212 protein-coding genes, 3 tRNA genes and 1 pseudogene (2 of these 216 only partly in view) are annotated in these 230686 nt (G+C 66.7%); 106 read left to right on the top strand and 110 right to left on the bottom strand.

The window, feature by feature from the left end:
* On the top strand, positions 1–50 hold the 3' end of the coding sequence (locus EYZ64_RS26110; RefSeq protein ID WP_286175138.1) for a hypothetical protein. 253 nt of this gene lie to the left of the window's left edge; only the last 50 of its 303 coding nucleotides appear in the window; the start codon falls outside the window, past its left edge; its stop codon occupies positions 48–50.
* A gap of 1 nt (position 51) precedes the next feature.
* On the opposite strand, the gene ku is transcribed toward EYZ64_RS26110, so the two are convergent.
* On the bottom strand, positions 52–930 hold the full coding sequence (ku, locus tag EYZ64_RS26105; protein WP_135458072.1) for a non-homologous end joining protein Ku: 879 nt from the start codon (positions 928–930) through the stop codon (positions 52–54).
* A 60-nt stretch (positions 931–990) separates the two neighbouring features.
* A complete protein-coding gene (locus EYZ64_RS26100; protein WP_135458069.1) occupies positions 991–1626 on the bottom strand; it encodes a pyridoxamine 5'-phosphate oxidase family protein in 636 nt (211 codons plus the stop codon).
* A gap of 79 nt (positions 1627–1705) precedes the next feature.
* On the opposite strand from EYZ64_RS26100, the gene pdxR reads away from it, so the two are divergent.
* The gene (gene pdxR, locus EYZ64_RS26095; protein ID WP_135458067.1) at positions 1706–3133 is read left to right on the top strand and encodes a MocR-like pyridoxine biosynthesis transcription factor PdxR; all 1428 of its coding nucleotides are present in this window, start codon (positions 1706–1708) and stop codon (positions 3131–3133) included.
* 7 nt (positions 3134–3140) lie between these two features.
* Here pdxR and EYZ64_RS26090 read toward each other — a convergent pair whose 3' ends face one another.
* Positions 3141–4079, bottom strand: a complete 939-nt coding sequence (locus EYZ64_RS26090; protein ID WP_135458065.1) for a carbohydrate kinase family protein — start codon at positions 4077–4079, stop codon at positions 3141–3143.
* 23 nt (positions 4080–4102) lie between these two features.
* On the bottom strand, positions 4103–4720 hold the full coding sequence (locus EYZ64_RS26085) for a cutinase family protein (protein WP_135460259.1): 618 nt from the start codon (positions 4718–4720) through the stop codon (positions 4103–4105).
* Positions 4721–4845: 125 nt separating this feature from the next.
* On the opposite strand from EYZ64_RS26085, the gene EYZ64_RS26080 reads away from it, so the two are divergent.
* Entirely contained in the window at positions 4846–7116 is a 2271-nt protein-coding gene (locus tag EYZ64_RS26080; protein ID WP_135460258.1) for an ATP-dependent DNA ligase, read from the top strand.
* Between the two features lie 29 nt (positions 7117–7145).
* Here the strand turns inward: EYZ64_RS26080 and EYZ64_RS26075 are convergent, their stop codons facing one another.
* Complete coding sequence (locus EYZ64_RS26075) at positions 7146–7937, bottom strand: helix-turn-helix domain-containing protein (protein ID WP_135458063.1); 792 nt, start codon at positions 7935–7937, stop codon at positions 7146–7148.
* 107 nt (positions 7938–8044) lie between these two features.
* Between EYZ64_RS26075 and EYZ64_RS26070 the strand changes: the two genes are divergently transcribed.
* Entirely contained in the window at positions 8045–8503 is a 459-nt protein-coding gene (locus tag EYZ64_RS26070; RefSeq protein WP_167857973.1) for a hypothetical protein, read from the top strand.
* Between the two features lie 42 nt (positions 8504–8545).
* On the opposite strand, the gene rnhA is transcribed toward EYZ64_RS26070, so the two are convergent.
* The 4 genes from rnhA to EYZ64_RS26050 form a co-directional block, all read right to left on the bottom strand.
* Entirely contained in the window at positions 8546–9004 is a 459-nt protein-coding gene (gene rnhA / locus EYZ64_RS26065; RefSeq protein ID WP_135460257.1) for a ribonuclease HI, read from the bottom strand.
* A 66-nt stretch (positions 9005–9070) separates the two neighbouring features.
* On the bottom strand, positions 9071–9718 hold the full coding sequence (locus EYZ64_RS26060; RefSeq protein ID WP_135458059.1) for a VOC family protein: 648 nt from the start codon (positions 9716–9718) through the stop codon (positions 9071–9073).
* Positions 9719–9760: 42 nt separating this feature from the next.
* The gene (locus tag EYZ64_RS26055; protein WP_135458057.1) at positions 9761–10087 is read right to left on the bottom strand and encodes a hypothetical protein; all 327 of its coding nucleotides are present in this window, start codon (positions 10085–10087) and stop codon (positions 9761–9763) included.
* Positions 10088–10258: 171 nt separating this feature from the next.
* Positions 10259–10552, bottom strand: a complete 294-nt coding sequence (locus EYZ64_RS26050; RefSeq protein WP_135458055.1) for a hypothetical protein — start codon at positions 10550–10552, stop codon at positions 10259–10261.
* Positions 10553–10815: 263 nt separating this feature from the next.
* Between EYZ64_RS26050 and EYZ64_RS26045 the strand changes: the two genes are divergently transcribed.
* Positions 10816–11220, top strand: coding sequence for a DUF5709 domain-containing protein (locus EYZ64_RS26045; RefSeq protein ID WP_135458053.1), 405 nt, complete (start codon positions 10816–10818; stop codon positions 11218–11220).
* Here EYZ64_RS26045 and EYZ64_RS26040 read toward each other — a convergent pair.
* Entirely contained in the window at positions 11194–12405 is a 1212-nt protein-coding gene (locus EYZ64_RS26040) for an MFS transporter (RefSeq protein ID WP_135458051.1), read from the bottom strand. The two genes, EYZ64_RS26045 and EYZ64_RS26040, sit on opposite strands and share 27 nt — an antisense overlap.
* 217 nt (positions 12406–12622) lie before the next feature.
* Positions 12623–13486 carry an LLM class flavin-dependent oxidoreductase gene (locus tag EYZ64_RS26035; RefSeq protein WP_135458049.1) on the bottom strand — a complete coding sequence of 288 codons (864 nt, stop codon included), beginning with the start codon at positions 13484–13486 and terminating at the stop codon, positions 12623–12625.
* A gap of 61 nt (positions 13487–13547) precedes the next feature.
* Between EYZ64_RS26035 and EYZ64_RS26030 the strand changes: the two genes are divergently transcribed.
* Positions 13548–14741: an MFS transporter gene (locus EYZ64_RS26030; RefSeq protein ID WP_286175136.1), complete on the top strand. Its 1194-nt coding sequence runs from the start codon at positions 13548–13550 to the stop codon at positions 14739–14741.
* On the opposite strand, the gene EYZ64_RS26025 is transcribed toward EYZ64_RS26030, so the two are convergent.
* On the bottom strand, positions 14725–16005 hold the full coding sequence (locus tag EYZ64_RS26025) for a diiron oxygenase (protein ID WP_135458045.1): 1281 nt from the start codon (positions 16003–16005) through the stop codon (positions 14725–14727). The genes EYZ64_RS26030 and EYZ64_RS26025 overlap by 17 nt on opposite strands.
* 123 nt (positions 16006–16128) lie before the next feature.
* Here EYZ64_RS26025 and cobF point away from each other — a divergent pair, with 123 nt between their 5' ends.
* Together cobF and EYZ64_RS26015 are read left to right on the top strand one after the other, a co-directional pair.
* Complete coding sequence (cobF, locus tag EYZ64_RS26020) at positions 16129–16899, top strand: precorrin-6A synthase (deacetylating) (protein WP_135458043.1); 771 nt, start codon at positions 16129–16131, stop codon at positions 16897–16899.
* Between the two features lie 6 nt (positions 16900–16905).
* The gene (locus EYZ64_RS26015; RefSeq protein ID WP_135458041.1) at positions 16906–17289 is read left to right on the top strand and encodes a phage holin family protein; all 384 of its coding nucleotides are present in this window, start codon (positions 16906–16908) and stop codon (positions 17287–17289) included.
* On the opposite strand, the gene EYZ64_RS26010 is transcribed toward EYZ64_RS26015, so the two are convergent.
* Positions 17260–19023 (bottom strand): FUSC family protein, encoded by a 1764-nt coding sequence (locus EYZ64_RS26010; protein ID WP_135458039.1) that lies wholly within the window; start codon positions 19021–19023, stop codon positions 17260–17262. The genes EYZ64_RS26015 and EYZ64_RS26010 overlap by 30 nt on opposite strands.
* Before the next feature lie 40 nt (positions 19024–19063).
* On the opposite strand from EYZ64_RS26010, the pseudogene EYZ64_RS32515 reads away from it, so the two are divergent.
* The 4 genes and pseudogenes from EYZ64_RS32515 to EYZ64_RS25995 all read left to right on the top strand — a co-directional run.
* Positions 19064–19306 (top strand): annotated as a pseudogene (locus EYZ64_RS32515) (DNA-formamidopyrimidine glycosylase family protein); the annotation flags it as partial.
* Between the two features lie 123 nt (positions 19307–19429).
* Complete coding sequence (locus tag EYZ64_RS32510) at positions 19430–19918, top strand: zinc finger domain-containing protein (RefSeq protein ID WP_286175336.1); 489 nt, start codon at positions 19430–19432, stop codon at positions 19916–19918.
* Between the two features lie 44 nt (positions 19919–19962).
* A complete protein-coding gene (locus EYZ64_RS26000) occupies positions 19963–20712 on the top strand; it encodes an SDR family oxidoreductase (protein WP_135458035.1) in 750 nt (249 codons plus the stop codon).
* A 221-nt stretch (positions 20713–20933) separates the two neighbouring features.
* Entirely contained in the window at positions 20934–21347 is a 414-nt protein-coding gene (locus EYZ64_RS25995; protein WP_135458033.1) for a hypothetical protein, read from the top strand.
* Between the two features lie 10 nt (positions 21348–21357).
* On the opposite strand, the gene pgi is transcribed toward EYZ64_RS25995, so the two are convergent.
* Positions 21358–23007 carry a glucose-6-phosphate isomerase gene (gene pgi / locus EYZ64_RS25990; RefSeq protein WP_135458031.1) on the bottom strand — a complete coding sequence of 550 codons (1650 nt, stop codon included), beginning with the start codon at positions 23005–23007 and terminating at the stop codon, positions 21358–21360.
* Positions 23008–23057: 50 nt separating this feature from the next.
* On the opposite strand from pgi, the gene EYZ64_RS25985 reads away from it, so the two are divergent.
* Positions 23058–24506: an NAD-dependent succinate-semialdehyde dehydrogenase gene (locus tag EYZ64_RS25985; protein WP_135458029.1), complete on the top strand. Its 1449-nt coding sequence runs from the start codon at positions 23058–23060 to the stop codon at positions 24504–24506.
* A gap of 32 nt (positions 24507–24538) precedes the next feature.
* Entirely contained in the window at positions 24539–26596 is a 2058-nt protein-coding gene (locus EYZ64_RS25980; RefSeq protein ID WP_210115578.1) for an acyltransferase family protein, read from the top strand.
* A 4-nt stretch (positions 26597–26600) separates the two neighbouring features.
* On the opposite strand, the gene EYZ64_RS25975 is transcribed toward EYZ64_RS25980, so the two are convergent.
* Entirely contained in the window at positions 26601–26921 is a 321-nt protein-coding gene (locus EYZ64_RS25975; protein ID WP_286175134.1) for a chorismate mutase, read from the bottom strand.
* Between EYZ64_RS25975 and pcrA the strand changes: the two genes are divergently transcribed.
* On the top strand, positions 26914–29256 hold the full coding sequence (gene pcrA, locus EYZ64_RS25970; RefSeq protein ID WP_167857972.1) for a DNA helicase PcrA: 2343 nt from the start codon (positions 26914–26916) through the stop codon (positions 29254–29256). The two genes, EYZ64_RS25975 and pcrA, sit on opposite strands and share 8 nt — an antisense overlap.
* Here pcrA and EYZ64_RS25965 read toward each other — a convergent pair.
* The 5 genes from EYZ64_RS25965 to EYZ64_RS25945 are packed head-to-tail and all read right to left on the bottom strand — an operon-like array spanning position 29253 to position 33819.
* Positions 29253–29669, bottom strand: coding sequence for a 4Fe-4S dicluster domain-containing protein (locus EYZ64_RS25965; protein WP_135458023.1), 417 nt, complete (start codon positions 29667–29669; stop codon positions 29253–29255). The genes pcrA and EYZ64_RS25965 overlap by 4 nt on opposite strands.
* A complete protein-coding gene (locus EYZ64_RS25960) occupies positions 29666–31258 on the bottom strand; it encodes an FAD-dependent oxidoreductase (RefSeq protein WP_135458021.1) in 1593 nt (530 codons plus the stop codon). The genes EYZ64_RS25965 and EYZ64_RS25960 overlap by 4 nt, the downstream gene beginning before the upstream one ends.
* Positions 31242–31988, bottom strand: a complete 747-nt coding sequence (locus EYZ64_RS25955) for an ABC transporter ATP-binding protein (RefSeq protein ID WP_135458019.1) — start codon at positions 31986–31988, stop codon at positions 31242–31244. Before EYZ64_RS25955 ends, EYZ64_RS25960 begins: the two co-directional genes overlap by 17 nt.
* The gene (locus EYZ64_RS25950; protein ID WP_286175133.1) at positions 31985–32863 is read right to left on the bottom strand and encodes an ABC transporter permease; all 879 of its coding nucleotides are present in this window, start codon (positions 32861–32863) and stop codon (positions 31985–31987) included. The genes EYZ64_RS25955 and EYZ64_RS25950 overlap by 4 nt, the downstream gene beginning before the upstream one ends.
* A complete protein-coding gene (locus EYZ64_RS25945) occupies positions 32860–33819 on the bottom strand; it encodes an ABC transporter substrate-binding protein (RefSeq protein ID WP_135458014.1) in 960 nt (319 codons plus the stop codon). Before EYZ64_RS25945 ends, EYZ64_RS25950 begins: the two co-directional genes overlap by 4 nt.
* A 195-nt stretch (positions 33820–34014) precedes the next feature.
* On the opposite strand from EYZ64_RS25945, the gene EYZ64_RS25940 reads away from it, so the two are divergent.
* Positions 34015–35217: a cytochrome P450 gene (locus tag EYZ64_RS25940; protein ID WP_135458012.1), complete on the top strand. Its 1203-nt coding sequence runs from the start codon at positions 34015–34017 to the stop codon at positions 35215–35217.
* Positions 35218–35241: 24 nt separating this feature from the next.
* Here the strand turns inward: EYZ64_RS25940 and EYZ64_RS25935 are convergent, their stop codons facing one another.
* Entirely contained in the window at positions 35242–35931 is a 690-nt protein-coding gene (locus tag EYZ64_RS25935) for a hypothetical protein (protein WP_135458010.1), read from the bottom strand.
* Positions 35932–37020 carry a M23 family metallopeptidase gene (locus tag EYZ64_RS25930; protein ID WP_167857971.1) on the bottom strand — a complete coding sequence of 363 codons (1089 nt, stop codon included), beginning with the start codon at positions 37018–37020 and terminating at the stop codon, positions 35932–35934. It abuts the gene before it with no gap.
* Positions 37021–37292: 272 nt separating this feature from the next.
* On the opposite strand from EYZ64_RS25930, the gene sucC reads away from it, so the two are divergent.
* Both sucC and sucD read left to right on the top strand, forming a co-directional pair.
* A complete protein-coding gene (gene sucC, locus EYZ64_RS25925; RefSeq protein ID WP_090427258.1) occupies positions 37293–38456 on the top strand; it encodes an ADP-forming succinate--CoA ligase subunit beta in 1164 nt (387 codons plus the stop codon).
* Between the two features lie 12 nt (positions 38457–38468).
* Complete coding sequence (sucD, locus tag EYZ64_RS25920; RefSeq protein ID WP_135458008.1) at positions 38469–39371, top strand: succinate--CoA ligase subunit alpha; 903 nt, start codon at positions 38469–38471, stop codon at positions 39369–39371.
* Positions 39372–39488: 117 nt separating this feature from the next.
* Here the strand turns inward: sucD and EYZ64_RS25915 are convergent, their stop codons facing one another.
* Positions 39489–41357 (bottom strand): S9 family peptidase, encoded by a 1869-nt coding sequence (locus EYZ64_RS25915; RefSeq protein ID WP_135458006.1) that lies wholly within the window; start codon positions 41355–41357, stop codon positions 39489–39491.
* 43 nt (positions 41358–41400) lie between these two features.
* On the bottom strand, positions 41401–42015 hold the full coding sequence (locus EYZ64_RS25910; protein ID WP_210115698.1) for a TetR/AcrR family transcriptional regulator: 615 nt from the start codon (positions 42013–42015) through the stop codon (positions 41401–41403).
* A 263-nt stretch (positions 42016–42278) separates the two neighbouring features.
* On the opposite strand from EYZ64_RS25910, the gene EYZ64_RS25905 reads away from it, so the two are divergent.
* Complete coding sequence (locus tag EYZ64_RS25905) at positions 42279–43805, top strand: acetyl-CoA acetyltransferase (protein WP_135458001.1); 1527 nt, start codon at positions 42279–42281, stop codon at positions 43803–43805.
* A 25-nt stretch (positions 43806–43830) separates the two neighbouring features.
* Here EYZ64_RS25905 and EYZ64_RS25900 read toward each other — a convergent pair whose 3' ends face one another.
* Complete coding sequence (locus tag EYZ64_RS25900) at positions 43831–44235, bottom strand: hypothetical protein (protein ID WP_135457999.1); 405 nt, start codon at positions 44233–44235, stop codon at positions 43831–43833.
* Between the two features lie 165 nt (positions 44236–44400).
* Positions 44401–45249, bottom strand: coding sequence for an LLM class F420-dependent oxidoreductase (locus EYZ64_RS25895; protein WP_135457997.1), 849 nt, complete (start codon positions 45247–45249; stop codon positions 44401–44403).
* A gap of 141 nt (positions 45250–45390) precedes the next feature.
* Here EYZ64_RS25895 and sfnG point away from each other — a divergent pair, with 141 nt between their 5' ends.
* The 5 genes from sfnG to purH all read left to right on the top strand — a co-directional run bounded on the left by sfnG (position 45391) and on the right by purH (position 51241).
* Positions 45391–46521 carry a dimethylsulfone monooxygenase SfnG gene (sfnG, locus tag EYZ64_RS25890; RefSeq protein ID WP_135457996.1) on the top strand — a complete coding sequence of 377 codons (1131 nt, stop codon included), beginning with the start codon at positions 45391–45393 and terminating at the stop codon, positions 46519–46521.
* Between the two features lie 134 nt (positions 46522–46655).
* Positions 46656–47510, top strand: coding sequence for a DUF5336 domain-containing protein (locus EYZ64_RS25885; RefSeq protein ID WP_135457994.1), 855 nt, complete (start codon positions 46656–46658; stop codon positions 47508–47510).
* 60 nt (positions 47511–47570) lie between these two features.
* A complete protein-coding gene (locus EYZ64_RS25880; protein WP_135457991.1) occupies positions 47571–49043 on the top strand; it encodes a cell division protein PerM in 1473 nt (490 codons plus the stop codon).
* 9 nt (positions 49044–49052) lie between these two features.
* Complete coding sequence (gene purN / locus EYZ64_RS25875) at positions 49053–49682, top strand: phosphoribosylglycinamide formyltransferase (protein ID WP_167857970.1); 630 nt, start codon at positions 49053–49055, stop codon at positions 49680–49682.
* On the top strand, positions 49679–51241 hold the full coding sequence (gene purH, locus EYZ64_RS25870; protein ID WP_135457989.1) for a bifunctional phosphoribosylaminoimidazolecarboxamide formyltransferase/IMP cyclohydrolase: 1563 nt from the start codon (positions 49679–49681) through the stop codon (positions 51239–51241). The genes purN and purH overlap by 4 nt, the downstream gene beginning before the upstream one ends.
* A gap of 88 nt (positions 51242–51329) precedes the next feature.
* Here the strand turns inward: purH and EYZ64_RS25865 are convergent, their stop codons facing one another.
* The 3 genes from EYZ64_RS25865 to EYZ64_RS25855 all read right to left on the bottom strand — a co-directional run bounded on the left by EYZ64_RS25865 (position 51330) and on the right by EYZ64_RS25855 (position 55388).
* Positions 51330–52190: a type IV toxin-antitoxin system AbiEi family antitoxin gene (locus EYZ64_RS25865; protein WP_135457987.1), complete on the bottom strand. Its 861-nt coding sequence runs from the start codon at positions 52188–52190 to the stop codon at positions 51330–51332.
* 250 nt (positions 52191–52440) lie between these two features.
* On the bottom strand, positions 52441–53454 hold the full coding sequence (locus EYZ64_RS25860) for an alpha/beta hydrolase (protein ID WP_135457985.1): 1014 nt from the start codon (positions 53452–53454) through the stop codon (positions 52441–52443).
* Between the two features lie 47 nt (positions 53455–53501).
* The gene (locus tag EYZ64_RS25855) at positions 53502–55388 is read right to left on the bottom strand and encodes an LpqN/LpqT family lipoprotein (RefSeq protein ID WP_135457983.1); all 1887 of its coding nucleotides are present in this window, start codon (positions 55386–55388) and stop codon (positions 53502–53504) included.
* A gap of 123 nt (positions 55389–55511) precedes the next feature.
* Here EYZ64_RS25855 and EYZ64_RS25850 point away from each other — a divergent pair, with 123 nt between their 5' ends.
* The 7 genes from EYZ64_RS25850 (at position 55512) to EYZ64_RS25820 (ending at position 66264) form a co-directional block, all read left to right on the top strand.
* Positions 55512–56924, top strand: a complete 1413-nt coding sequence (locus EYZ64_RS25850) for a sigma 54-interacting transcriptional regulator (RefSeq protein WP_210115577.1) — start codon at positions 55512–55514, stop codon at positions 56922–56924.
* On the top strand, positions 56917–58905 hold the full coding sequence (locus EYZ64_RS25845) for a vWA domain-containing protein (RefSeq protein WP_135457981.1): 1989 nt from the start codon (positions 56917–56919) through the stop codon (positions 58903–58905). The genes EYZ64_RS25850 and EYZ64_RS25845 overlap by 8 nt, the downstream gene beginning before the upstream one ends.
* Positions 58906–59017: 112 nt before the next feature.
* The gene (locus EYZ64_RS25840) at positions 59018–59692 is read left to right on the top strand and encodes a hypothetical protein (protein WP_135457979.1); all 675 of its coding nucleotides are present in this window, start codon (positions 59018–59020) and stop codon (positions 59690–59692) included.
* A 124-nt stretch (positions 59693–59816) separates the two neighbouring features.
* On the top strand, positions 59817–61034 hold the full coding sequence (locus tag EYZ64_RS25835) for a PE-PPE domain-containing protein (protein ID WP_210115576.1): 1218 nt from the start codon (positions 59817–59819) through the stop codon (positions 61032–61034).
* 692 nt (positions 61035–61726) lie between these two features.
* Entirely contained in the window at positions 61727–63085 is a 1359-nt protein-coding gene (locus EYZ64_RS32505) for a hypothetical protein (protein WP_286175131.1), read from the top strand.
* A gap of 773 nt (positions 63086–63858) precedes the next feature.
* Entirely contained in the window at positions 63859–65469 is a 1611-nt protein-coding gene (locus EYZ64_RS25825; RefSeq protein ID WP_135457975.1) for a hypothetical protein, read from the top strand.
* 249 nt (positions 65470–65718) lie between these two features.
* Positions 65719–66264 carry a hypothetical protein gene (locus EYZ64_RS25820; protein ID WP_135457973.1) on the top strand — a complete coding sequence of 182 codons (546 nt, stop codon included), beginning with the start codon at positions 65719–65721 and terminating at the stop codon, positions 66262–66264.
* A 79-nt stretch (positions 66265–66343) separates the two neighbouring features.
* Here EYZ64_RS25820 and EYZ64_RS25815 read toward each other — a convergent pair whose 3' ends face one another.
* From EYZ64_RS25815 to EYZ64_RS25795, 5 genes are all read right to left on the bottom strand, one after another.
* On the bottom strand, positions 66344–66925 hold the full coding sequence (locus EYZ64_RS25815; protein WP_135457971.1) for a DUF1707 SHOCT-like domain-containing protein: 582 nt from the start codon (positions 66923–66925) through the stop codon (positions 66344–66346).
* A gap of 97 nt (positions 66926–67022) precedes the next feature.
* Positions 67023–67784, bottom strand: coding sequence for an SDR family oxidoreductase (locus EYZ64_RS25810; RefSeq protein WP_135457969.1), 762 nt, complete (start codon positions 67782–67784; stop codon positions 67023–67025).
* A gap of 39 nt (positions 67785–67823) precedes the next feature.
* Positions 67824–69857: a PE-PPE domain-containing protein gene (locus EYZ64_RS25805; protein ID WP_135457967.1), complete on the bottom strand. Its 2034-nt coding sequence runs from the start codon at positions 69855–69857 to the stop codon at positions 67824–67826.
* Positions 69858–70089: 232 nt separating this feature from the next.
* A complete protein-coding gene (locus EYZ64_RS25800) occupies positions 70090–71106 on the bottom strand; it encodes a DNA polymerase III subunit beta family protein (protein ID WP_286175130.1) in 1017 nt (338 codons plus the stop codon).
* A 132-nt stretch (positions 71107–71238) separates the two neighbouring features.
* The gene (locus EYZ64_RS25795) at positions 71239–72474 is read right to left on the bottom strand and encodes a cytochrome P450 (protein ID WP_135457965.1); all 1236 of its coding nucleotides are present in this window, start codon (positions 72472–72474) and stop codon (positions 71239–71241) included.
* A 186-nt stretch (positions 72475–72660) separates the two neighbouring features.
* Here EYZ64_RS25795 and EYZ64_RS25790 point away from each other — a divergent pair, with 186 nt between their 5' ends.
* The 3 genes from EYZ64_RS25790 to hsaC are packed head-to-tail and all read left to right on the top strand — an operon-like array spanning position 72661 to position 76006.
* The gene (locus tag EYZ64_RS25790; protein ID WP_135457963.1) at positions 72661–73809 is read left to right on the top strand and encodes a 3-ketosteroid-9-alpha-monooxygenase, oxygenase component; all 1149 of its coding nucleotides are present in this window, start codon (positions 72661–72663) and stop codon (positions 73807–73809) included.
* 52 nt (positions 73810–73861) lie between these two features.
* Entirely contained in the window at positions 73862–75070 is a 1209-nt protein-coding gene (gene hsaA / locus EYZ64_RS25785) for a 3-hydroxy-9,10-secoandrosta-1,3,5(10)-triene-9,17-dione monooxygenase oxygenase subunit (RefSeq protein ID WP_135457960.1), read from the top strand.
* Between the two features lie 30 nt (positions 75071–75100).
* The gene (gene hsaC / locus EYZ64_RS25780) at positions 75101–76006 is read left to right on the top strand and encodes an iron-dependent extradiol dioxygenase HsaC (RefSeq protein ID WP_135457958.1); all 906 of its coding nucleotides are present in this window, start codon (positions 75101–75103) and stop codon (positions 76004–76006) included.
* Positions 76007–76069: 63 nt separating this feature from the next.
* On the opposite strand, the gene EYZ64_RS25775 is transcribed toward hsaC, so the two are convergent.
* The 8 genes from EYZ64_RS25775 to EYZ64_RS25740 form a co-directional block, all read right to left on the bottom strand.
* Positions 76070–76513 carry an ester cyclase gene (locus EYZ64_RS25775; protein ID WP_135457954.1) on the bottom strand — a complete coding sequence of 148 codons (444 nt, stop codon included), beginning with the start codon at positions 76511–76513 and terminating at the stop codon, positions 76070–76072.
* 331 nt (positions 76514–76844) lie between these two features.
* The gene (locus EYZ64_RS25770; RefSeq protein WP_135457952.1) at positions 76845–77993 is read right to left on the bottom strand and encodes a hypothetical protein; all 1149 of its coding nucleotides are present in this window, start codon (positions 77991–77993) and stop codon (positions 76845–76847) included.
* Between the two features lie 304 nt (positions 77994–78297).
* Complete coding sequence (locus EYZ64_RS25765) at positions 78298–79065, bottom strand: enoyl-CoA hydratase family protein (protein ID WP_135457950.1); 768 nt, start codon at positions 79063–79065, stop codon at positions 78298–78300.
* A gap of 15 nt (positions 79066–79080) precedes the next feature.
* On the bottom strand, positions 79081–80238 hold the full coding sequence (locus EYZ64_RS25760) for an acyl-CoA dehydrogenase family protein (RefSeq protein ID WP_135457948.1): 1158 nt from the start codon (positions 80236–80238) through the stop codon (positions 79081–79083).
* Positions 80235–82226, bottom strand: a complete 1992-nt coding sequence (locus EYZ64_RS25755) for an ATP-binding protein (RefSeq protein ID WP_167857968.1) — start codon at positions 82224–82226, stop codon at positions 80235–80237. The genes EYZ64_RS25760 and EYZ64_RS25755 overlap by 4 nt, the downstream gene beginning before the upstream one ends.
* Entirely contained in the window at positions 82180–83775 is a 1596-nt protein-coding gene (locus tag EYZ64_RS25750; RefSeq protein WP_135457944.1) for an acyl-CoA carboxylase subunit beta, read from the bottom strand. Before EYZ64_RS25750 ends, EYZ64_RS25755 begins: the two co-directional genes overlap by 47 nt.
* Positions 83772–84920 carry an acyl-CoA dehydrogenase family protein gene (locus EYZ64_RS25745; protein ID WP_135457942.1) on the bottom strand — a complete coding sequence of 383 codons (1149 nt, stop codon included), beginning with the start codon at positions 84918–84920 and terminating at the stop codon, positions 83772–83774. The genes EYZ64_RS25750 and EYZ64_RS25745 overlap by 4 nt, the downstream gene beginning before the upstream one ends.
* Positions 84917–86623: an acyclic terpene utilization AtuA family protein gene (locus EYZ64_RS25740; RefSeq protein WP_135457940.1), complete on the bottom strand. Its 1707-nt coding sequence runs from the start codon at positions 86621–86623 to the stop codon at positions 84917–84919. Before EYZ64_RS25740 ends, EYZ64_RS25745 begins: the two co-directional genes overlap by 4 nt.
* Positions 86624–86823: 200 nt before the next feature.
* On the opposite strand from EYZ64_RS25740, the gene rpmF reads away from it, so the two are divergent.
* From rpmF to mspA, 6 genes are all read left to right on the top strand, one after another.
* Complete coding sequence (rpmF, locus tag EYZ64_RS25735) at positions 86824–86997, top strand: 50S ribosomal protein L32 (protein ID WP_003885704.1); 174 nt, start codon at positions 86824–86826, stop codon at positions 86995–86997.
* 147 nt (positions 86998–87144) lie between these two features.
* The gene (locus tag EYZ64_RS25730; RefSeq protein WP_135457937.1) at positions 87145–87831 is read left to right on the top strand and encodes a response regulator transcription factor; all 687 of its coding nucleotides are present in this window, start codon (positions 87145–87147) and stop codon (positions 87829–87831) included.
* Between the two features lie 4 nt (positions 87832–87835).
* Positions 87836–89335: a HAMP domain-containing sensor histidine kinase gene (locus EYZ64_RS25725; protein WP_210115575.1), complete on the top strand. Its 1500-nt coding sequence runs from the start codon at positions 87836–87838 to the stop codon at positions 89333–89335.
* A 197-nt stretch (positions 89336–89532) separates the two neighbouring features.
* The gene (locus EYZ64_RS25720) at positions 89533–90912 is read left to right on the top strand and encodes a S1C family serine protease (protein WP_135457935.1); all 1380 of its coding nucleotides are present in this window, start codon (positions 89533–89535) and stop codon (positions 90910–90912) included.
* A gap of 80 nt (positions 90913–90992) precedes the next feature.
* The gene (locus tag EYZ64_RS25715) at positions 90993–91487 is read left to right on the top strand and encodes a MogA/MoaB family molybdenum cofactor biosynthesis protein (RefSeq protein ID WP_135457933.1); all 495 of its coding nucleotides are present in this window, start codon (positions 90993–90995) and stop codon (positions 91485–91487) included.
* Positions 91488–92177: 690 nt separating this feature from the next.
* The gene (gene mspA, locus EYZ64_RS25710; RefSeq protein ID WP_135457930.1) at positions 92178–92813 is read left to right on the top strand and encodes a porin MspA; all 636 of its coding nucleotides are present in this window, start codon (positions 92178–92180) and stop codon (positions 92811–92813) included.
* A gap of 68 nt (positions 92814–92881) precedes the next feature.
* Here mspA and mscL read toward each other — a convergent pair whose 3' ends face one another.
* The 3 genes from mscL to EYZ64_RS25695 all read right to left on the bottom strand — a co-directional run bounded on the left by mscL (position 92882) and on the right by EYZ64_RS25695 (position 94542).
* The gene (gene mscL / locus EYZ64_RS25705) at positions 92882–93343 is read right to left on the bottom strand and encodes a large-conductance mechanosensitive channel protein MscL (RefSeq protein ID WP_135457928.1); all 462 of its coding nucleotides are present in this window, start codon (positions 93341–93343) and stop codon (positions 92882–92884) included.
* A gap of 136 nt (positions 93344–93479) precedes the next feature.
* Positions 93480–94139 (bottom strand): SAF domain-containing protein, encoded by a 660-nt coding sequence (locus tag EYZ64_RS25700; protein ID WP_135457926.1) that lies wholly within the window; start codon positions 94137–94139, stop codon positions 93480–93482.
* A gap of 70 nt (positions 94140–94209) precedes the next feature.
* On the bottom strand, positions 94210–94542 hold the full coding sequence (locus tag EYZ64_RS25695) for an FmdB family zinc ribbon protein (protein WP_135457924.1): 333 nt from the start codon (positions 94540–94542) through the stop codon (positions 94210–94212).
* A gap of 63 nt (positions 94543–94605) precedes the next feature.
* On the opposite strand from EYZ64_RS25695, the gene EYZ64_RS25690 reads away from it, so the two are divergent.
* Positions 94606–95367: an HNH endonuclease family protein gene (locus tag EYZ64_RS25690; RefSeq protein ID WP_353653694.1), complete on the top strand. Its 762-nt coding sequence runs from the start codon at positions 94606–94608 to the stop codon at positions 95365–95367.
* 95 nt (positions 95368–95462) lie between these two features.
* Here the strand turns inward: EYZ64_RS25690 and EYZ64_RS25685 are convergent, their stop codons facing one another.
* The 3 genes from EYZ64_RS25685 to EYZ64_RS25675 all read right to left on the bottom strand — a co-directional run bounded on the left by EYZ64_RS25685 (position 95463) and on the right by EYZ64_RS25675 (position 98952).
* Positions 95463–96350 (bottom strand): universal stress protein, encoded by an 888-nt coding sequence (locus EYZ64_RS25685; protein ID WP_135457923.1) that lies wholly within the window; start codon positions 96348–96350, stop codon positions 95463–95465.
* Positions 96347–98194, bottom strand: a complete 1848-nt coding sequence (locus EYZ64_RS25680; RefSeq protein WP_135457920.1) for an amino acid permease — start codon at positions 98192–98194, stop codon at positions 96347–96349. The genes EYZ64_RS25685 and EYZ64_RS25680 overlap by 4 nt, the downstream gene beginning before the upstream one ends.
* Positions 98195–98364: 170 nt before the next feature.
* Positions 98365–98952, bottom strand: a complete 588-nt coding sequence (locus EYZ64_RS25675; protein WP_135457918.1) for a 5-formyltetrahydrofolate cyclo-ligase — start codon at positions 98950–98952, stop codon at positions 98365–98367.
* Between the two features lie 39 nt (positions 98953–98991).
* Between EYZ64_RS25675 and EYZ64_RS25670 the strand changes: the two genes are divergently transcribed.
* The 5 genes from EYZ64_RS25670 (at position 98992) to EYZ64_RS25650 (ending at position 103487) form a co-directional block, all read left to right on the top strand.
* A complete protein-coding gene (locus EYZ64_RS25670) occupies positions 98992–99909 on the top strand; it encodes a UTP--glucose-1-phosphate uridylyltransferase (RefSeq protein ID WP_167857967.1) in 918 nt (305 codons plus the stop codon).
* Between the two features lie 70 nt (positions 99910–99979).
* Complete coding sequence (glp, locus tag EYZ64_RS25665) at positions 99980–101218, top strand: molybdotransferase-like divisome protein Glp (RefSeq protein WP_135457916.1); 1239 nt, start codon at positions 99980–99982, stop codon at positions 101216–101218.
* A 46-nt stretch (positions 101219–101264) separates the two neighbouring features.
* The gene (locus tag EYZ64_RS25660) at positions 101265–101918 is read left to right on the top strand and encodes a GNAT family N-acetyltransferase (protein WP_135457914.1); all 654 of its coding nucleotides are present in this window, start codon (positions 101265–101267) and stop codon (positions 101916–101918) included.
* Positions 101919–102156: 238 nt separating this feature from the next.
* A complete protein-coding gene (sepX, locus tag EYZ64_RS25655) occupies positions 102157–103356 on the top strand; it encodes a divisome protein SepX/GlpR (protein WP_135457913.1) in 1200 nt (399 codons plus the stop codon).
* A gap of 55 nt (positions 103357–103411) precedes the next feature.
* Positions 103412–103487: transfer RNA gene (locus EYZ64_RS25650), tRNA-Ala, on the top strand.
* A 215-nt stretch (positions 103488–103702) separates the two neighbouring features.
* Here the strand turns inward: EYZ64_RS25650 and EYZ64_RS25645 are convergent.
* Both EYZ64_RS25645 and EYZ64_RS25640 read right to left on the bottom strand, forming a co-directional pair.
* Positions 103703–104527, bottom strand: a complete 825-nt coding sequence (locus EYZ64_RS25645) for a hypothetical protein (RefSeq protein ID WP_135457911.1) — start codon at positions 104525–104527, stop codon at positions 103703–103705.
* Positions 104524–105132, bottom strand: a complete 609-nt coding sequence (locus tag EYZ64_RS25640) for a TetR/AcrR family transcriptional regulator (RefSeq protein WP_135457908.1) — start codon at positions 105130–105132, stop codon at positions 104524–104526. Before EYZ64_RS25640 ends, EYZ64_RS25645 begins: the two co-directional genes overlap by 4 nt.
* Before the next feature lie 121 nt (positions 105133–105253).
* Between EYZ64_RS25640 and EYZ64_RS25635 the strand changes: the two genes are divergently transcribed.
* Both EYZ64_RS25635 and EYZ64_RS25630 read left to right on the top strand, forming a co-directional pair.
* Positions 105254–105823, top strand: coding sequence for a hypothetical protein (locus EYZ64_RS25635; RefSeq protein WP_135457906.1), 570 nt, complete (start codon positions 105254–105256; stop codon positions 105821–105823).
* 49 nt (positions 105824–105872) lie between these two features.
* Positions 105873–106487: a TetR/AcrR family transcriptional regulator gene (locus EYZ64_RS25630; RefSeq protein ID WP_135457904.1), complete on the top strand. Its 615-nt coding sequence runs from the start codon at positions 105873–105875 to the stop codon at positions 106485–106487.
* On the opposite strand, the gene EYZ64_RS25625 is transcribed toward EYZ64_RS25630, so the two are convergent.
* Entirely contained in the window at positions 106481–107293 is an 813-nt protein-coding gene (locus EYZ64_RS25625) for an enoyl-CoA hydratase/isomerase family protein (protein WP_135457902.1), read from the bottom strand. The two genes, EYZ64_RS25630 and EYZ64_RS25625, sit on opposite strands and share 7 nt — an antisense overlap.
* Before the next feature lie 169 nt (positions 107294–107462).
* Between EYZ64_RS25625 and EYZ64_RS25620 the strand changes: the two genes are divergently transcribed.
* From EYZ64_RS25620 to EYZ64_RS25610, 3 genes are all read left to right on the top strand, one after another.
* Complete coding sequence (locus tag EYZ64_RS25620; protein WP_135457900.1) at positions 107463–108200, top strand: SDR family NAD(P)-dependent oxidoreductase; 738 nt, start codon at positions 107463–107465, stop codon at positions 108198–108200.
* A gap of 139 nt (positions 108201–108339) precedes the next feature.
* Positions 108340–108615 carry a hypothetical protein gene (locus tag EYZ64_RS25615; RefSeq protein ID WP_135457898.1) on the top strand — a complete coding sequence of 92 codons (276 nt, stop codon included), beginning with the start codon at positions 108340–108342 and terminating at the stop codon, positions 108613–108615.
* Positions 108612–109166, top strand: coding sequence for a hypothetical protein (locus tag EYZ64_RS25610; protein WP_135457896.1), 555 nt, complete (start codon positions 108612–108614; stop codon positions 109164–109166). The genes EYZ64_RS25615 and EYZ64_RS25610 overlap by 4 nt, the downstream gene beginning before the upstream one ends.
* Positions 109167–109181: 15 nt before the next feature.
* Here the strand turns inward: EYZ64_RS25610 and EYZ64_RS25605 are convergent, their stop codons facing one another.
* Positions 109182–110639 (bottom strand): aldehyde dehydrogenase family protein, encoded by a 1458-nt coding sequence (locus EYZ64_RS25605; protein WP_135457894.1) that lies wholly within the window; start codon positions 110637–110639, stop codon positions 109182–109184.
* 143 nt (positions 110640–110782) lie between these two features.
* On the opposite strand from EYZ64_RS25605, the gene EYZ64_RS25600 reads away from it, so the two are divergent.
* The 4 genes from EYZ64_RS25600 to EYZ64_RS25585 are packed head-to-tail and all read left to right on the top strand — an operon-like array spanning position 110783 to position 113836.
* A complete protein-coding gene (locus tag EYZ64_RS25600) occupies positions 110783–111190 on the top strand; it encodes a TOBE domain-containing protein (RefSeq protein WP_135457892.1) in 408 nt (135 codons plus the stop codon).
* An 11-nt stretch (positions 111191–111201) separates the two neighbouring features.
* Positions 111202–111969, top strand: coding sequence for a molybdate ABC transporter substrate-binding protein (modA, locus tag EYZ64_RS25595; RefSeq protein WP_210115697.1), 768 nt, complete (start codon positions 111202–111204; stop codon positions 111967–111969).
* A 32-nt stretch (positions 111970–112001) separates the two neighbouring features.
* The gene (gene pat / locus EYZ64_RS25590) at positions 112002–113003 is read left to right on the top strand and encodes an acetyltransferase Pat (RefSeq protein ID WP_135457889.1); all 1002 of its coding nucleotides are present in this window, start codon (positions 112002–112004) and stop codon (positions 113001–113003) included.
* On the top strand, positions 113000–113836 hold the full coding sequence (locus EYZ64_RS25585; RefSeq protein WP_135457887.1) for a shikimate 5-dehydrogenase: 837 nt from the start codon (positions 113000–113002) through the stop codon (positions 113834–113836). The genes pat and EYZ64_RS25585 overlap by 4 nt, the downstream gene beginning before the upstream one ends.
* Here EYZ64_RS25585 and lpqN read toward each other — a convergent pair.
* Together lpqN and EYZ64_RS25575 are read right to left on the bottom strand one after the other, a co-directional pair.
* Entirely contained in the window at positions 113826–114521 is a 696-nt protein-coding gene (gene lpqN / locus EYZ64_RS25580) for an envelope biogenesis lipoprotein LpqN (protein ID WP_135457885.1), read from the bottom strand. The two genes, EYZ64_RS25585 and lpqN, sit on opposite strands and share 11 nt — an antisense overlap.
* Before the next feature lie 145 nt (positions 114522–114666).
* A complete protein-coding gene (locus EYZ64_RS25575; RefSeq protein WP_135457883.1) occupies positions 114667–114933 on the bottom strand; it encodes a hypothetical protein in 267 nt (88 codons plus the stop codon).
* 153 nt (positions 114934–115086) lie between these two features.
* Here EYZ64_RS25575 and EYZ64_RS25570 point away from each other — a divergent pair, with 153 nt between their 5' ends.
* A complete protein-coding gene (locus tag EYZ64_RS25570; protein WP_286175127.1) occupies positions 115087–115770 on the top strand; it encodes a DUF5642 family protein in 684 nt (227 codons plus the stop codon).
* Between the two features lie 29 nt (positions 115771–115799).
* A complete protein-coding gene (locus EYZ64_RS25565) occupies positions 115800–116474 on the top strand; it encodes a DUF5642 family protein (protein WP_135457881.1) in 675 nt (224 codons plus the stop codon).
* Positions 116475–116480: 6 nt separating this feature from the next.
* Here the strand turns inward: EYZ64_RS25565 and EYZ64_RS25560 are convergent, their stop codons facing one another.
* Together EYZ64_RS25560 and soxR are read right to left on the bottom strand one after the other, a co-directional pair.
* Positions 116481–117077 carry an alpha-ketoglutarate-dependent dioxygenase AlkB gene (locus EYZ64_RS25560; protein ID WP_135457879.1) on the bottom strand — a complete coding sequence of 199 codons (597 nt, stop codon included), beginning with the start codon at positions 117075–117077 and terminating at the stop codon, positions 116481–116483.
* 34 nt (positions 117078–117111) lie between these two features.
* Positions 117112–117543 carry a redox-sensitive transcriptional activator SoxR gene (gene soxR, locus EYZ64_RS25555; RefSeq protein ID WP_135457877.1) on the bottom strand — a complete coding sequence of 144 codons (432 nt, stop codon included), beginning with the start codon at positions 117541–117543 and terminating at the stop codon, positions 117112–117114.
* 33 nt (positions 117544–117576) lie between these two features.
* On the opposite strand from soxR, the gene arcA reads away from it, so the two are divergent.
* Positions 117577–118782: an arginine deiminase gene (arcA, locus tag EYZ64_RS25550; RefSeq protein WP_135457876.1), complete on the top strand. Its 1206-nt coding sequence runs from the start codon at positions 117577–117579 to the stop codon at positions 118780–118782.
* 147 nt (positions 118783–118929) lie between these two features.
* Here the strand turns inward: arcA and EYZ64_RS25545 are convergent, their stop codons facing one another.
* A complete protein-coding gene (locus EYZ64_RS25545) occupies positions 118930–120480 on the bottom strand; it encodes a dolichyl-phosphate-mannose--protein mannosyltransferase (RefSeq protein ID WP_135457874.1) in 1551 nt (516 codons plus the stop codon).
* Between the two features lie 24 nt (positions 120481–120504).
* Between EYZ64_RS25545 and rsmI the strand changes: the two genes are divergently transcribed.
* A complete protein-coding gene (rsmI, locus tag EYZ64_RS25540; protein ID WP_135457872.1) occupies positions 120505–121341 on the top strand; it encodes a 16S rRNA (cytidine(1402)-2'-O)-methyltransferase in 837 nt (278 codons plus the stop codon).
* Here rsmI and EYZ64_RS25535 read toward each other — a convergent pair.
* The 5 genes from EYZ64_RS25535 to metG all read right to left on the bottom strand — a co-directional run bounded on the left by EYZ64_RS25535 (position 121311) and on the right by metG (position 127753).
* Positions 121311–122549 (bottom strand): aminodeoxychorismate synthase component I, encoded by a 1239-nt coding sequence (locus tag EYZ64_RS25535; RefSeq protein WP_135457870.1) that lies wholly within the window; start codon positions 122547–122549, stop codon positions 121311–121313. The genes rsmI and EYZ64_RS25535 overlap by 31 nt on opposite strands.
* 90 nt (positions 122550–122639) lie before the next feature.
* Positions 122640–123563, bottom strand: a complete 924-nt coding sequence (sigJ, locus tag EYZ64_RS25530; protein ID WP_135457868.1) for an RNA polymerase sigma factor SigJ — start codon at positions 123561–123563, stop codon at positions 122640–122642.
* Positions 123563–124753 (bottom strand): NAD(P)/FAD-dependent oxidoreductase, encoded by a 1191-nt coding sequence (locus EYZ64_RS25525; RefSeq protein WP_135457866.1) that lies wholly within the window; start codon positions 124751–124753, stop codon positions 123563–123565. Before EYZ64_RS25525 ends, sigJ begins: the two co-directional genes overlap by 1 nt.
* 101 nt (positions 124754–124854) lie before the next feature.
* Positions 124855–126204, bottom strand: coding sequence for an NADP-specific glutamate dehydrogenase (gdhA, locus tag EYZ64_RS25520; protein ID WP_135457864.1), 1350 nt, complete (start codon positions 126202–126204; stop codon positions 124855–124857).
* A 1-nt stretch (position 126205) separates the two neighbouring features.
* On the bottom strand, positions 126206–127753 hold the full coding sequence (gene metG / locus EYZ64_RS25515) for a methionine--tRNA ligase (protein WP_135457862.1): 1548 nt from the start codon (positions 127751–127753) through the stop codon (positions 126206–126208).
* A 24-nt stretch (positions 127754–127777) separates the two neighbouring features.
* Between metG and EYZ64_RS25510 the strand changes: the two genes are divergently transcribed.
* From EYZ64_RS25510 to rsmA, 3 genes are all read left to right on the top strand, one after another.
* Positions 127778–128632: a TatD family hydrolase gene (locus EYZ64_RS25510; protein WP_135457860.1), complete on the top strand. Its 855-nt coding sequence runs from the start codon at positions 127778–127780 to the stop codon at positions 128630–128632.
* An 83-nt stretch (positions 128633–128715) separates the two neighbouring features.
* Positions 128716–129843, top strand: a complete 1128-nt coding sequence (locus tag EYZ64_RS25505; protein WP_135457858.1) for a resuscitation-promoting factor — start codon at positions 128716–128718, stop codon at positions 129841–129843.
* A complete protein-coding gene (gene rsmA, locus EYZ64_RS25500; RefSeq protein WP_135457856.1) occupies positions 129840–130739 on the top strand; it encodes a 16S rRNA (adenine(1518)-N(6)/adenine(1519)-N(6))-dimethyltransferase RsmA in 900 nt (299 codons plus the stop codon). Before EYZ64_RS25505 ends, rsmA begins: the two co-directional genes overlap by 4 nt.
* A 58-nt stretch (positions 130740–130797) precedes the next feature.
* On the opposite strand, the gene EYZ64_RS25495 is transcribed toward rsmA, so the two are convergent.
* Positions 130798–131658 carry a serine/threonine-protein kinase gene (locus tag EYZ64_RS25495; protein WP_135457854.1) on the bottom strand — a complete coding sequence of 287 codons (861 nt, stop codon included), beginning with the start codon at positions 131656–131658 and terminating at the stop codon, positions 130798–130800.
* A gap of 55 nt (positions 131659–131713) precedes the next feature.
* Between EYZ64_RS25495 and EYZ64_RS25490 the strand changes: the two genes are divergently transcribed.
* From EYZ64_RS25490 to EYZ64_RS25480, 3 genes are all read left to right on the top strand, one after another.
* Entirely contained in the window at positions 131714–132682 is a 969-nt protein-coding gene (locus EYZ64_RS25490) for a 4-(cytidine 5'-diphospho)-2-C-methyl-D-erythritol kinase (protein ID WP_167857966.1), read from the top strand.
* Positions 132683–132992: 310 nt separating this feature from the next.
* Positions 132993–134627, top strand: coding sequence for a fatty acyl-AMP ligase (locus EYZ64_RS25485; RefSeq protein ID WP_135457849.1), 1635 nt, complete (start codon positions 132993–132995; stop codon positions 134625–134627).
* A 259-nt stretch (positions 134628–134886) separates the two neighbouring features.
* Positions 134887–135318 (top strand): DUF4189 domain-containing protein, encoded by a 432-nt coding sequence (locus EYZ64_RS25480; protein ID WP_135457847.1) that lies wholly within the window; start codon positions 134887–134889, stop codon positions 135316–135318.
* 398 nt (positions 135319–135716) lie between these two features.
* Here EYZ64_RS25480 and EYZ64_RS25470 read toward each other — a convergent pair whose 3' ends face one another.
* Positions 135717–136244, bottom strand: coding sequence for a DUF6611 family protein (locus EYZ64_RS25470; RefSeq protein WP_135457846.1), 528 nt, complete (start codon positions 136242–136244; stop codon positions 135717–135719).
* 108 nt (positions 136245–136352) lie between these two features.
* Here EYZ64_RS25470 and EYZ64_RS25465 point away from each other — a divergent pair, with 108 nt between their 5' ends.
* Both EYZ64_RS25465 and EYZ64_RS25460 read left to right on the top strand, forming a co-directional pair.
* Positions 136353–137387, top strand: a complete 1035-nt coding sequence (locus tag EYZ64_RS25465; RefSeq protein ID WP_135457844.1) for a 4Fe-4S binding protein — start codon at positions 136353–136355, stop codon at positions 137385–137387.
* 69 nt (positions 137388–137456) lie between these two features.
* Positions 137457–138542, top strand: coding sequence for a metallophosphoesterase family protein (locus tag EYZ64_RS25460; protein ID WP_135457842.1), 1086 nt, complete (start codon positions 137457–137459; stop codon positions 138540–138542).
* 7 nt (positions 138543–138549) lie between these two features.
* On the opposite strand, the gene pth is transcribed toward EYZ64_RS25460, so the two are convergent.
* From pth to EYZ64_RS25420, 8 genes are all read right to left on the bottom strand, one after another.
* On the bottom strand, positions 138550–139125 hold the full coding sequence (gene pth, locus EYZ64_RS25455; RefSeq protein ID WP_135457840.1) for an aminoacyl-tRNA hydrolase: 576 nt from the start codon (positions 139123–139125) through the stop codon (positions 138550–138552).
* Between the two features lie 20 nt (positions 139126–139145).
* Positions 139146–139799, bottom strand: a complete 654-nt coding sequence (locus tag EYZ64_RS25450; protein WP_135457838.1) for a 50S ribosomal protein L25/general stress protein Ctc — start codon at positions 139797–139799, stop codon at positions 139146–139148.
* Between the two features lie 169 nt (positions 139800–139968).
* Positions 139969–140841 carry an oxidoreductase gene (locus EYZ64_RS25445; protein WP_135457836.1) on the bottom strand — a complete coding sequence of 291 codons (873 nt, stop codon included), beginning with the start codon at positions 140839–140841 and terminating at the stop codon, positions 139969–139971.
* A 40-nt stretch (positions 140842–140881) separates the two neighbouring features.
* A complete protein-coding gene (locus tag EYZ64_RS25440) occupies positions 140882–141526 on the bottom strand; it encodes an LpqN/LpqT family lipoprotein (protein ID WP_167857965.1) in 645 nt (214 codons plus the stop codon).
* Entirely contained in the window at positions 141523–141861 is a 339-nt protein-coding gene (gene arsC / locus EYZ64_RS25435; protein ID WP_135457834.1) for an arsenate reductase (glutaredoxin), read from the bottom strand. The genes EYZ64_RS25440 and arsC overlap by 4 nt, the downstream gene beginning before the upstream one ends.
* Complete coding sequence (locus tag EYZ64_RS25430; protein WP_135457833.1) at positions 141862–142842, bottom strand: ribose-phosphate diphosphokinase; 981 nt, start codon at positions 142840–142842, stop codon at positions 141862–141864. It lies immediately after the preceding gene.
* A gap of 195 nt (positions 142843–143037) precedes the next feature.
* A complete protein-coding gene (glmU, locus tag EYZ64_RS25425; RefSeq protein WP_135457831.1) occupies positions 143038–144498 on the bottom strand; it encodes a bifunctional UDP-N-acetylglucosamine diphosphorylase/glucosamine-1-phosphate N-acetyltransferase GlmU in 1461 nt (486 codons plus the stop codon).
* Between the two features lie 87 nt (positions 144499–144585).
* Positions 144586–144657 (bottom strand) — tRNA-Gln (locus EYZ64_RS25420).
* 85 nt (positions 144658–144742) lie between these two features.
* Here EYZ64_RS25420 and EYZ64_RS25415 point away from each other — a divergent pair.
* The 3 genes from EYZ64_RS25415 (at position 144743) to EYZ64_RS25405 (ending at position 146230) form a co-directional block, all read left to right on the top strand.
* Entirely contained in the window at positions 144743–145336 is a 594-nt protein-coding gene (locus EYZ64_RS25415) for a TetR/AcrR family transcriptional regulator (RefSeq protein ID WP_167858178.1), read from the top strand.
* A gap of 128 nt (positions 145337–145464) precedes the next feature.
* Positions 145465–145914, top strand: a complete 450-nt coding sequence (locus EYZ64_RS25410) for an SRPBCC domain-containing protein (RefSeq protein WP_135457829.1) — start codon at positions 145465–145467, stop codon at positions 145912–145914.
* A complete protein-coding gene (locus EYZ64_RS25405; protein ID WP_135457827.1) occupies positions 145907–146230 on the top strand; it encodes an ArsR/SmtB family transcription factor in 324 nt (107 codons plus the stop codon). The genes EYZ64_RS25410 and EYZ64_RS25405 overlap by 8 nt, the downstream gene beginning before the upstream one ends.
* 39 nt (positions 146231–146269) lie before the next feature.
* Here the strand turns inward: EYZ64_RS25405 and lysA are convergent, their stop codons facing one another.
* The 9 genes from lysA to EYZ64_RS25360 form a co-directional block, all read right to left on the bottom strand.
* Entirely contained in the window at positions 146270–147610 is a 1341-nt protein-coding gene (gene lysA / locus EYZ64_RS25400; RefSeq protein ID WP_135457824.1) for a diaminopimelate decarboxylase, read from the bottom strand.
* A 93-nt stretch (positions 147611–147703) separates the two neighbouring features.
* The gene (locus EYZ64_RS25395; protein ID WP_135457823.1) at positions 147704–149602 is read right to left on the bottom strand and encodes a YehQ family protein; all 1899 of its coding nucleotides are present in this window, start codon (positions 149600–149602) and stop codon (positions 147704–147706) included.
* Positions 149599–150720: a VWA domain-containing protein gene (locus EYZ64_RS25390; protein WP_286175125.1), complete on the bottom strand. Its 1122-nt coding sequence runs from the start codon at positions 150718–150720 to the stop codon at positions 149599–149601. The genes EYZ64_RS25395 and EYZ64_RS25390 overlap by 4 nt, the downstream gene beginning before the upstream one ends.
* The gene (locus EYZ64_RS25385; RefSeq protein WP_210115574.1) at positions 150717–152981 is read right to left on the bottom strand and encodes a DUF5682 family protein; all 2265 of its coding nucleotides are present in this window, start codon (positions 152979–152981) and stop codon (positions 150717–150719) included. Before EYZ64_RS25385 ends, EYZ64_RS25390 begins: the two co-directional genes overlap by 4 nt.
* Positions 152982–153016: 35 nt before the next feature.
* A complete protein-coding gene (locus tag EYZ64_RS25380; RefSeq protein WP_135457819.1) occupies positions 153017–154093 on the bottom strand; it encodes an ATP-binding protein in 1077 nt (358 codons plus the stop codon).
* Positions 154086–157655 (bottom strand): DUF4132 domain-containing protein, encoded by a 3570-nt coding sequence (locus EYZ64_RS25375; protein ID WP_135457817.1) that lies wholly within the window; start codon positions 157653–157655, stop codon positions 154086–154088. Before EYZ64_RS25375 ends, EYZ64_RS25380 begins: the two co-directional genes overlap by 8 nt.
* A gap of 121 nt (positions 157656–157776) precedes the next feature.
* Positions 157777–158295, bottom strand: a complete 519-nt coding sequence (locus EYZ64_RS25370; protein WP_286175124.1) for an LppA family lipoprotein — start codon at positions 158293–158295, stop codon at positions 157777–157779.
* A gap of 56 nt (positions 158296–158351) precedes the next feature.
* Positions 158352–159923, bottom strand: a complete 1572-nt coding sequence (locus EYZ64_RS25365) for an alpha/beta hydrolase (RefSeq protein WP_135457812.1) — start codon at positions 159921–159923, stop codon at positions 158352–158354.
* Between the two features lie 86 nt (positions 159924–160009).
* On the bottom strand, positions 160010–160579 hold the full coding sequence (locus tag EYZ64_RS25360) for a hypothetical protein (RefSeq protein ID WP_135457810.1): 570 nt from the start codon (positions 160577–160579) through the stop codon (positions 160010–160012).
* Between the two features lie 67 nt (positions 160580–160646).
* Here EYZ64_RS25360 and mfd point away from each other — a divergent pair, with 67 nt between their 5' ends.
* The 3 genes from mfd to EYZ64_RS25345 all read left to right on the top strand — a co-directional run bounded on the left by mfd (position 160647) and on the right by EYZ64_RS25345 (position 166478).
* A complete protein-coding gene (gene mfd, locus EYZ64_RS25355) occupies positions 160647–164285 on the top strand; it encodes a transcription-repair coupling factor (RefSeq protein ID WP_135457808.1) in 3639 nt (1212 codons plus the stop codon).
* A 2-nt stretch (positions 164286–164287) separates the two neighbouring features.
* The gene (locus EYZ64_RS25350) at positions 164288–165466 is read left to right on the top strand and encodes a nucleoside triphosphate pyrophosphohydrolase (protein ID WP_286175123.1); all 1179 of its coding nucleotides are present in this window, start codon (positions 164288–164290) and stop codon (positions 165464–165466) included.
* 202 nt (positions 165467–165668) lie between these two features.
* The gene (locus EYZ64_RS25345; RefSeq protein WP_135460245.1) at positions 165669–166478 is read left to right on the top strand and encodes a serine hydrolase; all 810 of its coding nucleotides are present in this window, start codon (positions 165669–165671) and stop codon (positions 166476–166478) included.
* An 18-nt stretch (positions 166479–166496) separates the two neighbouring features.
* On the opposite strand, the gene EYZ64_RS25340 is transcribed toward EYZ64_RS25345, so the two are convergent.
* The 4 genes from EYZ64_RS25340 to efeU are packed head-to-tail and all read right to left on the bottom strand — an operon-like array spanning position 166497 to position 170570.
* Complete coding sequence (locus EYZ64_RS25340) at positions 166497–167150, bottom strand: DsbA family protein (RefSeq protein WP_135457806.1); 654 nt, start codon at positions 167148–167150, stop codon at positions 166497–166499.
* A gap of 12 nt (positions 167151–167162) precedes the next feature.
* Entirely contained in the window at positions 167163–168482 is a 1320-nt protein-coding gene (gene efeB / locus EYZ64_RS25335; protein WP_135457804.1) for an iron uptake transporter deferrochelatase/peroxidase subunit, read from the bottom strand.
* On the bottom strand, positions 168463–169635 hold the full coding sequence (gene efeO / locus EYZ64_RS25330; protein WP_135457802.1) for an iron uptake system protein EfeO: 1173 nt from the start codon (positions 169633–169635) through the stop codon (positions 168463–168465). Before efeO ends, efeB begins: the two co-directional genes overlap by 20 nt.
* Entirely contained in the window at positions 169632–170570 is a 939-nt protein-coding gene (gene efeU / locus EYZ64_RS25325) for an iron uptake transporter permease EfeU (protein WP_135457800.1), read from the bottom strand. The genes efeO and efeU overlap by 4 nt, the downstream gene beginning before the upstream one ends.
* 208 nt (positions 170571–170778) lie before the next feature.
* On the opposite strand from efeU, the gene EYZ64_RS25320 reads away from it, so the two are divergent.
* From EYZ64_RS25320 to EYZ64_RS32110, 6 genes are all read left to right on the top strand, one after another.
* The gene (locus EYZ64_RS25320; protein ID WP_167857964.1) at positions 170779–171510 is read left to right on the top strand and encodes a lytic transglycosylase domain-containing protein; all 732 of its coding nucleotides are present in this window, start codon (positions 170779–170781) and stop codon (positions 171508–171510) included.
* Positions 171511–171594: 84 nt separating this feature from the next.
* Positions 171595–172878: a phosphopyruvate hydratase gene (gene eno, locus EYZ64_RS25315; RefSeq protein WP_135457796.1), complete on the top strand. Its 1284-nt coding sequence runs from the start codon at positions 171595–171597 to the stop codon at positions 172876–172878.
* A gap of 27 nt (positions 172879–172905) precedes the next feature.
* Positions 172906–173607: an FtsB family cell division protein gene (locus EYZ64_RS25310; RefSeq protein ID WP_135457794.1), complete on the top strand. Its 702-nt coding sequence runs from the start codon at positions 172906–172908 to the stop codon at positions 173605–173607.
* Positions 173600–174091 carry a DUF501 domain-containing protein gene (locus EYZ64_RS25305; protein ID WP_135457792.1) on the top strand — a complete coding sequence of 164 codons (492 nt, stop codon included), beginning with the start codon at positions 173600–173602 and terminating at the stop codon, positions 174089–174091. Before EYZ64_RS25310 ends, EYZ64_RS25305 begins: the two co-directional genes overlap by 8 nt.
* Complete coding sequence (locus EYZ64_RS25300; RefSeq protein WP_135457790.1) at positions 174088–175035, top strand: Ppx/GppA phosphatase family protein; 948 nt, start codon at positions 174088–174090, stop codon at positions 175033–175035. Before EYZ64_RS25305 ends, EYZ64_RS25300 begins: the two co-directional genes overlap by 4 nt.
* A 155-nt stretch (positions 175036–175190) precedes the next feature.
* Positions 175191–175541, top strand: coding sequence for a hypothetical protein (locus EYZ64_RS32110; RefSeq protein ID WP_167857963.1), 351 nt, complete (start codon positions 175191–175193; stop codon positions 175539–175541).
* Positions 175542–175723: 182 nt separating this feature from the next.
* Here EYZ64_RS32110 and EYZ64_RS25290 read toward each other — a convergent pair whose 3' ends face one another.
* The 4 genes from EYZ64_RS25290 to EYZ64_RS25275 all read right to left on the bottom strand — a co-directional run bounded on the left by EYZ64_RS25290 (position 175724) and on the right by EYZ64_RS25275 (position 178110).
* Complete coding sequence (locus EYZ64_RS25290) at positions 175724–176509, bottom strand: prolipoprotein diacylglyceryl transferase (protein ID WP_135457786.1); 786 nt, start codon at positions 176507–176509, stop codon at positions 175724–175726.
* 25 nt (positions 176510–176534) lie between these two features.
* A complete protein-coding gene (locus tag EYZ64_RS25285) occupies positions 176535–177239 on the bottom strand; it encodes a ZIP family metal transporter (RefSeq protein WP_135457783.1) in 705 nt (234 codons plus the stop codon).
* A 131-nt stretch (positions 177240–177370) separates the two neighbouring features.
* Positions 177371–177547, bottom strand: coding sequence for a hypothetical protein (locus EYZ64_RS32105; RefSeq protein WP_167857647.1), 177 nt, complete (start codon positions 177545–177547; stop codon positions 177371–177373).
* Positions 177548–177756: 209 nt separating this feature from the next.
* Complete coding sequence (locus EYZ64_RS25275) at positions 177757–178110, bottom strand: ArsR/SmtB family transcription factor (RefSeq protein WP_135457780.1); 354 nt, start codon at positions 178108–178110, stop codon at positions 177757–177759.
* A gap of 105 nt (positions 178111–178215) precedes the next feature.
* Between EYZ64_RS25275 and EYZ64_RS25270 the strand changes: the two genes are divergently transcribed.
* A complete protein-coding gene (locus EYZ64_RS25270; protein ID WP_135457778.1) occupies positions 178216–180159 on the top strand; it encodes a heavy metal translocating P-type ATPase in 1944 nt (647 codons plus the stop codon).
* 70 nt (positions 180160–180229) lie between these two features.
* Here EYZ64_RS25270 and EYZ64_RS25265 read toward each other — a convergent pair whose 3' ends face one another.
* Positions 180230–182110 carry a propionyl-CoA synthetase gene (locus EYZ64_RS25265; RefSeq protein ID WP_135457776.1) on the bottom strand — a complete coding sequence of 627 codons (1881 nt, stop codon included), beginning with the start codon at positions 182108–182110 and terminating at the stop codon, positions 180230–180232.
* 180 nt (positions 182111–182290) lie between these two features.
* Here EYZ64_RS25265 and EYZ64_RS25260 point away from each other — a divergent pair, with 180 nt between their 5' ends.
* Positions 182291–183481, top strand: a complete 1191-nt coding sequence (locus EYZ64_RS25260; protein ID WP_135457774.1) for a cytochrome P450 — start codon at positions 182291–182293, stop codon at positions 183479–183481.
* 70 nt (positions 183482–183551) lie between these two features.
* Here EYZ64_RS25260 and EYZ64_RS25255 read toward each other — a convergent pair whose 3' ends face one another.
* Genes EYZ64_RS25255 through EYZ64_RS25230 form a run of 6 tightly spaced genes read right to left on the bottom strand, consistent with a single transcriptional unit; the run spans position 183552 to position 191575 of the window.
* A complete protein-coding gene (locus EYZ64_RS25255; RefSeq protein ID WP_135457772.1) occupies positions 183552–184253 on the bottom strand; it encodes a response regulator in 702 nt (233 codons plus the stop codon).
* On the bottom strand, positions 184250–186787 hold the full coding sequence (locus EYZ64_RS25250) for a DUF4118 domain-containing protein (protein WP_135457769.1): 2538 nt from the start codon (positions 186785–186787) through the stop codon (positions 184250–184252). The genes EYZ64_RS25255 and EYZ64_RS25250 overlap by 4 nt, the downstream gene beginning before the upstream one ends.
* Positions 186788–186806: 19 nt before the next feature.
* Complete coding sequence (locus tag EYZ64_RS25245; RefSeq protein WP_135457767.1) at positions 186807–187667, bottom strand: potassium-transporting ATPase subunit C; 861 nt, start codon at positions 187665–187667, stop codon at positions 186807–186809.
* Position 187668: 1 nt separating this feature from the next.
* Positions 187669–189816 carry a potassium-transporting ATPase subunit KdpB gene (gene kdpB, locus EYZ64_RS25240; RefSeq protein WP_135457765.1) on the bottom strand — a complete coding sequence of 716 codons (2148 nt, stop codon included), beginning with the start codon at positions 189814–189816 and terminating at the stop codon, positions 187669–187671.
* Positions 189816–191486 (bottom strand): potassium-transporting ATPase subunit KdpA, encoded by a 1671-nt coding sequence (gene kdpA / locus EYZ64_RS25235; RefSeq protein ID WP_135457762.1) that lies wholly within the window; start codon positions 191484–191486, stop codon positions 189816–189818. Before kdpA (EYZ64_RS25235) ends, kdpB begins: the two co-directional genes overlap by 1 nt.
* Positions 191486–191575 carry a potassium-transporting ATPase subunit F gene (locus EYZ64_RS25230; RefSeq protein WP_019347277.1) on the bottom strand — a complete coding sequence of 30 codons (90 nt, stop codon included), beginning with the start codon at positions 191573–191575 and terminating at the stop codon, positions 191486–191488. The genes kdpA (EYZ64_RS25235) and EYZ64_RS25230 overlap by 1 nt, the downstream gene beginning before the upstream one ends.
* 374 nt (positions 191576–191949) lie before the next feature.
* On the opposite strand from EYZ64_RS25230, the gene kdpA (EYZ64_RS25220) reads away from it, so the two are divergent.
* The 7 genes from kdpA (EYZ64_RS25220) (at position 191950) to EYZ64_RS25190 (ending at position 198694) form a co-directional block, all read left to right on the top strand.
* The gene (kdpA, locus tag EYZ64_RS25220) at positions 191950–193608 is read left to right on the top strand and encodes a potassium-transporting ATPase subunit KdpA (protein ID WP_135460244.1); all 1659 of its coding nucleotides are present in this window, start codon (positions 191950–191952) and stop codon (positions 193606–193608) included.
* A gap of 139 nt (positions 193609–193747) precedes the next feature.
* On the top strand, positions 193748–194605 hold the full coding sequence (locus EYZ64_RS25215) for a type III PLP-dependent enzyme domain-containing protein (protein ID WP_167857962.1): 858 nt from the start codon (positions 193748–193750) through the stop codon (positions 194603–194605).
* Positions 194602–195330: a type III PLP-dependent enzyme domain-containing protein gene (locus EYZ64_RS25210; protein WP_135457758.1), complete on the top strand. Its 729-nt coding sequence runs from the start codon at positions 194602–194604 to the stop codon at positions 195328–195330. Before EYZ64_RS25215 ends, EYZ64_RS25210 begins: the two co-directional genes overlap by 4 nt.
* A 119-nt stretch (positions 195331–195449) precedes the next feature.
* Positions 195450–196184, top strand: coding sequence for a type III PLP-dependent enzyme domain-containing protein (locus tag EYZ64_RS25205; RefSeq protein WP_286175122.1), 735 nt, complete (start codon positions 195450–195452; stop codon positions 196182–196184).
* A gap of 116 nt (positions 196185–196300) precedes the next feature.
* On the top strand, positions 196301–197491 hold the full coding sequence (locus EYZ64_RS25200; RefSeq protein ID WP_135460242.1) for an FAD-dependent oxidoreductase: 1191 nt from the start codon (positions 196301–196303) through the stop codon (positions 197489–197491).
* A gap of 10 nt (positions 197492–197501) precedes the next feature.
* A complete protein-coding gene (locus tag EYZ64_RS25195; protein ID WP_135460241.1) occupies positions 197502–198074 on the top strand; it encodes a DUF4389 domain-containing protein in 573 nt (190 codons plus the stop codon).
* Positions 198071–198694 carry a class I SAM-dependent methyltransferase gene (locus EYZ64_RS25190; RefSeq protein ID WP_135457756.1) on the top strand — a complete coding sequence of 208 codons (624 nt, stop codon included), beginning with the start codon at positions 198071–198073 and terminating at the stop codon, positions 198692–198694. The genes EYZ64_RS25195 and EYZ64_RS25190 overlap by 4 nt, the downstream gene beginning before the upstream one ends.
* Here the strand turns inward: EYZ64_RS25190 and EYZ64_RS25185 are convergent.
* From EYZ64_RS25185 to EYZ64_RS25170, 4 genes are all read right to left on the bottom strand, one after another.
* Positions 198681–201080: an ABC transporter permease gene (locus EYZ64_RS25185; protein WP_286175333.1), complete on the bottom strand. Its 2400-nt coding sequence runs from the start codon at positions 201078–201080 to the stop codon at positions 198681–198683. The genes EYZ64_RS25190 and EYZ64_RS25185 overlap by 14 nt on opposite strands.
* Positions 201081–201208: 128 nt before the next feature.
* Positions 201209–201916: an ABC transporter ATP-binding protein gene (locus EYZ64_RS25180; RefSeq protein WP_502702989.1), complete on the bottom strand. Its 708-nt coding sequence runs from the start codon at positions 201914–201916 to the stop codon at positions 201209–201211.
* 166 nt (positions 201917–202082) lie between these two features.
* Positions 202083–202496 carry a nitroreductase family deazaflavin-dependent oxidoreductase gene (locus EYZ64_RS25175; protein ID WP_135457754.1) on the bottom strand — a complete coding sequence of 138 codons (414 nt, stop codon included), beginning with the start codon at positions 202494–202496 and terminating at the stop codon, positions 202083–202085.
* Positions 202497–202609: 113 nt separating this feature from the next.
* Entirely contained in the window at positions 202610–203308 is a 699-nt protein-coding gene (locus tag EYZ64_RS25170; protein ID WP_135457752.1) for a hemerythrin domain-containing protein, read from the bottom strand.
* Positions 203309–203425: 117 nt separating this feature from the next.
* Between EYZ64_RS25170 and EYZ64_RS25165 the strand changes: the two genes are divergently transcribed.
* A tRNA-Leu gene (locus EYZ64_RS25165) sits at positions 203426–203499 on the top strand.
* Between the two features lie 38 nt (positions 203500–203537).
* Here the strand turns inward: EYZ64_RS25165 and EYZ64_RS25160 are convergent.
* Positions 203538–204509 (bottom strand): zinc-dependent alcohol dehydrogenase family protein, encoded by a 972-nt coding sequence (locus EYZ64_RS25160; protein WP_135457750.1) that lies wholly within the window; start codon positions 204507–204509, stop codon positions 203538–203540.
* A gap of 237 nt (positions 204510–204746) precedes the next feature.
* On the opposite strand from EYZ64_RS25160, the gene EYZ64_RS25155 reads away from it, so the two are divergent.
* Positions 204747–205865: a hypothetical protein gene (locus EYZ64_RS25155; protein WP_135457748.1), complete on the top strand. Its 1119-nt coding sequence runs from the start codon at positions 204747–204749 to the stop codon at positions 205863–205865.
* A 110-nt stretch (positions 205866–205975) separates the two neighbouring features.
* Here EYZ64_RS25155 and EYZ64_RS25150 read toward each other — a convergent pair whose 3' ends face one another.
* The gene (locus tag EYZ64_RS25150) at positions 205976–206842 is read right to left on the bottom strand and encodes a CDP-diacylglycerol diphosphatase (RefSeq protein WP_135457747.1); all 867 of its coding nucleotides are present in this window, start codon (positions 206840–206842) and stop codon (positions 205976–205978) included.
* A gap of 150 nt (positions 206843–206992) precedes the next feature.
* Here EYZ64_RS25150 and EYZ64_RS25145 point away from each other — a divergent pair, with 150 nt between their 5' ends.
* A complete protein-coding gene (locus EYZ64_RS25145) occupies positions 206993–207625 on the top strand; it encodes a cutinase family protein (RefSeq protein ID WP_135457744.1) in 633 nt (210 codons plus the stop codon).
* 16 nt (positions 207626–207641) lie between these two features.
* On the opposite strand, the gene EYZ64_RS25140 is transcribed toward EYZ64_RS25145, so the two are convergent.
* Positions 207642–208232, bottom strand: coding sequence for a hypothetical protein (locus EYZ64_RS25140; protein ID WP_135457742.1), 591 nt, complete (start codon positions 208230–208232; stop codon positions 207642–207644).
* Between the two features lie 167 nt (positions 208233–208399).
* Here EYZ64_RS25140 and EYZ64_RS25135 point away from each other — a divergent pair, with 167 nt between their 5' ends.
* On the top strand, positions 208400–208858 hold the full coding sequence (locus EYZ64_RS25135) for a lipoprotein LpqH (protein WP_135457740.1): 459 nt from the start codon (positions 208400–208402) through the stop codon (positions 208856–208858).
* A gap of 86 nt (positions 208859–208944) precedes the next feature.
* Complete coding sequence (locus tag EYZ64_RS25130; protein WP_135457738.1) at positions 208945–210369, top strand: serine/threonine-protein kinase; 1425 nt, start codon at positions 208945–208947, stop codon at positions 210367–210369.
* On the opposite strand, the gene EYZ64_RS25125 is transcribed toward EYZ64_RS25130, so the two are convergent.
* A complete protein-coding gene (locus EYZ64_RS25125) occupies positions 210357–211214 on the bottom strand; it encodes a serine hydrolase (RefSeq protein ID WP_135457736.1) in 858 nt (285 codons plus the stop codon). The genes EYZ64_RS25130 and EYZ64_RS25125 overlap by 13 nt on opposite strands.
* A complete protein-coding gene (locus EYZ64_RS25120) occupies positions 211211–212344 on the bottom strand; it encodes an AfsR/SARP family transcriptional regulator (RefSeq protein ID WP_135457734.1) in 1134 nt (377 codons plus the stop codon). Before EYZ64_RS25120 ends, EYZ64_RS25125 begins: the two co-directional genes overlap by 4 nt.
* Positions 212345–212455: 111 nt before the next feature.
* On the opposite strand from EYZ64_RS25120, the gene EYZ64_RS25115 reads away from it, so the two are divergent.
* The 5 genes from EYZ64_RS25115 to EYZ64_RS25095 all read left to right on the top strand — a co-directional run bounded on the left by EYZ64_RS25115 (position 212456) and on the right by EYZ64_RS25095 (position 218698).
* Complete coding sequence (locus EYZ64_RS25115; RefSeq protein WP_135457732.1) at positions 212456–214384, top strand: methyltransferase domain-containing protein; 1929 nt, start codon at positions 212456–212458, stop codon at positions 214382–214384.
* A complete protein-coding gene (locus tag EYZ64_RS25110) occupies positions 214381–215157 on the top strand; it encodes a glutamate racemase (protein WP_167857961.1) in 777 nt (258 codons plus the stop codon). Before EYZ64_RS25115 ends, EYZ64_RS25110 begins: the two co-directional genes overlap by 4 nt.
* Positions 215158–215192: 35 nt before the next feature.
* A complete protein-coding gene (locus EYZ64_RS25105; RefSeq protein WP_135457728.1) occupies positions 215193–215636 on the top strand; it encodes a DUF6636 domain-containing protein in 444 nt (147 codons plus the stop codon).
* A gap of 462 nt (positions 215637–216098) precedes the next feature.
* Complete coding sequence (locus EYZ64_RS25100) at positions 216099–217532, top strand: hypothetical protein (protein WP_135457726.1); 1434 nt, start codon at positions 216099–216101, stop codon at positions 217530–217532.
* 17 nt (positions 217533–217549) lie between these two features.
* Positions 217550–218698, top strand: coding sequence for a zinc-binding dehydrogenase (locus EYZ64_RS25095; RefSeq protein WP_135457724.1), 1149 nt, complete (start codon positions 217550–217552; stop codon positions 218696–218698).
* On the opposite strand, the gene EYZ64_RS25090 is transcribed toward EYZ64_RS25095, so the two are convergent.
* Positions 218683–219894, bottom strand: coding sequence for an alpha/beta hydrolase family protein (locus EYZ64_RS25090; protein WP_135457722.1), 1212 nt, complete (start codon positions 219892–219894; stop codon positions 218683–218685). The two genes, EYZ64_RS25095 and EYZ64_RS25090, sit on opposite strands and share 16 nt — an antisense overlap.
* Before the next feature lie 93 nt (positions 219895–219987).
* Between EYZ64_RS25090 and EYZ64_RS25085 the strand changes: the two genes are divergently transcribed.
* Both EYZ64_RS25085 and EYZ64_RS25080 read left to right on the top strand, forming a co-directional pair.
* On the top strand, positions 219988–220587 hold the full coding sequence (locus EYZ64_RS25085) for a TetR/AcrR family transcriptional regulator (RefSeq protein WP_135457720.1): 600 nt from the start codon (positions 219988–219990) through the stop codon (positions 220585–220587).
* 87 nt (positions 220588–220674) lie between these two features.
* On the top strand, positions 220675–222600 hold the full coding sequence (locus EYZ64_RS25080) for a potassium transporter Kup (RefSeq protein ID WP_210115695.1): 1926 nt from the start codon (positions 220675–220677) through the stop codon (positions 222598–222600).
* Here the strand turns inward: EYZ64_RS25080 and EYZ64_RS25075 are convergent.
* On the bottom strand, positions 222597–222770 hold the full coding sequence (locus EYZ64_RS25075; RefSeq protein WP_167857960.1) for a DUF3349 domain-containing protein: 174 nt from the start codon (positions 222768–222770) through the stop codon (positions 222597–222599). The two genes, EYZ64_RS25080 and EYZ64_RS25075, sit on opposite strands and share 4 nt — an antisense overlap.
* A 158-nt stretch (positions 222771–222928) precedes the next feature.
* On the opposite strand from EYZ64_RS25075, the gene EYZ64_RS25070 reads away from it, so the two are divergent.
* Positions 222929–223597 (top strand): phosphate signaling complex PhoU family protein, encoded by a 669-nt coding sequence (locus EYZ64_RS25070; RefSeq protein WP_135457713.1) that lies wholly within the window; start codon positions 222929–222931, stop codon positions 223595–223597.
* A gap of 31 nt (positions 223598–223628) precedes the next feature.
* Here the strand turns inward: EYZ64_RS25070 and EYZ64_RS25065 are convergent, their stop codons facing one another.
* The gene (locus tag EYZ64_RS25065) at positions 223629–224468 is read right to left on the bottom strand and encodes a glycoside hydrolase family 16 protein (RefSeq protein ID WP_135457711.1); all 840 of its coding nucleotides are present in this window, start codon (positions 224466–224468) and stop codon (positions 223629–223631) included.
* 131 nt (positions 224469–224599) lie between these two features.
* Here EYZ64_RS25065 and EYZ64_RS25060 point away from each other — a divergent pair, with 131 nt between their 5' ends.
* From EYZ64_RS25060 to EYZ64_RS25040, 5 genes are all read left to right on the top strand, one after another.
* Positions 224600–224854: a hypothetical protein gene (locus EYZ64_RS25060; RefSeq protein ID WP_135457709.1), complete on the top strand. Its 255-nt coding sequence runs from the start codon at positions 224600–224602 to the stop codon at positions 224852–224854.
* A 189-nt stretch (positions 224855–225043) separates the two neighbouring features.
* Positions 225044–225466: a hypothetical protein gene (locus EYZ64_RS25055; RefSeq protein WP_135457707.1), complete on the top strand. Its 423-nt coding sequence runs from the start codon at positions 225044–225046 to the stop codon at positions 225464–225466.
* A 108-nt stretch (positions 225467–225574) separates the two neighbouring features.
* Complete coding sequence (locus tag EYZ64_RS25050) at positions 225575–226252, top strand: YczE/YyaS/YitT family protein (protein WP_286175121.1); 678 nt, start codon at positions 225575–225577, stop codon at positions 226250–226252.
* Positions 226253–226304: 52 nt separating this feature from the next.
* Entirely contained in the window at positions 226305–226676 is a 372-nt protein-coding gene (locus EYZ64_RS25045) for a nuclear transport factor 2 family protein (RefSeq protein WP_135457705.1), read from the top strand.
* Between the two features lie 82 nt (positions 226677–226758).
* Positions 226759–229023 (top strand): winged helix-turn-helix domain-containing protein, encoded by a 2265-nt coding sequence (locus EYZ64_RS25040; protein WP_135457703.1) that lies wholly within the window; start codon positions 226759–226761, stop codon positions 229021–229023.
* Here the strand turns inward: EYZ64_RS25040 and EYZ64_RS25035 are convergent.
* Together EYZ64_RS25035 and EYZ64_RS25030 are read right to left on the bottom strand one after the other, a co-directional pair.
* Positions 228953–229795, bottom strand: coding sequence for a bile acid:sodium symporter family protein (locus EYZ64_RS25035; RefSeq protein WP_286175120.1), 843 nt, complete (start codon positions 229793–229795; stop codon positions 228953–228955). The genes EYZ64_RS25040 and EYZ64_RS25035 overlap by 71 nt on opposite strands.
* On the bottom strand, positions 229795–230686 hold the 3' portion of the coding sequence (locus EYZ64_RS25030; RefSeq protein ID WP_135457701.1) for a hypothetical protein. It continues 122 nt past the right edge of the window; the window shows 892 of its 1014 coding nt (coding positions 123–1014); its start codon lies beyond the right edge, outside the window; its stop codon occupies positions 229795–229797. The genes EYZ64_RS25035 and EYZ64_RS25030 overlap by 1 nt, the downstream gene beginning before the upstream one ends.

Here is a 230686-nt window from a genome sequence, read left to right as displayed (position 1 = left end):
AGAATCTGCAGTACACGACGGTGTACGTGGACCTGGACTGCCGCCGCTGAGTTACTTCTTGGCCGCCGCTTTCTTGGCGGGGGTCTTTTTGGCCGGGGCTTTCTTCGCGGGTGCCTGCTTGGCGGGCTCTTGCGCCGCGCCGCCGCGCGCCTTCACGCTGGCCTCAAGTTTGGCCAGCAGGTCGGACACGTCCTCGGTCTCGTCGAGCTCGGTCGGCTGTTCTTCGACCGAGAAGGCCTCTCCGCCTTCGAGTTTGGCCTGGACCAGCTCGTGCAGCTGTTCCTGGTAGTCGTCGCGGAACTGGTCCGGCTTGAAGTCATCGGTCATCGACTCCACCACCTGACCGGCCATCTTCAATTCGGCCGGTTTGATCTCGACTTCCTTGTCCAGCACCGGGAAATCCGGATCGCGGATCTCGTCGGGCCACAGCAGGGTGTGGATCACCATGACGTTGCGCTTGCTGAAGTCTTTGACCCGCAAGGCGGCCAGGCGCGTCTTGTTGCGCAGCGAGAAGTGCACGATGGCCACGCGTTCGGTTTCCGCAAGCGTCTTGGCCAGCAGCACATACGACTTCGATGACTTCGAGTCGGGCTCCAGGAAGTAGCTCTTGTCGTACATCAACGGGTCGAGTTGCTCAGCCGGGATGAACTCGACGACTTCGATCTCGCGGCTGCGTTCTTCGGGCAGGGTGGCGATGTCCTCGTCGGTGATCACCACCATCTGTCCGTCGTCGGATTCGAACGCCTTGTTGATGTCGCGGAACTCGACCACTTCGCCGCACACCTCGCAGACGCGCTTGTAGCGGATGCGCCCGTTGTCCTTGGCGTGGACCTGATGGAACTTGATGTCGTGGTCCTCGGTGGCGCTGTAGACCTTGACCGGCACGTTCACCAGGCCGAAGGCGATCGAACCCTTCCAGATGGATCGCATTTGCCCAGTATGGCTTGATATCGGCGAGTGCGCGAAGAACCACCGGATCGGTGCGTCGGGTCAGCTGCCCTTGACGAGGCCGTGCACCGACTCGGGTGTGTCGACGTCGGCGCCCACCCACGGCGCCGCGATCGGCTCGCCGGCCACGGTCCGAAGGGGCACCACGCCGGCCCATCCGCCGGAGTCGGCCGCGTCGTCCGGCGGCGCCGGCGGGGCATTGCGCACCTTGACCGTCCAGCCGTCGGGCGTGATCGGCAGTGCGATCGCGAGTGTCGCGGCGAGCTCTCTTTTCGTGCTGGACCGCACCTCGGAACTGCGGCCAGGGATCAGTGAGTCACTCAACAGATCCAGTGCGTATGCCGCGTCGGCCGGGTCGATGACGGTCAGGTGTCCACGTACGACGGCGGATCGGTAGTTGGCCGTGGAGTCGAAAAGCGTGTCCGCCACCACGATTCCGTCCAGCAGCGTGACGCAGAACGCGGCAGGGGCCCCGGCCGCGACATGCCGCAGCGCACCCGCGCCCGTCGACCCGTGCAGGAGGATCCGGTCGCCGTCGCGGGCATAGAGCATGGGCACAACCCACGGCTGTCCGTCCACCACCGTCGCGAGCGTGCCCACCGCCGCTGCGTCGAGTACCGAGTCGAGGCCGGGACGATCGGTGCGGGCGAGCTCGCGTTCTCTCCTGATCTGCTTCACGGAACGAATTCTGGGGGAATTCCGGCATGTCCAGAAGGTCCAGAACTGGCAGGGAAGTCCAGACCACTATTGTGGCGGCATGGCGCGCCATGCACCCGAGCTGCACTTGGCATTGCAGCTCCCCGCCGACGAGGCGCCGCTGCGGCAGCGCATCGCAACGGCCATCATCGAGCAGATCCGCCTCGGCCGGCTCGGTCCCGGCGACGCGCTGCCGTCGACCCGCAGCCTGGCTGCCGAACTCGCGGTGGCCCGCTCATCCGTGGTCGACGCGTACGACGAGCTTGCCGCGGCCGGTTACATCACCTCTCGGCCCGGATCGGGCACACGGATCGCCGCCGGTGCAGACACCGCGGCCCACGCGGGCGCAGCGTCCCACGTCACCTTGGGCGGCGTCACCACAATGGCCCCGATCGCTCCCCGTCAACAGCCGCCCGCGTGGGATCTCACCCCCGGGCACCCTGATCCCCGACAGATCTCGACCACCGACTGGCGGCGGGCCTGGCGAGCGGCCGCGGCCGCACCCGTGCCCGCCGACGCGGCAGGGCCCGATGGGCATGCTGAGCTCCGCCTGGCCCTGGCCGGTCATCTGCGTCGCACCCGTGGCATCGTCGCCGACCCGGGCGAACTGATCATCGTGCCCGGCGTGGCCTCGGCGTTGCGCACCGTCAACGCCGCGGCCGGACTGGTCGGCCGCGATATCGCGTTGGAGGAACCCGGCTACGACGAGGCGCGGCGGGCCTTCGAAATGTCCGGCGCCCGAACGCGTGCGGTAGCGGTCGACGGCGACGGCCTCGATCCGGGATCGCTGCGCGCTTCTGATGCAGCCGTGTATTGCACTCCGGCACATCAGTATCCGCTCGGGGCGCGGCTACCGGTGGCGCGTCGTGCGCGTCTCGTGCAGTGGGCAGCTCGGACCGGCAGCCTGCTGATCGAGGACGACTACGACGGCGAGTTCCGGTACGACGTGTCTGCGCTGCCCGCGTTGCGTGGCATCGACGGCGGCCGCGATTGCGTGGCCTACATCGGGACGGCGTCGAAGATCCTCACGCCCGCGCTGCGGGTGGCCTGGCTGCTGCCACCGCCGGGGCTGCGGGACGCGGTTGCCGACGCATTGGAGAACAGCGGTGAATCAGTCTGTGGGGTGACCACTCTCGCGCTGGCGCGGTTCATCGAGTCGGGTGCGTTGACTCGCCACCTCGCCAGGGCGGCACGCACGTACTCGGCTCGGCGGTCGGCGCTCGTCGGTGCGCTTGGACGACGGTGCGCGGGCCTCCGACTGGAGGGGGTCGAGGCGGGTCTGCACATGGTGGTGCGGCTGGCTGACGGGAGAGACGACATCGCGATCGCTGCGACGCTGCGTGATCGGGGTGTCACCGTGTCGCCCCTGTCCACGTTCTTCGCGGGCGTCGCCGGCGCCCGGGGACTGGTGTGCGGATATGCGCGCCTGCCCGAGACCCAGGCTGACACGGTGGCGGAGCTCGTCGCGGATGCGATCAGTCAACCCTGAGTGGTACTCAGGCCTGTGCGGCGGCATCTCGTGCGGCGGCATCTCGTGCGGCGAGATCCGGCAGGTCGGCGCCGGGGCGGGCCACTGTCAACGCCGCCGACAGCGCCGCGGATTTCAGGGCACGTTCGAGGGCCTCGATGCTGATCCGCCCGAGATCGCGGCGGCGGTCCGCACCGAGCAACCCCAACGTCCACACCGCATCGAGTAGGCCCGCCATGAATGCGTCGCCGGCACCGACGGTGTCCGCCACCTGCACCGGCCGCGCCGTAACCGACACCGTGCCGGCCCGGCATACCGCGAAGGCTCCCCGGTCACCGGACGTCACCGCGACGATCGACGGGCCGACCTCCAGCCAGGCCCGGGCGATCTGTTCGGGGGAGTGCCGGGGGTCCATCCAGCGCAGGTCGTCCTCGGAGGCTTTGACGATGTCGGCGCGTTCGACGAGTCGGTCGATGCGCCCGCGGGCGATGTCGTCGTCCTGGATCACGTCCGGCCGGACATTCGGATCGAACGTGATGGTCGCCGACATCCGGTAGGCATCCAGCAGCGCGGCGGTAGCACGACACCCCGGCTCCAGCACGGTGGCGATCGAGCCGGTGTGGACCAGCAGCGGCGTGGCCACCTCGGGCGTGCCGGTCAACTGCCAGTCGATGTCGAATCGATAGTGGGCCGATCCTGCGGCGTCCAGGGTGGCCATTGCGGTCGGCGTTCGGGTGGCAGTCGTGCTGCCTGAAACCAGTTGCACCCCAGAGTGTTCCACGTACTTGGCGATGCGCTTGCCGCGGTCGTCCTCGGCTATGTGGGTGAGGAAGTCGACGCCGCGGCCAAGCCGGCCGAGGCCGACGGCCACGTTGAGTGGGCTGCCGCCGACGTACTCGCCACTGATCCTGCCGTCGCTTTCGACGACGTCGATCAGCGCCTCGCCGATGACCAGGGCCCGGCTCATGGCTCCATGGTAGGTGGCATCGGCTAGACCCGTCCGGCGATGAAACCGGCCGCCTGGTCGGGATACGGCGGGAGTTCGTATGCGCTGTGCGCCGCGCGGACGCGGCCGCCCTCGACACAGATCGGATCGCCGGGGCTGCACAGGTCGATGGCGCGCCCGGCGAATTGCCCGGTGCTCGACAGCGGGGTGCCGAATCGGTTGCCGGGATTGCCGAATACCGCGACGGCCGCCACCCGGTCGGCACTGGGTGGCGGCAGCGCGGGAGCCGAGCCGATGGTGCCGATCCGGTCACCGATCGGCGGCACGCCCGCCAGCATCGACACTGCCGCGGCTCCCTGCGAGAACCCGCCGAGCACCACCCGAGTGTCGGGACACTGGTCGGCCAGCCAGGCGATATGCCCGGCCGCGTCGTTCGCGGCGTCTGCGGTCGTCAGGAAGTTGAGCCCAGCCGGATAGTTGACCGCGTACACGCCGAGGCTGCGTGGTGCGATCAGAGCTCCGAGCCGGTCGACCATCGCCTGCCCCACCCGGCCGATCCCGGGCGGCTCACCGGTGCCGCGGGCGAACACCACCTCGACGTCCGCGCAGGGGTCGGCCGTCGCCGCAGGCGTCGGGCCGGTGAAAACGACCGCCACGGGCATCAATACGACCACGGCCAATTGGGGGAGCAAACTGCGCACGCGATTCAGTGCCATCCGCCCATGCTCACACGTTGACACGGTCTGTGTCTCAGATGTGGGTATACGTTTGCCTCATGGCAGGCGTCATGGAGCGCTATGAGCGGGTTCGGCTGACGAATCCAGACAAGGTGCTCTATCCCGCCACCGGTACCACGAAGGCTGAGGTCTTCGACTATTACCTGAGCATCGCCGAGGTGATGCTTCCGCACATTGCCGGGCGGCCGGTGACCCGAAAGCGTTGGCCGAACGGCGTCTCGGAGGCATCGTTCTTCGAAAAGCAGCTCGCGTCGTCGGCTCCGGGCTGGCTCGAGCGCGGCACCATCGCGCACAAGTCGGGCACCACCACGTACCCGATCATCAACAGCCGCGAGGGTCTGGCCTGGATCGCGCAACAGGCCGCACTCGAAGTGCATGTGCCGCAATGGCGGTTCGGCGCCGACGGGAATCCGGGCCCGGCCACCCGCATCGTGTTCGATCTCGATCCGGGCGAGGGCGTCACCATGTCGCAGTTGTGTGAGGTGGCCCAGGCGGTGCGCGACCTGATGGGCGACATCGGGCTGACGACGTATCCGCTGACCAGCGGTAGCAAGGGCCTGCACCTGTATGTGCCTCTGGCCGAGCCGATCAGCTCCCGTGGTGCTTCGGTGCTGGCCAAGCGGGTGGCCCAGCAACTCGAACAGTCGATGCCCACATTGGTCACCGCCACCATGACCCGCAGTGTCCGTGCTCAGAAGATCTTTCTGGACTGGAGCCAGAACAGCGGGTCCAAGACCACGATTGCGCCGTACTCGCTGCGCGGGCGGGAGTTTCCGACCGTCGCGGCACCCCGGACATGGGACGAGATCGACGACCCGGATCTGCGGCATCTGCGATTCGATGAAGTGCTGCAACGGGTTTCCGAGGAAGGCGACCTGCTGGCGGGGCTGGACGAGGATGCCCCGCGCCCCGACAAGCTCACCGCCTACCGCAGCATGCGCGATGCAGCCAAGACTCCCGAGCCGGTGCCGCAGGACATTCCGGCGACCGGCAACAATGACCGGTTCGTGATCCAGGAGCATCACGCCCGACGGTTGCACTACGACCTGCGACTGGAACGCGATGGCGTGCTGGTCAGCTGGGCCGTTCCGAAGAACCTACCTGAGACCACCGCGGTGAATCACCTTGCGGTGCACACCGAAGACCACCCGATCGAATACCTCACCTTCCACGGCTCGATTCCCAAGGGGGAGTATGGCGCCGGGCATATGGAGATCTGGGACTCGGGCACCTATGAGGCCGAGAAGTTCCGGGTGACCGACGATCCGGAGGCACGCAACGGCGAGGTGATCTTCACCCTGAGCGGCAACCGCATCGATGGCCGTTATGCCCTGATCCAGACCGAGGGCAAGAACTGGCTGGCACACCGGATGAAGGACCAGAAGTCGGCCACACCAGAACCCCGGGATTTCGCGCCGATGCTCGCCACCGAGGGGTCCGTCGCGAAACTCAAGGCCACGCAATGGGCGTTCGAGGGCAAATGGGACGGCTACCGGCTGCTGGTCGAGGCCGAACATGGCCGCCTGCAACTGCGTTCACGCCGCGGACGTGATGTCACCGCCGAGTACCCGCAATTACAGGCGCTGGCCGCCGATCTCGCCGACCACCACCTGGTGCTCGACGGCGAGGTGGTGGCGCTCGACGAATCCGGGGTGCCCAGTTTTGGTGAAATGCAGAACCGGGCCCGCTCCACCCGGGTCGAGTTCTGGGCCTTCGACATCCTGTGGCTCGACGGCCGCTCCTTGCTACGCGCCAAATACTCTGATCGCCGAAAGGTGTTGGACGCGTTGGCCGCCGGCGGCGGTCTGATCGTTCCCGAGCCGCTGCCCGGCGACGGACCGGAGGCCATGGACCATGCCCGCGAGCACCGGTTCGAGGGCGTGGTGGCCAAGAAGCGGGACTCGACATATCAGCCGGGCCGGCGGTCGGCCTCCTGGATCAAGGACAAGATCTGGAACACGCAGGAAGCGGTGATCGGCGGCTGGCGCCAGGGGGAGGGCGGGCGCAGCAGCGGCATCGGCGCGCTGCTGCTCGGCGTGCCCGGCCCCGACGGCCTGCAGTTCGCCGGGCGCGTCGGCACCGGGTTCACCGAGAAGGAACTGACCAAGCTCAAAGGCATGCTGACCCCGCTGCACACCGACGAGTCACCCTTCGACAAGCCGTTGCCGAAGCTCGACGCCAAAGGGGTCACGTACGTGCGGCCCGAGTTGGTGGGGGAGGTCCGCTACAGCGAGCGCACCTCGGATCAACGGCTGCGCCAGCCGAGTTGGCGCGGTCTGCGGCCGGACAAGTCGCCGGATGACGTGGTCTGGGAATCATAGGAACAGACGCAACGCAGACTCTCTTTGCGTTATCGAGCTAGCGACTCAAACGCATCGGCAGTCGCGCGATCGGCGGGAAAGAGCAACTCGATGGCCAATTCGGAGATCGTGACTTCGAACGGCATGTCGAAGGTGCCGAACATGCCGAAGAACGACCACTCGCCACCGTCGGGTGCCCGGACCCTGACCGGACCGAGATTCTGCGTGAAGTCGGATTCGCTTGCCGCACCCTGGTCTTCGTCGGGCAGGTAGTTCTCGAACTCCTCCAGGAGCTGCGCGAGCTGGTGGTCGGCGGTGGCGGCGAGCTGGCGCTGAATCCGATCACGAAAGTAGGACATGACCTCGTGGGCGTTGATGATCTGCGACATCAATTCCAGGCCGACGCGGAGGACGTTGACAGGTGGGTTCAGCAGGGCAGGGTCGATGGTCGCGATCAGCGGCTGTATGGCGGCGTTTGCGGCGACCAGGTTCCAATTGCGGTCGAAGACGACCGCCGGATACGGCTCGTGACTTTTCAGAACCCGCTCCAGTGCTTCGCGGATTGGAGCGAGTTCGGGTGCGCCGAAAGGATGCTCGGGAAATGCGGGAGCGTGCCCAGAGGCGAGCAGTAGCCGGTTGCGTTCGCGGAACGGGATTTCGAGTCGTTCTCCAAGGCGCAGCAGCAAGTCTCGCCCGGGCTTGGAGCGGCCGGTCTCGACGAAGCTCAGATGGCGCGCCGACACGCCCGCGTCGAGTGCAAGCTCTAGCTGGGTCAGTCGACGCCGTTGCCGCCACTCTCGCAGCAGCGGCCCGACCTGAGGAGCGGAGCTGGTGGTCGCCATTCGCACCGACTGTAGCTGCGTCGGGTTCGCTGTTCCATTACCTCTAGGTAATCGACAGCACGACCTCTGACCTCAACCATCACTGGTATGACGGTCAGGAGGACGAAATGACTAACTTGCTTCGACGGCTGGTCTGCGGCGCAGCCGGGGCCTTGATGGTGGTCGCATTGTTTCTGCCGTGGGACCAGGTTCAGGACGCCGATCGCGCCGTGTGGGGGTTATGGAAGCTCACTTTTCCGCTCTGCGTGGTCTTGGCCGCGTGTGCGTTGACCACGGCGATCACGGGCGGGCGGATCGGCCTGAACCGGCCGGATGTTTCGATTGTCGGCGCGACTGATGGTCTGGGGGTCATCACCACACTGACGCTGGCCTGGCTGCTGTTTGGCGATTTCCCCGCTCAGGCCGGCCACCAGCCGGCCCTCATCTTGGCGTTGATGTCGGCGGCCGCAGCAGCCTTTGCAGCCGCTGACTACCGCCCACTGCGGGGAGCGCCTCTATTTCCGCGGATGGACGAGGAGCGCGGCAGCGATCACCGTTCCAGGAGTCTTTCTGAATCTCGTGGATGACGGCGTACGTGCATCTCCGCCAGTTGTGGGGGAGTCTGGGAACTAGACGCGGGAACCGTCGACCGCTTCCTGCAGCCCCCGGGTCGCCAGCTCGTCGGCCAGCTCGTTATCGGGCACTCCTGCGTGTCCCTTCACCCAGAACCACTCGACCTCGTGCCGCGCGCAGGCCGCCTGCAGCCGTTGCCAGAGGTCGACGTTCTTCACCGGCTGCTTGGCGGCGGTCAGCCAGCCGTTGCGTTCCCAGCCGAGCACCCACTTGGTGATGCCGTTGCGGACATAGGTGCTGTCGGTGTGGAGGTGCACCACCATGGACCTCGTCAGCGCCTCGAGCGCCATGATGGGCGCCGTCAGCTCCATCCGGTTGTTGCTCGTGGTTCCGGGATCCCCGCCGTGCATCTCGCGTACGCGCTCACGGTGGCGCAGCACCGCGCCCCAGCCGCCGGGGCCGGGGTTCGGTCGGCACCCGCCGTCGGTATGGATGACGACAACGTCGTTGCTCAGGTCTCCGGCGTCGGTCATGCGCTGAGGATAGGCAACCGCTCGGGGCGGTCGGCGCCCCGACACACGTCAGTCGTCACGAGTAGCCGAGATCACCGCCGTCGGGACCGACACACCGAAGTCCTTGTGCCGGACCGTGGTGATCCGGCGGCCCGGCTGCACGGCGTCCTTGACCGGAGCGGTGTGGTCGCCGAAGAACGCGGCGCTCGCGTCGATGTCGTCGACGATGTACGTGATTCCCCACAGCCTCGAGGGACCGTCACTCGTCGTCTCCGGTGAACCGACGACCTCGAGGATCACCTCCCCGAACCGGAAGAAGACCTGACGGACTCGTCGCCCGCCGAGTTCGGTGTCACGTTCCCGGCGCGGGGCCACGCCGATGTCGGTAAGCGATGAGATCGTGCGCCCCAAGTCGGGGGACAACATCACGAGGTGGTCGATTGCGGTGGCGCCGTTCGGATGTATGGCCGGCGGTGCGGTGGCGGTGGTCGACCGCGCTGTCGGGATGCCGTCGACGTCAAGCGGGCCATCAGATGGCAGGCCGCGCAACGACCACCCGATGATGCCGGTGCCGCGGTCGCTGCCGACCAGTCGAATGCGAACGTCTCCGACCCGGCAGACCGGGCCGGCGTCTCCGCCGGGATCAACACTGAATCCCGCTCGCGTCCAGGCGTCCGGTGGGTCAGCGACTTCGATCTCGTCGACGGTGACGGTCATGGGCGTCGAATCTATCCGTCCCGCCGGTCCGTCGCGTCGACCTCAGTCGGAGTCTTGGCCGGCGGCCGCGATCCGTTGGCGTGCTTCGGCCGGCGAAATCCGCAGCCTCCGGGCCAGCACGGCCGCCGGGTCGAACCGAGGCGGCGATGCGGTCTGGGTGGCCACCATCCGTCCGAGCAGCCGTTGTTGCGCGGTCGCCAACCGTCTCTCCCCGGCGTCGAGCCGGCTCAAGACCTCGTGGAGTTCCGACCGTGTCAGGGCGTGCACCGACAACGCGTCTATTTCCTTGCAGGCGGCATTGAGGTGATCGAGGGCCTCACCGACGATCGTCCGCTCGAGATCCCTATCGGATGCCAATATCGAACTCATGTTCGGTACCGTACGCCGACCCACCGACAAGCCGGGTCGACGCGCGACCTCCGCGGCAAAAGAAAATCGGCCGCACAAAGTATGCGGCCGATTTCAGGCATCCGATATTCACCAAACCGCTATATCCAGTTTGGCGACTCCAACAAATGCGTGCCCTGTTTTATTCCCAACTCAGCAGGCGACGTCGACATATGCCGTCTTTGAAATGACGGTGGTATTGATCGAGCTGCCGCCCCTGGAGTCGTTGGTGGCAATGGTCTGTCCCTGGCGCACGCCGAGCACGGTGCAGTTGGCCAGTGGTGCGGCGCCGGTGCGGTTGACGATGACGTGATAGCCGCTGGTCTGAAGGCTTTTCACGGTTTGTTCGGCCGACTGTCCGGTCGGGGCGGCGGCGGCGATGCCGCCGAGGAATGTTCCCGCGGCCAGCGTGCCGGCGGCTAATGTGGCGATGGCATATGACTTCATTTCCCAACCCTCCGTTGCAGGCTGCACCGGGAGTCCCACTACTTCCGGTTGCTTCCTACAACGTTTAATTAGGAATCGGGTTCGAAAATTCCAGAATTCTCAGCTTAAAATGCGGAATTTCTCAGGATCGGGGTTCAGCTCTCCTCGACGGTGATCCGCAGGCGTGGTTTGTGCCCGGCGTCGGAGCTGTCGACGTGATCCCACACCACATCCACCGGGGGTGCCGGCGCTCAGGTAGGCGCGACCTGTGCCATCGTTGAAGAATGAGTAGTGACGGGTACAGCGTCGATGACGACGACCAGTTGACTCAGGAGGACGCCCTCATCGATCGGGGTGTCGACGACTTGCTCGACGAGGGCTACTCGCCGCCGGATCGGTGGCGGGAACCACGGGACCACGAGACCCTCGATGAGCTGCTGGCCGAGGAAGAACCTGATCCCGCGATGCAGCTCGACAATCGCGACTATCTCGACGAGCAGGGCGGCGATGACGAGGTCGGAGACCGGCGGTCGGGCCGGTTGGTGGCCCCCAATGCGGGCTTCGGCGTGGACGAAGAGGCAGAGCTGCTCGGGACCGATGTCGGCATCGACGGTGGTGCGGCCTCAGCTGAAGAAGCCGCCGTCCACATCATCCCGCCGTCGTCACCGGATGGCGGTCCGTCGTTCTAGCGCCACCGACACGGTGAAGACCAGCAGCCCACCGACGGCCAGCAGTGCGCCGGCCGCGGCCGGCGCGGTGTAACCGAGGCCGGCCGCGATCACCAGGCCACCCACCCAGGCGCCCGTGGCATTGCCGATGTTGAGCGCGGAGTGGTTGAGCGCGGCGGCCAGGGTCTGGGCGTCGTGGGCGACATCCATCAGGCGGGTCTGCAACGCCGGACCGACGGCCGACCCGGCCGCGCCGACGCCGAACAGCAGAGGCAGGGCGGTCCACGGGCTGTGCGACCCCAGCGAGAACGCGGCCAGCAGCACCGCCAGGGAGCCCAGGGACAGGTACAGCGCGCGGATCACCGAGGTGTCGGCGAACCGGCCGCCGATCAGGTTGCCGACGACCATGCCGAGGCCGAACACCATGAGGGCCACCGGAACCATGGACCGGGGTAGGCCGGTCACATCGGTCATCGTGGTGCTGATGTAGGTGTACACCGCGAACATGCCGCCGAAGCCGATCATGCCGACCAGCACCGCCAGCCACACCTGGGGCCGGCGCAGCGCACCGAGTTCCGTCAGCGGGCTGGTGACGTGCATGGACCGCAGCTGCTTGGGCAGCCACCGCCACTGGGCGGCCAACGTGATCAGGCCGACGCCCACCACCAGACCGAACGCGCTCCGCCAACCGAAGGCCTGGCCGAGCCAGGAGGCCAGCGGAACGCCCAGCACGGTCGCGACGGTCAGGCCGCACAGCACATAGGCGACGGCCTTGGCCCGGTTCTGCGGACCCATCAGATGGGCGGCGGCCAGCGCGGCGATCCCGAAGAACGCGCCGTGTGGCAGGCCGGCGACGAACCGGGCGATGACCAGGGTCGGGTAGGTCGGTGCCAGCATGCTGGCCACGTTGCCGAGGGTGAAGACCGCCATCAGCGTGAGCAGCAGGGCCTTGCGCGGCCAGCGCGCGGTGAGTGCGGCGATGACGGGCGCGCCGATCACCACGCCCAGCGCGTAGGCGGAGATGACGTGGCCGGCAGTGGGCTCGCTGATGCCGAAGCCGGTCGCGATGTCGGGCAGCAGCCCCATCGCGACGAATTCGGTGGTGCCGATACCGAAGCCGCCGAGGGCCAGGGCGAACACCGCCAGCGAGCGCACCGTGGGGTCAGGTGCGACAACGGCACGCGGGCGTTCGAGAGAGGTCGTCATTCGCAGGCTTTCCGAGTGTTCTGAGTTGTTCCGGGGTGGCCGGACTGAGCTCTCGGGCAGCGTTGGGCGAGAACGGCGGGTGCAACGCTAACGGGGCGGGGAGTGTTCCCTCAAACCGTGGATCGACGGGCCCCCGTTTTCTACACCTGGGTTGTCGGTCGGCGCCGGACACAACTCAGGCGTAGAAATCGGCGCAGGGAGTCCCCCGCGAGCGGGGCTAGACCTTGGCGATGACGTTCTCGGCGAACTTCTCCAGGTGGCGGATCTTGCGATCCAGCGGCTCGGGGTCCTCGCCCATGACGTAGGGCAGGCGGAAGCCCACGATCACATCGGTGACGCCCTTGTCCTCAAGTCGCTTGATGCCGTCGGGCGTGTACGCGTCGGCCGAGATCACGTGGATCTCAAACGGCCCGGTCTGGCCCTCCTCCGCCCTGATCTCCTTGAGGCGCTTGAGGAGGACGTCGAGGTCGTCGGTGCCGCCGCCGTGCATCCAGCCGTCGTTGCGGGCCGCGCGGCGCAGGGCGGCTTCGGCGTGCCCGCCGACGAGGATGGACACCGGCTTCGACGGCGCCGGGGTCATCTTGGTCTTGGGGATGTCGTAGAACTCGCCGTGGTACTCGAAATAGTCACCGCTGGTCAGGCCGCGGATGATGTCGATGCACTCGTCCATGCGCTTACCGCGCCGCGCGAACGGAACGCCCATCAACTCGTAGTCCTCGGGCCACGGGCTGGTGCCGACCCCGAGCCCCAGCCGGTTGTCGAACAGCGCGTTGAGCGAGCCGACCTGCTTGGCCACCAGAGCGGGCGGACGGATCGGCAGCTTGAGCACGAAGAAGTTGAACTTGAGCGTGGTGGTCACCGCACACAGGGCTGAGGCCATCACGAAGGCCTCGACGAATGCCTTACCGTCGAGGAACTCGCGGTTGCCGTCCGGGGTGTAGGGGTACTTCGAATCGGATTCGAAGGGGTAGGCGACGCTGTCGGCGATCGTCATGGCGTGATAACCGGCCGCCTCGGCCGCCTGGGCGAGCGGGATGTAGTAGGTGGGATCGGTCATGGCTTCGGCGTAGGTGAACCGCATGCCGTACACACTAGAACGTGTTCTAGTTCTATGGGGGCGATCGGGCAGGCATGATGACCGAGTGCCTGCCTGGCTGACGCGCAACGTCCGGGTGCTGTCTGCGGTGTCCTTCCTACAGGACACCGCGAGTGAACTTCTCTATCCGCTGCTGCCGATCTATCTGACGGCTGTGCTCGGTGCCCCACCCGCCGTGGTCGGCGCGGTCGAGGGCGCCGCTGAGGGCGCGGCGGCGATGACCAAGCTGGCCGCTGGCCCGCTCGGCGACCGATTCTCCAAGCGGCCCTTGATCGCCACCGGCTACGGCATGGCGGCACTGGGCAAGGTCATGGTCGCGGCCGCCGGTGGGTGGCCCGGCGTGCTCGCGGGTCGCGTGGTGGACCGGTTGGGCAAGGGCATCCGCGGCGCGCCACGTGACGCCCTGCTGATCGCCGACACCGACGCCGCCGCCCGCGGCCGGGTTTTCGGATTCCACCGTGCCATGGACACTTTTGGCGCGGTGGTCGGTCCACTGTTGGGTTTGGCCGGCTATGAACTGCTCGACCACCAGATCGCGCCACTGCTGTGGGTGGCTGTGGTGCCCGCGGTGCTCAGCGTGGCGCTGGTGTTCCTGGTCTCGGAAAAGGGCACAGCGAAACGCGCTGAGAAGTTCCAGCCCGTCAGAGAGCGTCAGCCGGTGTTCGCCCGAGTGCGGGAACTGCCCGGGCAGTACTGGCGGGTGACGGCCGTGCTGGTGGCGTTCGGTCTGGTGAATTTCCCTGATGCACTGTTGTTGTTGCGGCTCAACGAGATCGGCTTCTCGGTGGTCGAGGTGATCCTGGCCTACGTCACCTACAACGCGGTCTACGCCATGTCCAGTTTCCCGGCCGGGTTGCTGGCTGACCGGATCGGCCGGTTGCCGGTGTTCGGTATCGGCCTGGTGTTCTTCGCGATCGGCTACGTCGGGCTGGGGTTGACCACCGATCCGTTGCTCGCCTGGCTGTTGATCGGGGCCTACGGCCTGTTCACGGGCTGCACCGATGGGGTCAGCAAGGCCTGGGTGTCCTCGCTGGTCGGTTCCGACCTGCAGGGCAGTGCGCAGGGAGTCTTCCAGGGCCTCAGTGGATTCGCCGTGCTCGGCGCTGGGATATGGGCCGGGCTGCTCTGGACTGCTGTTCCAGGTCAGCCCGGCCAAATGCCGCTGCTGATCTCGGGGATCGGCGGGGCGCTGTTCGCGACCGGGTTGCTTGGCCGCTCGCTGTTCAGCCGGCGGCGCTGACTTCGGGCCCGTCGGCGGAGTCTAGATCGAAGGGCGGTTCACCGATCCCGGAGACCGAGTGCGTGCCTTGCGAGGTGCGCTCGGTGATGCGGGCGTCGACGGTACGGGTGCCGATGCTCAGCCGCACCGCCCCGGCGGCCACGGTGCTGGGCGCATCGAGAATCGTTCCGCGCCAGTGGTACTTGCCGTCGATCGGATCGAGGTGACCGGCCAGCCGCACGTGTACCCGGCGATCGCCGTCACCGGTGTCGAGGACGGCGAATCCGTCGTACACCTCGTCGGTGGCGCCGGCGTCGGAACTCGCGGCAGATACCGCGGCCGCGGTGAGGCGCGATGGTGTCTTCGCCGGCAGGAAACCGGAGCGCCGCCACATGCGCCGTCCGATGCGGCCCATCAGTCCGACCTCTTCGAGGAAGGCTGCCAGCGGGGCGAATCCGGAGATCTGCACCTCGTGACGGTGGGCGCTGGCCCGGGCCATCCGGCGCGCGGCGCGGGCGTCCAGGCCGACGCGCGCGTACTGGATCTTGTTGGTGAACAGGTAGCGGAAGAAGAACCCGCCGACACCGTTGAGGTTGGCTACCCACACCCGCTTGTACCAGCGCATCGACGGCGTGCGCTGACGCAGGCCGTCACGGGCGAACTGGATGTGGCGGGCCTCCTCGGTGACGTGAATACGCATGAGGCGCTGCACCATCGGCTGCAGGTCGGGGTCGTCCATCATCTGCCGCTGCAGCGAATCGAAGATCTCCTCACCGACCAACGCGGCCACCCACAGCACCGAGCCGCGGAAGAAGAACGGCAGCGAGTTGATGATCATCCGCTGGTACAGCCGCGGGCGCACCGGCTTCGCGCCGATCCTGTCGATGGCCTTGCCGAACATCACCATGTGGCGGGTCTCGTCGCCGAGTTCGGTGAGTTCGTAGTGCGTGGAGTTCGAGGTGGGGTCCTGGTGCATCATCTTGCGCAGCAGCGACTGGTTGAGGATGTTCTCGAACCAGATGCCCGCCGAGAGGGTGTTGGCCAGCTCCTGGCGTGACAGCTCGATCTGCTCCTCGCGGGACATGCTGTCCCACAACGGGGTTCCGTATAGCGACACGATCCTCGGCGGTAGGAAGAACTTGTCCGGATCCAGCGGCGCGTGCCAGTCGATGTCCACCACGGGCGCATACGACTTGCGTACCGAACCCTTGAGCAGGCGTTCGGAAAATGCATCCCGCCGCGCGGCGTTGGTCGAGCCTCCGCCGGGTCTGGCCGAAGTTGTCACCGTTGACGTTCCCTTCGTTTGTGGTCCCCTCTTCCTGACGGTAGGTACCGACAATGCGTGATGTCAATACCCCGGGTACCGGATACTTGGGGTACCTGGTTTCGGTTCGGTTAACCTTCGACAGTGCGTCGCATCCATGTCATCGGAATCGGGGCCGGTGATCCGGACTTCGTCACGGCCCAGGCTATTTCCGCGCTCAATGACACGCAGGTGTTTTTCGCGATGGACAAGGGGCCGCGCCGAGGTGCGGCCGACGATCTGGTCGCGGTGCGCAAGCTGATCTGCGATCGCTTCATCCGTACTGATCCCGGCAAGCCCGGCTACCGCTTCGTCGAATTGGTCGACCCGCCGCGCGCCGCGGCCGGCGACGCACCCGGCTACCGCCAGGTGGTGGCGGACTGGCATGCCGAGCGGGCCCGGATCTGGGCGGCGGCCATCGAATCCGAACTCGGGCCCGAAGGTGTCGGGGCCTTTCTGGCCTGGGGGGATCCGTCGCTGTACGACAGCACGTTGCGGATCCTGGAGATGGTGGGCGAGCACGTCGAGTTCACCTATGACGTCATCCCCGGCATCACTGCGATCCAGGTCCTGACGGCTCGGCATCGCATCCCGCTCAACGACGTCGGCGAACCGGTGCTGATCACCACCGGGCGCCAGTTGCGCGAGCACGGGCTGACCGGTAGCGCCGTGGTGATGCTCGACGCGGACTGCTCGTTTCAGCAGTGCCCGCCGCAGACCCGGATCTGGTGGGGTGCCTATCTGGGCACACCCGATGAGTTGCTGTATGCGGGCACGGTCGGTGAGATCGGCGACGAGATCGTTGCTGCGCGTGCCGAAGCGAGAACGCGCCACGGCTGGATCATGGACACGTACCTGCTGCGGTCGGCAGACTAGACCGCCATGAGCTCTTTTCTCCTGCGCGCCGCGATAACCGGATTCGCGCTCTGGGTGGTCACTCTCGTCGTGCCGGGGATCTACTTCATCGGAGGTGACACGACCATCACCAGGGTCGGCATCATCTTCGTCGTCGCGGTGATCTTCGGTCTGGTCAACGCATTCATCAAGCCGATCGTCCAGATCCTGTCGATCCCGCTGTACATCCTCACGCTCGGCCTGATCCACATCGTGATCAACGCACTGATGCTGTGGATCACCTCGTGGATCACCGACAACACCACAGGTTGGGGTCTGCACATCGACCAGTTCTGGTGGACCGCCATCTGGGCGGCCATCGTGCTGTCGCTGGTGAGCTGGCTACTGTCGTTCGTCAAGGCCCTCGCGTAGGGAGGCGGCCTGCTCGCTCAACGCGGCCGCGGTGTCTGCGGCCGCCTCGGCGCCTGACTCCGTATCGCGGTCGCGCTCGGCGCCCCAACAAGCCGCCAGTGTGCGGTAGGCGAGTTGTTCGGTGGCCACGACCGTCGGCCACATGCGTTCGGCCCCAAGGCGTTGAGCTGCTGATCCGCCGACATTTGCGTCATAGGCGGGCAACAGTTCCATGGCCCGCAATTGCAGATCGCGCCGATCGGTGCGGGCCGCCGGGGAGGTGGCGTCGTCGGCCGCCAGGTGGGGCAGGGTGGCGGAGACGGCGTCGAGCGTGGTGGTGATCGCAGTGCGCAGGCCCCTCGGGTGGCGGAGACGCTGGGTCGCCCAGTAGACGGCCAGGGCCACCGCGCATCCGATCAGGGTGTCGCTGCCGCGGGTGAGCAGCAGTTCGCCGAGATTGTCGACGGGCTGTCCTCCCGAGGCGATGGTGAGTGCGGCGGGCGTGATGAACACGACGGCCAGGGTGTAGTTACGCACCACGTACATCTCGATGGCGAATTGCAGCGCCCCGATCACCAGTGCCAGCCACAGACCCTGCGGGTGCAGCGCCAGGATCGCGCCGGCAACGCCGAGGCCGAGCCAGGTGCCCAGCGTTCGTTCCACGCCCCGGGCCACTGTGCGTTGCCAGTCGAAACCTTGATGCAGCATCAGCACCGCGGCCGCCATCGCCCAATAGGCATGCGTCATCGTCAGGGCCTGTGAGATCAGCACGGCGATGACACCCGAGATCGCGACCGCGATGCCCACGCGCAGCGCCAGTTGCAGTGATACCGAGCCCGGCGTCAGCGCCCGCCGCAGCAGTTGCAACGCGCTTGGCCGGCCGAGCGGAATCCCTTCGGCGCCATGCTCATCGGTGACCGCATCGGCGGGCACGGTGGCCAGGTGCCGGGCCAGGGCCGCGCCGTCATATGCCAGCGTCTCACCGGCGTCGGCGGCGCGCATGGCCTCGGCGAACAACACGTGCAGCCGGCGGTTGACCACCCGCAGCCGGTACAGCGTCTGGTCGGGTTTCGGTTGCACCGGTTGATAGGTGACCAGGGTGACCCACGCGGTGTGCAGCAGCAGCGCGGCCCGGTGCCGGGCGGCTGCGCGGGCGGCCGGCTCACCCTCGATGTTGTCGATGTAGGCCGCCACGGCGGCGGCAGCCGCAGCCACCGCGGCCTTCTCCGGCCCGCGGGGTCGGATCAGTGCGCCGGACATGTGCACCAGCCAGGCGAACGAGCCGCCGGCCAGAACGAGCGCGGCGTGATGGCCCGGGCTGAGATGCAGAGTCGTCGGGGTGCCGGTCCCGGCCGCGCAGGCCAGCACCACCATGTAGGCCCCGGGCGGTCCGATGCTCAGGGCGTGGCAGACCAGGGTGGCCACCGCGGCGATCATCGTCACGGTCAGCACGCCCAGCCATGGCGCCGATGATGCCCAATCCCCGAGTGCCACTGCGGCGGCGAAGCACACCACGACTACCGCCAGGTATCCGCCGCGATCGAGGTAGGGCCGGCCGCTGCCGTACAGCGAGGTGAATCCGCCGATGGTGGCGATCAATCCGGCAGTGGTGTCGCCGGCCAGCCAGCCCACCAGAACAGGTACGGCCATGCAGATTCCGGCCCGCAGAGCGAACGGCCACCGGCGCGGCACGCTGTTGATCACGAAGATGCTGCGTATCGGGTTGGTCGCTCCGGGGGCAGGCCGGTTGGACATGTCTACAGCATGCTCGGCATTTCGCTGACACACTGGAGCCATGCCTGAACTGCCCGAAGTGGAGGCGTTGGCCGATCATCTGCGCCGGAACGCGACGGGCCGGGTGGTCACCCGGATCGACGTGTCCGCGTTGTCGGTGCTCAAGACGTTCGATCCGCCGCCGACGGCGTTGCACGGACAGACCGTGACGGGTGCGAACCGCTGGGGCAAGTACCTCGGTCTCGAAGTCGGTCCCTGGCACCTGATCACGCATCTGTCGCGGGCGGGTTGGCTGCGTTGGTCGGACAAGTTGGCGACGACGCCGCTCAAGCCCGGCAAGGGCCCGATCGCCCTGCGGGTGCATTTGGGGGAGGGCGTGGGCTTTGACCTGACCGAGGCCGGGACTCAGAAGCGGTTGGCGGTGTGGCTGGTCGCCGATCCCCTTGATGTACCGCAGATCGCCTCGCTGGGACCTGATGCGCTGTCGCTGGATTCAGCCGGGCTGGCGGGTGTGCTGGCCGGGCAGGGCGGACGGATCAAGACCGTGATCACCGATCAGAAGGTGATCGCCGGGATCGGCAACGCCTACAGCGACGAGATCCTGCACGTGGCCAAACTGTCGCCGTTCGCCACTGCGGGCAAGCTGACCGATGCCCAACTCGGTGCGCTGCACGACGCGATGATCTCGGTGCTCACCGATGCGGTGACGCGTTCGGTGGGACAACAGGCCGCGACGCTCAAGGGGGAGAAGCGGTCTGGCCTTCGCGTGCACGCGCGTACCGGGCTGCCGTGCCCGGTGTGCGGGGACACCGTGCGAGAGGTGTCTTTCGCCGACAAGTCGTTCCAGTACTGCCCGACGTGTCAGACCGGCGGCAAGGTGCTGGCCGACCGGCGGATGTCCAGACTGCTCAAGTAGCGGCCGCATTTTTGACAGTTGTCTAACTCGGTTATCCTGCAGCGATGACCCGTCAGAAGATCCTCATCACCGGTGCCAGCTCTGGGCTGGGCGCGGGAATGGCCCGTCAATTCGCGGCCAAGGGCCGTGACCTGGCCCTGTGTGCCCGCCGCACCGAGCGGCTCGACGAGCTCAAGGCCGAGCTGGCCGACCGGCACCCCTACGTCAAGGTGGCTGTCGCTGCGCTGGACGTGAACGACCACGAGGCCGTGCCGCGGGTGTTCGGTGAGCTGTCCGAGGAACTCGGCGGTATCGATCGCGTGATCGTCAACGCCGGCATCGGTAAGGGCTGGCCGCTGGGCGAGGGCAAGCCGTGGGCGAACAAGGCCACCATCGAAACCAATCTGATCGCCGGTCTGGTGCAGATCGAGACGGCTTTGGAGATGTTCAAGAAGTCCGGAAGTGGTCACTTGGTGCTGATCTCGTCGGTCCTCGGCAACACCGGTGTGCCCGGCGGCAAGGCTGCCTACTGCGCTTCGAAGGCCGGTATGACGTCGCTGGGCGAGTCGCTGCGCGCCGAGTACGACAAGGGTCCGATCCGGGTGACTGTGATCGAGCCGGGCTACATCGAGTCGGAGATGACGGCCAAATCGGCGACGACCATGCTGATGGTCGACAACGAGACCGGTGTGCGCGCGATGGTCGAGGCCATCGAGAAGGAGAAAGGCCGGGCCGTGGTGCCGCGCTGGCCGTGGGCACCGCTGACTCAGGTGCTCCGGTTGCTGCCGCCGAAGTACACCAAGCGTTTCGCCTGATTTCGGGGTCGGCGCTGGCCGGTCAGGTAGGTCGGTCGCCGAGACTGTACGCAGGGACAAAAATCGCGCCGATTTTGTCCCTGACTGCAGTCTCGGTGTCATAGGCAGCCCAAATCGCGTCGTACGTGAGGCGGCCTTGGTGCCTCAGAGGGCAGTGTTGCCCGTGAGGCTAATTTCGGCATCGGGTTTCAGCACCGAGGGAACCTGGGTAGCCCACCCTCATGACCTCAAGACTGATTGCCTCGATGTTCTTTGCAGGCGCTGCGGCTGGGGCCGTCGCATTCGTTCCGGCTGCGGCGGCTGATCCTCCGGCTCCGCCGCCGTGCGTCAACGCCGACGGGACGGCATGCGCCGATGCGGGCATGGCCGGCCCCGGCGGCGCAACCGGCGAGATTCCCGGTGGCCCCGGCGGTACAGCAGGCCCGGGCGGTGCCAGCGGCTCGATTCCGTACGGCCCCGGCGGAACGGCCGGACCGGCCGGCGCCACCGGCGAGATTCCCTATGGCCCGGGTGGGACCGCGGGGCCCGGTGGGGCCACCGGCGGTATCCCGAACGGACCTGTCGGTACGGCCGGTCCCGGCGGTGTCAGTGGCTGCATCCCGAACGTGGGCTGCGCGACGATCCCGGGGCAGTAGGGCCTGAGCCCTAGACCGAGCGTCCGCGCTCGACGCGGTAACGCCGCACCAGCGCATCGGTAGATGAATCCGACTGCTTGCCTGGTGATTCCGATTCGGTGATCACCGGCAGCAGTGCCTTGGCCTGGGTCTTACCCAGCTCGACGCCCCACTGGTCGAAGGAGTCGATCCCCCACACGACTCCCTCGGTGAACACCTGGTGTTCGTAGAGGGCGATGAGCTGCCCCACCACCGACGGCGTCAACCTGGTTGCCAGGATTGACGTCGTCGGTCGGTTTCCGGGCATCACCTTGTGCGGCACCACCGCGGACGAAGTGCCCTCGGCGGCAATGGCTTCGGCGGTCTTGCCGAACGCCAGCACCTGGGTCTGAGCGAAGAAGTTGCTCATCAGCAGGTCGTGCATACTGCCGGTGCCGTCGGCCGTGGGCAGGTCGTCGGTGGGCTGGGAGAAGCCGATGAAGTCGGCCGGCACCAACCGGGTGCCCTGATGCAGCAGCTGATAGAAGGCGTGCTGGCCATTGGTTCCGGGCTCGCCCCAGAAGATCTCGCCGGTCTGGGTGGTCACCGGGGAGCCGTCGGCGCGCACGGACTTGCCGTTGGACTCCATGGTCAGCTGCTGCAGGTAGGCCGCGAACCGGGACAGATCGTTCGAGTAGGGCAGCACTGCACGCGATTGTGCACCAAAGAAATTCGAGTACCACAGCCCGATCAGACCCAACAGTGCCGGAGCATTCTCGGCCAGCGGCGCGGTGCGGAAGTGCTCGTCGACCAGATGGAATCCGGACAGGAATTCGGCGAACCGCTCGCGGCCGATCACGGCCATCACCGACAGCCCGATCGCCGAGTCCACCGAGTACCGCCCGCCCACCCAGTCCCAGAACCCGAACATGTTGTCGGTGTCGATGCCGAACTCCTGCACGAGCTTCGCGTTGGTGGACACTGCCACGAAATGCTTGGCCACCGCGTCCTCGCCGAGTGCATCGACCAGCCAGCGACGCGCGGCCGTCGCGTTGGTGAGGGTCTCGAGGGTGGAGAACGTCTTGGATGCGACGATGAAAAGCGTTGTGGCCGGGTCCAGGTCGGCCAGCGTCGCCACCAGGTCGGCCGGGTCGACGTTCGACACGAAGCGGGCCGTGATGCCGGCGTCGGCGTAGTGGCGCAGTGCGTCGTACACCATCACCGGCCCCAGGTCCGAACCGCCGATGCCGATGTTCACCACGGTCTTGATGCGCTCGCCGGTGGCCCCGGACCACTCGCCGCTACGCAGCCGGTCGGTGAACCCACCCATGCGATCGAGCACCTCGTGCACGTCGGCCACCACGTCCTGGCCGTCGACGGTCAACGATGCGTCCGCAGGCAACCGCAACGCGGTGTGCAGTACCGCGCGGTCCTCGGAGGTGTTGATGTGCTCACCGGCGAACATCTCGTCGCGGCGGGCTTCCAGCCCGGCAGCGCGGGCCAGATCGGCCAGCAATTCCAGGGTCCGGCGGGTGATGCGGTGCTTGCTGTAGTCGATGTAAAGGTCGCCGACCGTCAGCGCGAGCTCGGTGCCGCGGTTCGGATCCTCTGCGAAAAGCTCCGTCAGATGGATGTCGCGGATCTCGTCGTAGTGCTTCGACAATGCCTGCCATGCCGGGGTTGCGGTGATGTCAGCACTCATTCCGCTGACCTTAGTGTGGCGCTCGGCTGATGGGTGTACATGATGGATGTATGGCCATTGAAGACTTGATTTCATCCGTGCCCACGGGTCTGTGGATCGGTGGTGAGGAACGCCAGGCCGCATCGACGTTCAATGTGCTGGATCCGAGCGACGATCAGGTGTTGGCCACGGTGGCCGACGCGACCGCCGCCGATGCCGTCACCGCATTGGACGCCGCTTGTGCGGTCCAGGCCGAGTGGGCCGCGACCGCACCGCGCAAACGCGGCGAGATACTTCGCTCGGTGTTCGAGAAGATCACCGAACGTGCCGACGACATCGCCGCACTGATGACCCTCGAGATGGGCAAGGTGCTCGCCGAGAGCAAGGGCGAGGTCGCATACGGCGCCGAGTTCTTCCGCTGGTTCTCCGAGGAGGCGGTGCGCATCGCCGGTCGCTACACCCCGGCACCGGCGGGCACCGGCCGCATTCTCGTCACCAAGCAGGCGGTCGGCCCGTGCTACGCCATCACCCCGTGGAACTTCCCGCTGGCCATGGGCACTCGCAAGATGGGCCCGGCGTTCGCCGCGGGCTGCACCATGATCGTCAAACCCGCGCAGGAAACCCCGCTGACCATGTTGCTGCTGGCCAAGCTGATGGATGAGGCGGGCCTGCCCAAGGGCGTGCTCTCGGTGCTGCCGACCAGCAACCCGGGCGCGGTGAGCACCGCGCTGATCGATGACGGCCGGTTGCGCAAGCTGACTTTCACCGGCTCGACGGGCGTGGGCAAGGCTCTGGTGAAGCAGTCCGCAGACAAGCTGCTCCGCACGTCGATGGAGCTCGGTGGCAACGCCCCCTTCATCGTGTTCGACGACGCCGACGTCGACGCAGCGGTCGACGGCGCGATCCTGGCCAAGATGCGCAACGGCGGTGAGGCCTGCACGGCGGCCAACCGCTTCCACGTGGCCAACTCGGTGCGCGAGGAGTTCACCGAGAAGCTCGTCAAACGGATGAGCGAGTTCACCCTCGGCAAGGGCATCGACCCCACGTCCACGTTGGGCCCACTGATCAATTCCAAGCAGGTCTCCACCGTCACCGAACTGGTCTCCGACGCGGTGTCGCGCGGTGCGACCGTCGCGGTCGGCGGCGTCGCGCCGGACGGGCCGGGCAACTTCTACCCGGCCACGGTGCTGGCCGATGTGCCCGCCGATGCCCGCATCCTCAAGGAGGAGGTCTTCGGCCCGGTCGCCCCGATCACCGGGTTCGACACCGAGGACGAGGGGGTGGCCGCCGCCAACAACACCGAATACGGCTTGGCTGCCTACGTTTACACGCAGTCGCTGGACCGCGCGTTGCGGGTGGCCGAGGGCATCGAGTCCGGCATGGTCGGCGTCAACCGCGGTGTCATCTCAGATGCGGCCGCACCGTTCGGCGGCATCAAGGAATCCGGCTTCGGCCGTGAGGGCGGCACCGAGGGCATCGAGGAGTACCTCGATACGAAATATATTGCGCTAACCCGTTAGCGCCCCGTCGCGCCTTCCCGACTCGGCGCCCGATGCCCCCTAAACTCTGGGGCTCGGACGCCAAGACGGGAGGGCATGACGTGACTGCGGCGCCAGTCCGTGCTGCCAGCCGGCGTCGGCGTGCCTCCATCCGCCGTGACATCCCGGCACTGGACGGCATCCGCGCCATCGCGGTGGCCCTGGTGCTGGCCGGCCACGGCGGAGTGCCGGGTATGGCCGGGGGGTTCATCGGCGTCGACGTCTTCTTCGTGCTCAGTGGATTCCTGATCACTTCACTGCTGCTCGACGAGTACCGCCGCACCGAGCGCATCGACCTCAAGGGGTTCTGGATCCGCCGGGCCAAGCGCCTGCTGCCCGCCATGGTGCTGATGACCCTGGCCGTGGTGATCGCCCGGCCCCTGTTCCCGTCGGATGCGGTCACCACGCTTCGCGAGGACGCCGTCGCGGCGTTCTTCTGGATGGCGAACTGGATGTTCGTCGCCACCGACACCGACTACTTCAGTCAGGGCAGTGCTCCGTCGCCGTTGCAGCACACCTGGTCGCTGGCGGTCGAGGAGCAGTACTACGTCATCTGGCCGCTGCTGGTGCTGGCCGCCGCGTTGCTGGTGCGTCGCCGCTCTGCCGGCGCGGTGCGGGTGACGGTGTTCGTGCTCGCGGTGCTCGGGCTGGTCGGCTCGGCGGTCGCGGCGATCTGGATGTCGGGCGATGCCGGTGAGCTCAACCGCGTGTACTTCGGTACCGACACCCGGGCCCAGGCGCTGTTGGTCGGTGCGGCCGCCGCGGCACTGCTCGTGCGTGACTGGTCGGCGCTGACGATGTCGGGCACGTTGATCCGGGCCCGGTGGCGGCGCTGGATCGCCTGGGTCCTGCCGGTGATCGGGGTGGCGGTCCTGGCGGCAGCCGCGCACCTGGCGACCGGCAGCGCCGACGAGTTCCACCACGGTCTGCTGATCATCGTGGCGTTGGGCGCGGTGTTCGTCGTCGCCCCGGTCGCACTCGACCAGGACGGCTACGTCGCCCGCGCGCTGGCCTGGTATCCGCTCGTCACGCTCGGCGTCATCTCCTACGGCGTCTACCTGTGGCACTGGCCGATCTTCCAGATCCTCAACGGCGAGCGCACCGGCCTGCAGGGCTGGTCGCTGCTCGCACTGCGGTGTGCCGTGACGATCGCGGTGTCGTGGGTGTCGTGGTGGGCGATCGAGCAGCCGGTCCGGCACTGGCGCCCGCAGCATGTCCCGATGCTGCGGCTGGCCGCGGCAACGGTGGCCACCGCCGCGGTGGCGACCATGACGGTCGTTCCGGTCAGGGTGCCGACCCGGCCCGCGGGCCCAGACGTGATGGCCGCGGCCGCGTCCGAGCAGGACGTCGGCGCGGAGCGGCCCGTCCCGGTGGGACCGCCGCCGGCGCTGCCGCCCGGCACGCGGACGGTCGCGGTGTTCGGTGACTCGGTGGCGTGGACGCTGATGCGGTATCTGCCCGCCAGCCCGGGTTTTCACTTCAGCGACTACACGACGATCGGCTGCGGCATCGCCCGCGGCGGCCCGTACCGGTCGGCCGGGGAGACGTTGAACCAGAAGCCGGAGTGCGACTCCTGGCCGGAGCGCTGGGCGCAGCGGATCGCCCACGACCGCCCGGAAACCGTGCTGTTGATGATCGGGCGTTGGGAGGCCGTCGACCGTATGTGGCGCGGGCGGTGGACGCACATCGGCAACGACGCCTTCGACGCCTATCTCAAGGGTGAGCTACAGCGTGCGCTCGACATTCTCAGCTCGACGGGGGCCCGCGTCGTGGTGACCACTGCGCCGTACAACCGGCGCGGTGAGCGGTCGGACGGCACGCTGTACCCCGAGGACCAGCCCGGCCGGGTGCAGGCGTGGAACACCATGCTGCGGAATGTGGCCGCGCAACGGCCGAACGTGTCGGTGCTGGATTTCAATGACAAGCTCAACCCGGACGGCAAGTACACCGCGAAGATCAACGGGGTCAGGATGCGCAGCGATGGCGTGCACCCGACGTCCGAGGCGGTGCAGTGGTTGACGCCTTGGCTGTTGGATTCGCTGAAGGAGCCGGCGAAGCCCGCGGGCCGATAAGGCTCTAGTGGCCCAGCCGGCCGCGGCCGAGCTGCAGCAGCAGGATCGCCATGTCCTTGCCCTCGGGGCCGAGCACGCTGTAGCGCTCGATGACCTGCATCTCGCGGTTGTGCACCAGCCGGGTGCCGCCGGAGGCCATCCGGGCTTTGCCGATCTCCTTGGAGACCTCGGCGCGTCGTTGGATGGCGGCAATGATGGTGGCGTCGAGTTCGTCGATCTCCCGACGCAGGTCATCGATCTCAGGCACAAGCTGATAGTCCCAGTCGGCTCGTGCCAGCGCAAAACTGTCCCCGCTCAGCGGTAAGTTTGAACGCAAGATGACCACTACTTCCCACATGGCACCGCCGGCTGCTGCAGATGTTGATGACCTTCTTGACGGCTTGAACCCTCAGCAGCGCCAAGCGGTGCTGCACCATGGTTCGCCGCTGTTGATCGTCGCGGGCGCGGGGTCGGGTAAGACGGCGGTGCTGACCAGGCGTATCGCCTATCTGTTGGCCGCGCGTGACGTCGGGGTGGGGCAGATCCTGGCGATCACGTTCACCAACAAGGCCGCCGCCGAGATGCGCGAGCGCGTGGTCCAGTTGGTGGGCCCCAGAGCTCGGAATATGTGGGTTTCCACGTTCCACTCGACCTGTGTGCGGATCCTGCGGAACCAGGCCTCGCTGCTGCCGGGCCTGAACTCCAACTTCTCGATCTACGACTCCGACGACTCCCGGCGCCTGCTGATGATGATCGGCAAGGACATGGGGTTGGACACGAAGCGGTATTCGCCGCGGCTGCTGGCCAACGGCATCTCCAATCTGAAGAACGAGCTGATCGGGCCGGAGCAGGCCGCGGCCGAGGCTTCGGAGGCCGCCGAGGAGATGGCCGGCATCATCGCCCAGGTCTACGGCGAGTATCAGCGCAGGCTGCGCGCGGCCAATGCGCTGGACTTCGACGATCTGATCGGTGAGACGGTCGGGATCCTGCAGGCCTTCCCGCAGATCGCGCAGTACTACCGCCGCCGGTTCCGCCACATCTTGGTCGACGAGTACCAGGACACAAACCACGCGCAGTACGTGCTGGTGCGTGAATTGGTGGGTCACCATCTCGACGAGAACGACGGGGTGGCGGCGTCGGAACTGTGTGTGGTGGGTGACGCCGATCAGTCCATCTACGCGTTCCGCGGTGCGACCATCCGCAACATCGAGGATTTCGAGCGCGACTACCCGGACGCGACGACGATCCTGCTGGAGCAGAACTACCGCTCCACCCAGACCATCCTGAACGCGGCCAACTCGGTGATCGCCCGCAATGCGGGCCGTCGCGAGAAGCGGCTGTGGACCGAGGAGGGCGAGGGCGAGCTGATCGTCGGCTATGTGGCCGACAACGAGCACGACGAGGCCCGCTTCGTCGCGGAGGAGATCGACGCCCTCGCCGACAGCGAGGGCGTGAAATACGGTGACGTCGCGGTCTTCTACCGCACCAACAACTCCTCGCGTGCGCTGGAGGAAGTGTTCATCCGCGCCGGCATCCCGTACAAGGTCGTCGGCGGTGTGCGGTTCTACGAGCGCCGCGAGATCCGCGACATCGTCGCCTACCTGCGGGTGCTGGACAATCCGGGTGACTCGGTGAGCATGCGCCGCATCCTCAACACCCCGCGCCGCGGCATCGGTGACCGGGCCGAGGCCTGTGTGGCCGTCTACGCCGAGAACACCGGCGCCAGCTTCAACGATGCGTTGCAGGCCGCCGCCGAGGGGCGGGTGCCGATGCTCAACAGCCGCTCGGAGAAGGCCATCGCATCGTTCGTTCAGCTGCTCGACTCGCTGCGCGGCAAGCTCGATGACGAGCTGGGGGACCTGGTCGAAGCGGTGTTGGAGCGCACGGGCTACCGCCGGGAGCTGGAGGCGTCCAGCGATCCGCAGGATCTGGCCCGGTTGGACAACCTCAACGAATTGGTCAGCGTCGCACACGAGTTCAGCACCGATCTGGCCAACGCCCGGGCACTGGCCGAACAGGGCGAGGGTGAGCCGGTCGACGAGGACATCCCCGACACCGGGGTGCTGGCCCAGTTCCTGGAGCGGGTGTCGCTGGTGGCCGACGCCGACGAGATCCCCGAAGACGGAGCGGGCGTGGTGACGATGATGACGTTGCACACCGCCAAGGGGCTGGAGTTCCCGGTGGTCTTCGTCACCGGCTGGGAGGACGGCATGTTCCCGCACATGCGGGCCCTGGGTGATCCCAACGAGTTGTCTGAGGAACGACGGCTGGCGTATGTCGGCATCACCCGTGCACGCCAACGGCTCTATCTGAGCCGGGCCAAGGTGCGGTCGTCGTGGGGGCAGCCCATGCTCAACCCGGAATCGCGGTTCCTGCGCGAGATTCCGGAGGACCTGATCAACTGGCGGCGCATCGAGCAGCCGTCGTCCTCGTTCAGTGCGCCGGTCGGTAACGCGGGCAGCTATGGCAGCCCACGCCCGTCGCCGTCGCGGCCCGCGCCCGCCCGCAACCGTCCGGTGATCACGCTGGAACCGGGCGACCGGGTCACCCACGACAAGTACGGGCTGGGCCGCGTCGAGGAAGTCACGGGTATGGGCGAAACGGCGATGTCACTGATCGACTTCGGCAGTGCCGGTCGGGTCAAGCTGATGCACAACCACGCTCCGGTGCAGAAGCTCTAGCGTTCGCACACCTGGCGGTGATTCCAGGGCCCCTCCGCCAGCACCGCAGGAGCACCCAGGCGTGGCTCGGCCAGCGGTGGAATCGAGGTCAGCACCGGGTTCTGGTCCAGGCGCGATCCGGGTGTGCGGCCGCCGCCCCAACCGACCATCTCCCGATAGCCGCCGAGCAGCCCCGCACCGCTGACCGCGGATTCGGAAGCGTGCGGGCTGTCGGCGCCGACGGGTACCGAGACCGGCGAGACGTACAGCGCGTCGGTGGGGCAGTACGCCTCGCACATGAAGCAGGTCTGGCAGTCGGACTGGCGCGCGATGACAGGTATCCCGTCAGCACTCCGGTCGAACACATCGGTGGGGCACACCTTGATGCAGACGTCGCACTTGATACAGGCCGTCTCACTGACGATTTCGATCACGCCACTGCCTCCGAGGAGATGAGCCGCGGGGCAACGGGATCGGGCACGGTCCAGACCTGGTCCAGGCCGCCGACCAGGATGCGGTGCTCGTAGCGGTGATCGGAATCGGGCAGGTCCTCGCGGCGGTGCAGGCCGCGGGTTTCGGGCCGGGCCAGGGATGCGGCGGTGATCCAGCGCGCCGCGGCCACCATGGCCTCCGCCTGGCGCAGTTTGTAGACGTCGCGGGCCGGCAGCGGGGCCAGGCCGCCGGCGATGTCGCGCCACAGGGTCTCCAGCGCATTGGCGGACTCTTGAAGCCGCTGTTCGGATTTCAGGTAGCTGCGCTGGGGTGGCAGGACGTGCGACTGCGCGGCAGCCACCACCTCTTCGACGGAGGGTGCGCCGATCCGTGAGCGCGGGGTGATCGAGGCGGACCCGGCCACGTGCCCGCGCCGGGTGCGGCTGAACTCGGCGGCACCGCGGCCGGCGAAGGTGCCAGAGGCGATCGCCCACGAGCCGTTGCGGCTGCCGCCGCCGGACAGCGAGCCGGTGATGAGCTCGCGGGTCGCCGCGTCACCTGCCGCATACAGGCCGGGAACCGTTGTCGCACAATCGGGCCCGACGAGTCGCAGGCCACCGGTGCCGCGCACCGATCCTTCGTAGACCATCCGGACCGGGTAGGCGGTGGTGAACGGGTCGATGCCGGCCTTGTCCAGCGGCAGGAAGTAGTTCGGCTGGGCGTCGCGCATGGTCTGACGGAGGTGTTCGGGTGCCCGGTCCAGGCGGGCGAACACCCGCTCGCCGCGGGTCAGCGCCCGCTGGGCGTCCTGGCGTCCGCTCAGCCCGCGCTGGGTGGTGAACGGACGGCCGTGCTCGTCATAGAAGCTGCCCCACTGCAGCATTCGACCCTTGGTGTGTACGCCCCATTCGGGCGCCAGCGCGTAGGCGGTGCAGAACTCCATTCCGGACAGGTGCGCCCCGTGTTCGGCGGCCATCAGGAGACCTTCGCCGGTGTCGACGTTGGTGCCGAACGTCCCGGACAGGAAGGCGGTTCCGCCGGTGGCGAGCACGACGGCGCCCGCGGTGATCCGCCACGGCCGGCCGCCGTCCTGGCGCGCGATGCCCGTGGCGCCGGTGATGACGCCGTCGCGGTTGGCGGTCAGTTCCAGCGCTGGGTGGTGATCGAGGATGCGTACGCCGCTGCGATGGGCCTTGCGGCGCATGCGGCGCATGTACTCGGGGCCCTGTAGGCTGCTGCGCATCTCGCGACCGTCGGCACCGACCGGGAACGGGTAGCCCCACTCGGAGAGGTGTCCGAGCCGGTCCCATGAGGTGGCCAGCACCCGGAACATCCACTCGGAGTCGGTGATCCGGCCGGCAGCCAGTTCGCGTTCACGTACGGAATCCTCGCGCCGCGGGCCGGGCCCGATCGCCCACAGGTTGTTGCCGCCGGCGGCGGTCGCCCCGCTGGTGCCGCAATACCCCTTGTCCACCAGGATGACCCGGGCCCCGGATTCGGTGGCCGAGATGGCGGCCCAGGTGGCTGCGGGGCCGCCGCCGATCACCAGGACATCGGTGCTCAGGGCGTCGGGGTCAGCGGGAGCGGTCATGACCTACCTCTTCTCGGACGCCGAGTTCGGCCAGCAGCGCACGGCGCAGGTCGTCGAATCCGTCATCGCTGCGGGTGCGGGGGAAGGGCAACTCGACGCGGCGGTCGAGTGAGACCCGTCCGCCCGAGAGCACCACCACCCGGTCGGCCAGCAGGATCGCCTCGTCGACGTCATGGGTGACGTGCAGGACTGCCATGTGCCGGCGTGACCACAATTCGTGCAGCAGCCCGTACATCTTGAGCCGGGTCAGCGCGTCGAGCGCGCCGAACGGCTCATCGAGCAGTAACAGGTCGGGTTCGCGGACCAGGGCGCGTGCCAGTGAAACACGTTGTGCCTCACCGCCGGAAAGAGAGAGGGGCCAGGCTCTGCTTTTGTCGACGGCCTTGTCGGCCAGACCCACCTCCTCGAGTGCGGCGCGTCCCCGAGCGGCCCGGCTGGGGGCGTCGGGTCCGGCGTCAGGCAGGGCGAAGGTCACGTTGGCGAGGGCGCGCCGCCACGGCAGTAACCGCGGGTTCTGGAACACCACCGCCCTGGAGCGGGGGACCCGCACCGATCCGGTGACCTGGCTGTCGAGGCCGGCCAGCACGCGCAGCAAGGTGCTCTTGCCGGAACCGGACCGCCCCAGCATCGCGACGAATTCGCCGTCCTCGATCTGCAATTCGAGATCCTTGAGCACCTGCTGATCGCCGAATGCGCGCTGCAGGCCGTGTACCTCGACGACGGTGCTCATCCCTCGGCTCCGAGTCCCTCGAATCCGTTACGCCACGACAGCAGCAGCCGTTCCAAGGCCCGCACCAGTGTGTAGGACAGCAGTCCTGCCACCGCGTAGATGACGATCACCAGCAGCGAGACGTCGAACTGCAGGTTGGTCTGGGCCCGTGACATCAGGTAGCCGATGCCCTGGGTGGTGTTGATCATCTCGGCGAAGATCAGGCTCAGCCACGCGCTGGAAAGCCCGAGCCGCAGGCCCACAAGGAAATTCGGCATCGCCCCGGGCAGGATTACCTGCGAGATGAGTGTCCGCTGCGAAGCTTCCAAGGTTTGCGCCATCTCGACGAGTTGCCGGTCCACGCCGCGGATACCCGAATAGGTGTTGATGTAGATCGCTATCGCCACACCCGTGGTGATCAACACGATCTTGGGACCCTCACCGATACCCATCCAGATGATCAGCAGTGGTGTCAGCGCGAAATTCGGTACGGCCTTGAGGATCTGCATGGTCCAGTCGAGCAGGTCCTCGCCTGTGCGGGTGAGTCCGGCGACGACCGCGAGCAGGACGCCGATGAGGATGCCCAGCACCGTGCCGGTCAGCACGCGGACGGCCGAGGCGCCGACATGGGTGGCGAGTTGGCCGTCACCGAGCAGCCGCCACGCGGTGGCCGCGACCTCGGTCGGGGGTGGGAACAGGTCGGTGTTGAGGAGCCCCGTCGTCGAGCCGATGGTCCAGGCCGCCAGGATCAGTGCCGGGCCCATCAGCCGGCGTACCGGTCGGGGGAGGCGCGCCCACAGGCCTTTTCGCCGACTGCTGCCGCCGACGACCTCGACGAGTTCCAGGGGCGTGGCCGCTGTCCGGACTGCCGTGGTGCTGGTGACGGCTGCGGTCACGACTTGGCTCCGGCCCACTCGCGGACCGAGTATTCGTTGTCGAACGATCCGTCGGCGTTGAGGAACTTGTATGCGGCTTCGAGTTGGTCCACACCGGCCGCCGGGAACGGTTCGGTATTGAATTCGTCAGCCTGCGTGGACTTCTGCACGAACTTCAGGTCGGTGTCGTCGGTTTTCGCGACCCAGGCCAGGTAGTCGTCGAAGTTCTCGGTGATGTCGCGGTTGACGGTGGTGACGGCCTGTTGCCAGGCGCCGACGAACTCCGGATGCGCGTCGGTGAACGAGGTGAGCGCGATGTTGGTGCCGGTGCTGCCGAAGCCGTGACGCGACAGGCTGTCGATGATCGGGAAGCCCTTGGATTCCAGCTCAGCCGCGCTGGCGCCGGTCAGGATGGCCGCGTCGATCTTGCCGGAACTCAGCCCGGCGATGGACTCGGGCGTCGGCACGTCCCGCACGTGGATCTGGTCGGTCAGGCCGGCGGCATCGATCAGCTGGCGGGCGGCGCGGTCACGGATGGTGCCCTGCGGGGCGGTGATGTCCTTGCCGACCAAGCCCTTGATCTCGGTGGGGCCGCCCTTGGCGCCCACCAGCCACGCGTCGCCGTTGATCGAATCAAGCGACAGCAGAACCACTTTCGGATCTCGGCTGCGGGCGCGCAGGGCCGGGTTGTCGCCGATGGCGGCCACGTCGATGGCGCCGGCGAACAGGGCCGAGGCGACATCGCTGCCGGACTGGAAGAACGAGTACTCGATCTTGCCGACGCCCGCGGATTTCAGCTGCTCGGTGAGGATGCCCTGCTTGTCACCCCAGCCCAGCGAGCCCGCGGGAGTCCCGGTCACCGACGTGGCGCCGACCCGCAGCGTGTAGCCCGCGGCGTTGTCGTCGTTGCTGCTGCAGGAGATCGCCGTGGTGATGAGGGTGAGCGCAAAGGCGGTGCGCAACAAGCGGTTGAACATGGGAGCGGGCCTCCGAAGGGTGTCAATGCGTGAGCACACACGCGAATCCGCCCAAGTAGACTCCCGGCCCGATTTCGGGTCGACGGTTTGGCTCAGGCTGACTGTTAACTCGCTGTGAGCGGGTGATTGACCGGCGGACGCGTCCCACAGTACGTTGGAACAACTATTTGGTACGGAGGACGGGGAAGTGGATCGGTGACGACGCAACAGGCGGTGGAGCTCTACTACGACCCATTCGACAACGACATCGACGATGACCCGTATCCGATCTGGAAGCGGATGCGCAGCGAGGCGCCGCTTTACTTCAACGAGAAGTACAACTTCTATGCGCTGAGTCGTTGGGACGATGTGGTTCGGGAGCTGCCCAACTGGCAGGCGTATCGATCGGGGCGCGGCACCACGGCCGACATCCTGTTCAGCGGAATCGAGGTCCCGCCGGGCATCCTGCTGTTCGAGGACCCGCCACTGCACGATCTGCACCGTCGGCTGCTGTCCCGGGTCTTCACGCCACGCCGCATGCTGGCGGTCGAGGACCTGGTCCGCGACTTTTGCGCGAAAGCGCTGGACCCCCTGCGCGGGCAGGACGGTCTGGACTTCGTCGCGGACCTCGGGGCGTTCATGCCCATGCGGACCATCGGTTATCTGCTGGGCATTCCCGAGGAAGAGCAGCAGAGCATCCGGGATCGTAACGACAAGGCCATCACGGTCGCCTCGGTCGATGCCAGTGCCGACGGGGTCAGCCCGACGATCTTCCAGGACGCCATCACGATGTTCGCCGAGTACATCGAATGGCGGGCATCCCATCCGTCCGATGACTTGATGACCGATCTGCTCACCGCGGAGGTGGATGACGGGGCCGGAAGGCAGCGGCTGCTGACCCGCACCGAGGTGCTCGCGTACACCGCGATGATCGCGGGCGCGGGCAACGAAACCACCGCTCGGCTCATCGGTTTCATGGGGCAGCTGCTCGGCGAGCATCACGACCAACGGCGCGAGCTCGTGGCCGATCCGAGCCTGATCCCGGGTGCGGTGGAGGAGACGTTGCGCTTCGAACCGCCGTCACCGGTGCAGGCCCGGTACGTCGCTCAGGATGTCGAGCATTACGGGCAGGCGATCCCCGAGGGCTCATACATGCTGCTGCTCAACGGATCGGCCAATCGCGACGAGTCGAAGTTCACCGATCCCGACCGCTTCGACATCCACCGCACGGGCGGTCATCTGAGCTTCGGCCAGGGCCTGCATTTCTGCCTGGGCTCGGCGCTGGCCCGGCTGGAGGCCCGGGTCGCGTTCGAGGAAGTCCTGAAGCGGTGGACGGACTGGGAAGTCGACTATCCCAATGCTTTTCGCGCCCACACGTCCAGTGTTCGCGGCTGGGCGAGGTTGCCGGTCAGGTTCTAGGGGACTTCTCCGGGGCGTATGCCTTCACACTTGACTCCGCGCACTCCAGCGCCCGGTCGAGGGTAGCGCCGTGAACAGGATGGCGGTCAGCGGAAGCGCCGGCATCGCGTAGACGACCGGATGCAGTCGGGCCCCGGCGATGAACAGACTGGCGAAGATCAGCAGACCGATGACGGCGCCGACGATGACCAGCAGCCGGCCCATGCGCCGCCGCAGCAACAATGCGATGAGCCCGCCGATGGTTGCTGCAGCCGAAATCGCCGCTAGGAAACCGATGGCCACGCAGAACAATCGGTCGGTGCGCCACCAGCCGGCGATCAGATCGGTGGCGATGACGCCGGTGGCCCAGCCGCTGAGGACCGCGAAAGTAGCCGCCACGATCGCCGTGCGGGGGTCGGTGCCCACCGAGGTGTCGGGGATGGCCACGGCCCGGACGCGGGGCACGTAGCTCGTCCTGGCGTCATCCTTCGCACGGCCGATAAGGCCCGTCTGCGCTTCATTGCCGGTGACGCCGGAGATCAGACTAGTCTGGGGTTCCGCGCCGGCTGCGGTGGGAATGGCGCCCGTCGGATGGCGCCGGATGATGCTGGTCTGCGGTTCGTCGCCGACCGGTACAGGCTTGGAAACGGGTTCCTGCGGCTGACGCCTGATGATGCGAGTGCGGTCGTCGTCTTCGTCGGGGTGATCGGCTGCCAACTGCCCGTCGTCGCTCACTCAGCCAACATAGCTGCCGAGGCTGAGACCTCTCTTGTTCAGCCACGGCACCGGATCGATGCGGCTGGTGCCGTTCTGCAGAACCTCGAAATGCAGGTGCGGGCCGGTGGAGTAACCCCGGTTACCGACGGTGGCGATCTGGTCGCCCGCCATCACCCGGTCGCCCTCGCTGACGAGCCAGGTGTTGATGTGACCGTAGAGCGTGACGGTGCCGTCCGCGTGGCGCAGCTTGACCCAGGCGCCGTAGCCCGCGGTCGGGCCAGCGGCGATCACGACGCCGTCGGAGACCGCCACGATCGGGGTACCGATCGGACTCGCCAGGTCGATGCCGGCATGCAGCACGCCCCAGCGGTAGCCGAAGTTCGAAGTCCAGACGTAGCCCTTGGTGGGCATGACGAACAGCGGGCGCGACAGCCGGGCCTCGCGCTCGGCACGTTCCTGTGCGAAGGCGGCGGCCTTGGTGATCTCCTCGGCATGCACCGAGGTGTCGGCGGTCGAGGAGACCGAGACGATCTGCATTCCGTCGACCGAGCCGGTGACGGACGCACCTTCGACGCGGGTGCCCTCGGACGCCAGGATCGTGTCGTCCGCCTGTGTCTCGGTGGGGTTGCCCAACGAGTAGGCGCCTGCGGCGGTGGCTCCCGCGGCCATGGCGGCGATCATCAGGCGGCTCTTGACGGCGCCGGCGTGCTCCTTGCGGTGGGCGCCTCGGCGACCGGACATGTTGATCACGTCCGTCGCGGCGATGCCGTCGCTCACATCGGTGTGGCTGTCGCGGTAGGCATACCGAGGGTTGCGCTCGCTGCCCGCGTCGGGGCGGAAGCGTGAGGGGACGGCAAGGCGGACGGGCACCAGATCGTCGGTGTCGTCCATGTCGTCGAGTTCGGGGGCGTAGATCACACCTGATTCGCGGTCATCTGAGTCGCCGTGATCTTCGTCGGCGCGATCGTCGAACGCTTCGAAAGCGCTGAACGGGATGACGTCGGTGACCTCTGCGGCGTCCAGCTCATCAGGTGAAACACGGTGCCTGTGCCGGCGCGCGTCCGTCGGCACCCCTCGCGGAGCTGCGGACGAACGATGCTGCGGCAAGACTCGAGAATCCTTCTTCGTCGTGACCTGAACGTTATCTGGACCAGAGGCACGTTAACCAAATCCCAATGATGGTGGCAACTTATGGGTCTATTCCGCGCCGGAATGTGATCCGTATCACCTCCCATGGGCGGTGAGATCTACCACATGAGCCGGAGGCGATGCTAATCCATCACTCGGTGGTGGATAAAGTGCCAGCGGGCCCGTCCGGCAAGTACAGGCCGGGCAGTTTCTAAGTCAACGCAGACAGACAACGCCTATCTAGGAAGCACATGGATCTCTTCGAATATCAGGCAAAAGAGCTGTTCGCCAAGCACAACGTCCCCACGACTCCGGGCCGCGTGACCGACTCGGCCGAGGACGCCAAGGCGATCGCCACCGAAATCGGCAAGCCCGTGATGATCAAGGCACAGGTGAAGGTCGGCGGCCGCGGTAAGGCCGGCGGTGTGAAGTACGCAGCCACCCCCGATGACGCGTTCACCCACGCGACCAACATCCTCGGTCTGGACATCAAGGGTCACGTCGTCAAAAAGTTGCTGGTGGCCGAGGCGAGCGACATCGCCGAGGAGTACTACATCTCGTTCCTGCTCGACCGTTCCAACCGGACCTACCTGGCCATGTGCTCGGTCGAGGGCGGCATGGAGATCGAGGAAGTCGCCGCCACCAAGCCTGAGCGGCTGGCCAAGGTTCCCGTCGACGCCGTCAAGGGTGTCGATCTCGCCTTCGCGCGCTCGATCGCCGAGCAGGGTCACCTGCCCGCCGAGGTGCTCGACGCCGCGGCCGTGACCATCCAGAAGCTGTGGGAGGTGTTCGTCAAGGAGGACGCCACCCTGGTTGAGGTCAACCCGCTGGTGCGCACCCCTGACGACCAGATCCTGGCACTGGACGGCAAGGTCACCCTGGATGCCAACGCCGATTTCCGTCAGCCCGGCCACGCCGAGTTCGAGGACAAGGACGCGACCGATCCTCTCGAGCTCAAGGCGAAGGAGAACGACCTCAACTACGTCAAGCTCGACGGCGAGGTGGGCATCATCGGTAACGGTGCCGGCCTGGTGATGTCGACGCTGGACGTGGTCGCTTACGCGGGCGAGAAGCACGGCGGCGTAAAGCCGGCCAACTTCCTCGACATCGGCGGCGGCGCCTCGGCTGAGGTCATGGCCAACGGTCTGGACGTCATCCTGAACGACAGCCAGGTCAAGAGCGTGTTCGTCAACGTGTTCGGCGGCATCACCGCCTGTGACGCGGTGGCCAACGGCATCGTGCAGGCGCTGCAGATCCTCGGCGACGAGGCCAACAAGCCGCTGGTCGTCCGCCTGGATGGCAACAACGTCGAAGAGGGCCGGCGGATTCTCGCCGAGGCCAACCATCCTCTGGTTGTCCAGGCCGAGACCATGGACGCCGGTGCCGACAAGGCCGCCGAGCTGGCGAACAAGTAAGGGACACTTGACATGTCGATTTTTCTGAACAAGGACTCCAAGGTCATCGTCCAGGGCATCACCGGTGGTGAGGGCACCAAGCACACCGCTCTGATGCTCAAGGCCGGCACCCAGGTCGTCGGCGGCGTGAACGCCCGCAAGGCCGGAACCACCGTGTCGCACAAGGACAAAGACGGCAACGACGTCGAGCTGCCCGTTTTCGGCTCGGTCGCCGAGGCGATGAAGGAGACCGGCGCTGACGTGTCGATCGCCTTCGTGCCGCCGGCTTTCTCCAAGGACGCCATCATCGAGGCCATCGACGCCGAGATCCCGCTGCTGGTGGTCATCACCGAGGGAATCCCGGTGCAGGACAGCGCCTATGCGTGGGCCTACAACGTCGACAAGGGGCAGAAGACCCGCATCATCGGTCCGAACTGCCCCGGCATCATCACCCCCGGCGAGTCGCTGGTCGGCATCACGCCGAACAACATCACCGGTAAGGGCCCGATCGGCCTGGTGTCGAAGTCGGGCACGCTGACCTACCAGATGATGTACGAGCTGCGCGATCTCGGCTTCTCCACCGCCATCGGCATCGGCGGCGACCCGGTCATCGGCACCACCCACATCGACGCCATCGAGGCGTTCGAGAAGGATCCCGAGACCAAGCTGATCGTGATGATCGGTGAGATCGGCGGCGACGCAGAGGAGAAGGCCGCGGCCTACATCAAGGCCAACGTCACCAAGCCGGTCGTCGGCTACGTCGCGGGCTTCACCGCTCCGGAGGGCAAGACGATGGGCCACGCCGGCGCCATCGTGTCCGACGGCGCGGGCACCGCGGCCGGTAAGCAGGAGGCCCTGGAGGCTGCCGGCGTGAAGGTCGGCAAGACGCCGTCCGAGACCGCCGCGAAGGCGCGCGAGCTGCTCGCCAACCTGTAAGTCTGTTCAACGGAAAGGCCCCCGCTGCGGCGGGGGCCTTTTCTTCTGCGTCGAGTCTGCGCACAGATCGGGTTTTCGTCGATATTCACGATCTGTGCGCAGTTTCGTTTTTGGGGGCTAGACGCGACCGCCGAGGTGCTCGGCCAGGAACCGCTCGACGGCGTGGTACATGTCGATCTGGTTGTCCGGGTTGAGGAATCCGTGCCCCTCGTCGTCCTTGACCATGTATTCGACTTCGACGCCGCGCTTACGGAGCGCTTCCACGAGGTTGTCGGATTCGGCCTGGACCACGCGAGAGTCGTTGGCGCCCTGGACCACAAGCAGTGGCGTGCGGATCTGATCGACCTTCGTGATGGGGGAGCGGGCCAGCATGTCGGCTTCCTGCTCGGGATCGTTGTGATTTCCCACGTACAGGTGCCAGTTGTTGGCCAGAAACGGCCGGGCGATCGTCGGTAGCGTGCGCATGAAATTGGCCAGGCTGGAGATCCCGACATAGTCGATCGCCGCGGCGAACACGTCCGGTGTGAACGTCACGCCCACCAGCGCGGCGTAGCCGCCATAGGAGCCGCCGAAGATCGCCACCTTGTCACGGTCGGCGTACCCCTGTTTGACGGCCCAGTCCACCGCGTCGATCAGGTCGTCGTGCATCTTGCCGGCGAACTCGCCGATGGCGGCTTTGGTGAAGGCCTTGCCGTAGCCGGTCGAGCCGCGAAAGTTGACCTGCAGCACCGCATATCCGCGGTTGGCCAGCATCTGCACGTCGGGTTGGAAGCCCCAGCAGTCCCGCGACCACGGGCCGCCGTGTACCAGCAGCACCATCGGCAGGTCGGTCGGCTCGACCCCGACGGGCAGGGTCAGGTACGAGTGCAGCTGCAGTCCGTCGCGCGCGGTGATGGTCACCGGGGTCATCGGTGCTAATGAATCTGAATTCAGATTCGGGTATGGCCGAAACAGCAGCCGGCTCTCGCCAGTCGCGTGATCGTAGAAGTAGGTGGCCCAGGGATCGCGGTCATGGGTGAAGTTGACCACCCAGCGCTGTCCGCTGTCGTCGGAAGAGATGGCGCCGAGGTCGCCGTCGGACAGTTTGGTCAGATTCTCCAGTACCGCAGCGAAATTCGGATCCAGGGCGCGGATCACCTGACGTTCGCCGTAGTAGCGGGCACCGATCAGTTCGCCCGTGCGCTCGCTGAGGATCATCGGTGACGGCAGCACCATCTGGGCGGCCAGGTCGAATGTCGGGTGGCTGTCCACCTCGGCCTCTTCACCTGTCGCCACATCGATCCGGACCAGGCGCGTGCGGTCGGTGCCCGTGTTGGCGCCCAGCCAGATGCCGGTGCCGTCGGGGGTGATGGTGATCGGGTGCATGCCCAGCGGGTAGTCGGTCCCGTCGAACGTGATGATCGTCCGCAGCGAGTTGGTCGCCGGATCCCATTGCGACAGTTCGACATCGCCGTCAGCTGTCAGTGTCGAGCTGAACAGCTCACCGGTCCGGCTGGACAGCCAGCCGACCACGTTGCCCGGGTTCTGTGCGAGCATCGTGAGCTCGCCAGTGGCGACGTCGAGTTCGTAGACATCGAGCAGTTCCGGCGTGCGGTTGTTGATCTGGACGATGGCCTTTCCCGGGCGGCCCTTCGGCAGCTCGAGGTCTGCTCTGGCACCGGGGAACGGGGTGAGGTCGACGGCCGCGGCCTCGGGGTGATCCAGGTCGACGCGATAGATGTGCCAGTTCTCGTCACCGCCGGAGTCCTGCATGTAGAGCAGCCAGCGCGGATCGTCGGTCCAGAAGTAGAGGTAGACGCTGCGGGTTTCGTCCGCGGTGACGCATTGGGGCGGTGCGTCGCCGTCGAGATCCTGAACCCAGACGTTGAGGCGGTTCTTCCACGGCGCCAGGTAGGCGATCTTGGTGCCGTCGGGTGAAATCTTGGCGGCTGTGCGCTCGGGTGGGCTGAAGAAATCCTCTACCGAGATCATTTCGGGCAACGCCATGACGCTCCTTTCGCGGGTGCGGACAAGCTCTTTCGGGTTGTGATCAGGACTCGACTGGCCCGCCCAACCGCCCGTTGGTGGCGTCACGGATCGCCCGGTCGATCAGGGCCAGCGCCTGCTCTTCGGTGACTTTCTTGCCCTCGACGATCACCGCCACGCTCACGTCCTCGTCGACGACACGGAACGCCCCGGTGACGGCGGCCGCGCAGAGACGCACGGTGAGGTCTGTCTCGGGCAGCCCCAGGCGGTCGGCGATCACCGGGATGAAGCCCTGCTCCATTCGGTCATGCACCATCAGGTAAGCCGTGCGCAGGGCGGGTTCGGACGGGGTCATGGTGGCGATCCGCATCGCGCTGATCTCGTCCTGGACGTCCTGGGGTGCCAATGGATGCGAAATCCCGTCGGCGGCAAGGTGTTCGGCCAATGACAACTCATGCGGCCAGCGGTTCAGGATGTCGATGAACCGGTCCGCGGATTTGGCCAGCACCGGTTCGACGCAGCTTTCCTTGGCGCGGAAGTAACGCCAGATCGTACGGGTGGAAAGCCCTGCGGCCGCGGCGATGTCGTCACCGCTGGTGCCGGCGACGCCGCGTTCCCAGAACAATGCGCAGGCATGTCGTGACACCGCGAGGCGCGCCTGGTCCTGTTTTTCGCCGATCGCCCTCACCTCCAGAACTTGTCACTTAGTGACAGCTCCAATGTGTCACTAAGTGACAGGGTCGTCAAGGTGTGCTGGTGAGCGGGGTTTTCGTCGCCGTTTTCTGCACCACGGTCGTGGTGAGTTTCGGCGAGCGACCCGGGTGTCGAAAGCGACGGATCCAGAAGGTTCAACGCCCCTGATGAGGGCAGATATGCACCGATTTCGCTCGCGAAACCCCAATCGGTTAGCCTCGCGAATTAACACCCGTCAAGGAGATTGTCATGGTCGATCCGCGCACCCCCGTCATCGTCGGCGTCGGACAGTTCACCGAACGCATCGACCTCGATGGGTATCGCGGGATGTCCTCGGTCGAGCTGGCCACTGAGGCAGCCAAGGCAGCGCTGCACGACTGCGGGGCCGACGCTGCCGCCGTGGCGCAGGCAATCGACACTGTGGCGGGTACGCGGCAGTTCGAGATCTCCGGCCCGCAGACGCCAACCCTCGGGGTGTCTGACAACTACCCGCGCTCGGTGGCACGCAACGTCGGAGCCGAGCCGGCGCGCGCCATTCTCGAGGTGATCGGCGGTCAGAGCCCCCAACACCTCGTCACCGAGTTCTCGGCGGCCATCGCGGCGGGCGAGGCCGAGGTGGTGCTGCTGTTCGGCTCGGAGAACACCTCGACGCTGCGCCACTTCTCCAAGCGCGACGACAAGCCGGACCACTCCGAGACCATCGACGGTCAGCTCGAGGACCGCGGCTACGGCTACGACGGCATCTTCGACGAGTACACGATCAAGCACGGGCTGATCGGAGCCCCGGTGCAGTACGGCTTGCTGGAGAACGCGCGCCGCGCCCGGCAGGGGTTGTCGGTGACCGACTATCGCACCCAGATGGCCGAACTGTTCGCACCGTTCTCGAAGGTGGCCGCCAAGAACCCGTATTCGTCTGCCCCGGTTGAGCGCTCGGCCCAGGAGCTGGCCACCGTCACCGAGAGCAACCGGATGATCTGTGACCCGTACCCGCGCATGATGGTGGCGCGCGATCAGGTCAACCAGGGCGCGGCCGTACTGCTGATGTCGGTCGAGACGGCCCGGAAACTCGATGTGCCCGAGGAGAAGTGGGTGTACCTGCGCGGGCACGCCGACATGAAGGAAATCAAGCTCCTTGAGCGCACCGAACTCGGTTACAGCGAGGCCGCGGTGATCGCGGTCAATGAGGCCTTGCGGGTTGCCGGAATCACGCTCGACGACGTCGCGGCCTTCGACCTCTACAGCTGCTTCCCGTTCCCGGTGCTCAACATCTGCGACGGTACCGGCCTGGCGCCCGACGACGAACGCGGCTTGACGCTCACCGGTGGCCTGCCCTTCTTCGGTGGCCCGGGGAACAACTACTCGATGCACGGTATCGCCGAGGCTGTCAATGAAATGCGCGACAAGCCGGGCCAATTCGCGCTTGTCGGCGGCAATGGCGGTATCGCGAGCAAGTACTCGGTCGGTATCTACTCGACCGAGGCGGCGGACTGGGTGGCCGACGGCAGCGCTGCTCTGCAGGACGAGTTCAACGCGCAAGAGCGTGTGACGATCGTCGAAAAGGCCGACGGCCCAGCCACAATCGAGACCTATACGGTCCGCTACGACTGGACGCCGCGCACCGGCATCATCATCGGGCGTCTGGATTCCGACGGCAGCCGGTTCCTGGCGACGACGACCGACGAGGCGCTGGTGACGTTGCTCTCCGACGGTGAGCCGCTTGGCGCATCGATCGTCGTGCAGTCCGGCGAGAAGCGGAACACCGCGACGCTGGCGTAGCGCGGCCGCGCGGATCCCGACCCGCTCACTCGGCGGTGTGGATCCGTAGGTAAACCACTGCGGAATCTGAGCGGACGCAACGGGTCAGGTACTCGTTGGCGTTGCCGCCAATGCACTCCCAGTTCTCGAATGTCACGTAGTAGCCGGCAGACCGTCCTGAGGGCGTCGCGTACCAGAGTTTGCCGACCCGACGGGCCTCGGCGCAGTCGATGTTCGCGCTGCCACGCACCGCATGTTCTTCGGTCGGGCCGTATTGATGTACGACGCCACAGTCCTCAAGGTACTCCGGCGGCGGTGTGGTCGACGGGATCGTCACGTTGATCGCCGGGAGGGCATGCGTGGTGGTGGGATCGGGCGTCGCCGTCTGATCGGAACAGGCGGTGATGCTTGCGAGAAGTGCGGCACTCGTCATGGCCGCGCGAATGTTCACGTGAACCCTCCTCAGAACAGCCCCGTCCACGTCCAGCGGTGCGCACCCGCGTCAGCGTAACGACGAAATCAACGCCAGGGTCGTTCTCATCGAATATTCACGACCCTGGCGTTGATCTCGGCGCGAAAGGCCGGCGTGAACCGGCTCAACCAGGCGAAGCCAGAACTAGACCAGCGAGGCCAGCTTGCCCGCGAGTCGCTCGACGTACGCCGACACCTCGGCCTCGGACTTGTCCGGCAGCCCGAACAGCACCTCGGTGACGCCCAGTTCACGCCAGTGTGCGAGCTTCTCTGGGTCCGGCTTGAAGTCCAGCGCCACGATCTGCGGTGCGCCGTCACGCCCGGCCGCGGCCCAGGTGTCCTGCAGCAGCTTGACCGGCTCGTCGATGTTGAAGTCGCGCGGCGTGGTGATCCAGCCGTCGGCGGACTTGGCGATCCACTTGAAGTTCTTCTCGTTACCGGCCGCACCCACGAGCACGGGAATGTGTGACTGCACGGGCTTGGGCCAGGCCCACGACGGCCCGAAGTTCACGAATTCGCCTTCGTACGAGGCTTCTTCCTCGGTCCAGAGCGCACGCATGGCCTCCAGGTATTCGCGCAGCATGGTGCGGCGGCGGCCCGGGGGAACGTTGTGGTCAGCGAGTTCGTCGGTGTTCCAACCGAATCCGACACCCAGCGACACCCGCCCGCCGGACAGGTGGTCCAGGGTGGCGATGGACTTGGCCAGGGTGATCGGATCGTGCTCGACGGGCAGCGCGACGGCCGTCGACAACCGCACCCGCGAGGTAACCGCACACGCGGTGCCCAGCGACACCCACGGATCCAGGGTGCGCATATAGCGGTCGTCAGGCAGGGACTCGTCACCGGTAGTGGGGTGAGCGGCCTCGCGTTTGATCGGGATATGGGTGTGCTCGGGCACATAGAACGTCGTGAAGCCGTGATCATCGGCGAGTTTGGCGGCCTTGGCCGGGGCGATGCCGCGGTCACTGGTGAAGAGAACGAGCCCATAGTCCATGACCAGAATTAGAACGTGTTTCAGTCCGAGTAGCAAGACGGTGCGTCTCGTTAGTTGTCCCGGCGGGTGGGGCGACGAGAGAAAACTTCACCGCGAGTGATACCCGCGACGGGTGCGCGCACGTTTGCTGGGATCACCGACATGACGACTGAACGCATCGCCGACCACGTCAAGTTCGCCTATTGGGTGCCCAACGTCAGTGGCGGCCTGGTCACCAGCGATATCGAGCAGCGCACCGACTGGAACTACGAGTACAACAAGAAGCTGGCGCAGACCGCGGAGAACAACGGTTTCGAATACGCCCTGAGCCAGGTTCGCTATGAGGCCAGCTACGGCGCGGAGTACCAGCATGAATCGACCAGCTTCAGCCTCGCGCTGTTGCTCGCCACGCAGCGGCTCAAGGTCATCGCCGCAGTGCACCCTGGTCTGTGGCAGCCGGCGGTGCTGGCCAAGCTCGGCGCCACCGCCGACCACCTCAGCAATGGCCGTTTCGCCGTCAACGTCGTCTCAGGCTGGTTCAAGGACGAGTTCACCCACTTGGGCGAGCCGTGGCTCGAACACGACGAGCGCTACCGCCGCAGCGCGGAGTTCCTCCAGGTCCTGCGGAAGATATGGACGGAAGACGACGTGGATTTCCGCGGCGACTTCTACCGCATCCACGATTTCACCCTGAAGCCCAAGCCGCTCAACACGCCCGAGCGCCCCAATCCCGAGCTCTTCCAGGGCGGCAATTCGACGGCCGCCCGGCGCAACGGTGGCTACTACGCCGACTGGTACTTCTCCAACGGCAAAGGCTTCGAGGGCATCACCGAACAGGTCGTCGAGGTGCGCGACCATGCCCGTGACGCAGGCCGCGAGGTGAAGTTCGGGCTGAACGGGTTCATCATCGCGCGCGACACAGAGAAAGAGGCAAAGGAGACGCTCAAAGAGATCGTCGCGAAGGCCAACAAGCCCGCGGTCGAGGGCTTCCGCGGCGCGGTACAGCAGGCCGGCAACTCCACCGGGGATAAGAAGGGCATGTGGGCCGATTCCAGCTTCGAGGACCTGGTGCAGTACAACGACGGCTTCCGCACCCAGTTGATCGGCACACCCGAGCAGATCGCCGAACGCATTGCCGCATACCGCAAACGTGGCGTGGACCTCATCCTGGGCGGATTCCTGCATTTCCAAGAGGAAATCGAGTACTTCGGCGCCAAGGTGCTGCCGCTCGTCCGCGAAATCGAGTCCACCGAAACGGATTCCGCCGACGCACCCGTCCTGGTATCAGCTTGAGACCGCTCCGACACCAAACACGAGCGCCCGGCACCCAGCTGGGTGCGCTAGCGTGGAAGCTCGAATCGCTCACGTGGTCGGTATTCATGCCTGCGTGAACACACGTCGCGAAGCTCGATAGCACAGGAGAGGTCATGACCTACCCGCCCAGTAATCCCGGATACCCGCCGCAGTCGGGTTCGCAGTTCGATGCAACCCAGCAGTTCGCCAAGGCTGCCCCCGCTCCTGTGCCCGCCGCCCCGGCCGCACCGGCCAGTGCTGCACCTGGTGAGAACAAGTTGCCCGAGATCCTGCTCGGGGTCGTTGCCGTTGCCGGCCTGCTCATCTACTTCGTGAGCTTCGCCCTCGACGCCTCGACCGCTCAGGCGATGATCCTGCTCGTGGCGCTTCCGCTGTTGGCGGGTCTGTTGGCCGGCGTCAGCCTGCTGCCCAAACAGAAGAACTACACGGCAGCCGCCGCAATCGCCGCGACGATTCCGTTCCTGTTCGTGATCGGCGCCGCGGTATCCAGCGGTGGAGAAGGTGACTGGACGCTGTGGGTGCTGTTGGCCCTCACCCTGATCCAGGCCGGTGCCGCGATTGCCGCGCTCCTGTTCGACGCCGGCGTGATCACGCCTCCGGCACCCAAGCCGCAGTTCGATCAGCAGCCGCAGTACGGCCAGTACGGTGGCCCGTCGCAGTACTACGGTCAGCAGCACCAGCCGCAGCACGGTGGCCAGCCCTACCAGCAGGCTCAGCCGCAGCGTCCCGGTTACCCGTCGCAGTACGGCGGCTACTCCGGTGGTCCGAACACCGGTGGTTTCCCCGTTCAGGGCCAGCAGGGCCCGCAGGGTCAGCAGCCGAGCGGCCCGCCGACCCCTCCGACCGGTTACCCCACCTACGGCCAGCCGCAGCAGCAGTCGGGTTCGTCAGCGCCCACCAGTGCCGTTCCGGCACAGCCGCAGGCACAGCAGTCGCCTTCACAGCAATCTGGCACTGCACCGTCGTAAGCTGATCGGCGCGTGCGCTTCCCGCGCACGCGCCGATCATTGCGAGGAGCAGCCCACCAAGTGAGTAACCGGCCAGTCGGCACCCGCCAGGCGCGTGAGTTGCTCCGGGTCGCGTTCGGGCCGTCCGTCGTCGCGCTGGTGGTCATCGCCGCGGTTGTGCTGTTGCAACTGCTGATCGCCAACAGCGACATGACGGGCGCGCTCGGTGCGATCGCCAGCATGTGGCTCGGCGTGCACCAAGTGCCGGTGTCGATCGGCGGCCGCGAGCTCGGGGTGATGCCCCTGCTGCCGGTGCTGGCGATGATCTGGGGCACCGCGCGCACCACGGCCGCGGCCACCGCCCCCAATTCCTCCTGGTTCGTCACCCGCTGGGTGGTCGCCTCGGCCTTGGGCGGGCCGATTCTGATCGCGGCGCTCCTGCTGGCCGTCATTCACGACGCAGCCTCGGTGATCAGCGAACTTCAGACTCCCAGCGCCCTGCGCGCGTTCTGCAGCGTGCTGATCGTGCACGCAATCGGTGCCCTGATCGGCGTCGGCTCGAAGGTCGGTCGACGGACGCTGGCCGCCTCGCCGCTGCCGGACTGGCTGCCCGAGGCGTTCCGTGCCGCGACCGCCGGTGTGCTGGCCCTGTTCGGTCTTTCCGGGGCGGTGACGGCCGTGTCGCTGGTGGTGCACTGGGCCACGATGCACGACCTATTTGCGATCACCGACAGCCTGTTCGGCCAGCTCAGCCTGACTCTGTTGTCGATCCTCTACATCCCCAACGTGATCGTCGGTGCCTCGGCGATCGCGGTCGGATCCAGTGCCCATGTCGGGCTGGCCGCCTTCAGTTCATTCACGGTGTTCGGCGGTGACATCCCTGCGGTGCCGGTGCTGGCCGCGGTGCCCACGCCGCCGTTGGGCCCCATCTGGGTGGCGCTCCTGATCGTGGGTGCGGCCTCGGCAGTCGCATTGGGCCAGCAGTGTGCGCGGCGTCCCCAGCCGATCGGGGCGGCCACAGGCAAGTTGCTGGTGGCGTCGGCGCTGGCGGCCGTGACGATGGCGCTGCTCGGCTACGCCGGCGGCGGGCGGCTGGGCAATTTCGGCGACGTCGGGGTGGATCAATCGACGTTCGCGCCTGCGGTGTTCCTCTGGTTCGCCGGGGTCGGCGGACTGACCGTGGCGATGTCCGGTGGCCTGACCCGCAAGCCCCGACCGGTACTCCCGCCCAAACCGGAACCGGTCGAGCCGCAGCCTGAACCCGAGTTCGAGTCCGAGTCCGAAGAGGGCGACGACTACGTCGACGAGGACATCGAGTACGCCGAGGCAGATCCCGAACCCGAGCTCGAACCCGACCAACCGTTGGTGTCGTGGTCGGCCGAGGAGCCGGCGGCGGACGAGCCCGACGACTACGAGGACGTACAGGAAACCGTCTATGAACCCCGCCCGCGGCGCTATGACGACCTCGATGAGGACCCCGAGGACCACTTCATCGTCGACGACATGCCAGACGGCCCAGTGACCGGCGACAACCCTCGCCGTGCGGGCGACTAGGCTGCTCGCGTGCAGCAACCCTTACATGTGCCTCCGAGTACACCGGCACGGCTGGTAGTGCTGGCTTCGGGGACAGGATCGTTGCTCGCCTCGCTACTGGCCGCCGCCGAAGACGACTATCCGGCGCGTGTGGTGGCAGTCGGAACCGACCGCAAATGTGCCGCGGTGGACATCGCGGCGGCGGCGGGGGTGCCGTCCTACACCGTGCGGCTGGGTGATCATGCGGACCGCGACGCCTGGGACGTCGCATTCACCGAGGCCACCGCTGAACATGAGCCGGACCTGGTGGTCTCGGCCGGGTTCATGAAAATTCTGGGCGGCCAGTTTCTTTCCCGGTTCCCAGGCCGGGTGGTCAACACCCATCCCGCATTGCTGCCCGCGTTCCCCGGGGCGCATGCGGTGCCCGAGGCGTTGGCGTACGGCGTGCGGGTGACGGGCTGCACGGTGCATCTCGTGGACTCCGGCATGGATACCGGGCCGATTCTGGCCCAGCAGGCTGTCGAGGTGCTCGATGATGACACCGAAGAGACTTTGCATGAGCGCATCAAGGTGGTCGAACGTCGACTGCTGGTGGATGTGCTGGCCGCGCTGGCAACCCGCGGCGTGACCTGGACTGGACGAAAGGCGACCATAGGGTGAGCGAGAAGAAACCGATCCGCCGAGCGCTGATCAGTGTCTATGACAAGACCGGCCTGGCCGATCTGGCCCGCGGCCTGCACGAGGCGGGCGTGGCCATCGTCTCCACCGGGTCGACCGCCAAAACCATTGCCGCCGCAGGTGTTCCGGTCACCCCGGTGGAAGAGGTGACGGGTTTCCCCGAGGTGCTCGACGGCCGGGTCAAGACTCTGCACCCGCGCGTGCACGCCGGTCTGCTGGCCGATACCCGCAAGCCCGAACATGTTGCGGCTCTGCAGGAGCTCGAGGTCGAGGCGTTCGAGCTCGTGGTGGTGAACCTGTACCCGTTCTCCGAGACGGTCGAGTCCGGGGCATCGGTGGACGAGTGCGTCGAGCAGATCGACATCGGTGGGCCGTCGATGGTTCGTGCGGCCGCCAAGAACCACCCCAGCGTGGCCGTGGTCGTGGATCCGTTGGGCTATGACGGTGTGCTGGCCGCGGTTCGGGCCGGCGGGTTCACCCTCGATGAGCGGAAGAAGCTGGCGTCGTTGGCATTCCGGCACACCGCCGAGTACGACGTGGCTGTTGCCGGCTGGATGGGGTCGACGCTGGCTCCTGAGGAGCCTGCTCAGCCGCTGCCGGCCTGGTTCGCCGGTACCTGGCACCGCAGCGCGGTCCTGCGCTATGGCGAGAACCCGCATCAGCAGGCCGCGGTCTACCGCGACGACTCCGCGTGGCCCGGACTGGCCCAGGCCGAGCAGCTGCACGGCAAGGAGATGTCCTACAACAATTACACCGACGCCGATGCGGCGTGGCGGGCCGCGTTCGACCACGAAGAGATCTGCGTGGCGATCATCAAGCACGCCAACCCGTGTGGCATCGCGATCTCCTCGGAGTCGGTGGCCGACGCGCACCGCAAGGCGCACGAGTGCGATCCGCTGAGTGCGTTCGGTGGCGTCATCGCCTCCAACACCGAGGTCAGCGTCGAGATGGCCGAGACCGTCGCCGACATCTTCACCGAGGTCATCATCGCCCCGGCGTATGAGGCCGGAGCGGTCGAGATCTTGGCCCGCAAGAAGAACATCCGCATCCTGGTGGCGTCGGAGCCGCTGGTCGGTGGCATCGAGATGCGCCAGATCAGTGGCGGGGTGCTGCTGCAGCAGCGTGACGCGCTCGACGCCGAGGGTGACGATCCGGCGAACTGGACGCTGGCCACCGGTGAGCCGGCCGACCCGCAGACGCTGAGCGATCTCGTGTTCGCCTGGCGGGCCTGCCGCGCGGTGAAGTCCAACGCGATCGTGATCGCCAAGGACGGCGCGACCGTGGGTGTCGGTATGGGACAGGTGAATCGCGTCGACGCGGCCGGGCTGGCCGTGCAGCGTGCGGGCGACCGCGTGCCCGGTTCGGTGGGCGCCTCCGACGCGTTCTTCCCGTTCCCCGACGGCTTGGAGACGCTGACGAATGCCGGCGTCAAGGCGATCGTGCACCCGGGTGGCTCGGTACGTGACGCCGAGGTGACCGCTGCTGCCGAGGCCGCTGGCATCACGCTGTACCTCACCGGTGCAAGGCATTTCGCGCACTAGTTTCTTCGGTCTCAATCGATTGGCCCGGTGCACCGCCGCCATGAGGGGCTGCGCCGATTTCTACCCCTGGGCTGTGATGATTACGTCGTCACGACCCAGAGGTAGAAAACGGTGAACCACCACGCCGGGCAAATGCCTCTCGGACCCGGTGCAGGATGAACGCCCTGCTGTGTTCGACCACGACACGGATGTCTATCCAGCCTTCGCGTTCGATGAGCTCATTGCGGCCGATGTCGTGCACCACACGCGAACGGTCCGTGGCGTGGTGTTTACCTTCGTAATCCCAGCCCACCTTGACGTCGTCGTAACCCATGTCGAGGAACGCGTCGTTGAAGCCGTCGGTCACCCGGATCTGAGTACGCGGACGCCGATAGCCCGCGTCGATGAGAAGCAGCCGCAGCCAGGTCTCCGGCGGAGATTGCCCACCGGCATCCATCAAATCGAGTGCTGTTCGGGCGCTTCGTATTCCACGTAGCCCGCGATACCGGCCGGCCAATTCGAGCACTTGCCCGGCGTCGACGCCTGTGGCGATGGCCAGCGCATCGAGGTGGGCAACTGCCGCGTCACGGGGAAGGAAACGCGCGAGATCAAGCGCGGTGCGTAGCGGTGTGGTCACGCTGAAATCGCCGATCCGGCAAATCTCGTCAGGCCTGATGCGTTCCTCGCGCACGATGATGCCGGGCCTGCGACGCCCGTGCTCCATGATCAGTTCCACCGGGGCATCGTCGTCGACCCATTGCGCACCGTGCAGAGCTGCGGCTGCCCGGCCGGCGATGATCCCGCGACGGCCAGTCCACAGCCACGCGCCCATCGTGTTGGCCTTCAGGGTTCGAACGGCGCCCTTCGGCAGGTAGACGCGTGGATGCGCCGGGGCGTATCGCCATCGCAGTTGGCCCGGGGTGAGGCTGCCGGCCGCGACCGCTTCCGGTCCGATGAATGGGAAGCTCATGGACCACGACGATCAGCAGCGCGACCGACGGATTGACGGCGCCGGCATGCGTCTCAGCTGAGGCTGTGGATGAACCGTGCGCTGTGGATGGCGCGGAATGCGCGGCGCACAGGGAAAAGACACCGGCGCCGTTTTCTACACCTGGGTCGCTGGACCACGCGGCTACGACGCAGGCGTAGAAAACGGCGTGGAGGGTAAAGCGCAAGGTAATGCGCAGGGGAGGCCCGACACCAACGCCGACGCCAACCCCTTACGCGCTGGCTTCGTCCTCGACCTCGGTGGTCGCGTACTCGATGAACGACGTGATCTCCTCGACCGCGTGTCGCGCATCGGGGTTGATGTCGAAGCTCAGCTGGAACATGTGCATTGCCCTGTCCCACACCTGAATCCACACGGGAACACCGCTGGCCTGGAGCTTGTCGGCGAGGGCGAAGGTGTCGTTGAGCAGCATCTCGTGCGTGCCGACCTGGAACAGGAACGGCCCGAGTCCGTGCAGGTCCGCCTCGGGCGGCATCACCGGAGTCGGCCGGGTGCCGTTGACCGTGGCGAACACGTCGTAGATGAACTTCACGGTCATGAACGGGAACAGCACGTCGCGATGCTCTTGCAGAGCGAGGTATTTCAGATCCATGTCGGACGAGGTCAACGGGGAGAGCAGTACCTGCCCCGCGGGGACCGGCAGTCCGGCGTCGCGCGCGGCCAACGCGGTGTCGGCGGCCATCAGGCCACCGGCTGAATCACCGGCCAGGACAATCCGATCGGGTGCGAACCCGAGCGACAGTGCGAAGCGGTAGCCGTCGAGCCCGTCGGCGACGGCATCGTCGATGTCGGCCTGCGGGGCCAGTCGGTAGCCGACGTTGAGCACGCGTGCCCCGGTGCTGGCAGACAGCTTCGACACGAAGCGGCGGTGCGAGTTCAGGCCGAGGGTCACTAGCGCCGAGCCGTGTAGGTAGACGATCACCAGATCGGAGTCGCGGGCCTCGGGGGCGATCACCCATTCGGCCGGGCAGTTGGGTAGCGCCACCGGTGTCACCTCGGTGCCGGGCAGCGGCTTGATGACCCGCAGGGGCCGGTCGATGACGTCGAGGTGTGCGCGCTGCAGCAGGGCGGGGGCGACGCGGTTGATGCCCATTCCGATCAGGGTCAGCAGGCCCAGCAATGGGCGGACGAAGATCGCGGTGGTCCAGCCGAGTGCCCTGGACTGCAAAGATGCGGGGCCGAAGTGCACGGTGGTGGGCCGGCTACGCCAATCGAGCGAATTCACGATACCCAGGGTACCGGGTACCTGAACGCACCCGGTTCAGACCCGACTCACGGCATGACGATGGTGGCCTGGGCCTCGATCGCCTTGTTGATGTCGGTCAACGTCGTCTTGTCGCGTTCGTTGGCGTCTGCGTTGATCTGCAGCACGTAGACGCTGCCGGGCGCCTGGATCACGACAGTGGTCTGGGTGATCGCACGACGCTGGCCGCCCTTGGCATAGGTACCGGCCAGGTGCACGGTGGGGAACCCGCTGATCTCGCCACGGGTCACGTCACCGCTGAATTTGTAGTCGGCCAGGTTCTGCAGCTCGTTGGGGGCGAACTCGAGCAGCTTGTTGGCGTCGACGTCACCGGCCAGCTTGGAGATCAGCGAGACGACCGACGGCGGCTCGGTCGGGTTCGCCGGGTCGTTCACGATCGCCGAGTAGGCCCAGGCCGGGGTGCGGGGACCGGCGTCGATCCATCCGGGCGGAGTCGGCATGGTGAACACCGGTGCGCCCGGTTCGCCGCGGTGGACGGGCGTTTCGACGATGCCGCTCTGCTTGATGTAGTCGGCGATGGTGAAGGCGTGCCCCGGTGGTTTCGGAGCGGTGGTGGTTTCCGGGTCGGATGTATCCGTGGCGACCGCGGAGGTGGTCTCGCCCCCGCCGCCGTTGCTGTTGTCGTCGCCGGCAGTCACTGCCAGCGTGATGCCGCCGACGAGCAGAACCGCCGCACCGATTGCGGCGGCGGCCACGATGATGTTGCGCCGGTTGTTCGACTTCTTCGGGATCGGGTTGTGCGGCAACGGAGGCGGTCCGAAGTTGGTCTGCTGTTGTGGCGGCCCGACCGGTCCTGCCGGCGGCCCAACGGGCCCTGACGGCCCGGCGGGGCCTTGCATCCCGACTGGCGCACCGCCCGCAACGGGTTTGCGGGAGGAGATTTCGTTGCCCGCCCACGACGAGGTGAACACCGGCGGTTCCGACGGGGATGCAGCCCGCGGGTTCGACGGCGAGAGCGGGGCGGCCGGCGGGTTCGCCGGCTTCGGGATGATCAACGGGGTGGTCGGTGGCGCGGGCTCGTGAGCGGGTGCCGGGGTGCGCACCTCGGGGGTGGTTCCGGTAGCCGCCTCGGCGAGGGCGACGGCGAAGTCGTGGCAGGTGTCGTAACGGTCCTTGGCGTCCTTGGACAGTGCCTTCGCCATCACCGAATCGAACACGGCCAGTTCAGGTTTCGTGTCAGCAAGCTTGGGTGGCGGGGAGTTCAGGTGGTGGCTGATCACCACAGCCGGGTTGCTGTGTGCGAACGGCGGGGTGCCGGTGAACAGGCGGTAGGCGGTCGCGGCCAGTGAGTACTGGTCGGCTCGACCGTCAAGGGGTTGGCCCATCAACTGTTCGGGCGCGGTGTAGGACATCGAACCCACGGTGATGTTCGTCGAGGTGAGTCCGTTGACCTCGTCAGCGCGCCGCGCGATGCCGAAGTCGGTCAGCATGATGCGGCGCTTGGCGCCCTGTTTGCTGGTGAGCAAGATGTTGGCCGGCTTGACGTCACGGTGCAGCAGCTTGCGTTGATGCGCGTAGTCCAACGCGTCGCCGACGGCGGTGACGACCTCGATGACGTCCTCGGCCGGCATGCCCTTGGGGTACTGATCATGCAGCAGCTTGGCGGCGTCGTGTCCGTCGACGTAGTCCATCGAGATCCACAGCCGGTCCTCGAACTCGCCGCGGTCGTGCACGCCGACGATGTGGGGATGCCACAGGGTGGCGGCCATATCCGCCTCGCGGATGAATCGTTGCCGGAACTCATTGTCCGAGCTGACGCTGATGGGCAGCACTTTGAGGGCGTCCTCGCGGGGTAACCGCGGGTGGGACGCCAGATAGACCTCGCCCATGCCACCAGTGCCCACCAACCTGACGATGGTGAACCCTGCGAATTCCTGACCGCTAGCCAACGGCATGGAGCGCAGACTACCGGTCGCGCCGCTCGGACAACGACTATGTCCGGCTGTGGCCGCACGCGGCGGGTCGTGATTCTGGCGGGTGGCGATGTGCGCGCGCGTGTTCAGTCGTAGCGTGGAGTGGTGAGTCAACCCAAAAACGATGGTCGCCGGCCAGCCGGCTCCGGCGATCTGCCTCGTACCGTCGGTGAGCTGCGTGCCTCCGGCCATCGTGAGCGGGGCGTCAAAGCCGAAATTCGGGAGAACCTGCTGTCCGCGCTCGCGGATCGTCGCGACGTGTGGCCGGGCATCCTCGGATTCGAGGACACGGTGATCCCGCAGCTGGAGCGGGCTCTGATCGCCGGGCACGACGTTGTGTTGCTCGGTGAGCGCGGCCAGGGCAAGACTCGGCTGTTGCGTGCGTTGACCGGGCTGCTCGACGAGTGGACGCCCGTGATCGCCGGGTCTGAGTTGGGCGAGCACCCGTACAGCCCGATCACACCCGAGTCGATCCGCCGGGCCGCCGATTCCGGCGACGATCTGCCGATCGAGTGGCGTCACCGCAGTGAGCGGTACACGGAGAAGCTGGCCACCCCGGACACCAGCGTGGCCGATCTGGTCGGCGACATCGACCCCATCAAGGTGGCCGAGGGCCGTAGCCTCGGCGACCCGGAAACGATCGCCTACGGGCTGATCCCACGGGCACACCGCGGCATCGTGGCCGTCAACGAGCTGCCCGACCTCGCCGAGCGTATTCAGGTGTCGATGCTCAACGTCATGGAGGAGCGCGACATTCAGGTCCGCGGCTACACGTTGCGGCTGCCGCTGGACGTGCTCGTCGTGGCCAGCGCCAACCCCGAGGACTACACGAACCGCGGCCGGATCATCACCCCGCTCAAGGACCGGTTCGGCGCCGAGATCCGTACGCACTACCCGCTGGAGATCGAGGACGAGATCGGGGTGATCCGCCAGGAGGCCCAGTTGGCTGCCGAGGTCCCGGATTACCTGCTCGGCGTGCTGGCCCGGTTCGCTCGCAATCTGCGTGAATCGAGCTCGATCGACCAGCGTTCCGGTGTGTCGGCCCGGTTCGCGATCGCCGCGGCCGAGACGGTGGCGGCCTCGGCGCGGCACCGTTCGGCGATCCTCGGCGAGGACGATCCGGTGGCCCGGGTGGTTGACCTGGCCACCGTGATCGACGTGCTGCGCGGCAAATTGGAGTTCGAGACGGGCGAGGAGGGGCGTGAGCAGGCGGTGCTGGAGCACCTGCTGCGACGTGCCACCGCCGACACCGCACAGCGGCTGCTGGGCGGCATCGACGTCGCCCCACTGGTGGCCGCGGTCGAGGAGGGCTCGCCGGTGACCACCGGTGAGCGGGTTTCGGCCAAGGACGTCCTGGCCGCGCTGCCGGATCTGGCCGTCGTCGATACGCTCGCCTCCAGGTTGGGGGCGGTGTCGGTCGGTGAGCGGGCCGCAGCGGTCGAATTGGCCTTGGAGGCGCTGTATCTGGCCAAGCGTGTGGACAAGGTGACGGGGGAGGGCGAGACGGTCTATGGCTGATCCCGGTCGGGCGCACGGGCACACCTCGCGGTATTCGCGATACACCGGTGGCCCCGACCCTCTGGCACCTCCGATCGATCTGCGTGACGCCCTCGAGCAGATCGGTCAGAGCGTCATGGAGGGCAGCTCGCCGCGCCGCGCCCTCTCCGAGCTGATGCGTCGCGGCACCGAGGGGATGCGCGGCACCGACCGGCTGGCCGCCGAGGCCAACCGGAAGCGCCGGGAGTTGTTGCAGCGACACAACCTTGACGGCACGTTGCAGGAGATCAAGAAGCTGCTCGACGAGGCCGTGCTGGCCGAGCGCAAGGAGCTGGCCCGCGCACTCGACGACGACGCACGGTTCGGCGAGCTGCAGATGGAGGCGCTTTCGCCGTCGCCGGCCAAAGCCGTTCAGGAACTGGCCGACTACGACTGGCGCAGCCCCGAGGCGCGGCAGAAGTACGAGCAGATCAAGGATCTGCTCGGCCGGGAGATGCTGGATCAACGTTTCGCCGGCATGAAGGAGGCGTTGGAGAACGCCACCGACGAGGATCGGCAGCGGGTCAACGACATGCTCGACGACCTCAACGATCTACTGGACAAGCACGCCCGCGGTGAGGACACCCCGCAGGATTTTCAAGACTTCATGGACAGGCACGGCGAGTTCTTCCCGGAGGGCCCGCAGAACATCGACGAGCTGCTGGACTCGTTGGCCAAGCGGGCCGCCGCCGCGCAGCGGTTCCGCAACAGCCTGTCGGCCGAGCAGCGTGCCGAGCTGGATTCTCTGGCGCAGCAGGCTTTTGGTTCGCCGTCGCTGATGAATGCGCTGGGCCGGCTCGACGCGCACCTGCAGGACGCCCGGCCGGGCGAGGATTGGACCGGTTCGGAGCGCTTTTCCGGTGGCGATCCGCTCGGCATGGGGGAGGGCGCCCAGGCGTTGTCCGACATCGCCGAGCTGGAGCAGTTGGCCGACGCGTTGTCGCAGAGCTATTCCGGGGCGTCGATGGACGACGTCGACCTCGAGGCGCTGGCCCGTCAACTCGGTGACGACGCCGCGATCGATGCCCGCACCTTGTCCGAGCTCGAGAAGGCCCTGGTGAACCAGGGCTTCATCGACCGCGGCTCCGACGGCCAATGGCGGCTGTCGCCCAAGGCCATGCGCCAGCTCGGCCAGACCGCGCTGCGTGATGTGGCGCAACAGCTTTCGGGTCGGCACGGGGAACGCGACACCCGCCGGGCCGGTGCGGCCGGGGAGCTGACCGGGGCCACCCGGCCCTGGCAGTTCGGCGACACCGAGCCGTGGAACGTCACCCGCACCGTGACCAACGCCGTGCTGCGCCAGGCCGGGACCGGGATCGTGGAACGGCCCATTCGGTTCGCGGTCGAGGATGTGGAGATCTCCGAGACGGAGACCCGCACCCAGGCCTGCGTGGCGCTTTTGGTGGACACCTCGTTCTCGATGGTGATGGAGAACCGCTGGCTGCCGATGAAACGTACGGCGTTGGCGCTCAACCATTTGGTGAGCACCCGGTTCCGCTCAGATGAGTTGGAGATCATCGCCTTTGGCCGGTACGCGCGCACCGTGACCGCGGGTGAGCTGACCGGGCTGGAGGGTGTGTACGAGCAGGGCACCAATCTGCACCATGCGCTGGCCCTGGCGACCCGGCATCTGCGTCGTCATCCGAACGCCCAGCCGGTCGTGCTGGTGGTGACCGATGGCGAGCCCACCGCGCACCTGGAGGATTTCGGTGACGGCGAAGGGTCGTCGGTTTTCTTCGATTACCCGCCGCACCCGCGCACGATCGCTCACACCGTCCGGGGGTTCGACGAGGTGGCCCGCCTCGGCGCTCAGGTGACGATCTTCCGGCTGGGCACTGATCCCGGCCTGGCCCGGTTCATCGATCAGGTTGCCCGGCGGGTGCAGGGCCGTGTGGTGGTGCCCGATCTCGACGGCCTGGGCGCAGCGGTGGTCGGCGACTACCTGCACTCGAGGCGACGCTGAGCCCTCGCCGCACCGAGCGCGATGCGAATGTCGCCGGCAACGTGGCGGAGCGACCCCTGCGTCGCACTCGGCGTGAAATGCGCTCGCGTAGTCTCAGTTTGCGATGGGGGAAATGAAGCGAGTCGCGGGTGTGGCCGTGGTGGCGGCCGGGCTGATTCTCAGCGGGTGTACGCAGACGACGGAGGGCACGGCGACGGCCGGGTTCGAACCGTCCGCGCACTCGACGGGTTCGGCCGACCCGACGGCGCCCGGATCGCCCGGCTACAAGGCCCAGGCGTGCGAGCAACTGCATTCGGATCGCTGGATCGAGCTATCGGGGACCGCTCCCGACGAGCCCAGGGTGCGCATCGCGCAGCCGCCGGGCTGGGAACCGGTGCCTGAGTTGGCCAAGGACGCAGTCAAATTGGTGCTTCGCAATGTGTCGCTCAGTGACGGCGTGACGAATCCCGCCGTGTCGGTGGCCACCGGGGATGCGACCGACGGCGACAGGTCGCCCAAGGATCTGCTGAACGACAGTGTCCAGGGCTTCGAAGTCGGTGGCGGACAGAACATCACCCAGGTACCTGCCGAGATCTGCGGGTTCCCGGCGTTGATGGCCAACTACACCGTGCCGCCCGGCGAAGGTGGCAAGACGATCTACGTGACCGCGGTGACGGTGATGGTGCCGCTCGGGTCGAAGGTGTGGAACGTGGTGGCGCTCGCGCAGAGCACGGCACCCAACAACGAGACCTACATGGCCGACGCTCAGGTGATGTTGGCCGGGATGCGCATAGCCATGCCCCGCTAGCCCGCATTTGCTGATGTTGTCGTTTGCCGTCGGGTAGCTTCTGCTCATTCGAAATCGCCTGAGAGGCGACGGCATGACACAACGCTGGGGTGGACGTGTTTTGCCGGCACCTCTTCTGGGCGGGATGGCATTGGCGACGGTGGCTGCGCTGGGGGTCACGCAGCCGATGACCGCGGTGCAATTGTCGGCGCTCGTCATCGGTGCGAGTTCGACGAACCCCGGCGGTGACGGCGTCGCGGATTTCTATGGCGGCCTGTACCGGCAGGGGTGGGACGAGCCGGTTGTCGCGAACTTCTTCACCGGCCCGTTCGGGATCTACCAGGCCATCCGGGAAAACAGCGGTGACGATAACAATGTGGTGCTGTCCTCGGGCTGGGGCGCGGCTAACGCGAGCCTGCTGCTGACATACGGCAAGCTGACCCACGATCCGGTGGTCACCCAGCCCGCTCTGTATGTCCTCGACAACAACGTGGCGAGCCCCAACGGCGGATTCGGCACGCGCCTGCCGTTCTTCGCGGCAATCGGGGTGAACCCGATCCCGACGCCGACGGACCCGGGTGTGCCCGTGGTCAACGTGGTCTACGAGTACGACATCAACTCCAACATCCCGGCGTACCTGTGGAACGCACCCGCGATGGCCAACTCGTTGATGGCCTATCTCGATCGACGGCTCAACCAGGACAGCCTGGATTTCCCGATCGACGCCGAGGGCAACGTTCGTGATTGCGACGCCACGTGCCAGGAAACGCTGGACTCGGGCGGTACGGTCGTGCGCCAGACGGCCGACGGCACCGTGCGGATCAGCAAGGTCGACGACACCACTTACGTCGGCTACGAGTCCGAGAACCTGCCGCTGGTGTCACCGCTGCGGGCGTTCGGGGAGCCGGGCAACCGGCTGGCCGACGCGGCCACCCCCGCGCTGCGGGCCGTGGTCGATTACGGCTACCCCGACAACGACCCGTTGGCCAACCCGCAGAAGTACACCCCGGCCCGACTGATCCCGACGCGCGCGGAAACCGAGCGCTTCGTCCACGACTTCACCGCCGGGGTCGAGGAGGGTGCGAACATCCTGCGCGACGGCGGCTCCGCGGCCAGGCCGTCACCCGAGCCGGCGGAGGTTCGTGTGCCGGCGACGCGTCCGTTGCTGCGCAAGAGCCCGGACTTCTCCCCGAAAGCGCTGGGCCGTGACCATGCCGCGGGCCCGCGGCGAGCAGCCGCGTTGCCGGGCGAGCCGGTGTTCGACGGAGTGCGGGCCTGGACCAAGAAGCTGCGCGGCGAGGGCGCGGCGAGGACGCCGGGGTCAGAACCGTCGGAAGGCGACCGCGCTTCAACCCCCAGCTGAGGAAATACCCGGCTCGGAACAATGCCGTAACACGCCCGCAAATTATTCAAAGGGTCAATGGAACCCCTTTTCTTTGCATTGGCAATAACCGGAGCCGCCGTGGAGCGTGTAATCATCCTTCGGCGCTACAACTATTGCGTACTGCAACAATGATCAGGCGTGCCGGAGTGGCCGCTTCAATTCTTTGCATTGGCAATAAATTGGGCGGCTGGTGATCGACCGGGCCCAGCGGTTCGGCTCGGAATCGTTGGATATATATCGCTCTGACCTGCGAACTTGGTCAGTGGCGGAAATGTGCGGCCCAACGCCGCGAGGCGGGCGCCCGGGGTGTTGACATACGTGGAACGGGCTGGCCGAAGATATCGCCCAATTGGGTGGCAATCCGGCGATCTTGATTGCGGGCTGCGGCCGCCGGATTGATTATTTTTTGGCAGCGTTTATCGGTTGCAGGAGAGCAAACTGACCCATAGCATTCTCAGCAGTTTCTAAGTTGCCGCCGGCGCAGGTGCGGATTCTCGGGAACGGCCGTTTCGTCCTCTAGCTAAGGGGCTCACCGCATGGCTGTACGTCCGCTTGTCACGACCAGTGCCGCGCTCCTGAGCGCGGCAGCTCTCATTACCGCGACTCCGGCGTTGTTCGTACCGCGTGACCAGGTCACTGTCGCTGCCCCGACTGCGCTGGCGCCGACCCAGTTGACGCAGGAGCAGATCAATCTGCTCGCGCTGTCGCTGCAGGGTGCGTGGCAGGCATTTACCCAGGGCTATGGCGGCTACGCACCCCCGGGTCAAGTCCCCGCAACTGCCTACCTCGACCCGAATGGGCAAACTCCTGCCCAATACGTCCCGGGCGGGAACGCCCCGCTGTACGACGCGGCGGGTAACCAGCTCTTCCTGCAAAACGGGGTGACGCCCGCGACGACCGGAGATCTCAGTCCAGCGGGCGATCCCATCCAGTTTTACGACAATAACGGCGCCCCGGCCTTACAGGACGCACCCGGCGACTGCACGGCCACCGGAGCGGTCTGCCAAAAGGGCTTCACCGGGTTGGCGTACTACCTCAGCGATGAACTGCTGCCGCTGGGCAACGTGGACAACATCTTCTTCGAGGGCGGCTTCACCGAGCTCGCGCAGGTTGCGCTGGCAACGGTGGCCCATGCAATCGACCAGGTCGTGCCGCGTCTAGATCTGGAGAAGCGAGTCAACGACTTCTTCGACGGTGGCGCAACGCAATTGGTCGGCAATCTGCTGCTCGACAACCTGCCGCAGGACGGTTACGCCTACGGCGTGACCAACTCCTTCTTCTTCGGATACGGCACCAACACCGGCATCTACGCAGCGTTCACCTACGTGGTTGACGCCATCGTGCAGGGCACTCCGACGCCTGACCCGAACGCCATCAATCCGCTCGGACCAGCAGGGGATCAGGTTCAGACACTCGACTCGGTCAATGAGAACACCCTGATGCTCGCCAAGACCACGACGGAGTCCACCCCCACCTCCACCGGCCTGCCGAACTTCAGCAAGCTTCTGAGCTTGCCGACGCCGAAGCTCGACGTCGAGTCGCCGTGGAAGAAGTTCAAGGAGCAGCTGGGGGCCCCTGTCGAGCCCAAGCTCGTCAAGAATCTTGACGTCACCGAACAAGACGTGGTCAATGGCACCGAGAACCCGGGCGAGGGCGGAGCCGCCCCATTGGTTGCCGGGCTTCCGACGCCGGAGCCTCCGAAGTTCGAGCTACCGAAGGCGCCCGAGTTCAAACCGCCGGAGTTCAAGGCGCCCGCGTTGCCCGAGTTGAAGGCGCCGGAGACGAAGCCCGACTTCACCCTCAATAGCACGGTCCGGGACAAAGAGGTTGCGGCGGAAGAAAACCCGAACAAGGGCTCCGACCCGAAGGGCGGCAACAAGGTGACGCCGACGATTCTCTTCGGGGACGGCGGGCCGAAGGGTGAGTCCAACGGCAGCAAGTTCCTCAAGAAGCTCGACAAGGCCTTCAACGATGCCACCGGCGCCGGCAAGGACAAGGACAACGACAAGGGAGACAGCGGCGACAAGTAGCCCTGTCTCCGCGACTCGGCGTCGATACCGACGACAGTCAACGGGTCCCGCCGCTGAACGCGATCTCAGGTTTCTCTCATGCTCTGAAGGCGCCTGAGGTGTTCGCTACGGGCCTGTGACCTCGGTTTATTGACTTATGTGTAACGGGGTGTCCGCCCCATCCCCGGTTGCCGTCCTTTCCCTGCGGTGCCAATTTGAATCAATGGCGGCCGCGGTCACCGTTTTCGCGGCGTGCGGGAAGGCGGCATCCCGGGGGTAATTGGCCGGCCGGCGGGCGTGGTCTGCCGCAGCGGCGACGCGGGCGCGACACCGGGCGGGGCTCGCGTCGAGCGGCGATGCGATCGGCAACGATCGGTACCGGCTTCGGGTGGGCTGACCTAGGGAAATGGGTGGACTCGTCGCGGCGTCTCCGCCGAACCGGCACGCGCGCATCCGCGAGTGTGCCGGGGTCGCACGTGCGGTGGGTGTGCCACGGATTCCTCAGGCGGTAACCCGCGCCTTTGCCCACAGTGAGCCAGGCTGCAACGGGATTCGAAATTAGCTGACGATGCACCGGTCGGGAATGTCCCGTTGTGCATCGAAATTTTTGTCAGAGTCGCATCGCTAATGGAGTGCTTGCGGTGGTGTGTCGGTGGCTCCTGCCCCCGCAGATGAAGGTTGCGGGAGGTCGTGACGGGAATTACCCTTCTCAAGGACTTTTAAGGTTCTACGCAGGTACCTGCACGGATTCTCACGGATCCAGCTCACACACGAGATAAAGGGGCCACACCCATATGGCAGTCCGTCCGCTTGTCACCACTGGCGTCGCCCTCCTCAGCGCTGGCGCGCTTGTTGCCGGGACCCCTGCGCTGTTCGTTCCCCGCGACGAGATCACGGTGGCATCGTCGGCCATAGAAGCTCCTGCGCAACGGACTCTGACGGCGGAACAGATCAACCTGGTGGCACTTTCGCTGCAGGGTGCCCTCGGGGCGTTCGGCGATGGCTATGGCGGCTACTACTACCAGGGCTATGTTCCCGTCCCCACTGCCGGCTACGTCGTCAATGACAAAGGCGAGCTCGTAGATCCGAAGGCCGAGACCCCGGCTGGGACAGAACTGTTCGACGCGAAAGGCAAAGCCCTCTACGTCGAGAAGAACGGTGTGCTCGTCCGCGCCACGGTCGGCGACATGGGCGACGATGTCCAGTTCTACGACGCGGCCGGCAACAAGTCCCTGGAAAACGTCTACGATCCCGGCAACTGCTCTGCAACCGGCGCGGCGTGCCATGACGGTTTCACCGGTCTGGCCTACTACCTCAGCGACAACATCCTGCCGCTGGGCGATCTGGACAACATCTTCTTCGAGGGCGGCACCACAGCCTTCGCTTATCTCGGTTCAGTGATCGCCGCTGCCGTCGTCGACGGGTTCGATCCCACCGGACGGCTGCAGCTGTCGAAGCGAGTGGACGAATTCTTCGCGGGCGGGGCCGCTTACGTGGTCTACAGCGTGATCAACGACAACCTGCCGGACACCGCTGTGGGCGAATGGGTCAAGGGGCTCAACGGCACCTTCTACACCGATGGCATCACGGGCGTCGTCAAGTACGTCGTGGAAACCGTGCAAGCGTTGACGGCCCCGCCGGAAGAAGAAAAGGCCAACACCTTCAGCCTGCTGGCGGCGCAGGATGAGACCGAGGCAACGACAAAGACGGAAACCGAGTCGGGTGTCAGCTCCACCACCCTGCCGAACGTCGGCAAGCTCCTGAGCCTGCCGACGAACATCGAGTCGCCGTTCAAGAAGCTGGTTGAGCAGCTCGAGGCACCCGCCGAGCCCAAGCTCGTCAAGGCTGTCGACCTCAAGGAAGAGACCACGGTCGACGACACCGTCGTCGAGGGCGCCACCGACCCCGTCGCCCCGGCCGTCGAGGTGCCGAAGCCCGAGGCTCCGAAGTTCGAGCTCCCCAAGCTGCCGAAGCTGGACCTCGGCCTGGACCTGACGCCCAGCACCACGGTCAAAGAGGTCAAGGACGTCAAAGAGGCTGCGGCGCAGGAGGAGTCCGAGGCGCAGTCCGGTACGGCCGAGTCTGCTGACACCGGTAAGTCCGAGTCTGCTGACACGGGTTCGACCAAGTCTGCTGACACGGGTTCGGCCGGGGTCACCAGCAAGAGCCCGAACAAGTTCGCGCCCAAGTCGCGCACCACCGAGCGCAAGAAGTCGGCCGGCGAGAAGTTCGTCGAGAATGCCACGAAGAATCTCGAGAAGGCCTTCAAGCCCACGACCAAGGCCGGTGCAGGCAAGCAGGAGACCGCCAAGTCCGACACCGGCAGCGACTCCTCCGGAGCCAAGGCCGGCAACACCCACACCGACACCAAAGACAACAAGGGCACCAAGGACAACAAGGACTAGTAGCGCCTGAGTTCACGTAACGGCCCCCTCCAAAACGGAGGGGGCCGTTGCGTTTTCACGTACCTTGAGGACCACTGTGGACGAGCTGTGAATTCTCGTGATCATGTGCCGAACAGCAAATGAACAACGTCGCCACTACCTATCGCTGGCGCCCGAGGTGCCTTAGGTTCGCTGGCGGGCCGGTGGCAATGTCAGCTGCGCGGCCCGAATTTAGCTGCGGCGCAACGCCACTCACGAGAGGTAACAGGCATGGCAAAACATCGGAAGTTGTCCGAGCGGTCGGTGCGGACGCGGACGTTGGTTGGGGGTGTCATCGCGGGCGGTGCGTTGGCGGTGGCTTTGCCGACAGGGCTGGCATCCGCTGACTCCAGCGCGTCGGGTAACGCGGTGGGCAGGCCCGCGTTCGACAACCCCGCGCCGGGAGTCCGGGCGGCCCAGGCCGTCGGCGACAAGGTGTTCAACCAGACGCCCGGCGTCAACAAGACGCTCGACGACAGCCCGCTGGGCGAGGTGTACCACACCAACTTCGGCACCGGGAACTACGCCGATCCCAGTAAGGGCACCAACGGTGCGATCCAGGGCGAGCTGAACGTCAACGCCGGCAAGTACTACTACAACGAGACGCAGAAGTACTCGAATCAGTACCTCGGCAACAAGATCCTCCCGGACGAGAAGGACCTGCCGGGCACCCTGCCGAAGGCGATTTCGGGATCGGCTGTCAACGCCTCGAGCGCGAAGCCTTCCAACGCCAACAAGTCATTGACCTGCGTCGCCGCCTCAAGCTGCAACCACTGATCGTTAGACACAGAGACGGGCGGGCCTTCGGGCCCGCCCGTTCTTTATTGCCTTGGTGTCAGGCCCGTGAGGGCCGCGCTCAATCGGTCTGGTTACGGCGCTTCTTACGTTTGACGCTGACGCTGCCCCACAGGGAGAAACCGCGGATGTGCACACGCGGCGCCCCGGACGTGCCCGCCCCGTCGACGCTGTCATCGAAGTTCCCCATCACGCCCATGCCATCGACATCCACATTCACCTCGGGTGGCACCAGGATGGTCTGTCCCCCGAAGATCGAATAGGTGCGGACCTCGACATCGGGTGCGGTGAAATCGGCGTAGCGCAGATCGACCACGCCGCCGCCGAAGAGTGCGAATGTCGTCAGCTTCTTCGGCACGTTCCACCGGCCGCGGCGTTCGAACCCGCTCAAGATCGCCAGCAGCACCGTCGAGGGGGCGGGGCGACAGTGGCCGGCCGAACAGTTCACGGCGCCGGGGAGGTCGCGACTCAGCCGCGCCAGATCGTCGTAGGTCTCAGCCGCATAAGCCTTTGCCAGCCGGTCCTCGTACTCAGCCATCGGCAGCCGGCCCGCGGCGGCAGCATCAGTGAGCAGCTGCGCCACCTGAATGCGGTCGGTGTCGGCAGCGCGCATCGACCTGCCCTGCGGCGCTGAAGTGCTCATCGGTGTCGAGCCTACGACGATCGCTGTCACATGCAAGACCGATGGCCGAACTGTGTCGCCATGGTTGCGACGGTGAGCCCTGTTCGGTGTAGGCGATCTATCCGCCGGCGCCCAGATAGTCCTGGAACGATGCACCGTCGACCGCGTTTTCCGGGGTCAGATTGGCTCCCGACCTGTAACCGCCGACGATGCGGCCGGGGAGGGTGAATCTGGCCACGCGACGCACGCTGTTGTGTGCTGAGAGATACATTTGTCCCAATTCTGGGTGACTGTGGACGCTGGGGCCGCCGATGTCGGGCACCCGTCCGGCCGGCTCTGTATCGATCAATGCGACCAGTCGGGTGGCCACATCGCGGGTGTCGATGGGCTGGAATCGGACGTCGCGCAGCGTCCACAAAAAGGGTGAGAACCGCTGCACCGAGAACATCTTTTCGATTAGCTCGTGGAACTGGGTGGCGCGCAGGATCGTGTGCCCGACACCGGACGTCTCGAGCGCCTGCTCGACCCGCAACTTGGTCTTGTAATAGGGAAGCGGGATGTCGTCGATCCCGACGATCGAGATATAGATGAGGTGCCCGACGCCCTTGCGTCGCGCAGCTTCGATCAGGTTCCGGGCCGCCCTGATGTCCTTACTGCCGGCGGCTTGAGTCGCGCAATGGACGACGACGTCTACGCCGTCGAGTGCGGCATCCAGACCGTCGGGCTTGAGCAAGTCGGCTTGGTGCCAATGCAGGCCCGTGTATCCAACCCGGTCCTGACGGCTCAGTGCGCGGATTTGATGACCGGCCGCGGTCGCCTCAGGCACCACGTGGTGGCCGAGAGTGCCGGTCGCCCCGGTGACGAGCACAGTGCGTGGCATATTGGCCACGCTACCGACGCGTCACCGGGCCGTCAGCGATTACGCGGCCGCGTCGGACGACTTCTCGTTCTTCTCGGCCTTGACCTTCTTGGTCTGGGGCTGCTTCGCCTTCTTCGAATCCTTCTTCATGCCGCCGGTGGCGTCCTTGATGTCCTTGGCGGCATCATCGACCGCACCGCGCACTTTGGCGACGGTCTCCTGGACCGACTTCTTGACGGGATCGCCGGCGTCAGCGGCGTGGCGGGCCTTCGTCCGGGAGCTTGCCGTCTTCTGCAGCGAGTCCTTGTCCACACCAAGCGCTTTGAGGACATCCTTGCCGGGAGCGGGCTTGGCGCCGGTGTCGGCGTCCTTGGCCTTGGCGTCGGTGCCTTCAATGTCGGCGGCGGGGGCTTCGAGGCTGAGCGTCTTCAGCACGTTGTCGCCCGACGGGACGGACGTGATGGCCTGCTTGCCGGACTGCTTGTTGGCCGTGGATCCGTTGACCTTGAGCATGTTGTCGATGGCCGTTTCCATCTGAGCGTTGATGCCATCGAGCGCGTGCGTGACGGGGGCCAGGCCCTTCTCGACCGCGTCGAACATGGGATTGGCGCCGTTCTGGACGACTTCGAGCGCATCCCTCATGGCCTTGGCGACCGCCACCGTCAGCGCGTTCTGCACGATCGGCTTGAAGTCGGCACCCGGAAGCGCCGGGGTCCAGGCTTCCGGGTTCAGGGCGTGCTCCTGAATGCCGTCGATCAGTGCGTTGAACACAACCTGATTGGCGGCCAGCTGCTGCGTCGGGGTGAGGGGAGAGTGCCACAGGTAAGCCTGATCGCCGGCTTCGCCGAACGTGCGTTCCAGGGTGTCGGGGTTGACGTCCTGGTAGCCCATGTTGACCATCTTCCGCAGCGCATCTTCGACGCTGTCGGTCAATGGAGTCGGGATATGAACGCCCGGAACAAGATTGGCCAGATGCGGGATAACGCGGAACGGTTCGAGCAACGGGAGGTTGCCCGAGTCGTAGGTGATGTACGTGGCCTTGCCGGGGTAGTTGAGGACGTTCACGTTGAAGAGCTTCAGCAGGTCACCGAGGACCGGGATCATCTGCAGACCTTGGCCACCGGTCGGGTCCAGCATCACCTTGACGCCGTCGAGTATTCCGGCACCCAACTTCGGCAAGACATGATTGCCGATGTTGTTGCCCTCGTCTGGGAGCAGGTAGGTGAGGAACACTCCGGCTGCCAGAGAGTTGGCCCAGGCCAGCGGGTTCAGCGTGGTGGGCACATCCGACAGTGGATTGTAGGCCCAGGTGATATCCAGGATCGAGGTGTTCAGGACCTTGGTCTTGTCGGCATTGGTGTAGCTGCCCGCATCCGGAGTGGTGAGGTCGAGTCCGAACAGGTTGGTGAAAGGTGTTGCCAGTGCGAACAATCCGCCACCCGGCCGACTGACGTTGTTGACGAAGATCAGCCACTGACCCGTCACCCCGACATCCCAGTTCGGGTCATTCGACTGGACCGCATTGATCATGTCGCGGTAGGCCATCGAGGTGGTGAGACCGCCCAGGCTCTCGGACAGGATGATGTCGCGGCGCTGATTCAGGACCGGGGCGTGTTTGACGATCCAGTTGATGAAGGCATTGTTCTCGCCGAGCCCGAACATCTGGGAAAGCCCGGTGAAGGTGTAGTCCAGGTCATTGACGGTGTTGTACACGTCGCTGGGCATCGGGCCCTTGACCCCGGCGTCGATCGGCGAGATCTTGTCCAGAACGTTCAGCAGTGTGATGGCTACGTTGGCCAGCTCGGTGTTGCCGGTCAAGCCCCCGGCGGCCTTGATCACGTTCTCGGGGGTGATCCCGAGGATCTGCGCGGTCCAGAAGATCGGGCCCACTCCGTAGATTCCGACGATGTCGGGGATCTGCCCGGCATCGGCGACCAGCTCGACATCCGCTTGCACACTGCGGTTGTGGGCCGCGAGCGCCTCCGGCGCGGAGGACGCAACACCTGCGGTCAACGCCGCCGTGGTGGCGACGATCGCCGCCGCGGTGGCAGCTGCCTTGGCCTTGTGCAGACGGGGAGGGATGGGCTGTGACATCGAGCGGGCCGCCTTCGAAGTGTGATGTAGCCGACAAAGTGCTTGCACACTGTAACAACGCCTATTAGCCCCGTCGCAAATTTGCCCAGATGACCCGACTGCGTCGTGTTTCGGGACGTCTGCCGGCGAACCTGAAAGCGGTTGCAGCCGAGATCGCCCGGGCCTCCCATCGCCTTACGATCGCTTGGCCTACTTCGAAGAATGCCGACATGGCATGACGAGCGTGGTGAAATCACCGTCGTCGGCCGACCGGACGGTGGCCGGTTGGTCGGGCCCGCGGAGGTCGAGCATCAAGTCGTTGCCAATTGCGTGGCTCACCGCTGGGTACAACGTGGTCAGCTCGAACCAGAGCGTCAGGTCGGGGCCAGACACGGTGCCGTTGAGTTCGACAGCGCTGTCGGACAGTTAGGAGGCTCGGCCGGCCGGCCGCCATCCGAAGGCCGACCTTCTCCGGCACCTGCTGCTCCAGCGCCTTGAGCACGTCCTGCTTCTCGACGCTGACGCGATGTGACACAGGGGGAAGTGAACTGACCAGAAGCCGGTAGTCAGGAAAGGCCTCGGTCAGCAGGCGGCAGTGCATCACGGCGCTGTCGGCCATGCGCAGGCTCAGGCTCCGTTCGCTCGCTTCCAGCGTCACGATCGGGGTTCGTCGAAGTCGCGAGGCTGTGGTCTGGAGATCGTCTGCGGCCAGAGTTCCTGCCCAGCAAGCGGCAGGCGGTTGGTTGGGCACAAGCGTCCGCGTGGCCAGGCGATAGCGATCGGTCGCCGTCAGCGAAATGGCGTCTGGATCTGCTTCCAGGCGCACACCATTCAGGACTGGGAACTCGGGATCGTGAATCGTGGTAGCCACGACCTGATCGATCGCCGCGGCGAGGACCGGACCCGAGAGCGCGCAAATACTGAGGCGAGCCGGCTCCCCGAGAGACGCCTTGAGCGTCGTGGCGGCTCGTTGAATCCCGGCTGCCTCCGCGGCGACCTTGGCGACTTGATCGTCGATCAACTGCGCCGCCTCTTGGGCGCTGGCGGTGAAGAACCTGCCGATGGTGGGCAGCGGCATCCCAATCTCGCGCAGCTGACGCAACTGCGCGGCGCGAACGAGCTGCGACTCGCCATAGAGTCGGTACCCCGTGAGCGGTTCGACCTGCTCGGGATCAAGTAAGCCTGCATCGTCATAAAACCGCAACGCGCTCGCGGTCAGCCCGGCGAGCTTCGCGAACGCGCCGATCGACATCAACTCTGGGTCAGCCACCCGAACATCGTCGGGCCTCAACCAACTTGAATGTCAACCGCGACGAGAGCCGTCAACAACGTCTCGCCCCGCCGCAGCTAGTCGGGCGGTCGTCGACGTCACCAGAAATGAGCACATACGGGGTGGCGCTCGCTATGTGCCGGTGTAGTTGACGGGCCAGTGCTTGATGCCGTTGAGCCATCCGGACTTCAGCCGTTCGGGATCGCCGGTCGGCTTGAGGTCGGGCATGTGATCGGCGACGGCGTTGAAGATCAGGTTGATCGTCATCCTGGCGAGGTTGGCGCCGATGCAGTAGTGCGCCCCGGTGCCGCCGAAGCCGACGTGCGGGTTGGGGTCGCGAAGGATGTTGAAGCTGTACGGGTCGTCGAACACGTCCTCGTCGAAATTGGCCGAGCGGTAGGACATCACGACCCGCTGCCCCTTCTTGATCTGCACGCCGTGTAACTCGACATCGGTGAGGGCGGTGCGCTGGAAGGCCGACACCGGCGTGGCCCAACGGATGATCTCGTCGACGGCGGTCTTGGGTCGCTCCCGCTTGAAAAGCTCCCACTGCTCGGGGTATTGGGAGAAGGCGATCATGCCGTGGGTGATCGAGTTGCGGCTCGTCTCGTTGCCCGCGACCGCAAGCATGATGACGAAGAAGCCGAACTCGTCGTCGCTGAGTTTCTCGCCGTCGATATCGGCCTGGACCAGTGCGGTGACGATGTCGTCGGTCGGGTGCTTGCCGCGCTCCTCGGCCATCTTCTGGGCATACGCGATGAGCTCGACCGACGATGCGACCGGATCGACATCGGCGTACTCGGGATCGTCGCCGGCGGTCATCTCGTTGGACCAGCGGAACAGCTTGTCGCGGTCGTCCTGCGGGACACCGAGCAGCTCGGCGATGGCCTGCAGCGGCAGCTCACACGCCACCTGCTCGACGAAATCGCCTGCGCTCAGGGCCACGGCGTTCTTGGCGATCTGCTGCGCGCGGAAGTTGAGTTCATCCTCGAGCCGCGAGAGTGCACGCGGGGTGAAGGCCCGGGAGATGATCTTGCGCAGCCGCGCGTGCTGAGGGTCGTCCGTGTTCAGCAACACGTTGCGCTGCAAGTCGATCGCCTCGCGGGTCATCGTCTGGGGCCAAACCGGGATCGCGCCGTCCGGGGCGGTTCCGAAGACGTCGTTTCGCTTCGACACCTCCTTGACATCGGCATGCCGGGTCACCAGCCAGTAGCCCTTGTCGCCGAATCCTCCGGTGCCGCCGGGGACGTCGACCCAGTGGACGGGTTCGGTCTTACGCAACTCCGCAAGTTCGGTGACGGGAAGGCCCGCGAGATTCAGGTCAGCGTCGAGCGGATCGAAGCCTTCGGGCAGATTCGGACGAGTCATGTGACGAGCGCTCCTCGGCTTCTCAGGGACGGGCGATGACAACGCCCCATCACCTTGCGCTCAGCCGCGAGCCACAACTAGGGCCATTAGTCCCTATTGGGCCTTTGTAGCCTGGGTTTAGCGTAGCAATCCGGTGTAATCAGGAACGTGTTCTAGTTTGCTGAGCAGTAGCTGGAGGTGACGGATTTGAGTAACGATTCGACTAGCGCTGGCGTGCGTGAGATCGATGTCGGCAAGCCGCCGACACGGTTTGCCCGTGGCTGGCACTGCCTGGGGCTGGTCTCGCAGTTTCTGGACGGAAAGCCGCATTCGATCAATGCGTTCGGGACGAAGCTGGCCGTCTTCTCCGACAGCGAGGGCGCGGTGCATGTTCTCGATGCGTACTGCCGTCATCTCGGCGGCGATCTGTCTCAAGGCGAGGTCAAAGACGATGCCCTCGCGTGTCCGTTCCACGACTGGAGGTGGGCGGGCAATGGCCGCTGCACACAGGTCCCGTATGCAAAACGTGCTCCACGCCTCGCACGTACACGTGTGTGGATATCAAGTGTCCGTGCAGGTCTCCTGTTCGTCTGGCACGACCCGGAGGGGAACGCGCCCTCGCCGCACCTCGACATTCCCGAAATTCCGGAGGTTGGTGACGAAACCTGGACGGAATGGTCTTGGCGCACTGAGCTCATCGGCTCCAACTGTCGGGAGATCGTCGACAACATCGTCGATATGGCGCACTTTTACTACATCCATTTCGGGTTTCCGACCTACTTCAAGAACGTGTTCGAAGGGCAGGTCGCGTCCCAGTATCTTCAGACGATCGGCAGGCCCGACGTCAACTTGGGTGGTTCGCACTACGCAGGCGAACAGGTACTCGATTCCGAGGCGTCCTACTTCGGACCGTCGTTCATGATCAACCGGCTGCACAACAGCTACAGCGGCTACGAAGTCGAAGCGATCTTGGTGAACTGTCACTACCCGGTGACACCGGATTCCTTTGTGCTGCAGTGGGGCATCATGGTGCGCCGGCCGCAGGGGCTGACCCCCGAGGCCACGGAGATGCTGCTGAAGGCGTTCACCGAAGGTGTCAGCAGCGGGTTCCTGCAAGACGTGGAGATATGGAAGAACAAGACCCGTATCGACAATCCGCTTCTGGTCGAGGAAGACGGTCCGGTCTACCAGCTGCGCCGATGGTATGAGCAGTTCTACGTTGACGCCGCAGAGGTCACGCCGGAGATGACCGATCGGTTCGAGTACGAGGTGGATACCGTTGCTGCCAACGAATATTGGCGCAACGAAGTCGCGGAGAATCTCCGGCAGCGCGCTGCGGCGGCAGTCCCCGAATAGCGGCCGAGGATTCAGAAATGTATGTACTCAATACAATTGGGAAGGTAGTTCCATGACTTCAGTTCAGCTACTCAATGCCCCAGCGGTGTGCGACACCCAATCGGTTCTGGCGGGTGTCGACGAGTTGTTGCCGCTGCTCCGTGAGCGTGCCCAGGCCACCGAGGACACGCGCACGATTCCCGAAGAATCCTTGAGGGCGCTGGAGGACATCGGTTTCTTCAAGCTGCTGCAGCCCGAACAGTGGGGTGGCCTGCAGTGCGACCCCACCATCTACTGTGAGGCGGTGCGCCGGCTGGCCAGTGCCTGTGGTTCCACCGGTTGGGTGGCCGGCGTTCTCGCCGTGCACAATTGGCACCTGGCGCTGTTCGATCAGCAGGCGCAAGAGGATGTCTGGGGCGACGACCCGGCCGCACGCATATCGTCGTCGTATGCCCCGATGGGTGCAGGCACCGTGACCGAGGCCGGCGACGGCTACATCGTGAGCGGCGAATGGCAATGGTCGTCCGGATCTGCGCACGCCACCTGGACCTTCGTCGGTGGCCCGGTGATCAAGGACGGCCGGCCGGTCGACTTCGGTAGCTTCCTGATCCCGCGCAGCGACTACGAGATCGACGACGTCTGGAACGTGGTCGGCCTGCGCGGCACCGGCAGCAACACCCTTGTGGTCAAGGATGCGTTCGTGCCCAAGCACCGCTTCCTGTCCTACAAGGCGATGAACGACGGCACCGCCGGCGGTTATGAGACGAACACCGCCCCGGTGTACAAGATGCCGTGGGGCACAATCCATCCCACCACCATCTCGACTCCGATCGTGGGTATGGCCTACGGCGCCTACGACGCACACGTCGAGCACCAGGGCAAGCGCGTCCGCGCCGCCTACGCGGGCGAGAAGGCCAAGGACGATCCGTTCGCCAAGATCCGGATCGCCGAGGCGGCCAGTGACATCGACGCCGCCTGGCGTCAGCTGTCGGGCAACGTCGCCGACGAATACGCGCTGCTGGTCGCAGGCGAGGAGATCCCGTTCGAGCTGCGGGCCCGCGCCCGTCGCGATCAGGTGCGCGCCACCGGCCGCGCGATCGCCTCGATCGACCGGCTTTTCGAGGCCTCGGGTGCCACCGCGCTGTCCAATGACGCTCCGGTGCAGCGGTTCTGGCGTGATGCGCACGCCGGCCGGGTGCACGCCGCCAACGATCCCGAGCGTGCCTACCTGATCTTCGGCAACAACGAGTTCGGCCTGCCCCCGGCCGACACGATGGTCTGATACATGACCGCCACCCGGCAGATTCCTCCGATGAGCGTCCGATCGCTGGGGTATCTGCGCATCGAGGCCACCGACATGGCGGCCTGGCGTGAGTACGGGTTGAAGGTGCTCGGGATGGTGGAGGGCACGGGTCTCACCGAGGGGGCGCTCTATCTGCGGATGGACGATTTCCCGGCCCGACTCGTGATCGTCCCGGGCGAGCGTGATCGCCTGCTGGAGTCCGGCTGGGAGACCGCGAACGCCGAAGCGTTGCGTGATATCCGTGCTGGCCTGGCCCGGGCGGGCATTCCCTACCGTGAGGCCACCGCGGCCGAGCTTGCCGATCGACGCGTTGACGAGATGATTCGACTGCGGGATCCGTCGGGCAACACGCTGGAGCTGTTCCACGGCGCGGCGCTCGAGCATCGCCGGGTGGTGAGCCCCTACGGGCACAGGTTCGTCACCGGGGATCAGGGTCTGGGGCACGTGGTGCTGACCGCCCGCGATGACGCCGAATCGCTGCGTTTCTATCGAGACGTGCTCGGCTTCGCACTGCGTGACTCGATGCGGCTACCCCCGCAAGCGGTCGGCGGGCCCGCCGACCGCCATCCGGCCTGGCTGCGGTTCCTCGGGGTCAACCCGCGCCACCACAGCCTGGCGTTTCTGCCGGGCGAGACTTCTAGCGGGATCGTGCATCTGATGATCGAGGTAGAGAACAGTGACGATCTGGGCCTCTGCCTGGATCGTGCGTCCCGCCGAGGGGTTCCGCTGTCGGCGACGCTTGGCCGCCACGTCAATGACGAGATGCTGTCCTTCTACATGAAGACGCCCGGCGGCTTCGACCTCGAATTCGGCTGTGAGGGATTGCAGGTCGACGATCACGAGTGGACTGTCCGTGAATCGACCGCGGTCAGTTTGTGGGGTCACGACTTCACCGCCGGGTCGCACAACCGGTGACGGACGTGGGCTCCGGGGTGTGGATCCAGGGCCGCGGCCGGCCCTGGATCCACCGGAATCAGCTCAGGCGGGGGCCTTCTGCTGCGCTCCTGCGGGGATGAGGCCGAGCTGCTGCAGCATGCCCAGGGTGTCCCAGGTGACCCAACTTTCGGCGATCTTGCCGTCCTCGATGCGGTCGACATTGGTCAGGTTGATCCGGCTGTGTTTACCGGTGGCCGGCCGGCCCATGATCTCGCCGGTGTTATCGCCCTGCGCCTCGATCATCGTGCACACGTGATCGCCTTCGGCGAGTTGCATCTTGACGTCGAATCGCATGTTGGAGAACGAGTTCCGGTACATCGCCATCAGGCTCCGCATATGTTCGGGGCCGCGTTGATCTCCGAACGGATCCTGGGTGTCGTGGAAGGCGGCACCGGGAGCGACGAGATCGTCCAGCTCGCTTAGGTCACCGGAGGCAAACACCTCCCATATGCGTCGGGAAATCGCCTTGTTCTGGTCATTGGCCATGATTCCGGCCTTTCATGGGGACACCGCACGGCAGAGAACGTCCGCACAAGAACCGTAGAACTGCCGCAGGCGATGCGACAGACGCGTCGCAACGTTTGCTGCCGGACGCAACCACCGCCGCCTCGGCCGGGACTGGATGACCTGCTTCGACACATCGAGCTCAGGTGCAGTTTTGATCCTGATCTGTCTGTCGTTCGGGGTGCGGCACCGGTTTGGTGCTCAACATCGATACCCGCGGCATGCGATTGCCGAAGCCGGGTTGATCCTTCCGCTCCCCGGGCAACCACGGGCCCCTGCCCGGTGCCGGGCAGGGGCCCGTGGGGTGGGCGGTTTAGCTGTTGTCCGAATCGCCGTTCGCGCTGCCGCCAGTGGTTGCGCCTCCGGCGGTGTTCTTCTTCTTGTCGGCGCCGCTGTTCAGTCCTTTCAGGGACTTCTTGACGTTGTCGCGGATGCCCTTCAGCGTCTTGTCGACCTGGCCTGCGGCGTGGTCGATCGAGGCGCGCAGCTTCTGGCTCTGTCGCAAGGAGGTGGTGCCGGTCTTGCTGGGCCGGATCTTGTTGCCTGCTGAAAGATCGGTTACGCCATTGGAACTGACGCTGACCGCGGCAGGAGCCTCGGGGTCGGCCTGGGCCGCGGTGCCGGTGACTGCGGGGAGTTCAGGTGTGGCCGGTGCCGCGATCGCCAGGGTGCCTGCGCTCGCCGCTGCCGGGGCAGGCAGGGCGATCCCCGTCGCAAGTTGTCGCGGAAGCTTGATGAGTTGGTTGAGGATCAGCCCGCCGCTGACCAGACACCCGCAGCCGCCCCACTTCCGAAACTCGAAGATTCGCTTGAGCTGCTTCTCGGCAATATCGGCTGGGATATTGGCGATCGCGAATGCCGCCCCCGTGAGGTCACCGGAATTGGTCGCATCGAGCGCGTCCTGAGCGCCGACAGTGACCGAGGTGATCAGGTCGGACGGCACTCCAAGGGCCAAGCCGACCAATGTGCTCGCCGTCGGTACCGACAAGACTCCCTTCACCAGGGTGCTGAAATGATCAGTCATCAATCCGGGGATGCTCAGCAGATTCATCATTGGGAACCCGGCCCACATGATGTTGCCGAGCGCGTTTACCAGGACGGTTCCTGCCTGCTCGGGCTGTCCGGCTTGGATCAGCGCAGCGGCCTGGTTGATCGCGGGGGCCATCGTCAGTTCCGCCCAGTTCTGCAGGGCGGGAATGGCCTGTTGGAGACCCGCGACGTACCACCCGGCGTACGTCGACAGATTGGTGACGACTTGGCGCGCCAATGGCGCCGGATTCTCCATCCAGAAATTGGCTAGTTCGCCGATGTCCTCGCCGGTGTTCGCCGCAATCTGGCTCCAGCGGGTCAACGGATCAACGGTGGAAGTCAGTGCCACCTGTGCGGTCGAGATGGTGTTGGTGGCCGACTGGGTGACCGGCGGTGGCGCCAGCGGCGACACGGCGATGACACCGGCCCCCACAATTGCTAGCCCCGCTGTGGCGTACGAGCGTAACGCTGCGTGTATCAATGGTTTCCTTCCAAGGAGCGTGGAAACCGGGACGCTAGCAACGTGAGAGGCCGTCGCACTATGAATACAACAAAACTGGAATGGGGCAGCTAGATCCGAGTAAACGCTGAGAAATGGCCGCGTGGTGCATGTTTACCTGGTGAAACGGCTTGGCCGAGACTGGCGTCAGCAATCGTGCTTTCAATCGAACATAGTGCAATGTGCAACAAGCCGGGACGGTGCCGCAACCTGTTCCAGGCGCCGTCCCGGCTCGGGCCTAGCCCGCCCAGTTCGGCGGGCGCTTCTGCAGGAACGCCATCATGCCCTCGCGCGCCTCGTCGGACACGAACAGTTGTGCCGACTGCCGGGTCAGATCCTCGGCCAGCTCGTCGAACCCACGCAGGATCGCCGCAGTCGTAAGCCCCTTCGACGTCGCCAGCCCCTGCGGTGACCCCTTCGCGATTTCACCCGTCAGCGCGGCAACCGCACCGGATACGTCATCGGCGGACACGGTGATCAGCCCGATCTCGGCCGCCTCGGCGGCACCGAACTTCTCACCGGTGACGAAGTACCGTCCCGCCGCCCGCGGCAACATCTTGGGCAACAGCGTCAGCGAAATGATCGACGGTGCAACGCCGATACGCGCTTCGGTCAATGCGAACGTACTCTGCGGACCGGCGACGACGAGATCGCACGCACCGACCAGCCCCATCCCGCCGGCCCGCACGTGCCCGTCGATCGCGCCGATCACCGGAATCGGTAATTCCAGGATGGCCCGCAGCAGCTTGGTCATCTCGCGGGCCCGGTCGACAGCGATGTCGCCGGGATCCTGGCCGGCGGCCTCTCTGAGATCGGCTCCGGCGCAGAAGGTCCCACCAGTGTGCCCGAGCACCACCGCCCGGACCCCGGGCTCGTCAGCGGCATCGGAGAAGCCCTGGAGCAACTGCTCGATCAGGGCCGTGGACAGCGCGTTGCGGTTGTGCGGGGAGTCCAGCGTCAGCCGGGCGACGTTGCCCTCGACCGCGTAATGAACTAAAGACGTCATTGTCAGTACGGCCCGTCAGTATGAGCGAGGAAGACCCAGCGAGGTCTGCGCGACGAAGTTCAGGATCATCTCACGGCTCACCGGCGCGATGCGGGCGAGCTTCGATGCCGTCACCGCAGCGGCGATGCCGTACTCCTTGGTCAGGCCGTTGCCGCCGAGGGATTGCACGGCCTGATCGACCGCCCGCACCGACGCCTCACCTGCCGCGTACTTGGCCATGTTGGCGGCCTCGGCCGCGCCGAAGTCGTCGCCGGCGTCATACAGCGTCGCGGCCTTCTGCATCATCAGCTTGGCCAGCTCCACCTCGATGTGGTTCTGCGCCAGCGGGTGCGAGATACCTTGGTGTGAACCGATCGGCACCTTCCAGACCTGGCGGGTCTTGACGTAGTCGACAGCCTTGTTGATGGCGAACCGGCCCACACCGACCGCGCTGGCCGCACCCATGATGCGTTCGGGGTTCAGCCCGGCGAACAGCTGCGCGATCGCGGCATCTTCCGAACCCACCAGCGCATCGGCGGGCAGCCGGACGTCGTCGAGGAACACCTGGAATTGGCTCTCCGGGCTGATGATCTCCATCTCGATCTTGGTCCAGCTCAGGCCCGGGGTGTCGGTGGGGATGACGAACAGCGCCGGCTTGAGGTTTCCGGTCTTGTGATCCTCGGTGCGGCCGACGACAAGCACCGCCTGCGCCTGGTCGATACCGGAGATGAACGTCTTCTGGCCCTTGAGGATCCAGTCGCTGCCGTCGCGTTTGGCGGTGGTGGTGATGCGGTGGCTGTTGGAACCCGCATCAGGCTCGGTGATCGCGAAGGCCATGGTGATCGACCCGTCGGCGATGCCGGGGATCCAGCGCTTCTTCTGCTCCTCGGTGCCGAACTTGGAGATGATGGTGCCGTTGATTGCGGGGGAGACGACCATCATCAGCAGCGCTGACCCGGCCGCCGACATCTCTTCCATCACCATGGACAGCTCGTACATGCCGGCGCCGCCGCCGCCGTACTCCTCGGGCAGGTTCACCCCGATGAAGCCGAGTTTTCCTGCCTCATTCCACAATTCGGTGGTGTGCTGGCCGGAGCGGGCCTTCTCAAGGTAGTAGTCCTGCCCGTAGTTGGCGGCCATCGCGGCGACCGCCTGGCGCAGTGCCTTCTGTTCTTCGGTTTCGATGAAGCTCATGACTGTTCTCCTTCAGGGTTCTCTACGCGGGCAAGTACGGCGCCGACCTCGACCTGTTGGCCTGCGGCGACATTGAGTTCGGCCAGCACCCCGTCTTCGGGTGCGGCGATGGTGTGCTCCATCTTCATGGCCTCCAGCCAGATCAGCGGTTGGCCGGCGGTGACGGTGTCGCCGACGGCGGCGCCGACCCGGACCACCGAACCGGGCATCGGTGCCAGCAGCGAGCCGTGTGCGACCGCATCGTCCGGATCGGGGAAGCGCGGCAGCGCAGTGAACGCCACCGGGCCCAGTGGAGAGTCGACGAACACCTGATCGCCATAACGCGCCACGTCGAACGCGCGGTCGACACCGTTGACCGTGAGCACCACCCGGTCCGGGGTCGCCGACGCCAGGGAAACTCCGTCGTCGTCGGGCAGCTCGACCCCGGTGCGGGTGAACCGGTAGCGCACCGCGACGTCATCACCCGCGGCGTTGCGGTACGTCCGCGACTGGTAGTCCGAAACCAGGTTGCGCCATCCGCTGGGTGCGGCACCGAAAACCGTTGCGCTACTGCGGTTATGTGCGGCCTCGGCCAACGCCGCCGCGATCGCCGACAGCGTCACCACTCCCGCACCGGCCAGCGGAGCGGCCAGGACATCGAGCCCGTGCGTGTCGAAGAACGCCGTGTCGGTGGCCCCGTCCAGGAATGCCGGATGCCGCAGCACATTCACCAGCAGATCGCGGTTGGTTCGCAGTCCGTGAATCCGGGTGCGGGCCAACGCATCGGCCAGCACGGTCGCGGCCTGACGGCGGGTCGGGGCATACGAGATGACCTTGGCCAGCATGGGGTCGTAGAAGATCGACACCACCGAGCCGTCCTCGATACCGGTGTCGACGCGCACCTGCCCGGGGACATCGAACCGGTGCACGGTGCCGGCCTGAGGCTGCCAGCCCTTGGCCGGATCCTCGGCATACAGGCGGGCCTCGATGGCCGAACCACGCGAGGCCGGCGGCTCGGCGTCGAGTCGGCCGCCGTCGGCGACCAGGATCTGCAGCTCGACCAGATCGAGCCCAGTGGTGGCCTCGGTGACCGGATGCTCCACCTGCAGGCGGGTATTCATCTCCAGGAAGAAGAAGTCCCCCTGCTCGTCCGCCATGAACTCGACGGTGCCCGCGCCGGCGTAGCCGATCGCCTCGGCGGCCAGCCGGGCCGCGTCGAACAGCTTCTCCCGCATCCCGGGGGTACGTTCCACCAGAGGCGACGGCGCTTCCTCGATGACCTTCTGATGACGCCGCTGGATCGAGCACTCACGCTCGCCGACCGCCCACACCGTGCCGTGCTCATCGGCCAGCACCTGTACCTCGACGTGATGGCCGGCGGCCAGGTAGCGCTCGCAGAACACCGTCGGATCACCGAACGCCGACTGTGCCTCACGCTGGGCTGCGGCCACTTCGCTTGGCAGATCCGACAGTTCGCGCACCACGCGCATGCCGCGGCCACCACCGCCGGCCGAGGCCTTCACCAGGACCGGCAGCTGGTCGGCCGTCACCGTCGACGGATCGAGCTCGGTGAGCACCGGAACGCCGGCCGCGGCCATCATCTTCTTGGCTTCGATCTTGGAGCCCATCGCCTGTACGGCGTTCACCGGCGGACCGATCCAGGTCAGCCCGGCATCGATCACGGCGGCCGCGAAATCCGGGTTCTCGGAAAGGAACCCGTAGCCGGGATGAATGGCGTCCGCGCCGGACGCCTGGGCGGCGGCGATGATCTGCGCGGAATCGAGATAGCCGTTGTTGCCTTCCAGCCGCACCCGGGCGTCCGCCTCGGCGACGTGCGGGGACCCGGCATCGGGGTCGGTGTACACGGCGACCGTGCCGATGCCGAGACGACGGCAGGTCTCGAATACCCGGCGCGCGATCTCGCCGCGGTTGGCGACCAGAACTCTCGTAATCACTGTTCGCTCACATCCTGAAGACGCCGAAGTTCGACGTCCCCTCGATCGGGCCATTCGCAATGGCGGACAGGCACATTCCCAGCACGGTGCGGGTATCGCGGGGGTCGATCACCCCGTCGTCGTACAACCGGCCGGACAGGAACATCGGCAGCGACTCGGCCTCGATCTGTGCCTCGACCGCGGCCCGCAACGCAGCGTCGGCGGCCTCGTCGACCTGCTGACCGCGGGCCTCTGCGGCGGCGCGGCTGACGATCGAGAGCACCCCGGCCAGCTGGGTGCCGCCCATCACGGCGGACTTGGACGACGGCCAGGCGAACAGGAACCGCGGGTCATAGGCCCGCCCGCACATGCCGTAGTGGCCCGCGCCGTAGGAGGCTCCCAGCAGCAGAGAGATGTGCGGCACCGTGGAGTTCGACACCGCATTGATCATCATCGAGCCGTGCTTGATCATGCCGCCCTCTTCGTACTGCTTACCCACCATGTAGCCGGTGGTGTTGTGCAGGAACAGAAGTGGGGTATCGGACCGGTTGGCCAGCTGGATGAACTGGGTGGCCTTCTGAGACTCCTCACTGAACAGCACCCCGCGGGCATTCGCCAGGATCCCCACCGGGTAGCCGTACAGCGTGGCCCATCCCGTCACCAGCGAGGACCCGTACAACGGTTTGAACTCGTCGAAGTCCGAGCCGTCGACGATGCGGGCGATCACATCGCGCGGGTCGAACGGGATACGCAGATCGGCGGGGACGATGCCGATGAGCTCCTCCGGGTCGAACTTCGGCTCGACCACCGGTGCGGGGACGGGGCCCTTCTTCCGCCAGTTCAGCCGGGCCACGATGCGCCGCCCGATCCGGATCGCGTCGAGCTCGTCATTGGCCAGGTAGTCACCCAGACCCGAAGTGCGGGCGTGCATCTCGGCACCGCCCAGTGACTCGTCGTCGGACTCCTCTCCGGTGGCCATCTTGACCAGCGGCGGCCCGGCCAGGAACACCTTGGAGCGTTCCTTGATCATCACCACGTGATCGGACATGCCCGGCACGTACGCACCGCCGGCCGTCGAGTTGCCGAACACCAGCGCGATGGTCGGGATGCCCGCCGCCGACAGCCGCGTCAGATCGCGGAACATCTGCCCGCCCGGGATGAAGATCTCCTTCTGCGTCGGCAGATCGGCGCCACCGGACTCGACGAGGGAGACCACCGGAAGCCGGTTCTCCATCGCGATCTGGTTGGCGCGCAGGATCTTCTTGAGCGTCCACGGGTTGCTGGTGCCGCCCTTGACCGTCGGATCATTCGCGACGATCAGGCACTCGACACCCTCCACGGCGCCGATACCGCAGACGACGCTGGCGCCCACGGTGAAATCACTGCCCCAGGCCGCCAACGGGCTCAGCTCCAGGAACGGCGCGTCGGGATCCAGCAGCAGCTCCACCCGCTCGCGTGCGGTGAGCTTGCCGCGGCCGTGATGGCGGTCCACATACTTGGGTCCGCCACCGGCCAGGGCCTTGGCGTGCTCGGTGTCGAGTTCGGCGAGCTTGGTCGCCATCACCTCGGCGGCCTCGGTGAACCCGGGGGAGCTCGGATCGATCGTGGATTTGAGAGTGGTCATGACTGGAACCCCAATGTCTTTGCGGCCAACGAGGTCAGGATCTCGGTGGTACCCCCGCCGATACCCAGGATGCGCATGTCGCGGTACTGCCGCTCGACCTCGGACTCGGCCATGTACCCCATGCCGCCGAACAGCTGGACGGCCTGATTGGCCACCCACTCGCCGGTCTCCACGGCCGTGTTCTTGGCGAAGCACACCTCGGTGATCAGATTCGCCTCGCCCGCGAGTTGCCGCTCCACCACATGGCGCGTGTAGACCCGGGCCACGTCGATCCGCCGGGCCATTTCAGCCAGGGTGTTCTGCACCGACTGCCGGGCGATCAGAGGCTTGCCGAAGGTTTCGCGGTCGCGGCACCACTGCACGGTCAGATCCAGGCAGCGCTGTGCGCTGGCGTAGGCCTGCACGGCCAGGCCCACCCGCTCGGAGACGAACGCCGCCGCGATCTGGAGGAAGCCGGAGTTCTCCGCGCCGATCAGGTTGGCCACCGGTACCCGCACGTCGGTGTAGGACAGCTCGGCGGTATCGCTTGACCGCCAACCCATCTTGTCGAGCTTGCGGCTGACCTCAAAGCCCGGCGTGCCCTTGTCCACCACGATCAGTGAGACGCCCGCCGCTCCCGGTCCTCGGGTGCGGGACGCGGTGACGACGTAGTCCGCACGCACACCCGAGGTGATGTACGTCTTGGCGCCGTTGAGGATGTAGTCATCACCGTCGCGGGTGGCCTTCGTGGTGAGGTGCCCGACGTCGGAGCCGCCACCGGGTTCGGTGATTGCCAGGGATCCGATGAGATCCCCGCGCAGCGTGGGCTTCACGTATGTCTCGATCAGGCGCTCGTCGCCCGAGGCGATCATGTGCGGCACCGCGATGCCGCAGGTGAACAACGAGGCGAACACGCCGCCGGGTGAACCCGCGTAATGCATTTCCTCGCAGATGATCACGGCGTCGGCGCCGTCGCCGCCACCACCACCGGCCGACTCGGGGAAATTGGCCCCGAGCAGGCCGGCCTCGCCGGCCTTGCGGTGCAGTTCGCGCGGCAGCTCGCCCGTGCGTTCCCACTCGGCGGCGTGCGGCAGCACCTCGCGCTCGGCAAAACTGCGCACCGTCTTGCGCAATGCCTCGCGCTCGGGCGAAGTCCAGATGCTCACTTGATGAGTTCCTCCGGGATATCGAGATGACGGCTGCGCAACCATTCGCCCAGCCCCTTGGCCTGCGGATCGAATCGGGCCTGATACGCGACGCCCTGGCCGAGAATGCCCTCGATCACAAAGTTCACGGCCCGCAGATTCGGAAGCAGGTGCCGGGTGACCGGCAGATCGGCTGTTTCGGGCAGTAATTCACGAATCTTGTCGACAGTGAGCGTGTGGGCCAGCCAGCGCCACGCCTCGTCGGTGCGTACCCACACGCCGACATTGGCCGACCCGCCCTTGTCGCCGCTGCGGGCGCCGGCGATCGTGCCGAGCGCGGCGCGCCGAGTGGTCCCGGTGGGGAGCGCCTCGGGCAGAGAGGGATCGGACACCGGCGCCAGATCGAGGGTTTCGTTCGCCGGAGCGATACCGATCCGCGTGCCATCGGCGTGCACGGCGATGTGCGGCACCTCGGCGGCATCGACGTAGCCGGGTACGAACACCCCGTATATCTGACCGTCTCCCGGGGGCGCGGTGGTGGTGAATCCCGGATAGCTCGCCAGCGCGAGTTCCACACCTGCCGAGGAGAATTGGCGTCCGACGATGTTGGGATCGGGATCGCGGACCACGCAGTGCAGCAGGGCGCTGGCGGCCTCCTCGGTATCAGCATCGGGATGATCGGTGCGAGCCAGCGTCCAATCCAGTTCGGCCGGGCGGACTTTCAGGCCGTCCTCCAACTGGCTGCGCACAAGCTGGGCCTTGGCCTTGATGTCCAGTCCGGTCAGCACGAACGTGGCGGCGTTGCGGAATCCGCCGATGCTGTTGCACGACACCTTCAGCGTCGGCGGCGGGGCCTCGCCCGTCACCCCGGAGATGCGTACGCGGTTGTCGCCGTCCTGGCTCAACTGCAACGAGTCCACCCGCAGCGTCACATCGGGATTGGCGTAGCGGGCGCCGGTGATCTCGTAGAGCAGCTGCGCGGTGACCGTGCCGACGCTGACCTGCCCGCCGGTGCCCGCATGCTTGGTGATCACCGAGGAACCGTCGGCGGAGATCTCGGCGATGGGGAATCCGGGGCGGGCCAGATCTGGAATTTCTGCGAAGAAGGAGTAATTGCCTCCGGTGGCCTGGGTACCGCACTCGATTACGTGACCGGCAGCCACCGCCCCGGCCAGCGCGTCGTAGTCGGTGGCCTTCCAGCCGAAGTGTGCGGCCGCGGGCCCGACGATCACCGACGCGTCTGTGACGCGGCCGGTGACGACGACGTCGGCGCCGGAATTCAGACAGTCGACGATGCCCCACGCGCCCAGGTAGGCATTGGCGGCCAGCGGCGTGCCCAGGCCCAGCTCGGAAGCCCGCCCGACCAGGTCGTCGCCCTCGACGTGGGCGACGTTGACGTCGAGGCCCAGCCGTTCGGCCAGTGCCCGCACGGCGGCGGCCAGCCCTGCGGGGTTCAATCCGCCGGCGTTGGCCACGATCTTCACGCCGTTGTCCAACGCCAGCCCGAGCGACTGCTCCAGCTGGGTCAGGAAGGTCTTGGCGTAGCCGCGGTCAGGGTTCTTGGCCCGGTCGCGGGCCAGGATCAGCATCGTGAGTTCGGCGAGGTAATCGCCGGTCAGATAGTCCAGCTCACCACCGGTGAGCATGTCTCGCATCGCGGACAGCCGATCACCGTAAAAGCCCGAACAGTTGCCGATGCGAACCGCACCAGTCCCTGAAGGCACATGCACTCCCGTCGACGCTGACAATGAATACCTACCAACCAACCAACCGGTAGGTTAGCCGGTGTCGCAGGTCTCACGTCAAGCGCTGACCCGCGTTTTGGATCCGACGCGGGACAACCGTTACTCTGTACCTAATCGTCGCCGCCGGCGTGCCCATTTCGGTTCGCGCGGCAACAACCCAGAACAAGGAGATGCACGTCATGGCTGTGCCCAAGCGCAGAATGTCGCGCGCGAACACCCGTAGCCGGCGCGCGCAGTGGAAGGCCGAGGCCACCGGTCTCGTCGGCGTCAATGTCGCCGGTCAGCAGCACAAGGTGCCGCGCCGTCTGCTCAAGGCCGCTCGTCTCGGCCTGGTCGACCTCGACAAGCGCTAGAACCGCAGAACACTTCCTCAAAAAGCGCTATCACTCGTGATAGCGCTTTTTGTCGTGCTCAGGGTTGTCCAGGCCCCCTGAAAACGCTCGGGGAATTTGCGGCGCGCCTCTCAGCCCACTCTCAGACAGCAGGTTGAAACTGTGCCTGTGCGCATACTTGTCGTTGACGACGATCGCGCTGTGCGCGAATCCCTCCGCCGGTCGCTTTCCTTCAATGGTTATTCGGTCGAACTTGCCCAGGATGGGGTCGAAGCCCTCGAATCGATTGCCAATGACCGGCCTGACGCTGTGGTTCTGGACGTGATGATGCCGCGGATGGACGGCCTGGAGGTGTGCCGGCAGCTCCGCAGCACCGGCGACGATCTGCCGATCCTGGTGTTGACCGCGCGCGACACCACCTCGGAGAAAGTGGCCGGGCTGGACGCCGGCGCCGACGATTACCTGCCCAAGCCGTTCGCCCTCGAGGAACTGCTGGCGCGGATGCGCGCGTTGCTGCGTCGTACCGTCAGCGACGATGGCACCGACTCGCAGAAGATGACGTTCACAGACCTCACGCTGGACCCGGTGACCCGCGAGGTGACCCGCGGCGAGCGTCAGATCAGCCTCACCCGCACCGAGTTCTCGCTGCTGGAGATGCTGATCGCCAACCCGCGGCGGGTGCTGACCCGTAGCCGCATCCTCGAAGAGGTGTGGGGTTTCGACTTCCCGACCTCAGGCAATGCCCTCGAGGTGTACATCGGCTACCTGCGCCGCAAGACCGAGGCCGAAGGAGAGCCCCGGCTGATCCACACCGTGCGCGGCGTCGGTTACGTCCTGCGTGAAACGCCCCCCTGATTTGATGGCGCTCAACGCAAACACCTGGCGAACCGCGACCGACTCTGGGCGGCTCGCCGCCGTGAACCTACGGAACACCAGCTCACTGTCGTTGCGCTGGCGCGTGATGATGCTCGCGATGTCGATGGTGGCCATGGTGGTCGTTCTGATGGCCGTCGCCGTCTACGCCGTCGTCTCGCGGGCGCTCTATGACGACCTGGACAACCAGCTGCACAGCCGCGCCCGGCTGCTCATCGAGAGCGGATCGCTGGCCGCCGATCCGGGTAAGGCGATCGAGGGCACCGCGTACTCCGACGTCAACGCGATGCTGGTGATCCCGGGCCGGTCCATTTACACGGCCAACCAGCAGGGCCAGATGCTGCCGCTGGGCAAGCCCGAGAAGGACGTCATCTCCGGCGAACTGCTGATGTCCCTGCGCACCGCCAACCACCAGCGGGTGCTTGCGGTGCACCTGGCCAACGGCAGTTCCCTGTTGATCTCCAAGAGCCTGGCGCCCACTGTCCAAGTGCTGAGACGGTTGGGCACAGTGCTGCTCATCGTCGGCGGCGTCGGGGTGGCGGTGGCCGCCATGGCCGGTGGTGCGGTGGCCAGAGCGGGCCTGCGGCCGGTGGGCAGACTCACCGAAGCCGCCGAGCGGGTGGCCCGCACCGACGACCTGCGGCCCATTCCGGTGGTCGGCAGCGACGAGCTGGCCCGGCTGACCGAGGCGTTCAACATGATGTTGCGGGCGCTGGCCGAATCGAGGGAACGCCAGTCCCGGCTGGTGTCCGACGCCGGGCACGAGCTGAGAACGCCGCTGACCTCACTGCGCACCAACGTCGAACTGCTGATGGCCTCGCAGGCACCCGGGGCGCCGCCGCTGCCCAAGGACGAGATGGACGGGCTGCAGCAGGACGTGATCGCGCAGATCGAGGAGCTGTCCACCCTGGTCGGCGACCTTGTCGACCTCACCCGCGACGACGCCGGCGGCATCACTCCCGAGCCGGTCGACATGTCCGAGGTCGTCGAACGCAGCCTGGAACGGGTCCGGCGGCGCCGCAACGACATCGAATTCGATGTCGACGTCATCGGCTGGCAGGTGTTCGGCGACGCACCCGGGCTGGGCCGTGCCGTGCTGAACCTGCTCGACAACGCCGCCAAGTGGAGTCCGGCCGGCGGCCGGGTCGGTGTGCGGTTGCATCAGGTCGACCCGACGCACGCCGAACTGGTGGTCTCCGACCATGGGCCCGGCATCCCGCCACAGGACCGTGCGCTGGTGTTCGAGCGCTTCTACCGCTCGGATGCGGCGAGGGCGATGCCGGGATCCGGCCTCGGATTGGCTATCGTCCAGCAAGTGGTGCTCAAACACGGTGGCGCACTGCGGATTGACGACACTGTGCCGGGCGGCACTCCACCGGGCGCTTCGTTCCACATGGTGTTGCCGGGGCAACCGATCCCCAGCGGCGACGCGACACACCTGCCGCTGGCCGACGGTGGGCGCACTGTCGGCGCGGAGAAAAGGTGAGACAGTTAATTCAGTCGGGGGACTAGTCATGGATGGATCAGAGATCTCTAAGTGGATTCTCAGCCCATCTGGGCAACCTGAGTGGCAGCGAGTTCGTTTGACGAATTGACAGACACACAAGGGTTGGACAAACGGGTCGGACCGGACCGGCGTTACACGCCGACGGACCAATTACCAAGAGAAGAGCACGCAGCACAATGACGAACCACCCGAGGTACCCCCAACAGCCGGAGCAGCATCCCGGCGGCGTTGCCCCCGGATACGGCGGTGCGCGTCCTGATCCTTACCAGCAACAGCAGTACGACTGGCGCTACGCCCGTCAACAGCCGCAGCAGCACCCGCCGCATCAGACCCAGCCGCACCAGAACCCGCAGCACCAGACTCAGCAGCAGGCGTACCGCGCGCCCTATGACCCGTACCGGATTCCGGCCGGCCCGCAGCCCGTGCCGGCCAAGAAACGCTCCAGGACCGGTCTGGTCGTCGGGGCGCTTGCCGTGGCCGTGGTGTCGGCCGGCATCGGCGGCGGTGTCGCCACGCTGGTGAACGACGATCACCCGCGCCTGGGCAGCCAGGGTCTCGGCGCCGCGCCGACGGTTCCCGCGGCTGCGCTGCCCCCCGGTTCGGTGGAGCAGGTGGCGGCCAAGGTGGTGCCGAGTGTGGTCAAACTCGAGACCGATCTGGGCCGCGCTTCCGAGGAGGGCTCAGGCATCATCCTCACCGCCGACGGCCTCATCCTGACCAACAACCACGTCGTGCAGGGCGCCAAGCCGGGAGCGCCCGCCCCGGCGACCGCACCGGGCGGGGCACCGGTCGGCGCCCAGACCAAGGTGACGTTCTCCGACGGGACCACCAAGCCGTTCACCGTCGTCGGCACCGACCCCAGCAGCGACATCGCCGTCGTGCGCGCGCAGGATGTCTCGGGTCTCACCCCCATCACCCTCGGCTCGTCGGCCAACCTGCGGGTGGGCCAGGACGTCGTCGCGATCGGGTCGCCGCTGGGGCTGGAAGGCACCGTCACCACCGGCATCATCAGTGCGCTGAACCGGCCGGTTGCGGCCGGCGGCGACGCCCGCAACCAGAACACCGTGCTCGACGCCATCCAGACCGACGCCGCCATCAACCCGGGCAACTCCGGTGGCGCGCTGGTCAACATGAACGGCGAACTGGTCGGGATCAACTCGGCGATCGCCACCCTGGGCGGGGATTCGCCTCAGGCGCAGAGCGGCTCGATCGGACTGGGCTTCGCGATCCCGGTGGATCAGGCCAAGCGCATCGCCGACGAGCTGATCCAGAGTGGCACGGCCTCGCATGCCTCGCTGGGTGTGCAGGTGGCCAACGACAAGGCCACCGACGGCGCCAAGATCGTGGAGGTCACCAATGGCGGGGCCGCCGCGGCGGCCGGTCTGCCCAGCGGTGTGGTGGTCACCAAGGTCGACGACCGGGTGATCGGCAGCGCTGACGCGCTCGTGGCGGCGGTGCGGTCCAAGGCCCCCGGCGACAAGGTCACGCTGACCTTCCTGGACCAGGGCGGCAAGCCGCAGACCATCGAGGTCACGCTCGGCCGGGCGGAGCAGTGAGCACCGTGATCGGATCGGACAGGATCGCCACCCTCCGTCTGGCTACACCGTTGTCTGCCGCCGGATATACGGTTGCAGGCATGGAACAACCAGGGGAGTTGGTGGGCCGGGCGCTCGTCGTCGTCGTGGACGATCGCACCGCACATGGCGAGGAAGACCACAGTGGTCCATTGGTCACGGAATTGTTGGGTGAAGCAGGTTTCGTCGTCGACGGGGTCGTGGTCGTGTCCGCCGACGAGGTCGAGATCCGGAACGCGTTGAACACCGCGGTGATCGGCGGCGTCGATCTGGTGGTATCGGTCGGCGGGACGGGGGTGACGCCGCGCGATGTGACGCCGGAGGCCACCCTGGACATTCTCGACCGGGAGCTGCTCGGCATCGCCGAGGCGCTGCGGGCATCGGGGCTTTCGGCCGGCATCGTCGATGCGGGGCTGTCCCGTGGTCTGTGTGGCGTCTCGGGCAGCACGTTGGTGGTGAATATCGCCGGGTCACGTGCTGCGGTGCGCGACGGTATGGCCACCCTCGGGCCACTGGCCGCACAAGTCATAGGCCAGCTATCAAGTCTGGAGATCTGAACGCAAATGAAACGGCGGCCACCGGCCGCCGTTTCGTTTTCCAGGCGAATGTCACGCCGAGCGACGTTGCTGGTTAAGAGCAGGTTAACGGTTGGCGTAGCGGCACATAGGATGAGATGTGATGTTCGTCACAAAGGGGATTGAAGATGTCAGAAGCGAACAAAATGTCCCGCCACGCAGTTAACAAGATCTTCGGTGAGGCCCTCCCGGACATCTCTCCCGACGAACGCGACACAGCTTCGCCGGACGACGACGCCGACCGTGACCGGTGGTTGAGGAACAACATTCCGCCGCATCACCAATGAATAGGTGAACGGCTTGTAAGGGCAGGAAACATCCGCCTCGCACTGTGTTCTGGACCTCAGTTCGTTACTAAGGCGAACGGCATCACAGCATTGCCGCGGGGCCCAATTCGCAGCGTCGTGGCGTAGTGAGCAATCTTCCAGCCACTTTTCAGCAAATTTTGATCGATCGACCGTATGCAGCTCTGCGGATATGTGCTTGCGTTGCCGCCCCGGTGGACTGCCGTTATGTTCCTGATGTCAACGATGTGCATTTCGTAAGAGCAACGTGTGGGTTTCTAATCCGCGTCACATGTTGGGCTTGCGAGGCGATACGGTCTGCGGGGGCCGGGTAGCCGACCACAAAAGGTGAGCCTCCGGGATCACCGGCGAAATAGCTAGGGAGAACATGAAGGCATTCAGTCGGGTGCTGGTCGCGATGGTGGCAACCGTCGCGGCGCTGTTTACGAGCACGGGCACTTCTCATGCGGGTCTGGACAATGAATTGAGCCTGGTTGATGGTCAGGACCGGACCCTGACCGTTCAGCAGTGGGACACCTTCCTCAACGGTGTGTTCCCGCTGGACCGCAACCGGCTGACTCGTGAGTGGTTCCATTCGGGTCGGGCCAAGTACACCGTGGCCGGCCCGGGTGCCGACGACTTCGCGGGCACCTTGGAGCTGGGTTACCAGATCGGCTTCCCCTGGTCGCTGGGTGTCGGGATCAACTTCTCCTACACCACCCCGAACATCCTGATCGACGATGGTGACATCACCGGCCCGCCCTTCGGCCTGGAGTCCGTGATCACCCCGAACCTGTTCCCGGGTGTGTCGATCAGCGCTGATCTGGGCAACGGCCCGGGCATCCAGGAAGTGGCCACCTTCTCGGTGGACGTCAAGGGTCCGGCCGGCGGTGTGGCGGTGTCCAACGCGCACGGCACCGTGACCGGTGCGGCCGGTGGCGTGCTGCTGCGTCCGTTCGCTCGCCTGATCGCCTCCACCGGTGACAGCGTCACCACCTACGGCGAGCCTTGGAACATGAACTGAGCTAGGCCTCAACGAAAGCAGCCCCTGGAGAAATCCAGGGGCTGCTTTCATATCCGGGTGTTGCTCCGTCAGGAGCGGTCTGCACTGGTGTGCTTGGCGGTGTCCGGGCTGGGGCCGGTGCCAGGTCCGGTCACATGCTTGCCGGTATTGCCATTCTCGGACAGCAGATCGCGGATCTCGGTCAGGAGGCTCAGCTCGGTGTCCTGGGCCTGTTCGACCTCGCCGCGCTCACGCAGCTTCTTGTACGGCAGGACGATGACGAAGTAGATCACCGCGGCCACCAGGATGAAGTTGATGAAGGCCGACAGGACGGCGTTGAAGTCGATGAACGTCTCGGGATCACCGCCCAGTGAGATCTTGAGGATGCCGTATTCCTTGCCGGGGCCGGCGCCGATCCGGTCGATCAGTGGCTGGACCACCTTTTCGGTGAAGGCGGTGACCAGGCCCGTGAAGGCGGCGCCGATGACCACAGCAACCGCAAGATCGATGACGTTGCCGCGAGACAGAAACTCTTTGAAGCCCTTCAACATGCTCAGGAACCTTCCTGCAGTGTGGTGTTTTCGGTGCGACAAGCAAACAGTAACCGAGTTGGCCGAATGGCCGGGCGATTGTCGGTCAACATCTTCGTAGCGAACGAATTATGTTGTGCGACAGTGAGAGTCGTATTCAGTGGATGGTCATCGTGACGGTCTGCACCAGGCTGGTGGCCGCGACCTCGTTGGCTGAGCGTGCGGGCAGGGCCACCAGGGCCACGCGGTCGCTGCCCACTCCGGCCCCGCGGGCCTTCTCCGAGACCAGCACCACCACCGCCCCAGAGGCCACCACGACCGGCCGGGCCGGCTGCGTGTCGTCCCGATCGGCCGTCACCGTCAGCACGTCGACCACGTCGCCGGGGCGGATCAGATCGAGCAGCGCGGTATCGCTGAGTTTGAGCGGCACGATCCGGGCATCCGGGCCCGCGGCCGATTCGGCCAGCCGTGACCCGAGCAGCCGGACATCGGTGAGGACCTCGCCACGACGTGCCGGGGCGGTCAGCGTCGCACCGATCACCGGGGCCACGTCACGTTGGGCGCCGTCGGGCACAGTGGCTGTGCTGCGGCGTTCCAGTCGTACGTCGGCGGCGGTCAACGCGACGCCGGGGGACAGGTCGTGGGTAGCCACCGCGATCTCGGTGTACTCGCCCCGCGGATCGGAGCGCAGGGCCGCGATGGCGGCCAACACCACCAGCGCGGCTGCCGCGGCGCGGCGAGTGGCCACCGTGCGGGTCCAATCGGGCCGGGCAGCAGTCAGCCGACGCCAAGGTGGCGGGTTGAGTGATTCGGCCATGGCGCCACGGTAGGCGCGCGACGGCCGGGTGAGAACGGCGTCTTCGCCGTCCTGTGGATAACTTCTGGAGCTAGCTGGAAGCGGCCGCGGCGGGGGCGGAGCTGGAGCTGCCGGACGAACTCGAGGACGAAGACGCGCTCGAGGAAGATGACGAGTCCGAGGACGTGCTCGACGAGCTGCTCTCCGAGCTCTTCGAGGGTGCGCCGTTGGACGAGCTCTTGCCCGACTCGCGGTTGTCGGTGCGGTAGAAGCCGCTGCCCTTGAACACCACTCCGACCGAGCCAAAGAGCTTGCGCAGCTTGCCGGAGCACTTGGGGCAGGTGGTCAGCGCGTCGTCGCTGAATGCCTGCACCGCGTCGAACCGATTGCCGCACTCAGTGCACGCGTAGGAATAGGTAGGCACGAAAACCCTCCGAGTTGGTCAAACTTGTTAGCACTCTACCGGCTCAAGTGCTAGAACCGCTACGTGGGCCATGTCATTCCCGCGGGCCGCCGGCGCCGGCGCACCGGAAGATTAGCGGTACTGCTCGTGGTGGCGGTAGTCCTGGCGGTGCTGGCCGTGCTCGTGGTGGCCCGGATGCGTCAGGCCGACCCGCCGGCCCAGCCTTCAGCCCCGCCTCCGACCACCGGTCAGGTCAGGCAGCCGACACCGCAGACTCCCGGCTATGACCACGCCCGCGCGCTGTTGGCGGGGCTGCCGGTCAAAGGCTGGGACCGTGACACCGACTACGCCCGGTCCCGCTTCGGGGAGGCCTGGAGCGACGACGTCAACGTCGAGTTCGGCCACAACGGCTGCAATACCCGTGACGACATCCTGCGCCGCGACCTGGCCCAGCTGACCGTCCGCCCCGGGACCTGCTACGCCGCCAGCGGTGTGCTGCACGACCCCTACACCGGTGCGGAGATCCCGTTCACCCGCGGGCCCGACACCTCCGGCACGGTGCAGATCGACCACCTGGTGTCGTTGTCGGACGCCTGGTACAAGGGGGCGCGCACCTGGGATCCGCAGCGGCGCAGGGATTTCGCGAACGATCCACGCAACCTGATCGCGGTGGCCGCGCAACCCAACTTCGACAAGGCATTCCGCGACGCGGCCAGCTGGCTACCGCCCAATGTCGCGTTCCGCTGCGAGTTCGTGGCCCGCCAGGTCGAGGTGAAAACCGCCTACCAGCTCTGGGTCTCGGCGAAAGAGAAGGACGCCATGGCGGCGGTGCTGAACAACTGCTAGCCCGCCGGTCTGTGCTGAACGCTAAACCGAGGATCGCTGCTCAATAGTGACTGGAATCCTCGGTGTAAGCACCCGATGTCCCTGGCGCCAGGCTGCTAGCCCGGCTGGTAACGCGGCGCGATCATCACCGGAACCGGCGAGTGCCGCAGGATCTTTCCCGCGGCCGAGCCGAGGAACACCTGCGCACTCGGGGCGGCCGCACCGGAGCCGAGCACCAGCATGTCCCCGGTGTCCCACCCGATGCTCTGCACAGCGGTGTTCCAGTCGTGGCCGGCGCCGACCACCACGTCGACGTCCGGAACCGCCATCTGATCTCGAATGGCGTTGAGCTGCTTGGTGATCTCGGCAATGGTTCGCCGTGACCACTGCTGGACCACCAATTCCTCGGCCGAGGATTCGATGGTGCCGGCGAATGCCGCGGTGTTGCGGACCGTGAACGAGACGATGCGCAGCTTGGCCTTCCACGACGCGGCCAGCTCGGCGGTGGCCGGGATGAGCCCGTTGACGTCAGCTTCCCCGCCGTAGGCCGCGGTGAGGCGGCGGATGGGGGCGTCGGTCTGGTTGTACCCGCGCGGCGCGAAGACCACCGGCACCCGGGCGGTGTGGACCAGACGCTCGGTGACGCTGCCCAACGCGACCCGGCCGATCATTCCCGACGAGGATGAGCCGACCGACACCACAGTCGCCCGGTGGGCATCCGCGAGCTCGATCAAACCGGTTGGTATCGACGTGGATTCGTGCACGACGGGGGTGACGTCGAGGTCGATGGGCAGCACCGCGACCGCGCGCTGCAACGCCTGTGTGGCCTGCTCGCGGACATACGCCAGATACTCGCCCTCGACCGGGTCGTCGCGTGGTGGCCAGGCCCGCTCCACCACCGCCGCGGCGATGACCTTCTCGCCGGTGGTACGGGCGAGCTGGATGGCCAGATTCAGCGGTGCGCTGCTGTGCCGACTGGCACTGAATGCCGCCAGGATGGTCACGACGCATGCTCCTGGGTGCGCATGCGCGACACCACATGGGTAACCGGGATCTGGTATTCGGTGCGGGCCCGGTCGACGACATCGAAACGGTGCCACACCGAATCCTCCGGCGGCAGAGTTGAGATCACGATCTGGTCGGGCCGGAACGTCTCGACCGCATGGGCCAGTGCCCGCAGCGGGCGGTAGTCACCCAACTCACCGTCGGCCTTCAACTGCTCGGAACGCAGCGTGCTCAGTGTCTGATCGAGGCGGCGCTGGGCCGCACGCGTGGTGGCCTCCGAGATGTCGAGTGGACCATGGGTGGCGGCCACCCCGGTGTCGATCGGACTGGCGGGCACCACGACCTGATACAGCGCGTCGCGGTCCGCGCCGATGCGCCGTAGCTCGTCGAGAAGTTCGTTGGATTCGACAGTCTCGTTGGCCAACACCAACACTCGGTGCGGATGTTCGGCGCCGGGTTCCGGGGACACCCCGGCCACCTCGGGCCGGTGCCCGATGAACCAGCGGTTGGCCAGGAAAAGCAGGATCACCACGGCCCAGGACGCCACGCTCAGTGTCAGGGCCTTCCGGTTGTCCCCGCCCTGTACGTACATCTGGATAAGGATTCCGAAAATGGCCGCGGCGGTGAGCAACGACAGCACCGGGAACAACCACATCTTCACCTTGAGCTGGTCCGGGGAACTGCGGTACCGCAGCACAATCTGCGAGATGCAGATGAGTAGGTAGACGAACAGGATCACCGCGCCGCTGGAATTCAGCAGGAACGCGAAGATGGTGTCCGGCCAGAACGCTGCTGCGATCACACACAGGAAGCCGATGACCGAGGAGGTCAGAATCGCCGGAGCCGGAACGCCGCGCCGGGTCACCGCGACCAACTGTGGCGGCGCCTCGCGGCGGGCAGCAAGCACGAACAGCATGCGCGATGCGGTGTACATCCCCGAGTTCAGGCAGCTCAGCACTGCAGTGAGCACCACCGCATTCATGATGTGATCGGCGTAGGGGATACCCATCTCGGTGAACACCGAGACGAACGGTGACGCGACGTTGCCCGCGGCGTCCTTCTTGAAGTGATCCCACGGCAGGATCGTCGTGATCAGGAATGCCGAGCCGACGAAGAAGATCGCGATCCGCAAGATGACCGAGTTGGCGGCCTTGGCGACCGCCCGCTCGGGATCGGCGGACTCGGCGGCGGCGATGGTGGCGATCTCCGCCCCGACCATCGAGAAGATCACCGTCACCACGCCGACGGTGACGGCCATCGCGCCCATCGGGAAGAACCCGCCGTGGGAGGTCAGGTTGGAGAAGTCCATGTCCTTGTTGGGCCACAGCCCGAAAACGAAGAGAGCCCCCAAGCCGATGAACGCCAGGATTGCCGCCACCTTGATGCCGGCGAACCAGTACTCGAATTCACCGAAGGACGACACCGAGAACAGGTTGGTCGCCGTCATCGCGATCAACAGGAGCAGTGCCGTCAGCCAGATGGGTACGTCCACCCAGAACTGGATGATCTTGGCTCCCGCAATGGCTTCGAAGCCGACGACGATCACCCAGAAGTACCAGTACAGCCAGCCGACGGAGAATCCCGCCCAGTTGCCCAGCGAGTTGCGCGCGTAATCGGCGAACGAGCCGGTCGACGGATTGGCCACCGCCATCTCGGCCAGCATCCGCATCACCATGATGACCAGGACGCCGGCCAGCGCATAGGTGATGAATGAGCCGGGCCCGGTAGCGCCGATCACCACCCCGGAGCCGACGAACAGGCCGGCGCCGATCACGCCGCCGATGGCGATCATCGTCAACTGTCGCTGACTGAGCGCCTTTTTCAATGCGGGTGTGTCGCCCATGTGCGCACCGTCCTCCTCCGTCATTTGTGACTCAGGTCACAAGCGGACAGAAGTGAACGCTATGCCCGGCGACCGGTCGGCGGAGCCGAATTCGGGCTGAAACTGTCGGAATCTGACCCGGCTCGTTCAGACAGCTGCCGAATCCGGGTGGTACGGCCCGGCCCGACGAGTCAGCGCTGCAACGTCACGATTCCGCCCGACGGCGTCAGAGCATGTGTCATTCGTACGTCGTGGGGATCGGCGGGCAATTCGTCGACCAGTTCGTCGTCACGCACCACCGCGACCAACCGTGCGTGCGGTGCGGCGTAGATCAGGCTGCGGTCGTAGAACCCGGCGCCCCGGCCCAGCCGGTTCCCGTTGCGGTCGACGGCCAGCGCGGGCACGAGGACCACCTCGGCATCTGCGATCCGTCCGGCAGGCAACCAGGGTGGTGCGGGCTCGCGCAGGCCGAACTCGGCGGCCACCAACTTGCCGGGCGCGTACTGCCCCCACTGCATCGGCAAACCCCGGCCGTCCTCGTCTTTGCGGGCGACCGGAAGCAGCACGCGCACGCCGAGTTCCAACAGAGCGTCCAGCAGGGCCTGCGACCCTGGTTCCGAGCCCGCCGGAACGTAGGCGCACACCGTTTGCCCGCTGCGCACCAGGGTGGGCAGCCAGCGGCAAAGTGCCTGCGCCTCACTGTCGCGGCGGTCGGCCGGTACGGCCCGTCTTGCACGGAGAACGCCGGTTCGCAAATCGGTCTTGGTCGGCGGGGTCACGCCCTCCACCTTTTCAGAACGGACGTTAGTGTGTGAACGATGAGCACGTCTCACAAGGCGCCTGAGGTGCCGATTCCCTACACGGCCGTGGTCCCGGCGGCCGGTCTGGGTACGCGATTCCTCCCGGCAACCAAGACGGTCCCCAAGGAATTGCTGCCGGTGGTCGACACCCCGGGCATCGAATTGGTGGCGGCCGAGGCGGCTGAGGCCGGTGCCGAGCGGCTGATCATCATCACCTCCGAAGGCAAGGACGGCGTCGTCGCGCACTTCGTCGAGGACCTGGTGCTCGAGGGCACGCTGGAGGCTCGCGGCAAGAAGACGATGCTGGAGAAGGTCCGCCGCGCTCCCGCGCTGATCAAGGTCGAGTCTGTGGTGCAGGCCGAGCCACTGGGACTGGGGCATGCCGTCAGCTGCGTCGAGGCCGCATTGGCTCCCGACGAGGACGCGATCGCGGTGCTGCTGCCCGATGACCTGGTGCTGCCCACCGGTGTTCTGGAAACCATGTCGAAGGTGCGGGCCAAGCGCGGCGGGTCCGTGTTGTGCGCCATCGAGGTGCCCGGAGACGAGATCGGTGCCTACGGCGTCTTCGACGTCGAGACCGTGCCCGACGCGGCCAATCCGAACGTGCTGCGGGTCAAGGGCATGGTGGAAAAGCCAAAGCCCGACGATGCGCCGTCCCCTTACGCCGCCGCCGGCCGCTACCTTCTCGACCGGGCGATCTTCGATGCGCTGCGTCGTGTTTCGCGCGGGGTGGGCGGGGAGATTCAGCTGACCGACGCCATCGCGCTGCTGATCGAAGAGGGCCACCCGGTACATGTGGTTGTGCACCGCGGAGCCCGACACGACCTGGGAAATCCCGGCGGCTACCTGAAGGCTGCGGTTGACTTTGCGTTGGAACGTGACGACTACGGCCCTGATTTGCGGCGGTGGTTGGTCGAACGATTGGGTCTGACCTGACAGGAGGGCTGGCAACGAGCTGGCCCGGTACGCCGCACGTCGGCCCGGAGATGGGATAGGAAGGCGTGTTGTGCGTTCGGTGGAGGAACAGCAGGCTCGGGTAGCGGCTGCCGCAGTGGCCCCCCGGCCGGTGCGAGTGGCCATCGCCGAGTCGCAAGGCCTGATGTGCGCCGAAGAGGTCGTCACCGAGCGGCCGATGCCGGGATTCGATCAGGCCGCCATCGACGGCTACGCGGTGCGCAGCGTCGATGTGTTGTCCGTGGGTGACGGCGCCGGTGAGATCAGCCTGCCGGTGATGGGCTCGATCGAAGCGGGTGCGCGTACCCCGAGCCGGTTGCAGCCGCGGCAGGCCGCGCGGGTGCAGACCGGCGCGCCGATGCCGACGCTGGCCGACGCGGTGCTGCCGTTGCGATGGACCGACGGCGGTGAGAGCCGGGTCCGGATCATGCGCAGCGTGCGCTCGGGTGCTTATGTCCGGCGCACCGGCGACGATGTGCAACCCGGCGACGTAGCGGTGCGGGCCGGCACGATCGTGGGCCCGGCCCAGGTGGGCTTGCTGGCCGCGGTGGGGCGTGACCGGGTGTTGGTGCACCCACGGCCCCGGCTGTCGGTGATGTGCGTGGGCGGTGAGCTCGTCGACGTATCCCGCAGCCCGGGGACCGGGCAGGTGTACGACGTGAACTCCTACGCGCTGGCGGCGGCGGGCCGGGATGCGGGTGCGGAGGTCAACCGGGTCGGCATCATCAGCACCGACCCCCGGGAACTGCGGGAAACCGTTGAGGGCCAAGTCAATCGCAACGAGATCGTGGTCATCGCCGGCGCGGTGGGCGGAGCCGCCGCCGAATCGGTGCGGACCGTGCTCGCTGAACTCGGCGAGATGGAGGTGTCCCGGATCGCGATGCACCCCGGATCGGTGCAGGGCTTCGGTCAGCTCGGCCGGGACCGCGTTCCGGTGTTCCTGCTGCCCGCCAACCCGGTGAGCGCGCTGGTGGTGTTCGAGGTGATGGTGCGCCCGCTGATCCGGCTCTCGCTGGGCAAGCGGCAGCCGATGCGTCGCATGGTCCAGGCCCGCACGCTGTCGCCGATCAGTTCGGTGGCCGGGCGCACGGGATACCTGCGCGGGCAGTTGATGCGCGACCAGGACACCGGCGAGTACCTGGTGCAGGCCCTTGGTGGGGCGCCGGGGGCGTCCACCCATCTGCTGGCCACACTCGCCGAGGCGAACTGTCTCGTGGTGATTCCGAGCGAAGTCGACGAGGTTCGCACCGGCGAAACCGTGGATGTGGCATTCCTGGCTCAGCGCGGCTGATAAGACTTCATTCGATGAATGAAGGTGTGACGAATCGACTGTGCGGATGAGCCTGTTCCGGTCCAACGCTTTTCACCCCGGGTGGCCCGGTCCGATCGGACCGGTGCGGGTGAAGGCCGGTGTGGTGCGGCTACGTCCGGTGCGGCTGCGCGATGCCGCGGTATGGAGCCGCATCCGGCTGGCCGACCAGGCCCACCTGGAGCCGTGGGAGCCGGTGAGCGGTGTGGATTGGCATGTCCGCCATTCCGTTTCGTCGTGGCCCGCGATCTGCTCGGGGCTGCGCAGCGAGGCCCGGCGAGGGCGGATGCTGCCGTATGTGATCGAGCTCGACGGGCAGTTCGCCGGCCAGCTCACGATCGGCAACGTCACCCACGGCGCACTACGATCGGCGTGGATCGGCTACTGGGTGGCCAGTGACAAGACCGGCGGCGGGGTGGCGACCGGTGCGCTCGCGCTGGGGCTCGACCACTGCTTCAACGGAGTGCAGTTGCACCGGGTCGAGGCCACGGTGCGCCCGGAGAACGCTGCGAGCCGGGCAGTGCTGGCGCGGGTGGGCTTCCGCGAGGAGGGTCTGCTGCGCCGCTATCTCGAGGTAGACGGCGCCTGGCGGGACCATCTACTGGTGGCGGTCACGTTGGAGGAGCTCAAACATTCGGCGACGCAGGCCCTGGTTTCGGCCGGCCGGGCCAGTTGGTGCTGATTCGGCTTGTTCTGGGCGCGGCGCGCCGCGGCGAAACTGCGCCCACGGTCGCGATTTCGCCGGATCCGCAGCCCTGGAAGCAATCTCGGCGAAGTTCGCCTCGTCGGCTGTTACCAATGTGGCAAATGTGACTGTTGGTGCTTGTATCGATCGAATTACAGGTGTGTAATTGTGTCGGCGCGCCACCCATGGATGCGCTGGTCACAGACCTAGCCTGAAGGGGAAAGGAGCAGGCGTCATGCCAAGCATCCCCCAGTCACTGCTGTGGATTTCCCTTGTCGTTCTCTGGCTGTTCGTTTTGGTCCCGATGTTGATCAGCAAGCGAGACTCGGTCCGTCGTACCAGTGATGTCGCCCTGGCGACTCGAGTGCTCAACAGCGGCCGCAACGCGCAACGGTTACGACGCGGCCCGGCCGCCGGGCATCACAGCGATCCGCACTGGCGGCCGAGCGCCGACCACCTCGACGAAGATCTCGATGAAGAACTCGAGGACGACGAGGCGCCTGTCGAGGTGCGGGTGCACGCCACGGTGCAGCACACCGTCGTGGTGGCAGCGGTAAGCGTCGAGACCCCCGAACCGGACTACCTTGACGTCGACATCGTCGACGAGGACTCCGGCGCACTGCCGGTCGGCACGATGGCCGAGGCGGCCGAGGCAGCGGCCGAACCCGAGGAAGTGGCCGAGCCCGAGCTCGAGCTGGAATTCGAGACCGAGCCCGAGGCCGAGCCTGAGGCGGAACCCGAGCCCGTCGCGGTCGAGGAGCCCGTCGAGGGCTTCGAGGCTGTCGAATCGGAGGCTCAAACCGAGCGCATCGCAGTGGATCTCGACGAGGCCGAGGATCCCCAGGATCTCGAGGACGTTCAGGAGGACGAAGATCCGGAGGATCTCGCCGACGACGAGTACGAGTACGTCGCCGACACGTCGGGACTGGAACCCGAGGCCGAGGACGAGCCGGCCGACGAGCAGCAGGCCGACGAGCCCGTCGCGTCGCTGAGCGCGACCCGGCAGCGTCGGTTCGAATCCAAGAAAGCCGCGGAGATCAGCGCCCGCAAGTTCCAGTTCCGCAAGCGCGTGCTCGCGGTACTGGCCGCCACGTTGCTGTTCTCGGCGGGTGCCGCCCTCCTGGTGACGCCGTCGGCCTGGTGGGTGTTCGGTGGTGCCGGCACGCTGACCGTGCTGTATCTGGCCTACCTGCGCCGTCAGACGCGCATCGAGGAGCAGTTGCGGCGTCGTCGTGCGCAGCGGATGGCCCGGTCCAGGCTGGGCGTGGAGAACACCGACGACCACAAGCTCGACGTCGTGCCGGCACGGCTGCGCCGGCCCGGTGCGGTGGTGCTCGACATCGATGACGAGGATCCGATCTTCGAGCACCTGGCGTACGCGTCGTACGCGTCGACGTCCCGCGAATACGATCTACCGCGCGCTTCCGGGCAGTAGGGCGGCCGGTTTCGTCTCACGGCCGCAGTGCTGGTAGCCTTTGCTTCCGGTATCAGGGGCTATAGCGCAGTTGGTAGCGCGTCTCGTTCGCATCGAGAAGGTCAGGGGTTCGATTCCCCTTAGCTCCACCAAGTTGGAACAGGTCAACGCGGTTCGGGAGACATTCCCGGGCCGCGTTTCTGCTCGAGGACCTCGTAGCGCAGCTTGCGACGGAATGCCGCGTCGGCCGGCCGCAGTCCCTTCGCCAGACCCTGTGGCGAATGTGTCGCTTATCGACGCAAAATCCGTGAATCTGCCGCGAAAGAGTGCGCATTCATCACAGGGCGCTGGATCAGCAGTCCTGCCCTCACGGGTGTGTGACGAGGTACGTCTCGTTGTCGAGGCCGGCCGTGAGCTCGTCGACATCGAAGGGTCGGTCCAGGCGCGCATGCAGCGCCTTGTGGTCGATCAGCAGACTGATCTCGGCGGTCTGGCGGGCGAAGAGCCGTCCGATGAGCGGGTAGATCCGGCGCATGACCGCTCGCTCTGCTGAGCTGCAGCGTGATGCGCAGTAGCCGACATGGCCGATCTCGTCGGTGAGGATCTCGCTGTAGAGCAGTTCGATCCGTTCGGCGACTTCGGGTTCGTCGGCGAAGAGCTCGGCACCGGCACGGCGCAGTTCGTCGAACATGATGCAGCCCGCCATCTCTGCGGCTCCGACGAACATGAAGCCGAGGCGCTGGGGGAGGAACACGCCGGTCTTGACGAACTGCCGCATCACGAATGGCGGGGGGACCACCTGGAAGGTCAGGTCGAAGACGTCGAGCGCGTATGCCAGCAGCCGGGTGTGGTAGTGCTCTTCGAGTTCGAGATAGACGTTCTCGGGCGGCAGATTCTCGTCGCTGTTGCGCCCGTAGGTTTCGCCGAGCCCCACGCCGAACCGTTCCGCCTGATTGAGTTTGGCGGTCGCCAGCAGAAACAGCATCTTGCGGTCCAGGCCGGGTTCCGGCCGACGCCGGCGCAGATTGCGCAGGAAGACGGCGCGGTCGGCGGGGTGGGCCGAGCGGACGGGGTGTTCCTCCAGTTCGGTGAAGAATCGCTCTCGATTCGCCAAACGCCTGTTGAGCAGGTCGGCTTCGCCGTCACGCCTGGCCAGGAATTCCCGGTAGCCCTCGATGCCGGTGCGGTTCATCGTTTCTCCATCCCTTGGACAATCGTTGTGACATAACGGTTCAACACCGAAGAATCGAAGACTCCGGTGGCCAGCAAGGCGAACAGGCCGGTAAGGAAGAACGTCGCGAGCTCACTCGCATTCCGGTCGGCAGACACCTGCCCTGCGGCTTGCGACCGGCTGATCACCCTCACCAGGAACTCCGCGAGCGGGTGCTGTGCCAACTCGTCTTCGACCGGCCGCGTCGAGGAGAAATGCAGGCCGAGCATGTCCCGGAAAACCGCTGCGCCCAACCGACGTTCGGCACTGAGGACCCGACGGACGACTTGCGTGAGGATCGACTCCAGATCGCCTTTGGTTTGGGCGAGTTCGCCGACGATCCGGGTCTCCTCGTCGCGCTCCGCCTCGATGAGAACGTGCTCCTTGGTCGGGAAATGGAAGTAGAACGTTCCCCGTGCCACGCCCGCCGCGGCCGCGATCGCGCTGACATCGGCGGCGGCCAACCCACGGTCCGAAATCTCTGCCAGCGCAGCGTCGAACAGGCGTGCCCGGGTTTCGATTCGGCGGGCCTCTCGGACGCCCCCGGCCGGTGAATCGGTCACGGATGGTGCGTGTCGCGACGTCATGGCGGCCACCGTACGCCCACTCGCTGACACTCGTCAATGACGAGTGTCAGCGAAATTGGAAATGTGCGTCCGGATGAAATTCCCGCACTGACCGTCGCGATGGCGCGCTTACGATCCCTGGATGGGCGACTATGCACAGACTTTGGTCGATGTTGACGTGACCGACACCGAAGCGCCGGCGTTGAAGGCCCGTCTCGAGGCGTGGTTGATCGAGCGGGGGGTCGTTGTCGAAGAGATCACCGACTGTGTGCTCGGAAATCCGGGCGGGCATCCGCCGGGCGAGCGCTACGGCTACGCGATCGGTAACGAATCGGTTGCGGCGCCGCACTATTGGACCAACGGCTTGGTCGTCGAATCCGGCCGGCAGGTGTACCACGGCGCCGATCTGGAAGCAGTGACCTGCCCGAGGTGCAGCCACATCGAGGCGATGTTTCCTCGCGAACAAGGCCGTTGGGACACCGCGTTCGATGCCGCGATCAGCGAGTGGCTCGCGGGCGGGCCCGGGCTTGTGACCTGTTTGAGCTGTGCCGCAGGCGTCGGACTCAATGACTGGGACTGGGGCTACCCGTGGGCATTCGGTGCGCTCGGGATGAAGGTCTGGAACTGGGACGAACTCTCCGAGTCATTCATCGCCGAAATCCGTGACCTGCTCGACGGGCACCGCCTGATCTACACCTGCTACAAGCTCTGAGTTCGTCCACGTGGTCGAGTAGTCGACCAGGCCTGGTTAGGATGGGCTCGTGGAGGATCAGCCCGCGGGCTCCAGTCGCGTGGCGCGCCGTCGTGACCGGCGTAAGGCCGAGATCGTCAAGACGGCCACCCGGATCTTGACCGAGTCCGGCTACCAGGGTATGAGTCTGGAGGATGTCGCCGAGCAGACCGACATCGCCAAGGCCACGCTCTACCACTATTTTTCGTCCAAGGATGCCTTGGTGGCCGCCGCCTTGGAGACCCTCACCCAGGAAGTCCTGCAGCGGCTCGGGGCCCGTGAGGAGGCCCTCGGAAAAGTCGGTGCTCGCGAACACCTGGCGGCCCTGATCGATGAACAGATCCGCATCCTCACCGAGACCGCACCCGAGGTGGCCGCGGTGTTCTCTTGGCCGCGCGGTTGGCCGGAGGTCTTCGAGGATCCGATGAAGGACATGCGGCGCCGTCATGACGCGGTGTTCCGTCGGGTGGTGGATCGCGGTGTGGCCGATGGCGAATTCACCTGTCCCGACGTCAATGTCGCCCTGCAGTGCCTGCACGGGGTTCTCAACCAGTCCTCGGTCTGGATCGGACCGGGGATGCACGACGACGACCGTGCGGAACTGCGCGCCGCGATCGTCGACCGTGCCCTGTGCCTGTTCTACTGAACGGTATCCGGCTGCGCGGACGGGAAACGGGGTGAACGCTTTTCACGCAGGGCGGTGTAGCCCTCCACCACGTCCGGGCCGAGGAAGGTCAACATCTCGTAGGCCGCCGACTGGTCGAAGATCGGACCCGCACTGCGCAGCCAGTTGTTGAGCGCACGCTTGGTCAGCCGGATCGCCTGCTGGGCGCCGGTGGCCAGATTGTCGGCGATTCGCAGTGCCTCGTCCAGAACCTCCTCCCGCGGAAGGGCTTTGGCGACCATGCCGATCCGTTCAGCCTCGATCCCGCCGATCATCTCCCCGGTCATCAGGTAGTACTTCGCCTTGGCGGTACCGGCCAGCAGTGGCCAGATGATGGCGGCGTGGTCGCCGGCAGCCACACCGAGCTTGACGTGGCCGTCGCCGATCCGGGCGTCCTCGGCGATGATCGCGATGTCGGCGAGCAGCGCGGCCACAGCTCCGGCCCCGACCGCGACGCCGTTGATCGCGGACACGATCGGCTTGTCGCAGTTGATCATGTTGTAGACCAGATCGCTCATCTCGCCGAGCATGTGTGACACCCGGTCGTAGTCACCGGCCATTCGCTCGACCATGGCCAGGTCGCCGCCCGCGCTGAAAGCCTTGCCGGCGCCGGTTATCACCGCGACCCGGGTCTGCGGGTCGGCTGCGACGTCTTTCCAGATGTTGGCCAATTCGGTGTGCATGCCCTCGTCGGCGGCGTTGTACTTCTCCGGCCGGTTCAGCGTGATCAGCAGGACGCCGTTGTCGCGGCGGGTCAGCGTCAGCTGCTGGTAATCAGAGAAATCCATGGGGAGCGTCCCTCCTGTCGGCATGCGCGGCCTGCACGCACTCTGTTCAACCGAAGCTACGGTTTTTCGACTGTGTAAGTCAATTATCGACCGCATGGTTGATTTTCTATGCCCGTCGGCCGATAGTGGGCCATAGCGTCCACATCACCGCAGATCGGGAGGTCAGGTAGTGCGATTCGACAACAAAGTCGCCGTCGTCACGGGTGCCGCGTCGGGGATCGGTCGAGCCATCGCGATCGCGCTGGCGCAGGCCGGCGCCACCGTCGCAGCCGTCGACCGCGATGAAGCCGGCCTCGCCCGGACGGTCCGGGACTGCGCGAACGCCACCGCGCACCTTGCCGATCTGGCCGACCCGAAGGCGGTGAGCACACTGCGGGACGACGTCGTCGCCGCGCATGGACCGCCCGCCGTGATCGTCAATGCCGCGGGCTTCGACCGGGTCGAGCCGTTCATGTCCAACGACGACACGCTCTGGCAGGCATTGGTGGCGGTGAACTTTCTCGGGCCGGTCCGGCTCACCCATGCCTTCCTCGAAACGATCCTCGCGGAGGGAAGTATGGCAAAGATCGTCAACATTGCCAGCGATGCAGGGCGGGTGGGCAGTCTGGGGGAGACCGTCTACGCCGGCGCCAAGGGTGGGGTGATCGCGTTCACCAAGTCGCTCGCGCGCGAGATGGCCCGTCATCGGATCAACGTCAACTGTGTTTGCCCTGGACCGACCGATACCCCGCTGTTCGATTCGCTTCCGGACAAGGTTCGCGACGGACTGATCAGAGCCATCCCGTTCCGTCGGGTCGCGAAACCGGAGGAGGTCGCCAAGGCTGTGCTCTTCTTCGCCTCCGACGATGCCAGCTTCATTACTGGCCAAGTCCTTAGTGTCAGTGGGGGCTTGACGATGGCTGGTTGATGGCCGTCCGGTGGCCGGAAGGCGACGAGCCCGGTCTTGGTCGACGCCAGTTTGCAATGGCATACTTGCTCAGCCCCTGGGCGCAACCCAGCCAAATCGGTTAGCCTCGGGGAGCAGATTGGCCAGTTGGGGGATTGCTATGGCAAACGATCTGAGAGTGGACCCGGGGGCGCTTCGTGCGGGGGCCACTAGCAGCGAGCTGATCGCTGCCGAATTGGGGGTATCGCCTACCCGTCCGGATGCCGGGGGCTACCCGAGCAGTACTGGTGTCTCGGCGATGGATGACGCGGTGATCACCGCGCGAGCCTCCCAATCGGGTCGCGTCAGTGCGCAGGCGGGGCACCTGTCTGCGGCTGCACATCGATACGCCGCGATCGACGAACAACACGCCGGGGGCCTGGCGGAGTTGATGTGAATGATCTGCCCGTCGCGGGTCAGCCTGGTAGGGCGCTGACCCGTTCTCAGTTAGAAGCCTGGGACACAAGCTATCTCGCGGACGCTGCCGCACGCTGGCGTCAGCTGGCGGCCGAATCCGAGGAGCTGTTCGAGTGGCATCGGCGAAACGTTCACGCGCCCGGTGGGGCGGAGTGGTCGGGTACCGCCAGTGAGGATGCCGGTGAACAGGTCAGCGCCGACGCCGTGGTGGTCCGCAAGCAGGGGGACATTCAGCGGGAGGCCTCCGAGATCGCCGAGAACGGCTGCCGTGACATCCGCCTCGCCGTGGGGCAGGTGCTCGAGGCCATCACGGCTGCCGAGGAGGGCGGGTTCCAGGTGTCCGAGGACCTCACGGTGCGCGACACCCGCCGCATCGACGTCAGCACCATGGCCGTGCGCTACACGGCGTCTCGGGAACACGCCGAGGACATCCGGTGGTACTGCGAGCGGCTCGTCCAGGCCGAGATCTATCTGGGCCAGCGGCTCGAGGGCAAGGCCCTTGAGCTCGCCGCCATCCGCTTCTCGTTGTGACCGAGGGTTGTTCAGTTACAGCTGCGCCCAGATCGACTTGGTCTTGAGGTAGCCGTCGATGCCCTCGTAACCGAACTCCTTGCCGATGCCTGACTGCTTGTAGCCTCCGAACGGCACGTTGTGGTCGAAGGTCAACTGGCAGTTCAGCCCCACCATGCCGGCCTGCAGACGCTTGCCCAGGCTGTGCGCGCGAGCCAGGTTGGTGGTCCAGACGGTGGCGGCCAGGCCGTAGCTGGTGTCGTTGGCCATCGCGATGGCTTCGTCGTCGTCGTCGAACGGCAGGATGGTGACGACGGGGCCGAAAATCTCTTCCTTGTACAGGCGGCTGGTGGCGGGGTCGATGTTGGTGACCACGGTGGGCTTGACGAAGTAGCCCTTGCGGTCCAATCGGTATCCACCGGAAACGATTTCGGCGCCGTCGCGCTTGCCCTGGTCGATGTACCCCAGCACGCGGTCGAGCTGCTTCTGGCTGACCAGCGGGCTGACCATCGAGCCCTCGTCCTTGGGGCCGCCCAGCACCAGGTTGTCTCCAATCATCGCGATGCCCTGCACCACGCGTTCATAAACGCTGCGCTGCACAAAGATTCGTGACCCGCACACGCAGCCCTGCCCGGAGTGCACGAAGATGCCCATCGAGGCCATCATGATTGCCATGTCGAGGTCGGCATCTTCGTAGATCAGCACCGGCGACTTACCGCCCAGTTCCAGGGTCACCTTCTTAAGGTTGTCCGCCGAGTCCCGCATAATCTGCTTGCCGACCTCGGTCGAGCCGGTGAATGCCACCTTCTCGACGTCGGGGTGCGCGGTGATCGCGGCACCAGCCGTAGCGCCGTAGCCGATCACGAAGTTTGCCACGCCGTCCGGCGCCCCGGCTTCACCGATCAGGCGTTCCAGCAGCACCGCCGACAGTGGGGTCTCTTCGGCGGGCTTGACGACACTGGAGCAGCCGGCGGCCAGGGCCGGGGCGATCTTGGCACAGGCGTTGAACAGCGGGCCGTTCCACGGGTAGATGAGGCCTACCACGCCATACGGCTCCTTGGTGGTGTAGGCGTGCAGGTTGGAGTAGTTGCTGTTGACGCCGCCCTCCATCTGCACCTGGTAGCTGCTGCCGTTGAGTTTGGTACACCAGCCCGCGTAGTAGCGGAAGAACTCCGCGCAGGTGGAGACGATCATCTCGGCCTGCATCGGGGGCATCCCGGCGTCAAGAGACTCCAGTTCGGCGAATGCCTTGGCGTGCTCGTCGATCAGGTCGCCCAGCTTCCACAGCACCTTGGCCCGCAGACGGGCCGGGATGTCAGTCCAAACCCCGGACTCGTAGGCGGTTTTCGCGGCGGCGACGGCCTCGTTGACCGCGTCGGCCCCGCAGTCGCGGAACTCGGTGATCTGCTCCTCGGTCGCGGGGTCGATGACCGGAATGGTCTCTCCTGTGCCGGGTCGGTTGCGGAGTTCTTCCAAAACCGTCTGCAGTGCCATAGTGTCCCCTTCGTCGTCGAAATGCTGAGCACCTGCTTAGCAGTCGAAGTGAGGGGCGGTCAAGACCGCACATGCGGATTGAAGCGGGCAATACTCCTGTGTTTGCGGTTGTTGAGCCGATGTCGTGTCGATACGCTGTCGCGGTGCCAGACATTCGGGTCCGCGAGGCGGCCGAACTGCTCGGGGTCAGTGACGACACTGTGCGACGCTGGATCGACGACGGGTCGCTGCCGGCGCATCTCGACGGTTCCGGGCGCAAGGTGATCGACGGGGCCGCGTTGGCCGCGTTCGCGCGCGCCAACGCCGCTGCGGCGCCCCGAGATCCGCTCGGCATCGGCAGCTCCGCGCGCAACCGCTTCGCCGGACTGGTCACCAACGTCGTCGCCGATGGGGTGATGGCCGAGGTGGAGATCCAGTGCGGGCCGTTCACCGTGGTGTCACTGATGAGCAGCCAGTCAGTACGTGAGCTCGGCCTTGCCCCCGGCAGCGTCGCTGTCGCGGTGGTCAAGGCCACGACCGTGATCGTGGAAACCCCGAAAGGACAATCGTGAACAGAGTCCGGATGTGTGCGTTGGCGCTCAGCGCGATGGCCGCGACCGCCCTGATCGGCGGCTGCACCTCGGCCGAGAAAGCCGCGGCGCCCTCCAACACCGAGGGTGGCTCGATCACGGTGTTCGCCGCGGCCTCGCTGAAATCGGCTTTCACCGAGATCGGCGAGCAGTTCAAGACCGACAACCCGGGGAGCTCGGTGGAGTTCTCGTTCGCCGGATCCTCGGACCTGGTCACCCAGCTCACCCAGGGCGCCGACGCCGACGTCTTCGCCTCGGCCGACACCCGGAACATGGACAAGGCGGTGGCCGCGGGCCTCGTCGAGGGCGGCCCGGTCAACTTCGCCACCAATACCCTGACGATCGCCGTCGCGCCGGGAAACCCGAAGGGCATCAAGTCGTTTGCCGATCTGGCCAAGCCGGGTACCAGCGTCGTGGTGTGCGCCCCGCCGGTGCCCTGCGGCGGCGCGACCGAAAAGGTCGAGAAGGCCACCGGGGTGACGCTGTCGCCGGTGAGTGAGGAGACCTCGGTCACCGACGTGCTGGGCAAGGTGACCAGCGGGCAGTCCGACGCCGGCCTGGTCTACGTCACCGACGCCGCCGGAGCCGGGGACAAGGTCAGCAGTGTTGCCTTTCCCGAAGCGGCCCAGGCCGTCAACACGTACCCCATGGCCGTGCTCAAGGAGTCCGGGCACGCGCGGTTGGCGCAGCGGTTCGTCGACCTGGTGACCGGGGAGGCCGGTCAAAAAGCGCTCGCCAAGGCTGGATTCGCCAAGCCCTGACCGAGCCCGTGGCGGCGCCGTAGCCTGGGACCGTGGCCGATCTGACCGAGATCAGTGCCGACGACCTGGCGGCACTGGAATTCTTCGCCGGATGCCGGCCGTCCGTACTGGCGCCGTTGACCACCCTGCTGCAGCCGCTGTCGGCCCCGGCGGGGCAGGTGCTGATCCGGCAGGGCGACCCGGCGCTGACATTCATGCTGATCGCCTCCGGGCGAACCCAGGTGGTTCATGACGGGCCCGACGGACAGGCCGTCGTCGCCGACCTGGAACCGGGTCTGATCATCGGTGAGATCGCGCTACTGCGCGATGCGGCGCGCACGGCCACGGTGACGGCTCTCGACCCGGTCACGGGCTGGGTGGGTGATCGCGAGGCGTTCGAGGTCCTGCTGCACCTGCCGGGGATGTTCGACCGGTTGGTGCGCATCGCGCGCCAACGCCTCGCCGGGTTCATCACGCCCATCCCGGTGCAGGTGCGCACCGGCGACTGGTTCTATCTGCGGCCGGTTCTGCCCGGTGACGTCGAGCGGACCATGAACGGGCCCGTCGAGTTCTCCAGCGAAACCCTTTACCGGCGTTTCCAATCCGTGCGCAAACCGACCAAGGCCCTACTGGAGTATCTGTTCGAGGTCGACTACGCCGATCATTTCGTCTGGGTGATGACCGAGGGCGCACTGGGGCCGGTGGTCGCAGATGCCCGCGTGGTCCGCGAGGGCCACGATGCGACGACGGCCGAGGTCGCGTTCACCGTCGGCGACGACTATCAGGGTCGCGGCATCGGCACCTTCCTGATGGACGCGCTGGTGGTGTCAGCGGACTACCTTGGAATTGAACGTTTTACCGCGCGGGTGCTGAGTGACAACTACGCCATGCGGCGCATCCTGGATCGGCTCGGAGCGGTGTGGGAGCGTGAGGATCTCGGGGTGGTGCTCACCGACGTCCCGGTGCCCGCGGTCGACACGCTGAGTCTGGAACCCGAGCTGGCCGCGAAGATCAAAGACGTTACCCGTCAGGTGATCCGGGCGGTGAGCCAATGAGGCCACCACTCAGCAAGGACACGCTGATGTGCATCTCGCTGGCGGCCCGGCCCAGCAATATCGGCACCCGCTTCCACAACTACCTCTACGACGAACTCGGCCTGGACTATCTCTACAAGGCTTTCACCACAACCGATATCGCCGCGGCGATCGGAGGCGTGCGGGCGCTGGGCATCCGGGGCTGCTCGGTGTCGATGCCGTTCAAGAAGGACGTCATGGCCCTCGTCGACGAGATCGAACCGTCGGCCCTCGCGATCGACGCGGTCAACACGATCGTCAACGACCTGTCGGTGCCCGGCGGCCGCCTCGTCGCCTCCAACACCGACTATCTGGCCGTGCAAGAACTCGTCGAGCGGTTGGACCTGGCCGATGCGGTATTGATCCGGGGTAGCGGCGGCATGGCCAAGGCGGTCGGGGCAGCATTGCGGGACAAGGGATTTCGTAAGGGGACCGTCGTCGCGCGTAATGCCGAAGCCGGGCGCGCGCTGGCTGAGGCACTCAGCTACGACTATGCGCCAGAGGTCGGCACATTGACGGCGCCCATCCTGGTCAACGTCACCCCGATCGGGATGGCCGACGGGCCCGACGAACACCGCAGCGCATTCGAGCCGGCCACGATCGAGGCAGCAGGTGCCGTGGTCGACGTGGTGGCCATGCCCGCCGAAACCCCGCTGATCACCGCGGCCAGGGCTGCGGGCCTGCCGGTCATCACCGGCGCAGAGGTGATCGCGCTGCAGGCCGCAGAGCAGTTCGAGCGCTACACGGGAGTGCGGCCGACGCCTGAGCAGGTGGCCGCGGCTTCGGTCTTCTCGCGGCAGTCGGCTATGGCGTGATGACCGTCTGCTCGTCGATCAACGCAGTTGCGTCCATCAGCGGGCCCATCTGATCCTCGGTGCCATCGGCGTTGAACTGCAACACAAACAGCCCGTCGGCCCCGGGGATCACCACGGTCTTCTGGGCGATCAAGCGGGTGGCGCCGTCCTTCACATAGGTGCCGCCGATCTGGTACGCCTCGAATCCGCTCAGTTCCCCCGCCGAACCGTCGCCCTGGTTCTCGTAGCCCGGCAGGTTCTTGATCTCGTTAGGGGCGTACTCCAAGATCTTGGCCGGGTCCACGTTGCCGGTCAGCTTGGACATCAGTGCGATGATCGACGGCGGATCTGCGGCGAACTCCGGATCGGTGGATACGATTGCGCCCCATGCCCATTCGGGAGCCGACGAGGTCGCGTCCGCCCAGCCTTCGGGAATCGGCAGGTCGAACCGGGGTGTGCCCGGATCACCCCGGTGAACCGGGGTTTCGGTGATCTTGTTGTCACGGATGTAGTCGACGATCGTGTACTGGTGCCCGGCCGTCGGCCTGCCCGTGTCACCGGCTTTCGTCGGTTCGGTGCTGGTCTCGCCGACCCCGGTCGCCTCGATCGCGGTACCGGACACCGTCTTGCCGCCGCAGCCGGTCAGCATGACCCCCAGCGCGACGGCAGCGATGGCGATTCCGCCGGCCCTCATTGAGGTGGTCATCGGTCTCCAATCGGTTGGACGCCCCGGTGAGGCGCAACTGATTTGCACGATAAACGCTTTCCTGGGTCATAGCTGGCAGAAGGCGCAGTCCGCCGCCGCAATCTTTTGCGCAGTGAAATGTTCGGGTCGCTGACGTTGGACGCCTTCAGCAATTCGCGGACAGGTACACCGTTCGTTCGAGGATCTGGGCCGGGCGCACCGACGAAACGGTGCACCGGTCCAGCGGAGCAGTCCCGGCGCGGTAGATCACGACGTCGAAGCCCTGGCGTTCCAGTTCGTTCGCCGTGTCCTGCGCGGATCCGACCCCCGACGGCGCGGCCAGTGTGGCGGCGGGAAAACCCAGAGCCAGGGCCGACAGTGCCCCGCCGGCCAGCGCCGCCCCCGCCAATCCGTACACCGTTCTGCCCTTCATCGTCCTGCACGTCCCGTGGGTGGCAACCAGACCTGCGACCATTAAATTCCGCTGTATCCCAACACTTGTCGCGATGTCGACGTCCAGAAATCAGTTGACAAACAGCGCCCCGGCCGTTCTCGACAGCAAACCCGGGCTGTGGTATCAAAACCCGTGCGCCTTTTCGTCGTCCCGGCGGTCCTGCTGGTCTGCACCCTGGCTTGCGGGGTGGCATGCGGACCGCGGTCGGCACCAGGACCGACGCCGGCGTCGTCAACGCCCCAGGCCTCCGGCGGTGCCGTCACGGTGAACCCGGCCCGCATCGACCGGGCGCGCCAGGACCTGCCGCCCGGCTACGAGGTGGTGGCTATCGAACCGCAGGCGACCCCGGTATCGCTGTGGGGTTTCGGCCCGGAGTGGACGGCCGACCCGGCGGCTTGCGGGGCGCAAGCTGCCCGCGAAATCGAGCCGACCCGGGGTTGGTCGGCCTCCGGGCCCGGCGGCATCGTGTATGCGGGCGTCGCGAAGCTGGGGCCGGGTGTACCCGTGGAACTGCGCCGCGACCCACAATGTGAGCAGTGGAGTGTGTCGGGCGGGCATTCCGTCGGAACCGTCACCGCCGTCACGGCCCCGCCGATCGAGGGTGCGGTGACCGCCGGGATGTCCACCGCCGTCACCACGACCGTCGAAGGGGGCACCGAAACCCGATCCCACGCCGACACGTTCACCGCGGATCTGGGCGGCGGCTACCACGTCTTCGTCAGTGTGATCACCGACCCCGGCTCACCGAATCCCGCGCTCGGCCCCGCGTTCGCCTCCGACCTGCTGGTGAAAACGGTTTCGGCATTACGCGGCTGAGTCGGCGGTGCCGGGTATGTTGACGAGCGATGTGGAACCGCAACGTGTTACTCGCCAGCGTCGGCGTTCTCGCCTGCGCCTCCGGATTGGTCGCCTGCGGTCAATCGGACCAGTCGAATTCCGCCCAGGCGGACATCGCCAACGTCGCCAAGGTGCGCTCCACCTTCGGCCCGGAATTCAAGGTCACCGATGTGGCCCCGACCGGGATCGACCCGAAAATGCTGGCGCCGCAGAAGATGCCGCCCGGGGTGAAGGTCGACCCTGCCGATTGTGCGAAATTCGCCGAGGGGCAGTCATTGCCGGAGGGGCTGAAAGGCAACATGGCCGCCACCACGGCCGAAGGGGCGGGCAACCGGTTCATCGTGATGGCCGTGGAGACCTCTGAGCCGGTCCCGTTGAACGACCCGGGCGATGCGTGCAAACAGGTGAAATTCCTGGGCCCGGGCATGCGCGGGCAGGTGGATGTGGTCGAGGCCCCGCAGATCGACGGGGCCCGTACGACCGGAACCCACCGCATCGTGCAGACCGTGGTGGGTGGCCAGCCCCGCACCGGCGAGCTGTACAACTATGTCGCCAGCTTCGACACGTTCATGGTGATTGTCACGGCCAACCCATTGGTGGAGCCGGGCAAGCCGGTGGCGCCGGTGGACGACAAGCGGGCCCGCGATCTGCTCAGCGCCGCCGTGGCCGATGTAAGAGGCTAGAGACCCTCAGCGCACGTCGTGCGGACGGAACTGGATGCTGATCCGCGGCCCGACCAGGCTGGTGGTCTTCGGTATCGAATGCTCCCAGGTGCGTTGGCACGATCCGCCCATCACCAGCAGGTCGCCGTGGCGGTGCTGTAGCCGCAGGGCGTGACCGCCGCCGCGTGGGCGCAATGCGAAAACCCTTGTCGCGCCGAGCCCGACGATGGCCACCATGGTGTCCTCGGTGCGGCTGCGCCCGATGGTGTCGCCGTGCCAGGCGACGCTGTCGTTGCCGTCGCGGTACAGGCACAGGCCCGCGGTGGTGAATGGTTCGCCGAGCTCACCGCCGAAGGTGTCGTTGAGCCTGCGACGGATCTGTTTGAGCCTGGGGTGTGGCACCGGTTCGTTGAGCAGGTGGTGAAAGCTGACCAGCCGCGGCACCGCCACCACCCGGTCATACATCTCGCGTTCTTCGGACCGCCAGGGGATCCCGTCCATCAACTCCTCGAACAGCGAGTCGGCGTCGGGCAACCAGCCCGAGCGCAGTTCAACCCAGGCGTCGTTGCCGAGTCGACGACGTTCAGCGTGCTCGAACAGTGAGCCTTGCAACGCCAGCTCCATGCGCGCGAGTGTATCGCACAGACGTTCGAGTGTGTTAGAGGCGAGATGCGCCCGGACCGCTCTCGGCGAGGACGTCGCCCGGGTTGGTCAGCTGACAGGTCTTGAGGCTCAGGCAACCGCAGCCGATGCAGCCGGTCAGGTTGTCGCGCAACCGTTGTAGGTGCAGGATGCGGTCGTCGAGGTCCTGACGCCAACCGGCCGAGAGTCGGGCCCAGTCCTTGCTGGTAGGAACCCGGTCATCGGGCAGGCTGGACAGTGCGTCGCGGATGCGGGCCAGCGGTATGCCCAGGCGCTGCGACATCCGGATGAATGCCACGCGACGCAGTGTCTCGCGCGCGTAGCGGCGCTGGTTTCCCGATGTGCGGCGGCTGGCGATCAAGCCCTCGCGCTCGTAGAAGTGCAGTGCGGACACCGCCACGCCGCTGCGCAGCGACATCTCGCCAGGAGTTAACTCGTGCGTCTCCATACACCTAAACCATAGTTGAGTTAACGTCATGACGTGGAGACTGCCGCGTTCGGTTCCAACTCTGAGGTAGGCACACTGCGTGCCGTCATCCTGCACCGTCCGGGCCCGGAGCTGCAGCGGCTGACCCCACGCAACAATGACGCCCTGCTGTTCGACGGCCTGCCGTGGGTGGCGAAGGCGCAACGTGAGCACGATGCCTTCGCGGCCGTGCTGCGCTCCCGCGGCGTGGAGGTGATGCTCCTGGCCGATCTGCTGACCGAGGCGCTGGCCAGCGGTGCCGCACGGATGCACGGCATCTCCGCAGCCGTCGACGCACGACGGCTGGGTGTGCCATTGGCCCAGGAACTTTCGGCCTATCTGCGTACCCTGCCGCCGGCCGATCTGGCGCACATCCTGATGGCCGGCATGACCTTCAACGAGGTGCCCTTCCACGGGGCCGAACTGTCACTGGTGCGCCTGATGCACCACGGCGGCGATTTCGTGATCGAGCCGCTGCCCAATTTGTTGTTCACCCGGGATTCGTCGTTCTGGATCGGCCCGCGGGTGGCCATCACCTCGCTCGCGCTGCCGGCCCGGGTACGCGAAACCTCGCTGACCGACCTGATCTATGCGCACCATCCGCGGTTCCTCGGCGTCCGGCGGGCCTACGAGTCGCGCTCGGCGCCCGTCGAGGGCGGCGACGTGCTACTGCTGGGACCTGGCGTGGTGGCCGTCGGGGTGGGGGAGCGGACCACACCGGCCGGCGCGGAGGCATTGGCGCGCAGCCTGTTCGACGACGACCTGGCCCGCACCGTGCTGGCGGTGCCGATCCGCCAGGAGCGTGCCCAGATGCACCTGGACACCGTGTGCACCATGGTCGACGTCGACGCGGTGGTGATGTACCCGAACATCGTGGACTCGTTGTCGGCGTTCACCATTCACCGCACCGAGGCCGGGATCCGGATCGATGATGAAGTGCCCTTTGTGCAGGCCGCCGCCGAGGCGATGGGGATCGAGCAGCTTCGGGTGATCGACACCGGGCTCGATCCCGTCACCGCCGAACGCGAGCAATGGGATGACGGCAACAACACCCTGGCCCTGGCGCCGGGTGTGGTGGTGGCCTACGAACGCAACTCGGAAACCAATGCCCGGTTGGCTGATTCGGGTATCGAAGTGCTGCCGATCGAGGCTTCGGAGCTGGGCACGGGCCGCGGCGGGCCACGCTGCATGTCGTGCCCGGCGGCGCGGGACCTGCTCTAGGTATTGCCGTTTGAGTGGACGCCGTTTTCTACACCACGGTCGCTAGACCAGGCTTTTGCAACCCTGGCGTAGAAAACGGCGATGGGCGGCCGCAATTTCAACGGGCGGCCGCAATTTCAACGGGCGGCACGCACGGGGAACGCACACCTACCGCCAGCTCGGCAGCCAGATCTCCAGATTCCACGTCGACTGTGAAATCGGGATGCCCGTCAGGATCGGGTACAGCCACGCGAAATTCGCGATCACGAGCGCCACGTAGAAGCACACCACCAGCAGCCCCAACGTTCGACGCTCGGGGTTCTGTCTGGGTTGGTACAGGATGTCGCCGAGGATCAGTGCGATCGCCAGCACCAGGAACGGTGCCATCACGGTGGCGTAGAAGAAGTACATCTGCCGGTCGATGTCGAAGAACCACGGCAGGAAGCCGGCCGAGTAACCGACCAGCACCACGCCGTAGCGCCAGTCCCGCCGCACCAGGGCCCGCCACAGGGCCCACCCCAGCACCGGCACCGCGATGAACCACATCGCCGGAGTGCCCACCAGCATCACGGCTTTGACGCAGGACTGTGCGCCACAGCCGGCCACATCGTGGTTGTCGATCGCGTAGAGCACGGGCCGTAGCGACATCGGCCAGGTCCACGGCTTGGATTCCCACGGGTGGTGGTTGCCGTCGGCGTTGGTCAGCCCGGCGTGGAAATGGTAAGCGGCATAGGTGTAGTGCCAGAGCGACCGCAGGGCGTCGGGCAGCGGGATGATGCCGTTCTCGCCGATGGACTGGCCGGCTTCGTAGCGGTTGATGCCGGTCTCCGAGGCGAACCACGGCCCGTACGACGCGAGGTATACGGCCAACGGAATGAACCCGAACACGTATGCGGCGGGCCCCACATCACGGCGCAGCATGCCCCGCCACGGTGCCGGCACGTGGTACTGCTTGCGCGCGATCGCGTCGAGCACGAGCGTCATGACGCCGAAGAACGCCACGTAGTACAGCCCCGACCATTTGGTGGCGCAGGCCAGACCGAGCAGCACGCCCGCACCGAACCGCCACCACCGCACGCCCAGCCGGGGACCCCACGGCGTCTCGGCGATGCGGCCCTCCATGAACGCGACGTGCATGCGATGGCGCACGTCGTCGCGGTCCACCATCAGGCAGGCGAACGCCGCGACCACGAACACCACCAGGAACACGTCCAGCAGCGCCGTGCGGGCCGAGACGAAACTGACCCCGTCGGCGATCAGCAGCAGTCCGGCGATGCCGCCGACGAGGGTGGAGCGGCTGATCCGGCGCGCGATCCGCACCACCAGCAGCACGATCACCACGCCGCACATCGCCCCGGAGAACCGCCAGCCCAGCCCGTTGTAGCCGAACAGCGCCTCGCCGATCGAGAGCAGTTGCTTGCCCACCGGCGGATGCACCACGAGCCCGTAGCCCGGGTTGTCCTCGACCCCGTGGTTGTGCAGCATCTGCCACGCCTGCGGCGCGTAGTGCTTCTCGTCGAAGACCGGGGTGCCGGCATCGGTGGGCGAGCCCAGGTTCAGGAATCGACTTATGGCGGCCAGTGCGGTGATGATGGCCGTCATGAGCCAGCCCTGTAGCCGGTCCGTCGGCCCGAAATCCGGGGCCGGAATCAGCGGCGCCGGGCTGATCAACGGGACCGAGCGACCAGCCGTCGGCGATTCGGTGGCGGTGGCGGTCACGCAAGCGATCGTAGGCTGTCGGTCGTGACACCCGGCAAACTACTGATCGGCGCCACGCCGCTGGGCCGGCCCGACGACGCGTCCGCGCGGCTGGTCGAGGCACTGCAGACGGCCGACATCGTGGCGGCCGAAGACACCCGACGCGTGCGTGGTCTGGCCCAGTCGCTGGGCGTCCAGCCGACGGGCCGGATCCTGAGCTTCTTCGACCAGAACGAGGCGAGCCGCGTGCCCGGCCTGGTGGAGGAGATCGCGGCGGGTGCGACGGTACTGGTGGTCAGCGACGCCGGTATGCCGTTGATCAACGACCCGGGCTACCGCCTGGTGGCGGCCTGCGCCGAGGCGGATCTGCCGGTGTCCTGCCTGCCGGGCCCGAGTGCGGTGACGACGGCGCTGGCGGTGTCCGGGCTGGCCTCCGACCGGTTCTGCTTCGAGGGCTTCGCCCCGCGCAAGCACGCCGCCCGGCTGGCCTGGCTGCAGACGCTGGCCGCCGAACCGCGCACCACTGTGTTCTTCGAATCCCCGCGCCGGCTCGCCGAGACACTTCGCGACGCCGTCGACATGCTGGGCCCGTCGAGGCGCGCCGTGGTGTGTCGTGAGCTGACCAAGACGCATGAGGAGATCCGCCGCGGCAGTCTGGGCGAGCTCGCGGAGTGGGCCGCCGACGGCGTGCTGGGGGAGATCACCGTGGTGTTGGCCGGGGGCACCCCGACCGTCGAACTGCCCGACCTGGTGGCCGAGGTCGAGGAACTGGCGGCCGATGGGATCCGGGTCAAGGACGCCTGCGCCCAGGTGATCGCGGCGAACCCGGGGGCGCCGTCACGGCGCGAGCTCTATGACGCCGTACTGCGTGCCCGCGGCTGAACGATCGAGGCAGCCTTGTGCAGGCACTCCTCCCATTCCGCGTCGACTTCGGAATCGGCGGTGATACCGCCGCCCACCCCGAGAACCGCCGACCCGTCGGGGCCGAACTCCACGGTGCGGATCGCCACGTTGAGCTCACAGCCCGCCACGGGCGAAGCCAAACCGACTGTGCCGCAATAAACTCCGCGTCGTGCAGGTTCCCACTGCCGCAGCAGCTGGCGGGCCCGCCGCTTCGGGGTGCCCGTGACCGAGGCCGGCGGGAAGGTGGCGTCCAGCAGCGCGCTCATCGGGAGGTGCGCGGGCACCTCGGCGGTGACGGTCGAGACCAGGTGCCAGACCCCGGGCGCCGGATGCACTGCGAGCAGTTCGGGCACCGTCACGCTGCCGGTGGTCGCGACGCGTCCCAGGTCGTTGCGGACCAGGTCGACGATCATGACGTTCTCGGCGACATCCTTGACCGAGGCCAGCAGTGCGGCCGGATCAGCCGAGCACGGCAGCGTGCCCTTGATCGGGCTGGAGGCCACCGCGGTGCCCGCCCGGCGCAGGAACAATTCCGGTGACAGCGAGGCCACGGCACCCCAGTCCCCGGCCACATACGCGGCCCGCGCAGGCGCAGTCCGGGCCACTGCCTCGGTGAAGAAATCGATCGGCTCGCCGTCGATGCGGCCGGTGAACCTGGTGCACACACAGGCCTGATACACCTCGCCCGCCGCGATGGCCTCCAGGCAGGCCAGCACGCCCCGACGGTGATCAGCGCGATCGGGGGCCACCCAGGTCAGGGTGGAGGCGTGTGGTGGCGCAGCCGCCGGCTCCAGCGCTCGGAGCCAGGTGGGAAGTGCTGCACCACTGAGACTTTCGAACCACCAGAGGCCGTCGCCGTCCTGGCGCAGCACGCAGTCCGACCAGCCGCCGGCCGCCACCGGGATGCGCGGCGGTGCGCCGTCGGCACCCGGGTCCGGGTAGCAGAGGTAGCCGAACCATCCGCCACCCACACCGCCTGCCGGTCCCGAGGCGTCCTGAGCTACATCGAAGACAGCCGCCGGCGCCACGGAGGCCACCGGTACCGAGGGCGCGATCACCGCACGTGAGCCGAACCAGTCGCCGATCACTGCGGCCGGCGGCGCCAGGCCCGCGGCGCGTGCGGCCGCGGCGACACCACGCAGCACCGCCGGGGCATCCCCCAGCGCGCCGAGCCTCTCGATCCGCATGCCATCAGCTTGCTTCCTCCCGCGAGCAGACGCAAAACTGCCCATTCCCGCGCGAAAATGGGCAGTTTTGCGTCTGGCCGCGGGGAAAACTCAGCGGCTGATCACCCGCGGGACGTCGACACCGGTCAGCTTGTCCGGATTGCGCATCGCGTAGAAGTGGGTGATCTTGCCGTCGGTGACCTCGACGGTGACAACGCCCTCGAAGCTGTCTTCGAGGTACATCTTGAACGCGGGGGCGTTGTTGTACGTCGTGGGCTCGAAGTGGCCGCCCTGCGCCACAAACCGCATCAGGCCCATGACCAGCTTGGCCACCGATTGGGCCCCGGACACCGGCCTGCGGGCGGCGCTGCGCTTACCGTCGCTGTCTGCTGTCCACACCACGTCCGGCGCGAGCAATTCCAGCAACACGTTCATGTCGCCGGTCGTCGCCGCGGTGAAGAACCGCTGGGTGATCTCGGTCGACACCTGCGGATCGACGGGTTCGAACCGCTTGCGCCGTGATTGCACATGGTTGCGGGCGCGGTGCGCCATCTGGCGCACCGCGCTCGCGGATTTGCCGATCGCCGAGGCGATCTCGTCGTGGCTGAACCCGAACACCTCGCGCAGCACGAACACAGCGCGCTCATCGGGTGTCAGCGTTTCGAGCACCACCAGCATCGCCATCGAAACCGACTCGGCCAGAACCACATCCGCTGAGGGATCGCCCGCGCCGCTGATACTGTCGGCCAGCAGCAGCGGCTCGGGCAGCCACGGACCCACGTACTCCTCACGGCGTCGCGACTGGGCCCGAAGGGCATTGAGCGCCTGGCGAGTGACGAGCTGGGCCAGGAACGCCTTGGTATCGCGCACCGTGTCCAGATCGACCTCGGCCCAGCGCAGGTAACTCTCCTGCAGGACATCGTCAGATTCCGTTGCCGTACCGAGGATCTCGTAGGCGATGGTGAACAACAACGGCCGCAGTAGCGTGAACCGTTCGGCGTGTTCGTTCGAGTTACCTGCACTGGGGGTGTTCATCAGGCGAAACTCTCCTTGCGTGCCTCGGCGAGCTGCCGTGCCCGGTTGTCGCCCTTGAACCAGAAGTACGACCCCGGCTTGACGCCCTCCTTGCGCAGGAACGTCACGGTCGCGCGGCACACCTGCTCCTTGAAGAAGGCGGCCGTGCGCCCGCCGATGAAGACGCGGCGCGGGCTGTCGTCGGAGTGGCAGAGCTGCACCGTGCCGTAACTCCGGCCGACGCTCACGCACTGTCCGGCGAAGGCCTGGTTGATGACCTTGGGCTCGGCGCCCGCGATCCGGGCCAGCACGGTGTTGGCGGCCTGGACCCCCATCGGGCCCGCCGACTGGCAGCTCATCCGCAGCGGAACCCCCGACGGTGAGGCCGCGTCTCCGGCCGCGACGACGTGCGCGTCGTCGATGCTGGTCAGGGTTTCGTCGGTGAGCAACCGGCCCAGCTCGTCGGTGCGCAGCCCGCTGGCCGCGGCCAGCCCGGGAACCCCGAACCCGGTGGTCCACACCGTGACCGCACTGGGCAGCCGGTTCCCGTCGGCCAGCGTGACGGCATCGGGCTCGACCCCGGTCACCAGGATCTCGGGTCCGTCGACGATCGAGACACCGAGTTTGGTCAGCGCCTTGACGACCGAGCGACGGGCACCGGTGCCCAGCGACGCCCCGACCACGTCGGTGACCAGGGTGACCGCGCGGCCCTGCTCGGCGAACTCGCCCGCGGCCTCGATCCCGGTCAGGCCGCCGCCGACGACGACCACCGGGGCCGACATCGGGACATCCTGCAGGCGGGCGTGCAGCCGCTGGGCCTGCTCGAGTTCCGAAAGCGGATAGGCGAATTCGGCGGCCCCGGGCACCGAGGCGGGCACTCCGGCGGTGCTGCCGACGGCATAGACCAGGTAGTCGTAGTCGAGCACCTCGCCGGAGGCCAACTGCACCTGACGGATGTCGGCGTCGATGTACTCGGCGCCGTCGACCAACAGCCGGACCCCGTTGCCCAGCAGTTCGTCGTAGGCCGTGGTGGCGCCGCGGTTGCCGGCTGCGAGCTGGTGCAGCCGGATGCGCTCGACGAACTCGGGCCGCGGATTGAGCAGCGTGACAACCACTCCCGGAGTGCCCTGCAGTCGGTTGGCCGCCAGCACCCCGGCGTAACCGCCGCCGATCACGACCACTCGGGTGTTCTGCGCAATTCTTTCGGTCATGGGAGCGTCTCCTGTTCTCAAAGGCTTGTGCCCTCAAGACACCGCGCATCCCCGATATGTGACAGCAGACCCGCGCGATGTGGCCTACATCACTCGAACGGCTAGACGAGCCCCAGAGCGAGCATCGCGTCGGCCACCCGGATGAAGCCGGCGATGTTGGCGCCCGCCACGTAGTTGCCCGGCTGTCCGTACTCGTCCGCGGTGGTCAGGCACCGGTCGTGGATGCGCCGCATGATCTCGGCCAACCGCGCCTCGGTGTCGTCGAAGTTCCACGAGTCCCGCGAGGCGTTCTGCTGCATCTCCAGCGCACTGGTGGCCACGCCGCCCGCATTGGCGGCCTTGCCCGGGGCGAACCGCACCCCAGCCTCCTCGAAGAACTTCACGGCCTCGGGGGTACACGGCATGTTGGCGCCCTCGGCCACGATCTGGCAGCCGGACTTGATCAGCATGGTCGCGTCGACGCCGGAGACCTCGTTCTGGGTGGCGCACGGCAACGCGATGTCGCACGGCACCTCCCACACGCTGCGCCCGGTCACGACCTCCGCCGCGCCGCCGCGGGCCTCGGCGTAATCCTCGATGCGGCCGCGGCGCAGCTCCTTGACCTCCTTGAGCAGGTCGAGGTCGATGCCCTTGTCGTCGCGTACGTAGCCGCTGGAATCCGAGCAGGCCACCACGGTCCCGCCCAGCGAGTGCACCTTCTCGATCGCGTAGATCGCCACATTGCCCGAACCGGACACCACGACCTGCTTGCCCTCGAAGGACTGCCCGCTCGACCGCAGGATCTCGTCGACGAAGAACACCGTGCCGTATCCGGTGGCCTCGGTGCGGACCTGGGATCCGCCCCAGGTCAGGCCTTTGCCGGTGAGCACGCCGGATTCGTAGCGGTTGGTGATCCGCTTGTATTGGCCGAACAGGTAACCGATTTCGCGCATGCCGACGCCGATGTCGCCGGCCGGGACGTCGGTGTACTCGCCGATGTGGCGGTACAGCTCGGTCATGAAGGACTGACAGAACCGCATCACCTCGGCGTCGGAGCGGCCCTTGGGGTCGAAGTCCGATCCGCCCTTGCCGCCGCCGATCGGCAGGCCGGTCAGCGAGTTCTTGAAGATCTGCTCGAAGCCCAGGAATTTCACGATGCCGAGGTAGACCGACGGGTGGAACCGCAGGCCGCCCTTGAACGGTCCGAGCGCCGAGTTGAATTCGACCCGGAAGCCCCGGTTGATCTGCGCGGTGCCGGAGTCGTCGAGCCAGGGCACCCGGAAGATGATCTGGCGTTCGGGCTCGCACAGCCGGCGGATGATGGCGCCGTCGGCGTAGTCGGGGTGCTTGGCCACCACCGGCCCGAGGCTGGTCAGCACCTCGTATACGGCTTGGTGGAATTCCTTCTCGCCGGCGTTACGTTGCGCGACTTCCTCGTAGATCGCCTGCAGTTTCTCGTGTAATACAGCCATCTCAGTCCATCTGGTAGCGGGGGAAAACCCCGGTGGGCGCGGGCAATTCGGTACCTGGCTTGAGCCGGGTCCCGATGGAGTCGAAGTCGCGTGCGTCGGTCGGCTGGCCCAGCAGGTCGAGCAGCTTGGCCGTCGAGTCCGGCATCACCGGCTGCGTCAGCAGCGCCGCGATTCGCACTACCTCGAGCGTCGTGTAGAGCACCGTACCGAATCGCTGTTGGTCGGTTGGATCGTCGGACTTGCGCAGCACCCAGGGCTCCTGGGCGGAGAAGTAGCGGTTCGCCGCGCCGAGTACCGACCAGATCGATTCAAGTGCGAGGTGCATCGCCGGCACATCGTAGTGCGCGCGCACCTGTTCGAGTAGGGCATCGGCGGCCCTCAGCATGGCCGTGTCGTCGTCGGTGAACGCTCCCGGGTCGGGCACCACGCCGTCGAGGTTTTTGGCCACCATCGACAGGGAGCGTTGCGCCAGGTTGCCCAGTTCGTTGGCCAGGTCGGCGTTGATCCGGCCGATGATGGCTTCCTCGCTGTAGCTGCCGTCCTGGCCGAAGGACACCTCGCGCAGGAAGAAGTAGCGCACCTGATCGAGTCCGAACGTGTCGACGAGTGCGATCGGGTCGACGACATTGCCGACCGACTTGCTCATCTTCTCGCCCTTGACGTTGATGAAGCCGTGTGCGAAAACCCGCTCGGGAAGCGCAATCCCGGCCGACATCAGGAACGCCGGCCAGTACACGCTGTGGAACCGGATGATGTCCTTGCCGATCATGTGCAGCTTGGCGGGCCAGTACTTGCCGAAGGTCTCTGACGCCGTGTCCGGATATCCCACCCCGGTCAGGTAGTTGGTCAGTGCGTCCACCCACACGTACATCACGTGGTCGGGATGGTCGGGGACCGGCACGCCCCAGTCGAACGTGGTCCGCGAGATCGACAGGTCCTTCAGCCCGCCGGAGACGAAGCTGACGATCTCGTTGCGGCGCACATCGGGTCCGATGAATTCGGGGTGGGCCTCGTAGTGGGCCAGCAGGCGCTCGGCATAGGCCGACAACCGGAAGAAGTAGGTCTGCTCCTCGGTCCAGGTGACCGGTGTGCCCGTCTCGATCGCGGTGCGGGTGCCGTCGGGTCCCTCGGTGGTCTCGTCCTCGGCGAAGAAGCGCTCGTCGCGCACCGAGTACCAGCCGGAGTAGGTGCCCAGGTAGATGTCCCCGGCCTCGAACATCGCGCGCCAGATCGCCTTGGACGCCTCATAGTGGTCGGCGTCGGAGGTGCGGATGAACCGGTCGAAGGAGATGTTGAGCTTCTCCTGCAGCCGCTGGAACACGTCGGAGTTGCGGTTGGCCAGCTCTGCTGCCGAGATGCCCTCGGCAGCGGCGGTCTCGGCCATCTTCTGGCCGTGGACGTCGGTACCGGTCAGGTAGCGCACGTCGAAGCCGTCGAGTCGCTTGAACCGGGCGATCGCATCGGTGGCGATGTACTCGTAGGCGTGCCCGATATGCGGCGCACCGTTGGGATAGGCGATGGCCGTAGTTATGTAGAAAGGCTCACTCATTTGGTCCCACCTTATTGTGTTGCGGTGGGTTCGAAACGCACCGCCAGGGAGAAACCGCCAGCCCCGGAGCCTTTGGGTCCGCTGGTCGACGCACATACTCATCTCGACGCCTGCGGTGCCCAGACCGCTGAGGATGTCCGCGCGATCATGGACCGCGCGGCCGCCGTCGGGGTGGTCCAGGCGGTCACCATCGCCGATGATCTGGACTCGGCACGCTGGGTGACCACGGCCGTCGATGCTGATGAGCGGGTTTTCGGGGCGGTGGCGCTGCATCCCACCCGGGCCAACGTGCTCGACGATGCGGCCCGGGCCGAGTTGGAGCGGCTGGCCGCCCATCCGCGGGTGGTCGCGGTCGGGGAGACCGGGATGGACCTGTACTGGCCGGGCCGGTTGGACGGCTGTGCGACGCCGGCCGAGCAGCGCGAGGGTTTCGCGTGGCACATCGACCTGGCAAAGCGCACCGGCAAGCCGTTGATGATCCACAACCGCGACGCCGACGCCGAGGTTCTCGACGTGCTTCGCGCCGAAGGGGCGCCCGAGACAGTGATCTTCCACTGTTTTTCCTCCGGACCGGAGATGGCCCACACCTGTGTGGAAGCCGGCTGGGTGCTGAGCCTTTCGGGCACGGTCAGCTTCAAGAATGCCGCTGAGCTGCGGGAAGCTGCCCGGCTGATCCCTCCCGGCCAGCTGTTGGTCGAGACTGACGCGCCGTTTTTGACCCCGCACCCGTTCCGCGGAGCACCGAACGAGCCGTACTGCCTGCCATACACTGTGCGGGCACTCGCAGAGTTGCTGGACCGACCTGCCGAAGAGGTCGCGTCCGAGACCGCAGCCACTGCGGCGCGGGTGTACGGACTTAACGGGAGTTGCCGGTCGTAGGCCGATTCGTTACCGTCTTGTGATCAAAGCTCAACCGCCGGCGGTGATGCATGCCGTCCGAACCGGGGAGAAAAACGAGAACCGTGGACGCGCTCAACAAAATTCATGAATCCCGATCACCGCTGCTGCGAGGCGTGGTGGGGGCCTTACTGGTCACGCTCACCGCGGCCGGGGGCTACGCCGTCGGATCGCACAAGACCGTCACGCTGAGCGTCGACGGCGCACCGATGACCGTGACGACGATGAAGTCCCGGGTGATCGATGTCGTCGAGGAGAACGGATTCTCGGTAGGCGACCGCGACGATCTCTACCCCGCCGCCGACGAGTCAGTGAACCAGGCCGACACGATCGTCCTGCGCCGCAGCCGGCCGCTGCAATTGTCGTTGGACGGTAACGACAGCAAGCAGGTCTGGACCACCGCCTCGACCGTGGATGAGGCCCTGGCGCAGCTGAAGATGACCGACAAGGCACCGGCCGCGGCGTCCCGCGGCAGCAGGGTGCCGCTGGGCGGTATGGCACTTCCCGTGGTGAGTGCCAAGACAGTGCGGATCGACGATGGCGGCAACGTCCAGACTGTGCATCTGGCTGCCCCGAACGTGGCGGGCCTGCTCGCCGCTGCGGGGGCACCGCTGGAGCAGAACGACACCGTGGTTCCGGCGGCATCGACCCCGGTCACCGAGGGTATGCAGCTTCAGGTGACCCGCATGCGTATCGAGAAGGTCACCGAGCGGGTGGAGCTGGCCCCGGGCAACAAGCGCATCGAAGACCCCGAGCTGAACATGAGCCGCAAGGTCGTCGAGGACGCCGGCGCCCCGGGCACCCAGGACGTGACCTACGCGGTGGCCAAGGTGAACGGTGTGGAGACCGGCAGGCTGCCAGTAGCCAATGTCGTGATCGATCCGGCGCGCGACGGCGTGCTGAGGGTCGGAGCAAAGCCGGGCACCGAAGTTCCGCCGGTTAGCAATGGGGCTGCCTGGGACGCGCTTTCGCAGTGCGAAGCCGGAGGTAACTGGGCCATTAACACTGGTAACGGATTTTTTGGCGGGGTCCAATTCGACCAGAACACCTGGGAGCGACAGGGTGGTCTGCGGTATGCTCCGAGAGCCGATCTGGCGACTAGAGAAGAGCAGATTGCGATTGCTACGGTGACGCAGGCCCGGCAGGGTTGGGGAGCTTGGCCAGTGTGTAGTGGGAGGATTGGGGCGCGCTGACTATTCGACTCCTCGGGCGGACCGAGATACGACGCTTGGCGAAAGAAATCGACTTTCGGCCACGCAAGGCCTTTGGCCAGAACTTTGTTCACGATGCCAATACCGTTCGGCGCATTGTGTCGGCCTCCGGGATTCACCGGAACGACCGTGTGCTCGAAGTAGGACCCGGTCTCGGGTCGTTGACTCTGCCCCTGTTGGACCGTGGCGCCAGGGTGACCGCCGTGGAGATCGATCCGGTGCTGGCCAAGCAATTGCCGGCCACCATCGCCGATCATTCCCACAGCGAGATCAACCGGCTCACGGTGATCAATCAGGACATCCTGACGCTGATGCCGTCTGATTTGACCGAGCAGCCGACCGCGTTGGTGGCGAACCTGCCGTACAACGTGGCGGTGCCCGCACTGCTGCACCTGTTGGCCGAGTTCCCGTCGATCCGGACGGTGATGGTCATGGTGCAGGCCGAGGTGGCCGAGCGCCTCGCGGCCGACCCCGGCGGCAAGGACTACGGCGTACCCAGTGCCAAGGCGCGTTTCTACGGAAACGTGCGCAGGCACGGGATGGTGTCGCCGACGGTGTTCTGGCCCATCCCTCGGGTGTACTCCGGACTGGTCCGCATCGACCGGTACGAGACATCGCCGTGGCCGACCGACGCCGAGTTCCGCGATGAGGTGTTCAAGCTCATCGACATCGGATTCGCGCAGCGGCGCAAGACCTCTCGCAACGCATTCGCGGACTGGGCGGGCTCGGGCAACGAGTCGGCCGAGCGGCTGCTGGCCGCCAGTATCGACCCGTCGCGCCGTGGTGAGACGCTGGGCATCGCGGACTTCGTCCGGCTGCTGCAGCGGGCCAAAGAGGCTGAGGGTGAGGCAGCGGCCGAAGTTGAGGCGGCACACTAGCCACCTGCGCTGAACGTGAAGAAGATCGCGAGATTGTTCGACAATCTTGCGATCTTCTTCACATCGCAGGCTCGATCACTTCGATCACCAGCCTGACGAACTCCGAGCACGATGCGTGGCGCCGGTCCGGTTCCTTGGCCATCGCCCTGGCGATGATCGAGTCCGCCCCACGTGGAATCCAGCTGCAGCGCTGCGATATTCGTGGCGGACGGCTGTACAGCTGCTGATCGATCAGGGCCACCGCGGTATCCGCGGTGAACGGGGGCGACCCGGTCAGCAGTTCGACCGCCGTGCAGGCCAGTGCGTACTGGTCCGTCGCCGCCGACGGCGTCCTCCCGACGAGCAGTTCGGGCGCCGAATAGGCCAGTGACGCTTGGATGTTCGGATGCGGCTGGAACGCTTGACGGGTGATGCGCCGGGCGGGGTCGAGGCTCATCCGTGAGCGATCGTGGGACAGGCGCGCGGCGACGTCCTCGGCCATCGAGTGCGCCACGCCGAAATCGATCAGCACTGCCCGCGAGAATGGTTGATCGACAAGGATATTGGCGGGTTTGACGTCACAGTGCACGATTCCGCGCCGGTGGGCGAGGTCGAGTGCCCCCGCGATCTGGGTCAACGCGGTGAGCCGCTCGGGTATGCCGGGCAGGTGGTTCGCCGTGCCGCCGAGGAGCTCCATCGCCAGCCAGCCCGGGCCTGCGGCATACACCGTGACGATGTTGGGATGGGTGAGCTGACGGGCGAAGTCGAACTCGCGTTGCAGCCGGGCCAGGTGGGCGGGTTGGCGGTGCTGATCATCGAGAACCTTGAGCGCGACGGTGGCCCCGTCGGGGTCGCGGGCCAGGTATACGACGGCTGAGCCGCCGGTCCCCACGACTTTCACCGCGGTGTATCCCGCGACGATCACCTCGGGTGAGGGCACCGTCTCAGCTTAAGTTCACCGACAACCGCGGGTGAGCGGCGATAGTGTCGTGGCCGTGTCAGCATCCGACGGCAGTACCGCATCCGAGTGGGTCCCCACCGGTTCTGTCACCGTGCGCGTCCCCGGCAAGGTGAACCTGCACCTGGCCGTCGGCGATGTGCGCGACGACGGTTACCACGACCTCACCACGGTGTTCCACGCCGTGTCGCTCCTGGACGAGGTGACGGTGCGCAACGCCGATATGTTGTCGCTGACCGTCGAGGGGGAGGGCGTGGAGTCGGTGCCCACCGACGAGCGCAATCTGGCTTGGCGCGCGGCCGAGCTGCTGGCCGAGCATGTGGGCCGGTCGCCGGACGTGGCGATCAGCATCGACAAGTCGATCCCGGTGGCCGGTGGCATGGCCGGCGGCAGTGCCGACGCGGCCGCGGTGCTGGTGGCGATGAACACGCTGTGGGAGCTCGGGGTGCCCAGGCGCGATCTGCACGCCCTGGCCGCTCGGCTGGGCAGTGACGTGCCGTTCGCGCTGCACGGCGGCACGGCGCTGGGCACGGGGCGCGGTGAGGAACTGGCCACGGTCCTGGCCCGCAGTACCTTCCACTGGGTGTTGGCGTTCGCACACAAGGGTCTGTCCACCCCGAAGGTGTTCGGTGAGCTGGATCGGCTGCGTGCGGACACCTCGACCGGCGGCCCGCCCCGGGCCGAGGAGCCCGAGCCCGTGCTGGCCGCGCTGGCGTCCGGTGATCCGGCCGAACTCGCCGCACTGCTGGGCAATGACCTGCAGCCGGCGGCGCTGAGCCTGTACCCGGACCTGCGCCGGACGTTGCGTGCCGGGGTGGAGGCCGGCGCGCTGGCCGGCATCGTGTCCGGATCCGGGCCGACGTGCGCGTTCCTGTGCCCGTCCTCGACGTCGGCGGTGGACGTCGGCGCCGAGTTGGCCGGGGCGGGGGTGTGCCGGACAGTGCGGGTGGCCAGCGGTCCGGTGAGCGGTGCCCGGGTCGTCCCGGAGCCGTCGACCTCGGCCTGACACTGTGACGCAGACCTCAATTAACGCGAGGGTTTGGCCAGTTACTTAAGGGTCTCTTAAGATGAGCGACGGTGAATGCTAGCGATCTTGCATCGGGTACGACTTGTGCGCCCGCCGCCCGTAACGGTGGGCGGCCGCGAAGCTGTATTCCCGGTTCTGGGGCATCACCTTTTCGAGACATAACTGCTCCCCAATCGTGTGCGCGCGCCTACCCAAAAGCGGTGTGCAGCGGGCGGAGCATGGATAACCGGGCAACTGCACCTGGCGCACTGTCGCTGGTGCCGGGGCCGCGGAAGCCAAGGAGGTCGTCGTGAGCAGATTCACCGAGAAGATGTTCCGCAATGCTCGTGAGAGCAAGCGCGGGATGGTGACCGGTGAGCCGCATGAGCCGGTTCGCCACACCTGGGGTGAGGTTCACGAGCGCTCCCGCCGCATCGCAGGCGGCCTGGCGGCCGCTGGTATCGGCCACGGCGACGCCGTCGGTGTGCTGGCCGGTTTCCCGGTGGAGATCGCGCCGACCGCCCAGGGCGTGTGGATGCGGGGCGCGAGCCTGACCATGCTGCACCAGCCGACTCCGCGCACGGACCTGGCGGTGTGGGCCGAAGACACCATGAACGTGATCGGCATGATCGAGGCCGACGCCGTCATCGTCTCCGAGCCGTTCCTGGTCGCCATCCCGGTGCTGGAGGAAAAGGGCATCAAGGTGCTCAAGGTCGGCGACCTGCTGGCGGCCGACCCGATCGACCCGGTGGAAACCGGCGAGGACGATCTGGCGCTGATGCAGCTGACGTCCGGCTCCACCGGCTCGCCCAAGGCCGTGCAGATCACGCACCGCAACATCCACTCGAACGCCGAGGCGATGTTCATCGGCGCGCAGTACGACGTCGACAAGGACGTCATGGTCAGCTGGCTGCCCTGCTTCCACGACATGGGCATGGTCGGCTTCCTGACCATCCCGATGTACTTCGGCGCCGAGCTCGTCAAGGTCACGCCGATGGACTTCCTGCGTGACACCCTGCTGTGGGCCAAGCTCATCACCAAGTACAAGGGCACCATGACCGCGGCGCCCAACTTCGCCTACGCGTTGTTCGCCAAGCGGTTGCGCCGTCAGGCCAAGCCCGGCGAGTACGACCTGTCCACCCTGCGGTTCGCGCTCTCGGGCGCCGAGCCCGTGGAGCCTGCCGATGTCGAGGACCTGCTCGACGCGGGCAAGCCGTTCGGCCTTCCCTCGTCGGCGATCCTGCCGGCCTACGGCATGGCCGAGACCTGCCTGGCGGTGTCGTTCTCCCCGTGCGACGCCGGCCTGGTGGTCGACGAGGTCGATGCCGACCTGCTGGCCGCGCTGCGCCGTGCCGTGCCCGCAACCAAGGGCAACACCCGGCGGCTGGCCTCACTCGGCCCGCTGCTGAAAGACCTTGAGGCCCGTGTCGTCGACGAGCACGGCGACGTGATGCCGGCCCGCGGCGTCGGCGTCATCGAGCTGCGCGGCGAATCGCTGACCCCCGGCTACATCACCATGGGCGGCTTCCTGCCGGCCCAGGACGAGCACGGCTGGTACGACACCGGCGATCTCGGTTACATCACCGAAGAGGGCAACGTCATCGTGTGTGGTCGCGTCAAGGACGTGATCATCATGGCCGGGCGCAACATCTACCCGACCGACATCGAGCGCGCCGCCGGTCGCGTCGAGGGCGTCCGCCCCGGCTGCGCCGTGGCGGTGCGTCTGGACGCCGGGCACTCGCGTGAGACCTTCGCCGTCGCCGTGGAGTCCAACGCCTGGCAGGACCCGGCCGAGGTGCGCCGCATCGAGCATCAGGTGGCCCACGAGGTGGTCTCCGAGGTCGACATGCGTCCGCGCAACGTCGTGGTGCTCGGGCCGGGCAGCATTCCGAAGACCCCGTCGGGCAAGCTGCGCCGCGCCAACTCGGTCTCCCTGGTCACCTAGCCTTTTCTGGCTTCCTGCGCCGCGAGCGTGCGTGTCTGCTGGTCGACACGCCGCTGGCGGCGCAACATTTTGCGCACCCTCGCGCACTTCTGAGTTGAGCCTCTCTCGACACACCGGGTTTCGGCGTGCATTTCGCAATGTGGGCACTGCGGGTACCTGCGACGTCGATCAAAAGCCATGACAGCACAGTCAATTTGCTCATCGTTAATGCAATGTTTGCGTATTCTGTCGCAGAAAGCACTTTGAAGAGAGGATCGGAATGGTCAAATCCCGATGGGTTTCGGCGATCCTCGGCACAGGCGTTATTGCTGCCGGGATTACCGCGGGCACCGCGTGGGCGGGTGGCCCCGGTGGTTACGTCGAGGACCCCGAAGACATTTTTGCTGCCGTCGGCACCGGCGAATTCATCGACACCATAGCGGGTTTCACCGCTACCGGTGATACGAGCGAAGAGGCCTCGGCGGCGGTGATCGCGGCCTGCCAGAGCGCGGGAGGTGTGGAGTGCACCGCTGACGAGGTGACCAACGACAACCTCTGCATCGTGTCCGTCGCGAGCCCTAGCAACCACGCGGTGGCCGGCGGTGCCGGGGCGACGGTCGAGGCTGCCCGCCAGGACGCATTCAACCGGGCGGCGGCGAACAACACCCCGCTCGATGCGGATTCCCCCGTCGTCGTATCGGCCTGCCCGTGATGAGCGGGCGGATGTCGGCGCGTTCGGCGCATCGCAGTTCGGGTGTAGCGGTCGTAGCCCGGAAAGGGAAGGACAAGATGACTGGTCGCGGCAAGTTTGCATTCTTGATGGCGAGTTTGGCTGCCGTATCGGTCGTTTCGGCACCGGTTGCCAGTGCTCGGCCGACCTGCCAGGACACGGCCACCAAGACGATCTGCACGACCAATGGCAGCACCTCGATCAAGGCGCGACCAGGAACGACGGCGCCGCCGGCCAATCAGCCGGTGTTCCCGTGGTTGGGGATGCCTGGGGCTCGCCGCTAGTTATTCGCCGAGTCGGTACCAAGCACCCGCGAGCGGGCGTGTCATTCGTGACGCGCCCGCTCGTGGTCGTTATGGCGCCGTCGAGCATGTCCGACATCATTTGCTGCGCTGGGTATTTGCGGTCTTGTCGGCTTGCATCCGGTTGTAGACCCGCCACCAGATCATCTCGTGGTCGACGGCGGTGATCTCGCCGCGGGCGAGGCACTCGTCGGCGTGTAGGAGTTCGGCGGCCAGCACGACCAGGCGCTCGCGGGCGGCCGCAGATCCAGGATCGTCGTAACCGGCCATCGTCGTGGCGCACAGCGTTCGCACGCCGTGGAACGCGCTGCCGGCCAGGCCGAGCACAACGGCTCCCGCGGCGAGGAACACCGCGGTGGAAATCCCGAACGCGGGCCAGGGCGACATCTGCCCGCCCAGCCACAGCTGGCACAGCAGCCATACGAACATTCCCCACAGCGGCCAGCCCCGTGCCAGCCGGACGAGGCGGCGTTCAGCGGCACTCAGGCCGGGCGGGTACACCACCAAGCGGTAGTAGGTGATGCCGAAACGGCCGGGCCTGACCTGCACACAGCCCCACGCCCGGGAGCCGTCGAGAAGCGGGTGCAGTAGCCGGTTGCCGTCCATACCTCGGGTGTACCCGCTACGCAGGTGCCCGCATCGCGCCCGAACGGTTTCTTTACGCCCACGAGCTGGATTCTTGCGTGCTGGGTATAGAGAACTATACTCAGCCTGATGACGCCGAAACTCCCACCTCGCCTGGCCGACCACCCGACTGTCCGCGCGGTGCGGGCCCGTGCGGACACAGCTGTTCCGGACGTGATCGACGCCGATTGGCTGCGGGCATTGTGTCTGGACGCCGGGGCCGACGACGTGGCCTTCGCCAGTGCGGACGACCCCGCGCTGGCCTCGGAGCGCGAACACGTCGAGGCCGCACTGCCGGGGGTTCGCAGTTACATCTCGCTGGTGGTCAAGATGAACCGCGACAACGTACGTTCGTCCACCCGCAGCGTGGCCAACCAGGAGTTCCATCGCAGCGGCGAGATCATCAACGAGGCGGCGCACCGGATCACCCGGGCCCTGGAGGATGCCGGCCATCGTGCGGTGAACCCGTCGGCGACCTTTCCGATGGAGATGGACAGGTTCCCCGGGCGGATCTGGGTGGTGGCGCACAAGCCGGTCGCGGTGGCCTCAGGGCTGGGGGTGATGGGCATCCACCGCAACGTGATCCACCCCAGATTCGGCAATTTCATCCTGCTGGCGACGATTCTGGTCGGTGCGCCGATCAGCAGTTACGGCGTGCCGCTGGACTATTCGCCGTGCCTGGAATGCAAGCTGTGCGTGGCGGCCTGCCCGGTCGGGGCGATCGGCAAGGACGGCGAGTTCGACTTCGTCGCCTGCTCGGTGCACAACTACCGCGAGTTCATGGGCGGGTTCACCGACTGGGCACAGACCATCGCCGACAGCAGCGATGCCGCCGATTTCCGGTCCCGGGTCAGCGATTCCGAGAATGCGTCGATGTGGCAGAGCCTGTCGTTCAAGGCCAATTACAAGGCGGCCTACTGCCTGGCGGTATGTCCGGCGGGCGAGGACGTCATCGAGCCCTACCTCGATGACCGCAAGGAGTTCATGGACCGGGTGCTCAAACCCCTGCAGGACAAGCGCGAAACGCTGTATGTACTGCCGAACTCGGCGGCCAAGGCCCACGCCGAGAAGCGGTATCCACACAAGACCGTCAAGGTGGTGGACAGCGGAATCCGGGGTCTGTGACCGGCCGATGGAATCACCGTGAGCGCAACGCCCGACCGGTCATCCCTCGACGGCTAACGTGGCTCGACGATGGCGACACAGCAGGGCGACTTTCGGCTGTGGGCATTTGGTGATGCCCACGTCGGGACCGACAGGCAGTTCGGCCGGGAGAGCCTCGCCGAGGCCATCCGGCAGTCGGAATTCGGTGGAGCGCAAGGCGGTCCGCCGTTCGGCTGGGACATCGCCGTCGACGTCGGCGACATGTCCGGTGCCCATCACCGCCTGCCCGACGACGCCGAGGGGCAGGAGGTGCGCCGGCAGCTCTCGGCGTTGCGCAAACACCGGCGTGAAGACGTGTACTCGGTGTGCGGAAACCACGACCGCAGCGGTCTTTCCGAACCCGACGCCTGGTGGTGGCAGAAATGGATCGATCCGCTGGGCGCGCACCCCGCACATTCCGGCGTCGACGCCGCGGCCCGGCGATATCGGGTCAGCGGTACCTGGGAACGCTATTCGTTCCGGGTGGGCAACCTGCTGTTCCTGATGCTCAGCGACCGGAACGAGCCGTCTCAGGCCGTGGGCCGGGGCACGCTCGGCGGTAACCCTGGTGGGGTGGTCTCCGCCGAGACATTCGACTGGTGGGCGAACATGGTTGAACAGAACCGTGATTCGATCATCATCACGGTGCACCACTACGTGCTCAAGGACACGACGGTGGCGTCAGGGGAGTGGGAGGGGGTGCGCCGCGACGCGGACGGAAAGCTCCACGAGCACTACCACCGCCCGTTCCTGGAGGGGACGCCGCAGGGCGCGTCCTACCTGTACTGGGTCGGCGGCAAGCCGGACTCCGGGGCCTTCGAGCGGTACCTCACCGAACACCCGGGTGCGGTCGCGCTGTGGCTGGCCGGTCACACCCACACCAATCCCGACGATTCCCACGGCGGCAAGACTCATATCGAGCAGGCTTGGGGTGGAACCTATTTCATGAATGTGGCGTCATTGAGTCGCCATCACATGCCGATCACGACCCTGCCGATCAGCCGGCTGCTCACATTTCGTCCAGGTAGCGCAGAGGTGCGGGTGCAGTGCTATCTGCACAGCGACCAGCATGCGCCGCAGGGCTGGTACCCGCCGGCGGAGCGCACGCTCACTTTGGAGAAGCCGTTCACCTGGTGATGCAAGATCACCAGGCGTGCACGGTGTTCTGGGCCGGCTCCAGGCCCTGAGCGATCAACAGCTCGGTGGCATCGGCGGCCTGCTCGCAGATCGTCGGCAGCTCGGCGCGTTCGGCGGCGGTGAAGGCCTCCAACACGTACGCCGCCGGATCCTTACGACCCGGCGGGCGGCCCACTCCGATGCGGACCCGTTGAAATTCCTTGCTGCCCAAGGCTGATGCCACCGAACGCAGCCCATTGTGGCCGCCCTCGCCGCCACCGACCTTGAGCCGGATCCGGCCGAAGTCGATGTCGAGCTCGTCGTGGATGACCACGATCCGACCCGGCGGCACCGAATAGAACTTGGCCAACGGCCCGACCTGACGGCCGGACTCGTTCATGTAGCACCGAGGCTTGGCCAGTACCACCGGAGCTCCGGCGAGCCGGCCGGTGATCACCTCGGCACCGGATTTCTTGTGCACCTTGAAGGCCGAGCCGATGCGGGCGGCCAGTACATCGGCCACCATGAACCCGACATTGTGCCGGGTTTTGGCGTAGGCGGGCCCGGGATTTCCCAGGCCCACCACCAGCAGCGGCTCGGCCATCGAGGCAGTGTCCTACCTGGTTACTCGGCAGCTTCGGCAGCTTCGGCGGCCGGCTCCGCGGCCGGGGCCTCAGCGGTCTCGCCGGCACCCTCGGACTCGAGGTCCTCGGCGCTCGGGGCCTCGACGACGTTGACCACGAGCATCTCGGGATCCGACACCAGCGAAACGCCGGTGGGCAGCTCGATCTGGCCGGCCAGGATCTGGGTGCCGGCGTCGACGCCCTCGATCGACACGGTCAGGTGCTCGGGGATGGACAGGGCCTCGGCCTCGATCTCGATGGTGTTGGCGTCCTGGGTGACCAGGGCACCCGGAACGGCGTCGCCCTCGACGGTCACGGTGACCTCGACGTGGACCTTCTCGCCCCGGCGCACGACCAGCAGGTCGGCGTGCTGGATGTTGCGGCGGATCGGGTGGATGTCCAGCGCCTTGGTCAGCGCCAGCTGCTCCTTGCCCTCGATGTCGAGGGTCAGCACGGCGTTGGTGCCCGAGTGGCGCAGCACCGCGGCGAACTCACGGGCGCTGATCTCCAGGTGCTGGGGCTCGGTGCCGTGGCCGTAGAGCACGGTGGGGACCTTGCCGTCGCGGCGTGCCTGGCGCGAGGCACCCTTGCCGGTGCGGGTACGCACGGCGGCGGTGAGCTTGTTGGGGACGTTCTTGGCTGCGGCCTTGGCCATGATGTTGCTCCTCTAATTGCGGTACTGCGGTCAGATCGTCAGCACGGCAAGGGTCACAACACTTGAAGAAGTTCCCGCCGATAACGGTGGTCCAAAAGGTCCACCCTCGCCGTGACGCCAGGTCAGGGTAGCAAAAACCGGGCCGCTCCCAAAAATCGGCGCCGGCGAGCTACAGCGGATACGTGGTCTTGGTCAGCTGCTCAGACAGCTCCCACAGTGCCTTCTGGGTGTCCACCCGCCTGGCCAGCGGGCTGCGCCCGACCGGCTGGCTGGGGCCGAACTGGCCGAACCGCGGCCCGATGAAGCTGTCACCGGGGACGTCCTGGGACGCCGCGAACAGCGTCTGACGGGCGCCGAACGACGGATCGCTGGCGAAGACCCGGTTGGCGGTCGCCATCAGCCGGGCGCCGAACTTGTTGCCGGTCTGGCCCTGCAGGTTGGTGGCCGAATACCCGGGGTGGGCGGCCAGCGCACGCACCTGCGAGCCCGATGCCGTCAGCCGGCGCTGCAACTCGGAGGTGAACATCAGGTTGGCCAGTTTGGACTGCCCGTAGGCCAGCCACGCCGAGTACGGCCGCGATTTCCAGTTGAGATCCCGCAGGCTGATCTGCCCGAACAGATGCATCAACGACGACACCGTCACCACCCGGTCGGCGATCTTGGGCAGCAGCAGGTTGGTCAGCGCGAAATGGCCGAGGTGGTTGGTGCCGATCTGGCTCTCGAAGCCATCGACGGTCCGGCTCAGCGGGACGGCCATGATGCCGGCGTTGTTGATCAGCACGTCGACGCTCTCGACCGTGTCGGCGAACTCGTGCACCGAGGCCAGGTTCTGTAGGTCGAGCTTGCGTACCTCGACCTGCCCGCCGGTCATCGACGCCGCGGCTGCGGTGCCCTTGTCCAGGTTGCGGACCGCGACGGTGACCTTGGCGCCGACGCGGGCAAGCTCGCGGGCGGTGACGAGACCCAGTCCACTGTTGGCGCCGGTGACGATCACCCGGCGGCCGGTAAACGAGGGCAGGTCGGCGCTGGTCCATCCACTCATGCTGACCACCCTACGGTCGCGCCGGCACTTCTTCGCAGGTTCACTTCTTGGCGATGTTGAAGCCCGCGATGATCGATTCGATGTCCGGTCCCTGCGTGGCAGCCTCGTCGGCGTAGGTCGTCACGGTCAGTTGGACCAGATAGCGCTGCGGGGGCTGCAGCCCGTCGTTCGCGATGACGACGCGGTTGTAGCTCTGCATGCGCTTGCCGTTGAGGTCGTAGCTGCCCTCGATCATCGCCGACGGGAAACTCTTCCAGTCCGCGTTGGATGCGTTGAGCTGCTTGAAGTTCTCCGCCAGTTGGGCATCGGCGTAGCCGTGGTCTTTGAGGGCCTTGGGTACGTCGAAATCGCCGTGCAAGGTGAAGGCCAGCATCATCGCGGTGGGGTAGGTGTTCCCCTTGGCGATCATCCGGGTACCCGGGGCCAGGTTGGGATTGTTGTAGGTGTGCCAGCCCGGCGGGTTCGGCATGGTGACGTTCAGGTGTGGGATCTTCTCGGGTGCGATGGGCTCGCCGACGACGCCGGAGTCCTCCAGGTACTGCCACAGGGGTACCGGCTGGTTGTCCGCAGGGACGGCTGGAGTCGTCGAACTCGTGGTCCAGATCGACTTGTAGTCAGGCGTTTCGGCGCCACAGCCGGTGACCAGGACCGCCATCGCGGCGCCGGTGGCGAGCAGCCGCTTCACAGAATCTCGCGCACCGAATCGATCGGCCGGGCCAACCGGGTGCCGTTGTCGGTCACGACGAACGGCCGCTCGATCAGGATCGGATTCTCGGCCATCGCATCGAGCAGTTCCTCGTCGGATGCGTCGGCCAAACCGAGTTCGGCGTAGAGGGATTCGCGCTTGCGCACCGCAGTCCGCACGTCGATGCCGGCGTCGGCGATCAGTTGCTTGATCTCGTCACGCGTCGGCGGCGTCTTGAGGTATTGCACGACCTCCGGCTCGATCCCGTTCTCGCGCAACAGATCCAGGGTCTTGCGCGAGGTCGAGCACTTCGGATTGTGGTAGATGCGGGCCATCTAGGCGGACCCGTCGAACAGCCCGGTAACCGAACCGTTCTCGAACACCGCACGGATGGTGCTGGCCAGCAGCGGCGCGATGGACAGCACGGTCAGCTGCGGGAACTGCTTGTCGTCGGTGATCGGCAGCGTGTTGGTGACGATCACCTCGCGTGCACCGCAGTCGGCCAGACGCTGGGCGGCCGGGTCGGACAGCACGCCGTGGGTGGCGGCGATGATGACGTCCTTGGCACCGTCTTCGCGCAGCAGCTTGACTGCGCCGGCGATGGTGCCACCGGTGTCGATCATGTCGTCGGTCAGGATGCAGGTCTTGCCCTTGACGTCACCGACGACGCGGTTGGCCTTGACCTGGTTGGGCACCAGCGGGTCGCGGGTCTTGTGGATGAAGGCCAGCGGCACGCCGCCCAGCGAGTCGGCCCACTTCTCGGCGACGCGCACCCGGCCCGAGTCCGGCGACACCACGACCACGTCGCTGTCGGCGTAGTTCTCGGCGATGTAGCCGCACAGCAGCGACTGGGCGCGCATGTGGTCCACGGGGCCGTCGAAGAAGCCCTGGATCTGATCGGTGTGCAGGTCGACCGAGACGATGCGGTCGGCGCCGGCGGTCTTGAGCAGATCGGCGACCAGGCGGGCCGAGATGGGCTCGCGGCCGCGGTGCTTCTTGTCCTGGCGCGCGTAGGGATAGAACGGCAGGATCGCGGTGATCCGCTTGGCGCTACCGCGCTTGAGCGCGTCGATCATGATGAGCTGCTCCATGAGCCACTGGTTCAGCGGCGCGGGATGGCTCTGCAGTACGAACGCGTCGCAGCCGCGCACGGACTCGTCGAACCGGACGAAGATCTCGCCGTTGGCAAAGTCGCGGGCGGTCTGCGCGGTGACCTCGATACCGAGTTCCTTGGCCACTTGTTCTGCCAGTTCCGGGTGCGCGCGCCCCGAGAACAGCATCAGGTTTTTTCGATTGTCGGTCCAGTCCGTGGCCACTTGGCTGCCTTCGCGGTTGGGGATCGATACGGAGCAATCGTACGTAGCGTTTCTGGTTGTTCGTAGCCGGGTTACCAGATTGCCAACACGAAACGTCGGATTGCCCGGCCCAGCGGTGCCGACTGTGGCGTTCCCGCACGCGTTTGCCACCGATTTCGTGCACACGCGCCACGCTCGGCCCCGGTGGTGGCCGGCCTACTCCTCGCGGGCCTTGCGCGCGGCCTCTTCTGCTGCCGCCGCTGCCGCCGCGGCAGCCGAACCCGGGCGCTTGCGTTGCACCCAGCCCTCGATGGTGCGTTGGGCGTTGTCCGAGACCGCCAACGCGCCGGGCGGGACGTCGTCGCGCAGCACGGTGCCCGCACCTGTGTAGGCGCCGTCGCCCACGTTGACCGGGGCGATGAACATCGTGTCGGAGCCGGTGCGCACGTGCGAGCCGATGGTGGTCCGGTGCTTGGTCTCGCCGTCGTAGTTGACGAAGACGCTGGAGGCCCCGATGTTGCTGTGGTCGCCGATGTCGGCGTCGCCGACGTAGGTCAGGTGAGGCACCTTGGTGCCCGTGCCGATTGTGGAGTTCTTGGTCTCGACGAACGCGCCGAGCTTGGCGTCGGCCCCGAGGATCGTGCCCGGCCGCAGGTAGGTGAACGGGCCGACGGTGGCTCCGGCTCCGATCACGGCGAGCTGACCATGGGTGCGCACCACCGATGCGCCGTCACCCACCTCGACGTCGGTCAGCGTCGAGTCCGGGCCGATCTCGCAGCCGGCGCCGATCTCGGTCGTGCCGAGCAGTTGGGTGCCGGGGCGCACGACGGTGTCGCGGCCGATGGTGACGTCGACATCGATCCAGGTGGTGGCCGGGTCGATGATCGTGACGCCGGCCCGCTGATGGCGGGCCACGATGCGGCGGTTGAGTTCAGCGCCCAGATCGGAGAGCTGCACCCGGTCGTTGACGCCGGCCACCAGCGCGCTGTCGTCGACATGCATGGCCCGCACCGTCCGGCCGTCCTGCCGCACGATCGCGATGACGTCGGTGAGGTACAGCTCCTGCTGCGCGTTGTTCGAGCTCAAGCGGCTCAACGCCGAGCGCAGGTCGGCGATGTCGAAGGCGTACACCCCGGCGTTGACTTCGCGGATCGCCCGCTGCGACTCGGTCGCGTCGGCCTGCTCGACGATGCCGATTACCTCGTTGTCCTGGGTACGCAGGATGCGGCCGTAGCCGGTCGGGTCGGGCACGGTGGTGGTGAGCACAGTGGCAGCAGCCGTCGCGGCACTGTGGGTCTCGATGAGACCGGCCAGCGTGTCCGCATCGAGCAGCGGGACATCACCCGAGGTCACGACGACCGTGCCGGCGAATTCGTCGGGCAGCGAGCTCAGGCCACAGGCCACGGCGTGGCCGGTGCCCAGCTGCTGGTCCTGGATGGCGACGTCGATGGTGCGGCCCAGCTTCTCCGCCAGCTCACCGACCGCGGGGGCGATGCGCTCACGGTCGTGGCCGAGAACGACCACCAGATGCTGGGCAGCCGCATTGGCCACGGTGTGTACCGCGTGGCTGAGCATGCTGCGGCCGGCCAGGGTGTGCAGCACCTTCGGGGTGTCCGAGCACATTCGGGTCCCGGCACCTGCTGCCAGTACGACGACGGCGGCCTCGGTGGTCGACACAGGTGCCCCTTTCTCGCCGAGCGACCGTGTCTGTACGCCGACAAACCGTCAACACCGGCATTCTGCGGTCGTTCGCGGGATCGTGAGCTCCGTCGCCAGGACTCGAACCTGAACTATCTGAACCAAAATCAGAGGTGCTGCCGATTACACCACGACGGAATGTCCGGGAGAGACTCTAGTCGAACGGTCTAGCCTGATATGCGTGGCAGCACCCGAGAAGGAAGTGCGGGCCCCCCGGGCCCGGATGACCGGCAACGAACGGCGACAGCAGCTCATCGAGATCGCCAAGTCGCTGTTCGCTGAACGGGGCTATGACGGAACCTCGATCGAGGAGATCGCGCAGCGCGCCAACGTCTCCAAACCAGTGGTCTACGAGCACTTCGGCGGCAAAGAAGGCCTGTACGCCGTCGTCGTCGACCGGGAGATGTCGGCTCTGCTGGATGGCATCACCTCGTCGCTTACCAACAACCGGTCCCGGGTGCGGGTCGAACGCGTGGCGCTGGCCCTGCTGACCTACGTCGAGGAGCGCACCGACGGCTTCCGCATCCTGATCCGCGATTCCCCCGCCGCGATCACCTCGGGCACCTACTCGACGCTGCTCAACGACGCGGTCAACCAGGTCTCCTCGATCCTGGCCGGGGACTTCTCCCGGCGCGGGCTGGATCCCGAACTGGCACCGCTGTATGCCCAGGCGCTGGTCGGGTCGGTGTCGATGACCGCCCAGTGGTGGCTCGACGTGCGCGAGCCCAAGAAGGAAGTGGTGGCCGCCCACGTCGTCAACCTGATGTGGAACGGGCTGACCCACCTGGAGTCCGACCCGATCCTGCACGAGGAGTAGCGGGCTCATTCGTTCGGTCGCCCGACGGCGAGTCGGTAGGCAACACCAACTGCAACTCGGGGGTTGCAATACAGGGGATCCATGTGCAACTCTTGGGTTGCAACAATCCCGGCGGAGAGGACCCCGATATGACCACCGACTACGACCGCATCGAGCGCGAGATCACCATCGACGCACCGGCGCAACGCGTCTGGGACCTGGTGAGCGAACCCGGCTGGTACATCAACGACGAGCGGATCACCGAACACCGCATCGATCGTGACGGCGACGTCGCCATCGTCACCGACCCCACCCACGGGAGGTTCGCGTTGCGGACCGTCGCACTCGAGGAGCCGCGCTACGCGGCCTTCCGGTGGCACATCGACGCCGACGACCTCTACAGCTCCTCCACCCTCGTCGAATTCTGGATCACCCCAGCGCCATCCGGCGTGGTCCTGCGGGTCGTCGAGAGCGGGTTCGCCTCGCTCGACGAGCCCGAGGCCAACCGCCGGTCCCGGTTCGACGATCACAGCGGAGGCTGGCCGGTCGAGCTCGTCCTCGCCCAGAAGTATCTGGTGGGGGCCGCCGCCGATGCATGAAAATGCCTCACCGGTGCAGGTTTTCGCTGCACTTGCCGATGACAGTCGGTGGCAGGTTCTCGTTGCACTCGGGCGCCGGCCCGCGTCGGCCTCGGCGCTGGCCGACGAACTCCCGATCAGCCGTCAGGCCATCGCCAAGCATCTGAAAGTGCTCACCGACGTTGGCCTGGTGGTAGCCACCCGGGCGGGGCGTGAGATCAAATACGAGGCGGTAGGTGCTCGGCTCAGCGAGGTGGCGAGACGGCTCGACGGAATAGCGGCGGGTTGGGAACGCCGGCTCGCCAGGATCAAGGGTGTTGCCGAGCGGGATGCCTGACGGCAGCTCAGCCGAGCCGTTGGGTCTTCGCGCAAGCGCTCATCCCTGATCCCGCGCGAGCAGGTCCGCCGTCGTCTCCCGACGCACCAACACCCGTGAAGCGCCGTCGCGCACCGACACTACGGGCGGGCGGCCCACCATGTTGTAGGTCGAAGCCATGCTGTGTTGGTACGCGCCGGTGCAGGCCACGGCCAGCAGGTCGCCGGCATGGATGTCGGCGGGCAGCTCGACGTCGTGCACGATCTCGTCACCGGCCTCGCAATGCCGTCCCACCACGGTGGCCACCATGGTCGGTCCGAGCGGATGTCGATTGGCCAGGGCCACCGTGTATTTCGCTCCGTACAGGGCGACTCGCGGGTTGTCGCTCATGCCGCCGTCCACGGCGACGAACGTGCGCCCGCCGGGTTGGGACTTCACCCCGCACACCCGGTACAAAGTCACCCCGGCCCGTGCGCTGATGGCGCGGCCGGGCTCGACGACCAGACGTGGCCGCGGGAACCGTTCGGCCGCGCACGCCGCGGTCAGTTCATCGTCGAGGACGGCGGCCAGCGCTGCGATGTCGAGGGCTGCGTCGCCGCGGACATACGGAACCCCATGACCGCCACCGATGTTGAGCTCGGTCAGCACCAGGCCGTGTTCGGCGCGGATGTCGGCCATCGCGCCGATCAACCGGCGCACGGCCACCCCATAGGGCGCGGGATCGGTGATCTGCGAGCCGATATGGCAGTGCAGGCCGACAAGATCGAGGTTCGGGGTGGCCAGGATGCGGGCGGCGGCGCGGGCGGCGCGGCGATCGGCCAGCGCGAATCCGAACTTCTGGTCCGTCACCCCGGTGGTGACCGCACGATGACCATGGATGTCGATGTCGGGTGTGACCCGGATCAGTACCGGCTGGGGCCGACGCGCCAGCCCGGCCAGGTAGGTGATCTCCATCGGGGAGTCGACCACTATCCGGCCGACCCCGACGTCGATCGCATCGCGTAATTCGTCGCATGACTTGGCGTTGCCATGCATCACGATGCGCGCCGGGTCGACCCCGCCCGCCAACGCTGTCGCCAGCTCGGCGGCCGAGCAGACATCCAGCCCGAGGCCTTCCTCGGCAACCCAGCGGGCAACGGCGGTGGTTAGCAGTGACTTGCCCGCATAGACCACCTCTGCCTGGCCGAGCGCGGCGCGGTAGCGCCGGGCGCGGGTCCGGAAATCGGTCTCGTCGAGCACGTAGGCCGGGGTTCGGTACTCGTCGGCGATGTCGGTCAGCGGCACCCGGCCGACGGTGATCCTGCCCTGCTCGTCGACCCCTGTGGTCAGCGGCCAGATGTTCGGATCGAGTCGTGGTCGGGTGGCGCCGCGAAGTGAAGGCAGGATGTCCAGCAAGGTCATGACTCCACAGTCGGCCGTGCCGGGGCCTGCGTCATCGGGCTTGACGGTTCCTTGACGCTGCAGGGGCGGATCCTGACGCGAACGCGTCGGAGTTCAATCTGCAGGCGCCGATATTTCACTGAGTAGCAGTACGACTCGTTGCAGCGAGCGAACCGCACCATCTGCGTCCTCACCGATAGCGGCAGCGGCTGTTGCCAATTCGGTCCCGGCGATTGTCATTCCGGCGGCGCTGAGCCCTTCCGCGAGGCCGGCCAACCGCTCTCGCGCTGCCCGACTCTGATGACGCAACCCGCGGCGCAACCAGCCGGCGAGTTCGAGGCGGGCACGTTCGAGTGGCCCGGCCGGTGCGTCGGGAGGGGCCGGCGGGAGCTCACGGCCAGAGGCCGCCTCGGTCGCGAGCACCAGGGCAAGGTCTTGCGTCAACACCGCCAACGGTTCGCATATCAGCCGTCCGGCACGCCGGTGTACCCGGACGCTGACGCGGTGCAGGTTCCCGGCTTCCAGGACATCGGCGAGTGCGTCGACCGCGCCCGGCGCCGCAGCTGAATGCCCCAGCACCAAGCGGGTGTCGCCATCCGGTCCGGTCACGTCAGCCACCAACTGTTGTGCCGCAGCGTCAAAGCCCCAGTCGTGCACCGCATCCACGGTCAGCACCCGGATGCCGTCGCCGAGCCGGCGGGGGCACACGAACGTGGGCCACGATTCGTGGCCGATACCGTGCGGCAGTGTCCCGGCATCCCAGGCGGCGGGGCTCAGATCGTGCAGCGAGGTGCGGCCCCGCTCGGCGCTGATCTCGATGAGGCCCAAAGCTCGGCGTCGCGCGCCCGTCGTGACCACCTGCCCTTGCGCCACCCGCTGCAGTCTCGTGCCCAGGATCCGGCGTTCGGCGGCCGGTTGCAGGCCCGACCAACGGCGTTCCAGCACTGACACCGAGCCGGTGTCGGGATCGGCGAGATAGACCCGGGCGCCGACGCCGTGTTCGTCGCGCCATGTCTCGGCGCCCAGCGAGATCAGCCGCAGGTGGGCCAGCTCGGTTTCGCCGGGCACCCCGACGCCGAGAATCTCCCCGGCGGTGCGTTGCGGTGCATCCAGTTCGCCGGCGGCCGTGGCGGCGCGCAGCCGGGCCGGGGCCTCGGCCACCAGGGTGAGCAGCGCCTCCGGATCTGCGTCGGTACGACGCTGGTGCAGGGCCTCGCGTTGCCTGCTCAGTTCCTCCAGGTCGGCGGCCACCCAGCTCCACCCGGCGCGACGTGCCTGTTCGTTCAGGGCGCCCAGCCGGGCGTCGAGACCGGCGTCCTCGGACGAGGTCCCGTCCGACCACAGCGAAACGATCAGCGCATCGAGGTCGGCGGCGAACCCGTCGACTTCGGGTCGGCGGTCCGTGTCGCTACCGAGGGAGACCACCATTTCGCGGGCCATCGTCGAGCCGGCATCGCCGGCCGCTCGAAACGCCCACACTGCCACGGCCTGGTGGGCGCAGCCGCTGACGTCGCGGCAGTCGCAACGGGCATGGGCCAGCGCGGACGGCGAGAAGAACTGCACGGTGTTCAGCGGCAGGCGGGCGGTCGGAATACCGTCCGGTGCCGACAGGCGCACCGTGCCGCGTGCCATCCGCCGCGCCGCGGCCAGCGTCGCCGGAGCCAGTGCCTGCGTCAGGCTTTCATCAGTGAATTCTGCTGGGCTCCAATGGCTTTTGGTCTCCTCCGGGTCGTCGTGGTGCCCGTCCTGGTAGGCCAGTACCAGCATCACGCGGTGCCGGCACCAGCCGCTGGCCGGACAACTGCACGTGGCATCGCGGACGGCCGTCCCCACCGGCAGCGTGGTGACGACGCCGTCGTCGAAGCGTGCGGTGACCGCGCCGTCGTCGCCGATATCGAGGATGGGCCCGCGGCCCGCGTCGAGATCCTTCCGTGCGCGTTTGACGAAGCCGGGGTTGGCCAACGCGGTAAGCGCGTCGGTGGTCAGGTCGAGCAGATCGGCCCGGGCGCTCATTCGCGAACTTTCTCGGCGAGCCAAACGGCCAACTCACCCGGTGTCATGGCGGCCACCTCCGCACCGGCCGCCACCAGTTCCCCGGCCAGCTCGTGGTTGTAGGCCGGGTTGGCGTGGCGGTCGAGCGCGGCCAGTCCCAGCACCTTCGTCCCGCCGGCCACCAACTCGCGCACCCGACGGACCAGCAAATGTGCCGAACCGCCTTCGTAGAAGTCGGAGATGACCACCACGACCGAACGATGCGGGCTACTGATCCGTCCGGCTGCCCAACCCACGGCTGCGGCGATGTCGGTGCCGCCGCCCAACTGGACTTTCATCAACAGCTCGACAGGGTCGACCAGCTCGTCGGTCAGGTCCACCACCTGGGTGTCGAACGCCGCCAGGCTGGTGTCCATACCGGGTAGTTGCCACAGGCAACTGGCGAGCACCGCCGAGTGGATCACCGAATCCACCATGGACCCGCTCTGATCCACCAGCAGCACGATCCGCCACCGTTCGGTGTGCCGCTGCGTGCGGCTGGAGAACAGCGGCCGCTGCAGATAGAGCCGCTGCCGCTGCGGGTCCCAGCGGTCCAGGTTGGCTTTGACGGTGCCGCGGAAATCGAAGTTGCGGGCGATCGGGACGGGTGAGCGCCGGCGACGGTCCAGGCTGCCGGTGAACGCCCGGCGCACCTCAGTGTCCAATTCGGCCAGGAGCCGACGCACCACTTCGGCGATCAGTCGCCGCGCCGCCGCCAGCACCTCCGGATTCATCAGGTGCTTGGTCTGCATGACGGCCCGCAGCAGCGACTCGGAGGGTTCGATGCGTTCCAGCACGTCCAGTCGCGTCACCACCTCGGTGATGCCGAACCGCTCGACCGCATCGCGTTCGACCCGTTCGATCACCTCCTGCGGAAACAGCGTGTGCACGGCGTCGATCCAGTCCGGCACGCTCAGCGTCGAGTCTCCCTGACCGCCGGACCGTTCACCCCGTTCGGCGCGGTCCGGATCGCGGCCGTAGAGCCACTCCAGTGCGGCATCGGCCGCGCCGAGCTCTCCGGTGGCAGAACCGAGCGCGCCGTCGGCGGCCGCTCCCAGGAGTAATCGCCACCGCTGCAAGGGTTCTGGGACGTCGATCACGGCCACACCCCCCAGGACCGCAGCCGGTCGACGGCGCGGCGTTCGTCGGCAGCGGCCGCGGCCACGGCCTGTGGATCCGCGTCGAGACGGCGTAGCAGCACGCGCCGCGACACGTTGGCCGCGCCGTGAAGCTCCAGCACCGCGTCGGCCACGTCGCCGCGTTCCCGCGGCGGCAACCACGCGAACGCGGCGCGTAGGGCGGGGAGGGCGCCGACGAAATCGTCGCCGTGCAATCCGCCGATCAGCCTGTCGAGTCCGGCCACGAAGCCGGCATCGGAGATCAACTCCTCGCGGGCCAGCGCGAGCAATCCCGCCAGCGCATCGCCGAGCCGGGCCACCGATACCGAGTCCAGCACGGCCAGCGGATCGGCGTCGGCCGCTGAACCGAGGCTGATCACGGCACCGAGCGCCGCGCCCCGGCTCGCCGGATCCGACCGGTGCGACGCCGCCTTGCGGTGCAGCACCGCCACGATCCGATCGTCCATGGAGGCGAACAGCTGCGCGCGCACCAGATCTCGTAAACCGATCATCAACCGGAGATGACCGTCGATCTGTGCGGGGGCCACGGCAGCAGGCGGCTCCAACAGCCACACCGCACGGTCGGCGATCGCCTCGACGGCGTCGAGACATCCGGGCACGTCGTCGAGACCGAGCAATTGCGGATTGCGGGCCAACGGCAGCAGCACCCGCAGCGCCGCGCCCAGTGCCCCGAGATCGGTCTCGGCGGCCACCGTCTCGCGGAGTCGGCCGATCACATCGGCCTGTACCGAGCCCAGCCCGGCCGCGGCGGCAGCGTCTACCGCAGCGGCGAGTTCGGCGACGCCGATGTCGGGGCCGCTGATCATGGAGCCCCATTTGTTGCGGGCAGCGTCGAGCAGGGTGGCCCCCCACGCGCCGGCTTCGATGAGTGCGGCCAAGCGGCTGGGCGGATCGCCGAGGTGCCACTGCTCGGTGGGTTCGCGGCCGGCGTCGAGGGCCCATCGTGGTCCTGCACGGCGCTGGGTTCCCGGGATGTCCAGCAGCGCCAGGCGGTGCAGCACCCGGCTGCGCCGACGGTCGTTGTCGGACAACAGGTCCAGGGTGACTTCACCTGTCCCGGGCAGGTCGTGGGCGGCAAGTTCGGCGGCAACCGCCGCCACCAGCGGCGGCTGCGGCGTACCCGCCGCGAGGGCACCGACCGCCTCGCCCGAGAGCACGTCCATCACCTCGACCAGCACCGGATCCGTGCCGGGCGCCAGCGGGCCGGGGTAGCTCCACGGCAACGGCACCACGAGCGCCTCGGTGACCCAGCAGGCCGCGACCGAGTCCAGCCAGTCACAGCGCAGCGGAACCTGGTGCCCACGCAGCCGGGCCAACCCGTGCGCGTGCGTGTACACGTTCTGCAGGGACGCGGTCGACACCGGTAACTTCTTGTTCCGCAAGCGGTCTCGCGTACGGTGCAAGAGCTGTCGCCCTGCGGCCGCGACACCGTTCTCCCAGGCCCACTGGTAATAGGAGGGCGACGGCATGCCCGACGCGTACCCGGTGAACGCATCGAGTTGGTGGAAGCTGAACGGCACCAGATACGAGCCGTGCCGGGAATCCGCTTCGGGGACGGGAACTGCCGGCGGTGTCTCGGATTCCGGTAGTCGAGGCCACAGCTGGGCCAGTGCGGGTGCGTGATAGCCGCCGCACACCACGAGAACCGGACCCTCATTCCGGCGGACGGCCCACGCGATCCAGCGGGCCATCAGGTCTTCGCGGGCGGCATTGCCCGTCGATCCGGGATCGTCGCCGCGCAGGCCCGTGAACCACACCGACAACCGCTGCGCCACCACCGCGGGATCTTCTTCGGATTCGAACAGGTGGTCCCACAACGCATCTCGACTGTCGATGCCGAGTTCGCGGGCTACCGCCGCAGTGTAGTCCGCGGCGCGGTGTTCGGACGCTTCGTCGGGGTCGTCGGCGTACCGGTTGGTGAATTCGGCGAAGGCGTCGTGCCACGCGGGTAGGTCGATGAACCGGACCTGCGCGCCGACGCGGCGGCCCGCCCGTAGCGCCTGCCACTCCGGTGAGTGTTCGGCCAGCGGCGACCATGAGCCGCGATGCACTCCTGGCGCGGACAGGTAGCTGTAGATCGCGATCGGCAGCCGGTGCGCGGCGTCGAGTTCATCGATCCTGCCGTTGAAATCGCATGGTCCCTCGATGAGCACGTGTGCCGGGCGCAGCCGCTCGATCTCGGCGACCACCATGCGGGCGCATGCCGGCGAATGATGGCGCACTCCAACAATTCTGGGCTCATCAAGGGCTGCCATGGTCACGGCAGCAGGTCGCGCGCGGCGTAGAACTCCCGCCAATGCCGCCCTCGGCGTTCGGCGACCTTCTGTTCGAAGTAGCGCCGCAGCTTCGCCCGGTCGTCGGCGTCGTCTTTCACCACGGTGCCGCCGATGCTCTCGGCCAGATCGGCTGGACTGCCCTGGCGTTGGCCCAGATACCAGGCTCTGACCCCGACGGCATGCGCGACGTTGACGGCCTCGGCGGTCGACATCACCGCGCTCAGCCGGTCCATCGCACTGCCCCCGTCGTCGCGCAGGTCACGGAACGTGCGCACCAGCAGTTCGAGGACGGGCTCGGGCACCGTCACCGGGACGCCGCTACGTTCCAGCAGCGTCTGCGACGCGCGGGCCACCAGGTCCAGCTCGACATCGAAATCGAGGATGGGAAACACGGTTTCGAAGTCGAACCGGCGTTTGAGCGCCGCGCTCATCTCGTTGACGCCGCGGTCCTTGGTGTTGGCCGTACCGATGATGTTGAAACCTTCGCGGGCATAGAGCATGCCGTGTTCGCCCGCGAGCTCCGGCACCGCCATGACGCGGTCGCTGAGCATGCTCAGCAGACTGTCCTGCACTTCCAGCGGAGTGCGGGTGATCTCCTCGAACCGCACCACCTTGCCGTCTCGCATACCGGTGTACAGCGGGGCAGGGACAAGAGCGTTGAGGCTCGGACCCTCGTTGATCAGCAACGCGTAGTTCCACGAGTACTTGATCTGGTCCTCGGTGACCGACGCCCCGCCCTGGATGGTCAACGTAGAACACCCGCTGATCGCGGTGGCCAGCAACTCGGACAGCAGCGACTTGGCCGTGCCCGGCGCGCCGACCAGCATCAGGCCGCGCCCGGTGGCCAGGGTGACGAGCATGCGTTCGACCGCGGCGACCGGCACGACGACCTTGGCGGTGATGCCACGGGCCCGCTCGCCCAGCACGAAAGCGCGGGCAGACCGCAGTCCCATGCTCCACCCGGGCGGCCGGGGTTCGGAAGTGTCTGCGGTCAGCCTTGCCAGCTCTTCGGCGTAATCGATCTCGGCGGGGGCGCGCTGCAGGTTCTGGTCAGCCACGTAGGCCCTCCAGGTCACGGATCAGTTCACTCGCGGTGATCTCGTCGAGCTTGCCGAAGGGCTTCGCGTCGACGGTCCACTTCCCGGGAGTACCGACAACGACGCCGTCGATGCTCTGTTCGGGGAAGTAATCGAGGGCCCCGACGGCAAGGCCTTCGGAGAGCCCGGCGACCGCTCTCCAGCCACCCGGCAGCGGCTTCTCCATTTCGTGGATCACGCCGGCGTCCTGTGGCATACCGCGTTCCCAGCCGCGATTGGTCAGGCCGAGGATCTTTCCGGTGGGGACGACGATATTGCTCCACCGGGTGAGTTCGGTGCTGGACTTCTCGGCCTCGGTGAGTCGGTAGGTGTCCCGGCCGAGCTGGGTAAAGGGCTGCAGCAGTTCGTAATCGGTGAACAGCTGACCGAAACCGCCGGCGTCGGCCTCGGGAAGCTCCAGTGCGTGCGGCAGTCCGATGACGGCATCGTCGGCCAGCGTGATCGGCTCGTCGTCGGCGTCGGTGTACTGACCGTCTTCGGCGACGCGGAAGCACCGGTCGATTCCGGCGTCGGTGTAGGTGGCCCACACCAGCCGCTGCACCAGGTGCCGCACCAACGGATGGCCGGCCAGGAACTGCTCGTACACCGGCACGCTCCAGCGGCGGCGCGCACACATCGCCAACTCGAGGCGCAGCACCTGCTGCCCCGCAACGGTGCGGGCGTCCTTCTTGAGTGCCCTCCACCGGGCCGTGGCGGCGGTGGCCAACTCGGCGTCGTCGTCACGACGCGCCTTGGCAAGCTCCTTGAGCCGGGCCCCATCGCTGTCGCGCACAAACGGTTTGAGGGCTTCGTCGAAGCCGACCCGGAACTGTCGCGGACCGAAATCCAGCAGCATGGTGCCGTCCGGTTCCAGCCCCAGGTCGGGCGCCAGGCGATCTTCCAGTTCGGCGGTCGTCAGGCCCCGGTCGTCGGCGATCTGAGTGATCTTCTCCCGGGCCCGTTCCTGCAACGCCTTGAATTTGACCTTGCTCGCGATGCCGTTGAGCATCATCAGCGCGACATCGGAACCGATCCCGGCCAGCACGTCCAGGCCGACGACGGCTCGCTTGTGCTGAGATTCGCCGGGCCAGGCCCGCACAAACGGCGTGAACCGTCGCGCGGTGTCGTCGTTGCCGAACAACCCCAGGCTGGTCATGGCCCAGCTGTCCTTGCTGGGTGCACCCGCAGCCAGCCACGCCGAGAACAGGTCCCAGCCGAAGTCGGCCAGTGAGTCCGCGGTGCAGGCGTCGACGACATGGCCGATCCCGGCGTAGACGCCGTCCCCGGTGGGGAAGGCCAGCATGGTGCCGAGGTGGTCGACAGCGTTCAGCGGTAATGGCTTGCCGGAGTGCAGCTTTGGTCTACGCCACGCTGCCGGCGCCCAATAGGCCGGCAATTTGCTGCGCTTGGTCGGGTACAGGTCGGTGGGGTCCTCGTCGAGCATGGCCGTTACCGCTGCGGTCACGTCGTCGCGGTGGTACGCCGCCGCGGTGGACAGGATCAGCTCGCGGTGGCCTTGGACAGCCATGGCTCGCAAGGCTGTTGCGGCATTGTCCCTGGCCTCGCCCGGTTTGCCGATGGCCGCGGGGATCAGCCCGGCGGCAGCGTGTTCGGGGTGGGTGCGCAACCAGGTGTCGGCCTCGCCGCGCAGGGTTTTCGAGAGACGGAAGGCGCGCGCGGCCAAGGGGGCAAGCTCGACCGCGCCGAAAACGATTGCCGTGGAAAGGTGTTCGGAGGGACGACGGCGGACCAGGGTTACCAACCCGGGCAGTGCATCGACACCCTCATGGGCGAGCACAAATAGCACTTCGTAGTCGGAATCCGTGGTGCCGACCAGCGCATTCCACAGTCGCAGCCCGAACCCGGGGGAGATGCGGTCGAGTATCTTCGCTTCGCGGCCGCTGCCGCACAGCTTGCGGCCCTCAATGACCACCGATCTCCATCCCGGGAGCGCTCCGTACGCCGTGGCCCATTCCTGGAAGGCCGTGACGGTTGCGGTGACGTCGCCGGTACGCAGTGCCACAGCGACGTTCTGCTGCAGCTCGGGCAGGACATCGTCGGCCGGCTTCGCGTAGTAGCCGGTGTAGCAGATCGCTTTCACCGCCTCGGCCACTTCAGCGGTGGTGACGTCAACCCGATCGCGAGTGTTCAGCTTCTGAAACAGGCCCCGTAACCGACCTTGGCCCGGGCTACCGGCATCCGGAGCGTGTGCGGCCCGAGCCGCGTTGGAACTCCTAGATCGAGACCAGTTCTCACGTTGACCGTCGCGCCAGCGCGCTACCGGGGCCAGCGGCAGCGGCTCCAGGCCCTCGACCAGAACCTGCTTCCGCTTGGGCCGCAACCACGGCGGGTCGGCCAGCACCTGCGGCAGCTCGTCGGGCGTGGCCTCGTCGTGGTGGCCACTGATCTGCTCGGTGACGCTGTCGAAGGCACCGGCAGCGTTGCCCGTCAACCAAGGGCGCACCGCTTCCGCCAGCTCGCGATGTTCAGCCACCAGACCGCCGAGCAACATCCGGGACGTGGCGGCGTCGCGACCACCGTCGCCGACTGCCTGGGCAAGCCCAGCGACGGCGGCCGCAGGCCAGCGGTCGATGGCGGTGCGCAGCCGTAGCTGATTGGATTTGCTGGCGCTGGCAACACCGGCCAGCGCCCGGATGGCCTCGGGCAACCCGATCCGCGCCAGTGCGTCGCCCGCCGCTTCGACGGACGCGTGCGGGACCAAAGTGCTCAGCGCCGCCGAGCCATGGTTGACCACCAGGGCGTTGAGGTACCGCGGGGTGTACTCGAAGGCCCCGTATTCGGGTCGCTTTCGTGGCCGGGCCCGGTCGATCAGCTTCGCGTCGGCCGCGGTGGCCTGCAGCCAGGGCAGCCAGGGCAGCCACTCCGAGTCGGAGTCGGCGAACTCGGCGATCAGCTCGTCGCTGAGGTCCGGGGTATCGGGCAGAGCCAGGGCAAAGGCGGCCCGGCGCACGGGTTCCATGTGCACCGCGGCCGCCCGTACAGCGGCGACGACCTGCGCGTATTCCTCGTCGGAGGCCAGGCAGGCCAACCGACGTAGCACCTCGAAATGAGGGTCTAGCGGGTCATGTGTGTAGCTTCGGTCGCTGGGCTGGTTGAGCAGGTGGAAGCGATGACTTCTAGTGGAACTGTCCCAGGTCTGGATGCGGCTGATGCGCAGCGATTCGATCAGGGTATCGACCGCCTCAAGAAGTCCGTTCTTGGCCGCGATCACATAGAGCAGGCCGCTGTAGCGACTCGCGGCCAGCAGCACAGCGTTCTCAGCCCGCGTGTGCTCGTTCGGCTGCCGGTCCATGGCCGAGATCACCGTGTCGCGGATCGTCGGATCGGTCTGATCCAGGTCGATCGCTTCTCGGCATTCAGCGACCACGTTTGCCGCGGCCTGCCAGTCGGGTTCCCGAAGGCTGCTCGGTGGGTGGGCGCGGGTGGGGAGCGCTGTGTCGATGAATGCGTCGTCGAGGTGTACGGGATCGCCGTCTGCCAACCAGGGCGGGATGTCCTGTGACGCGGTGCTCTTTGACTCCACTGAATTCCCCTCATCCGCGGCGCTGTTCGCCACCGGGAGTTAAACATCGTAAGGCTGCTCGGGCGGGTCCAATCGCGGAGATTTTCGGCCCCGCTACGGGTTTCGTCGAGCGTGCATATCGCTACTTGGGTGCGGCTTCGCGTGCCTTGCGCTTGTTCTCGGCGGTGAGGTAGCAGCCGGTCACCACCTGCAGGACCGCGTTGGTCTGCGAGCCGAACGACAATCTGCCGTCCTCGCTGTCGGTGATGGTGAGATCAGTCGACTCGTCGCCGACGGGGTTCTCGGTTCGTCCGGTCACGTTGGTGTAGCCGTGCCTGGCGGCGATGTCGATGACGGCCTGCGACGCCTGCCCCCACAACGTGGCAGGCACCGGGACCTCGGAGACGAAGTTCTGGCCGAAGTAGCGTTCGCCGTCGGTGGATCCGAACTCGCCGCAGTTGGTGCTGCGCTCTTCGCGATGGGGCAGCCATCGCGAACCCGGCACAATCCGCGATAGCTCGGTGGTGATCTCGGTGATCATCTTGTCGCGGTCGGCGAGGACCTCTTCGGCATCACGGCGGGCCAGCAGGGTGCCGAGTTCCTCAGGGGTGCCGAAGCCGTAATCGCCTTCGGCGGGACCTTTGTACTCGGACTCAAACATCGGACCGCAGCCTGTCAACGTGAAGGCCAGCAGCAAAGTGATCACCAGACGCCACATCAATCCTCCACCTTCACAAAGTTCTTGTCCTGTCCCAACCCTGCCACGACGACGGCCTGGTTGTAGAGCGCTGTGGTGTCGACGAACGAGTACTTGCTGTGGCCCGTCGACTCGTTGCGGGAGCCCAGCGCGGTGGTCTCGGCGTTCGTGGACAAGTCGATGAAACCGGGCAGGCTCGACGGGATCGAGGAACCGAATCGGCCCAGGTCGGCGACGACGTCGTTCTTGGCATGTTCGACGAACACGTGGCCCTCTGTGAGGTGCAGATCCGACGGTGTGGTCTGGCCGAAGAACTGCCACGGATTGGTCTCCAATCCGGGCGACCCCATGAACACGGCGTCGTCGGCGGCCGTGCCGCGCTGCAGGGCCTCACTGGCCAGGGTCGAACCGTAGGAGTGGCCGAGGACGGTGAGATGCGGGTCGGTGTCGCGGGAGCTGTCGAGCCCGTTGATGAACGACGCGAGTTTGGGCGCGTTGTCGTCGGCGTAGTGGGCGCTGCCGGCCTGGGCCAGATTGGACGGCGGCTCGTAGCCCAGCCAGGCCACGGTGGCCACGGTCTCGTTGCCCTTGCCCGCCTTGTCGAGCACCCGCTCGGTCTCGCTCTTCAGCCATTCGGACTGCTCGATGTACGTCGGCAGGTCATTGCCCTCGTTGGGCTTGTCGTAGGTCACCGAGCCGGTTCCCGGCACATAGACGCTGACATGGTCGGCGGTGTCGACGTTGCCGGTCGCGACCGCGACCTTCGGGTGCTCGCCGTCGAAATCGAGGACAAGAAGCTGCCGGTCGTTCTTGGACAGGGCGTCGTCGATCGCGGCGATGGTGCCCTTCTCCTCGGAGGTCAGGTTGGTGTCGTTGCGCAACTTGGCGAGCCGGTTGCGGTTGGCCGAGTCGCGCACGGTACCGGGCACCCCGTCGAGATTTCCGACCCAATCTGGCCGCTCGACGATGATGCGGTTCTGCTCCTCTTCGCTCAACGAGTCCCACCACTGGTTCACCTCGGTATCGGTGGCACCGTCGGGTGGCTTCAGGGTGTCGAGATCGCGCTTGAACGGCGATGCCGGCGGGTCGCCCAATATGTTGCTTGCCTGCGGGCCATCGTTTGAGGAACCAGTTTTGAGGGCGTTGGCCGTCGCTGCGTCGACGGAATCGAATTGCTGGAGAAGGGCTTTCAGTGTGGCGGTGTACGCCGCGGCCAGCTTGGGTGTCATGAGCTTTCCGGCGCCCGTGACGGTGCCGTTGTCGGCGACAGTGGCGCCCAGGCTCACCGCTTGTTTGGCGACGTTGAGGATCTCGGTGCGCAGCGGCGTGAGGTTGGCGCCGCCCACCCGCAACGCGGTCTGGGTGTTCTGCAGGCGGGTCCGGAGGCGGGTCTGATCGTCCAGGTTCTTGTTGCCGCGGGCGATTGCCGCATCAGCAGCGGTGCCTTTCCACCCGCCGGCCAGATCAGTCAGAGTGTTCCGCTGGGTGTTGATCAGCCCGTCCAACTGATCGATCTTGCCCTGCAATTGGCTTGCGGCATCAGACAATGCGGTCGGATTGCTGGCGGTGACGGTGGAGATCGTGACGGTCATCGGCGGGCTCCGCCCATCACTGCTCCTGTCTGAAGATCTGCTGTCAGAACGCTAGCAGCATCCGGACGGGGTTCGACGCGCCAAAATCAGGTCCTACCGAAGGACCTCGTGTCAGTGGTGGTGGCGATGAACCCGTTGCCCTTCTGCGGGTCGGCCATCCGGCAGGCCAACAGGATGTCGTCGGTGTGGATGCACACGGCGTTGCCCAGATCGAAGCGTTGGCCCGCGGGCAGCATCGGCGCCTCCTCCTCGGTGATGCCGTCGACCGGGCTGAGCGGCTCTTCGGTGTGGGAGAAACTCATCGGAATCGCGCCGTTGGTGGTGCCGTAGCTGAACAGGTGCGCGAGGTTGGCGTCGTTGGGGGCGCCGACGAACGGCCCGCGGCAGTCCAGCGCGTACATCGCCCGGTGCTGGGTGGTCATGCAGACGAAGCCCTCGGGCGTGCGGAACCCCTGCACCGGAAATCCTTGGCCCTCGCGCAGGACGTACTGCGCCGCGTCGACGGCGGGGTAGGCGGCGAAGTCAGGTATGCCGTCCGGCCCGAGATGCGTCGGCACCGACTCGTGCTGGGAGTCCGACGTGTGCCGGCTGGTGAGCCAGATCACCGCGAACACCGCCGTCAGGACCACAACGAGCGCTGCCGCGAAACGCTTCATCGCTCCATGATCGCCCGGGACCGATCGGGGCGGAGCCGAAATCCCGGGCCCGTAGAATGGCCCCATCATGACCGCACCGGGGCACAACCATGTTCAGACCCCGATTGCGGGTCTCGTCGAGCTGGCATTAACCGATCCGTCCCTGCAGGACGTCCTTCACCGCGCCGCCGACCGGCCCGCCGATCTCGCACTCGTCGGGCCGGCCAGTGCCCGCGTGCTGGTGGCGGCCGGGCTGGCCCAGCAGGGCCCGTTGCTGGTGGTCGCCGCCACCGGCCGGGAAGCCGACGATCTGACCGCCGAGTTGCGCGGCGTGTTCGGCGACGCTGTCGCCCTGTTCCCGTCCTGGGAGACGCTGCCGCACGAGCGGTTGTCCCCGGGTGTCGAGACCGTCGGTGCCCGGTTGTTGCTGCTGCGTCGGCTGGCCCATCCCGAGGACACGACACTGGGCTCGCCGCTGCGTGTGGTGGTCACCACGACCCGTTCACTGCTGCAACCGATGGCCCCCGACGTCGTGGGCACCGAGCCCGTCACCCTCACCGTCGGTGCCGAAGCGGAGTTCGAGGCGGTCATCACCCGGCTGGTCAACCTGGCCTACACCCGCGTCGACATGGTCGGCAAACGCGGGGAGTTCGCCGTGCGCGGCGGCATTCTCGATCTGTTCCCGCCCACCGCTGAGCACCCGGTGCGCGTCGAGTTCTGGGGCGACGAGATATCCGAGATACGGATGTTCTCGATCGCCGACCAGCGCTCGATTCCCGAGATCCCGGTGCAGAACGTGGTCGCCGTGCCGTGCCGCGAACTGCTGATGACCGCTGATGTGCGCGAGCGTGCCGCGGTCCTATCCGCCGAGCACCCCACCCACGAGAACAGCGTGACGGGAAGCGTGCCCGACATGCTGGCCAAACTCGCCGAGGGCATCCCGGTCGACGGCATGGAGGCGCTGCTGCCGCTGCTGCATCCGGTGCAGCCCACGACGTTGACGCATCACCTGCCCGACGGGGCCCCGGTCCTGCTGTGCGACCCGGAGAAGGTGCGGACCCGGGCGGCCGACCTGATCAAGACCGGGCAGGAGTTCCTCGAGGCATCGTGGTCGACGGCCGCGGTCGGCGGGGATGCGCCCATCGACATCGAGGCACTGGGCGCGTCGGGATTCGTCCCGTTCGACCAGGCGCGTGAAGACTCCGTCGCCGGTGGGCACCCGTGGTGGACGTTGAGCCAGCTGCCCGACGGCAAGGCCATCGAACTCGACCTGCGGCCGTCGCCGTCGGCGCGCAGTCAGCAGAGTCTCGACGAGATCTTCGCCATGTTGCGCGCCCACGTCGCCACCGGCGGGTACGCCGCGGTGGTCACCCCGGGCGCCGGTACCGCACACCGCGTCGTCGAGCAGCTCGGCGAATCCGACATTGCGGCGGCGATGCTCGAGCCGGGTGCGGCACCCAAGGCCGGCGTGGTCGGGGTGCTCAAGGGACCGCTGCACGACGGTGTGATCCTGCCCGGGGTCAACCTCGTGGTCATCACCGAGACCGATCTGACCGGTAACCGGGTGACGGCGTCGGAGGGTAAAAGGCTTGCGGCCAAACGGCGTAACGTCGTCGATCCGCTGGCGCTGTCCGCCGGGGATCTGGTGGTGCATGATCAGCACGGCATCGGCAAGTTCGTCGAGATGACCGAGCGGGTGGTCGGCGGAGCCCGCCGCGAATACCTGGTGCTGGAGTACGCGTCGTCCAAACGCGGTGGTGGATCGGACCGGCTGTACGTGCCGATGGATTCACTCGATCAGCTGTCGCGGTACGTCGGCGGTGAGGCGCCGTCGCTGTCCAAGCTCGGCGGAAGCGACTGGGCCAACACGAAAACCAAGGCGCGCAAGGCTGTTCGTGAGATCGCCAGTGAACTGGTCGCGCTGTACGCCAAGCGGCAGTCGGCGCCCGGGCATGCGTTCGGCCCAGACACTCCATGGCAGAACGAGATGGAGGACGCGTTCGGCTTCACCGAGACCATAGACCAGCTGACCGCGATCACCGAGGTCAAATCCGATATGGAGAAGCCGGTTCCGATGGACCGGGTGATCTGCGGCGACGTGGGTTACGGCAAGACCGAGATCGCGGTGCGAGCGGCGTTCAAGGCCGTGCAGGATGGTAAGCAGGTGGCGGTGTTGGTGCCGACGACGCTGCTGGCCGATCAGCACCTGCAGACCTTCACCAACCGGATGGCCGGTTTCCCGGTGACGGTCAAGGGGTTGTCGCGGTTCACCGATCCGGCGGAGTCGCGGACCACGATGGAGGGCATGAAGGACGGTTCGGTCGACGTCGTGATCGGCACACACCGGCTGTTGCAGACCGGTGTGACCTGGAAAGACCTGGGTCTCATCATCGTTGACGAGGAACAGCGGTTCGGCGTCGAGCACAAAGAGCACATCAAATCGATGCGTACGCATGTCGACGTGCTCACGATGAGCGCCACCCCGATCCCGCGCACCCTGGAGATGAGCCTGGCCGGCATCCGCGAGATGTCGACGATCCTGACCCCACCCGAGGAGCGTTATCCGGTGCTGACGTACGTCGGTCCGCATGACGACAAGCAGGTGGCCGCGGCGTTGCGTCGTGAGCTGCTGCGTGACGGGCAGGTGTTCTACATCCACAACCGGGTGCGCACGATCGACCAGGCTGCGGCGCGGATTCGTCAAATGGTGCCCGAAGCCAGGGTCGTCGTCGCGCATGGGCAGATGAACGAGGAGACGCTGGAGAAGACCGTCGAGGGCTTCTGGAACCGGGAGTACGACATCCTGGTCTGCACCACGATCGTCGAGACCGGCCTGGACATCTCGAACGCCAACACGCTGATCGTCGAGCGGGCCGACACCTTCGGGTTGTCACAGCTTCATCAGCTGCGCGGCCGGGTGGGCCGCAGCCGCGAACGCGGATACGCCTACATGCTCTATCCGCCCAATTCACCACTGACCGAGACCGCCTACGACCGGCTCGCCACGATCGCGCAGAACAACGAGTTGGGTGCCGGCATGGCCGTGGCCATGAAGGATCTGGAGATCCGCGGTGCGGGCAACGTGCTTGGCGCCGAGCAGTCCGGCCACGTGGCCGGTGTGGGATTCGATCTGTACGTGCGGCTGGTGGGCGAGGCTGTCGAGGCGTATCGAGCCGCTGCCGACGGGAAAACCGTTGCCACAGCGGAGGAGCCGAAGGAAGTGCGGGTCGACCTGCCGGTCGACGCACACCTGCCCCCGGAGTACATCGGCAGTGACCGGCTGCGGCTGGAGGGCTACCGACGGCTGGCCGCGGCTTCGGATGAGGACGCTGTCCGGGCCGTCGTGGACGAGCTCGTCGACCGATACGGCCCGTTGCCCGAGCCTGCGCAGCGCCTGGTTGCGGTGGCGCGGCTGCGGCTGTTGTGCCGGGAGTACGGCATCACCGAGATCGGTGCGATGTCGGCGTCGACGATCCGCCTGTCGCCGCTCGTGCTTCCCGACTCCGCGCAGTTGCGACTCAAGCGGATGTACCCGGGTGCGCACTACCGGGCCACCACCTCGGTGGTGCAGGTGCCGATCCCACGCGAGAGCGACGGAATCGGCTCGCCGCGGATCCGCGACCTCGACATTGTCCAAATGGTTGCCGGTCTGGTGCTGGTTCTTCATGGCAAAGGCCAGTCGGATGTTGATATAACGAAGTTCTCGCAGGTAACTGGGGAGGTATGACCATGACTGTTGTTCTGGTTGATCCCCGCCGCCCCTCGCTGGTCCCGGTCGAAGCGATCGAATTCCTGACCGGCGACGTGCAGTACACCGAGGAAATGCCGATCAAGGTGCCGTGGACGCTGCCCGCGGCCCGGCCCATCTACGGCGATGACGAAGACAACCCGGCCCCGGTGCTGCTGTCCTCGGATCCTGAGCATCCGGCGGTCAAGGCCCGTTTGGCGGCCGGCGACCGGTTGATCGCGGCTCCGCAGGCGCAGGCGGGGGAGCGGCTCGTGGACGCCGTGGCGATGATGGACCAGCTGCGCACCGACGGGCCGTGGGAGAGCGAGCAGACCCACGATTCCTTGCGTCGCTATCTGCTGGAGGAGACCTACGAGCTGTTCGACGCGGTGCGCGGCGGCAATGCCGACGAACTGCGCGAAGAACTCGGCGATGTACTGCTGCAGGTGCTGTTCCACGCCCGCATCGCCGAGGATGCACCCGTTCATCCGTTCAACATCGATGACGTCGCCGATTCGCTCGTGCGCAAGCTCGGCAACCGCGTACCGGCAGTGCTTGCCGGAGAGTCGATTTCACTGGACGAGCAGCTGGCTCAGTGGGAGGAGCGCAAGGCTCAGGAGCAGAAGGTGAAGGCCCGCGGGTCGTCGATGGATGACGTGCCCACCGGGCAGCCGGCTCTGGCGCTGGCGCAGAAGGTGCTGGCCCGGGTGGCCCAGGCCGGGCTGCCCGCAGATCTGGTACCTGCCGCGCTGACCTCAGTGGTCGTTTCGGCGGATGCTGATGCCGAGAATGACTTGCGCAGTGCGATTTTGGAGTTCATGGACACCGTCCGAGTGGTGGAGTCCGACGTGGCCGCCGGCCGGCGGGGCGAGGACGTTCCCGAGGAACTCGACGTGACACCGCTGGGTTCGATCACCGAGGACGAGTGGCGGGCGTACTGGCCGGGTGCGGTTGTCGAGCCCGAGCCTGAGCCCGATGCGGACGACGAGTTCGAGGCGGATGACGAGCTTGACGCCGAGCCCGAGCCCGAGCCCGCGGTGGAAGCCGCGAACGACGAAGACGCAGAGGCAGAAGCTGAGTCCGCGTCCGACGCCGACGCGGAGGGCCCGGCCGAGGATGAAGCGGCTGACCAGGGCGAGTCGGAGTCTGAACCCGACGAGGACGATCACCCCCGCGACTGACGGCGGACGCGTCGCTGCCAAGTCGAGTCTGCCGCGCGCGTAACGCCAGGGCGAATTCGAGCCGGTTTTTCCGCCACCACGTTACGAGCGCGGGCCAGGTCTCAGCCCTACCCCGTCACGAACTGACAACGGCACGGTTTCGGCTCGGGATGGCCCCGCTGTGCGGACGCTGGATCGGGCCGGGGCGCTCTACGGTGAGGCGATGCGGGTACTGCGGATCGCTGCCGTCGTCCTGGTTCTCAGTCTGGGAATGGTTGCACCGCAGGCCGTCGCGGAATGTGCAACCACAGGCTGTGACCTGCGCTCGCGCATCGCGGCAGCGGATGCCTATCTGGCGTCTCGGCCCGGCACTGTCGGCTACGTGCTGCGCGACCGCGCCGGCGGCATGCGGTACGCCAATGCCAACGCGAACACGATGATCTGGACCGCCTCCACCATCAAGCTGGCGATGGTGGTCGACCTGCTGACCCGGGAACGCGCCGGAGCAGTGCGGCTGTCGGGCAACGACCGGCAACTCATGGTGAAGATGCTGCGGAACTCCGACAACGACGCGGCCGATTCACTGTGGACCCGCTATGGCGGAGCCGACCACCAGGCGTTCAACGCCGGCTTCCCCCGCTACGGCATGACGGACACGCGGCCGCAACCGGGTTTCGGTGACATGTTCCCGTACTGGGGTTTTCAGAAATCCACCACCAACGATCTCGACCGGTTGATGAACTACACGCTGACCCAACTGAATCCGGCCGACGCCTCCGCCGTGGTCGCCGAGATGCAGCGGGTCGGCGGGGAACAGCAGTGGGGCGTGTGGGGCGCCGGGCCTTCGATGAGCCCCGGCAACAAGAACGGGTGGTCGCAGGAACAGGGTGGCTGGGTCGTCAACTCGGTCGGCTTCGCCGGGCCCAACCAGCGCTACACGCTGGCAATCATGAACGGGCTCAACGGGCAGGGCGGCTACGACGACGGAGTCGCCACCACCACCCGGCTCAGTCAGATCCTGCTCGGTGGATGACTGCGCCGCGCGGCCGCTCTACTCGGCCAGCGCCTTATCGAAGGCCGTGGCCAGGTCTTCATAGCTGTGTGGCTGGATGCGCTCGCCGTTGAGAAAGAATGTCGGCGTTCCCTGCACGCCCAGGGCGCGGCCGTCGGCCACATCGAGTTGGACTCGGGCGGCGGTGGCGGGGTCGCTGTAAGCCTTGTCGAATGCCGCCATGTCAAGGCCGAGTTCTCCTGCGAAGCCACGGAATACGTCGTCCGCCGGATCCTGCTTTTCGCCCCACTGGTCCTGGGCGTCGTACATCTTCTTGTACATCGCCTCGAGCTTGTCCTGTTGGGCGGCAGCCTCGACGGCGCGTGCCGCTCGTTCGGCGTTGTAGTGCGCGCCGAGCGGGAAGTACCGGATGACGAAGTTCACCCGGTCGCCGTACTCGGACCGCAGTTGCTCGATGGAGGGATACACCGCGCGACAACCTTCGCACTCGAAGTCGAGGAACTCCACGAAGGTCACGTCACTGTCGGGAACGGAGTTCAGCCGATGACTGTTCTCGCGCACCACCTGGCCGGTTTCGACGGATGCAACCGGTGGCGGCCCGGCGCGATGACGAACGGACTGGTACACGAAAACACCGATGGCCAGCACCGCGATTGCCAATGCGGTGAGCAGTATTCGAGTATTACGCGTCATCTGGTCAGTGCCTCACTCGAACAGAGTCGAACCCCAGTAGCCGTTGGTGTCGTCGTCACGTAGCCCCGGCGGGCACGCGAAGACGGCCGTCCCGGTGTGGGTGATGTATTCGTTGAGCGCATCCTTGCGGGCCAGTTCCCGCTGCATCGGGATGAACTGCTTCTCAGGGCTGCGCACGAACGCGATGAAGAACAGGCCCGCATCGAGGTGACCGAATCCGTCGGAGCCGTCGGTGAAGTTGTAACCGCGGCGCAGGATCTCGATGCCGCCCAGGTGCTCGGCCGAGGCCAGTCGCACATGTGCGTCCACGTCGATCTTCGGATTGCCCTTGCCGTCGGTGATCTCGAAATTGAGCTCGTCGAATTCCTGCTGCAGTCCGTTGGGCGCACCACTGCCCTTTTGTCGTCCGATCACCCGCTCCTGCTCCAGAAGCGTGGTGCGGTCCCAGCTCTCGATGAGCATCCGGATCCGCCGGGTGATCAGGTAGCTGCCGCCGGTGAACCAGGCCGGTCCGTCACCCTCGGCCACCCAGACGTTCTTGTCCAGCAGGTCCGTCTGATCGGACTTGAGGTTGTTCGTTCCGTCCTTGAACCCGAACAGGTTTCGCGGGGTGGTCTGGTCCCGGGTGGTCGAGGACGTGCGGCCGAATCCCAGCTGTGAGTACCGCACCGCGACCGTGCCGAACCCGACGCGGGCCAGGTTACGGATCGCATGCACCGCGACCTGCGGATCGTTGGCGCAGGCCTGCACGCAGATGTCGCCCCCGCAGCGGGCCGCGTCCATGGTCTCGTTGGGGAACTTCGGCAGATCCTTGAGCTCGGCCGGCTGCTTGTCGGCGATGCCGAAGCGGTCCTTGCCGTCCTTGCGGAAGAACGACGGCCCGAACCCGATCGTCAGCGTCAGTTGTGAGGCAGGCAGACCCAGTGCCTCTCCGGTATCCGACGGCGGCGCATACGGATTGCCGTCCACGGCGCCGCCGGCTTCGGTCTCCTCACCGCGCGTCATCCGCTCGGCCATCTTGGTCCACTGCTTGAGCAGGGCGATGACGTCCTCACGGTTGTCGGTGGTGACGTCGAACGAGCAGAAGTGCATCCGGTCCTGCGCCTCGGTGATGATGCCCGCCTGCCGGTCACCGCGAAACGGGACCGGCCCCTGCAGGGCACCGTGCGGGGCGCTGGCCGCGGAAGCGCGGCCGGCCAGCGCACCCGCGCTGGCCGCACCGACTACCGCGGCGGTGACCCCGGCAGCGCCGAACAACTTCCGCCGGGAGAATCCGGTGGACTGCTCGGCATCCGGGGTGGCTTCGGGCGAATCACTGCTTTGCGATGACACCCTGCACCTGGCTCACCTCGTTGCTCAGCGCATCGATGGCGCGTGACAGTTCCTGGCGTTGCGGTTCGGTCACCTTGTCGTAAGTGATGAATCCGTCGCCCTGGCGATACTTGTCCAGCAGCTTCTCGACATCGGCGAACCGCTGATCGACGCGCTTGCCGAGGTCGGCGTTGCGCTCGTCGAGGATCGGCCGCACCGAGGCCACCGCGGTCTGTGAACCTTCGACGTTGGCGTTGAAGTCCCACAGGTCGGTGTGGCTGAAGATGTCTTCTTCACCGCTGATCTTGCTCTTGGAGATCTCGTCGAGCAGGCCCTGGGCGCCCCCGGCGATCTGGGTGGAGTCGATGGTCCAGTCCGGAGCCTTGACGCCGGCCTGGAGTTCCTTCACGTCGGCGACCAGCTGGTCGCCGAGTGCGTTGGCGTCCGGCTGCAGCCCGGTCACCCACAGTTGCTTTTCCAGTGCGTGGAAGCCGGTCCACTTCTGCCCGGGCTCGAGGTCGGCCTCGCGCAGGTCGACTCGCGGGTCGAGGTCGTTGGGGAAGGACTCGGCGACCGGCTCGATGCGCTCCCAGTAGACGCGCGAGGTCGGGTAGAGCGCCTTGGCTTTGGCGACGTCCTTGGCCTTGACGGCGGCGGCGAACTCCTCGACCGCCGGCACCAGGGCGTCGACCTGGCTGTTTACGTACCGCTTGTAGTTGTCGGCGGCTTCCTTGAACTTGCCCTCGGTGTCGATCTGCACGGCTTCGCCGGTCACCTCGAAATTGCCGCGGATGCCTTCACCGACCATGCCGGGGCGGCATGACGTCTGGTACGTGCCCGGCTGGGTGAGCTGAACGATCAGCTGACGCTTGAGCCCGGGGGAGATGTTCTCCACCTCGCCCATGACCCGCTCGCCCTCGCCGTAGACGTAGAACTCGGTGACCTTGTCGCCGTTGTTGGTGACGACGAACGTGCTGGCGCCCGTCGTCGCGGTGGTCCCGGAGAGCTTGCACTCGGTGTCGGAGGCATCGACGGTGATCTGGGCGCCCTTGGCGCCGTCACCGTTCGCACTGCCGCCGTCGGCCTCTTTGGCCTGGCAGGCGCTCAGCGAGAGGCCGGCCAGCACCGCGGCGGTGGCCGCGATACCGGTCTTGACGGCGGGGGTCATCTTCACTTGGTTGACCTTTCGGATGCGGTGGAGGTCTCCGGCTCGACGGTCGGCTCGGAGGAAGTCGAGGCACTGGATGCCGCCCCGGCGGAGCGCAACGGCTTCAGGAACAGCGCCAGCACCACGACGATGTAGGCCAGCCATGCGCCGAACTGCAGAACGGTCGGCGTGGGGTCGATGTTGAAGACGCCCTGGATGATCTCGCCGTACCAGGCCGACCAGTCGAACGCACCGCTCATGTCGAAGGCCTTGGCGCCCAGCCCGGGGATCCAGCCGACGGTCTGCAGCGCCTTGATGCCGTAGGCGAGGATTCCGGCCGCCACCACGATGAGGAAGATCCCGGTGTATTTGAAGAACTTGGCGAGGTTGATCCGGACTGCGCCGGCGTACATGCCGTAGGCGATCGCGGCGGCGATGAGCACGCCGATGATGAGGCCGGTCAGCGGCCACAGCGTCTCGGCCTCGGCGTAGCCGACCATGAACAGCGCGGTTTCCACACCTTCGCGGCCCACCGCCAGGAAGGCCAGCAGCGCCACCGCCAGACCACCGGTCTGCAGTGCCTGCGACATCTCGCCGCGCAGTTCGCCGGACATCGACGCAGACGCCCGTTTCATCCACAGCACCATGGTGGTGACGATGACGACGGCGATCAGCGAGGCGATACCTGCGATGGCTTCGGCGCCCAGACCGCTGATGGTGTTCTCGCCGAACTGGATCGCCAGGAAGACGGTGACGGTCACGGCGATTGCGGCGCCGACACCCAGCCACACCCATTTGAGGGCGTCCCGGCGTTCGGATTTGACCAGAAACGCGACCAGGATCGACACGACGATGGCGGCTTCGAGGCCTTCCCGCAAACCGATCAGGCCACTGCCGAACACCTGCGACGTGACGTTGGAGGCGGCCAGCGTGCTGGTCGGACCGTCCGAGATGGCAGTCATCAAAGCGTCCTCGTTCGACCGGGGTGAAAACACCGTAAGCAACGTAGCCTTGCCTTGCCATAGCAAGGCGTGGCTCACCTTAGCAGGGGGGTCTGTGGGTCCGGCCGACTTCACCTGCCGTTCTCCCGGCATGGACCCGTCGCTCGTCGCGTTCATGGCCGCGCATGCGACGATGGCGAATCAGATAGAGCGGGGTTGAGGGAGTCCGGTGTCGCCAGTGCGTTGGCTGCGGGCTGTCGCCGTAATTGCTGCGACAGCGCTGCTGTTGGCATCCAGCTGTTCGTGGCATCTGGGGACCCCAATTCCCGAGGGCGTGCCGCCACCGGCTGGGGACCCGGTGCCCGCGATCGACACCTACGCCAAGGGCAGGCCCGCCGATCAGCTGCACGAGTGGGCCGCACAGCGGGCACCCGCGCTGGGCATGCCCGTCAACGCCCTTGAGGCCTACTCCTACGCCGCGCGCGTGGCCCAGGTGGAGAACCCGAACTGCCAGCTGGCCTGGACCACGCTGGCCGGCATCGGCATGGTCGAGAGCCACCACGGCACCTACCGCGGCGCGATGATCGCGCGCAACGGGGACGTGACCCCGCCGATCCGTGGCGTGCAATTGGACGGGACCGCCGGCAACCTGCGCATTCCCGACACCGACCAGGGCAAGCTCGACGGGGATCCGCTGATGGACCGTGCCATGGGGCCGATGCAGTTCATCCCGGAGACGTGGGGGCATTTCGGGGTCGACGCCAACAATGACGGGGTGGTCAGCCCGGACAACTTCGACGACGCGGCGCTCTCGGCGGCCGGCCTGCTGTGCTGGTACGGCAAGGACCTGTCCACCCCGAGAGGCTGGATGAAGGCGCTGAAGGCCTACAACAACTCCGAGCAGTACGCCCGGATGGTCCGGGACTGGGCGACGGCGTACGCGAGCGGCCACGGCTTGTGACACGTGTGACAAGCCCAGACACGCCGTCGGGCGGACCACGATCTAGTCTCATCCCTACACGCAGGACTCAATAAGGAGAAGCCAGTGCCCATCATCGAGCAGGTTGGAGCCCGCGAGATCCTCGACTCCCGTGGCAACCCGACGGTCGAGGTCGAGGTGGCCCTGACTGACGGCACGTTCGCCCGGGCGGCGGTGCCGTCGGGCGCATCGACCGGCGAGCACGAAGCGGTGGAGCTGCGCGACGGCGGTTCCCGCTACGGCGGCAAGGGCGTCGAGAAGGCCGTGGAGGCCGTTCTCGACGAGATCGCCCCGGCGATCATCGGCCTGGCCGCCGACGATCAGCGTCTCGTCGACCAGGCGCTGCTGGATCTCGACGGCACTCCGGACAAGTCCCGACTGGGCGCCAACGCGATCCTCGGCGTCTCGCTGGCGGTGGCCAAGGCCGCTGCCGACAGCGCCGCGCTGCCGCTGTTCCGCTACCTCGGTGGCCCGAACGCACACATCCTTCCGGTGCCGATGATGAACATCCTCAACGGTGGCGCCCACGCCGACACCGGGGTGGACGTCCAGGAGTTCATGGTCGCCCCGATCGGCGCACCCTCCTTCAAAGAGTCGCTGCGCTGGGGTACCGAGGTCTACCACTCGCTCAAGTCCGTGCTCAAGAAGCAGGGGCTGTCGACCGGTCTCGGCGATGAGGGCGGCTTCGCCCCCGACGTCGCGGGCACCAAGGCCGCCCTGGACCTGATCGCGACGGCCATCGAGGCCACCGGGTTCAAGCTCGGCAGTGACGTGGCCCTGGCGCTGGACGTCGCCGCCACCGAGTTCTACACGGAGGGTTCGGGTTACGCCTTCGAGAAGGAGACCCGCACGGCCGAGCAGATGGCCGAGTTCTACGCCGGCCTGATCGACGCCTACCCGCTGGTGTCGATCGAGGATCCGCTGTCCGAGGACGACTGGGACGGCTGGGTCGCGCTGACCTCGGCGATCGGAGACCGGATCCAGCTGGTGGGCGACGATCTGTTCGTCACCAACCCGGAGCGGCTGGAGGACGGCATCGAGCGTGGCGCCGCCAACGCGCTGCTGGTGAAGGTCAACCAGATCGGCACGCTCACCGAGACTCTGGATGCCGTTGCGCTGGCGCACAACAGTGGCTACCGCACCATGATGAGCCACCGGTCCGGTGAGACCGAAGACACCACCATCGCCGATCTCGCGGTAGCGGTCGGCAGCGGTCAGATCAAGACCGGTGCCCCGGCCCGCAGCGAGCGGGTGGCCAAGTACAACCAGTTGCTGCGCATCGAGGAGGCGCTCGGCGACGCCGCGCGCTACGCGGGCGATCTCGCATTCCCGCGGTTCGAGGCCAAGTAACGCAGGCGCCTGCGCACCTACACGTCGATGCCCGAAGCGAAGCGGCCTGATCCGAAGAGACGGTCCCCAGCCTCCCGACCCGGTAAGCCGGGCAAGGCCGGGGAATCGAATCGGCCGCGCGCTTCACAGCCCCGCCGCCGGGCGGGCGAGTCCCGTCCGGCGCAGGGTGAGCCGGTGGCCGATGAAAAGGTCTCCAAAGCCATTGCGGTGCAAGCTCAGGAACAGGCCGAGCTGCAGTCCGAGCAGCGGTTCGGGTCGACCGCCCGCCGGGCGGCCATCCTGGCCGCGGTGGTGTGTGTGCTGACCCTGACCATCGCCGGGCCGGTGCGCACCTACTTCGCCCAGCGCACCGAGATGCAGCAAAACAAGACTCTCGAGAAGCAGTTGCGGGCTCAGATCGCAGATCTGGAACTGCAAAAGGTCAAGCTGGCCGATGAGGCGTACATCAAGGCCGAGGCCAGGAAGCGCCTCGGCTTCGTGATGCCCGGCGAAACCCCGTACCAGGTGCAGTTGCCGCCCGGGGCCATTGCGTCGGGCGAGCCGGGAACGTCTGTGCTGCCCGGATCGACGGTGCCCGCAGGCCAGCCCTGGTACACCTCGTTGTGGCACACGATTGCCGATGAGCCGCACGGGGTTTCCCCCACGATCGGCGGGCCTCCGCCTGCGCCGGTCGGTCCGCCCGCACCGCCTGTTCCGCCACCTGCCGAGCCCAGAGGTCCCAATGGTTGATCCTGACGACATCGAGGCCGTGACACGGCAATTGGGCCGGGAACCGCGCGGTGTCCTCGAGATCGCGTACCGCTGCCCCAACGGCGAGCCCGGGGTGGTGAAGACCGCACCCAGACTTCCCGATGGCACGCCGTTCCCGACGCTGTACTACTTGACGCATCCGGCGCTCACGGCGGCCGCCAGTCGGTTGGAATCCTCGGGGCTGATGCGAGAGATGTCCGAGCGGCTGCAGCAGGACGAGGAACTGGCTGCGACCTACCTGCGGGCACATGAGTCGTATCTGGCCGAGCGGGACGCGATCGAGCCGCTGGGTACGACGTTCACCGGGGGTGGCATGCCCGACCGGGTCAAATGTCTGCACGTGGTGATGGCCCACTCGTTGGCGAAAGGCCGCGGGGTCAATCCCTTTGGGGATGAGGCGCTGGCGGTGCTGGCCCTCGAGCCGGCGATGGCCGGGATTCTGGATCGTGAGGTGTGGGTTTGAGGCGAGTCGGCGCGATCGATTGCGGCACCAACTCGATTCGTCTGCTGATCGCCGACGTGGTGGACGGCAAGCTGTGTGACGTGCACCGCGAGATGCGGGTGGTACGGCTGGGGCAGGGCGTCGACGCGACGGGTCAGTTTGCGCCGGAAGCGTTGGCGCGCACCGAATCCGCACTGGCTGACTATGCGACCCTGATGAGCGAGCATTCGGTCACCGCGGTGCGGATGGTGGCGACTTCGGCGGCGCGCGATGCCGGAAACCGCGACGAGTTCTTTGCGATGACCGCCCGGCTGCTGGGCAAGGTGGTGCCCGGTTCTCCGGACATTCAGGCCGAGGTGATCACCGGGACCGAGGAGGCCGAGCTGTCGTTCCGCGGTGCGGTCGGTGAACTCGACCCTGCCGCAGGCCCTTTCGTGGTCGTCGACCTGGGTGGCGGCTCGACCGAACTGGTGCTCGGCGACACGGCCGTGCAGGCCAGCTTCTCCGCCGACATCGGGTGTGTGCGGCTGACCGAACGGTGCCTGCACTCCGACCCGCCCACCGCCGCCGAGGTGGCGCAGGCGCGGGCGGTGGCCCGTGACGGCCTGGCCGAGGCGCTGCGGGTGGTGCCGGTCGAAGGGGCGCACACCTGGGTCGGCGTGGCCGGGACGATGACGACCCTCTCGGCGCTGGCGCAGCGCATGACCGAATACGATCCTGAGGCAATTCATTTGTCCCGCATCGAATTTGATGATCTGCTCGCGGTGTGTGAGCAGCTGATCGGGATGACCAAGGCCGAACGCCTGGCGCTCGGGCCGATGCATGCCGGCCGTGCCGATGTGATCGGCGGCGGCGCCATCATCGTCGAGGAGTTGGCGGCCGTACTCACACAGCGCGCCGGCATCGGCGAACTGGTGGTCAGCGAGCACGACATTCTCGACGGCATCGCGCTGTCGATCGCCTGACCGGTTCTCGGAATCGCTTCTGCGCGCGCCGGTTTCTACCGTGGGGTTGCTAAACCGCGAGATCCAGAGCCCAGGCGTAGAAAACGGCGACAGGCGATCGAGACGTCCACATAAAAACAACGGCCGAACGCGGTTGCCCGCGTCCGGCCGTTGCCGTGAACTACCTAGATCAGGACACGGTCCCGTGGTTGCTCGCCGGGGCGACCGCAGGGGCCGGGGCGGGCGTGGTGACCGCCGGCTGGGTGCCGGCCGGAACCAGCGCCGGCTCGGTGGCCGGAGCGGCAGGAGCAGCCGGAGCGCCCGGTGCCGGAGCGGCCGGGGCAGCCGGAGCGCCCGGAGCGCCCGGTGCCGGAGCGGCCGGGGCAGCCGGAGCGCCCGGAGCGCCCGGAGCGGCGGCGGGGACACCCTCAGCAGGCACACCCTCGGCCGGCGGAACCGCGGTGGCGGCGTTGCCCGCACCTGCGGCGGCCGGTGCCGGGACACCCTCGGCGACCGGCGTGCCGTGAGCGACCGGGGTCCCCTCGGCAGCCGGAGCGCCCGGGGCCGGAGCGGCCGGAACCGTTTCGGTGCCGGCCGGGGTTGCGGCCGGAGCGCCCGGGGCCGGGGTGGCGGCAGGCAGGTCCGTCGCGCGGCTACCTGCGGTTCTCGCCGGGTGGGGGCGTGTCGTCAGGCGGGCCGGGCGGTGTCGTCATGCGGGCACCTCCTGAGAATGGGCTGGGTTGCGATAGTACCCGCGGCGGTAGCCGTACCACAGCCGAAACCCGACGATCAGTAACGACGGCAGCAGGAACCATTGCGGGCGGGTCAGATCCAGCCACACGGTCTCGTTGGCCCGGACGAACTCCACGAGGAATCGGAAACCCGCGTAACCGGCGAAGTAGAGCACGAACAGCTCCCCGGGCTTGCCGATGCGGGGGCGCAGCCATAGCAACACGGCGAATGCGGTGAGCTGGAAGGCGATCTCGTAGAGAAACGACGGGTGCATCGCGGCTCCGGCGAGGCAGCCCGGGCATTCGGGGGTGTCGGCCGGCGCGTGGATGCCCCACGGCAGGGTTGTCGGCCGGCCGGGGGCTTCGGTGAGGTGGCAGCCGATCCGGCCGATCGCCATGCCGAGTGCGACTGCGGGGGCGAACAGGTCGCCGGTCTTTCCGCGGTAACCGCCCAGCCGCTTGGCGATGAGCACCCCGAGGTAGGCGCCGAGCAGCCCACCGAGAATGCTGCGCGAGCCGAACTGCCAGGCCTGGGCCAGGCTCGGATTGGCGCTGAAGTCCAGGTGACGTACCAACCCGGTCAACCTCATCCCGATCGCGCCACCGATCAGCGCCCCGGCCGCGGCGACGACCGACTGCTCGTTGACCGCACCGCGCCGGCGGGCCTCGGCGACGAACACCATCAGTGCGGCGGACACCCCGAGGGCGACGAACAGGTTGTGCACCCCGACGCTGATGGGCCCGAGGTGCCACTGAACAGTCACCCGCCGAACCTAACCCGCGGCCGGTTCACCCGGCCAGCGACAATCCCGCGGCGACGGCGAAACCCAGCACGGCCGCCAGGCCGGCGTTCTCCTTGGCTTTCTCGGTGGCCTCCGGGATCATCGAGCCCACCAGCATGACCAGCAGCGCTCCGGCGGCGAATCCGTTGATGCCGCCCCGGAATTCGGCGCCGGCCACGTTCTGCAGCTGATAGCCGCCGACTGTGGCCAGCGCGCACAGTGCGGCGATCACGGCCCAGCTGCCGACAATCCGGCGGGCAGGTTCACCCGCGGATTTCATGTCGCTGGCCGATCCGATCGATTCGGGCAGGTTCGACACGAAGATGGACACCACGAGGGCCAGGCTGACGCCGGCTCCGGCTGCGATGCCGATGCCGAGTGCGGCCTGTTCGGGAATGCCGTCGAGCAGGGCGCCGAGTAGCAGGGGCAGCCCGGCGGTCTGAGTTCCATTGCGGCCCAGTCGATCTACTGCCTTGTCCGCGAGATAGAACACCACGGCCCCGATGGCCAGGCCGAGTGCCACGGCCCAGGCGCCGCTGGCCCGGAAGCCTTCCTCGGCGAGTTCGAAGGAGATGCTGGAGATGAGCGCCCCAGCGCCGAAACCGAGGACGAGGCCGACGAGGCGTTGATTCCAGTCCCGGACCACGCCGGCGACCGCGCCGATGAGCAGCGAGGATGCGGCGACCAGACCCCAGATCAGCGCAGCGAGCACAGCCGCAGCATAAGGCCGCGCAGGCTCAGAACCGGGGAGGCGGGAGCGGCGGGGAGAAAGAATAAGGAGAAGTGAGTCAGCGCAAGATCGCACGACCGATCGGTGCGATCGATGAGGTTATGGCCCGATGGTCAGGCGGCGTAGCGGTTAGGGGTGGTGACCTGTCGCCGGTTGCCCGGGCGACAGGCCACCGACGGCGTCAGCGCCGCGCGTTGCAGTTCGGGGGGTTTCCGCAGTGGTGGCCACCATCGCAGGCATTGCAGCGACAGGTGCAGGATCCCTTGGTTGCGATGCGCATCGTTGTTCAACTCCTCACTGTTCGGGTGCCGCCGGTATGGCCGACAGCAAACTCCCGAGGATGGGCGGATATCAACATATAACGACTTCACAATAGTTCGGGTCACCGCGAAAATAAAGGATTCCGGCAACGGTGCGAGTCTTGCCACGCGGCCTGTTCCGGGTCGGCGTTCTCGGGTGAACAATCCGTGAAACTCTTTGGCTGCAGCGGACTTAAGGACTAGGCAGAGGTTTCGCGGGCGCCGAGCCGGAGATGTTCGATGTGGTAGATGGCTTCATCGAGCAGTTGCGCGACATGGCTGTCGTACAGCCGGTACACGATATTGCGGCCGGACCTGTCGCCGGTCACCAGGCCCAGTGCCCGCAATAACCGGAGTTGGTTGGAGACTGCGGGCTGCTCCATGCCTACCGCGGCGGACAGCTCGGTGACCGAGCATGGCGATTCCCGCAGCCGGGTCAGGATCAGCAATCGGTTGGGGGAGGCGAGGGCCTGTAGGGTCTCGGCGACTTTGGCCGCTGAGGCCGCGTCGAGGGACGCTGCCGGCGTCGCGCGCCCCTCAACTCCGTGGCCCATGGCATTCATTCAAGCATGCGGGCAAAACATCGGTGATACATTTCAATCTCTACATGTATAAATGTCTACGATGTGTGTGGCGACGATGAAGGGGAGGCGCGATCCATGACCGCTGTGTCGATCGACCGGCCGTCAGTGCGTGACGGCGACGCCCGGCCCGCCGGTGCGCGCGGTCTCGGCAGGTGGATCTGGTCCCTGGACTCCGTCCGCTGGGCCGTCGCGGCCCTGGTGTTGATGCTGTGCGGAGTGGTTGCGCAATTGGCCGATGCGCCACAACCGCTGTGGTGGACGTTGTATCTCGCGTGCTACCTCGCCGGCGGTTGGCAATCCGCGGTGTCCGGCGTGCAGGCGCTGCGCGACCGCACGCTCGATGTCGACCTGCTGATGATCGTCGCGGCGATCGGTGCGGCGGCCATCGGGCAGGTGTTCGACGGCGCACTGTTGATCGTCATCTTCGCGACGTCGGGCGCGTTGGAGGATGTGGCCACCGCGCGCACCGAACGGTCGGTGCGCGGTCTGCTCGACCTGGCCCCACCCGATGCGACCCTTCTCGAGGACGGCACCCAGCGCGTCGTCGCCGCAGAGGCGTTGCGGCCCGGCGATCGCATCCTCATCCGGCCCGGCGAACGGATCTCGGCGGACGGCACCGTGATCGGTGGGTCGTCGGACGTCGACCAGTCCTCGATCACCGGTGAACCGTTGCCGGTCGCCAAACACGTGGGCGACGACGTATTCGCCGGAACGCTCAACACCTCTGGGGCGCTGCAGGTCACGGTCACGCAGGACCCCTCGGGCACGGTGATGGCGCGCATCGTCGCAGCCGTTGCCGCGGCCTCGGCGACCAAGGCCACCACGCAGCTGTTCATCGAGAAGGTCGAGCAGCGCTATTCGGTAGTCGTTGTGGTCGCGACCCTGGCGCTGTTCGCGGTACCGCTGGCGCTGGGCGCCGACGTGCGCTCAACTCTGTTGCGCGCCATGACGTTCATGATCGTGGCCTCGCCATGCGCGGTCGTGCTCGCCACGATGCCGCCCCTGCTGTGCGCGATCGCCAACGCCAGCCGTCGCGGCGTCTTGGTGAAATCCGCGATCGCCATGGAGCGGCTGGCCGATACGGACGTCGTCGTACTCGACAAGACCGGAACACTGACCACAGGCGCGCCCCGGGTATCGCAGGTTGTGACGGTCGCCGGTACACCGGCTGATCGGGTGCTCGCAACCGCAGCTGCCGCAGAACAATTCAGCGAACACCCGATCGGGCGGGCCATCGTCGCCGAGGCTGCGTCCCGCGGCATCACAGTGCCGGAAGCCGGCGGCTTCACCGCCTGGCCGGGCCGCGGAGTGCGGGTGATCGTCGACGGACGCCCGGTCGAGGTATCCAGCCCCGCAGCGTATTCGGGCCCGGCGATCCCGGCTGTGACCGAGATCGAGGCCACCGGGGCGACCGCCGTCATCGTGGCCGTCGACGGTCTCGCGATCGGGGTACTGGGGCTGCATGATCAGGCTCGCCCGGGCGCGGCCGCTGCCGTGCGGGCACTGCGTACCCTCACCGGACGCTCGCCGGTGCTGCTCACCGGTGACAACCGCGTGGCGGCGGCGCAACTGGCCGGGCAGTTGGGAGTCGAGGACGTGCGGGCCGGGCTGCTGCCCGAGGACAAGGCTGCTGCGGTCCGCGAACTGGAATCCGGTGGGCGGCGGGTTCTCATGGTCGGCGACGGGGTCAACGACGCGCCGGCCATGGCGTCCGCCCATACGTCGATGGCGATGGGGCGCAGCGGTGCCGATCTCACGGTCGACACCGCTGACGTCGTCACCGTCGGCGACGATCTGTCGGCGATCGCCTCGGTGGTCGCGCTGTCCGAGCGGGCCCGGCGGCTGGTCATCGCCAACCTGGTCATCGCGGCCACCGTCATCACCGTCCTGGTGACCTGGGACCTGTTCGGGCACTTGCCGTTACCACTGGGCGTGGCCGGTCACGAGGGCTCGACCATTCTGGTCGCCCTCAACGGGCTGCGGTTGCTGCGCAACCGCGCCTGGCCCCGACTTTCCTAGCGCGAGCAGACGCAAAACTGCCCAAAATTAGTGGATTTGGGGCAGTTTTACGTCTGCTCGGCGGAAGGCCTCAGGGGCGCAGGACGTCCTTGAGCGCGTCGAGCACCGCGGGATCCTCGATGGTGGAGGGCACCGGCTCGTCCAGGCCGTCGGCGATACCCCGCATGGTCTTGCGCAGGATCTTGCCCGAACGGGTCTTCGGCAGCGCCGCGACCACGTCGACCTTCTTGAAAACCGCCACCGCGCCGATGTTTTCCCGCACCCGGTCGACGAGCTCCTGGGTGATCCCCTCAGTCGAGGCCCCGGTCTTGAGCACCACGAAGCCGCGCGGCACCTGTCCCTTGAGTTCGTCGGCGACACCGATCACCGCGCATTCGGCCACCGAGGGATGGTCGGCCAGCACGGCCTCGATCGATCCGGTCGACAACCGGTGTCCGGCAACGTTGATCACGTCGTCGGTGCGGCCCATCACGAAGAGGTAGCCGTCGGAGTCCACGTAGCCGCCGTCGCCGGTGAGGTAGTACCCGGTGAACGCCGACAGATAGGCCGCGACGTAGCGGTGGTCGTCGCCCCACAGTGTGGGCAGTGTGCCCGGGGGCAGCGGCAGCTTGATGCAGATGGCGCCTTCCTCGTCGGCCTCGCACCGGGTGCCGTCGGAACGCAGGATCTGTACGTCGTAGCCGGGCATCGGCACCGTGGCCGAGCCGGCCTTGATCGGTAGAGGCTCGACGCCCATCGGATCTGCAGCTATGGCCCAACCGGTTTCGGTCTGCCACCAGTGGTCTACCACGGGGATGCCGAGTTTGTCGGCGGCCCAGTGATAGGTGTCGGGGTCGAGGCGCTCGCCGGCCTGGAACAGGTACTTGAGCCCGGACAGGTCGTAATCGGCCAGACGTGTGGCGTCGGGATCTTCCTTTTTGATCGCGCGGATCGCGGTCGGGGCGGTGAACAGCGCCTTGACGCCGTACTCGGCGGCCACTCGCCAGAACGCCCCGGCGTCGGGGGTGCCGATCGGTTTGCCTTCGTAGAGAACGGTTGTCGCGCCCAAAAGCAATGGCGCGTACACGATGTAGGAGTGGCCGACCACCCAGCCGACGTCGGAGGCGGCCCAGAACACATCGCCCGGCGCCACGTCGTAGATGTGGCGCATGCTCCACAGCAGGGCCACCGCGTGCCCGCCGTTGTCGCGGACGATGCCCTTGGGTTTACCGGTGGTGCCCGACGTGTAGAGCACGTACAGCGGGTCGGTCGCGGCCACCGGCACCGGATCGGCCGGTGCGGCGTCGGCCATCAGTTGCTGCCAGTCGTGATCGCGCCCGTCGATCAGCTCGCACGGACACTGCTCGCGTTGCAGGATGACGCAGGCCCGGGGCTTGTGCTCGGCGATCTCCAGTGCCGCGTCCAGCATGGGCTTGTACTCGACGATGCGCGTCGGCTCGATGCCGCAGGACGCGCTCACCACGACCACCGGGCGGGCATCGTCGATCCGGGCGGCCAGTTCGTGCGCGGCGAACCCGCCGAACACCACCGAGTGCACCGCGCCGAGCCGGGCGCAGGCCAGCATTGCGATGACGGCCTCGGGCACCATCGGCATGTAGATCACCACCAGATCGCCCTTGTTCACCCCGAGCCCGCGCAAGGCCCCGGCGAACCGGGCGGTGGCGTCGCGCAACTCGCGGTAGGTGTACGTGGCTTTGGTGCCGGTGACGGGGGAATCGTAGATCAGCGCGGTCTGATCGCCGCGCTCGGCGACGTGCCGGTCCAGGGCATTGGCGCAGGTGTTGAGCTCACCGTCAGGGAACCAGCGGTAGAACGGCGGGTTGGTGTCGTCGAGTATGCGCTGCGGCTCGGACGTCCAGGTCACCGCTTTGGCGGCGTCGGCCCAGAAGGCGGCCGGGTCGTTGAGGCTGGCCTCGAAGAGACCACGATAAAGGGCACGATCACCTGACATACCGGCACCGTAGCGTGTCCGGCCAGTCGAAATCGGTGATTGTCGCTGGTCGGTGGCCTGCCCGCGCCCGGTGGTCGCTCACGCGCGGTCACCGGTCGTTGCGCGGCAATTCGGGTAGCGCGGTACTCACGCCGATGCGGGTGGCCGGGGTCAGGATTGCCGGGACGACGAGGAGCCGGCATGACTGTCGACATCGACTACGACCCGTACAACGTCGAGATCGCGCGCGACCCTTATCCGACCTACCGCCGGTTGCGGGACGAGGCGCCGCTGTATTACAACGCAACGCACGATTTCTTCGCGGTCAGTCGCTACGGGGATGTCGAGCGGGCTCTGATCGACCGCGACACCTTCATCTCCGGGCGGGGCAATGTCCTGGAATTCATCAAGTCCGGTGTCGAGATGCCGCCCGGCATCGTCGTCGCCGAGGATCCGCCCAGCCACACCATCCACCGCACCCTGATGTCGCGGGTGTTCACCCCGCGCAAGGTGGCCGCACTGGAACCGGCGATCCGGGTGTACTGCACCGAGTACCTCGATCCGCTGACCGGCGCCGGGCGGTTCGATGTGATCAGTGAGTTCGCCGCGCAGATGCCGATGCGGGTGATCAGCATGCTGATGGGCATTCCCGACGCCGACCAGATCGCGATCCGCGAGATGAGCAATGCCAACATGCGCACCAAGGCCGGACGCGGCATGCGGATCAACGAACAGAACATGGCGCTGGGCGGGGCTTTCGCCGACTACATCGACTGGCGCGTCGAACATCCGTCCGACGACATCATGACCGACCTGCTCAATGTCGAGTTCGAAGACCAGACCGGCACCCGGCGCCGGCTGACCCGGCGCGAACTGCTGACCTATGTGCACGTCATCGCCGGGGCGGGCAACGAAACCAGTGCCCGGCTGATCGGATGGACGGTCAAGGTGCTCGCCGAGCATCCGGATCAGCGCCGGGAATTGGTGCGCGACCGGTCATTGGTGCCCAACGCAATTGAGGAGATCCTGCGGTTCGAGAACCCGGCGCCGCATGCGGCCCGCTCCCTGGCAGTCGATGCCGAGTGGCACGGGCACACGGTTCCCGCCGGCAGCGCATTGTTGATCGTGATGGCCGCGGCCAACCGCGACGAGCGCCGCTACGCCGAACCGGACCGTTTCGACATCCACCGCGACATCGGTATGCACCTGGCGTTCGGGCACGGAGCGCATTTCTGCCTGGGTGCCGCGCTGGCCCGCATCGAGGCCCGCATCGCGCTCGACGAGATACTCACCCGATTCCCAGACTGGGACGTGGATCTCGACGATGCGGCGTTGTCACCCACGTCGACGGTGCGTGGGTGGGAGCGGTTACCGATGCTGGTCACCACTTAGCGCGAGCAGACGTAAAACTGCCCCTTTTCACGTGAAAAGGGGCAGTTTTACGTCTGCTCGGCGGAAGAAGTCACTCCTGGAAGCGGTACCCCATCCCCGCCTCGGTCAGCAGGTGCACCGGATGTGACGGATCATTCTCGAGCTTGCGACGCAGCTGCGCCAGATAGACCCGCAGATAGTGGGTTTCCTTCGCGTAGGCCGGTCCCCACACTTCGCGCAGCAGTTCTTCGCGGCCCACCAACTTGCCTCGGTTGCGCACCAGCATCTCCAGCATGCCCCACTCGGTGGGGGTCAGGTGCACCTCGTGGTTGTTCTTGGTCACCTTCTTGGACGCGAGATCGACGGTGAACGAGGAGGTTTCGATGACGGGCTCATCGGTTTCGGACGCCGCCGCGCCGCGGCGCACCGCGGCGCGCAGCCGGGCCAGGAACTCGTCCATGCCAAAGGGTTTGGTGACGTAGTCATCGGCGCCGGCATCGAGCGCCTCCACCTTGTCGGACGAGTCGGTGCGGGCCGAGAGCACGATCACCGGTGCCGACAGCCAACCGCGAAGGCCGGCCAGCACCTCGATGCCCGACATGTCGGGCAGGCCGAGATCGAGCACGATCACATCGGGCCGGTGATCAGCGGCGGAGCGCAGGCCCTGCCCGCCGTTGGTGGCGGTGTCGACCTCGTAGCCGCGCACCGACAGGTTGATCCGCAGCGCACGGAGGATCTGCGGTTCGTCGTCGATCACCAGGACGCGGGTCTTGGCGGGATTGGTGGATGTCATGCTGATTCGTCCTTCGGCGGTGCAGCAAGGTCGATTTCGACGGTCAGGCCACCGCCGGGGGTATCGGTCGCCGAGATGGTCCCGCCCATGGCTTCGACGAAGCCGCGGGCAACGGACAGGCCCAGCCCGACGCCGATGCTGGTGTTGTGATCGCCGAGGCGCTGGAACGGCGCGAACAGTTGTTCCTCGGCCCCGCGCGGCATTCCGGGCCCCTCGTCGATGACCGCGATCAGTACCCGGTCGGCCACCTGCCCGGCGCTGACCCGGATCGGCCCGTCAGGGGCATACCGCAGGGCGTTGTCGATCAGATTGGCCAGCACCCGCTCCAGCAGCCCGGCGTCGGCCATCGCGACGGCATCACCGACCTCGACCTTCACCCGGTCCAGACCCTCGCGGGTGAATCCGGTGGCACCCTTGCTGATTCCCAGCAGCGCGCGCTGCGTCGTCTCCTCCAGGTACACCCGGCGCAGCTCGGGGCGGACCACTCCGGCAGACAGCCGCGAGGAGTCCAGTAGGTTGCCGACGAGCGCGGTGAGTGCGTCGACGGATTCCTCGATGGTGGCCAGTAGTTCAGCGGTGTCCTCGTCCGAGAAGTCGATGTCCTCGCTGCGCAGGCTGCTGGCCGCCGCCTTGGCCGCGGCCAGCGGGGTGCGCAGGTCATGGCTGACCGCGGAGAGCAGCGAGCGGCGCAGTTCATCGGCCTGCGCGATGGCCTCGGCCTTGCCGGCCTCCTCGGTGAGCTCGCGCTGTTTGACCAGTCCGGCAGCCTGTTTGGCGACGGCGCTCAGCACGCGGCGATCCCGCGCGGCCAGTTTGCGTCCCGACATCAGCAGCCAGAACTCGTCGTCCCCGACTTCGATCGCGGTGTCGGCGGTGTCCACGTCGGCACACGGCTTGGTGCCGACGCAGGCCACGATCTCTGCGGTCCCATTGTGTTCCCGCAGCAGGCTCACCGCCCGTTGGGAGTACGTCTCTTGCAGCCGTTCCAGCAGGGTGGTCAGGTCGGCACCGCGCAGCACCGACCCGGCGAACAGCGTCAACAGCTCGGCTTCCTGCGAGGCCTTCCTGGCTTCGCGGGCCCGGCTCGCGGCGCCGTCGACCAGCGCCGCGACCGCCACCGCGACCAACAGCAGTACGACGACGGTGACCGCGCTGTCGGGTTCGGAGATGGTGAACGTGTGACGCGGGTCGACCAGGAAGTAGTTCAGCAGCAGCCCGGACAGCAGGGCTGACAGTCCGGCAGGTGCGACGCCGCCGAGGAGTGCGACGATCAGCACGCCGATGAAGAACAGGGCGCTCTCGCCGCTGACCCCGAGGTAGGGGTCCAGCAGGGTCACGATCGCCACGCAGATGGCCGACGGAACCACAAGGCTGGCAAGCCAGGACGCGATGTGGCGCTGCCGTGGGGTGGCCGTCGACCAGCCGAAGCCGCGGCGGGCCTGCTCATGGGTCACCATGTGCACGTCGATCTTGCCCGAGTGCTGCACCACGGCGGCACCGATGCCCTCGTCGAACATCCGGGCCCACCGGGACCGCCTCGACGTGCCGAGCACCAACTGGGTGGCGTTGCGTTCGCGCGCGAAATCCAGTAGCGCCGTGGGTACGTCGTCTCCGACGACGGTGTGCAGGGTGGCACCCAGGCTCAGGGCCAGCTCTCGCACCTTGCCCATCTGGGGGGCCGAGACACCCGACAGTCCGTCCCCGCGAACGACGTGCACCACCATGAGTTCGGCACTTGATTTCGAGGCGATGCGGGATGCCCTGCGCACCAGCGTTTCCGACTCGCTGCCGCCGGTGACGGCGACCACCACGCGTTCGCGGGCTTCCCAGGTGTCGGTGATCTTGTTGTCGGCGCGGTACTTGGCCAGTGCGGCGTCGACCTGGTCGGCCAGCCACAGCAGGGCCAGTTCTCGCAGCGCGGTGAGGTTTCCGCGCCGGAAGTAGTTCGACAGGGCGGCGTCGACACGTTCGGGTGCGTACACGTTGCCGTGGGACAGCCTGCGGCGCAGCGCCTCCGGGGTGATGTCGACCAGCTCGATCTGGTCGGCTGCCCGGACCACCTCGTCGGGAACCTTCTCCTGCTGCTCGATTCCGGTGATCTGGGTGACCACATCGTTGAGGCTTTCCAGGTGCTGGACGTTGACGGTCGTGATCACGGTGATCCCGGCGTCGAGCAGTTCCTCGACGTCTTGCCAGCGCTTGGGGTTCTTGCTGCCCGGGGTGTTGGTGTGGGCGAGCTCGTCGACCAACACCACCTGCGGATGGCGGGCCAGCACCGCAGCTACGTCGAGTTCGGGGAACTGGCCTCCCCGGTACTCGACGTAGCGCGGCGGAATGGTCTCGATGCCGTCGAGCAGATCGGCGGTTTTCTTGCGCCCGTGCGTTTCGACCACCGCGGCAACCACGTCGGTGCCGCGTTCGAGCCTGCGGTGCGCCTCGCCGAGCATCGCGTAGGTCTTGCCCACGCCGGGAGCTGCGCCCAGATATATGCGCAGCTCTCCGCGTTTGGCGGGGCCGGTCGACGGCGTGTTCACAAGACCATCATCCTCGTGCCTACAGCGAGTCGAGGGCGATGTTGAGTTCGAGCACGTTGACCCGCGGTTCGCCGAAGAAACCGAGGGTGCGTCCGTCGGTGTGCTGGCCGACCATGGCGCGGACCAGATCGGGGTTGAGACCGCGGGCCTTGGCCACCCGGTTGACCTGCAGATCCGCGTAAGCCAACGAGATGTGCGGGTCGAGCCCGCTGCCGCTGGCGGTCACCGCGTCGGCCGGCACCTGCGGATCGGCAGGCGCGCTGCCGCGGATCGGCACGATCTGGCCGGCGCTGTAGTCCTCGCCCGCCTTTGCACATTCGACCCGCACGCCCTCATAGCTGTTCAGGAACGGCGTCTTCGTGGTGTCGCACGGCTCGTTGACGCTGACCACCTGAGTCGGGTGCACGACGTTTCCGCGGGCGTCCCGCGGCCCGATCACCGACAGCACCGCGCCGACGCCGCCTCCGGTGCAGAACGGGCGGGCGCCGTCGACGCCGTCGAGCTCGCCGACGGCGGCGCTGCGAGAGCACACCTGGGTGAGCAGGCTCGGCTTGTCCGGAGTATCGACGACGCTTTCCGGGCCGAGGTTGCTCGCGCTGGTGGCCATGGGGTCATACCCGTCACCGGCCATCGACGGACGGCTCTGGAAGTAGCGGGGCAGGGGATTGCCGTCGGCGTCGGTGAAGGACTGACCGATCAGGCTGCTGCCCACCGGCTTTCCGTTCATATCGATCAGCGATCCGTCGGCCCGGTCGCGTAGCCCCGGGATCTGAGCCACCAGCCAGATGAAGACCGGATAGCCGATACCCAGGATCACCGTGAGCACCAGCAGGGCCCGCAGGGCGGCTGCATGTTGGCGAAGCAGGTTGGAGAATTTCATGTCACATTCCCGGGAAGAGTTGGACCACCAAGTCGATCAACTTGATGCCGATGAACGGTGCGATGATGCCGCCGAGGCCGTACACGTAGAGGTTGCGGCTCAACAGCTTGGACGCACTGCTGGGGGTGTATCGAACACCCTTGAGTGCCAACGGGATCAGCGCCACGATGATGATCGCGTTGAAGATCACCGCGGACAGGATCGCCGATTGCGGGCTGTGCAGCCGCATGATGTTCAGCAGATCCAGGCCGGGGAACAGGGCCACGAACAACGCCGGGATGATCGCGAAGTACTTCGCGATGTCGTTGGCGATCGAGAAGGTGGTCAGTGCCCCGCGGGTGATCAGCAACTGCTTGCCGATCTCGACGATCTCGATGAGCTTGGTCGGGTCGGAGTCGAGATCGACCATGTTTCCGGCCTCTTTGGCCGCCGAGGTGCCGCTGTTCATCGCGACGCCGACGTCGGCCTGGGCCAGTGCGGGTGCGTCGTTGGTGCCGTCACCGGTCATGGCGACGAGCTTGCCGCCGGCCTGCTCCTTCTTGATCAGCGCCATCTTGTCCTCGGGCGTGGCCTCGGCGAGGAAGTCGTCCACACCGGCCTCGTCGGCGATGGCCTTGGCGGTCAACGGATTGTCTCCGGTGATCATCACGGTGCGGATGCCCATGCGGCGCATCTCGTCGAAGCGTTCCCGCATGCCCTGCTTGACGACGTCCTTGAGGTGGATGACGCCGAGCACTTCGGCCTTGCCGTCGACCACATGTCCGACCACCAGCGGCGTGCCGCCGGCGGCGGAGATCCCGTCCACGATGTCGCCGAGTTCGGTTGGTACCAGGCCGCCTTCGGAGCGGATCCATTCGGCGACCGCGCCCGCCGCGCCCTTGCGCAGCCGGTGGTCGCCGGAGAGGTCGACGCCGGACATCCGGGTGTTGGCGCTGAATTCCACCCAGTGCGCCTGGTCGAGTTCACCGGGTGTGCGACCCCGCAGACCGTACTGCTGCTTGGCGAACACCACGATCGAGCGGCCCTCGGGGGTCTCGTCGGCCAGGCTGGACAGCTGTGCCGCATCGGCCAGTTGGGCTTCGGCGACACCGGACAGCGGTACGAAGGCCGCGGCCTGGCGGTTGCCGAGCGTGATGGTTCCGGTCTTGTCGAGCAGCAGGGTGTTGACGTCGCCGGCTGCCTCGACGGCGCGGCCGGACATGGCCAGCACGTTGCGCTGCACCAGCCGGTCCATGCCGGCGATGCCGATCGCCGAGAGCAGGGCGCCGATGGTGGTGGGGATCAGGCACACCAGCAGCGACACCATGACGATGCCCGAGATGCCGTTTCCGTTGAGCGCGAGGGTGTCTGCGACGCCCGGGTTGTTGACCTTGGAGAAGATGGCCAGCGGCTGCAGGGTCGCGACGGCGAAGACGAAGATGATCGTCAACGAGGCCAGCAGGATGTTGAGCGCGATCTCGTTGGGGGTCTTCTGCCGGTTGGCGCCCTCGACGAGGTTGATCATCCGGTCGATGAAGCTCTCGCCGGGCTTCTGGGTGATCTGCACGACGATGCGGTCACTCAACACCGTGGTGCCGCCGGTGACGGCGCTCCGGTCGCCACCGGACTCCCGGATGACGGGGGCCGATTCACCGGTGATCGCCGATTCATCCACCGAGGCAATGCCTTCCACGACATCGCCGTCTCCGGGGATGACCTGGCCGGCCTCGACCACGACGACATCGCCCTGCTGCAGCAGCGGAGCGGCGACCTCTTCTTCGCGGCCGGGGTTACCCGGAGCCCAGCCCGTCAGCCGGCGGGCCATGGTGGAGGTCTTGGTCTTCCGCAGCGACTCGGCCTGGGCCTTGCCGCGCCCCTCGGCGACGGCCTCGGCCAGGTTGGCGAAGATGACCGTCAGCCATAGCCAGATGACGATCAGCCCGGAGAACCAGGATGGGTTGAGGACGGCCAGGATGGTGCTCCAGACCGCGCCGATCTCGACGATGAACATGACGGGGTTGCGCCACAGCGTGCGTGGGTTGAGCTTGCGCAGCGCATCGGGCGTCGACTTCCACAGCATCTTCGGGTCCAGCAGACCGCCCTTGATTCGCGTGGAACCAGTGGGTTTCGACTGAGCGGCGGACGGTGAATCGAGGGTAGGTACTGACATCAGTGAATTCCTTCAGCAAGGGGCCCGAGCGCAAGCATGGGCAAGAAGGTGAGGGCGACCAGGATCAGCGTGACGCCGGCGACCATGCCGACGAACTGGGGTCGATGGGTGGGCAACGTGCCGATGGATTCGGGCGTCTTGCCCTGTTTGGCCAGTGATCCGGCCAGTGCCAGCACGAAGATGATCGGCAGGAATCGGCCGAACACCATCGCGAGGCCGAGGGCGGTGTTGTACCACTCGGTGTTGACGCTGATACCGGCGAAGGCGGAACCGTTGTTGTTGGAGGCTGAAGTGAACGCGTACAGCACTTCCGACAGACCGTGTGGTCCGGTGTTGAGCATGCCTGCCCGTTGACCGGGCATGGCCATCGCCACCGCGGTGCCGGTCAGCACGAGCAACGGTGTGATCAGGAAATACGTTGCGGCTAGCTTGATCTCCCGCGGGGTGATCTTCTTGCCCAGGTATTCCGGGGTGCGGCCGACCATCAGCCCAGCGACGAACACCGTGATGATCGCCAGCACCAACATGCCGTAGAGGCCGGAGCCCACACCGCCGGGAGCCACCTCACCGAGCTGCATGTTGAACATCGTGATCATGCCGCCGAGGCTGGTGTACGAATCGTGGAACGAGTCCACCGCACCGGTCGACGTCAGCGTGGTCGCATCCGCGAACACCGCCGAGTTGGCGATGCCGAACCGCTGCTCGACGCCTTCCATCGCGGCGCCGGTGGCGGTGGGGACGGTGCCATGAGCCTGCAACTGGAACAGCATCATCAGGCTGACGCTGACGGTGGCGATGACCGCCATCGCGGCGGCGATCGCGTAACCCTGCTTCGGGCTGCCGACCATGCGGCCGAAGGTCCGCGGCAACGAGAACGGGATCATCAGGATCAGGAAGATCTCCACCCAGTTGGTCCAGGTGGTGGGGTTCTCGAACGGGTGCGCGGAGTTGGCGTTGTAGAAGCCGCCGCCGTTGGTACCGAGCAGCTTGATGACTTCCTGGCTAGCGACCGGGCCGCCCGGGATGGTCTGGGTGCCGCCGACGAGCGTGTTGACGACCTCACTGTGCAGGGCGAAGTTCTGGATGGCGCCTCCGCCGACCAGGATCAGCGCGCCGACGACCGAAATCGGCAGCAGGATACGCAGGTTGCCACGCACCAGGTCGACCCAGAAGTTGCCGAGCTCACCGGTGTTGCGCCGGACCAGGCCACGAACGAAGGCCATCGCCACGGCCATGCCGACTGCGGCTGAGACGAAGTTCTGCACCGCCAGGCCGGCCATCTGCACCAGGTGGCCCTGGGTGGATTCACCCGAATAGGCCTGCCAGTTCGTGTTGGTGACGAAGCTGATGGCGGTGTTCCAGGCCAGCGCCGGTGTCATCGGGGTGCCTGGATCGTTCAGGTGCAGCGGCAACTTGCCTTGCACCAGCTGCAAGATGAACAGGAACAGGACGCTGATGGCGGAGAAGGCCAGCACGCTGCGGGCGTAGGCGCCCCAGGTCTGTTCGGCCTTCGGATCGGCGCCGATCAGCCGGTAGATGACATGTTCGGCACCTGAGTGCTTGTCGGTCGTGTAGACGCGGTACATGTAGTCGCCGAGCGGCACGTGGACAGCCGCGACCGCGACGATGAGAACGACGAGGAAAACGATCCCCGCGGTTGTAGTAGTCACTAGAACCTCTCCGGAAACAGCAGCGCCGCGAAGAGAAACAGCGCGATCAGGATCGCCAGGCCCAGGCCGACGACGTTTTCGTAGCTCACAGTCCCTCGACCAACTTCTGCACCAGGCCCAGCAGCGCAAAGATCGCCACTGTCAGCACGATGAACACCACTACGGACATGGGTTCTCCAACACGTTTTTGGGGCCGCCGGATCTCGGCGACTGATCAAGCGTCCGTCTGTTGCGGTCGGCCGGCGACGATCTTTATGTCTTCTTTACGCTCGGCTGCCGGACCTTTACGGGTTCTTTCCCGGGGACCGCGGAGGCCCTCGTCAACGGCGTAAAGATGGCGTCAACAGCGCCGGGTTGCGGCGTAGGAAATGCGTAATCGCCGTCGAATTCCCGCGGCGCAGGTTCCTACCGTGTGCCGAGAGTGTCGCCGCGTGAAGGAGCTGGAGCCATCGACAATCCATCGTTGTGGGGAACGGCGGCCTGGGGCCAGCTGATTGCGATCGCTGTCCTCGTCGTATTTCTGCATGTCCCGCTGGGTAACTACATCGCGGCCGTGTACACCGCACGCACCGATTGGCGGGTGGAGCGGCTGATCTACCGTCTGGTTGGGGTGCAGCCGGACGGTCAGCAACGTTGGACGGGCTACCTGAGCGCGGTCCTGGCATTTTCAGCGGTCAGTGTTCTGCTGCTGTACGGGCTGTTGCTTTTTCAGGTGCATTTGCCCGAACCGTGGGGCCATAAAGGGATGACGCCGGCATTAGCGTTCAATACGGCAATTTCATTTACGACCAATACCAGTTGGCAGAACTACCCGGGCGAGGCGACTCTCGGTCACGTCGGTCTGGTGGCGGGCCTCGGTGTTCAGGCCTTTGCGAGCCTCGCGGTCGGCATGTGCGTTGCGGTGGTATTGATCCGCGGGCTGGGACAGTATCAGAACCAGGAGATCGGCAACTTCTGGGTGGATCTGGTGCGCACTGTGGTCCGGATCCTGCTGCCGCTGTCGGTGATCGTCACGCTGATCCTGCTGGCCCTCGGTGTCGTCAACAACATCCATGGCGCCCAGGACGTTTCGACCATCGCCGGTGGCAGCCAGACGTTGCTCGGTGGTCCGGTGGCCACGTGGGAGTCGATCAAGTTGATGTCGGGTGACGGTGGTGGCGCATTCAACGTCAACAGTGCGCATCCCTTCGAAAACCCGACACCGTTGACCAACGTCGTGGAAATCGTTGCGATGCTGCTGATCCCGGTGGCGTTCCTGCGGACCTTCGGGGTGATGGTCGGGGACCGCAGGCAGGGTTGGGCGCTCTTCGCCGTCGTCGCATCGCTGTACGTGCTGGCGACGGTGGCACTGGTCGCGGCGACGTCGGTGCCGCACGGCACCGTCGTAGATGCGGTGGGTGCGCCGGTGGAGGGCACCGAGATGCGGTTCGGTGTGCCCGGGAGCGCGACATTCGGCCAGGCGGCCACGGCGACCGGGGACGGCGCCGCGAACTCGTCGTACGACAGTTTCGCCAGCCTCGGGGGCGCGGTGCTGATGCTGAACATGATGCTCGGCGAGGTGGCCCCCGGTGGTGCCGGCAGCGGCCTGTACGGCCTGGTGATGATGGTGCTGCTGGCGGTATTCCTCGGCGGGCTGATGGTCGGCACGACACCCGAGTACCTCAAACAACGCCTACAGGCCAGGCACATGAAGCTCGTCAGCCTGTACCTCCTGGCCCTGCCGATCGCGGTCCTGGTCGGCACCGCGATCGCCATGGCGCTGCCCGGCCAGCGCGCGGCGATGCTCAACACCGGGCCGCACGGGCTCTCCGAGGTGCTGTACGCCTTCACCAGTTCGGCGGCCAACAACGGCAGTGGCTTCGCCGGGTTCAGCGGGAACACCACCTGGTTCAACGTCGCGCTGGCGATCGCGATGGTGATCGGCCGCTTTCTGCCGATCATCGCGGTCCTGGCCATTGCCGGGACTTTCGCCGCGCAACGTCCCGGTGTCGTCACCGCCGGCACGTTGCGGACCCACACGCCGACCTTCGTCGTGCTGACCCTGGCCACCACCCTGCTGCTCGTCGGATTGGAGTTCCTACCGGCGCTCGTGGTCGGTCCGGTCGCCGACGCGCTGCAGTGATCAAGGCCGCGTCAAGGTTGGGCCCCAAGGTGTCAAGAGACCGCAAAGAGCCTGGTGGCCGGTGCTCCGATTGCGGGATCGTCGGAGGATGGCCACTGGCAACGGGCCAGGGCCGCGTTTGAGGAAGAACAAGTTCCCGGTGACTCTCTCGGATTTCCTGATGCACGTGTGGTCCGCACAGACACCCCGCGCCCGCGCGGCCGTGAGCGGAGCCGATGTCTTCCGAACTCCCGCGGCCGACCCTCGGGGCGAGGACCTGGTGCGCTACCAGAACTACCGCAGAGCATTCCGCACTGCGGAGGTGCCCCTGCCTGCCGCGGTTCTGGGCAATAGCGCGGTGGCCAAGTGGGCGAGGGATCAGCAGGTGAGTATCGATGTGCGTTCAGGAGCCGACATAGCGGGCGTGGTCGCGGCAAGCATTCCGCTCTCGCATGTCACGGTCTTCGCCGATGGACTCCGTGAGCCGGAGTTGCGTGCGGCGGCCAACCTCGGGTTCGGCCACATCGTGGTCGGCACGGTTCAGCAGATTGAGATCCTGAGATCGGTTGTCGTGCAAAAGCAGGACGTAGTCATCCGGATGTCCGACGCGAGCGTGACCATGCGCGCGCTGACCGGTGCCGTACCGTGCGGCTTCAGATTCGACAGCAACGAGTCAGACGCCGCGATGGCGGCAGTCGTCGGGCACGACAGGCTGAATCTGGTTGGGCTGCATTGTGACATCGGTACCGGTGACGACGATTTCATCAGCTACCCGGCCGCGATCGGGCAGATGATCGCCGAGATGACCCAGGTCCGTCACGACCACGGTGTCCTGCTCACCCGTCTCGGGCTCGGCTGCGGCCGGATCATCCCACCCGTGACATGGGCGGCTGAATTGCAGCGGATCGCCACAGAGATCGACGAGTCGCTCGACGATGCCTGCGGAACGCTGAGATTCCCGAGGCCGTTGGTGGTTCTTTCCACCTCCGTCGCGATCGGGGGACTGAGCGCAGCGTGACCACCTATTACGTCGAGCAGCCCCAGGCGTTGCTGGACGAGTCCGTGGTACTGAGGCGTTGTGCGTTGTGGCGCAGCGCTTTCAAAGGATCGTCGGTAAGCTACCCCGCTGAACTGCTGAGCTTCGAACCGGCCGCGGCCTGGATACGCCGCCACCGTGTCACCGTCGATGTCCTGACCGCAGCGGAGCTCAACCTGGCCCTCGCATCGGGCATCCGGTCGTCACAACTCGTGATGCACCCGCGCAACGCGGCCGCGATAGCGAGCGCCGGGATGGGGCAGGCCGCGCGGCTTGTCGTGGACTCCGATCAGCAGGCCGCAGCCCTCGCCCGCGGCGCGCAGCGGCGTGAGCACGTGCTCGTCGGTATGGGCAATGAAATGCCTGCTGTGGTCGCCGAGGTGCTGAAGCACCGTCAGCTTGACCTCGTGGGTCTGCACTGCACGCCGGACCCGGCGCATGACCCGATCGGGCTCGGGGCATTGCGATCGGCGCTTGCCGACATGGCCGTGATCAGGCGCAGCCATTCGGTACTGCTGAGCCGGATCAGCCTGGCGGGCATGGACGGTGGCCTGTTCGGTCTGCATCCGTGGGCGCTGCGCCGGGTGGCCGATGCGCTCGGTGAGGTGCTCGACGAGCAGTGTGCGCGCTACCGCTTCCCGCGGCCGGCGCTGACCGTGGCCCCGTCCGTTCACGCATTGTTGCCGCGGGATATCAACGCCGCGTGAATGTTTCGTCCAGTCGCGTCAAGACCCCGCAAATATCCTGGCCCAGCCATGGTGGCAGCGGAAGGCTCGAAGCAGGCGCCTGCGGCACTCGGCCGCGGCGCGGTGAAGAAGAGGTTCTGGTGACACTGACGACAGGGTTGTGGTCCACATCGACGGCGATGCCGCCGCGCTCGCCCGAGCACGAGGCGATGCACCGGTGCGCCACGTGGTGTCGCTCGCTTGATCCCGTTGAACTGGCCCTGCCGGCCGGGGCGCTGCGGGACAACAGCGTGGCCAGATGGGCCCGCGATCACGGTCTGGCGGTCGAGGTGCGCAGCAGCGGAGATCTGGCGGCGGCGATCGGGACGGGTATCCATCCGATGCGCCTGGTGGTGCACGCCGAGGGTTTCGACGGTGACGAACTGGTGTTCTGTAGCGCCAACCTCGGGGTGGGCCGGGTGGTGGCCAACAGCGTCGAGCAGGTTCATCTGCTGGTCTCCTGTGCCGTGCGGCACCGTCGGCAGCGAGTGATCCTCGGTGCGACGGCTGCCGACACAGTGAGCGCGGTCCTGAACGGGCCTCGGCTCGACCTTGTCGGTATGTATCGCGAAATCGGTTCGGGTGAGGACTGTTTCACCGGTTTTCCGGAGGCGGTCGGTGACGTGATCAGGCAGATGGCTGACATTCGCCGGACACACGCTGTCGTGCTCACTCGGGTGTGGATCGGCGGCGGTGGGCTCGACTTCACCACGGGCCCCGATGACCTGTCCGAGCTGGGCCGATCCATCGAGATGACACTCGATGATGCCTGCGCGACGCTGCGTTTCCCGCGGCCGGTGGTGGTCATCTCGGCGGGGCTGGGCGGATCTCGCTAGGCCGGAACCGAACAAACCTGTACAGCGGCCCTGCACCGGACATAAATTGAGCCGTGGGCTCCAATCGGCCCCAGGGTCGGCACCACGTCCAGTCAGCGCCGCAAGGGCCGCTGCGGATCCTCGTTGTCGGCGCCGGGGTGGGTGGCATCTCCATCGCTCGCGGATTGTTGCGGGACGGTCATGACGTCGCGGTGTTCGAGCAGCGCCCTGAGGTGCGGGCCGGTGGCGGCGCCGTCACCATCTGGTCCAACGGCGAAACTGTGCTACGCCAGCTCGGTGTCGGGATGAAGGGCGCCGGTCAGGAGCTGTCCACCGTGCGGGTGATGACGTCGACGGGACGCCCGATGACCACCCTGGACGTGACGGCGATCGTGAATCGGATGGGCGCGCCGGTTCGAATGGTTCCACGCCGGGTGCTGCTCGAACGCCTGCTGGAAGGTTTTCCGGCCCAACGGATTCGGTGCAATTCTCAGGTGGTCGGGGTCGCAAACGGCAGCCGTGGGGTGCGGGTCGATTTCGCCGACGGCAGTTGTGCCGAAGGAGATCTGGTGATCGGCGCGGACGGCCTGCACTCCAAGGTTCGCGAGATCGTCGGCGCACGGCACGCGGAGCCGACGGGCTGGTGCAGTTGGCAAGGACTGGCCACGCTCCCGGACGGGGCGGATCGGCGCGTCGCCTTCGTCATCGTCGGGGAGCACGGGAACCTCGGCCTGTGGCCGGCCGGAGGCACCGAGGTGCAGTGGTGGTTCGATCTGCCGTGGTCGCCGGACTTTGTCAGGCCGGAACGCCCGATCGAGGTGATCCGCGCCAATTTCACCGGGTGGTCCGAGTTGGTCGATCGCGTGCTCGCGACGTTGACCGACGCTGATCTGGCCCGCTCGCCCTATCCGCATTTCCGCCATCCCATCCCCGGGCCGGGCCACGGCGCGTTGACGTTGTTGGGCGATGCGGCCCACACGATGCCGCCGACGCTGGCGCAGGGGACCAACCAGGCGTTGCTCGACACGATGGTGTTGTGCAAGGCGATTTCGGATTTCCGCCGGGATGCCAACGGCGATCTGCTCGGCGCGCTGCGCTGGTACGAGAAGACCCGCCGACGCCGGGTCGCAGCGGTATCCCGGGTGGCCTCGTTGCAGGTGTCGCACGGTGAGGCCGTGCTGCGGCCGGCGGCGATGGTCCCGGACCGGGCCATGACCTGGGTGTTGGCGACGTTCCTGCGGGCGGTGAGCCACCGCCGGATGGCCGCTGGAATCAGCCGTCACCTCGCCACGGCGACGACGGCCGGCAGTGATGAACATGCCCGCTGAGGCCGTGCGGGTGCGGGGTGCGATCGATGCGCCGTCGAACCGGCTGTGGCTCGTCAAGTGGTGCGTGCTGGCCTTTCCGCACTATCCGATACTGATCGGTCTCTACCTGGTGTACCCGTTGGCGGTGTTCGCCGCGGGTATCGCGATCCTGTTCACCGGCCGGTATCCGCGGCGTCTGTTCGATTTCAACGTCGGAGTGTTGCGCTGGTCGTGGCGGGTGATGAATTACCGGTTCCCGATGAACACCACCGACCAGTACCCCCCATTTACCCTCAAACCCCGGGCCGACTATCCGGGCGATCTCGAGGTCGACTATCCCGAGGAACTCTCAAGGTGGGCGGTGCTGGTGAAGTGGTGGCTGTTGGGGCTCCCGCAGATCATCGTGTGCTGGGCGATGGAGCCGCTGCTGCAGGTGATCTGCGTCATCTCCGCGGTGCGGTTGCTGGCCCGGGGGAAGGTCTCGCAGAGCATGTTCGACCTCCTGATGGGAATCGTGCGATGGCGTTACCGGGTCGCCGTGTACGTCTCGCTGATGAGGGACGAATACCCACCGTTTCGAATGGACCTGGGGGGCGTGGATTGAGGCGTCGTAATCCGTTGTTCCCGTACGTGTATCGGTTCGGCATGCCGGTGTTCGACCGGCTGTTCTATCGCCGGTACCGCCGGGAGGCGATGAGCCATGCGACGGGCCGCTTGCTGTTGGTGGGGCTCGGCCCGGGAACCGATCTGCTGTTCCTGCCTGCCGCGGTGACCTCAGTGGCAGCGGTGGAGCCGGATGCGGCGATGCGGCGGATGGCGTGTGCCCTGGCGCGGCGCCACGGTGTCGAGGCCGATGTCGTCGACGGATCGGGTGAATCGATTCCTTTTCCGGACAACAGTTTCGACTCGGTCCACGTCGGTCTGGTGTTGTGTTCGGTCGACGATGTGGCGGCCACGCTCGCCGAGATCCGGCGCGTGCTGGCGCCCGATGGCCGGTTGGTCGTGCTCGAGCACGTACGCGGTGAAGGCTTGATGGGACGGTTCCAGGACCTGATCGCGGGACCGTGGTCGTGGTTGTCGTCGGGCTGCGAGCCGAACCGCCGCACCGTCGAGGCCATCGCCGCAGCGGGATTCGACACCAGCGGCCTACGCAGCACCCGCCGGACGTTGGTGCCGCCACCATGCACGCCCCATCTGCGGGGAGTCGCGACTATTCGACGCTGACGGCCTCGATGATGTTGAGCCGCGCGGCCCGTCGCGCCGGCGGCAACGACCCCAGCAGGCTGATCGCCAGTGCGCCGAGAGTGAAGACCAGCGCCATCGGACTCGGCCGGAACGTGACGTTGAAATTCATGATGTCCCCGCTGACCAGGCTGAACAGCCACTGATCGACGAGCCCGATCAGCAACCCCAGGACTCCGCCCACGATGCCGATGGCCGCTGCCTCGGCCAGCACCATGGCCAACGTGTAGCGGCGGCTGGATCCCATCGCCCGCAGGACCCCGATCTCACGGCGCCGCTCGAGCACCGACAGTGTCAGTGTGTTCAGCAGCGCGACGGCGGCGACGAACACCACGATGATCCACACGGCATTGGCGATCAGCATGCTCTGGTGCAGCGGCGCCTCGAGGCCGGCCAGCGCGGTCCGGCCGCCGTAGGTGTAGTTCGGCGCGGGCACCACAGCTCGGACGTCGGCCAGTAGCCGGTCGCGATTGGTGCCCTCGGCCGCGGTGACCTGCAGTGTCGTCGCGCCCGGCCGGTCGAACCACGCGCGCATCTGATCGAGGCCCATCCCGACGGTGCCGATCACCGTCGAGAAGTAGGGCACCAGGGCCAGCACCGTCGTGCGCTGCGGGCCGTGCGGGGTCTGCAACTCCAGTTCGTCACCCACCCGGACGTCGAGCGTCTTCCCCAGATTCTGCGAGAGCACCACGCCGCGGCCGGCCAGCGCGTCGGTGCGGACCCGGTCATCGAGGGCGCGGAAGAGGGCGTCGTGGCTGCCGGCGGCGAATCCGTCGAGCATGACGCGGGTGCCGCCGACGACGGCGAAACCCAGGGCCCCTTCGGTGACCGTCGCGACCCCGGGCACCCCGGCCACCTTCTCGGAAAGACCTTGCGGCAGTAGGCCGGTGGGGTACTGGTCGGGCGAATTGGCACTCACCCAGACGTCGACGCCGGCGACCGGCGCGAAGACGTCACGCGCCGACCGGATCATGTCGTTGTTCGTCCCGGTTATCACCACAGTCGTGACGACGGCGATCAGCACGGTCATCACGGTCGCCCACACGCGCCGCGGGGCACGTTCGACCGTCGCCGCGGCGAGGGCTCCGGCCGAGCCGAACAGGCGCGCCACGGCGGCGGTGGCCTTGACGATGGGCCCGGCGAGCGCGAAACCGAGCGCGATCTGCGCGGTGAACAACGCGGCGATGGCCACGAACGCCAGGGATCCCGGTTGGTAGAACACGATCAGGATCGACGCGGCCAGCGCCGCCACGGCCGCGATTCCGACGGTGACGCGCAGCCAGCGCGGAACGTTGTCCGCGGCCGACACCCCGACCGGGGCCAGCGCCTCGATGGGCGAGACCTTGTACACCTGCCGGGCCGCCATCGCCGACGCCGCCACACTGGTCAGTGCGGTGGCGGCGATGGCCACCGGGATCGCGTAGCTGGGCAGCCAGTACTCGATGCGGGCTTCGAGGCCCTGAGTCACCGTCGGTGGAAGCCGGCCGATCGCCATGCGGCCCAGTGCTATTCCGAGCAGGGAGCCGACGGTGCCGCCGATCAGCCCGAGGATCGTCGCCTCGGCGAGCATGTCGCGGACGATGGTCGCGCGCCGGCCGCCGATGGCGCGCAGCATCGAGATGACCGGGCGGCGTTGGGCGATCGCCATGGTCATCGTCGTGTAGATCAGGAACGCGCCGACCACCAGCGCGACCGCCGCGCCCATCAACGCCATGTAGTTCATCAACTTGACGCCGTCACCGGCCCGGGCGGCCCGCAGGCTCGGCGCGGCGACGATGGCCCGGCCGTTCACGGCCGCGGTGACCTGGTCGCGAACCGTGTTGAGGTCGGCACCCGGCGTGGTGGTGATCAGGATCGAGTCGAGCTGCCCTTGTCGGCCAGTGACGGTCTGCGCCAACGGAAGTGGGGCCAGTACGTAGTGGCCGCCGTTGAGGTCCGCGAGTTGCTTGCCCTCAAGGACCTCGGCGACGGTCACCGATCCCGAGCCGAGTTGGAACGTCTCGCCTTTCGCGTGACCGACGGCGGGCCCGACGCGGACACCCTCGGCCGTGCCGGACGGCGCGGCAACGTGCACCCCGACCGCATCTTTCAGCGCGCCTTCCAATGCGCGGCTGCGGTCGTCGGCGCCGAACAGCAGCACCGGCTCGGTCGCGGTGGGCGCGGACATCCGGATCATCGGTGCGGCGGTGGCGACGCCCGGAACCTTGGCGACGTCGGCCAGGACGGAGTCGGGGAATCCCGCGTCGGTGACGCCCGATACTTCGAGCGCGGCGATGCCGGCGACTCCGTCGGCGAGCCGGTTCACCGACCCGGTGATCGACCCGAAGATGCCGAGGATCGCGACGAGATACATTGCCGACACTGCCATTACGGCGATCGAGGCGATTGTGCGCCGCCGGTGCACGGTGAGTTCGCGCAGGCTGAACACCCGGAGCCGACTCGCTGCGGCAGCTATCGCGGAGGGGTGTCTGGGGTGCTCCTCGCGTGCGCGGTGCGTCACCCCGGAACCACTGACATCTCGTCGGAGCCGAGCCGGCCGTCCTGCAGGGTGATCACCCGATCAGTGGCCGCCGCCGCGTCGGCGTTGTGGGTCACCATCACCACCAACCGACCGCGGCCCTCCTCGTGGGAGACCTCGCCCAGCAGGGTCAAGATCGCTGCGCCGGTGGTCGAATCGAGATTGCCGGTGGGTTCGTCGGCGAGGATCAGCGGCGGGTCCATCATCATGGCCCGGGCCACCGCGACACGTTGCATCTGGCCGCCGGACAGTTCGGACGGCCGGTGCTCGGTCCGATTGCCGAGGCCGACGCGGTCCAGCAGTTCCACGGCCTGCGGTTTGACCTTGCCCAGCCGGACCCCGTCGAGCAGCTTCGGGACGGCCACGTTCTCCCAGGCCGACAGGGTCGGCAGCAGGTTGAAGAACTGGAAGACGAAGCCCACCCGGTGGTGACGGAACGCCGACTGCTGCTCGTCGCCCAGCCGGCCGATCTCCTCGCCGTCGAAGGTGATCGAGCCGGAATCGGGGGAATCCAGCGCGCCCAGCAGATGCAACAACGTGCTCTTACCTGCGCCTGACGGGCCGATGATCGACACGAATTGCCCGCCGACCAGGCGCAAGCTGATCTCATCGAGAGCGCGCACTGTCTGACCGCCGACCTTGTACTCGCGCACCACATCGCGCAGTTCGATGGCCAGTTCGGGCATCGCAGCCTCCCGGGCGTCGGGATATGCGCAGCCTACGCCGGGTGGTGTCCCTCATCTGGCCTTATCTGGCCACTCATCTGCGCGAGCGTGCGCATCTGCTGCCGGACACACCGCATTCGATGGCCACGACGTCGCTTTCGACACCAGGGTCGCGCTGTCACGATTTTCACGACCCAGGCGTCAAAACCGGCGTCACCGTGGCGACGAACCGCGCTTTCTGGTCCGTGGCCGGGATGATGCGGGGATTGGTGAGCTGGTACTGGCGGCCGCGGTGGGTCATCCGGGCCGAACGGGCGGACCGGACATTGCGCACCCAATCGGAGTGCTCGCCGTAATTCAGCACGACCGAGACCGACTTGCTGTCGACGAAGGCCATCACCGGGGTCCGGTACGGCTTGCCGGACTTCCGGCCGGTGTGCTCGATGATCGCCATGTACGGCACCCGGGCTGCCCACAGTCGCTGCAGCGGGTTGGTGACGTACTTGTTGATGTGAGCGATCACCCGCATCGCCCGTGGTCCAAGTGCTGCCGCGATCCGTTCGGCAACTACGGCAATCGAATTGGCGATACTGCTTGGCATATGCGGCCCCCGTCGCTGTCCCACCCCTGGGACACATTCAACCAAGCGCACCCCCGAGGGCGCGAATGCGTCACCTCCGCGCGGACGTTGCCCCGGCTGATCCTCTGAGCCGGTCAGCCGAACACCCGGCGCTCGAATCGCCGGTGCCGCACCGCCATCAGCTTGATCAGAGCCAGTAGCACCGGGCTGACTTCGTCGGTCAGCGCGGCCCGCTCGTCACCGGTCATCACCGCCAGCGTGCGCGGCCCGTCGAAGGACAACCGCCCGCCCCGTTGTGCGGCCTTCTCGACCATGGCCCAGTTGGCGACGGAGACGTGCCGCCGGATCACCGGAAACAGCTCACGCTCCTCGTCGGCGACGTGGTCGCGCAGCATGGTGTGCAGCTCTCGGAGTGCGGCCTTCAGCGGGATCGCGGCAATGTTGTGGCCGCCCGACAGCCCAAACGACTTGGCCAAGGCACGTATCCCGTCCAGGCGAGGATCCAGCGCCGTGTGGTCTTCGGTCAGTTCGGTCAGGTCCACATCGGTCCCGGCGGAGGCGTTGATCACCGGCCACAACACCTGGTCCTCGAGCCTGTGATGGTGATGGATGGAGTCGCACAGCAGATCGACATATCGCGCCACTGCCTTTGCCCGGTTGGGCGCGCACAGGATGCGGCCCTCGGCGATTTCCTCGGTCAACTCTGCGACGCGGCCGACATCGGTGATCATTGCGCGGTGGGCCAGGGTGATGCCCAGAAGATCAGGAGCGGGGTCGCCGTCGTGGCGTGGCGTGACCCGAATGGAAGTCGTCGGCTGCGTGGGGCTGTTCATACGCCTACCGTGCCGGGTGGCACTTGCGGCGGACTTGGCTTTGGCTTGTGATGTGGGGGCAGTCCCGCTCAGGGGTGGCCGGTGGCGACCCCGCGGCCAGGTACGGTGCTACCGATCGCCCCCATAGCCCAATTGGCAGAGGCAGCGGACTTAAAATCCGCACAGTGTCGGTTCGAGTCCGACTGGGGGCACCGTAAAAGTGCTGGTAGCAACGTTATCGACGCGCCAGCTAACCGTCACCCGCCACATTCAGCAGGATCTTGCCGCCACGGAGGAGATGCTGCACCGCGTCCTGGATGCGGTCCAGGGGATACACGGCCGCCACGGGGACAACGAGGGTGCCGTCGGCCACCAGCGGTGCCGCCTCGCGAATGACAGGCACCACCTTGTCGCGGTAGTCGAAGTCGCCGACAAAGAACCCGCGGACGGTGAGGTGCTTGCCGACCAGTGTCGAGGTGTCGACCCACATGGGTTCGTCCCTGGCCCACGAATAGCTGACCAACAATCCACCGTCGGAAAGCAATTCGAGTAGCCGCGCCACTCCTGGTCCGCCGACGGCTTCGACTGCCAGCGCCACCCGGGCGTCTCCGATCACTGCTCGAACATCGCCGACCGCATCGGGGTCATCGACGTGGACCACGTCGGCCCCGGCTGCGGTGAGCTCGGCGAACGTTGTGTCGTCACGGACGAGGTTGATCGTCTTCAATCCACGAAGCTTGGCCAGCGCGATCAATGACCGTCCCACACCGGAGTTCGCGGCGTTCTGAACCACCCAGTCACCGGGCTGCAGGGGGGTGCATTCACTGAGCATCAACCCTGCTGTCGGGGGATTGCTGCCCAGCATCGAGTACTGCTCGATGCTGCCGCCGGCGGGGAGTGCGAACAGGCCGTCGGCGGGTACGACGAGCCGCTCACGCCACGCACCGGCATACAGGGGCAGCACGACGAGGTCGCCGACTTTAACTCCACCGACCTCGGCGCCGGTGGCAAGCACGCGGGCGACCCCCTCAGCGCCCGGTATGTGGGGCAGGGGTGGCCGCGCCAGCATGCCGGTGACAACCAGTAGGTCGTGTTTGTTCAACGGCGAGACCTCAACGCTCAACAGAACCTCATGCGGACCCGGTGGCGGCGGCTCCTCGATGTCGACGACGCGGAGCACCTGCGCGGGGTCGCCGAACTGCTCCATCCGGATGGCACGCATGTCGGGTCCTCTCCATCGGAGGTCAGGCAGTTGTGTGAGCCTGCCTAATGGATACGCTCTCGGCGGCCCCGCCGGAAGCAATCGGCTTGAACAAGGCAGCAGGTCTGTCGATTTCCCTCTTTGGCGCGTCAACGCGTCATGGCCCGCCCAGCGGACTAGTGTTCGGGGCTGTCTCAGTCAATTCTCAGGTTCTCAGGATCGGGGTTGCGCATGGATGTTTCGGTACGCCCGTGGCTCATGACAGGAGTGGCGCTCGTCGGCGCAAGTGCGGTGGCGATGGCACCGATCTCGCCGTCGTGGCCGGCGAAGGACCTTCCCGTCGCGCCCACGGCAATCTCGTCTTCGTCGGAGGTGGCGCTCAACGCCATCGAGATTCCCTACATCCTGACGCTGCCGATCGTCCGGCAGCAGATCCGCAACTGGGCCGAAAACTGGGCGGTCTACCTGCGCGGGCTCGGTCAGGCCGGCATCGGTCTGGCTCAGTCGGTGCTGGCCATCCCCGGCGTCACGGTGGAAATCGTCCAGCAGATCTTCGCCCTCGATTTCGTCGGCGCCTTCGACACTTTCGCGCAGGCGGTCCGTGACTCGGTGGTCGCAGTGGGCCAACCGCTGCTGGATTCGGCGATCTGGCGCAACCAGAAGTACCTGGTGGTCGAGGCGGCGCTGTCGGCGGCGTGGCCCCAGGCGGTCATCGACGTGGCCAACGGATTTCTGGCTGCGGGCAGCGGTGTCGCGACTGCGTTCATTCAGGGCACGCAAGACCTCGTCGCTGCCGTCCTGACCTTCGACCTGAGCAATATCGTCGACGCTACTGTCGATGGGACGAGGAATTTCCTCATCTCCCTCGGCGACGGCGCCAGGTCGATCGTCACTGGCATCGAGTCCGCCCAGCTGGGGATCGCTACCGCGCTGGCAACCGCACCGCCACCCGCACCCACGTTCGACACTGCTGACCTGCGTACCCCCGCGGTGGACACAACGCTCGGGCTCTCTGCACCGTTCCGGGCCGTCACGCTCGACACTCCGGCGTTGACCGAGAAGCAGCCCGACGTGGTGGACACCTTGACGCAGTCCGAGCCGGAGGACACCCCGAAAAAGCTTGCGGAGGCTGAAGATTCCGCGGTGACGGATGGTCCTGTCGCTGACTCGGCACCGAAGAGACCGGTCCGCGTGGTCAAGGGTGCGGTGAAGCGGGTCGACTACAGCGTCAACCGCCTGAACGACCGGGTAACCGCCGGGGTGAAGAAGGCGGTCGACGACGCGAAGGCGGCCGGTATCAAGAAGGCCGTCCACGACAAGAAGGACGATGGCAAGAAGGACGACGCGAAGCCGGCGTCAGGCGGCAACGCCGAATAGCGTCGCGACGGCTTGACGGCCGGTGCGTCCCGCCGCCGTCGGTCGCCGAATACCACCGCACAACACCAACGGCCACCCGTACTCGGGTGGCCGTTGGGTTTGAGACGGAGTCAGCCTTTGTCGAGCAGCCGCTCGATGTTGTTGACGCCGAACGGGGTAATGCCGGACTTCTCGTCGCTGGCGAGCACGATGAATCCCGGGCCCTGATGGTTCTTGGTGATCAGCAGAGTCTCGTTGCTCATCCCCATACCGGGGATCTGCTTCTGCAGGGGCGCGACGATGTCGGTGTTGAGCGCGGCGAAGAAGTTGCGGTCGATGTTGTCGGTGTTCCACGCCCGGTAGCCGCGGGGGCCCTTCTCTGGCTGGTCCACCTCGTTGTGGCCGCGCACACCGATCACGGAATCCTTCCAGCCCTTCTCGTCCTTGGTGACCTTGTGGTTCTTGACGGCCTGGTCGATGTCGGCGCGGGCCGTGGGGTCGAGCAGGGTCACGTGGATGTGGAGCTGGTTCTGTCCGCGGTTGTCGGCGGAGTTGATGCCCAGCGCCCAGTCCGGGGCCTGGCCCTGGTTGCCTGGCGGCAGAATGCTGGCCTGCTCGAAGGCGTCCTTGAAGTAGTGGGGAGCGTTGGCGTCCAACAGGTTGTCGCATTCGATACCGGTCTCGCGTGCCGTCGGGATCACCAGCAGATCGGTCAGGTGCGCGGGGTGCTGTCCTTGGCGGACGGCAAAGCCGCGGGACTTGTCCCCGCCCGGGAACACGACGTCGATGGCGCCGTCCTTGTGCTGTGGCGTGGCGTACTTGACGTCCTTCCAGAGCGCGACGTTGTCGTCCTTCTTTCCGCACGGACCGAACTCGACGGACTGTGCGCCGGCGGTCGGCGCGACGCCGAGTCCGATTGCCGGCACTGCCGCCGCTGCGGCGATGAGAGCGAAGCGGCGGACGAAGCCGACGCGGTTGGTGGTGGCGTTGGTGGTCATGTGGTGTCCCCCTCGGTGGGTGTTGATGTGTTGAAATCACCATCCCGGCTGGAGGGCTGCCGCGTCTGTCCGCTGGTCAGGCCATGAATCGCCCGAATCGTGGGTCCACCGATCGGGGGAACGGCCGGTGCGGTCCTACGATCGATCGGTATGACCAGCAAGCCTGCTTTGATCCTGGCCTTGGCCGCATTCGCCGCAGTTGTCCCGACGGTCACGCCTGCGCCGGCCACTGCTGCGCCGTGCCCCGATGTCGAGGTGGTGTTCGCCCGCGGCACCAATGAACCGCCTGGCCTGGGCAGTGTCGGCCGTCCGTTCGTCGATGATCTGCGGGCCCGGGTGGCACCGCGCACCGTCGACGGAACCGCGGTGGATTACCCGGCCAACAACGACTTCCACAACAGCACCCCGGCCGGCACCGACGCTGCGCGGTCCCTGATCGAGTCCATCGCGGCCAGTTGCCCGAACACGAAGATGGTGCTGGGCGGCTATTCGCAGGGCGCGGCTGTCATCGAACAGGCCACCAGCGCGGCGTCTCCCCAGACCGCCGATCACGTGGCGGCGACCGCACTGTTCGGTACGCCCCGCACGGGTTTCTCCGGCCTCCTGGCCGCCGGGATGCCACTTCCGACGCTGGCGCCCCAGTACGCCGCGAACTCGATCGACCAGTGCAATGAGGCCGACCCGATCTGCTGGGAAGGCGGCTGGGACATGGGTGCCCACGTGTCCTATGTGCAGTCCGGAAAGGTCGCTCAGGCAGCCGATTTCGCGGCGAGCAAGCTCTAACGGGGACGCGCGAAAGTCAGTTGAGCCTGCGAACGTTCTCAGCGCTCACGGTGGAGCCGTCCCACCTCAAGTCGGCGGCCATCTTGATGGTGGGACAGCACTCGCCATCACCGGGGCCGTTGGCCAGCCAGTTCACGTGCGCGACACCATCACTGATCGACAGGTCGGTCACGACCTCGCGGCTGCGGGTGATGTCGCCCAGGTTCACTCCACCCAACAGCGTCGGCCCGGCCGCGTAGAGCTGCACGGTCTCTGGCCAGGGCACCCCACCGGCGCTGCAGTCGGTCACCATCGCGGCATCGGTGTTGGAGCCGCCCGTGAGGTTGCCGAACGCGACCTTGTAGCTCCGGTCCGGCTCATCGTTTCTCTGGGCGATCCTCACCGAACCGGGGTGCGAATCCTGCGGCGGGAGTTGACCGTTCACCAGGTTGCCTGGTTCGTGCTCGCACAGCGCGGGCACCGGTGCGGACATCAGCTCCTGCAGCGTGACCGTGCCCACGCCCGGCGTAGGTGACGGATCGGCATCACCTATCGCCGGCTCGAACGAGCCGACCACCACCACGCCGACCACGCAGATCACTCTGATCATCGCGTTGCCGATCTTCATGTGCGCCTCACTCGTCGTCGAAAACCACCGACCCACACCGCCACCAGTGTCGCTGACCGGTCAAGTGTCCTGCCGGGCACGAAGGCTGCGTAGCGTAGTCAGCTACCTAATTTCGCCTGTCCGGAGTTCCGGTCGCTCCGGCACTACCACCGGTTCATACTGCACAGATGCGTGCCCGGGTCGGTATCGCGGCGCCGACGGCTGCGATCGTCCTCTTGGCGGGATGCACGTCGGGGGTCGGCCTGTCCGAGGTGAAGATCGTGATCGACGGTGATGTCCACACCCTGGCCGCGCAGGTCACCTGCACCAGGTTCCCCGACGGCAACCTGCTGATCTATGCCTCGCCGTCGGCGACGAATCACCGACGCAGCGTCCGGGTGATGCTGGCGACGACACACCGCCTGGTCGTCACCGCAGCGGGTTTCCATATCCCCGAAGGCAGCGGATTCACCAAGGACTCGCAGGAAATGACGGCCATCAAGGTCGACGACGTCTACACGATCAGCGGACGGATGCCTGCCGAGGAAGGGCGCGGGTGGCGCCAGGTCAAGATCGAGATAGCCTGCCCCGGGTACCAACAGCCGAAAGGCGGACCCGACACCGTGCCGGCGATCGGGAGCCCCTGACCGGGCCGCAAGGTCGGCAATCATCTGCATCGCGTGGCCGTGCAGGCGATACTGCGTCTATAGCGAACGATCAGGGGAGATTGGAAGTGGACTCGCGCGTCGGTACGACGTTCGGCAAGTACTCGATCACGCGCCTGCTGGGTAGAGGCGGGATGGGGGAGGTGTACGAGGCCTTCGACGCGGACAAGAACCGGACCGTGGCCTTGAAGATCCTCGCCGATCAGTACTCCAACGACGCCATATTTCGTACCCGGTTCCAGCGGGAATCGCACGCGGCGGCGGTCTTGCAGGAACCGCACGTCATCCCTATCCACGACTGGGGCGAGATCGACGGCAGCCTCTACATCGACATGCGCTTGGTGCAGGGTGCGACGCTATCGGACCTGATATCCGACAGTCCGCTGGCACCGGCGCGCGCGGTGGCCATCATCACCCAGATCGCGGCGGCCCTGGACGCGGCCCATGCCGCCGGATTGATCCACCGCGACATCAAGCCGCAGAACATCATCGTCACCCCGGCTGATTTCGCCTACCTCGTCGACTTCGGCATCGCCGAGAGTCAGGGCGACAGCCGGTTGACCACCGAGGGATCCCGCATCGGCACCATGAATTACATGGCGCCCGAACGATTCACGGGCCAGACGGTGACACCGGCCGTCGACTCCTACTCGCTGGCCTGCGTGCTGTACGAGGCGTTGACCGGTCACCCCCCGTTCGTCGGTGACAACCTGGAGAATCTGCTCGCAGCGCATGTTTCCGCACCACCTCCGCGGCCCAGCGTCACGAACCCCGCGGTGCCCTCCACGCTTGACGATGTGGTGGCACGGGGCATGGCCAAGGACCCCGACGACCGGTACGGGTCCGCTGGCGCATTAGGCCGTGCGGCCCAACGTGCGCTGCAGGCCGGCTCGGCGCCGACGACCTTGCCGCACCAGGCGCCGACGCTTGCCGCCCCCACGGTGAATCCACAGCCGGACCAACCGGCGGAGCCCGCACATTCTGAACCGCGTGGCCGGAACTGGGTGCTGCCGACCGTCATCGCAGTGGCGGCCGCGCTGATCCTCGGCGGCCTCGGCGTCGTGATCGGCATGCTTGCCACCAATGCCGGCCAGTCTGCGGGCACACCACCCTCCGCGGCCGGCGGGGATCCGGGGCAGGTCGGAGGTCCACTGCCGCCGCTGGTCACCGGTCCCGATCAGAGCAGCCTGCACCAGTCGTGCGACGACGGTTTCGCAGCGACCACGGCCAGCGGGTTCGGCAGCCGCGCCGGACGCGGAACACCCGAAACTTCATGCCTTTTCACCAACAGCGTGCTGACGTCGTATTGGGCCGAATATGGCAACGCGAGCCCGCTGCCGCGCGCGGTCTCAGCCCCCGGCGCTGTGGACTGCGGCAGGGTGCCCGGTGCACTGTGCGACGGCTCCAATTTCCTGATGCACTGCCAGCAGTCTCCGGGCGACAGCTGGATCACCTGCACGGGCGGCAAGAACGCCCGCGTCTATCTCTGGTGAGCCGGGCAGTGTCCCGTCGGCAGGGCGCTCAGACGTTCACGCAGCCAAGTGGCCATCCGCGTAAGCGCGGCGGTACCGTCCTCGAACTTCCCCGAATCCGGCAGCGCCGCCAACGCCACGGCCACCATTCCCGTCGGGGTGGTCAGCACACCGATCTGGCGGACCAGATAACCACCCGTCGGTGACGGTCCCCAGCCGCCTTTGAGCCGGCTGTCCGCAATCGTCCCGATGCCCCATCGCTGATCGGGTTCGACCCGTCCCATGAGGTCGAATACCGGGCCGTTCTCGTTGTCGCACACGGCAACCGAGGTGAATTTCACCTGATCCGTGAGCGGCCAGTCGGTCTGCCCCGAGGCGCTGAACTCCGGGCGCACCGGTTGAGATTGGACGATCGTCGGATCACCGGCCTGCCGCAGCACGTTTTCGACCTTCGTTGCGGCATCGGCCGGCGAGCCCAGGCTCTCCCAGATCGATTCCGCTGCGGCATTGTCAGATTCGGTGATAGCGGCGGTCATCGCCTCGGTGACCCGCGGAGGCTCCTCCTCGCGCAACGCGGCGATGATCAACGGCACCTTGATCGTCGACCAGGCGGGGCCGCTTTGCCACTCGCCCAAGGTCATCGGCTCCTGTCCGGGTCCGACCCCGCTGAGCGCGATGCCCGCCACGGCATGTAACTGGGGCTCCAGCCGGGAGAACTCCGCGGCCAGTGACGTGGCAGCAGAAGAACGCTCCGGTGCGGCCCCGCGGGAACCGAGTTGAGTCCCGATGAATACCCCCGCGGCGAGCGCGATCGTCGCGAAGATCGCGATCGCGGCCCACAGCCGTCCGCTGCGAATCGATGTCACGGTGCAGCGCTTTGAAGTTCGAAGGTGAACTCGCGGCTGCAGATGCGGATGTGGTCGCCGTCGCCGACGGTGGCGCTCGGGCGGATGCGTTCCTGCCGCACCTGCACACCGTTCGCCGACTGCAAATCGGTGATGACGAAACTGCTTCCGGTGTCGATGATCACGGCATGGTGGCGGCTGATCTCGGCGTCATCGAGCACGATGTCGTTGTCGGGTAACCGGCCGATCCGGGTGACGTTCGGCTTCAACGGGTATCGGCGTCCGTCGGCATCACGCAGCGCGGCGGCCGTCGAACCTCGGCTGGTCGCGGTGCGTCCGGCGCTCACGGTGCGCGCCGCGGTGGCCATGGCGACCTGCCGGATATCGAGGCGCTCCTGACGCAGGATCCGCGCATGCAGCGCACTGAGGGTGGGGCCGGGGTCGATGCCGAGGTCTTCGGCCAGTACCGATTTGACGCGCCGGTAGGCCTGGAGCGCATCGGACTGCCGCTCCGCGAGGTAGTAGGCGGTGATCAGTTGAGCCCACACGGGTTCGCGGTACGGGTGCTTGGTGGCGAGGTCTTCCAGGTCGGCGATGATGGTCGCGGCGCGCCCGCAGGCGATCTCGGCCTCAGCACGGCTGGTGTGTACCAGCACGTGGTCCTCGGTCAAGGCCGCGGCGAAGGTATCGGCGAATCGGAATCCGCGCAGATCCTCGAGGACGTCTCCGCGCCATTGGGCCAGCGCTGCGGCCAGGTGCGTGCCAGCTGCGTCGAACCGCCCGGCTGCGGCAGCGTTGATCCCGGCACTCTTCTCGGCGATGAACCGGTCCAGATCGCAACTGCCGGCAGCCACGTTGAGCCGATAACCGGGAGCCGCTTTGACCAGCGCTGCGGGTGTCTCCGGCTCACCACTGCCGAGCATGCGACGCAAGTTGGAGACGTGCGTGTGGATGGTGGCTCGGGCCGCTGGCACCGGCTCGCCGTCCCAGACAGCGTCGATCAGCGATTCAGTGCTGATCGCCCGGTTACGGTTGATCAGCAGGAATGCCAACACCGCACGCTGTTTGGGCGTGCCCAGAGCGACAGGCGCGTCGTTCACGGTGACCTGTAGCGGACCCAGCAGACCGAACCCGAGACGAGTACTGCTCATCACAAGCCCTTCCCGGTGTTCGGCGCGGTCCGCATCCCATTGTGACGCCACGCGGCGTTACCGCAAGGATCCGTTGAGAATCCTGCAAGGTGTCGGCGTCATCGTTCCGGCATGACCACCATTTCGCACCTCCCTGTCCGGTACGACGACACTGCCGGACTGGGTTCGCTGCTCGACGACTTGGCTTGCGTCGCGGTCAGGGGCGAGGTCCCCGGGCCGGAACTGCTGACCCGGACCGCCCGTATGCGCCCGGCGCTGGCCGCGATGGCGGCCGACCCCAACGATGGTGAGCCGTACTCCCGGACGATCTTGCGCGTCGACGACGAGGTCGAGATCATGCTGGCCCGGTGGCGACCAGGGCAACGCTGCGCACCCCACGACCACGGCGGGGCAGGCGGTTTCGTCATCGTCCTGCACGGCCGGTTCGAGGAGAGACGGTTCGACTGGGACGGTCCACGATTGACGGTCACCGGCATCACCGAGCACCACACCGGCGAGGTCGCGAGCATCACCAGCGAGGTGATCCACGATATGGCCGGCTTGGAAGGGGGATTGACCCTGCATTTCTACAGTCCGCCTGCGACCAGCATGAGGGTGTTCGATCTGGACCGCTCCGAGATGTTGGAGTTGGTCGGTAACTACGGAGCCTGGATTCCGCAGGAGCAGCACCCGCGTATCCCGTTCGATCAGATATCCCCTGAAACGGTTGCTGCGCCGGTGATCTGGGTGGCCCACACCACGCACTACCGGGGCGGATCGGCAGAGTTCGCGGTGGCAGCGGTGACCATGGCGCGTGAGCTGGCCGCTGCCCATCCCGATGCCGAGGTCATCGTGTCCGGCCTGCACCACAAGGCCGACTTCGCCGCGCAGCTCGCCCGACTGACCGAGGCCGGCCGCGTGATCGATCAGTTGCACCTCATCAGCCACTCCGGAATGTACGGCCCGATGTTCGGATCGACCGACTGGCCCGAGCAGTTCTCACCGCACGAATGGCGTTCGATGACAATCCCTTTCACCAACACGGGCTGCGCCTACTTTCATGCCTGCCGCACCGCGCGCTGGTTCGCACCGTTCTTCGCGAACGTGTTCGGTGTATCCGCGTTCGGAAACCGCAACTACACCACGGTGTCGGCGCGCAAGGACCGGTTTTCCTGGGCGGGCCGCCGCCCGATGTCCCGCACCGATCTTTATCTGATCGACGCGCCGGGACGGAAGTCGCACGGGCCGCTCGGCGCGGCCCGCAAGTACCTCGGAGCGGCGGCGCAGCCGCCGGTGCTCAGCACGCCCGACCCCGCCGGTTCCGTCGGCTCGTACGATCCGGTGGCCGAGCTCTACGACCGTGCCTACGCCGACATCAGGGTGCGCGGCACCGAGTGGCGGTGGGTGTCCGAACGGGCCGCACACGCCCGAGCCGAACTCGGCCGGGGGCTTCGGGTACTTGAAATCGGCTGCGGCACTGGCGCGTTGCTGCGCGCATTGGACGACGACGGTGTACTCGACCTCGGCATCGGCGTGGACGTCTCCTCGGGGATGCTCGCTCAGGCGCGCAACCGTGGCCGGCATCGTTCCCGGCTGCGGTTCGCCCAGGTCGACGGTCCGCAGCTGGATATCCCCGACGATCACGTCGACGTGGTGATCTGCTTTCTGTCGTTCCGGTACCTGGATTGGGATCCGGTGATGGCCGAGATCCGCCGGGTGTTGGCGCCCGGCGGCCGGCTCTGGGTGGTCGACATGGTCGAGCATCCGGTGCGGGTTCGCGAACTCCCGGTGCTGGCCCGGTCGGCGCTCGCGCACGTGCGTACCCGTCGGGCCCGGCCACAGTTCGCTGCCGACCTGACCGCGTTGACCAGCCATCCGGCATGGCGGGAGATGCTGCGGCACAACCCGATCCGCGCCGAGCACGAGTACCGCTGGTATTTGGCCAGCCGGTTCCCCGGCACGCAGTTGCGGCTGCTGACCGCGACACAGTCACAGCGTGTGATGGCGTTCGACTCCGGACCGCTCGACAAGGGGCTCACGGCCCCGCTCACCTACCCATGACGCCGACGGCGTGCCTCGGCATCGTGGACTGGGGCATCGGAGGCATCGGGCTGGTACGCGAGCTGGACCGGCGCGTGCCGGGATTGCCGGTGCTGTACTGGTCGGACGCCGGGGCCACGCCCTACGGCCGGATGCGCAGCGCGGACCTGACTGCCCGGCTCTACGCCGTCGTCTCCGAGCTCGCCCGCCGGGGCGCCACCGAAGTGGTGCTGGCCTGCAATGCGGCGAGCACCGTCGCCCCGCGCCTGAGCCAGGCGCCGGTTTCGGTGGAGGGCATCATCGGTCACGGCCTGGCGTCTGTGCCCGACCGCCTCCGAGGACCCGTCGGCGTCGTCGGCGGGCGACGCACCATCGCCAGCGGCTGCTACCGGCGCGGGCTGGCCCGGCCCGGCCGCGAGGTGCTGTCCCGGGTGGCCCAACCGTTGTCGGCGCACATCGAGGCGGGCAGCACCGGCTCACCGGGGTTCGTCGCCGACCTGCGCCGGATCGTGGCCCCGCTACAGCGGGCTCAAGCTGTGGTCTTGGCGTGCACCCACTATCCCGCCGTCAGCGACTGGTTCGCCGACGCCTTGCCCGACGCCACGCTGATCGACCCGGTCCAGCGGCTGGCCGCCGCGATCGCCGCACGCCATCCCGCCGCGCAGGCCGGCGCCCTTGCTCAAAGGACCTACCTGACCAGCGGCGATTCCGAGGCCATGCGGCGCGGTGCGGCGATCGCCTGGGACGTGGAAGTGAACGCCACCGCATGCTCACTCCGCACCAGATTCCGTTGAGAATTCCGCAAGACGGGCCCCGCATGCTCAAGCCCATGAGCACAATCCAGCGTCACCTCATCCCGTTCGTCGCCGCGGCGGCCGCCGTCATCGCTCTGCCGGCGACCGCATACGCCTGCCCGCCACCGCCCAAGTTCGTCACCCCATCGGGCAACATCTGGTGTCTGGTCCCGAACGGCTTCGACGGCAGCAACGGTGTCGTCTGCGAGATCCGGGAGCACACCTACGCCCCGCCGGCCAAGCCGGCGGACTGCCACCTGGACTGGGGCGACCGCGTCAGCCTGAAACCGGGCAGCGCTCCCGAGGTGCACTGCCACGGCGACACCATTTTCGACACCGGAATGCCCACGCTGGCTTACGGCCAGACGCGTTCGGCCGGACCGATGAAGTGCGAGTCGCAACCCGCGGGCGTCACCTGCACCGACACCGGCACCGGACACTTCTTCCGGATGTCGCGCGAATCCCTCGAACTCGGCTAGGGGTTCGCACATGTGCTGGACTGATCGTTCCGCCATCTCGTCGAATCCCGTCCGACGGAGCGCCGACCCCCGCTAGCGTGACAAAGGTCGGGTTCGATGTAACGGGGGCGAATAGTGACGCGGATAGCGGCGTGGGTTGGTGCTGGACTTTTCACGGCGGGCATGTCGGCGGCCGTACTCGCCGGGGCAGGGACAGCTCACGCTGACGACGACGCCGGGTCGAAGCGCGATGCGAAGCCGGCGGCCACGCACAACGACTCCAGCCAGAAATCGCAGAAACCGAAAACACGCGTGGCGAAACAGCGGCCGACATCTGCGGTATCGAAAGCGGCCACAGACACACAGCCCGCGACCAAACAGCGTAGGGCGGAGACGCAAAGGCCGATCCGGCAACTCGCCGATTCAATTCAGGCCAAGGCGCGCAGCGAGATTCGGCAGGCCACCCGCGGCGAGCGGAACTCGGTGAGCGTCCTCGGCAGTCCCAAAGGCTTGGAGGACGTCACCCCAAAGCCCACTGAAGCGCCATCGAATGACATCCAGGTCCGGGTCCGGCCGCCGATCAGCATCAGGTCCGCCCTTGTCGCAGCCATCCCGGCCCACGACGATCCCATCGAGGCGATCCACGATGTGATCCGCAGCCTCGGAGCACTGACACTCAATCCCGAGCCGCAGAACTATCCCGAGCCGTTGTCGGTGATCACCGGCATCGTCTTCGATACCCTGGCCACTTTGGAGCGGGCCGTCGGCGGTGACCCGGTGGTCCCGCCGGAGCTGCGCGACTCTGTTGAGGTCAGCACGTCCACACTGGTGATCTCCGAAGGCCACGAGGTCGAATCCAACTGGTATTTCCCGACATCCGCGAACGGTGAGCCACCTACCCGGATGATCTACCTGCAGCACGGCTTCCTTGCGAACGGGCCGCTCTACAGCTACACCGCGTCGTATCTGGCCCACACGACCAACAGCATCGTCGTGACCACCACGTTCACGTCGAACCCGTTCGAGGCTGACGGCATGTGGCTCGGCGGTGACAACCTGCACGAGGCGGTCGCGCAGTTGTTCCTCGATCCCGACCGCACGGCACTCAACGCCAGTATGGACACCGCCGAGCTGAAGGCCGGCCGCACCGAGAATCTCGACGTGCCGACGCAGTTCGTCCTTGTCGGGCACTCGCTGGGCGGCGGATTTGCGCCCGGGGTCGCCGGATACTACGCCGAGGGGCTGAGCCGCCGGCGCGAGCAGGGTCTGGACGCGCCCAACGACCTTGCCGGCGTGGTGATTTACGACGCGGTGCCGATGGGCTCGATCGTCCCCGACGCCATGGACCGGCTCGACGCGCTGGAAACGAATGGGACCGCTGACCCCAGCGACGACGACCCGAACGATTACATCCCGATCTACGAGATCGGCGCCCCGCTGAACTTCCTCAACGTGTTCAGCGACGTCAACAACCAGCTGTCGGAAGCGCGGCCCGGTCAGTTCACCGGCGTCGTCCTCGAAGGCGGCGTGCACATGGATCCCATGCAGGGCGGCAACCCGCTGATCCAGGCCACCGCGTATCTCGTTGCGGGATTCCCGCAGCCGCAGAACCCGCTGGCCGTCCGGGAGCTGTCGGCCGGGTGGATCAACGACATGTTCGACGAGAAAATCGATCCCGCCACCGGTACCTGCCAAGCCGACTGTGCCGGGCAGTACGGCGACGGCGACGACTCATTCACCACCACCACGGCGGAGGGCGACGCTGTGGCGGTGCTGATCGGCACGCAGAAGGCCCGCGACCTCACTTCATTGCGCGCCATCAGCCTGACCGACTTCGTGTCCGCGATCCCGGCCGGGGTGCTCAACGGCCTGGAGACCACTTGCGATCTCTTCACCGGGGGCAAATGCACGGTGTAGCGACGTAGTGTTCAGACATGACTGAGCCACTACCCAAGACCGCTCTGGAATTGCGGTCGCTGGTGACTGCGGACGGCACGCTTGAGTTGTCATTGCACGAGGTCGAGGTGCCCGCCCCGGCGGCCGACGAAGTCGTGGTCCGGGTCGAGGCGTCGCCGATCAACCCGTCGGACCTGGGGCTGCTGATCCCTGCCGCCGCCGACATGTCGGCCGCGACGGTCGCCGGGACGCCGGAACGTCCCGTCGTCACCGCACCGCTGCGTGACGGGGCACTAGCAGGTCTGGCGGCCCGTGTCGGCGCCTCGCTTCCGGTGGGCAACGAAGGCGCGGGCACGGTGGTGGCCGCGGGGGCCGCACCGGCCGCGCAAGCGCTGCTCGGCAAGACGGTCGGGATCGCCGGCGGCGCCATGTACGCGCAGTACCGGGTGGTCAACGCCGCGGCGTGTCTGGTCCTGCCCGAGGGCGCGACGGCCAAGGACGGCGCATCGTCGTTCGTCAATCCGCTCACGGCGCTGGGGATGCTGGAAACCATGAGGCGCGAAGGACATTCGGCCTTGGTGCACACGGCGGCGGCGTCGAATCTGGGTCAGATGCTCGTCAAGGCGTGCCTCGCCGACGGGGTGCCGCTGGTCAACATCGTCCGCAAGGCCGAACAGGAAGAGATCCTGCGTGGCCTGGGCGCGACCCACGTCTGCAACTCGGCGTCACCGACCTTCGAAACGGATCTCGTCGAGGCGCTCAAGGCGACGTCGGCGACGCTGGCGTTCGACGCCACCGGCGGCGGAACGTTGGCGAGCCAGATCCTCAACGGTATGGAGCAGGCGGCCAATGCGACCGCGGCGCAGTACTCCCGATACGGGTCGGCGGTGCACAAGCAGGTGTACATCTACGGCAGCCTCGACACCAGCCCCACCGTCCTCACCAGAAACTTCGGGATGGCCTGGGGTGTGGGCGGTTGGCTGCTGACACCGTTTCTCGCCGGCGCCGGGCCGGAGACCATCGCCAGGCTGCGCGCCCGCGTCGCCGCGGAGCTCACGACGACGTTCGCGAGCGCCTACACCCAAGAGGTCTCACTGGCCGGGCTGCTCAAACCCGACGCGTTCAACAGCTACCTGAAGAAGGCCACCGGGGAGAAATACCTGGTGACTCCTCAGGCTGTGCCGTAGCCGACTTGTTCGTCGAGCCAGTCGAACATCACCTGATTCGCCCGCGATGCGGCTCCCATATGGCAGTGCTCGCCGGCGCCGTCGGCCTCATACAGCGTCACCAGTGTGGTCTTCGCGTTGACCATCGCCTCGGCGGCCCGGGCGGGCTCACCCTTGAAGAACTGGTCGTTCTCGGCGTCGAGTACCAATGCCGGGGCGGTGATCCGGTCGGCCACATCGGCGATCGTGTAGGCCTTGAAGGCGCGTGCCAAGTCGGCCGGTGATTCGATTCCCAAGGCCCACAGTCCATTTCGGACCGCCCAGCGGGTCTGGGTATTTACCGCCATCAGCAGTCCGAGCACCGCCTCGGCGGCCTCATCGTTTCCCTCGTCGATCCAGTTGGTGAGGAATGGCGGCATCATGTTGACCAACGCCGCGTAGAAGTCGTAGACGCCGTCGTTGAGGATCACCGCGGCGAGCCTGTTCTCGAAGGCCGCCGCCCGGGCCGCCAGATAACCGCCCAGGCTGTAGCCGAAGACTGTGATCGCCTCCGGTGCGATCTCGGGGCGAGTGAGCGCAAAGTCCACCACCGGGGTCAGCACGGCCTCCCAGTCGGGCCGGAACGTCAGGCCCTGCTCCCGCAATGTGGCGCCTTGGCCCGGCCCGTCGAATGCCAGCACGTTGTACCCGCGCGTCAGCGCTGCGGCCGCGAGCGCGACGTAGGATTCCTCGAGCGTGGAGTCGTATCCACCGTTGAAGATCACGGTGGGCCGGGGGCGCCCGGAATCATCGACCAGGTAGAGGTACCCCGGCAGCGTGGTGTCCTGGTAGGGGATGGCCAATCGTTCGAAACCGAAGTCGAACAAGGCCATTGCCTCCAGGAAGGTCTCGCGCGAGCGCGCGAACAGTTGCTTGGGCTCGGGGTCGTGCGACGGGTCGTCGCGCAGATAGAACTCGGCAGTGCGGTAGTAGTTCGACGCGCGCAGCAGTGCCTCACGCGCGCTGACCCGGTGATCGGCGGCCAACGATTGACGACCCAACGCCTCGACCCGCTGCGCCGTCGCCTTCCATTCGCGATGCCACGCCGCCTCATCACCTTCCGGTATGGCGCGGGCCGTGACGAGGACCTCGCCCAGGTCGGCGCCGCCGGCATTGGCGTAGCCGGCTGCCCGGAGCGTTTCGAATGAGAACGACTCGTCGTCGAACAGGAATTTCATGGGTCCTCCTTAACGAAACGGAACTGCATCGTCTCGATTAGGCTAGATCGTGTTTAAACGGAACGCAACCGTTCCGTCTCGTACAATCGGCCCGTGGCCACAGCAGCGCGCCGGACGTCGGGCGGTCCTGTCCTGCTTGACGACGTGACGGCGGCGATCGAGTCCGCGTTCTTCGAGGAGCTGGCTGCCGTCGGCTACGGCAGGCTCTCCGTGGATGCAGTGGCCAAACGCGCCGGGGTAGGCAAGGCCGCCATCTATCGACGGTGGAAATCGAAGCAGGACTTGGCAGCCGACCTCGTGACCAAGACGGCGATCACGGCGATCGATGTCCCTGACACCGGGACGCTGCGCGGCGACGTCAGGGCCTACCTGCAGAATGGCCGCGAGGCGCTGACACATCGGCTGGCTCGCACCATCATTCCGGACCTGCTGGCCGAGGCCGCCCGCGATCCCGACTACGCCGCCACGATGGCCGCCCAGATCCGAGAACCACGCCGGCTCAAGGCAGCACAGTTGTTCGAGCGGGCCAGGCGGCGCGGCGAGATCGCCGACGACGTCGATATCGAGGTGGTGCTCGACATGGTCGGGGGAGCGCTCTACTGGCGTCAGTCGGTCATGCAGGTCGATGCCGACGACAACTACCTGGACCGGCTCACCGACGCCATCCTCACACTGGTTGCCGCCGATACCTGAGCACGATCCCAGGGTCTGGATGCACAATCAGCGGAAGCATCCGAGTCCAGCCACTTCATGACAGGACGGTCGACCTTCGTGCCCACCATGTCCGCGGCCGCCGATACTTCACACGGCACCGCTCACTCCCTGCGCCCAGCGATCGTCATCGGTGCGCTGGGCGTCGTGTTCGGCGACATCGGTACCAGCCCCATCTACACCGTGCAGACGGTGTTCAACCCGGCCGATCCGCACCCGGTGCCGCTGAACGATGCCAACGTCTACGGCGTCGTGTCGTTGATCTTCTGGTCGGTGATGCTGATCGTCACCCTGACCTACGTCACACTCGTGATGCGCGCCGACAACCATGGTGAGGGCGGCATCATGGCGTTGATCACGCTGCTGCGCCGCGGCAGCGGGACCCGTGGCCGACGCACCACCATGCTCCTGGCCGCCCTCGGGTTGTTCGGGGCAGCACTGTTCTTCGGTGACTCGATGATCACCCCGGCCATTTCGGTGCTGTCGGCCGTCGAGGGACTGAAGGTCGTCGAACCCGGGCTCGAAGCGTGGGTGGTACCGATCACCGCGGTGATCATCGTCGGGTTGTTTCTCGTCCAACGACAGGGAACCGCCGTGGTCGGCCGTTTCTTCGGGCCGGTGATGATCGCGTGGTTCACCGCGATCGGCGCCTGCGGTGTCGCGGGCATCGTCGCCAACCCCGGAATTCTGGCCGCGCTGTCCCCCTGGTACGCGATTACGTTCCTGGCGGGGCACTTTCACATCGCCTTCTTCGCGCTCGCCGCGATCGTGCTCTCGGTGACCGGTGCGGAGGCGCTCTATGCCGACATGGGCCATTTCGGGCGGCGCGCCATCACTGTCGGATGGCTGGGTCTGGTGCTGCCCGCGTGCACGTTGAACTACTTCGGGCAGGGCGCCTTGATCCTGGCCGACGAGACGAAGTCGAGCGCACCGTTCTTCCTCCTCACACCGGAATGGGCGCAAATCCCGATGGTGGTGTTGGCGACGGCGGCGACCGTCATCGCTTCGCAGGCGGTGATCACCGGCGCGTTCTCGGTGGTCTCGCAGGCGGTGCAACTCGGATACCTGCCGCGCCTACGGATTACCCACACCTCGGCGTCGACGATCGGCCAGATCTATGTGCCGTGGATCAACTGGATGCTGATGTTGTCAGTGCTCACGCTGGTGTTCGCATTCGAAACGTCTGCGGCGCTTGCATACGCATTCGGCATGGCGGTCGTGGGCACCATCACCATCACCACCACGCTCTTCCTGTACCTGGCCCGGCAGCAGTGGAAGTGGCCGCTGTGGGTGCTGGTGCTCGGCGGCGGGGCCTTGCTGGCGGTCGACCTTCTGTTCTTCGCCGCGAACCTCACAAAACTCGTGCACGGGGCCTGGCTGCCGCTCGTCATCGCGGTCGCCGCCTTCGTCGTCATGACCACATGGCAGCGCGGCCGGGCGGTGGTGACCGCGTCCCGCCGCGAAATCGAAGGTCCACTGCGCCCGTTCGTCAGCGACATCGCCCAACAGCGGCCGGCTTTGACCCGGATCCCCGGGACAGCAGTCTTTCTCAATCGTGGCGACGACACGGTGCCGCTGGCCATGCGCGCCAATGTCGACCACAACCACGTCGTGCACGAACACGTCCTGATCGCCTCGGTGGAGACGGAACCCGTTCCGCGCGTGTCTGATCAGAACCGTATAACGGTGGACGATCTCGGCTACCGTGACGACGGCATCCTGCACGTCACGATCCATGCGGGCTACATGGAGCGCCCGGATGTCCCGGCGGCGCTCAAGCGGATACCCGCCGAGGAAACCGAAGGTGGCATCGATCTCGAGAATGCGTCGTACTTTCTGTCGCACCTGGACCTCGTCCCGGGAACTGAACCCAACATGGTCCCTTGGCGCAAGCGCCTTTTCATCGCCACCTCGCTCGTGACGGCTGATGCGGCGGGGTACTTCAACCTGCCTCCGGAACGGACCGTCATCATCGGTTCACGTATGGAGGTCTAGCCGACCCGACGCTGTAGTTTGAATTCGTCTGCCATGAAGGCGATCTCGGCGTCTGTGATCCGCCGTGGGCACAGGGCGAGCAACGCGATGTGCCCGGTGGGGGCCACGCCGGCCGGGTAGCCGGCTCTCAAGAACGCCACGACGTTCCTCATGCGAATCGAACAGCTCATCTTCGGATCCTTGTGTGACATCCATTGACAACCAACACCGGTCGACGCCAACGTAATGCTCCATCGTCGACCGCCGCACGTGCGCCAACCGAATACTTACGAATCGTTGATGCCGCGGGGCGCCCATCCATACGTTTCCACCTCTTATCGTGGGGAACATGCGAGATGGGTTTCATCGACAGTTGGATCTCCTCACCGCGGACATCGCGATGCTCTGTCATGCGGCGGGGATCGCCATGAGCCATGCCACCGAAGCGCTTCTGTGCGCCCAGATTTCGGCGGTTGAAGAAGCCATCGGCGATCACCGGCGTATCTCGGCGAAGGCCGCTGGGGTCGAGGCCATGGCCTACCGCCTGCTGGCCCTGGAGTCTCCCGTCGCGTCTGATCTGCGCGCCGTTGTCACCAGCATGCAGCACGCCGTCGACGCAGACCGGATGGGGGCGTTGGCGTTACACGTCGCCGAGGCGGCTCGCCGACGGCACCCGCAGCGCGCCGTGCCCCAGGACATCAGCATCGTCTTCGCCGACATGGCGGCCATCGGGGTGCAGATGGGCAGTGCTGCCAGAGATGTCGTGCTGTCCGGCGATCCGGTCAGGGCGAACCAGCTGCGGTGCGACGACGACCGAATAGATTCGTTGCACCGCAACCTGTTCGGCAAGGTGATGGATCCACAATGGAGCCACGGGATTGCAGCCGCGATCGACGTGACGCTGCTGAGTCGGTACTACGAGCGGTTCGCCGACCATGCGGTGGACATCGGGGTCCGCGCGGCCTTTCAGTACACCGGTCGCCCGCTGCCTCGCTCCGCAGTTGCTGCCGGAGTATGAGCCGAGTGCCGTGGTTGTGGCACTCGCGCACCTACCAGACGCGTACGTAGTCCACGAGCATGTCGGCCGGATAGGTCCCGCCGCTGGGGTCTTCTCCGCCGGAGCCCGCGACCGCGAGGTTCAGCACCACGAACATCGTGTAGCCGGGCTGGCTGAACGGCCAGTCCGGGAGCTGGCTCGCCGAAACCTCGAAGTAGGGCTTCGCCCCTTCGGTGTAGTCCTGCCAGAACCGGGCGCCGGTGGCATCCCACTGGGTGCGCCACGTGTGCCAGCCGGTGTCGACGGCGATGTTGTGGGTTTCCCATTCGCCGCCGTTCGACTTGGCGTGCACGGTGGTGGCTGACGGCCATTTGCCGTTGCCGTACCACTCGACGATGTCGAGCTCGCCCTCGCCCAGGGTGCCCAGCCAGAAGGCCGGCCAGGCGCCCGCGGTCAGGCAGTTGAACTTGATCCGCGCCTCCCAGGTGTGCCCGGCCCCGCCTTCCCACACGCTGGCCAGCTTGGCGCCGTAATAGGCGTCGCCTTCCTTGGTGGCCCGGATGACGAGGTTCCCCTTGCCGTCGAGGAATGCATTCTTGCGGTCGTCCCGGTACTGGCCGATACGGCCCGGCTGTTCCCAGTACGTGGGGTCCTTGATGGTCTCGCGGGCCTTCGCGATGGTCCACTTCGACGAATTCGGCGCCGAGCCCGCGGGCCCGTCGAATTCGTCCGCGAACACGTAGTTCATCGCTGCCTGCGGCGCTGAGGGCGCCGGAATGCGCGGTGTCTGGGGCCTGGTCGGGAGGGCATTGGCTAGAGGGGCGGGTATCGCCGCCGCCATCGCGCCCAGACCCGACAGCATCATCATCTTTCGACGGTCCAAGTTGGCCATGTTGGACCACCTTAGCCGGGCAACGTGCATCGGTAGGGGTCGAGTGATTTTGCCGACGGGCGGTTCGGTTCAGAACATTTCCATAGGAAACGCTTCATCCCTGCTCAGCCAGCGCGGGGACAGTGGGTTACATGACCACGCCGATCGAATCATCGCGCCAGGCATGGTGGCGCAGCGCGCCGGCCGCCGGACTGGTGCTCGCCGGGGCGTTCCTCGCCATTCTGCTCGGTGTAGCCATCGACGGGCCGTGGGCGACGGTGCTGGCCTCACTCGCCGGCTTCGCGACGGCCATCACGGTGATCGCGGCCGCGGCGACCAGCTGGGAACACGTCGTCGTCAACGCCCGCAGCGCCGGGTTGATCGAGTTCGAGGTCGAATCCCGCTAACTGCCGGCCATACGGCCGCCCGCCGATACAGGTGGCGGCCCGGAGCTGCCAGCTAAGTGCAAGCACTCTCAGCGGCGGCTGCAACGGCCGTCGCTGTGTCAATCCTGCTGTCCCCGAGGCGCGTTCGTGTGAGATGCTCTGCGCGTCAATTTTGGCCACCGGGTCGGGGCGACTTCAGGGAGTGCGAACGTGAGACTTGTCATGGGCATTATTCCGGCGATGGTTCTGGCCGGAACGGCGATCGGTTTCGCGGGCCCGGCTGCCGCCGAAGACCTCAACGGCACCTATCGCTATGACCACGACGGTCCGTCGACCTGGAGCACCTGGACCGTGACGTCCTGTGGTTCGGGATGCGCCGACGTGGCGGCCACCGGCGGCGCGACGTGGGCGCCGTATGGCGGCCAGGCCCACCTGGACAACGGGCGTTGGACGATGGTGAGCCCGTGGCCAGACGCGGGGACCTGTGAGGGCACCCCGCTCACCGCCTCACGCACGCTGTCCTGGGACGACGCGACGCTGGCCGGCAACGGCTACGCCACCTGGGAAGCGAGCGACTGTGGCCCGGCCGAGCGCAGTGATCGGTTCTCGTTCACGTTGACGAAGCTCTCCTAGCACGAGTCCCGCTGCGCGCGGCCAGGTGTTTCCGGCGCGCCGCGTTCGACGACTACCTAGCTCTGCCATAGTCGGCATCAGATCCGAGACCGCATCGGAGGGTGGATTGTGGGTAGTCAGAACATGCACTACTGGCGGCGATCCTTCTGGGCGCTCGTGGGCGTGGCCGTCCTGGGTTTCGGCTCGGCGGTGTTGCGCGTCGCGCAGGTCGGCGTGGATCCCTACACCGCGGCCAACATCGGCATCAGCAACACGATCGGTCTCGACCTCGGCACGTACCAGCTGATCAGCAACGCCGTGCTGCTGATCCCGGTCTTCTTCTTCGGCCGCATGTACATCGGGATCGGCTCGATCATCAACATGGTCATGACCGGGTACTTCGTCCAATGGTTCTCGGCTCTACTGAGCCCACATGTCCCCAGCGAGCCGACCCGGTTGGTGCAGACCGTGATGTTCCTCGTCGGGATCACGTTGTTCACCGCCGGTGCGTCGATGTACATGACCGCCGCGCTGGGCAACGCCCCGTACGACGCGATCGCCCCGATCATCGTCGACCACACGCGCCTCCCGTACCGGGTGGTCCGCGTGGCCCAGGACCTCGCGTTCGTCGCGCTGGCGTTGGCGTTCCACGGACAGATCGGTATCGGGACGGTGATGACCGCGTTCTTCGCGGGTCCGCTGATCGACTTCTTCACCGAGAAGGTCAACAAGCCGCTGATGAAGAAGGACCTGGCGGCGCTCGAAGCATTTCAGCAGCGCGTCAAGACCACCCGTTGGCATTTCTGATCGCGGCGTCGCCGGCCGGAATGGAATAGGACTGCAGTCCGTTTAATTGGGCATGACTGCGAACGAACGGACTCTGGAACTGCTCACCCGCAATCTCCCCGAGGTATTCGGGGAAGGGGACGCCCGCCGCCGGCGCGCCGCAGTCGACGATCTCTATTCCGACGACTGCGTCGTCTACTCACCGGACGGCGCCTTCGCGGGCCGCGACGCGGTGGACAAGTTTGCCGGCGACCTGCGGGCAACGCATCCGGATTTCGTGTACACCCACCGCGGTGAGCCGCAGGTTCTCGCGAATGCGGGCATCCTTGCGTGGGGTTCAGGCCCCAAGGGAGAGGAGCCGGAGTACACCGGGTTGGACGTCATCCTGGCCCGGGACGGGAAAATCGTTGCGCTGTATGTCTTTCTGAATCCGTCGCTGTCGTAGCCCGTCAAGATACTTGACGCTCCGCGCCCGCACGCGTCGTGCGGAAAGCTGCGCACTGACGCCCCTGACCTAAAATGCCCAAGTGGTAGCACGATCCTGGCCGGCGCACATTCCGGTGGCGACAGTCGGACGACCGGCAACCGCACGCGCCGGTGTTCCCCGCCCGGGAGTGACCCGTGTACTGCAGGATCGCACCGGTCTGGTCGTGGTTGCCGCCCCCGCGGGATACGGGAAGACCACCGTGGTGGAGCAGTGGGACGACGCCGATCAGCGTTCGTTCGCGTGGGCGCGGCTCGACAATCTCGACAACGACCCCGCGCACCTGCTGTTGCACCTGGCCACGGCACTGAACCAGGTCAAGCCCATCGACCCGACGGTGCTGGACTACCTGCAGGGCGCGGGCCGCGTCGAAAGCCAACTGGTGTCGGCATTCGTCCGGGCGCTCGAAAGCTGTGGGCCTGTCGTTCTGGTGCTCGACGACGTTCACGAGTTGTCGGCGAGCGCAGCCGTCGACGCCCTGCGCGCAGTGGTGGACCTGGCCCCGAATTCGACGACGCTGGTACTGGTCGGCCGGCAGATTCCCGCGCTCGATCTGGCGCGACGCCGACTGCAGGGCTATGTCAGCGAGATCGGAGTTCCCGAGCTGAAGCTGTCCGGATCCGAAGGTGCGGCCGCATTCGCGGCCCTCGGTGCCGGTATGGACAAGGCCACGGTCACACGGGTTCTCGACAAATGTGAAGGCTGGGCGGCCGGTGTGGTGATGGCGGCACTGGCGCTGCGCGATGGCGCGCCCGCTGAGGCAGTTACCGGTCGGCACCGGCTGCTGGCCGACTATCTGGTCGAGGAAGTGCTCAGTCAGCTCGATCCCGACACCGCCACGTTTCTGGCGGAATCAGCTGTCCTGGACCGCTTTTGTGCCGACGAACTCGACGCGCTGCTGGGGCGCACCGATTCGGCCGCGATGCTCGAGGCAATCACCCACTCGGGCAACATGTTTCTGGTTTCCCTTGATACCCAAGGTGTCTGGTACCGGTATCACCAATTGTTCGGTGATCTGTTGCGCGCACGACTGCGCGATCGGGATCCGGACCGGTTCCGGGAGTTGGCGGCGAGGGCCGCGGACCGGCTGGCCCACGCCGGTGACGTCGACGGCGCCTTGACCCAGGCGCTGGCCGCCGAGGACCGTGCGCAGGCCGCCGCGCTGGTGGTGATGGACGCGGTGCGGTTGGGCTTCGACGGCCGGGTCGGCGTCCTGGCCCGGCGGCTCAGCCTGATCGATGAGCAGACCTTCACCGACTACCCCGACGCCGCGATCGCGCGGGCCTGGCTGGGTGTGATGACCGGTGATGCCGAATTGATCCAGCGATCGTTGCTGACCGCGAGCGCGGCCGACTCCGGTAAACCGCTCTCCGACGGCACACCGTCGGTGGAGGTGGCCGCGGCGCTGATCGGTTCCCTGATCGGAATCGGCGGCGTGGGGGAGGTGATCCGGTTTGCGGAAACTGTCTGTGGTGCAGGTGATCACCTGGTCAACCCATGGTGGGGTGCGGCCACCACGATGAAAGGTACGGCCCTGGCCATGCTCGGGGAATCCGAGCAGGCCCGGGCCACCCTGGAATCTGCGTTGCCGGTGATCGAAGACCTCCCCGGATTCCAGGCCGCCGTGCTGGCACATCTCGCCGCATTGGACCTCGGCGACGGCGACCTGTCCGCCGCCATCTCACACACCAATGCCGCGCGCTCGATCGTCGACTCACGCGACTTGTCCGACATGGTCCCGATCGTGGTGGTCTACGCGGTCGACGCGCTGGTCCGGGCCCGGCGCGGCGACGTGGCCGGAGCGCGCTCGGCCGCCCGCGCGACCGAGCGGCTCCTCGACCGCCTGGGCGATCTGTCCGCCCGCACCGCCCTCATGGCCCATGTGCTGGTGGCGGGCGCAGCTGTCGAGATCGATGACACCGACCTGTGCGACCGTCACCTGGGCGCGGCGCAACGTGCCCATCGGCGTGAACCTGAGGCCGTCGGCGTCGGGCAATGGCTGGACCAGATCCGGACCTTGTCGGCGGCCCGTGCGGCCGGTGGTGCTCGGCCGTCGCTGACGACGGCCGAGCTCAGACTGTTGCCTTACCTGGCCACCCACCTGTCACTGCAGCGCATCGCAGGTGAGCTGATCCTGGGCCGGGAAACCGTGAAGAGTCAGGCCAAGGCGATCTACCGCAAGCTCGGTGTCTCCTCCCGCGCCGCCGCGGTGGCCGAGGCCGACCGGCTCGGGCTGCTCAGCGAGAGCGCGCGAGCCGCCGCGAGAACGGCAACAGCATCAGAAATTCGGCGATCAACACCACGGTGATCATCACGACCACCTTCGGATCATCGAAGTTCTGCCCGGCCACGACGAACGCCGCTGCGGCGTTGCGCTGAGCGGTTCCCAGCGCCAGCACCTCCCGTGTTCCGGGACCGCCCATGAGCCAACCGATCCCGCCACAGATCACCGTGTATATGACGGCCGCCAGGATGCCGAACGTGCCGAAAACCGATAGCACACTGTTGAAATGGGCGGCGATCGTGAACATGATCACGAGAATCATGCTGACGGTGGAGATCTTCGCGATCACGGGCTGGAGGCGGGCGGCCACCCCGGGACCGCGGGCCCGCAGCAGCAGGCCCGCGGCCAGCGGAATGAGCATCAGCACCACGAGCGATATCGCGATCTGGGCGGGGTTGACTGCGGCGCCCGAGACGAAGATCGGCAGGATCAGCGGCACATAGCCCACGGTGACAACCATCAGCAGCACCATCAAGCCCACCGCGAAGGCCATGTCGGCCTTCGCGAACTCGGCGAGCTTGATCAGGAACGGTGCGCCGGCCGCGAGCCCGCACAACAGCAGCCCGATCCCGAGGGGGTCGTCCAGATCGAACACCCGCCACAGCCCTAACGCGGCCAGCGGCGCCAGCACGAAGTTCGCTGCGAGGGACAGTGCAACCAGGCGAATGTTCTTGAGCGGGGCCAGGATCTGGCCGACAGTCAAGCCCAGACCGACTGCCAGGGTGCTCGATACGACGAAGAAGACGACGGCGATATTCGAGCCCCGCAGCAGCAGGTCATTCATGCCGGCCCCCATCAGGCCATCGTCACCAGGTTGCGCCAGAAGGACTTCAGGCTGTCACTGGCGCCGAACAGTGTCGTGAAATGGGTTGAGTCGACCAGCACGATGTCACCGGCGCGGTCACCCGAGGGCGGCATGTGGACGATGGCGTTGAACTCGGTGTTACCTGCCAGGGTGAACGGGTGCGGCCGGGTCATGTCGATCGGTTGCCGGCCCAACACCCGCAGGTCCGGCCCCTCGGGCGCGGTCAGCTCGTAGTGCGGCAGGTGCGGATGCAAGGCCAGCGTGCTGACGTCGCGCAGCAGGCCTGCGGAATCCAGATCGCGGAAAGTGGTAAGCGGCACAATCTGTCTGGTGCCCTCGACCGTGGCCGGACGCAGGCCCCAGGTGTTGTGCACCGGGATGTTCAGTCCGGTCAGCAGCGACCGGGCGTAGCCGCTGAAGCGCTGGATCCGCGGTGTCAGCGGATCACCGTGGTGCAGGTACTCCATCTGCTGCTGCTCTTTGTCGTCGATGAACCCGACGTCGTGATGCGGTGCCAGCATCAGGCAGGTGCCTTCGCGCTTCAGCCACTGCTGGATCGCGGCGATCTCTTCTTCGGTCGCGGCCTCGTCGCCGAGCAGGTGGTCCAGGCCGAAGATCATCAGGGTGTCGGTGTCGTCCAGAATGCGTTCGTCGATCGGCAGCCGGTACCCGGCCTGATCGACCCGCTGGAACACCGCGACCGGATGCCCGGTCGCTTCGCCGGCGACGTCCTGGAAGGCCAAGGACGAGCGGTGGAACAGTTCCAACGTTCCGTCGATGCCCTGCAGGAACTCCTTGGGGCTGTACTCGGGCGTCTCGTAGGCCGGCCAGGTGGCTAGGCGCACCTCGGTGACCGTGGAGAACCGGTTGTACAGCTCCGCG

The sequence above is a fragment of the Mycobacterium sp. DL99 genome (assembly GCF_004762045.1).
GTDB lineage: Bacteria > Actinomycetota > Actinomycetes > Mycobacteriales > Mycobacteriaceae > Mycobacterium.
This window is presented reverse-complemented; position numbering and strand designations above follow the sequence as displayed.

Excerpts from the sequence above, each read along its gene's own strand:
- ku (WP_135458072.1), bottom strand. The coding sequence starts at position 930 with ATGCGATCCATCTGGAAGGGTTCGATCGCCTTCGGCCTGGTGAACGTG.
- pdxR (WP_135458067.1), top strand. The coding sequence starts at position 1,706 with ATGGCGCGCCATGCACCCGAGCTGCACTTGGCATTGCAGCTCCCCGCC.
- EYZ64_RS26090 (WP_135458065.1), bottom strand. The coding sequence starts at position 4,079 with ATGAGCCGGGCCCTGGTCATCGGCGAGGCGCTGATCGACGTCGTCGAA.
- EYZ64_RS26085 (WP_135460259.1), bottom strand. The coding sequence starts at position 4,720 with ATGCCCGTGGCGGTCGTTTTCACCGGCCCGACGCCTGCGGCGACGGCC.
- EYZ64_RS26080 (WP_135460258.1), top strand. The coding sequence starts at position 4,846 with ATGGAGCGCTATGAGCGGGTTCGGCTGACGAATCCAGACAAGGTGCTC.
- EYZ64_RS26075 (WP_135458063.1), bottom strand. The coding sequence starts at position 7,937 with ATGGCGACCACCAGCTCCGCTCCTCAGGTCGGGCCGCTGCTGCGAGAG.
- EYZ64_RS26070 (WP_167857973.1), top strand. The coding sequence starts at position 8,045 with ATGACTAACTTGCTTCGACGGCTGGTCTGCGGCGCAGCCGGGGCCTTG.
- EYZ64_RS26060 (WP_135458059.1), bottom strand. The coding sequence starts at position 9,718 with ATGACCGTCACCGTCGACGAGATCGAAGTCGCTGACCCACCGGACGCC.
- EYZ64_RS26055 (WP_135458057.1), bottom strand. The coding sequence starts at position 10,087 with ATGAGTTCGATATTGGCATCCGATAGGGATCTCGAGCGGACGATCGTC.
- EYZ64_RS26050 (WP_135458055.1), bottom strand. The coding sequence starts at position 10,552 with ATGAAGTCATATGCCATCGCCACATTAGCCGCCGGCACGCTGGCCGCG.
- EYZ64_RS26045 (WP_135458053.1), top strand. The coding sequence starts at position 10,816 with ATGAGTAGTGACGGGTACAGCGTCGATGACGACGACCAGTTGACTCAG.
- EYZ64_RS26040 (WP_135458051.1), bottom strand. The coding sequence starts at position 12,405 with ATGACGACCTCTCTCGAACGCCCGCGTGCCGTTGTCGCACCTGACCCC.
- EYZ64_RS26035 (WP_135458049.1), bottom strand. The coding sequence starts at position 13,486 with ATGCGGTTCACCTACGCCGAAGCCATGACCGATCCCACCTACTACATC.
- EYZ64_RS26015 (WP_135458041.1), top strand. The coding sequence starts at position 16,906 with ATGAGCTCTTTTCTCCTGCGCGCCGCGATAACCGGATTCGCGCTCTGG.
- EYZ64_RS26010 (WP_135458039.1), bottom strand. The coding sequence starts at position 19,023 with ATGTCCAACCGGCCTGCCCCCGGAGCGACCAACCCGATACGCAGCATC.
- EYZ64_RS26000 (WP_135458035.1), top strand. The coding sequence starts at position 19,963 with ATGACCCGTCAGAAGATCCTCATCACCGGTGCCAGCTCTGGGCTGGGC.
- EYZ64_RS25995 (WP_135458033.1), top strand. The coding sequence starts at position 20,934 with ATGACCTCAAGACTGATTGCCTCGATGTTCTTTGCAGGCGCTGCGGCT.
- pgi (WP_135458031.1), bottom strand. The coding sequence starts at position 23,007 with ATGAGTGCTGACATCACCGCAACCCCGGCATGGCAGGCATTGTCGAAG.
- EYZ64_RS25985 (WP_135458029.1), top strand. The coding sequence starts at position 23,058 with ATGGCCATTGAAGACTTGATTTCATCCGTGCCCACGGGTCTGTGGATC.
- EYZ64_RS25980 (WP_210115578.1), top strand. The coding sequence starts at position 24,539 with ATGCCCCCTAAACTCTGGGGCTCGGACGCCAAGACGGGAGGGCATGAC.
- pcrA (WP_167857972.1), top strand. The coding sequence starts at position 26,914 with ATGACCACTACTTCCCACATGGCACCGCCGGCTGCTGCAGATGTTGAT.
- EYZ64_RS25960 (WP_135458021.1), bottom strand. The coding sequence starts at position 31,258 with ATGACCGCTCCCGCTGACCCCGACGCCCTGAGCACCGATGTCCTGGTG.
- EYZ64_RS25955 (WP_135458019.1), bottom strand. The coding sequence starts at position 31,988 with ATGAGCACCGTCGTCGAGGTACACGGCCTGCAGCGCGCATTCGGCGAT.
- EYZ64_RS25945 (WP_135458014.1), bottom strand. The coding sequence starts at position 33,819 with ATGTTCAACCGCTTGTTGCGCACCGCCTTTGCGCTCACCCTCATCACC.
- sucC (WP_090427258.1), top strand. The coding sequence starts at position 37,293 with ATGGATCTCTTCGAATATCAGGCAAAAGAGCTGTTCGCCAAGCACAAC.
- sucD (WP_135458008.1), top strand. The coding sequence starts at position 38,469 with ATGTCGATTTTTCTGAACAAGGACTCCAAGGTCATCGTCCAGGGCATC.
- EYZ64_RS25915 (WP_135458006.1), bottom strand. The coding sequence starts at position 41,357 with ATGGCGTTGCCCGAAATGATCTCGGTAGAGGATTTCTTCAGCCCACCC.
- EYZ64_RS25905 (WP_135458001.1), top strand. The coding sequence starts at position 42,279 with ATGGTCGATCCGCGCACCCCCGTCATCGTCGGCGTCGGACAGTTCACC.
- EYZ64_RS25895 (WP_135457997.1), bottom strand. The coding sequence starts at position 45,249 with ATGGACTATGGGCTCGTTCTCTTCACCAGTGACCGCGGCATCGCCCCG.
- sfnG (WP_135457996.1), top strand. The coding sequence starts at position 45,391 with ATGACGACTGAACGCATCGCCGACCACGTCAAGTTCGCCTATTGGGTG.
- EYZ64_RS25885 (WP_135457994.1), top strand. The coding sequence starts at position 46,656 with ATGACCTACCCGCCCAGTAATCCCGGATACCCGCCGCAGTCGGGTTCG.
- EYZ64_RS25865 (WP_135457987.1), bottom strand. The coding sequence starts at position 52,190 with ATGAGCTTCCCATTCATCGGACCGGAAGCGGTCGCGGCCGGCAGCCTC.
- EYZ64_RS25855 (WP_135457983.1), bottom strand. The coding sequence starts at position 55,388 with ATGCCGTTGGCTAGCGGTCAGGAATTCGCAGGGTTCACCATCGTCAGG.
- EYZ64_RS25845 (WP_135457981.1), top strand. The coding sequence starts at position 56,917 with ATGGCTGATCCCGGTCGGGCGCACGGGCACACCTCGCGGTATTCGCGA.
- EYZ64_RS25840 (WP_135457979.1), top strand. The coding sequence starts at position 59,018 with ATGAAGCGAGTCGCGGGTGTGGCCGTGGTGGCGGCCGGGCTGATTCTC.
- EYZ64_RS25835 (WP_210115576.1), top strand. The coding sequence starts at position 59,817 with ATGGCATTGGCGACGGTGGCTGCGCTGGGGGTCACGCAGCCGATGACC.
- EYZ64_RS25825 (WP_135457975.1), top strand. The coding sequence starts at position 63,859 with ATGGCAGTCCGTCCGCTTGTCACCACTGGCGTCGCCCTCCTCAGCGCT.
- EYZ64_RS25820 (WP_135457973.1), top strand. The coding sequence starts at position 65,719 with ATGGCAAAACATCGGAAGTTGTCCGAGCGGTCGGTGCGGACGCGGACG.
- EYZ64_RS25815 (WP_135457971.1), bottom strand. The coding sequence starts at position 66,925 with ATGAGCACTTCAGCGCCGCAGGGCAGGTCGATGCGCGCTGCCGACACC.
- EYZ64_RS25810 (WP_135457969.1), bottom strand. The coding sequence starts at position 67,784 with ATGCCACGCACTGTGCTCGTCACCGGGGCGACCGGCACTCTCGGCCAC.
- EYZ64_RS25805 (WP_135457967.1), bottom strand. The coding sequence starts at position 69,857 with ATGTCACAGCCCATCCCTCCCCGTCTGCACAAGGCCAAGGCAGCTGCC.
- EYZ64_RS25795 (WP_135457965.1), bottom strand. The coding sequence starts at position 72,474 with ATGACTCGTCCGAATCTGCCCGAAGGCTTCGATCCGCTCGACGCTGAC.
- hsaA (WP_135457960.1), top strand. The coding sequence starts at position 73,862 with ATGACTTCAGTTCAGCTACTCAATGCCCCAGCGGTGTGCGACACCCAA.
- hsaC (WP_135457958.1), top strand. The coding sequence starts at position 75,101 with ATGAGCGTCCGATCGCTGGGGTATCTGCGCATCGAGGCCACCGACATG.
- EYZ64_RS25775 (WP_135457954.1), bottom strand. The coding sequence starts at position 76,513 with ATGGCCAATGACCAGAACAAGGCGATTTCCCGACGCATATGGGAGGTG.
- EYZ64_RS25765 (WP_135457950.1), bottom strand. The coding sequence starts at position 79,065 with ATGACGTCTTTAGTTCATTACGCGGTCGAGGGCAACGTCGCCCGGCTG.
- EYZ64_RS25760 (WP_135457948.1), bottom strand. The coding sequence starts at position 80,238 with ATGAGCTTCATCGAAACCGAAGAACAGAAGGCACTGCGCCAGGCGGTC.
- EYZ64_RS25755 (WP_167857968.1), bottom strand. The coding sequence starts at position 82,226 with ATGGCCCGATCGAGGGGACGTCGAACTTCGGCGTCTTCAGGATGTGAG.
- EYZ64_RS25750 (WP_135457944.1), bottom strand. The coding sequence starts at position 83,775 with ATGACCACTCTCAAATCCACGATCGATCCGAGCTCCCCCGGGTTCACC.
- rpmF (WP_003885704.1), top strand. The coding sequence starts at position 86,824 with ATGGCTGTGCCCAAGCGCAGAATGTCGCGCGCGAACACCCGTAGCCGG.
- EYZ64_RS25725 (WP_210115575.1), top strand. The coding sequence starts at position 87,836 with ATGGCGCTCAACGCAAACACCTGGCGAACCGCGACCGACTCTGGGCGG.
- EYZ64_RS25720 (WP_135457935.1), top strand. The coding sequence starts at position 89,533 with ATGACGAACCACCCGAGGTACCCCCAACAGCCGGAGCAGCATCCCGGC.
- EYZ64_RS25715 (WP_135457933.1), top strand. The coding sequence starts at position 90,993 with ATGGAACAACCAGGGGAGTTGGTGGGCCGGGCGCTCGTCGTCGTCGTG.
- mspA (WP_135457930.1), top strand. The coding sequence starts at position 92,178 with ATGAAGGCATTCAGTCGGGTGCTGGTCGCGATGGTGGCAACCGTCGCG.
- mscL (WP_135457928.1), bottom strand. The coding sequence starts at position 93,343 with ATGTTGAAGGGCTTCAAAGAGTTTCTGTCTCGCGGCAACGTCATCGAT.
- EYZ64_RS25700 (WP_135457926.1), bottom strand. The coding sequence starts at position 94,139 with ATGGCCGAATCACTCAACCCGCCACCTTGGCGTCGGCTGACTGCTGCC.
- EYZ64_RS25680 (WP_135457920.1), bottom strand. The coding sequence starts at position 98,194 with ATGGGCGACACACCCGCATTGAAAAAGGCGCTCAGTCAGCGACAGTTG.
- EYZ64_RS25670 (WP_167857967.1), top strand. The coding sequence starts at position 98,992 with ATGAGCACGTCTCACAAGGCGCCTGAGGTGCCGATTCCCTACACGGCC.
- EYZ64_RS25660 (WP_135457914.1), top strand. The coding sequence starts at position 101,265 with ATGAGCCTGTTCCGGTCCAACGCTTTTCACCCCGGGTGGCCCGGTCCG.
- sepX (WP_135457913.1), top strand. The coding sequence starts at position 102,157 with ATGCCAAGCATCCCCCAGTCACTGCTGTGGATTTCCCTTGTCGTTCTC.
- EYZ64_RS25645 (WP_135457911.1), bottom strand. The coding sequence starts at position 104,527 with ATGAACCGCACCGGCATCGAGGGCTACCGGGAATTCCTGGCCAGGCGT.
- EYZ64_RS25640 (WP_135457908.1), bottom strand. The coding sequence starts at position 105,132 with ATGACGTCGCGACACGCACCATCCGTGACCGATTCACCGGCCGGGGGC.
- EYZ64_RS25635 (WP_135457906.1), top strand. The coding sequence starts at position 105,254 with ATGGGCGACTATGCACAGACTTTGGTCGATGTTGACGTGACCGACACC.
- EYZ64_RS25625 (WP_135457902.1), bottom strand. The coding sequence starts at position 107,293 with ATGGATTTCTCTGATTACCAGCAGCTGACGCTGACCCGCCGCGACAAC.
- EYZ64_RS25615 (WP_135457898.1), top strand. The coding sequence starts at position 108,340 with ATGGCAAACGATCTGAGAGTGGACCCGGGGGCGCTTCGTGCGGGGGCC.
- EYZ64_RS25605 (WP_135457894.1), bottom strand. The coding sequence starts at position 110,639 with ATGGCACTGCAGACGGTTTTGGAAGAACTCCGCAACCGACCCGGCACA.
- modA (WP_210115697.1), top strand. The coding sequence starts at position 111,202 with ATGTGTGCGTTGGCGCTCAGCGCGATGGCCGCGACCGCCCTGATCGGC.
- EYZ64_RS25585 (WP_135457887.1), top strand. The coding sequence starts at position 113,000 with ATGAGGCCACCACTCAGCAAGGACACGCTGATGTGCATCTCGCTGGCG.
- lpqN (WP_135457885.1), bottom strand. The coding sequence starts at position 114,521 with ATGACCACCTCAATGAGGGCCGGCGGAATCGCCATCGCTGCCGTCGCG.
- EYZ64_RS25575 (WP_135457883.1), bottom strand. The coding sequence starts at position 114,933 with ATGAAGGGCAGAACGGTGTACGGATTGGCGGGGGCGGCGCTGGCCGGC.
- EYZ64_RS25565 (WP_135457881.1), top strand. The coding sequence starts at position 115,800 with ATGTGGAACCGCAACGTGTTACTCGCCAGCGTCGGCGTTCTCGCCTGC.
- EYZ64_RS25560 (WP_135457879.1), bottom strand. The coding sequence starts at position 117,077 with ATGGAGCTGGCGTTGCAAGGCTCACTGTTCGAGCACGCTGAACGTCGT.
- soxR (WP_135457877.1), bottom strand. The coding sequence starts at position 117,543 with ATGGAGACGCACGAGTTAACTCCTGGCGAGATGTCGCTGCGCAGCGGC.
- EYZ64_RS25535 (WP_135457870.1), bottom strand. The coding sequence starts at position 122,549 with ATGCGGATCGAGAGGCTCGGCGCGCTGGGGGATGCCCCGGCGGTGCTG.
- sigJ (WP_135457868.1), bottom strand. The coding sequence starts at position 123,563 with ATGAACACCCCCAGTGCAGGTAACTCGAACGAACACGCCGAACGGTTC.
- EYZ64_RS25525 (WP_135457866.1), bottom strand. The coding sequence starts at position 124,753 with ATGACCGAAAGAATTGCGCAGAACACCCGAGTGGTCGTGATCGGCGGC.
- gdhA (WP_135457864.1), bottom strand. The coding sequence starts at position 126,204 with ATGGCTGTATTACACGAGAAACTGCAGGCGATCTACGAGGAAGTCGCG.
- metG (WP_135457862.1), bottom strand. The coding sequence starts at position 127,753 with ATGAGTGAGCCTTTCTACATAACTACGGCCATCGCCTATCCCAACGGT.
- EYZ64_RS25480 (WP_135457847.1), top strand. The coding sequence starts at position 134,887 with ATGGTCAAATCCCGATGGGTTTCGGCGATCCTCGGCACAGGCGTTATT.
- EYZ64_RS25470 (WP_135457846.1), bottom strand. The coding sequence starts at position 136,244 with ATGGACGGCAACCGGCTACTGCACCCGCTTCTCGACGGCTCCCGGGCG.
- EYZ64_RS25465 (WP_135457844.1), top strand. The coding sequence starts at position 136,353 with ATGACGCCGAAACTCCCACCTCGCCTGGCCGACCACCCGACTGTCCGC.
- EYZ64_RS25460 (WP_135457842.1), top strand. The coding sequence starts at position 137,457 with ATGGCGACACAGCAGGGCGACTTTCGGCTGTGGGCATTTGGTGATGCC.
- pth (WP_135457840.1), bottom strand. The coding sequence starts at position 139,125 with ATGGCCGAGCCGCTGCTGGTGGTGGGCCTGGGAAATCCCGGGCCCGCC.
- EYZ64_RS25450 (WP_135457838.1), bottom strand. The coding sequence starts at position 139,799 with ATGGCCAAGGCCGCAGCCAAGAACGTCCCCAACAAGCTCACCGCCGCC.
- EYZ64_RS25445 (WP_135457836.1), bottom strand. The coding sequence starts at position 140,841 with ATGAGTGGATGGACCAGCGCCGACCTGCCCTCGTTTACCGGCCGCCGG.
- arsC (WP_135457834.1), bottom strand. The coding sequence starts at position 141,861 with ATGGCCCGCATCTACCACAATCCGAAGTGCTCGACCTCGCGCAAGACC.
- EYZ64_RS25415 (WP_167858178.1), top strand. The coding sequence starts at position 144,743 with ATGACCGGCAACGAACGGCGACAGCAGCTCATCGAGATCGCCAAGTCG.
- EYZ64_RS25410 (WP_135457829.1), top strand. The coding sequence starts at position 145,465 with ATGACCACCGACTACGACCGCATCGAGCGCGAGATCACCATCGACGCA.
- EYZ64_RS25405 (WP_135457827.1), top strand. The coding sequence starts at position 145,907 with ATGCATGAAAATGCCTCACCGGTGCAGGTTTTCGCTGCACTTGCCGAT.
- lysA (WP_135457824.1), bottom strand. The coding sequence starts at position 147,610 with ATGACCTTGCTGGACATCCTGCCTTCACTTCGCGGCGCCACCCGACCA.
- EYZ64_RS25395 (WP_135457823.1), bottom strand. The coding sequence starts at position 149,602 with ATGAGCGCCCGGGCCGATCTGCTCGACCTGACCACCGACGCGCTTACC.
- EYZ64_RS25370 (WP_286175124.1), bottom strand. The coding sequence starts at position 158,295 with ATGTTTGAGTCCGAGTACAAAGGTCCCGCCGAAGGCGATTACGGCTTC.
- EYZ64_RS25365 (WP_135457812.1), bottom strand. The coding sequence starts at position 159,923 with ATGACCGTCACGATCTCCACCGTCACCGCCAGCAATCCGACCGCATTG.
- EYZ64_RS25360 (WP_135457810.1), bottom strand. The coding sequence starts at position 160,579 with ATGAAGCGTTTCGCGGCAGCGCTCGTTGTGGTCCTGACGGCGGTGTTC.
- mfd (WP_135457808.1), top strand. The coding sequence starts at position 160,647 with ATGACCGCACCGGGGCACAACCATGTTCAGACCCCGATTGCGGGTCTC.
- EYZ64_RS25350 (WP_286175123.1), top strand. The coding sequence starts at position 164,288 with ATGACTGTTGTTCTGGTTGATCCCCGCCGCCCCTCGCTGGTCCCGGTC.
- EYZ64_RS25345 (WP_135460245.1), top strand. The coding sequence starts at position 165,669 with ATGCGGGTACTGCGGATCGCTGCCGTCGTCCTGGTTCTCAGTCTGGGA.
- EYZ64_RS25340 (WP_135457806.1), bottom strand. The coding sequence starts at position 167,150 with ATGACGCGTAATACTCGAATACTGCTCACCGCATTGGCAATCGCGGTG.
- efeU (WP_135457800.1), bottom strand. The coding sequence starts at position 170,570 with ATGACTGCCATCTCGGACGGTCCGACCAGCACGCTGGCCGCCTCCAAC.
- EYZ64_RS25310 (WP_135457794.1), top strand. The coding sequence starts at position 172,906 with ATGCCCGAAGCGAAGCGGCCTGATCCGAAGAGACGGTCCCCAGCCTCC.
- EYZ64_RS25305 (WP_135457792.1), top strand. The coding sequence starts at position 173,600 with ATGGTTGATCCTGACGACATCGAGGCCGTGACACGGCAATTGGGCCGG.
- EYZ64_RS25275 (WP_135457780.1), bottom strand. The coding sequence starts at position 178,110 with ATGGGCCACGGAGTTGAGGGGCGCGCGACGCCGGCAGCGTCCCTCGAC.
- EYZ64_RS25270 (WP_135457778.1), top strand. The coding sequence starts at position 178,216 with ATGACCGCTGTGTCGATCGACCGGCCGTCAGTGCGTGACGGCGACGCC.
- EYZ64_RS25265 (WP_135457776.1), bottom strand. The coding sequence starts at position 182,110 with ATGTCAGGTGATCGTGCCCTTTATCGTGGTCTCTTCGAGGCCAGCCTC.
- EYZ64_RS25260 (WP_135457774.1), top strand. The coding sequence starts at position 182,291 with ATGACTGTCGACATCGACTACGACCCGTACAACGTCGAGATCGCGCGC.
- EYZ64_RS25255 (WP_135457772.1), bottom strand. The coding sequence starts at position 184,253 with ATGACATCCACCAATCCCGCCAAGACCCGCGTCCTGGTGATCGACGAC.
- EYZ64_RS25245 (WP_135457767.1), bottom strand. The coding sequence starts at position 187,667 with ATGAAATTCTCCAACCTGCTTCGCCAACATGCAGCCGCCCTGCGGGCC.
- kdpB (WP_135457765.1), bottom strand. The coding sequence starts at position 189,816 with ATGTCAGTACCTACCCTCGATTCACCGTCCGCCGCTCAGTCGAAACCC.
- EYZ64_RS25185 (WP_286175333.1), bottom strand. The coding sequence starts at position 201,080 with ATGGCAGTGTCGGCAATGTATCTCGTCGCGATCCTCGGCATCTTCGGG.
- EYZ64_RS25180 (WP_502702989.1), bottom strand. The coding sequence starts at position 201,916 with ATGCCCGAACTGGCCATCGAACTGCGCGATGTGGTGCGCGAGTACAAG.
- EYZ64_RS25175 (WP_135457754.1), bottom strand. The coding sequence starts at position 202,496 with ATGCCAAGCAGTATCGCCAATTCGATTGCCGTAGTTGCCGAACGGATC.
- EYZ64_RS25170 (WP_135457752.1), bottom strand. The coding sequence starts at position 203,308 with ATGAACAGCCCCACGCAGCCGACGACTTCCATTCGGGTCACGCCACGC.
- EYZ64_RS25160 (WP_135457750.1), bottom strand. The coding sequence starts at position 204,509 with ATGCGTGCCATCCGGATGGAGCAGTTCGGCGACCCCGCGCAGGTGCTC.
- EYZ64_RS25155 (WP_135457748.1), top strand. The coding sequence starts at position 204,747 with ATGACAGGAGTGGCGCTCGTCGGCGCAAGTGCGGTGGCGATGGCACCG.
- EYZ64_RS25150 (WP_135457747.1), bottom strand. The coding sequence starts at position 206,842 with ATGACCACCAACGCCACCACCAACCGCGTCGGCTTCGTCCGCCGCTTC.
- EYZ64_RS25145 (WP_135457744.1), top strand. The coding sequence starts at position 206,993 with ATGACCAGCAAGCCTGCTTTGATCCTGGCCTTGGCCGCATTCGCCGCA.
- EYZ64_RS25140 (WP_135457742.1), bottom strand. The coding sequence starts at position 208,232 with ATGAAGATCGGCAACGCGATGATCAGAGTGATCTGCGTGGTCGGCGTG.
- EYZ64_RS25135 (WP_135457740.1), top strand. The coding sequence starts at position 208,400 with ATGCGTGCCCGGGTCGGTATCGCGGCGCCGACGGCTGCGATCGTCCTC.
- EYZ64_RS25120 (WP_135457734.1), bottom strand. The coding sequence starts at position 212,344 with ATGAGCAGTACTCGTCTCGGGTTCGGTCTGCTGGGTCCGCTACAGGTC.
- EYZ64_RS25115 (WP_135457732.1), top strand. The coding sequence starts at position 212,456 with ATGACCACCATTTCGCACCTCCCTGTCCGGTACGACGACACTGCCGGA.
- EYZ64_RS25110 (WP_167857961.1), top strand. The coding sequence starts at position 214,381 with ATGACGCCGACGGCGTGCCTCGGCATCGTGGACTGGGGCATCGGAGGC.
- EYZ64_RS25105 (WP_135457728.1), top strand. The coding sequence starts at position 215,193 with ATGAGCACAATCCAGCGTCACCTCATCCCGTTCGTCGCCGCGGCGGCC.
- EYZ64_RS25095 (WP_135457724.1), top strand. The coding sequence starts at position 217,550 with ATGACTGAGCCACTACCCAAGACCGCTCTGGAATTGCGGTCGCTGGTG.
- EYZ64_RS25090 (WP_135457722.1), bottom strand. The coding sequence starts at position 219,894 with ATGAAATTCCTGTTCGACGACGAGTCGTTCTCATTCGAAACGCTCCGG.
- EYZ64_RS25080 (WP_210115695.1), top strand. The coding sequence starts at position 220,675 with ATGTCCGCGGCCGCCGATACTTCACACGGCACCGCTCACTCCCTGCGC.
- EYZ64_RS25075 (WP_167857960.1), bottom strand. The coding sequence starts at position 222,770 with ATGAGCTGTTCGATTCGCATGAGGAACGTCGTGGCGTTCTTGAGAGCC.
- EYZ64_RS25070 (WP_135457713.1), top strand. The coding sequence starts at position 222,929 with ATGCGAGATGGGTTTCATCGACAGTTGGATCTCCTCACCGCGGACATC.
- EYZ64_RS25065 (WP_135457711.1), bottom strand. The coding sequence starts at position 224,468 with ATGGCCAACTTGGACCGTCGAAAGATGATGATGCTGTCGGGTCTGGGC.
- EYZ64_RS25060 (WP_135457709.1), top strand. The coding sequence starts at position 224,600 with ATGACCACGCCGATCGAATCATCGCGCCAGGCATGGTGGCGCAGCGCG.
- EYZ64_RS25045 (WP_135457705.1), top strand. The coding sequence starts at position 226,305 with ATGACTGCGAACGAACGGACTCTGGAACTGCTCACCCGCAATCTCCCC.
- EYZ64_RS25035 (WP_286175120.1), bottom strand. The coding sequence starts at position 229,795 with ATGGGGGCCGGCATGAATGACCTGCTGCTGCGGGGCTCGAATATCGCC.